The following is a 226305-nucleotide window of genomic DNA, read 5'->3' on the forward strand; positions in this document are numbered from 1 at the left end:
CTGCGCACCGTGGACACCACCATCAGCTACCGCAGGTTCGGTGAGCTCGTCGAGGACGTCGCGCACCGGATCGAGGCCGGTACCGTGCCCGGCGAGTTCGTCGGCATCCAGGCCGACCGGGGCGCCGGCGCGATCGTGGCCATGGTCGGGGCGATGCGCGCCGGCCGGCCGTTCGTCTTCGTCGACCGCCGCGACAGCGAGGCGTCGAACTCCGAGAAGCTGCGCCTGCTCGGCGTCCGGGTGCTGGCGCGTCCGGGTGCGGGCGACGACCCGGTACGGCTGACCGAGGTGCCGGACCGGTGGCGCTGTGCCGACGCGGCCCCGACGGACCTCCCGTTCGCCGCCGGTGAGCTGTGCTACGCCATCCAGACCTCGGGCTCGACCGGAAAACCGAAGTGCGTCCTGGTCCGTACCGCCCCGCTGGCGGCGGTGATCCGCGACCACGTCGACCGGCTGGGCATCAGCCCCGGCGACACGACCCTGCAGTTCGCCCGGTTGACCTTCGACGGCTGCATCACCGAGATCCTCTGGACGTTGACCGCGGGGGCGCGCCTGGTGGTGCTGGACGAGGCGTACCTCGCGCCCGGACCGGTGCTGCAGAACACCCTGGAGCGTTTCGGCGTCACCCACCTCAAGACCACCCCGTTCGCGCTCACCGTTACCGAACCCACCACGGCGATGAGCCTCAAGCACGTGATCAACGGTGGTGGCGCGTGCCGGCCGGCCGTGCTGCGCCGGTGGTCGACGGTGGCGAGCTTCCACAACGCGTACGGGCTGACCGAGACGACCGTGTGCAACCTGATTACCGACCCGCTCGACGCCGACGACTGCGCCGAGTCGGTGCCGCTGGGCGAGCTGGTGGGCGACTGCGACTACCAGATCCGCGACCTCGACGACCCGGCCGCCACGGCCACCCGGGGCGAGCTGGTGATCACCGGCAACAGCGTGGCCGCCGGCTACCTCACCGAACGGGGCGTACAGCCCTTCGGCACGCCCGGGGAGACGGCCGCCTACCACACCGGTGACGTCGTGGAGGCCCGCGCGGGCCGGCTGTACTACGTGGAACGACGCGACCGCCAGGTGAAGGTACGCGGCTACCGGCTCGACCCCGGTGAGATCGAGAGCGCCGTGTGCCGGCTGCCCGAGGTCCGCGACGCGGTGGTGGTGGCCGAGACCCACGACGGCGCGGACGCCGCCGACCTGGCCGCCCTGGTCTGCTACTACCAGGGCGACGCCGACGCCCGCGCGGTCCGCCGACACCTGGAGGGCCAGCTCGACCCGTACAAGATCCCCTCGGTCTTCACCCGGGTGGAGGTCTTCCCGCACACCCGCAACGGCAAGGTCGACCGGGACGCGCTGCAGGCGGGCCGGCTGGCCGCCGCCGAGACGGGTGGACCCACCGCCCCGGCCACCGACGCCGGCCAGGAGGTGCTGCGCCTGGTGCGGACCCTCACCGGCGTGGAGGACGTCGGCCCGAACGACAACTTCTTCGACGTCGGCGGCGACTCCGCCTCGGCCGTCGTCCTGGTCACCCGGCTCAAGGAGCTGGGCTGGGTCGACGTCGGGGTCCGTGACGTGCTGCGCGCCGAGGACCTGCGGGCCCTGACCGACCGGCTGCCGGAACGGAGCGTGTGACGATGTGCGGTCTGTGCGGGACCTTCGCTCCCGACGGGACCCTCGACCGGGGCGTCACCGCGGCGATGCAGTCGCGGCTGGTCCACCGGGGACCGGACGAGACGTACTCGTTCAACACCCCGATCCTGTCCATGAAGCTCGGCCGGCTCGGCATGACCGCGCTCGCCGACGGCTGGCAGCCCGCCGAGGACCGCAGCGGGCGGTACGTGGCGATGACCAACGGCGAGGTGTTCAACGAGCCGGAGCTGCGCACCCGGCTCGGCGGTCCCCGTCCGGCGAACCGGGTCGACGTGGCGGTCGTACCGGAGCTGTTCGCCCGCTACGGCCCGGACGGGCTCGCCCTGATCGACGGGCAGTTCGCCACGGCCATCTTCGACCGGGCGGAGAACCAGCTGTACCTCGGCCGGGACCGGTTCGGCGTCTGCCCGCTGTACTACGCCGACGTCGACGGCCTTACGCACTTCTGCTCGGAGCTGAAACCGCTGGTCAGCAGCGTTCCCGTGCAGTGGCACCTCGACGTCGGCGCGGTCGACCAGTACCTGTCGCTGGGCAACGTGGTGGCCCCCCGGACCCTGGTGCGCGGCGTGCGAGCGGTGCCACCGGGCTGCCTGGTCCGCTTCGGCGCGCACACCCCGACGACCCTGCGGTACTGGCGCTACGGCGAGTTCGCCGTCGCCGACCAGCCGGCCTCGGCCGAGGAGATCCGGGACACCGTGCAGCGGGCGGTGGCCGACCGGCTGCGCGCCGACGTGGAGATCGGCGCCTACCTCAGCGGCGGCTTCGACTCCACCACGCTGGTCATGGAGGCCGCCCGACTGCAGGAGAAACCGCCGCGTACCTTCTCGGTGCTCTTCGACGACGCCGCGTTGGACGAGGGCCGGTTCCAGCGTGAGGTGGCCGACGCGGTGGGCAGCGAACACCACCAGATCCGGTGCAGCCCCGCACACGTCGCCGCGGAGTTCGAGCAGATGGTGCGGCACTGCTGCTATCCGCAGCGGGAGACCTACAACGTGGCCGCCCTGATGCTCTCGCGGCAGGTCCGGCTCACCGGGCTCAAGGGGGTGATCTCCGGCGAGGGCGCCGACGAGCTGTTCTTCGGCTACGACTCGTACGCCTTCGACGGGGCCCGTCGCCGCACCCGCGATCCGCGCGCCGAGAACGAGCAGGCCTGGGGTCGGGCGGACTTCGCCTGGGAGGTCGACTGGCGCAAGGTCGAACGCCGACGGGAGCTCTGCCTCGCCCCGGGCACCACCGCCGCCCTGGCCGGCCAGGAGTTCTGGCGGGACCGGCTGATCCCCTTCGACGACCACGAGCTGGGCGAGCTGACCCCGATGCAGCTGCGCTCGATCGCCGACGTGTACGTCCAGCTCGGCGGGCACCTGCTCGGCGACCACGGGGACACCATGCTGATGGCCAACTCGGTCGAGGGCCGCTACCCGTTCCTCGGCAACTCCGTGGTGGACCTGGGGCTGCGTACCGCCGACACGCAGAAGGTCGTCGACTTCGAGGGCAAGGCGTGCCTCAAGCAGGCCTACGACGGGATCGTCCCGCAGCCCGTGCTGCACCGGGCGAAACAGGGCTTCACCGCGTACGGCCTGTCGGCGATCGCCGACCAACCCACCCTGGCGGCCTGGCGGGAACTGGTCGCCGACAGCGGCGTGTTCCGGCCGGACGCGCTCGACGCGTTGGTCGCGGCACAGACACCTGACAAGTGGGACGTCCGGCTGAGCGTGATCAGCATCAGCATGGTCATCGACGAACTGGGGTTGCGACTGTGACCGACGAGTGGCACGACCTGCTCCACGGCGACCGCTGGCGGTCGACCGGGACGCTCTGGGTCGAGGACGGTACCGAGTACACCTGGGAGCAGGTCGACGCGCTGGCCGCGACGATCGAGGAGCGCATCACCTCGGCCGGTCCGGTCCGGGTGGTGCGGGTCTGCTCCCCGGCGAAGCTGGGCTGCTTCGCGGGTCAGCTGGCGGCCTGGCGGACCGGCTGCGTGGCGATCGCCGACGACGGCACGCTCGGCCCGGCCGAGCTGGACCTGGTCCGGCCCGAGCTCACCCTCGCGGTGACCGTCGCGCCGCGACCGACCGTCGACGAACGGGAACGCGCGGCCGAGTCGTTGCCGCCGCAGCGGATCCCCGCCGAGGTCGTGGCGGTCAACTTCACCTCCGGCAGCACCGGCAGCCGCAAGGCCGTCGCGGTGACCCGGGGCAACCTGGTGGCGTTGTTCGGCTGCCGGGGCCTGGACGTGCCGGTGACCGACCGGCTGACCGCCGGCAGTTTCGCCCTGTCGGCGTACGACGGGTGGTGGTTCGACACCTGGAAGGCGGTCGCGGTCGGCGGACGGGTGGTCTGCCTGCCGAACGTCAACGAGGACGTCTTCGCCTGGCCGGAACTGGTCGAGAAGTACGCCGTCGACCGGGTGCTGCTGCCGGCCGCCGTCGTCGCCACGCTGGTCGAGGCGATGCCGGAGTGCCTGGCGGGCATCGGGTGGATCTTCAGCGGCGGTGAGCAGTTCCGGGCCACCACCTACCGGCAGGCCCGCCGGGCCGGCCTGACCAACCGGTTCGTCAACCTGTACGGCCCCACCGAGGCGACCTTCGCCACCCACCGCTACGACCTGCCGGAGACCCTGCCGTCGGCGACGATCCCCATCGGTCGGGCGTTGGACGGCTGCGAGCAGACCCTGCGCGATCTCGACGAGCCCGGTACCGACCGGCCCGAACTGGTCGTCGGCGGTCCGCTGGTCTGCCTGGGCTACCTGCGCGACGGTACGGTCAGCCGCCGGTTCACCGACCCCGAGGGCCGGCCGTCGTACCGCACCGGTGACCTGGTCGACGACCAGGACGGCGACCTGGTCTACGCCGGCCGCCGCGACAGCCAGATCAAGGTCAACGGGGTACGGGTCGACGCCGCCGCCCTGGAGCACCGGGTGACCGGCCTGGCCGGCGTGCTCGACTGTCGGGTCGTCCAGGACGAGCGGCTGACGGTCGCCTTCGTCCGCACCGCCGACACCCCGGGTGACCGCGACGTGCAGGTCGGCGTCGAGTCCGTGGTCCGGCAGTTCTCACCGGCGATCAGGGTGCACCTGATCGAGCGTTTCCCCACCAAGACCGGCGGCAAGGTCGACACCGCCGCCCTGATCAGCCTCCACCGGGAAGAAAGGGACGGACCGAAGTGAGCGGGATTTCGGTAGAAATGATCATCGATTGCGTGCGGAAGGTGGCCGACAAGGAGGTCGCGCCGGACACCGACATCTTCTCCGCCGGTGTCGACTCTTTGTCGGTGCTGCGCTGCCGGGCGATGCTGCGCCAGCAGACCGGCGTCCAGGTGCCCGGACACGTGTTCTTCGGCGGGCGTACCCCGGCGGGCATCGTCGAGCTGATCGGAGCGCAGCATGTTGGTCGTTGAGGACAGTCCGCTGTACTCGGCGCGGTTCTTCGCCGAGGACGACCCGTACGCCTACCTGGCCGACCTGCGCGAGAACGCCCCGGTGTCGCTGCACCGCCGTTCCGACGGATACGCGTTCTACGCGTTGACCCGCTACGCCGACGTGTACACCGCCTACGTCGACCACGTCCGGCTCAGTTCCGCCTACGGCACCATGGTCGACGGGTCGTACCGGCCGGAGAAGGACTCCGCCTCCGGTCGGATGCTCATCGTGGCCGACGAACCGGCCCACGGCATCATCAAGAAACCCATCAAGACCAGCGGTTTCAGTCGGGCGATGCTGGCCCGCATCGGCGAGACCGTCCGGCGCAACATCCGCGACGCGCTGGGTCAGCTGTCGGTGGGCGACCGCCTCGACTTCAGCACCGTCGTGGCGCCCGCGCTGCCCAAGGGCGTGTTGGAGGTGCTCTTCGGCATCGGCCCGGACGACGCCACCACCCTGCTGGACCACACCCGGGTGATGATCGGCTACCGCGACCAGGCCTACGTCGGGGACTCCCCGTTGGACTCGCTTGTCGACGCCCAGCTCGACGTCCTGGACTTCATCGACGACCTGATCGGCCAGCGGCTGCGCACCGGCGACGACCAGGACATGATCGGCTTCCTGGCGCAGTGCGTCGCCTCCGGCCAGCTGACCCGGGACGTGGCGCTGCTCAACGGCCTGAACGTGGCCGTCGGCGGCAACGAGACCACCCCGCACACGGCGAGCCTCTGCGTGAGCACCATTCACGACGAGCCCGCGCAGTGGCGCAAACTGGTCGACGGAAACGTCTCCAGCGACGTCGCCACCAACGAGTTCCTGCGCTGGACCTCGACAAACAGTTATGTCCAGCGGTTGACGGTTTCCGATGTCGAGATAGGTGGGTACACCATCCCCGCCGACAGCTTCGTCACCCTGTGGAACATGTCGGCCAACCGCGATTCGACGGTGTTCGACAACCCCGACTCGTTCATAATCGACCGACCCGACAACAAGCAGATCGCCTTCGGCGCGGGGGTGCACCGCTGCATCGGCGCACCGGCGGCGACCTTGGAGATTCAGATGTTCCTCGAGGAACTGGCCGCCTGGGACAAGGCATTCACCGTGGTGGGCACCCCGCAACGGTTGCACTCCAACTTCATGCTGGGCCTGACCGAACTGCCGGTCGAGGTGGTCAAGGCCCGGGACCTCGGCGCATGAGCCCGCATGCCGACCCCGTGGACCTGGTCGCCGCGTTCCCGGCGGCCGGCTCCGGCGGCACCACCCTGGAGCAGGTGGAGAAACTCGCCGCCCGGCGCGGCCTGGTGTACCTGGCCCTGGCCAACCCCGACTCGGTCGACGCGGTCGAGTCGGGGCGGTGGCGGGCGGCCACCGTCGAGCGGCTGCGGCAGGCCACCGCGGACCACCCGGTCGGCCGGGTGCTGCTGTTCGGCCACTGCATGGGTGGGCTCTCCGCGGTCCGGATCGCCGACGGCCTCGCCGCTGCGCTGGGGCTGCCGGTGCGGGTGCTGGCCGTCAACACCCCCTGCCCGGACCAGGCCGGCCGCATCCCGACCATGACCGACCTCTCCGACGCCGAGATCGGCACCCTGCTGGCCCACGACGGCTTCCCGCAGGACCTGCTCGACGACGAGGACATGCTCGCCGAGATCGCCGACGGGCTGCGCGACGAGGCCCGGGTCGCCGACCGGCTGGCCGAGCAGGTGGCCGCCGGCGACGCCGTCGCCACCCTGCACCTGCTGTCCATGCGCGGCGACGCGTTCATCCCACCCGAGCGGTGCGTCGACTGGTGGCGGCGGGTCGACGGCGACTTCCAGGTGATCGTCACCGACGGCGGCCACGGCATCGACGAGACATCGGTAGGGCTGCTCGAACGGGTGGTCACCGGAGCCCTGACCGACCAGGTGGAGCGGGTGTGAGCGATCTTCAGCGGAGGATGGGCGGTACGGTCGGCACCTTCGTGGCGCTGGCCACCATCCTGGGCAGCGGGATGATGATCCTGCCCGGCACCAGCTACCACGAACTGGGCCGGTCGGCGTGGATACCCTGGGCCGTCGCGGCGGTCTCGGTCGTCCCGCTGCTCTACTGCTACGCCTGGCTCGGCCGGCACCACCCGTCGGCCTCCGGGGTCGCGCACTACTCCGGGATCACCTTCGGCCCGGCGGTCGGCCGTACCGCCGGGATGCTGGCCGCCCTGGCGCTGGTGGCCGGCATCCCGGCGACCGCCATCACCGGTGGCCGCTACGTCGCCGAGTTCTCCGGCGTGGCCAGCCTCAACTGGGTGTTCCCGGTGGCCGTGCTGGTCGGTGCCACGGTGGTGGCGTGCCTGGGCGCCAACGTGTCGGGCCGGCTGCAGGTCGGCCTGATCGTCGCGCTGTTCGCCCTGGTGCTCTGCACCGCGGTCTTCGCGCTGAAGGCCAACGGGGTGACCGCACCGGCCACCACGCTGCCCCGCTTCGGCACCCTCGGCGCGGTGCTCACCGCCGTGTACGTGGCCTTCACCGGCTGGGAGACGGTGGCGTTCACCTTCGAGGAACACAAGCGCCCCGACCTCATCCCGCGGATCTTCGCCGCCTCGTACGTGATCGTGGTGGCGCTCTACGCGCTGCTGCTGTTGAGCCTCTTCGCCGTGGTGGACCCCGCCGAGAAGGCCCTGGAGTCGGCGCCGCTGCTGATCCTCGCCCAGCACGCCCTCGGTGACCTGGGCCGGCCGATCATGCTGCTGCTGGCCGTCGCGTGCATCACCGCCAACGTCTGCGCCTCGGTGTTCGCGTTGTCCCGGCTGGTCTTCGGCATGGCCCGCAGCGGCTACCTGCCCGCGCCGCTGAGCCGGGTCCGCGAGCACGACCGCAACCCGGTCACCGCGGTCCTGGCGGTCGGGGCGGCCCTGACCGCGATCGTGGTGCTCTCCACCAGCGGACTGGTCGGCTTCCAGGTGCTGTTCGTCGTCTCCGGCGGCATCTACTTCGTGCTGTACGGCGTCGGCGCCGCCGCGTTCGCCAAACTGGCCTCCGGCGAGCTGGCCCGGTGGGTGAGCGTGGCCTGCGCCGTGACGGTGCTCGCCGTGACCCTGCTGGCCGGCCCGCCGATGTGGCTGTGCTGGGCCCTGTTCGCCCTGCTCTGCCTGGTGTTCCTGCGGCTGCGCCGGCGACCGGCGGCACCGGTGACCTCCCCGGCCGGGAGGTGACCGTGGACGACATCGCGATCTTCTGCGGTGCCGGTTCCTTCGGCGGCGAGTTCCAGCCCCTGGTCGACGCGGTCGGCGCCGGGGCGTGGCTGGTGCGCTACCCGGGCCGCACCGGGCGTGGCTTCGGCGTGCCGGCGGAGTCGTTCGACGCCCTCGTCGACGGCTGCGCGAAGCAGATCGTCGACCGGGGGGCCGCCGGCACGGTGCTGCTCGGGCACAGTTTCGGCGCCTACGTCGCGTACGCCACCGCCCTGCGCCTGCCCCCGACCGTGCGGGTCAGTGCCCTGGTGCCGGTCGGCGCCACCGCACCCGCGCTGCTGGAGGTGCCGACGCGGGCCACCGGCACCCCCGCCGACGCGGCGGCGTACCTGGCCGACATCGACCCCGACGCGCTGGCCGCCGCCCCGTCGGACGACTGGCGCGAGATCGTCGCCGAGACGGTGGTGACCGACATGCGGCTGCTCACCGGCTTCGACACCACCGCCGCAGCCCGGCTGCCGGTCCCGATCCTCGCCGCCCGGGGCGACACCGACACGTTGGCCCCGGCCGACGGCGTCACCGCCTGGCGGCGGCACACCGAGCAGCCCTGCACGGTGCGCAGCTTCCCCGGCGGCCACTCCGGGGTCCTGCGCACGTCGGCGTTCGTGTCCTGGCTGGGTGAGCTGGTCGGCACCGGCGAGAGGAGACTGCCATGACCGTCGTGGACCACCCCGACGGCACCGTCGCGCCGGAGCCCCCCGCCGCGTCGGACCGGTCGCTCTGGCACAACCAGGACTTCCTCAAGTTCTGGTCCGGCGAGGCGCTGTCGCTGTTCGGCAGCCAGATCACCAACCTGGCCCTGCCGCTGACCGCGGTGATCTACTTCAACGCCACCGCCCAGCAGGTGGGTCTGCTGCGGTTCCTGCAGTGGGCGCCGTACCTGTTCCTGGCGATGCTCTTCGGCGTCTGGGTGGACCGCTACCGGCGAAAGCCGATCATGCTGCTGGCCAACAGCGTCCGGCTGGTCGCGATCGCGATGGTGCCGCTGCTGGCCTTCTACGACCTGCTGCCCATCGGCGGCCTGATGGTCATTGCCTGTGTGGTCGGGATCTTCTCGGTGCTGTTCGAGGTGAGCTGGCTGTCGTTCGTGCCCACCCTGGTCAAGCACCCGACGCGGTTCGTCGAGGCCAACCAGAAGATGGGCGTCACCCAGTCCACCGCCGACGTGGCCGGCCCCGGCGCGGCCGGGGTGCTGATCGGCTGGCTCGGCCCGCCCACCGCGCTGGTGGTCGACGCCCTGTCGTACCTGGCCTCGCTGGCCATGCTGCTCTGGATCCGCACCCCGGAGCCGGCCCCGCCCCGGGCGGCGCAACGCCACGTCGGCCGGGAACTCCTCGAGGGTGTGCGCTGGGTGTTCGGCCACCGGCTGCTGCGGCCGCTGGCCCTGCTGGCCCCGTTCACCAACTTCTCCCTCACCTGCGTGTCGACGCTGTTCCTGCTCTACGCCGTGCGGGACAAGGGCCTGAACGCAGCCACCGTCGGGTTGATCCTGTCGGTGTCGGCGGTCGGTGCGCTGGTGGGTGCCCTGGTCTCCCGGGCGATCATCCGCCGGTTCCCGGTCGGCCTGGTCTACGGGGTGGCCCTGGCCGCCATCTACACCACCCCGCTGCTGATCCCGCTTGCCGACGGCCCCCGGCCGGTGGTGGTCGGCCTGTTCATGCTCTCGCTGCTGCTGGGCTACCTCGGCTCGGGGCTGTCCAACGTGGTGCAGCTGACCATCCGCCAGACCAGCACCCCGACCGCGCTGATGGGCCGGATGAACGCGGCCTTCCGCACCCTGCTGTTCGGCGGGGCGGCGCTCGGCGGCCTGGTCGCCGGCCTGATCGGTGGCGCGATGAGCCTGCGTGCCGCGCTGACCGTGGTGGCGGTCGGCTCGGCGGCGATGGTCGTACCGCTGGCCCTGTCGTCGGTGGTGCGGCTACGCACGATGCCCGAACCGGTAGGCGACCCCGCGCCGGCCGGCACCGACTGACCCAAGGAGGACGACATGACGGTCGACATCGGATCCGACGACCGCCCCGACACCCGGGTCCGGCGGCTCTCCCTCGCCCAGGAACAACTGTGGTTCCTCGACCAACTCGCCCCCGGCGAGGCCACCTACACCGTGCTGATGGTGTGGCGGCTGCGCGGGCCGCTGCGGGTGGACCTGCTGCGCCGCGCCCTGACGCTGGTGGTGGCCCGGCACGAGGCGCTGCGGGTGACCATCGACCACGTCGAGGGCGAGCCGTACCAGCGGGTGACCCCCGCCGGCGAGGTGCCGCTGCCGGTGACCGACCTGCGTACGCTGCCGCCGGCCGAGCGGGAGCAGCGGGTCCGGGCCGAGATCGACGCCCGCCGCGACGAGCCGTTCGACCTGGCCGCCGGGCCGCTGTGCCGGTTCGCGCTGCTGCGGGTGGCCGACGACGAGTACGTGTTCTGCCAGGGCTTCCACCACATCGTCACCGACGGCTGGTCGGCCGCGGTGGTCAACACCGAGCTGGCCGGGGCGTACCGGAGCCTGTACGCCGGCGGCGAGCCCACCTTCGACGACGCCGACCTGGACTTCACCGGCTACGCCCAGGCCCAGCGGGACCGGCTCACCGGTGCGGTGCTCGCCGAGGATCTGGCGTTCTGGCGGGAGCGGCTGGCCGGCCTGCCGGTGCTGGACCTGCCGGCCGACCGGCCCCGCCCGGGCGCAGCCGAGCACCGGGGCGCGACGCTGATCCGGCAGTTCCCCGCCGACCTGCGCGGGCTCGTCCAGCGGCTGGCCGACGACCACAACGCCTCGCCCTTCATGGTGCTCGCCGCCGCGTTCGACCTGGTGCTCTCCCGCTACACCGGCGCGGTGGACGTACCGGTCGGGGTGCCCATGCTGGGCCGGCCGGAACCGGAGCTCGAGGCGCTGGTCGGTATGTTCGTCAACATGACGGTGCTGCGCACCGACCTGTCCGGGGACCCGACCTTCGGCGAGCTGATCGACCGGGTCGCCGACGGCACGCTGGAGCTCTACGAGCACCAGGAGGTCGCGTTCAACCAGGTGGTCGACGCGGTACGCCCGGTGCGTGACGCCGACCGCAACCCGTTGTTCGACGTCAGCCTCCAACTGCTCGGCGAGAGCAACTCGGGGGAGAACCTGGACCTGCCCGAGGTGACCGCCGAGTACGTGCCGCTGGAGTCGCGCACCTCCCGCTTCGACATGGCGATCAACCTCATCGACACCGGCGGCGGACTGCGGGCCAACGTCGAGTACGCCAGCGACCTGTTCGACAGGTGGCGCATCGAGGCGCTGCTCGGCCACCTGGAGACGGTCCTGCGCGGCGCCGCCGCCGACCCGGACCGGCGGTTGTCGCAGCTGGCGCTGGTGGCCGGCGCCGAGGCCGAGCAGCTCCTCGCCGCCGGCCGGGACGCCGACGCGACCGGACCGGTCTACGTCGTCGACCCGACGCTGAACCTGCTGCCCCGGGGGGTGCCCGGTGAGCTGCTGCGCGTCGTCGAGCCGACCGGCACCGACCCGCAGGCCGTCGCCGACCCGTTCCGCCCCGGCGGGTACGTCGTGCGCACCGGTGAGCGGGTGCGGTGGAGCGCCGACCTGCGCCTGGAAACCCTGGAGGGGCCCGGCGACGGTGCCGCCCCGGCCGGTCCGACGGCCGACGTCGCAGACGACGCGCCCCGGACGCCGACCGAGCAGCGGGTGGCCGACATCTTCGGCGAGGTGCTCTCCCGCGACGGCGTCGGCGCGCAGGAGTCCTTCTTCGCCGTCGGCGGCAACTCGTTGCAGGCGATGCGGGTGGTCAGCCGGATCAACAAGGGCTTCGGCATCAAGCTCAGCGTCCGGACGATGTACGGCAACCCGACCGTGCGGGCGGTCGCGGCGGCGGTCGACCAGAAGACGGGGGGCAGCGAGGCGTGACGACGTCACTCGACCTCGACCGGATCGTCCCGCTGGCCACCGGCGGCAGCGGGACACCCCTGTTCTGCGTGCACCCCGGCTCCGGGTCGGCGTACCCGTACCAGCCGCTGGCCGGGATCCTCGGCGACGACCGTCCGGTGTACGGCATCGAGGCCCCCGGCTTCGACGACGACCGCGAGCCGGTGACCTCGCTGCCCGCGCTCTGCGCCGAGTACGCCGACACCCTGCGGGCGTTCCGGCCGGCCGGGGACTTCCTGCTGCTCGGCTGGTCGCTCGGCGGGGTCATCGCCCTGGACCTGGCAAAACGGCTCACCGCGGCCGGGGCGCGGGTGCCCCGGGTGGTGCTGGTCGACGTCAGTGTGCCGCACCTCGCCGCGCTGCCGGACGAACGGGAGATCGCCGAGCGGTTCCTGCACGACCTGCTCGCCGCCGGCGGGACACCACCACCGTCGTTGGACGGCGTCCTGACCGGGCTGCCGGCCGACGCCGACGCGGCGGCGGTCTTCACCGCGGCGGTACGCGCCGGCGTCGTGCCGCCGGATCTGGACGAGGAACTGCTGACCGGGCGGTACGCGGTGTTCCACGCCCACGTCGAGGCGTCCTACGGCTACCAGGTGACCGGCGCGTACCACGGCCCGGTGGTGCACCTGGTCGCCGCGGACTCGGACGGGCCGCACCTGCGGTGGGCGCCGACCGTGACCGACCTGACCGAACACCTGGTACCCGGCACCCACCACTCGATCTGGGCCGGCGACGGGCTGCGCCGGCTGGCCGGGCTGGTCCGCTCGGCCCTGGCGGGCACCTGAGCGACCTCCACGCCTGCCGGGTTGACATCAACCGCGGTTGAGGTCGGAGGCTGGGCGGGTCAGGACACCGGACCGCAGAGGGGACGCCATGCCGCAGCTCGACGCCACGATGATCTGGTTGCGGCCCGGACAGGTGGCCGAGCGGGCCGGGGTGGCCGTCTCGGCGCTGCACTACTACGAGCGGCTCGGGTTGATCCGCAGCCGCCGGACCAGTGCGAACCGGCGCGAGTACCGGCGCGACACGCTGCGGGTCATCGCCTTCATCCGCACCGCCCAGCGGCTCGGGGTGCCGCTGCGCCGGGTCAAGGAGGCCCTCGACCAGTTCCCCGAGGGACAGGTGGCCACCGCCCGGGACTGGGCCCGGATCTCCCGGCAGTGGCGCGACGAGCTGACCGGCCGGATCGAGGAACTCACCGCGCTGCGGGACCGCTTCGCCGACTGCATCGGCTGCGGCTGTCTGTCGCTGACCTCGTGCCCGTACTCCAATCCCGACGACGTGCTCGGCCTACAGGGTGCCGGCGCCCGCCGGTTCCCCGACCACGGCCGCACCGACTGCCGGCCGACTCTCGACGTGGCCGGGACGTGCCGCTGACGACGGCCGGCGGGAGAGTTCCTGGCCGAACAGGTTTGCCCGACCGACGGGGTGGGGCAAGCAGACCGGACAGGACGCGGCAGGGTCGCGGGTCCGGTCGACGGAGGGGGAGCAGGTCCATGACCAGATCCAGATTGGTCGGAGCGTTCGTCGCACTCTCCCTTGTGGGGTTGGTCGGCTGCAGCTCCGGTGAGAGCGTCGACGTCGGGGGAGCCGACCCGACCGGCGGCACCGGAGGGATCCTCAACGCCGCCATCGGCGGCGAACCGGACCAGCTCGACCCGCACCGCACCTCGGCCTACTACAGCTTCCAGGTGCTGGAGAACGTCTACGACACCCTGGTCGAGCCGGACGCCGACCTGAAGATGGCACCGGCGTTGGCGACGAGGTGGACCACCAGCGACGACCAGTTGACCTGGACCTTCACCCTGCGTGAGGGGGTGCGGTTCTCCGACGGCTCACCGCTGACCGCCGACGACGTGGTCTACTCCTACACCCGGATCATCGACGGGAAGCTCAACGCCGCGTACAAGTTCGAGACCGTCCGGTCGGTGACCGCCACCGACCCGGCCACCGTGGTGGTCACCCTGACCGCGCCCACCCCGAACCTGCTGGCCAACCTCGGTGGCTTCAAGGGCGTGGCGATCGTCAAGAAGTCCAACGTCGAGTCCGGCGAGATCACCACCAAGCCGGTCGGCACCGGGCCGTTCGCGGTGGCGAGCTACACCTCCGGCGACAGCATCCAGCTGACCCGCAACGAGCACTACTGGGCGGGCCCGACCCGGCTCGACGGGGTGCGGTTCACCTTCGTCTCCGACCCGACGGTGGCCCTGCAGAACCTGCGCGGCGGCGAGGTCGACTGGACCGACAACCTGCCCCCGCAGCAGGTCGACTCGCTCAAACAGGACGACCGGCTCACCGTGGAGTCGGCGCCCTCGACCGACTACTGGTACCTCGCCCTCAACCAGGGCCGGGCCCCCTTCGACAACGTGGCGGTCCGCCGGGCCGTCGCCTTCGCCCTGGACCGGGAGGCGATCACCCGGGCGGCCAAGTTCGGTCAGGCCACGGCGAACCAGACCGCCATCCCGCAGGGCAGCAACTGGTACTACGAGTACGCGCCGTACCGCCACGACGTCGCCCAGGCCCGTCAGCTGCTGGACCAGGCCGGCGTGCGCGACCTGAGCCTGGACCTGATGGTGACCAGCGAGTACCCCGAGACGGTCAGCGCCGCGCAGGTCATCGCGTCCCAGCTCGGCGAGATCGGGATCGACGTCAAGATCCGCACCCTGGACTTCGCCCAGTGGCTCGACGAACAGGGCAAGGGCACCTTCGACGCGTTCCTGCTGGGCTGGCTCGGCAACATCGACCCGGACGAGTTCTACTACGCCCAGCACCGCACCGGCGGGACGTTCAACTTCCACAAGTACAGCAACCCGGCCGTGGACCGGCTGCTCGACCAGGCCCGTACCCAGACCGACGAGGCGGCCCGCAGGCAGACGTACCAGCAGGCGGCGAAGCAGATCGTCGACGACGCCAGCTACGTCTACCTGTACAACCCGAACGTGGTGCAGGGCTGGTCGACGCAGGTGAGCGGCTACCAGGTCCGCACCGACCGGGCTATCCGGTTCCGCGACGTCGGCCTGACCGGCTGAGTCGGCGGGGAGACGCGACGTGGGTCGGTTCATCCTCCGTCGACTGTTGCAGTCGGCCGTCGTGCTGCTCGGGGTGACGCTCGTCGTCTTCCTGCTGCTGCAACTGGTCCCGGGCGATCCCGTCCGGGTGGCGCTCGGGACCCGGTTCGACCAGGAGACGTACGACGCGCTGCGGGAACGCTCCGGGCTGGACCGGCCCCTGGTGGAGCAGTACCTCAGCTATGTCGCGCACGCCCTCACCGGCGACCTCGGCGTCAGCTTCCGCAGCGGGCAGCCGGTCACCACCATCGTGCTGGACCGGCTGCCCGCGACGCTCTCCCTGGCGGTGACCGCGGTGCTGCTGGCCCTGCTGGTCGCCGTCCCGCTGGGCGTGCTCTCCGCGGTGCGCAGTGGCTCGCTGCTGGACCACGCCGCCCGGGTGTTCAGCCAGTTCGGGGTCTCGGTGCCCGACTTCTGGATGGGCATCATGGCGATCCTGCTCTTCGCCGGCGTCCTCGGCTGGCTTCCCCCGTCGGGGTACGTGGCGTTGACCGACGACCCGCTGCGGTGGGCCTCCCACGTGATCCTGCCGGCGGCCTCGGTCGGGCTGGTGACCGCCTCGATCCTGACCCGCTTCATCCGGTCCTCGGTCCTGGAGGTGCTCTCCGAGGACTACGTACGCACCGCGGAGGCCAAGGGCCTGCGGCCCCGGGTGGTGGTGTCACGGCACGTGCTGCGCAACGCGTTGATCCCGGTGGTGACCGTGGTGGCGGTGCAGGTGGCCAGCCTGGTGGGCGGGGTGATCGTGATCGAGGTGCTGTTCGCCTGGCCGGGCGTCGGCCGGCTGACCTACGACGCGGTCCAGGCCCGCGACTATCCGGTGCTGCAGGGCGCCGTGCTCTTCGTCGCCAGCCTGTTCCTGCTGGTGAACCTGCTGGTGGACATCCTCTACGCCCGCCTCGACCCGCGGATCACCCTCCGATGACCGGCCACCGCGACGCCGCGTCGACCGGCCCCGACGACGGCACCTGGCGCCGGGTGTTGACGGCGCTGCGCCATGACCCGCTCGCCCTGGGCGGCGCCCTGGTGCTGCTGGTCCTGCTCGTGGTCGGGGTGGCCGGGCAGTGGCTCGCCCCGGCCGGGATCAACGAGGTCGACGTGGACCGGATGTTGCAACCGCCCAGCCTGGACCACCCGTTCGGCACCGACGAACTCGGCCGCGACGTGCTCAGTCGGGTGCTGGTCGCCGCCCGGGTGTCGTTGCAGGTCGGCCTGGTCAGCGTGGGCATCGCGCTGACCGTCGGGGTCACCGTCGGGCTGCTGGCCGGGTACTACCGGGGCTGGGCCGACAACGTGCTGATGCGCGGCATGGACGTGTTGTTCGCGTTCCCGGTGCTGCTGCTGGCCGTGGCCATCGTGGCGGTGCTCGGGCCCGGCCTGCGTACCGCGATGGTGGCGATCGGGGTGGTCTACACGCCGATCTTCGCCCGGGTCACCCGGGCCAGCGTGCTGGCGGTCCGGGAACAGGACTTCGTCCGGGCCGCCATCTCCATCGGCACCTCCGACCTGCGCATCATGCGCCGGCACGTGCTGCCGAACGTGGCGGCGCCGCTGATCGTGCAGACCTCGCTGTCGCTGGCCTTCGCGATCCTCTCCGAGGCCGCGCTCTCCTTCCTCGGCCTCGGCATCCAGCCACCCGACCCGGCCTGGGGCAGGATGCTCTTCGACGGCCGGGGGTTCGTCACCGACGCCTGGTGGCTGGGGTTCTTCCCCGGAGCCGCGATCTTCCTCACCGTGCTGGCGTTCAACCTGGTCGGTGACGCGCTGCGCGACGTGCTGGACCCGCGTCAGCTCACCGTCAACGAGGCCAGGAGGAGCAGCCGATGACGACCACCCGGGAGGTACTCGCCATCGAGGGTCTGACGGTGACCCTGGGCACCCGTCGTGGCCCGGCCCACGCGGTCGCCGGCGTCGACTGGTCGGTACGGGCCGGGCAGACCCTCGCCCTGGTCGGCGAGTCCGGCAGCGGCAAGAGCATGACGGTGCTGGCCGCGACCGGTCTGGCACCCCGCACGGCCCGGGTCACCGGGCAGGTCCGGCTGCTCGGCGAGGAGTTCACCACCCTGCCCGAGCAGCGGCGACGCCGGATGCGCGGTCGGCACGTCGGGTTCGTCTTCCAGGACCCGATGACCTCGCTCAACCCGGTGCTGACCGTCGGCCGGCAGGTCGCCGAGGCCGGCGAGGAACACCTGGGGCTGACCCGTCGGCAGGCCCGCCGACGGGCGGTGGAACTGCTCGACCTGGTCGGTATCCCCTCGGCGGACCGGCGGGTCGACGAGCACCCGCACCAGTTCTCCGGGGGGATGCGGCAGCGGGCCGTCATCGCCATGGCGTTGGCCTGCGAACCGGACCTGCTGATCGCCGACGAGCCGACCACCGCCCTGGACGTCACCACCCAGGCCCAGATCATCGAACTCGTCGCCGACCTGCAACGCCGACTCGGTACCGCGGTCGTCTGGATCACCCACGACCTGGGGGTGGTGGCCGGGGTCGCCGACACCGTGGCGGTCATGTACGGCGGACGGATCGTCGAGCAGGGCACGGTCGACGAGGTGTTCGCCAGTCCGTCGCACCCGTACACCCGGGCGTTGCTGGCCGCCCGGCCCGACCCGGCGCGCTCCGGTGGTGACCTGCCGGCCATCCAGGGCTCCCCACCGAACCCACTGGACCTCCCCGCCGGCTGCGCGTTCTGGCCCCGCTGCCCGGTACGCGGCGACGCCCGCTGCGAAAACGAGCTGCCGCCGCTGACCGAGATCAGCCCGGGCCACCGGGTCCGTACCTTCTATCCACGGTCGGAGGCGTGATGAGCACCGCGGCCGAGGCGGCGCACGTCGCCGAGCTCGACGACCTCAGGGTGTGGTTCCCGGTGCGCGGCGGCCCGCCGGTACGCGCCGTCGACGGGGTCTCACTGCGCATCCGGCGGGGGGAGACCCTCGGGCTGGTCGGGGAGTCCGGCAGCGGCAAGTCGACCACCGGGCTGGCGTTGCTGCGGCTGGTCGACCCGAGCGCCGGCCTGATCCGGGTGGCGGGCCAGGACGTCACCGGGTGGTCCCGACGTCGGCTGCGGGGGCTGCGCCGCCGGGTGGCGATGGTCTTCCAGGACCCGCAGGCGTCGCTGGACCCGCGCCGCACCATCGGCGAGAGCATCGCCGAGCCGCTGGTCGTGCACCGGCTGGCCGACTCCGCCCAGGCGCGTCGGCGTCGGGTCGGTGAGCTGCTGGACCTGGTGGGTCTACGCGCCGAGGTGGCCGGGCGGCACCCGCACGAGCTCTCGGGTGGGCAACGGCAGCGGGTCGGCATCGCCCGTGCCCTGGCCGGTGAGCCGGACCTGATCGTCCTGGACGAGCCGATCGCCTCGCTCGATCTCAGCGTCCAGGCGCAGATCATGAACCTGCTGCGCAGCCTGCAACGGGACCTGTCGTTGACGTACCTGTTCATCGCCCACGACCTGGCGGCCGTGGAGCACATGAGCGACCGGGTCGCGGTGATGTACCTGGGTCGGATCGTGGAGACCGGCACCCCGGCGCAGCTGTACCGGGCGCCCGCCCACCCGTACACCGCCGCGTTGCTCTCGGCGATCCCGGTCGCCGATCCGCAGGTCGAACGGCACCGGCGGCGGATCATCCTGCATGGTGACATCCCCAGTCCGACGAACCCGCCCAGCGGCTGCCGGTTCCGTACCCGCTGCCCGCAGGCCCGGGCGGACTGCGCCGACACCGAACCGCTGCTCGCCCCGGTGGCCGACGGACACCGGGTGGCCTGCCACTACGCCGGTACGGCGGTCGAGGCGATGCGCGCCGACGAGGGCTGAACGTGACCGACGAGTCGCTGTGACCGTGCTTACTCCGGAAAGCGGGAATCAGCGCGCGGGTCGAGGATTTGCAGCAGAGTGTGACTGTTGCGCTGATCCCCACCGGACGCCGGCTTCCCGCCGGTACCCCTGACCCATGGTCGGAGCCGAGCCGATGACCGCACCGAGCAAGACCGTCGGCCCGCCGGCGGCGGCGCTGACCCCGGGCGAGCTGATGAGCACCGGGCAGCGGCTGCGCCTGGTCCTGGTGCTCGGCTCGCTGGTGGCGCTGGGCCCGCTGACCATCGACATGTACCTGCCCGCGTTCCCGGCGATCGTCGAGGACTTCCGGACCACCTCGGCGGCGGTGCAGCTGACCCTCACCGGCACCCTGGCGGGGTTGGCGGTCGGCCAGTTGCTGATCGGCCCGCTCTCCGACGCCGTCGGGCGGCGCCGGCCGCTGATCGCCGGCATCGTGCTGCACGTCGTGGCCTCGCTGCTCTGCGTGGTCGCGCCGACCATCGCGGTGCTCGGCGCGCTGCGGGTGGTGCAGGGTCTCGGGGTGGCGGCGACCTCGGTGGTGGCGATGGCCGTGGTACGGGACCTGTTCGGTGGGGTGGCCTTCGCCCGCCTGCTGTCCCGGCTGCTGCTGGTGATGGGTGCGGCACCGGTGCTCGCCCCGACCCTCGGCGGTGGGCTGCTGCGCTGGACGAACTGGCAGGGCGTGTTCGTCGCGCTGGCCGTCTTCGGGTTGCTGCTGGTCGGGGTCGCCGTGGTCGGCCTGGCCGAGACGCTGCCGCCGGCCCGACGACGGCGTGGGGGAGTGGTGGCGACCGCCCGGGTGTACGGCTCGCTGCTGCGTGACCGTACCTTCGTGGGTCTGGTCCTGGTCGCCGGGCTGGCCATGGCGGCGCTGTTCGCCTACGTCTCCGGGTCGTCGTTCGTGCTGCAGGGACAGTACGGGCTCAACGAACAGGAGTTCGGACTGGCCTTCGGCGCGGGCGCGATCGGGTTGATCGGGGCGACCCAGTTCAACGTGCGGCTGCTGCGGTGGTGGTCGCCGCAGCGGATCCTGATGGTGGCCCTGGGCGTCGGCACCGGCGCCGGATTGGTGCTGCTCGCGGTGGCCGCGACCGGGTTCGGTGGGCTGCCGAGTCTGTTGGTGTCGTTGTGGGTGGTACTGGCGGCGGCGGGTCTGGCCATGCCGAACGCGCCGGCCCTGGCGTTGTCCCGGCACGGTGAGGCGGCCGGCACCGCCTCGGCCCTGCTCGGGGCGGTGCAGTTCGGGGTGGGCGCGCTGGCGGCCCCGCTGGTGGGGGTGCTGGGCACCGGGGCGACGGCGATGGCCGTCGTGGTGGCCGGCGGAATGCTGGCCGCCACCGCGGTCCTGCTGGTCGTGGTGCGACCCGGTCGGCTCGCCGGCCTGGAGCCGGATCCGGTGGCCGTGCCCGCGCACTGAGCGGCGCGGCACCGAGCCGGCTCCGCCGGGCCGTCCGTGCGCCGAAGGTACCTGGGCGTCGCGGCGGTGCCGGTCAGGCGCCCGCCGTGCCGCCGGCGAGGACCTGGCGCGCCGATTCCCCCATCGGGTCGTCGCGCGTGGGCAGGCCCCGCACGATCGGCAGCATCTGCTCCTGGAACACCCCGTAGAGGCGCCGCAACTCCCGGGCCGGGTCGTCGGCGTCGTCGACCCGCAGGTCCCACAGCGGGTACGGCTCCTCGGAGATGACCGTGATGGTCGCCGAGCCGGCCCCCTTGCGGTCCCCGCCGCTGTCCTCGCCCGCCTCGATGGCGCAGAGCAACCGTTCGACCAGGTCGGCCTCCGGGTCCTGCTGGTAACCGCGGACGATGGCCGCCAGGGTCTCGGGGCCGGCCAACCGGTTGCCCTGGGCGGCGAAACCGGACCCGACGTGCTGGCCCGACCAGGGCAGCGTCCTGGCACCGGTGAACGCGTGGGAGCGGCCCTGGGCGTCGACGACACCGGCCTGGCGGACGTCCCGTCCCGGGTCGTTGGCCAGCAGTTCGTCGAAGACCTCGCGGGGAGAGCGCCCCTCGGCGAGCATCGGCAGGCCGTCGTAGGCCAGGAAGGGGTTGTGGGTGGCCTGGGTGGCCACCGCCCCGGCACCGTTGCGCACGTGGGAGAGCAGCTTGCCCACCCCGGCGGTGGCGGTCAGGGCCGCCACCCCGAGCTGGCCGGTACGGGGACAGCGGGCGACGATGGAGAAGGTCATGGCCCCTCCCTACCCGCCCGGTGGGAATCCCATACGTGGCGGCGGTCCCACCCGGCTCGGTGGGCCGACCGGGATCGGGCAGGATGGTCGGCATGCCCGGTGACCGCAGAACCGTCGTCGACCCGGCCCGGAGCCTGGCGATCCTCTGGCGCACCCGGGAGCCGGTCAGCCGGGGCGGCGGCCCGGCGCTCAGCGTCGACCGGATCGTCCGCCAGGGCATCAAGATCGCCGATGCCGAAGGCCTCGGCGCCCTCACCATGCGGCGGGTGAGCGACGCCCTCGCCGTCGGCACCATGTCGGTCTACACCTACGTGCCGGGCAAGGCCGAACTGCTCGACGTCATGGTCGACACCGTGTACGCCGAGACCGCACGACCGGCCGAGCCGACCGGCTGGCGGGCCCGGCTGGAGCAGGTGGCCCGGGAGAACTGGGCGCTGTACCGACGTCACCCGTGGCTGCTGCAGGCCGAGACGTCCCGTCCGGTGCTCGGCCCCAACCTGATGGCCAAGTACGACTACGAACTACGCGCCGTCGACGGCGTCGGCCTGACCGACCTGGAGATGGACAGCGTGCTCACCCTGGTGCTCGGGCACGTCAAGAGCGCCGCCCGGGCCGCCTGGGACCAGGTGAACCTGGAACGCGACACCGGCCTGACCGAGGGACAGTGGTGGCAGTCGCACGCCCCCTACCTGAAGCGGTACGTCGGCGACGACACCTATCCCACCGCGACCCGGGTGGGCACCGCCGCCGGCCAGGCCCACGGCGCGGCCTACCACCCGGAGCACGCCTTCGAGTTCGGCCTGCAGCGGGTGCTCGACGGCATCGCCGTGGTGGTCGAGACCCGTACCACCGACACCGCGGGCCCGGCGAGCTGAGTCGACACCGCTCGACGCCTCACCGGGCGACGTGCGGGTTCCCGGCGGTCAACCGCAGCGTGAACCCACCGGGACCCCGCTGCATCGTGACGTGGTTGCAGGACTGGTAGGTGATCCACAGGCCGAGCCCACCCGGGGCGTCACCGCCGGCCGGCAGGAGCCCGACGAACGGGTCCTTCGGACCGTCGCCGGCGTCGGCGACGGTGACGACCATCCGGTCGGGGGCCCGCCAGAGCCGGAACCGGACCGGTGGCTGGCCATGGCGCAGGGCGTTGGTCACCGCCTCGCTCACCGCCACCACCAGATCCTCGACGTCGTCGACCGGCAGCCGACCGTCATCGGCGGCGTAGACCGCCGCGCGGGCCTGCACCGGGGTCGGGTCGGTCAACTCCGCGACCGGCGTCGACTGCTGCACCGGGTCGGCCAGCACCGGTCGCGGCTGGCCGAGGTACGTCACCGGGTCCTGGTAACCGGGGCTCGGCACGTGCCGGCCGTCGGCCGTGGCCACCCGGGGATGGGTGCGGGCGACGTCGTCGAGCACCGCGGGGGGAGTGGTGCGCAGGTCGTACGCGCACATGCTCCACAACGGGAACTCGTCATAGGCGTGGTTGATCGCCGACTCGTACCGCGCCCACCAGTCCCAGGTGGGGCCGAGCGCGACCGTCGGCACCTCGCCGACGACGCGGATCTGCCGGGCCCCCTCGGCCACAAACGAGCCGAACAGCCGCTGATAGGACCGGATCGCGGCGGTGGGACGGGCGTACATCCGTCCACCGGGCAGGTAGGTGACCGCACAGTCGGCCGGCAGCTCCGCCCGGACCAACGCGGCGGTGCGCTTGCCCAGGGCGACCATCGTCGGCTCACCCGCCGCCACCCCGCCGAGCAGGAACGGCACCACCACGGCGAGCAGGTCCTCGTCGCCGGCGTAGCGGACCGCCTCGTGGTAGTAGCCCTGGTGTCCGGCCGCCGCCCCGGTCCTCATCGCGCCGTCTCCACCCGGACGCGGGACAGGCTCAGCACCTCGACCAGGCGCGCGGCGGCGGTGCGCGAGGTCCGCAGCACCGCGGTCACCCCGTGCCGGCCGGCGTGCTCGTCCAGGTGGATCAGGGACCGGTGGTCGATGTAGCGCAGCTCGGCGGCGCTCACCTCCAACCGGCCGTCGACGCCGCGGGGATCGGCGTGTGTCAGCGCGGCCCGGAACAACTCGTGGTTGGTCGGATCCAACTCACCCACCAGGGCGCACTCCTCACCGGGCCCGGCGGCGAACAGCCGGAACAGCACCGACGCGTTGGTCTCGGGATGCAGGCAGGCCAGCTCGTCGACCGCCCGGTCACCGAGCACCCGCCGGTCGAAGGCACACAGCGCGGACATCGGTCGGGCCCGCATGTACCGGTCGACCAGGTGCTCGTACCGGGCGAACGCGGCACGCTCCGCCGGCCCCCGCACCAGCGAGGTCACGTCGGCCACCACCCGCAACCCGGTGAAGCCGGCGGCCAGCGCCTGCTCGGTGAGCGCCGCGTAGGCGCTCACCTGGGCCTGCGGGTCGACCCGGCGGGCACCGAGGTAGGTGGTCGACAGCGGGACGACCCGGACGGCGTCGCGTCGGATCGCCTCGGTCAGGCCGGCGAGCCGACGCAGCGCGGGTGGCGGACCGTCGTCGGCCACGTACCAGACGCGTTGCCCGGTGGTCAGCCCCTCGTCGACGAACTCCCCGGCGCGGGCCACGAAGGCGGACGGGTCGTCGTAGGCCCAGCAGAGGTGACCGTACGACCCGGTCGGTGCCTGGTCGATCACCGCGAACGCCTCACGCCCGACAGTCTATGCCCTCACCGGTCGGGACCTCGACGGCCACGTGCCCGGCACCGGTTCAGCCGACGGCCGTGGCGGACGGTTCGGCGCTGCCGCCGCGCGGCGCGGTACCGGCCATCAACGCGACGATCGCGGCCTGGTCGGCCGCCGACGGCAGCCCCCACTCCGGCTGGTAGCCGTACACCTGCCGCAGCGGGGTCGAGGAGGTACGCCCGTCGAGCATCTCCACCGAGTCGGTGCCGATCAGGCCCGGATGCTCCACCCCGCACGCCTCGGCCACCTTGATCAGGTCCCGGCGCAGGGTCCGCAGGTAGTTCGCCGCCCGGACCGCCTTCGACCTCGGGTCCAGGCCCCGGGTCAGCCACCGGTTCTGGGTGGCCACCCCGGTCGGGCAGGAGTCGGCGTGGCACTGCTGGGCCTGGATGCAGCCGATCGCCAGCATCGCCTCCCGGCCCACCGAGACCAGGTCACAGCCGAGGGCGAAGGCCACCACCGCGTTGTCCGGCAGGCCCAGTTTGCCGCTGCCGGAGAAGACCACGTCCTCGTGCAGGCCGCGTTCGGCGAAGGTCCGGTACACCCGGGCGAAGCCCTGCTGGAACGGCAGCGACACCGAGTCGGTGAAGATCAGTGGGGCGGCGCCGGTGCCGCCCTCGCCGCCGTCGACGTTCACGTAGTCCACGCCCCGGCCGGTGTCGCGCATCAGGTCGGCCAGCTCCGTCCAGAAACCCAGGTCACCGACGGCGGACTTGATCCCCACCGGCAGACCGGTCTCGGCGGCCAGCAGCTCCACCCAGTCGAGCAGGCTGTCGCAGTCGGAGAACTCGGCGTGCCGTGACGGGCTGACGCAGTCCTGCCCGGCCGGGATGCCCCGGGTGGCGGCGATCTCCGCCGACACCTTCGCCCCGGGCAGCAGCCCACCGAGGCTGGGTTTGGCACCCTGGCTCAGTTTGATCTCCAACGCGCGTACCGGGGCGCCGGCCACCACGTCCTTGAGCCGGTCGAGGCTGAACCGGCCGCGCTCGTCCCGGCAACCGAAGTACGCCGTACCGAGCTGGAAGACCAGCTCCCCGCCCCGCCGGTGGTACGGCGACAGCCCGCCCTCGCCGGTGTTGTGCAGGCAGCCGGCCAGCCCCGCGCCTTCGTTGAGCGCCGCGACCGCTGGACCGGACAGCGAGCCGAAGCTCATTCCGGCGATGTTCACCACCGAGGCCGGGCGGAAGGCCCGGGCCCGGCCCCGCGCCCCACCGAGCACCTTGGCGCACGGCAGCCGCACGTCCTGGCCGGCGGCGGGCGCGGACGGCGGCGCGGTCCGGCCGAACGTCCGGTGCATGATCACCGGGTAGCCGGAGGTGTGCTCGACGTCGTTGTCGGTGCCGAACCCGAAGTAGTTGTTCTCCTGTTTGGCCGAGGCGTAGACCCAGCGCCGCTGGTCCCGAGTGAACGGGCGTTCCTCGTCGTTGCCGGCGACGATGTACTGGCGCAGCTCCGGGCCGATCGACTCCAGCAGGTACCGGGCCCGGCCGACGAGGGGATAGTTGCGCAGCAGGGCGTGGTCGCGCTGGAGCAGGTCACGGGCGGCGAGCCCGGCCAGGGCGGCGAGGGTGACAGGGATGGCACGGTTGACCCACTTCATGCAGGCCATCCTGCCCTCCATCGCCGTGACCTGCACGGTCACCGTAGGCGGCGCATCGACGGTCGTCGGGCCGGAATGTCGTACCCCGGGCGCACCATGGGGTCATGGTTGCCCACGCCCTTCCCCATGCCGCCGGTCAGCCCCATGCCGCCGGTCAGCCCCACGCCCTGCCGTTGCGTGAGGTCCGCACCCGGCTGACCCAGCTCGTCGCGATGGCCGAGCTGACCGACACCGTCACGACGATCACCCGGGACCGGGACAGCCGGCCGGTCGCCGCGATCGTCCCGGCCGGCGCGGCCCGCACCCAGGCCCAGGCCCGCGCCGACGCCGAACGCCTCGCCACGGTGACCGCCGGCTGGGCCCGCCGCCTCGACGCCAGCCACCAGCAGAGCGTCCGCCGACACGCGGCCGAGCTGCGGGCGGTCACCGAGGCGCTCGCCGAGGCCTGGGCCGAGCTCGACCGCAGGTCCACACCGGGCGGTGACCCGACGCTGGACCGCCTCCGCGCCGCCCACGCCGACCTGCTGGGCCGGTGATCCCGACCGCCCTACGCCGCCACCGTCGGCCGGCCGGGCGCCGGGCCCCTACCGGTCGCGGTGTCCGGCGAAGAAGTCGGCGAGCACCCGGGTGTGGGTGGAGAAGGCGAGCTCGACCGGTTCGGTGACGACCAGCCACTCGGTCGCCTCCTCGGTCGGCGCCGACGGCGGCAGCTCGTCCGCGTCGCGCTCGGGCAGCGTGCCGAAGATCATGATGGTGCCGCCGGCGGGAGCGCCGTGCACCGCGAAGAGGCGGGCCTGTCCGGCCGGGGCGAGCAGACCGGTCTCTTCCCGCAGCTCCCGGACCAGCGCCTCGGACCACTCCTCGCCGTACTCGATGAAGCCTCCGGGCAGGGCCAGTTCACCCCGGGCCGGTTCGATGTCGCGGCGGACCAGCACCACGCCCAGTCCGGTGGCGGTGCGGACCGGCAGGACGGCGACCGCGACCGGCAGCGGGTTGCGCCACACGGTCTGGCCGCAGGTCGCGCAGACCCGCGGCCAGCCGGCGGCCGCCGGGTATCCGGTGCCGCAGTAGGAGCAGTGGGAGAACGGTACGGCGGTCACGCCGCAGCACGTTACCCGTCCGACCCGCCAACGGCATCCGCCCGGCCGTGCCCTTCTCAGGCGGGCTCGGCACCGGTGTAGAAGGCAGCCGTCCGGGCCGCCGCGGCGTGTGCCTTCGCCGGGTCGCTGCCGCCGGCGGCGTCCGCCTCACCCCACCCCTGGGCGGCCCGGGTGGCGAAGTCGCGGCCCTGCTCCGAGGCGGTCCAGGTGGCGACCTCGGCCGGGTCGACGGGCGCACCACCGCCGGCCAGGTGCAGGGCCAGCCCGAGCAGCCCCAGCTCCCAGCCGACCCCGACCGCGCCCGGGCCGAACTGGTCCCACCGCTCGTCGTCGACGTGGGCGATGTGCTCCAGCTCGAACCGGGTGCCCCCGTCGGGGGTGCCGGCCAGGCGCAGCTCGATCCAGCTGACGTCGCCGCCGTACTCCCAGGTGGCGGTGAAGCCCTTGGGTGGGTCGCACCGTTGCACGGTGCCGCCGGCGTTGCCCGCGAGCTGGTAGCGGCCGTGCAGGCGTAGGTCACCGGTGACCGGCAGGAACCAGCGGGGGATCCGTTCGGGGTTGGTGCAGGCGTCCCAGACGTCCTCCGGCGCGGCGTCGTAGGTCCGGCTGATGGTGCTCACCCGGGCCTGCCCGGCGGGCAGCGTACGGGTGCCGACCCGCCGCTGGACGGCGCTGACCTGGTACGTCACATCGATCATGATTCTCCTGTCGAAGGTTCGTCGCTGTTCTGCCTGTCGGCCTCGGCGCGCAGCCGGCGTTCCCGCCGGCCCCGGGCCAACTCGGTGTCGAGGGCGAGCAGTGGCGGCGTCCAGAACCGGCGGAAGCTGTCCAGCCAGCTGTCGATCTCCCGCAGCGGTTGCGGGTTCATCGCGTACAGCCGGCGGGTGCCCTCCGGTCGGACGGTGGCGAAGCCGTTGTCGCGCAGCACCCGCAGGTGCTGGGAGACCGCCGGCTGGGAGATCCGGAACTCCCGGCCGATGGCGGCGCTGACCGCACCGGCGGTCAGCTCGCCCTCGGCGAGCAACTCGAGGATCCGCCGCCGCACCGGGTCACCGAGAACGTCGAACGCGTGCACCCGAGCTTTCTATCACGCACGGCTTATATAAGCCAACCTTGACTCTCGACTCGCGGCCGGTCCGTGCGGGATCGGGCCACGTTCCGGGAGGGCCTACTTACCGACCACGGCGGGTCGCTCTCTTCACCTAGTGTCCTAGGATGCCCTAGCGGATATGAGCCTCCGCTCACCAACCCCGGCAGGTTTCCGGCAAGCCGGCACCGGGAACCCAGAACAACAACGAAACAAGCACCCTTGACCAGGGAGCGGACCGAGGGAGGCGACATGGGTTTCACCGACAAGGCGAAGAACAAGGCCGACGAGCTGACCGGCGCCGCCAAGGAGCGCATCGGCGACGCGACCGACAACGACCGGCTGCAGGCCGAGGGCGCCGCCCAGCAGGGTGAGGCGCGGGCCCGGCAGGCCGGCGAGCACGTCAAGGACGCCGGGCGCGACGTACGCGACGCGTTCACGAAGTAGTAGTCACCGCGACGCGGCGGCCCCGGAGGATCGATCCTCCGGGGCCGCCGCGTCGTGTCTGGTGCCGGGTCAGTCGTCGCGGTGTTCGTGCCACCACTGCCGGCCGGTGTCGGGCAGGGTGTCGATCGGGTCGTAGTAGGCGTAGCGCTTCTCCAGGGCCGTCAGGTCGGCGGACTCGATGGAGGTGCGGTAGTTCTTGGTCCAGTAGGAGATCCCGCGTTCGCGGTCGTACTCGGTGAGCATGTGCACCCAGCGTTTGCCGACGAACGGGACGTCGCAGACCATCCGTGGGGTGGCGTATCCGGGCAGGTAGCCCATGATGTCGTGCTGGAGCTGCTGGGCCTGCCAGACCGGGACCCGCCAGTGTTCCGCGTTGGGGATCATGTCGCACAGGTAGAAGTAGTACGGCAGTATCCCGGCCTCACCCTGCAGGGCGAAGCAGAGGTCGAGCAGGTCGGCGCTGGTGTCGTTGACGCCGCGCAGTAGGACGCCCTGGTTGCGTACGTCGCGGACGCCGACGTCGAGGGCGGTCTGGGCGGCCCTGGCGACCAGGGGGGTCAGCGACTGGGCGTGGTTGACGTGGGTGTGGATGGCGAGGTTGACGCCGCGGCGGGCGGCGGTGCGGGCGACCCGCTCCAGGCCCTCGACGACGTCGGGCTGCAGCCAGTGCTGGGGCAGTCCCATCAGCGCCTTGGTGGCGAGCCGGATGTCGCGGACGGTTTCGATGCCCAGCAGCCGCATCAGGTACGACTCCAGGTTGCGCCAGGGGACGTTGGCGACGTCACCGCCGGAGACGACGACGTCGCGTACCCCGGGGTGGGCCTTGAGGTAGGTGATGTGGGCGTCGTAGCGGTCGACGGGTTTGAGGGTGAGCTTGAGTTTGTCGACGGCGGGGGTGGAGTTGCCTACCAGGTCCATCCGGGTGCAGTGCCCGCAGTACTGGGGGCAGGTGGAGAGCAGTTCGGCGAGGACCTTGGTGGGGTAGCGGTGGGTGAGGCCTTCGGCGACCCACATGTCGTGTTCGTGTAGCGAGTCGCGGCTGGCGTAGGGGTGTGAGGGCCAGTCGGTGCGCCGGTCGGAGGCGACCGGGATCATGTAGCGGCGGATCGGGTCGGCGTGGAAGGCCTCGGTGGTCGGTGGCGCGGACGGCACCATGGTGTTGAGCATCTGGGGGGTCACCAGCATGGACATGGTGGCCAGGGCGCGTTGGTCGGCGGCGAGGTCGGTGTAGAAGCTTTCGTCGACGGTGTCGCCGAGGACGGCGCGCAGCTGGGTGGGGTTCTTGACGCAGTTGACGCGTTGCCATTGGGCGGATTCCCACTGGTCGCGGGTGACGTGACGCCAGCCGGGGAAGCGGGTCCAGTCGGGTTCGACCAGGGGGGCGCGGCGGTATTCGTAGGGTTGGCCGGCGGCGGGGGTCAGGTGGGGCCCGGGGATGGTCTCCGCCGGTTGGGTCTGGGTCACGGCCCCTCCTCTGGTGGTGTGTGGCGAGTTCGTAGGGTACTGGAAATTATTCGGTTGAGAAATTAGTCTGCCGTAAGTTTTCCCGCTGTGCGAGCCTGGGGCGGGGTTTCGGTCGGCTGGGGGAGGTTGGCGTGACGTCACCGGTTGGTCTGCACCGGGTCGTGGAGCCGGTGGGGGTGCTGCCGCAGGCGGCGTGGCGGTTGGACGCCGACCCCGCGGTCGGGGCGAACGAGGTACGGGTCCGAGTGCAGCGGTTGAACCTGGACGCGGCGAGCTTTCGCCAGCTCTGGGAATCCCATGGCGGGGATGGGGAGAAGGTCCGCGCCGAGGTGCGGGAGATCATCGCGGCCCGGGGCAAGATGCAGAACCCGGTGACCGGTTCGGGTGGGATGTTGATCGGCACGGTCGAGGAGGTCGGCCGGCGGTCACCGTTGGGGTTGCGGCCCGGGGACCGGGTGGCGACGTTGGTGTCGTTGACCTGGACACCCTTGACGATCACCGACGACCTCGTCGGGTGGGACGGCTGCAGCGAGCAGGTGCCGTGCGACGGCTACGCCATCCTGTTCGCGCGGTCTCTGGCGGCGGTGTTGCCGGCGGATCTCGACCCCGAGTTGTCGCTGTCGGTGTTGGACGTGTGTGGGGCGCCGGCGTTGACCGCGCGGGTGGTCGCCGAGCAGGTGGCCCGGCGGGAGCGCGAGGGGGATGCGCGTCCGGTGTCGGTGGCGGTGATCGGTGGTGCCGGTAAGAGCGGGTCGCTGTCGTTGGCGGCGGCGCGGCGGGCGGGTGCGGGTCGTACCGTCGGGGTGGTGCCGGTGGCGGCGCAGCGCGACGCGCTGGTGGCGGCGGGCCTGGCGTCGGTGGTGGCGGTGGCCGACGCGCGGGATCCGGTGGCGTTGTCGACGGCGGTGACCACGGCGTTGGGGACGCCGGCGGACGTGACCGTGGTCTGTGTGGACGTGCCGGGGTGTGAGCACGGCGCGGTGTTGGCCACGGCGGACGGCGGCACGGTGGTGTTCTTCTCGATGGCGACGAGTTTCGCGGCGGCCGCGCTGGGTGCCGAGGGGTTGGCGGCGGACGTGACGATGCTGGTGGGCAACGGGTACGTCCCGGGGCACGCGGAGTTGGCGTTGGAGTTGGTGCGCGCGGAGCCGGGGGTGCGTGGGCTCTTCGAGGCGCGGTTGGCGGCAGACTGACCGCCATGACGATTGCCTCGACGTTGTACCGCGGTGGAGTGCTGCACTGTCCGGCGGAGCCTGGCGCGACGGCGCTGTTGGTGCGTGATGGTCGGATCGCCTGGTTGGGGGTGGACGCCGACGCGCCGGTGGCGGACCGGGTGGTGGAGTTGGACGGGGCGTTGGTGACGCCGGCGTTCGTGGACGCGCATGTGCACGTGACGGACACGGGGTTGGTGTTGTCGGGCCTGGACCTGTCGGCGGTGCGGTCGGCGGGGCAGTTGTTGGACGCGGTGGCGGTGTTCGCGGCGGGGTTGCCGGCCGACGCGGTGGTGTTGGGTCATGGCTGGGACGAGTCGCGGTGGGCTGACGCGGTGTTGCCGGATGCCGATGCGGTGGGTCGGGCGGCGGGTGGTCGGCGGGTGTATCTGTCGCAGGCCTCGATTCACTCGGCGTTGGTGTCGCGGGCGTTGTTGGCGGCGTGTCCGCAGGTGGTGGGGGTGGCGGGGTACGACGTGTCGGGGTGGTTGCGGCGGGACGCGCATCACGTGGTGCGGGCGGCGGCGCAGGGTGCGGTGTCGCGGGCGCAGCGGGTGGCGGCGCAGCGGGTGGCGTTGCGGCAGGCGGCGTCGGTGGGGATCGCGGCGGTGCACGAGTGTGGTGGTCCGGAGATCTCCGACGAGGAGGATTTCACGGGTCTGTTGGCGTTGTCGGGGGTCGGGGTGCCGGAGGTGTACGGGTACTGGGGTGAGTGGGGTGGTGCGCGGCGGGCCCGGGAGTTGGGTGCGGTGGGTGCGGGTGGGGATCTGTTCGTGGACGGGGCGTTGGGGGCGCGCACGGCGCAGTTGTCGGTGCCGTATGTCGACGGTGGGGGTTGTGGGCACGGTTATCTGAGTGCCGAGCAGGTTCGTGATCATTTGTTGGGGTGTGCGGAGTACGGGTTGCAGGGTGGTTTCCACGCGATCGGTGACGCGGCGTTGTCGACGGTGTTGGCGGGGTTGGCGGGGGCGGCGCAGCGGTTGGGTACGGATCGGGTGCGGGCGGCGCGGCATCGGGTGGAGCACGCGGAGTTGGCGGACCGGCGGTTGATCGCGGGGTTCGTGGAGTTCGGGGTGGTGGCGTCGATGCAGCCGGCGTTCGACCGGTTGTGGGGTGGTGCGGGTCGGATGTACGAGTCGCGGTTGGGGTTGGCGCGGTCGTTGGCGTCGAATCCGGTGGGTGCGATGCATTCGGTGGGGGTGGCGTTGGCGTTCGGGTCGGATTCGCCGGTGACGCCGTTGGATCCGTGGGGTTCGGTGCGGGCGGCGGTGGCGCATCACAGTGCGGCGCAGCGGATGAGTGTGCGGGCGGCGTTCGCGGCGCATACCCGGGGTGGGTGGCGGGCGGTGCGGATGGATCGTGAGGGGGTGTTGGCGTTGGGTGCGCCGGCGACGTTCGCGGTGTGGTCGACGCCGGCGGGGGTGTCCGGTGGTCTGCCGGTGTTGGAGGCGGCGGATCCGGAGGTGCGGGGGGTGGGGGATCCGACGCCGTTGCCGGTGTGTCGGGCCACGGTGTTGCGGGGTGACGTGATCTATCAGGAGGGGGTGTCGTGACGGGCAAGCTGGGGCTGGATCCGGTGGTGGTGGGCCGGGCGCGGGAGTTGGCGCGTCGGGTGGGGCAGCCGGTGGTGGATCTGGCGCGTAGCCACACGACGGTGTCGGTGGAGCGGGCGGTGTTGCGGCTGGCGGGGGTGTCGGGGGCGGATCCGGATGGTATTCCGTGGGTGAACCGGCTGGTGGACGCGGTGGTGGCCGATGTGGGGTTGGGTAGCGGGGTGGCGGTGCCGGTGTTCGACGCGCTGGCGCGTGAGGGCGTCGGGGATGTGACGTTGTTGGCGCAGTTGGCGGCGTCCGGGTCGGTGCGGTTCGAGGTGCCGGTCGGGAAGGCCGCGACGGTGGCGCGGCGGGTGTCGCGGCGGGCGGTGGCGGCGGGGGTCCGGCGGATCGACAGGCGTCGGGTGGAGCGGGATCGCCTGGTCAAGCGGTTCGGGGATCCGCCGCGGCGGCCGTGGATCTATCTGATCGTGGCGACGGGGGACATCTACGAGGACATTCCGCAGGCGCAGGCGGCGGCGCGGGCGGGTGCGGACGTGATCGCGGTGATCCGGTCGACGGGGCAGTCGTTGTTGGACTATGTGCCGGAGGGGGCGACCCGGGAGGGGTTCGCCGGGACGTACGCGACGCAGGAGAACTTCCGGTTGATGCGGGCGGCGCTGGACGAGACGTCGAAGGAGCTGGGCCGGTACGTGCGGCTGACGAACTACGCGTCGGGGCTGTGCATGCCGGAGATGGCGACGTTGGCGGGTCTGGAGCGGCTGGACATGATGCTCAACGATTCGATGTACGGGATTCTGTTCCGCGACATCAACCCGATCCGCACGTTCGTGGACCAGCGGTTCTCGCGGCAGGTGCACGCGCGGGCGGGGATCATCATCAACACCGGTGAGGACAACTACCTCACGACCGCGGACGCGGTCGAGGAGGCGCACACGGTGACGGTGTCGCAGCTGTTGAACGAGTTCTTCGCGCACGAGGCGGGGCTGACCGACGACCTGCTGGGGTTGGGGCACGCGTTCGAGATCAACCCGGATGTGCCGGAGTCGTTGCGGTTGGAGTTGGCGCACGCGTTGTTGGCGCGGGAGTTGTTTCCGGATGCACCGTTGAAGTGGATGCCGCCGACGAAGCACATGACCGGTGACGTGTTCCGGGGGAATCTGCTGGACGGGTTCTTCAATCTGGTGGGTGCCATGACCGGTCAGGGCATCCTGCTGGTGGGGATGATGACCGAGGCGGTGGTGACGCCGTGGTTGTCGGATCGGGACATCGCGTTGCAGAACGTGCGGTACGTGTTGGGCGCGGCGGGTGGGTTGCATGAGGATTTCGTGCCGGCGCCGGGCGGGTTCGTCCAGCAGCGGGCGCACCGGGTGCTCGCCGACGCGGTGGAGTTGCTGGAGCGGATCGGGCAGCAGTCGTTGTTGACGGCGATCGCCGAGGGCACGTTCGGGATCATGAAGCGGCCGGCGGACCGGGGCAAGGGCCTCGACGGTGTCGCGCGGCACGAGGACGGCTACTACAACCCGGCCACGGAGATCCTGGAGTGCCCCTCATGAGTGAGCGCAGCGGGGGTGAGAAGCGGGTGGTGCGGCCGTACGGGGACACCACCGGTGACGGGATGGTGCAGGTGTCGTTCACGTTGCCGGTGGCGCATGACAAGCGGGCCGAGGGTGCGGCGGTGCAGTTGGCCAACCGGATGGGCCTGGACCCGGCGATGTTGGTGCACGCCAAGCCGATCGGTGACGGGTTCACGTTCTTCGTGGTGTACGGGCGGGTGAACCACCTGGTGGATCTGAACGCGGTGCAGGTGGTGGAGCGGGACTTTCCGTTGTTGGGCGCCAAGGAGGTCAACGCGGTGGTGAAGCGGCGGTTGCGGCGCAAGTTGTCGGTGGTGGGGGCGTGTATCGGTACGGATGCGCACACGGTGGGCATCGACGCGATCCTGAACGTCAAGGGCATCGCGGGGGAGAAGGGGCTGGAGTACTACCGGGAGTTGAAGGTGACGAATCTGGGCGCGCAGGTCAGTGTGCCGGAGTTGGTGGAGGCGGCCCGGGTGGAGCGGGCGGACGCGGTGTTGGTGTCGCAGGTGGTGACGCAGCGGGACGCGCATCTGCACAACACGCGGGAGATGTCGGCGGCGTTCCGGGAGGCGATGCCGGCGGGGCGGCGGCCGTTGCTGATCGTGGGTGGTCCGCGGTTCGACGAGACGATGACCGGGGAGCTGGGGGTGGATCGGATCTTCGGTCGGGGCACCACCCCGGGTGAGGTCGCCAGTTACCTCGTCCACGCGTTGATCACGAGCAGGAAGGTGGACACCCCATGAGTGAGCGCCGTGAGGGCGTGCCCGGTCAGCACCCCGTGGGTGATCCTCGGCTGGGTCTGACGGTCACCCATCGCCGGTACGTGCCGTACTCGCATGCGCACTATGCGGGGAACCTGGTCGATGGGGCGTACGTGTTGGGGTTGTTCGGGGATGTGGCCACAGAGGTGTGTATCCGTACCGATGGTGATGAGGGGTTGTTCGCCTCGTACGCGGATGTGCAGTTCCGGGCGGCGGTGCGCGCCGGTGACGTGGTGGAGGTGACGGCGACGGTGACGCGGGTGGGTTCGCGTAGTCGGGTGGTGGAGTTCGTGGCGCGGGTGGTGTGTCGGGGCAGTGGTGGGTCGGCGGCGCAGGTGTTGGTGCCGCCGTTGGTGGCGGTGACGGCGACCGGCACGGTGGTCGTGGCGGCGGCGTGAGGGTCGCGGTCTGCGCGGATGTGGGGTCGACGTTCACGAAGGTGGTGGTGGTCGACCTGGATGCCGGTGTGCTGGTGGGTGCGGCGTCGGTGCCGACGACGTCGGGTACGGATGTGCTGCACGGCCTGGACGCGGCGGTGGTGGCGGCGGGTGGGGGCCGGCCGGGTGGTGACGTGCCGTGGTACGTGTGTTCGTCGGCCGGTGGTGGGTTGCGGTTGGCGGTGGTGGGTCACGAGGAGTTGGTGACGGCGCGGGCGGGTCGGCGGGTGGGGTTGTCCGCGGGTGCGGATGTGGTGCACGTGGCGGCGGGGCGGTTGGGGGCGGCGCAGCTGTCGGCGTTGCGGGCGGCGCGTCCGGATGTGGTGTTGTTGACCGGCGGCACCGATGGCGGTGACGCGGAGGTGGTGACGCACAACGCGACGCGGTTGGCGCGGGCGCGGTGGCGGGTGCCGGTGGTGGTGGCCGGTAACGCGGCGGTGGGTGGGGCGTTGGGGCAGCTGTTGGCCGGTGCGGGGGTGCCGGTGACGGTGGCCGGGAACGTGTTGCCCCGGATCGGGGTGTTGGCGCCGGATTCGGCGCGGGCGGCGATCCGGGAGGTGTTCCTGCGGCATGTCATCGGTGGTAAGCGGCTGTCGCGGGGGTCGCGGTTCGCGCGGTTGGTGCGGGCGGCGACGCCGGATGCGGTGTTGACCGGGGTGGAGGTGCTCGCCGGGGTGGTGGGTGGGGATCTGCTGGTGGTGGATGTGGGTGGGGCGACCACGGACGTGTATTCGGTGTTGGTGCCGGATGAGCGGGCCGGTGGTCCGGGGCGGCAGGTGGCGGGGGCGTGGTGGCGGGCCCGGACGGTCGAGGGGGACCTGGGGGTGCGGTGGAGTGCGCCTCAGGTGGTGCGGGCGGCGGTGCGGGAGCGGCTGGTGGACGCCGACGAGCAGGTGGTGTTGGCCGCGGCGGCGCAGGCGCGGGCCGCGGAGGTGGGGTTCGTGCCGGTGGAGCCGGCGCAGCGGGCGGTGGACCGGCGGTTGGCGCAGTTGGCGGCGGTGGTGGCGGTGCGCCGGCATGCCCGGGGTGCCGCGGGTGGGGAGCGGTGGGGTCGGGATCTGCGGGATGTGCGGGTGGTGGTGGCCTCGGGTGGGGTGGTGCGCCATGCCGGCGGTGACGGGGTGCAGGTGGTGGCGGGGGTGCTCGCGGATCACGCCGGGGGGTGGGCGGTGCCGCGGGCGGCGCGGCCGGTGGTGGATGTGGAGTACGTGTTGGCGGCTGCGGGGTTGTTGGCGGTGGATCATCCGAAGGTGGCGCGGGAGTTGGTGGGTTGGGGGTTGCGCCGGTGAGCGGTTCGCCGCGGGCGAAGGTGGTGCGACACGCCGTGGCGCGGCACACGACAGGCCGGTGTGGGTTGACAACGGCGGGGGTCGGGGTCGTACCGTCTTTGAGTCCTACCACGGGAAGCGGCTGTTGTTCGCTTCGTCTCTTCGTCCGCTGGCCGAGCGACACGGTGCGATGTGTCGCGGCGGCCAGGTCCAGCGGGCGGGGGTCGGCGGGGCGGCGCGAACCGGTCGCGGTTACCGGTGTACGGGCAGGGTGAGGTGCACGGCCAGTAGACAACGGCCAGGCGTGGGGCAGCCAGTCCACGTCGGGTCGGTCCGAAGGTCGGCGTGCCGCATTCTCGCCCCACCGGCCGGGAAGGGCCTGGGAGCATCGGGGCGCGGCATACGCCGCGCCCCGATTTCGTGTCCGTGGGGGCGCTCGGCGGGTGAGGTGGGGGCGGGTAATCTTCGGCCGGTGACGGTCGGGGAACGCGACGCGGTGCGGGTCGGGCGGGATGTGGCGTCGGTGGCGGGTGGCCCGGCGGGTCCCGTGCCGGTGTGGTGGGCGGTGCCGGGTGCGGTGTTGTCCGGGTTGGCGTTGTTGGTGGCGTTTGCGCCGTACGGGTGGTGGCCGTTGGCGCTGGTGGGGGTTGCCCTGTTGGCGGCGGTGGCGCACCGGCGGCGGTTGCCGGCGGCGGCGGGTCTGGGGTTTCTGACCGGTGTGGTGTTCTTCGCGCCGTTGTTGGCGTGGACGAACCTGCACACCGGTTATCTGCCGTGGGTGTTGTTGTCGGTGTTCCAGGCCGGGTATGTGGCGGTGTTGGCGGTGGCCTCGGCATGGGTGTCGCCGGTGGTGGACCGGCTGCGGTGGGGTTGGCCGGTGGTGACCGGGGTGTTGTGGGTGGGTCAGGAGGCGCTGCGGGGTCGGGTGCCGTTCGGTGGGTTCCCGTGGGGGCGGTTGGCGTTCGGTCAGGACGACTCGCCGGTGTTGCGGTTGGCGGCGGTGGGTGGTGCGCCGTTGGTGACGTTCACGGTGGCGGTGCTCGGCGGGTTGCTGGTGTGGCTGGGGTGGCGGCGGTGGCCTGCGGGCCGGTCGGCGTGGCGGTCGGTGGCGGCGGTGGCCGTGGCGGTGGTGGCGGTGGCCGGGGTGGGGCTGCTGGTGCCGGTGGGGGTGCGTGGCGGTGGTGACCGGGTGACGGTGGCGATCGTGCAGGGCAACGTGCCGCGGTTGGGGTTGGATTTCAACGCCCAGCGGCAGGCGGTGTTGACCAACCATGTCGAGGCGACGTTGCGGTTGGCCGCGCGGGTCGACGGGGGTACGCAGCAGCGTCCGGACCTGGTGGTGTGGCCGGAGAACTCCAGTGACATCGACCCGTTGCGGGACGCCGGCGCGGGGGCGCGGATCTCGCAGGCCGCCGACGCGGTGGGCGCGCCGATCCTGGTGGGTGCGGTGTTGGCCGGTGACCAGCCGGGGCAGGTCCGCAACGCGGGCATCCTGTGGCGGCCGGGCAGCGGCGCCGATCTGGGGCAGGTGTACACGAAGCGGCATCCGGTGCCGTTTGCCGAGTACGTGCCGATGCGCCGGTTGGCGCGGATGGTCAGTGCGCAGGTCGACCGGGTGCGGGCGGATTTCGTGGCGGGTACGGAGCCGGGGGTGTTGGCCACGGGGCCGGCGGTGGTCGGTGACGTGATCTGTTTCGAGGTGGCCTACGACGCCCTGGTGCGGGACACGGTGGTCGGTGGGGCGCAGTTGTTGGTGGTGCAGACCAACAACGCCACGTTCGACGTGGCCGAGGCCCGTCAGCAGTTGGCGATGGTGCGGTTGCGGGCGGTGGAGCACGGCCGGGCGGCGTTGATGGCGTCCACGGTCGGTGTGTCCGGGTTCGTGACCCCCGACGGGCGGGTACTCGGTGCCACCGGGTTCAACACCGAGGCGGTGGTGGTCCGGCAGATGCAGCTCGGTGACGGGCGGACGGTGGCCACCCGGGTGGGGGTGTGGCCGGAGGTGGCGTTGACCGTGTCGGCGTGCGCGGTGCTGGTGGCCGCGGCGGTGCTGCGGCGCCGGGCGGGCCGGGTGCGGTAGCCGACGACGGTGCCGTGCCGCCAGCCCCAGGCGTGGCCGGTGATCGACCGGCGGAGGCGGAGGAGTGGTGGGCGGAACGCACGGTCAGCCGGCGGTGGGCCACCTCGGGGTGGGGCGGGTGTTGGTGGTCATCCCGACCTACGACGAGGCCGACAACCTGCCGTCGGTGGTGGCGCGGCTGCACCGGGCGGCGCCGCAGGTGGAGGTGTTGGTCGCCGACGACAACAGTCCCGACGGCACCGGGCGGATAGCCGAGGCGATGGCGGCGGCCGACCGGCGGGTGCACGTGTTGCACCGGCGGGGCAAGGAGGGTCTGGGGGCGGCGTATCTGGCCGGGTTCGCGTGGGCGCGTGAGCGCGGGTACGACGCGGTGGTGGAGATGGACGCCGACGGGTCGCACGCGCCGGAGGATCTGCCCCGGTTGCTGGCCGCGGCCCGGGACGCCGATGTGGTGATCGGGTCGCGGTGGACCGCCGGGGCGCGGGTGGTGAACTGGCCGGTGCGGCGGTTGTTGCTGTCGCGGGGTGGCAACCTGTATGCGCGGTGGGCGTTGGGGGTGCCGGTGTCGGATGCCACCGGTGGGTACCGGGTGTACCGCAGTGCGGCGTTGTCGGCGCTGAACCTGGAGTCGGTGTGTTCGCAGGGGTACTCGTTCCAGGTGGAGTTGTGCCGGTTGGCGCATCGGGCGGGGTTGCGGATCGTGGAGGTGCCGATCACGTTCGCCGAGCGGGAGCGGGGGGCCAGCAAGATGAGCCCGTTGATCGTCGCGGAGGCGTTGTGGCGGATCACCGGGTGGGCGGTGCGGGACCGGCGGCGTGCTCCGGTCCGGCAGGTGCGGTGGCCGTGAGAGGCGGCGTGTCATGCTGGAGGGGCGAGGACGTCGACGCAGATGAGGTGACATGCGCCGAGGACTGAGGTTCGTGCCGCTGGGGATGCTGCTGGTGGTGGTCGCGGAGGTGGCGGTTTTCGTCGCGGTGGGCCGGTGGATCGGGTACCCGTCGGCGTTGCTGCTGGTGTTCGCGGCGTCGTTGGTGGGTCTGGTGTTGCTGCGCCGTGAGGGGATGCGGGCGTGGCGGGGGTTCCGGGCGGCCGCGGAGTCGGGTCAGCCGCCGGGTCGGCAGGTCACCGACGGCCTGTTGGGGTTGTCGGGGGCGTTGTTGTTGGCCACGCCGGGGTTGTTCAGTGGTGTGGTGGGGTTGGTGTTGCTGGTGCCGCCGGTGCGGCGGCTGGCCGGTGTCGGGGTGCAGCGGGCCGCGGAGCGTCGGGTGTCGTCGATGGTGGCCGGTGACCTGTTCGGGCCGCGCAAGGTGCGGGTGTACCGGGGTGCCGCCGAGGAGCAGCCGGTGGCGCCGGAGCCGGTGGTCGACGCGGGTCGGGCCATCGAGGGTGAGATCGTCGAGCCCGGCCGGCACTGAGGCTGGCACCGGGCTGCCTGCCCGCAGATGCGTCTCGCCCCGGACAGCGGTGCTGTCCGGGGCGAGGGTGTGCTGGCGGTCAGGCGCGGCCGCGGCGGGTGCGGACCTCCTGCAGCCGCTCGGCGAGGATGTCTTCCAGTTCGGCGACGGATCGCCGTTCCAGGAGCATGTCCCAGTGGGTGCGTGGCGGCTTGGCCTTCTTCTGCTCCGGCTCGTTGCCGTCGACCAGCCGGGCCACGCTGCCGTCGAACTTGCATTCCCAGGTCACCGGGACCTCGGCGTCGACGGCGAACGGCACCTCGAACTGGTGGCCCTTGGCGCAGAGGTACTCCCGGGTCTGGCGCGGCGCGAGCTCCGTGTTGCGGTCGGATTCGTAGCTGACCGCACCCAGACGGCTGCCGCGCAGCATGCGCTCGCCCATGATCGACTTCCCCTCGTTCGTGGTGCTGGACTTCTCGGTGTAACGGTGCGTGGTCGTCGGGCCATTCCCGCCCACGGTGATGGTCGTCGTGTCGCGCGGGCCCACCCCAGGGTAGCCGGCCCGCGCCGTCGGCGGCGGATCAGCCGGGTCGGGGCGCACCGAGCCGCGCCAGGGCCGAGGCCAGGTCGCTGACCTGGTCGACCAGTTGCGCGGTGCGTCGGGTGGCCTGGTCCCGGTCGTCCTCGGCCGCACGCAGCCGGGCCTGCAGGTCACCCAGGCGCTGCTCGGCGGCGGCGGCGGCCTGCCGGGCCAGGCTCAGGTCGGCGGCGAGTCCGTCGGCGCGGGCCGTGGCCGTGGCGACCTCGACGCGGGCCTGCTCGGCCTCGGCGCGGGCGGTGTCGCGGGCCGTGCCGGCCTGCGCCACGGCGTCGGTGGCCTCGGCGACGTGCTGGCGCAGCCGGTCGGCCTCGGCGCGCACCGTCGCGATCTCGGCGGTCAGGTCGGCGGCGTCGGTGCGCGCGGCGGCCAGGTCGGCGTGGGCCTGGGTGAGCGCGGCGCGTACCTGCTCGGCGTGGCCGGTGGCCTCGTCGGCCACGGCGGTCACCCGGGCGACCTCGGCGCGGGCGGTGTCGCGTTCGGTGGTCAGCTCGGCGGTGCGGTGCCGCTCGGTGTCGACCTCGGCGCGCACGGTACGCAGCTCGTGGCGGGCGGCGTCACGGTCGCGTTCGGCCTGCACCCGCAGCGCCTGCGCGGCGCTGGTCTCGCGGTGGGCGGTGTCGCGGGCCTGCTCGGCCTGCTCGGCCCGGTCGACGGCCGCGGCGGCCCGGGCGGTGGCCTGGTCGGCGGCCCGGCGGGCGTCGGCGGCCTCGGCTACGGCGGCCTCGGCCTGCTGGCGGGCCTTCGTGGCGTCGGCGCGGGCGGTGTCGGCGTCGGCGCGGGCCTCGTCGCGTTCGGTGTGTGCCTGGGCGATCTGCGCGGCGGCCTCGGCGCGCAGCTGGGCGAGTTGCCGTTCCACGCCGGTGGGGGACAGCTCGGCGTGCAGGGTCTCGGTGAGGGTCGCCACGATCTGGTCGAGGCGGTCGACGGCCTCCCAGGTGCGGGCCACCTGCCCGGGCAGGCCGGGGGCGTGGCGGTGACGCATCCGGGTGTTGCGGGAGGCCCGCTGGCAGGCGCCGTCGTTGTCGCGGCAGTACCGGAACGGGCGGCCCGCGCCGACGCGCTGCGGCACGTCACGTCCACAGTGGGCGCAGGGGCGGGTGTCGGTGGTGGGGTGCGGGTCGTCCATCGGGGCCGAAGTCTAGCGCCGCTGGCCGACGCCCGGGCGGGGCGCGGGTCAGCCGGTGGCCACGGCGGCCCGGGACCGGTCGGTGGCGATGCGGACCGCCAGGGCGGCCAGGACGCTGCCCATGACGTAGCGCTGCACGCGCAGCCAGCCGGGGCGGGTGGCCAGGAAGGCGGCGATGGTGCCGGCGCCGAACACGATCAGCGTGTTGACGGTCAACGCCACGACGATCTGGGTGGCGCCGAGGATGAGGCTCTGCACCGCCACCGGGGCGCCCTGCGGGTCGATGAACTGGGGCAGCAGCGACACGTACAGGATGGCGATCTTCGGGTTGAGCAGGTTGGTGACCAGGCCCATGGTGAACAGCCGGCGGGCCGGGTCGGCCGGCAGGGGTGTCGGGGTGAACACCGAGGTGCCGCCGGGACGCAGGGTGCGCCAGGCCAACCAGAGCAGGTAGCCGGCGCCGGCCAGTTTGACCACCAGGTACAGGGTGGGGACCAGCACGAAGACGGTGGCGATGCCGGCCACGGCGGCGAGCAGGTAGACCCCGAAGCCGGCGGCGACGCCGAGCAGGGAGACCAGTCCGGCGCGGCGGCCCTGGGCCACCGAGCGGGAGACCAGGTAGACCATGTTGGGCCCGGGGGTCAGCACCATGCCGAGGGCGACCAGTGCGATGCCCACCATCGCTGCCGTGCTGACCATCGCGACGCCCCGCTTTCCCCGCCGGTGTGTGCCGGTGGTGACTCTACGCCCACATCCACCCCACCGGGACCCCCACTGTAACCCCATGAGGGGTTACAGTGGGGTTACCGAAGGAGGTGACGTCATGCCGAAGGTCAACGTCTATCTGCCCGACGACCTCGCCGACGCGGTACGGCAGGCCGGGCTGCCGGTGTCGGCGATCTGCCAACGTGCCCTGGAACAGGCGGTCCGGCGGATCACCGCGATCCGTCGCACCACCCTGACCGACCTGCCCGACGCCGACCTGGCCGCCCAACTGCCCGCCTTCACCCCCCGGGCCCGCGCGGTACTCGCCGCCGCCGACACCCCCGACCGGACGCCCGGGATCGACACCGTCAGCCTGCTCACCGCCATGATCGACGAAGGGGAGAACCTGGCGCTGCACGTGCTGCGCGCCATCGACGTCGATCCCGGGCAGCTACGCCGGGACCTCACCGGCCAGCGGGACCCCACCGCCGACGACGACCGACGCTTCAGCGTGGCCGCGGCCAGCGCCCTGGAGCTGACGGTGACCGAGGCGATCGCCCTGGGACACAACTACGTCGGCTGTGAACACCTGCTGCTCGGGTTGGTCACCGAGCCCGACGGGGCCGCCGGGCAGGTGCTGCGCACCGCCGGCGCCGAGGCGCGACTGACCCGCCGGGCGGTCACCGCGGCCCTGGCCGGCTACGCGCACCTGCGCGCCCAGGCACCGGCGCCCACCCCGGCCGGCGACCCGGCGCGGCTGCTCGCCGCCGCCCTCGACGAGCGCCTGCGTCCCCTGCTGGCACGCATCGACGGGCTGGAACGACGCCTGGACTCCCACCAGCCATGACCGACACCGGAAGGGAACTCCGGTGACCACCCGGATCCTGATGCTGGCCACCGGCGACACCATGGCCCACGCCCGCCGTGGCGACACACCGGTGGTGCTCACCGGCGCCGAACTGCTGGCCACGGCCGGCCCACCCCCGCCGGGCACCGAGGTCGACGTGCGGGACCTGACCGTCGGCCCCAGCTGGGACCTCGACAGCGGCGACCAGCTCACCCTGGCCCGGCGGGTCCGCGCCGGACTGCTCGACGACGGCCACGACGCGGTGGTGCTCACCCACGGCATCGACACCGTCGAGGAGACCGCCTTCCTGACCGACCTGCTGCTGGCCCCGGACCTGCCCGGCACGGTGGTGCTGGCCACCGCCGTACGGCGCGCCCACCAGCGTGACGCCGACGCACCGGCCGCCCTGCGTACCGCGCTCACCGCCGCCGCCGACCCGGCGCTGCGCCACCACGGGGTGCTGGTGTGCGCCGACGGTGACCTGCCCGCCGCCCGCTGGGTCACCACCGGCGGCCACACCGCCCTGACCTCCGCACCGCACCCACCGGTGGCCCGCCTCGACGACGGCCGGATCCGCATCGTCGGCACGCCGCCGCCACGCCCACCGGGCCCATCCGGGCAGCCTGCCCGCGACGTGGCGCTGATCAGGTGCTACCCCGGCATCGACGCGACCCTGGTGACCGCGGCCGTCGACGCCGGAGCCGCCGGCATCGTGCTGGAGGGCACCGGGGTCGGCAACGTGCCGGTCGGCCTGCTGGGCGCGGTCGCCGAGTGCACCGAGTGGGGCATCCCCGCCGGTGGTGGCCGCCCGCCGCCGAAGCGACGGCCACGACTGGGGCGACCTGCTGCCCCCCGACGGGCTCGCCGCCGGCATGGGTGCCATCCACGCCCGGGACCTGCCCGCCGGCAAGGCCCGCCTGGCGTTGATGGTGGCCCTCGGCGGCGGTGGGGTCGAGGCGGTGCGGCAGTGGTTCAGCCAGCTGTGACCGGCACCGCCGGTGGGCCGGGCCGCACCGGAGCGGCGGTGCTGTCGCGTACGGTCAACCGTGGTGCCAGCAGAGTGGCCGGCGGCACCACCTCGTCACGCAGCTTGCCCATCAGCAGGTGCACCGCCTGACGGGCCAGCTCCTCGGCCGGCACCGGCACCGAGGTGACCATCGGGCTGGCCTGCTCGGCGAACTGGTCCGGGCAGATGCCCACCACCGAGACGTCCTGCGGCACCCGTCGACCCAGCCCCGGCAACGCGGCCAACACCGGGCCGACCGCCGCCTCGTTCTGCACCACCAGCGCCGACAGGTCCGGATGCTGCTCCCACAGCTCCACCAACGTCTGGCGCACCGCCGCCGCGCCCTCCTCGCAGGGCCGGGCCACCGCCTGCACACCACACGCCGCGGCGGCCTCGACGACACCGGCCCGGGTACGGTGGGCAAACCCGGTGCCCCGGTCGTAGACGGCAGCCGGGGCGCCCAACAGGGCGATCCGCCGGTGTCCCAGCCCCGCCAGGTGCTGCACGCAGAGCTGACCGGCCTGGTGGAAGTCCAGGTCCACGCAGGTCAACCCGGCGGCGTCGGCGGGAAAACCGATCAGCACACTGGGCCGGGCCAGCTCCCGCAGCAGCGGCACCCGGCAGTCGTCCAGCTCCACGTCCATCAGCACGATGCCGTCGACCATGGCGCTGGCCGCGATGCGCCGCAGTCCGGCCGGGCCCTCGTCGGAGGTCACCAGCAGCACGTCGTGGTCGAAGCCCCGGGCGGTGGTCACCACCGCCATGGCGAACTGCATCACCACCGGCACCTGCATCCCGGAGCGCAGCGGCAGCACCAACGCGATCACGTTGGCCCGGCGGCTGGCCAGGGCCCGTGCCCCGGCGTTGGGGTGGTACCCCAACGCCCGGACGCTGGCCAGCACCCGGTTGCGGGTGACCTCGGAGATGGCCCGTTTGCCGCTGAGCACGTACGACACGGTGCTGCCGGCCACCCCGGCGTGCCGGGCGACGTCGGTGATGGTGACCTGGTCGGGTGACTTCACCGGCCGCACCGCCGACCGGTCGCGGGGCTCACCGCGGGCCGCCGCTGCGCATCGCCGGCACGACCTCGGGCCGGGTCGCCGGTTCGTCGGCCCGGACCGCGACCGTGCCGACCAGCCGCACGTCCCGGCAGGAGCGGCCGACCAGGACACTGTGGGTGGCGGTCTCCACCACGTGGGCCTCGCGGGACTCGTCCCAGTAGCCCAGGTCCGCCGCGCGCAGCCGCAGCCGGACCACCCGCCGCTGCCCGGGATCCAGGCTGACCCGGGCGAAGTCACGTAGCTGCCGCAACGGCTGCTTGACCGCCGAGCGGCGCTGCCGGGTGTAGAGCTGCACCACTTCCTCGCCGGGGCGGCTCCCGCTGTTGGTGACCTCGACGCTCACCACGACCTCCTCACCCACGGTCATCGTCGTCGCGCTCAGGTGAAGATCAGCGTAGTCGACGGTGGTGTAGCTCAGCCCGTGGCCGAACGGGTACAGCGGGTCGCCCCGGTGGTACAGGTAGGTGGCGTCGGCGCCGATGACGTCGTAGTCGAGCAGGTCGGGCAGGTCTGCGGCGTCGGCGTACCAGGTCTGGGTGAGCCGGCCGGCCGGCTCGGTCTCGCCGGTCAGCACCGCCGCCACCCCCGTGCCGTGTTCCTGGCCGCCGTGGGCCGACCAGAGCACCGCCGGTACGTGCCGGTCGGCCCAGCCGACGGCGTAGGGGTAGCTGCTGGTGAGCACCAGCACGGTACGCGGGTTGGCCGCGCGTACCGCCCGCAGTAGCGCCTCCTGCGCCGCGGGCAACGCCAGGTCGACGCGGTCCTCGGTCTCCCGTCCGTTGACCATCGGATGGTTGCCCAGCGCCACCACGGCCACGTCGGCCGCGGCGGCCACCGCGGCGGCCTCGGCGGCGCCGTCGACGAGCAGGTCGACGGCGAACGCGGTGGCCTCGTGCGGCCCGGTGGCGTCGGCGCGCAGCACACCGTCGGTGCCGACGGTGACGTACCGGTCGCCGGCCACGTGGTGCAGCAGGACGGTGTGGTCGGGGCGGCGGTGCCAGCGGAACGTCTCCCGCACCACCCAGCCGCCGGGGCCCGGGCGGTCGTTGACCAGCCGCGCGTCGTCGTCGACGCCGACGTGCCGGCCGTTGGCCACCGACCGCAGCGCCAGCAGCCCGGCCCCCCAGTCGAACACGTCGAAGCCGGCCGGGTCGGCGCCGAGGGTCAACGGGCCGCCGTCGGCGCCGGCCGGGCCGCCGACGTGCCGGTCGCCGAGGCGTAACGCGATCCGGTCCGCCCCGGCGTGGGTGGTCACCGCGGGCAGCCGCTGGGCCAGCCCGGCGTAGGTGGTGACCGCGTACGGCGGGGTGCCGCTGTACCAGTCCTGGTACACCGTGTCGGCGAGCGGGCCGAGCACCGCCACCTGCCCGGTGGTGGCCGGGTCCAGGGGCAGCAGCCCGTCGTTGCGCAGCAGCACGACCGACCGGGCGGCGGCGGTACGCGCCAACTGCCGGTGTGCCGGACAGTCGAGCGCCTGTGGTGCCGGGTGGGCCCACGGGTCGTCGGTGTCGGGGCCCAGGTCGCCCAGGTGGGCCCGGACGGTCAGGATCCGCCGGACGGCCCGGTCCACGTCGGCCTCGGTGACCAGGTCGCGGTGCAGCGCCTCGGTCAGCCGGTTGATGGTGGGTGCGCTGTCGGTGTCGTCCTCGGTGAAGCTGTCGATGCCGGCGCGTAGCGCGGCGGCGAACCCGGCGACATGGTCGGGCAGGTGGGCCTGCACGCCGGCGATGTTGGTCACGGCGCCGGCGTCGCCGACGACCATGATCTCCGTCGGCGCCCACCGGCGCAGCTGCTGGGCGATCAGCGGGCTCAGGTGCGCCGGGATCCCGTTGACCAGGTTGTAGGAGGCCATCACCGCCACCGCCGCGCCGGCGGCCAGGGGGGCGCGGAAGGCCGGTAGTTCGTACTCGTGCAGCACCCGGGCGGGTAGGTCGCTGCTGGTGGTGGCCCGGTCGGTCTCGTTGTTGTAGCCGCAGAAGTGCTTCAGGGTGGGTGCGGTGCGCCACCGGTGGGGGTCCTCGCCGCGCAGGCCCCGGGCGTAGGCGGTGGCGAGCAGGCCGGTCAGCCACGGGTCCTCGGCCCAGCCCTCCTCGTTGCGGCCCCAGCGGGGGTCGCGCAGCGGGTTGACCACCGGCGCCCACACGTTGAGCCCGACCCGGTCGGGGTCGTGGTGGTGTCTGACGCGTACCTCGGTGCCGACGGCGGCGCCCACGGCCCGGATCAGCTCGGCGTCCCAGGTGCTGGCCAGGCCGATCACCTGGGGGAAGACCGTGGCCGGGCCGAGCCAGGCCACCCCGTGCAGGGCCTCGGTGCCGGTGCGGAACGGCGGCAGGCCGAGCCGGTCCACCGGCGCCTGCCACTGGTGCAGCAGACCGAGTTTCTCCGGCAGGGTGAGCTGGCCCAGCAGGTCGTCGACCCGGGCGGCGGGCCACGGGTCGGTGCTGCGGTCGGTGTGGTCGGTCATGGCGGTTGCCTTCCGTGCTCGCCGCACGTCCGGCGCGGTGTCGAAGCGCTTCGACGGGCGTCGTGACGAGGTGGCATCGCGGTGTGGTGGTCGGACCGTCGACGGTGGACGCGGTGAAGCGCTTCGACGGCCCGGTGGAACCAGCCGACCCGGGTTGCCCGGACGACGGGGCGGCGCTTCGAGGTTGGCACCACCGTGCCGATGTGGTCAAGGGCCGGCGACCGGCGGATCCGGTGCCCCGGCGGTGCCTCACCGCGCCGGAAGTCGACCACTTTCGATGGCTGCGAGTGCGGCGGTCGCCCCACCCAGGGCGGTGGCCTGCGCGCCCAGCACCGAGGCGGCCAACCGGCAACCGCCCACAGCTCGGTCGGCGAGCTCCTGGCGCGCGGTGGGCAGCAGCCAGGCGCCCAGGGTCGCGAAGTGCCCGCCGACCACCACTACCTCCGGATCGACCAGGTTGGCCACCATCGACACCGCGTGGCCCAGGTGCCGACCGATCCCGGCCAGCTGCGCCAGCACCGCCGGATCACCCTGACGGGCCAGCGTCTCGACCCGGTCGAGCTCCGGCAGGAAGTCGGTCACCGGGCCGTCGGCGACGGTGTCGGGCAACACCCGGGCGATCACCGCGGGCAGCCCGACCCACGCCTCCACACACCCGAGACGCCCACAGGCGCACCGCGGCCCCTCGGCGGCCAACGGCAGGTGGCCGAGTTCGCCGGCCAACCCCCGGCCACCCCGCAGCAGCCGTCCGGCGCAGATGATCCCGGCGCCGACCCCGGTGCCGCCGGTGAGGTGCACCAGGTGGCCGGTGCCGGCGTACGCGCCGTGGCGGTGCTCGGCCAGGGCGGCCAGGTTCGCCTCGTTGTCCACGCCGACGACGTACTCCGGGTCACCCAGGGCGGCCCGCAGCTCACCGGCCAGGTCGACCCCCCGCCACCGCAGGGCGGTGGACAGCTCGACCCGACCGGCGGCGTCGACCAGTCCGGGCACCCCGACGGTGAGGCCGAGCACCGTGCGGCCCTGACCGGTGACCCGGTTCAGCGCCCGGCGGGCCAACGCGGCCAGCGCGCGCACCGTGTCACCGGGAGCCGCCGCCGGCGCGGCGAAGGCCCGCCGCCAGGTCAGCAGCCGGGTCCCGGCCAGGTCGATCGCGACGACGGTCAGCTCGTCGCCGCCGATCTCCATGCCCAACGCCGCGTACGGCTCACCGTCGAGCACCAGCATGGTGGCGGGCCGGCCGATCCGGTGCTCGGTCAGCCCGGTCTCGCGGACCAGCCGGCCCTCGATCAGCTCGGTGACCAGGCTGGAGACGGTGGCCTTGTTCAGTCCGGTGTGGGCGGCGATGTCCGCCCGCGAGCAGGGCGCGTGCACGCGCACGTGGCGCAGGACCACGGCCCGGTTGGCCATCCGGACGTCACCGAGCTCCGTCGGCTGTGGTTCGTTGTGGACGCTGATCACAGTCTGCCCGCTCCCTGCACCGGTGGGCGCGACCCCGGCGGTGCCGGTACGGCCGTCACCGCTCCCTTGTGGGTCGCATCACCGTCGATTAGTTTGTTCGGCTAGAACACCAACTAATCCTAGCCGGACGAACCTGCTCCGCAAACCCGTCCCCAACCGATGAAGGGAGTGCGCCGTGACACCGTCCCCACCGGGCGCATCCACCGACCGCCGTACCGTGCTGCGTCTGATCGGCCTCGGCGCCGCCGCCACGATCGGTGGCACCACCCTGGCCGGCTGCAGCAAGGAGGTGGGCAGCCAGGGCAGCGCCACCAAGGCCGACGCGATCAAGGCGGTGCTGCCCGCGTACCAGCCCGCCGAGCTGCTCAAGCCGGACATCCCCGGCGAGGGCTCGATCCCCAGCGGCTACCTGAAATACCCCACCGACCTGGTCGACGCGGTCACCGAACAGCCCATCCGCAGCGGACAGCCGATCCGGGCCATCAGCCCCTGGTGGGGACCGACCCCACCGGCCAACGACCGCAACGCCTACATGCAGGCCATCAACGCCAAGCTCGGCGGCGAGATGGTGGTCAGCGTCCAGGACGGCAACACCTTCGCCGACAAGCTCAGCGCCCTGCTCGGCGCCCGCGACGTGCCCGACCTGCTCAGCGTCCCCAACTGGGAGGTCGACAAGATCGCCCGGTTCTCCGACGCCACCAAGGCACTCTTCGAGGACCTCACCGACCACCTGCAGGGCGACAAGGCCGCCGCCTACCCGTACCTGGCGGCCCTGCCCACCAGCAGCTGGGAGTACTGCGTCTGGGGCGGCCGCCTCTACGCCGCCCCGTTCCCACCCGACGGTCCGTTCGCCTGGCTGCTGTTCCAGCGCAAGGACCTCGTCGACGCCGCCGGCCTGGGCACCCCCACCTCGATCGACGAACTGTACGAGTTCGGCAAGAAGGCCACCAACGCCGACCGGGGCGTCTGGGCCTTCGGCACGGTCTTCGACATGGTGCAGCAGTTCCACGGCTGCCACCAGACCTGGCGCAAGAAGCCCGACGGCGGCCTGGAACACAAGTACGAGACCGCCGAGTTCACCGCCGCCCTGGAGTTCACCGCCCGGCTGTTCGCCGAGGGGCTGGTACACCCCGACACCGTGGCCAGCAAGGGCGCCGACGAGAAACAACTCTTCAACGGCGGCAAGATCCTCATGTTCCAGGACGGCGCCGGCGCCTGGGAGGGCATGCAGGGCGAACAGTCCAAGGTCACCCCCGGCTACACCATGCAGCCCGTGCCGCTGTTCGGCGTCGGCGGCAAGGACCCGGTCGTGTGGGGCAAGGACATCCCGGTCTTCTACACCTTCGTCAAGAAGGGCCTGGGCACCGAACGGGTGCAGGAACTGCTACGGGTGATGAACTGGTGCGCGGCACCCTTCGGCAGCCGCGAGTTCGAACTGCGCGAGTACGGCGTGCAGGGCACCCACTTCACCCGGGGCGCCGACGGCACCCCCGCGTCCACCGAACAGTTCCGCAAGGAGTTCGCCGGACAGGTCAACGGCCTGGCCGGTCGCCCCCCGGTCAAGATCCGCCGCAGCGACGCCCCCACCTACGTCCAGGAGTACATCGAGTACCACAAGAAGTTCATCGGCCTGCGCGAGACCGACCTGTTCGCCGGGATCAAACTGGAACTGCCGGCCAACTGGTCCAAGCAGCTGCAGCCCACCGACGACAAGATCCGCGACATCCTGCGCGGCCGGCGTCCCCTGACCGACATGGCCCAGGTGACCAAGGAGTTCCTCTCCGGCGGCGGCGAAGAGGGGCGGGCCTTCCACGAGAAGGCCCTGTCCGACAACGGCCGATGAGTCGCACCGACACACCCGCGCCGTCCCCGGTCGACCGGCACCTGCCGGCCGGGGACGGCCCGGCCACCACCACGCCCACCCGGACCCGCCGCACCCTGGGCGCACGGCTGCGCCGGGACTGGCCGCTGCTGGCGATGACCGCCCCGGCCGCCGTACTGCTGCTGGTCTTCCACTACCTGCCCACCCTGGGCAACGTCATCGCCTTCCAGGACTACAACCCGTTCCTCGGCGAGGATCCCCTGGAGGCGTTCCTCTACAGCCAGTGGGTAGGCTTCGGCAACTTCGAGATCCTCTTCCGCGACCCGCTGTTCTGGGACGCCGTGCGCAACACCCTGACCATCACCGCGTTCCAGCTGGTCTTCTTCTTCCCCCTGCCGATCTTCCTGGCCATCCTGCTCAACAGCGTGCTCTCCGGCCGGATCCGCGGCTTCGTGCAGAGCGTGGTCTACCTGCCGCACTTCTTCAGCTGGGTGCTGGTCGTCACGTTCTTCGTGCAGATGTTCGGCGGCGCCGGCCTCCTGGCCCAGGAGATGCGCCAGGCCGGGCTGGAACCCTGGAACATCATGACCAACCCCGACACCTTCATCCTGCTGGTCACCGCCGAGTCGGTCTGGAAGGACGTCGGCTGGGGCGCCATCGTCTTCCTCGCCGCGCTGTCGGCGATCGACCCCAACCTGTACGAGGCGGCCGCCGCCGACGGCGCCGGACGGTGGCGCAGGCTCTGGCACATCACCCTGCCGGGCCTGCGACCGGTGATCGTCCTGCTGCTCATCCTGCGCCTGGGCGACGCCCTGTCGGTCGGCTTCGAACAGTTCATCCTGCAACGCGACGCGGTGGGCCGGCAGGCCGCCGAGGTCCTGGACACCTTCGTCTACCACAACGCGATCGCCACCCAGCAGTGGGGACAGGGCGCCGCCGCCGGACTGTTCAAGGCCGTGATCGGCCTGATCCTCATCGTCGCGGCCAACAAGATGGCCCACAAGCTGGGCGAACAGGGGGTCTACTCCCGCTCATGAGCACCCAGATCAGCCCCGCCGGCCCGGTGCCGGCCGGCCCCACCCCCACCGCACGCCTGCCCCGGCGGCGCACCGGCCGCCCCGCCTGGGAAGAACCTCCCACCGCCGCCGGACAGGCCGGCAAGGGTGCGATGCTCACCCTGCTCGTCCTGGCGGTGCTGTTTCCCATGTGGTCGGTGGTGGTCACCAGCCTGTCCTCCCGCCAGACCATCAACGACACCGGTGGCATGGTCGTGGTACCCCGCGAGTTCGACCCGTCGGCGTACATCTCGATCTTCTCCGGTGGCACCATCACCCAGGCGGTGTGGATCAGCACCCTGGTCACCGTCGTCGGTACCGCCGTCAGCCTGGTGCTGACCGTCCTGGCCGCGTACGGGCTGTCCCGGCCCGGCTCGGTGGCCCACCGCAGCCTGCTGTTCCTGTTCCTCGGCACCTTCCTGATCTTCCCCGGGCTGGTGCCCAGCTACCTGGTCGTCACCGGCCTGGGCCTCAAGGACAGCCTCTGGTCGCTGATCCTGCCCAGCGCGATCAGCGTGTTCAACCTGGTGGTGATCCGGGCGTTCTTCATGAACGTCCCCGGTGAGCTGCTCGACAGCGCCCGCATCGACGGGGCGGGGGAGTTCCGCGTCCTGTGGCAGATCATGCTGCCGCTGTCGCGGGCGGTGATCGCCGTCGTCGGCCTCTTCTACGCCGTCGGCTACTGGAACGCCTACTTCAACTCGGTGCTCTACATCGACGACAACAGCAAGTTCCCCATCCAGCGGGTCCTGCAGTCCTACATCCTGGCCGGCCAGTCCCCGAACGTCTCCGGGGCCTCGGTCAGCCTGCCCGGTGTCACCGCCTACCCACCCACCCTGGCGGTCAAGATGGCCGTGGTGGTGGTGACCGTGCTACCGGCGGTCATCGCGTACCCGTTCGTGCAACGCCACTTCACCAAGGGCGTCATCACCGGCGCGGTCAAGGGCTGAACCGACGCCCGGCGCGTGGGGTGCCCCGCGCGCCGGGCGCCACCACCCCTCCGACGAACAGGCAGCACATGCGCGAGGACCCCCGGCTGCGCTACGGCGGCGACTACAACCCCGAACAGTGGCCGGCACAGGTGTGGCGCGACGACGTCGACCTGATGCGCCGGGCCCGGGTCAACCTGGTCACCGTCGGCGTGTTCGCCTGGTCCCGGCTGGAACCCGAACCCGGCCGGTACACCCTCGACTGGCTCGACGAGGTCCTCGACCTGCTGCACGCCGCCGACATCCAGGTCGTGCTGGCCACCCCCACCGCCAGTCCACCACCCTGGTTCTCGCTGGCCCACCCGGACGCGCTGCCGGTCACCGCCGACGGGGTACGACTGCACCACGGCAGCCGCGACACCTACTGCGCCGCCGCACCGGCCTACCGGGCCGCCGCCGCCGGCATCACCGGCGTCCTGGCGGCCCGCTACGCCACCCACCCGGCGGTCGCGCTGTGGCACGTGCACAACGAGTACGGCACCAGCTGCCACTGCCGGCACACCGAGGTCGCCTTCCGCCGCTGGCTGGCCGAGCGCCACGGCGACCTGGACGGCCTCAACGACGCCTGGTGCACCAGCTTCTGGAGCCAGCACTACACCGACTGGGCCCAGATCGGCACCCCCCGCGCCACCCAGTACCTGCCCAACCCCGGCCAGCTGCTGGACTTCCGCCGGTTCTGGTCCGACACCCTGCTGGCCGCCTACACCGAGCAACGTGACCTGCTGCGCGCGGCCAACCCCCGGGTACCGGTCACCACCAACTACGTGCTGGGTGACTGGGTGCCGGTCGACCACGCCCGCTGGGCCCGCGAGGTCGACCTGGTCGCCGTCGACCACTACCCGTCGGCCGTCGACATCCGCGCCGAACAGCAGAGCGCCCTCGGCGCGGACCTGGCCCGCGGCTGGGCCCGCCACGGCGACCCCGACGGCACCGGGGCGTGGCTGTTGATGGAGACCGCCCCGAACCTCATCTACACGCCCGGCGGGCGGATGCACACCAAGGAACCCGGCCGGCTTCTGCGCCACGCCCTGGGCCACGTCGCCCGCGGCTCGCTCGGGGCGATGTTCTTCCAGTGGCGGGCCCCCCGGGGCGGCGCGGAACGGTTCCACTCCGCACTGGTGCCGCACGCCGGCGCGGACTCCCGGGTGTACCGGGAGACGGTGCGACTCGGCGACGCCCTGGCGAGGCTGGCCGAGGTCCGCGGCACCGTCGAGGCCCGGATCGCGGTGGCCGTCGACGCCGCCAGCAGCTGGGCGTTGCGCCATCCCGGGCTGCCCTCGCCCCACCTGGACCACCACGAGGAGGTCGCCGCCGTCCACCGGGCACTGTGGCGGGCCGGCCTGAGCTGTGACGTCACCGTCGGCGGTGACCGGCTCGACCGGTACGCCCTGCTGGTGCTGCCGGCCCACTACCTGGTCGACGAGCGCACCGCCGAGTGGGTCTACGCCCACGTCCACGGCGGCGGGCACCTGCTGGCGACGTACCTCAGCGGGGTCGCCGACGCCCACGCCCGGGTCCACCTCGACGGCTATCCCGGGGCGTTGCGGGAGGTCCTCGGCGTCCGGGTGGAGGAGTTCCATCCCCTGGCCGACGACGACGAGGCCGGGTTGTCCGACGGCGGCACCGCCCGAATCTGGACCGAGACGGTACGCCTGACCGGCGCGCGGCCCGTGGCCACCTACACCGGTGGCCCGCTGGCCGGGCAGCCGGCGGTGACCCGGCACCGCTTCGGCGCCGGCACCGCCTGGTACCTGTCCACCCGGCCCGACGACGCCACATACCAGCGGCTGGTGACGCGGGTGGCCGGCCACGCCGGGGTGGGCCCGGTCTGCCCGGGCGCACCGGCCGGGGTGGAGGCGGTGCGCCGCCGCGGCCCCGGGGCGAGCTGGTTGTTCCTGCTCAACCACACCGACCGCACCCAGCGGGTACCGGCCGACGGGGTGGACCTGCTCACCGGCGCCACCGTCGTCGGCGGTGTCGACCTGCCCGCCGGTGCGGTGGCGGTGCTGCGCGAACCGACCGGCTGACCGGCCGCCGACGACCTGCCCGCCGCCAGCGTGGGGTCAGCTGGTGTGGCCGATGATCGCGCCGGCGATCCGCTCGGTGAGTCCCGGCGCGAAGAACGGGTGGTGACCCATGCCCGGCACGATCTCCAGACGGGCGCCCGGGATCAGCGCCGCGAGGGCCGCACCGTGGGCGGTAGGCAACAGCGGGTCGTCGCTGCCGTGCAGCACCAGGGTCGCCGCGGTGATGCCGGACAGGGGAGCGCGCCGGTCGTCGCTCCAGCGTCGTCCGGCCAGATCGTGGTTCGCGGCGGCGGTGAGGTCGCGGGCCCGGTCGTGACAGTGGGCGACGAACCGTCGCGCGGCGGCCTCGTCGAACGGCAGCACATCGCCGTTGAGCACCCGCCACGTCCGGACGTCGGCGTCGACGCGCTGCTCGGGCGTGGTACGGGGTGCCGTCGCCGAGGCCCGCACGTGGTCGAGGAACCGTGCCGTCGGCGGCGGAAGCTCGTCGGCGACGGCTGGTTGCCCCGTCAGCGCCCGCGCCCACGCCGGGCCCGGATTGTTTCCCATGGGAGAGGAGGCCATGGCGGTCAGCGTGCGGACCCGGGCCGGCTGGTGCACGGCGAGCCACTGCCCGATCGCCGCGCCCAACGACGTCCCGACCAGGTGCGCGGCGGCGACGCCGTGACCGTCCAGCACGGCGACGGTGTCGGCGGCCAGGTCGGCCAGCGCGTACGGGTGTGCGGCGAAATCGACCGTGTCGGAGCGGCCGGTGTCCCGGTGATCGAAGCGGATCACCTGCCGGCCGCTGTCCACGAGGGCTTCCACCAGTTCGTCGGGCCAGCCGATGCCGGGCGTCGAGGTGCCCATGACCAGCAGCACGGTGGGGTCACCCGGGTGCCCGAACCGCTCGGTCCACAACCGGACCCGCCCGCGACGGACGACCTTCTCCTCGTCAGGAACCATGCCGTGCACCGTAGCGGTCACCGAAGAGCCCGCAATCGGCTACCTGCTGTAGTGGAAGGCGGTGCTGGTGGGATAATGGTGGGGTAGCCGGGTACGTCCTGGTCTCGGCCCGCGGCGACGACACCGCAGAACTGACGGGTGTACGGCGCGGACTGCCGTGCGTCCCGGGGTCAGCCGAGGGCCAGGCCGCGTAGTCCGAGCCGCGCCAGCGCGGCCGACTCGTCCGGGCCGAGCGGTGCGCGGCCGGTTGCCCTGCGCAGCAGGGTCACCGGGGGCCAGCCGAGGATGTCGGCGGCGGTCCGCCAGTGCGGGCCGAGGAGCAACCGTTGCAGGTGGTGGGCGGCCGGTGTGGTCAGCCACGGTGGTTGTCGCAGTGCATCGGCGACGTCGAGGCCGTGCACGGCGAGCTCGACCACGCGGGTGGTGAGGAAGTCGGTCAACAGCATGGCGTCGCCGTGCCGGGTCCGCACGGTCCGGTCGGCGGGTTCGTGGCGGCTGGCCGTGACCACGGTGGCCACCGTGGTCGACAGGTCGCGCCCCAGTTGGGTGGTGTCGGCCTCGGTGGCGCGGCTGCGGGCCGTGGCGATCCGCTCGTCGTTGGCGGCGGCACTGAACCGGTGGTCGGGGCGGTAGTAGTCGGTGGCGGTGATCTCCGGCCGGTGCGGTCGCGGGCCGCCGGTCGCGTCGGCCACGCGGGCCAGCACGGTGACGACGTGGCCGACCACGTCCCGGACCCGCCAGGGTGTGCAGCGGGTGGGCTGCTCCCAGTCCGGCGGGCTCAGTTGGTCGAGGGCCGCGACGAAGGCGGCGCTCTCGGCCCGTAGGGCGGTCAGCGCCTCGTGGATCGCGGCCATCGGGCTCCCTCCCCGGGGGACGCCCACCACTATCCATCCCTCCACCCATTCCCTCAACCCCCAATAAACGAATTACCGGTAATGACAAACCGATAAATCAAAACCCACAAAGCGGACATTTGGTCAACACATCATAATGACTGTTCTTGTGCGTAATGACTTACGCTGGTGCATCCGTAGGGTGAGCCGAAGCACCCGCAGGTGCCGAGCACCGCGGCACGCAGCCGACACCGGCCCTGGGCTCACGGTCTCCGCCGGGGCACGGTGTCGGCTGAACAGGGGAGCTAGGACAGGGCTGCCGCAAGGTCGGTGGCGGCCTCGTACGCGGCAGCGGCCCGGGTGGCGTCGTCCGCGCTCAACGCGACATGGTCCACGCGGGCCAGCATCTCGACTGCCGTGGCCGGATCGTTCAGGACCATCGCCACCTCAGCGCGGTAGACGAGCACCTCCACCAACGCGACCGGGTCGTCATCCGCCTCGGGACGAGCCAACGCGCTGTCAAGGATCCGCGCCGCCTGTCGGGCGTCCCCTCGGGAGTCTGACTGCACGACGGCGTTCGCCATCGCCCTGCCCAGCCGCCCGGTCCGCTCCGGCGCGGGGGAGGCCGGGGTTTTCTGGAAGACGCGGATCCAGTTGCCGCCCGGGTCGATGACGCTGAAGCCGCTCAGCCCGTCGGCGTTCCTGCGCGCCCGGGGCCGGGTCATCCGCGGCATCCCGGAGACCAGCACCTTGCCGTACGCGGCGCGCATTCCCGCCGCGAAGGCCCGGTACAGCTGTCCGGTGTCCGGGGTCAGCACGACACACGAACCGTAGGACTGCGCCGGATCGAAGCCCGCGATCTCGAAGAACTGCAGATGCAGGTCCTCGCGTTGCAACCCCACGGCCGGGTTGGGCTTGCGCTGCTGGTAGGTGGTGTGGAAGCCGAGCACCTGGTAGAAGGCGACGATGTCGTCGACAGACGGGCAGGGCAGCAGGGGAACGGTCATCTCGTTGGCCACCCGTACTTCGTAACCGTCGCGATCGGGCGCCCGCACATGGAAATGGCCGGTCGGCGGCCACCGACGACCGATCGGCCGATGCTGCGGGCGGGCCCCGCCTCGGTCAGGAACCCCGCCCGTACGACGCGCGCGCCTCGGCCACCTGCGCGGCCTGCCGTTCCCGCCACCGCCGCTGGGCCTCCCGGTTGCAGACCCGGCAGACCCGCCGCAGCCGGCCCGTGGCCGGATCGACCTCCCGGTCATGACCGTTGCGGCACTGCGGGCGCTGGGTGCGCTCGCGGCAGTTGTCCGCGTGGGTGACCTGACGCAGGTGGGTCGGCTCGATGCAGTCGGGCACTCCGCAGTCGTGGTGGACCTCCAGGCTCGGGTCGTAGCCGCCGACGAAGACCACGTACGCCGCGATGTGCGCCCACGCCCGGCCGGCGACCTTCTGGTACACCCCGCGCTGGTCGCCGTAGCCGCGCACGACCAGGCAGCCGTTGTCGGCCCGGGTCGCGCGGTCGAGCAGGTACGCCCGCAGGGTGTCCGCGGTGAAGTGGCGGGACAACCCGGTGATCGCAGACAGCACCGGGTCAGGGTAGGACCCGGGTGTGACGCCGGTCGACTTGACGGCGGCGGCGCGGCGCGCTACATAAAGAGGGGAGGACTTGAGTCACCTCGACTCAACTCGACACCTTCGGCACAGGAGAACCGAGGAGGCACCGCCATGCTGATGCGTACCGACCCGTTCCGGGAGATCGACCGGCTGACCGAGCAGTTCTTCGGCACCACCGCCCGTCCGGCCGTGATGCACCTGGACGCCTACCGCGACGGCGAGCACTTCTACGCCGCGTTCGACCTGCCCGGGGTGGACCCGGACAGCATCGACTGCACCGTCGAGCGCAACGTGCTGACCGTACGCGCCGAGCGCCGCCGGCCCGCCGGTGAGGCCGTCGAGATGGTCGCCGCCGAACGGCCGATGGGCACCTTCACCCGTCAACTGTTCCTCGGCGACACCCTGGACACCGACAACCTGCAGGCCAGCTACGACAACGGGGTGTTGACGTTGCGCATCCCGGTGGCCGAGCGGGCCAAGCCGCGCCGGGTCGCCATCGCCGCGGCCGGTAACGGCCGCCGGCAGATCGACGCCTGAGCCGCGACCGCCCCACCGGGCGGACCCGACCACCACCGGTCGGTGTCGCGGGCGACGCAACGGCCCGCGACACCGACCGGCGGGAGGGCACGTACCTCCGGCGGCGCGGCGGATGGCGTTGCGCCGCAAGGGCTGAGAACATTTTTCACATGTGGTCTTCGCATGTTCCGGCGCGCTCGTCGACCCGCCTCGCCGTGGGCGACGGCCCGGCCGACTTCACCGAGGCGTGGCTGCGTAACCGGCGGCTGTCCGACCACACCCGCGACGCCTACCGCCGCGACATCACCGGCTGGCTCACCTGGTGCGCCACCCGCGGCCTGGACCCACTGCGGGCCAGCTTCCTCGACGTCAACGACTACGGCCGGCACCTGGAGTCCACCCTCGGCGCGCGCAGCGGCCGACCGTTGACCCCGGCCACCGTGGCCCGCCGCCTGTCCGCCCTGTCCAGCTGGTACGACTTCCTGGTCAAACTCCGCGCGGTCGAGGCCAACCCGGTCTCCGGCGCCGACCGCCCGCGCATCGACCGCGACCACTCCAACACGGTCGGGCTCAGCCCCGACGAGGTCGACGCGCTGCTGGCCGCCGCCGACGCCGACACCGGACCGACCGCCGCCCGCAACCGGGCCGCCATCGCCCTGCTGGCCGACCTGGGCCTACGGGTGGGGGAGCTGGTGTCGCTGGACCTGGCCGACCTGGGCGCCGAACGCGGCCACCGCAGCATCCGGTTCGTCGGCAAGGGCGGCCGGGCCCGCCGCCGCGCCCTGACCCCCGGCACCGCGTACGCCGTCGACGCCTACCTCACCGCCCGCGCCACCGCCCAGCAGACGACGGTGGCCGAGCTGACCGGGCCCCTGCTGGTCACCGCCCGCGGTGGCCGCCTGGACCGGCACGCGGTGTTCCGGCTGGTGCGCCGCCTCGCCCAGACCGCCGGGCTGCCCGCCTGGGCGAAACTGTCCCCACACTCGCTGCGGCACGCCTTCGCCACCACCGCCCGCGCCGAAGGCGTACCGCTGGAGGACGTCCAGGACGCCATGGGCCACGCCGACCCGCGCACCACCCGCCGCTACGACCGCGACCGGCACAACCTCGACCGCGACCCGGCGTACGTCATCTGGGCCGCCCGCGCCCGCCGCCGCAGCTGACCGGCGCTCAACACACCGCACGTCGAGGCCATGATGGGCCTCGACGTGCGGTGTCGTCGCGGCGCAGGTCCGGGCGACCGGGCCAAGTCGCTGCGCCCGGCCCCGGGGGTTCTCTACGGTCGTAAGGCGTGGGGGAGACCGGCTGGGTCCGACCGGCCCGACGGCGACGGCCGCTGCGGGCCGGTCTGCTGCTGGCCGGCTGCGCGGTGGCGCTGTGCTGCGTCGGCGTGGCCGGACTGGGGCTGTGGAACGTGCAGGTCGTCCGGCAGGCAAGCGGCCCGGCCCGGGAGGCCGCCGACGGGTTCCTGCGGGAGTTGGCCGCCGGCGACACCGACGCCGCCTACGAACGGCTCTGCGCCGAGACCCGTACCCGGTGGAGCCGGCTCGGGTTCGACCAGTGGGTGCGGACCCCGCCGCTGCTCACCGGCCACCAGATCCGGCAGGTGTCGGTGAACACCCGCGACGGACGGCCCCGGGCCACGGTAACCGCCCGGCTGGACCGCGACAGCGGCCGCGCCGAGGACCGGGACCTGACGGTGGTCCGCGACGGCGACGGCTGGAAGGTCTGCGGCGACCCCTACTGACCACCGAGGTCACCGGTGCGGTGGTGACGTCGGCACAGCACCTGGTAGCGCACCTGCCCGGTGGGCACCGTGTCACCGATGACGACCTGCGCACCGGAGCGCACCACCTCACCGTCGACGACCCGGGCGTTGAGCAGCCCCTCCCGACCACACCAGCACAGCACCTCGACCTGGATCCGGGCCACCTTGTCGGCCAGTTCGAACAGCCGCTGCGCGGCCGGGAACAGACACGACCGGAAGTCGGTGGCCAGACCGAAGGCGTACACGTCGACGTCGTACCGGTCGACCAGCTCGGCCATCTGCTCGACGTGCGCCACCTCGTAGAAGCTGGCCTCGTCGCAGATCAGGTAGTCCACCCGTACCCCGTCGTCGCGGGCCTGACGCACCAGCGTGCGCAGGTCGAGGGTGTCGGTGACCTCGATGGCGGTGTGCGCCAGGCCGATGCGGGTGGTGACCTGCGGACCCAACGACCTGTCGATGCGGGTGGTGACCAGACCCCGGCGGCCCTGCCGGGCGTGGTTGTAGTTCATCTGCAACGCCATCGTGGACTTGCCGCAGTCCATCGGCCCCCAGAAGAACGTCAGCGCCGCGGCGTGCCGTGGACGGCCGTCGGCACCCCGCCCACCGGGGTCGCCGACCGAGCCGGACAGCCCTCGGGCCAGGCAGGTCGGTGCGGTGGCGGCGTCGTCGGTCACGGTCGGGCAGCCTAGCTCATCGACGCATGCGGATCGTTCGGGTCGTCACAGCACCCGGGGCGGGGTGTTGCCGGCGGCCAGGATCGCCCGACGCACCGGCACCGCGGCCAGCAGCGCGAACCCGACCACGAAGAAGATCAGCAGGGAGACCAGACCCACCCGGTAGGAGTTGGTGAGCTGGAACACCAGCCCGAAGGCCAACGGACCCAACCAACTGGTGCCCTTGTCGCTGATCTCGTAGAAGCCGTAGTACTCGCCCTCCTTGCCGGCCGGGATGAGCTGACTGAACAACGACCGGCTCAACGCCTGACTGCCGCCCAGGACCAGACCGATCGCCGCACCGAGGACCATGAACGGCACCGGCGCCTCGGCGGGCAACCAGAACGCGCCGAGGATCACCCCGGTCCACAGCACCAGGCTCAGCAGGATCGTCTTCCACGCCCCGATCCGCCCGGCCAATGCCCCCAGCAGCAACGCCCCACCGAAGGCCAGGAACTGCACCAGCAGGATCGTCACGATCAGGGTGCCCTGGTCCAGCCGCAGCTCCTCGGTGCCGTACTGGCTGGCCAGGGCGATCACCGTCTGGATGCCGTCGTTGTAGACCAGGAACGCCAGCAGGAAGAACAGCGTCAACGGGTACGCCCTGATCTGGCGCAGCGTACGACCCAACTGCCGGAACCCGTCGGTGACCGGGTTACCGCCGGCCAGGGCCCCCGCGCTCGGGTGCTCGCGCAGCCAGCGCAGCGGCAGCAGGGTGAACGCCGCCCACCACAGCCCGGCCGACACGATCGAGGCCCGGGCCAGGTCCAGGGTCCGCTGGTCGTCACCGTCGCGGCTGAACATCATCACCACGACCAGGTTCAACGCCAGCAGCAACCCACCACCGAGATAACCCAACGCCCAGCCCCGGCTGGAGATCGCGTCCCGCTCGTCCGGGCCACCCAACTGCGGCAGGAACGAGTTGTACACCACCACCCCGGCACCGAAGGCGATGTTGGCGACCACGAACAGGGCGCCGCCGAGCAGGTACCGGTCGCCGGTGACGAAGACCATCGCGACGGTGGCGGCCGCGCCGGTGAACGCCGCGGCACCCAGCAGCCGCTTCTTGTGCGCCGACCGGTCGGCGATCGCGCCGACGACCGGCAGCACGAACACGGTCAACAACACCGACAACGACACCAGGTACGGAAAGTACGACCCGGCGGCCACCTTGATCCCCAACGGGTACACGTACCCGGTGCAGTCCGGCGCACCCAACGCGCACCCGGCGGCCTGCTTCGCCACCGTGGTCAGGAACGGGCCGAGGAAGACCGTCAACACGGTGGTGGAGAACGCCGACATGGCCCAGTCGTAGAGGTACCAGCCGCTGCGTTCCCGGCGGGTGCTGGCCGGCTCGCACCGGCTGGGGGTGACCGTCTCGGCCATCGGTCTCCTCGGTTCTCTGTGTGGTTCAGCGGGCGCGCGGACGGTACCGGTGGGTGCGGCTGGTGTCGACCGGCCGGCTGGGATCGACGTGCCGCGGGCCCTCGGGCTCGTCGCGGCGCAACGGCACCAGCGCGTCGGTGATCGCGTCGATGATCCGGTCGGTGGCGCGCCGGGCCGCGCCGGGGGAGTCGGCGGGCAGGTCCGCCAGCGCCACCGCGGGCCCGAAGTGCACCCGGATCACCGGCCGGCGCCACAGCGCCCGGGTGATGCCCCGCAGCACCGCCCCGGCGGTGGTGCGGTAGGGCAGCACCTCGTGGGAGCCCCACTGGGCGACCGGCACCACCGGCGCACCGCTGGCCAGGGCGAGCCGGGCGGTGCCGGTCTTGCCGCGTTCGGGCCACAGGTGCGGGTCCAGGCCGATGCGCCCCTCCGGGTAGACCAGCACCGCCGAGTCGCTGGCCGCCTCGGCGGCGGCCACCAGGGCCCGGCTGACCGCGGCGGTGCCCCGGTCGACCCGGATGTGTCCGGCGTGGCGCATCGCCGCGCCCAGCAGGGGAGCGCGGAACAGCCCGCCGGTTGCCATGAACCGGGGGGCGACCCCCCGGGCGCGGCAGGCCGCGGCCAGCACGATCGGGTCGAACGGGTTGATGTGGTTGGCGGCCAGGATCAGCGGCCCCCGCCGCCACGACTCGGGTACGTCGCCGGTGACCCGCAGCCGGGCGAGCAGGGCCACGACGCAGCGGGCGAGCAGCAGCGCGGCCCGCCACAGCAGGGGCGGGCGCCAGGGGGAGTGCGGGGTGTCCATCAGCGCTCGATGCTGCCATGTCGAGGCACGCGGTGGGCTCGGCCGGTCGTCCGACGTTCACCGGCGCCGGCCGTAGGTGATCAAGGTCATTGGTCCCGGTCGGGTTCGGGACCTCCGCCCCTGCCCAGACTTCTACGACGGCAGGTAGTATTTACTACGTCCTGTAGTAAGCAGACCTGGGGGTCCTGGTGGACGCGTTGGACGTCGCCCGCTGGCAGTTCGGTGTCACCACCGTCTACCACTTTCTCTTCGTACCACTGACCATCGGACTCTCCGTCCTGGTCGCCATCCTGCAGACCCTCTGGCACCGCACCGGCAACGAAAAATACCTCAAACTCACCAAGTTCTACGGCAAACTCTTCCTCATCAACTTCGCCATGGGCGTCGTCACCGGCATCGTGCAGGAATTCCAGTTCGGCATGAACTGGAGCGACTACTCCCGCTTCGTCGGCGACATCTTCGGCGCCCCCCTGGCCATCGAAGCCCTCGTCGCCTTCTTCCTCGAATCCACCTTCATCGGCCTGTGGATCTTCGGCTGGGACCGCCTACCCCGACGCCTGCACCTGGCCAGCATCTGGGCCGCCGCCATCGGCAGCAACCTCAGCGCCTACTTCATCCTCGCCGCCAACTCCTGGATGCAGAACCCCGTCGGCTACCGCATCAACCCCGACACCGGCCGCGCCGAACTCACCGACTTCGTCGCCGTCCTGACCAACAAGGTCGCCCTCATCACCTTCCCCCACACCATCGCCGGCAGCTTCCTCGTCGCCGGCAGCCTGCTCGTCGCCGTCGCCGTCTGGCACCTGGTGCGCCGCCCGGACAACCCCGACACCCCGGCCTACCGCTTCGCCGCCAAGATGGGCGCCCTGGTCGCCCTGATCTCCACCGCCGGGCTCCTGGTCACCGGCGACATCCAGAGCAAGATCATGACCGAGGTGCAGCCCATGAAGATGGCCGCCGCCGAAGGCCTCTACACCACCGAAAGCCCCGCCGCCTTCTCCGTACTCACCGTCGGCAGCCTCGACGGCAGCCGGGAGGTCTTCGCCCTGAAGATCCCCCACCTGCTCTCCTTCCTCAGCACCGGGGACCCCGACGGCACCGTCCACGGCATCAACGACCTCCAGGCCCAGTACGCCGCCCAGTACGGCCCCGGCAACTACGCCCCGATCATCCCCGTCGCCTACTGGAGCTTCCGCTTCATGATCGGGTTCGGGCTCGCCGCCGCCGCCATCGCCCTCTGGGTGCTCTGGGCCCAGCGCCGAGGCCGCACCCCACGCAGCCGGTGGCTGCTGCGCGCCGCCGTGATCATGCCGATCCTGCCCCTGCTGGCCAACTCCTTCGGCTGGATCTTCACCGAGATGGGCCGTCAACCCTGGATCGTCTTCGGGGAGATGCTCACCCGCGACGGGGTATCCCGCAGCGTCAGCCTCGCCGAGGTCCTCACCAGCTTCGCCGCCTTCACCCTCATCTACGCCACCCTCGCCGTCATCGAGGTCAAGCTCCTGCTCCGCTACGCCAGAGCCGGCGTACCCGAGATCACCGAACCACCCGACACCCACGACACCGACGACGACACCGACCGCCCCCTCGCCTTCGCCTACTGACCCCGGAGCCCCACCGTGGACCTCACCACCGTCTGGTTTCTCCTCATCGCCGTACTCTTCACCGGCTACTTCATCCTCGAAGGCTTCGACTTCGGCGTCGGCATGCTGCTGCCCGTCCTCGGCCGCGACGACCGCGAACGCCGAGTCATGATCAACACCATCGGGCCCGTCTGGGACGGCAACGAGGTCTGGCTCATCACCGCCGCCGGCGCCATGTTCGCCGCCTTCCCCGAGTGGTACGCCACCCTCTTCTCCGGCTTCTACCTACCCCTACTGCTGATCCTGCTGGCCCTGATCGCCCGGGGGGTCGCCTTCGAATACCGCCACAAGCGCCCCGAGGCCGCCTGGAAACACCGCTGGGACACCGCCATCACCCTCGGCTCCCTCATCCCCGCGATCCTCTGGGGAATCACCTTCGCCAACATCCTGCGCGGCGTACCCCTGGACGCCGACCACGAATACATCGGCGGCCTGCTTGACCTGCTGAACCCCTACGCCCTACTCGGCGGCACCACCACCGCCGCCCTCTTCCTCACCCACGGCGCCGTCTTCATCGCCCTCAAAACCGTCGGCGACATCCGCCACCGCGCCCGCCGACTCGCCACCCGGCTCGCCATCGGCACCGCCGGACTCGCCATCACCTTCCTCACCTGGACCCTCACCATCCGCTCCAGCACCACCGCCGTCATCCTCGCCGTGGCCGCCACCCTCGCCCTACTCGCCGGACTCGCCGCCGCCCACGCCCACCGCGAAGGCCGGGCCTTCACCGGCACCGCCCTGGCCATCGGCCTCACCGTCGCCACCCTCTTCGCCGCACTCTTCCCCAACGTGCTGCCCTCCACCGCCGACCCCACCGGCACCCTCACCGCCACCAACGCCGCCTCCACCGGCTACACCCTGACGATCATGACCTGGGTCGCCGTCCTGTTCACCCCGATCGTCCTGGCCTACCAGGGCTGGACCTACTGGGTCTTCCGCAAACGCATCGGCGTCGCCCACATCCCACCCCACTGACCCCGCCAGGCGTCGACACCCACCGCTAGCCTTCGCCCATGAACCACACCTACCAGACCACCGTCACCTGGACCGGAAACCTCGGCACCGGCACCAACGGCTACCGCACCTACCGCCGCGACCACGACATCACCACCGACGGCCGCCCACCCATCCCCGGCAGCTCCGACCCCACCTTCCGCGGCGACCCCACCCGCTGGAACCCCGAACAACTCCTCCTCGCCGCCCTCTCCCAATGCCACATGCTCGCCTACCTGCACCTCTGCGCCGACAACGGCATCGTCGTCACCCACTACACCGACCACGCCACCGGCACCATGACCACCGACCGCACCGGAAACGGCCACTTCACCGAGGCCACCCTCCACCCCCACGTCACCATCACCCACACCACCGACACCACCACCGCCACCGCCCTGCACGACGAAGCCCACCGCCTCTGCTTCATCGCCAACTCCGTCAACTTCCCCGTCCACCACCACCCCACCACCCACACCACCTGACACGACGAAGCCCGGGACAACACGCCCCGGGCCCCGCCACACCCTCAACTCAACCCGCCTCGCGCAACTCCGCCAACCGGGCCTCGATCTCGGCCAACTCCGCCCGCAACTTCTCCGCCTGCTGCTCGGCCTCCGACCGCTCCGCCGACAGAATCTGCTCCACCGCCTCCTGCACCCCCGGCACATCCACCAACGCCACCATCCGCAACGCCTCCGCCGGCTTCACCACGTACGGCTTCGCCAACGACTTGCTGCCCTGCTGCGCCGCCACCGTCCACTCACCATCGGCATACGCCAACGTCACCGTCAGCCCCGTCGGCGCCTTCGCCTTCACCGCCTTCACCGGCCGACGCGCCGGCTTCGCCGCCTCCACCACCGGCGACTGCGGCTCCTCCCGCCGCTGCCGGGGCGGCTGCTGATCCAACACGAACTCCGGCTCGACCACCGCAGCCACCACCGCCTCCGCCTCCGGTTCAGCCTCGGCCTCCGCCTTCGGCTCCGCCACCCGACGCCCCGCACCCCGCGGCGCCACCGCCACGTCGGCAGGGGAGAAGGGCAACTCGTCCCGCCCGAAGCGCACCACCACGAACTCGTCCGACACCGCCGGATCGGTCAACTCCACCACCTGGCCCACCTGACCGGCGATCTGACCCGCCGACGCGGTGAACACCACCTTCGGCTTCCGCCCCGCCGCCAACGCCTCCCGGATGCCCTGCACCTCGTCAGTGGACAAACCCTGGCCCGCAGCACCCATCAGCAACCTCTTCCGTACACCTGTCTGAACCCTGCCTTGATACCAGCCCACTGCGACACCGGACCCGGCGGGACCACCACGCGCTACATTGGCCTCCCACCACACCGCAGGAGCACAACCGTGGCACCCGTCACCGTCATCACCGGCGGCAGCCGAGGCATCGGCGCCGCCACCGCCCGCCGACTCGCCCACCAGGGCCACGACATCGCCTTCTGCTACCGCCGCGACCACCACTCCGCCCGACAGGTCCTGGCCGACATCCACGCCACCGGCCGACGCGGCATCGCCCTGGCCGTCGACACCACCGACCCCGACCAGGTCACCGGCCTCTTCGACGCCGCCGCCGACCTCGGCGACCTCACCGGCCTGGTCAACAACGCCGGCGTCACCAGCCCCATCGGCCCCATCACCGACCTGCGCGTCGACGACCTGCGCACCGTCGTCGAGGTCAACCTCGTCGGCTACGTCCTCTGCGCCCAACAGGCCGCCCGCCGCATGAACACCGGCGGTGCCGTCGTCAACGTCTCCTCCGCCGCCGCCACCCTCGGCGGCCCGGGGGAGTACATCCACTACGCCGCCGTCAAAGCCGCCACCGACACCCTCACCATCGGCCTCGCCAAGGAACTCGCCCCCCGCGGCATCCGGGTCAACGCCGTCGCCCCCGGCATCATCCGCACCGACATCCACGCCGTCTCCGGCATGCCCGACCGCCCCGAGCGCGCCGCCGACCGCATCCCGCTGGGCCGCGCCGGCGACGCCACCGAGGTCGCCGGCGCCATCGCCTTCCTGCTCGGCCCGGACGCCTCGTACACCACCGGCGCCGTGCTGCGTGTCGCCGGCGGCCTGTGACCCGCGCCGGTCGCATCGGACATCTGCCCGACGGTTGCTCGGTGAGCCGACCCGGACACCATCGAGCCAGGTTCGATAATGCACATTATGTAAAGTTGAGCGGAAAAGGCATCCCCCGGGCCGGGGTTCGCCGGTCCTCACGAATCCCGACCACCGGCGGAGACGACAGACCTCCGGGTGCCGTCCGAACCCGAGGCTTCGTCGGCCGCTCGCACCACGCCAGCGGCCGACGCCGGGCGCGGCAGCCACGACGTCCGTCAGCACGCCAGCGGGACCACCGGGTGCGGCCGGGCTTCGGCGCGGACGTCTGACATGGTCGGCCGTGGGCCACCGCGCCGCAGTCGCGCCCCGCGCTGGCGGGCACCCCGCCGCGCCTCAGACCGTCACGTCCGACCGAGGAGCGCGTGCCACCAGCACCGGCCGGCCCTCCGGCAGGGTCGATCACGCTCGACGGGATCGACTCCGACCCCTGCAACGGCGGGGCCGGTCCCCTGTCGACGGTCTCCCCTTCCACATGAGAATCATGCATAATATCCCTTATGCATGAAGAACGGGATGAATCGGTGGAGCGGCTCATCGAGGAGTTCCTGACCGCCCGGGCCACCCGTAAGCCTTCCCCCCACACCCTGCAGGCCTACCGGCGGGATCTGCGTACCGTGGCCGCCCTGGCCGGCGCGCAGGCCGAGCCCGCCGTCGCTCTCGACCAGGTCGTGATCACCGACCTCTCCCCCCGCCTGCTGCGGGCGGCGTTCGCCCGGTTCGCCACTCCCCGGGCGGCGGCGTCGGTGCACCGCGCCTGGTCCAGTTGGAACGCGTTCTTCACGTTCCTGGTCGCTGAGGGCGTCGTGGCCGGTAATCCGATGCCGGCGGTGGGGCGGCCGAAGGCCCCGCTCCCCCAGCCGAAACCGTTACGCGGTGAGGACACCCCCGAGCAGTTGCTGGCGTCGGTGGCGCGCCAGGACGGTCGGCAGCGGGACCCCTGGCCGGAACGGGACGTGGCGGTGCTCGCGTTGGCGCTCTGTGCGGGGTTGCGGTTGGCGGAGTTGTTGGCGTTGCGGGTGGCCTCGGTGACCGGGCGGGACGGTGAGCGGCGGGTGCAGGTGGCCGGCAAGGGTGGTCGGCCCCGGGTGGTGCCGGTCGAGCCGGAGTTGGATCGGTTGGTGGTGGCGTACCTGCAGAGCCGGGCCCGACGCTTCGGGGCCCGTAGTGTCCGTCCGGACTCGCCGTTGCTTGTCGACCGGCGGGGTGCGGCGTTGCGTCGGGGTGGTCTGCAGTATCTGGTGGACTCCTGTTACCGGCGGGCGGGCATCGGTGACCGGGTGCCGGCGGGGGCGCGGTTGCACGCGTTGCGGCACACCTTCGCGACCCGGTTGGCCGAGGACGGGGCGAGCGCGGCGGAGATCATGCGGTTGTTGGGGCATGCGTCGTTGGCGTCGTCGCAGACGTATATCGAGGTCACCGCGGGCCAGCAGCGGGCGGCGGTGCGGTCGAATCGGACGCACCGGGTGTTGTCGGGGTTGTTGGCGGTCGGGGCGTGACGGAGTTCAGGGCTGCGTGCGGGCGCAGGGTGTCCTCGGCGGGGCTGCCGGTGGCTTCGGTGCGGACGTGGTGCCGTCGTTGCCGCTGCGGGAGGGGGCGGAGCTGGCGGGTCGGGTGGTATGTGGAGGGTTGACGGTGGTCAGCCGAGGTCGACGACGAGGGGGCGGTGGTCGGAGATGGTCGAGGGTGGGGTGGTGGTGTGGGTGACCGGTGGGAGGCGGTGGCGGCCGTGGGGGTCGGCGAGGATGTGGTCGAGTTGGACGCGGGGTAGGTGTGCGGGGTAGGTGGGGTGGCGGGCCAGGGGGTGCCAGCCGGTGACGAGGTGGGCGGGGCCGGCGGGGAGGTTGAGGTCGCCGAGCAGGATGCGGGGGGCGGGTAGGGCGCGCAGGGCGCGGACGACCTGGCGGAGTTGGTGGATGTTCCAGCCGGGGACGAAGGACAGGTGGGTGGCGGCGACGGTGATGCGGCCGTGGGGGGTGTCGAGGACGGCGGCGAGGACGACGCGGGGTTCGTCGCGCAGGAGGACGGGTCCGCCGCCGGGGCCGGGTAGGTAGACCGGGGAGCGTACGGGGGCGGGGCGTAGTCGGGTGATGTGCCAGCTGTGGACGGGGTGGCGGGTGACGAGGCCGACGCCGTAGCAGGGTTCGCCGTGTCCGTCGTCGTCGTGGCGTAGGGGGCGGAAGTGGGCGCCGGGGGTGCCGACGAGGGCGGCGGCGAAGCGGTGGTGGTCGGCGTCGAGGGCGTGGGCGGCGACGGTGGTGAGGTCGAGGTGGCCGCTGCGGTGTTGGTCGCGGTCGACTTCCTGGAGGGCGAGGATGTCGGCGTCGAGGGCGGTGACGGCGGCGGTGAGGCGGTCGGGGTCGACGAGGCCGTCGGTGGCGGATCGGCCGTGCAGGACGTTGAAGGTGGCCAGGCGCACGTGTGCACCTTACGTGGCGGTGGGAGGGTGTCGGGATGTTCAGGTTGGTGTGCTGTTCGGTGCTGGTGTTCGTGGCGGTGGCGGGGGTGGGTGTGTGGTTGCGGTCGTGGCGTGGGCGGTGAGGGGTCAGCGGGGGCGGGAGTGGTAGCGGCCGGCGCGGATTTCGCGTAGGGCGCGGCGTCGGGTGTCGCCGTGGAGGGTGTCGACGTAGAGCCGGCCGCGGAGGTGGTCGGTTTCGTGTTGGAGGGCGCGGGCGAGGAAGCCGCTGCCGGTGATGGTGACGGGTTGGCCGTGTTGGTCGAGGCCGTGGGCGGTGGCGTGGCGGGCGCGGCGGGTCGGGAAGTACAGGCCGGGGATGGACAGGCAGCCTTCGTCGTCGTCTTCGGTGTCGTCGGAGAGGTCGAGGGTGGGGTTGACGAGGTGGCCGCGGTGGCCGTCGGCGTCGTAGACGAAGACCTGGGCGCTGATGCCGATCTGGGGTGCGGCGACGCCGGCGCGGCCGGGGGCGCCGAGCAGGGTGTCCATGAGGTCGGTGACGAGGTTGCGGAGTTCGGTGTCGAAGGTGGTGATTTGTTCGGCGGGGGTGCGTAGGACGGGGTCGCCGATGGTTCGGATGGCGCGCATGGTCATGTCTGGGAGGGTATCGCCGGCGTGGTGGTGGGGTCAGGCGGTGGTGAGGGTGGCGCGTAGGGGTGCGGCTTTGGCGGCGGCTTCGGCGACTTCGGCGGTGGGGTCGCTGTGCCAGGTGATGCCGCCGCCGGCCCAGAGGTGGAGGCGGTGGGTGTCGGCGGCGGCGGTGCGGATGGTGAGGCCGAGGTCGAGGTGGCCGGGGGTGATCCAGCCGAGGGCGCCCATGCTGGCGCCGCGGCCGACGGGTTCGAGGGTGGCGATCTGGTGGAGGGCGGCGTGTTTGGGTGCGCCGGTGACGGATCCGCCGGGGCAGATGGCGCGGAGGAGGTCGGCGAGGCCGAGGCCGTCGGCGAGGGTGGCGGAGATGGTGGATTCGGCTTGCCAGAGGTTGCACCAGCGGCGGATGGCGTAGAGGTCGTCGACGGTGACGGTGCCGGTGCGGGCGACGCGGGCGAGGTCGTTGCGTTCGAGGTCGACGATCATGATGTGTTCGGCGCGTTCTTTGGTGGAGGTGAGGAGGTCGTGGCGGCCGGTGGGGGTGGCGGGTCGGGTGCCTTTGATGGGTCGGGTGGTGAGGCGGGTGCCGGTGATTTCGATGAGGGTTTCCGGGGAGGCGCAGCCGAGGGCCCAGCCGGGGCCGGTGAGGGTGCCGCCGTAGCGGGCGCCGGGTAGGGCGCCGAGGCGGGTGAGGGCGGGTAGGGGGTCGCCGGTGTAGGGGGCGCTGGCGTGGCCGACGAGGTTGGTCTGGTAGACGGTGCCGTGGCTGATGGCGGTGCGGACGGTGTCGATGGCGTGGGCGTGGGTGGTGGGGGTCCAGCTGGGTGTCCAGTCGCCGAGGGTCCAGGGGCGGCGGGTGGTGGGGTTGGTGGGTGGGGTGGGGGTGTCGGTGTGGTGGTAGACGATGGCGACGATGTCGGGTAGTGCGGGTATGGGGGTGGGTGCGCCGGTGGGTGCGTGGGCGAGGTGGGCGCCGGCGGCGGCGGAGACGTAGAGGGCGGCGCCGCAGGTGCGGCGGGTGTGGTGGTGGGTGGTGGTGGGGCGGGTGAGGTCGTGGAGGGACAGGTCGTGGGCGGCGAGGAAGGTTTCGAGGTCTCCGGCGGGGTTGCCGCCGTCGGTGAGGTGCCATTGCCAGCGGGTGTGTTCGGTGAGCCGGTGGCGGCAGTTCACCGGTGCGGCGGGGACGTCAATCAATCGCTGTGGGAGCGTTTCCACGCCAGTCGGCCCGACCTTCCTCGTCCGTTCAGTGGATTTCGGTGGCGCCACGGCGGAAGCCGGTCGATACGGCGCGCGGGGGCTTGGTACTGTGCGTCACTGGTCATGTGAACCATGACACAGTGCCCCCACAGTCCGGAGAACCCGATGTGCCAGCACCAAACCACCTGCCCCTCCGCTGACGCCACCGACCGGGAGGCCGCGCGGGTCATCGCCTGCTTTCCCGAGCAGGGCTGGAGTCTGCTCTGCAACGGCGTCATTCTCTTCGAGGACACCGGCGAGTTGTTGCCTGACGGCAGTTCCATCGCCCCGCACCGTGGCCCGGCCCGACATGCTCTGGTCGCCTGACCGGTCACGGTCGGTGATCGTGGTGTGACGTGGTCCGTTTCGGTCGTGCTCCCCGCCCGGGGCGGCCCGACGGATCGTGGTGTCCTGCGGCGCAGCGTACGTCAGTCCTCGTAGGCCTGGGGTGACGGGCAGGAGCAGACGAGGTTCCGGTCACCGTAGGCGCCGTCGATGCGGCGTACCGGTGGCCAGTACTTGTTCTTGGGGTCCACGCCGTCGGGGTAGGCGCCGACGGACCGTGGGTAGGGGTGTGGCCAGTGGTCGGCGGTGACCATGGCGGCGGTGTGGGGGGCGTTGCGTAGGGGGTTGTCCTGGGTCGGCCATCTGCCGGTGGCGACCTGGTCGATTTCGGCGCGGATGGCGATCATGGCGTCGCAGAAGCGGTCCAGTTCGCCGAGGTTTTCGCTTTCGGTGGGTTCGACCATGAGGGTGCCGGCGACCGGGAACGACATGGTGGGGGCGTGGAAGCCGTAGTCCATGAGGCGTTTGGCCACGTCGTCGACGGTGATTCCGGTGGTTTTGGTCAGCGGTCGCAGGTCCAGGACGCATTCGTGGGCGACCAGGCCCTTGTTGCCGGTGTAGAGCACCGGGTAGTGGGCGCGTAGGCGGGTGGCGACGTAGTTGGCGGCCAGGACGGCCACGGCGGTGGCGCGGGTCAGGCCGGTGGGGCCCATCATCCGCAGGTACGCCCACGGGATGGGCAGGATGCCCGCTGATCCGTGCCGGGCCGCGGAGATCGCCGGCCGGTCGGTGCCGTGGTCGCCGGTGGGGTCGCCGGGTAGGTACGGGGCGAGGTGGGCGCGTACGGCGACGGGTCCGACGCCGGGTCCGCCGCCGCCGTGTGGGATGCAGAAGGTCTTGTGCAGGTTGAGGTGGGACACGTCGGCGCCGAAGTGGCCCGGTCGGGCGTAGCCGAGTAGGGCGTTGAGGTTGGCGCCGTCGACGTAGACCTGTCCGCCGGCGTCGTGGACCTTGGCGCAGAGGGCGGCGATGCCGGGTTCGTACACGCCGTGGGTGGACGGGTAGGTGACCATGATCGCGGCGAGGGCGTCGCGGTGGGTGTCGATCTTGGTGTCGAGGTCGGTCAGGTCGACGTTGCCGTCGGTGTCGCAGCCGACCACGACCACCCGCATGCCGGCCATCACCGCCGACGCGGCGTTGGTGCCGTGGGCCGACGACGGGATGAGGCACACGTCGCGGTGGCCGTGGCCGCGTTGGACGTGGTAGGCGCGGATGGCCAGTAGGCCGGCCAACTCCCCCTGGGAGCCGGCGTTGGGTTGCACGCTTACCGCGTCGTAGCCGGTGACCTCGGCCAGCCAGCCTTCCAGTTGGGCGATGAGCCGCTGGTAGCCGGTGGTCTGGTGGGCCGGCGCGAAGGGGTGCACGTCGGCGAACGCGGGCCAGCTGATCGGTTCCATCTCGGTGGTGGCGTTGAGTTTCATGGTGCACGAGCCCAGCGGGATCATGCCGCGGTCCAGGGCGAAGTCGAGGTCGGCCAGTCGGCGCAGGTAGCGCAGCATGGCCGTCTCGCTGTGGTGGGCGCCGAAGACGGGGTGGGTGAGGAAGTCGCTGGTGCGTAGCAGCGTCGCCGGCAGGGCGGTGGGTGGGGCGTCGGGAAGGTCGGCGACACCGGTGGTGCCGGTGGTGTCGGTGGTGTCGGCGAAGGCCCGCCACACCTGACGCAGGTGCGCGTCGGTGGTGGTCTCGTCGCAGGAGATCCCGACGTGGTCGGCGTCGACCAGCCGCAGGTTGACGCCGTGGTCGGCGGCGGCGGTGACCACGGCCTCGGCCCGCCCGGGTACCCGGGTCAGTACGGTGTCGAAGAACTCGTGGTGGACGACGTGGACGCCGTCGAGGGCACGTAGGCTGGCGGCCAGGCGGGTGGCCGTGGTGTGGGTGTGCCGGGCGATGGCCCGTAGGCCGTCCGGGCCGTGGTAGACGGCGTACATGCCGGCGACCACGGCCAGCAGCACCTGTGCGGTGCAGATGTTGCTGGTGGCCTTCTCCCGTCGGATGTGCTGTTCGCGGGTCTGCAACGCCAGCCGGTAGGCGGGGTCACCGGCGGCGTCGCGGGACAGGCCGACCAGCCGGCCGGGCAGCATCCGTTCCAGGCCGGCGCGGACCGCCAGGTAGCCGGCGTGTGGTCCGCCGAATCCCATCGGCACGCCGAAGCGTTGGGTGGTGCCGGCGGCGATGTCCGCGCCGATCTCACCCGGGGGGCGCAGCAGCGTCAACGCCAGCAGGTCGGCGGCCACGCACACCAGTGCGCCGCCGGTGTGGGCGGCGTCGACCAGCTTCTGGTGGTCGCGGACCGCGCCGCTTGCTCCCGGGTACTGCAGGTGCAGGCCGAAGTAGTCCGCCGGCAGCGCCTCGGTGTCGAGGTCGAGCACGCGTACCTGGATGCCCAGGGGGGCGGCGCGGCTGGTGATGACGGCGATGGTCTGCGGCAGGGTGTCGGCGTCGACGACGTACACCGGGCTGCGGTTGGTCGAGGCCCGCCGGGCCAGGGTCATCGCCTCGGCCGCGGCGGTGCCCTCGTCGAGCATGGAGGCGTTGGCGGTGGTCAGGCCGGTCAGGTCGGCGACCATGGTCTGGAAGTTCAGCAGTGCCTCCAGCCGGCCCTGGCTGATCTCCGGCTGGTAGGGGGTGTAGGCGGTGTACCAGGCGGGGTTCTCCAGCACGTTGCGGCGGATCACCGCCGGGGTGTGGGTGCCGTGGTAGCCCAGGCCGATCATCGACACCGCGACGGTGTTGTCGGCGGCCAGGGCCCGTAGTTCGGCGGTGGCCTCGGCTTCGCTGGCCGCGGGGGGCAGGTCGAGTTGGCCGTGCCAGCGGATGGTCTCGGGGATGGCGGCGTCCATCAGGTCGTCGACGGTGGCGTAGCCGACGGCTTCCAGCATGCGGGCTTCGGCGTCGGGGTCGGGGCCGATGTGCCGGTCGGCGAACTGCTCTACGGACATGGGTTGCGCTCCCAGCGGGTGAGGTCGACACGTCGGCCTCCCCCTGAGTCACACCGCCGCGGGCTGCGCTGGTGTTCCACAGTGCCTGCCCACGAGGTCCTTTTGCCTGAGAGGTTCCGGGGAGGATATGCCCCTTCGGCGCCGCCGGTGTTTCTCGGGCGGTCTCTCCCCCGTGGGTGGTACCGGCATGGTCAACGCTACCAGCGCCGTGGTGGCCGGTGCCGGCGCTCCCCCACCGCCGGCTGTCACACGGTTGCGGGGGTGGGTGCCGGGTCGGCGGCGACGCCGGTGGTGAGCCGGTCGGTCAGGGCCGGCAGGACGGTGCCCAGCGGGGCGTTCAGGATGTGCCGGGCGTATCGGTCGCCGCGGGTCGGCCCCTGGTTGACGATCACCACCGGGATGTCCTGTTTCGCGGCCTGGATGACGAATCGGCGGCCGGAGAGCACCGTCAACGACGAGCCGAGCACCAGCACGGCGTGGGCCCGCTCGACCAGGGCCGTGCAGTGGGCCACCCGGGCCGGTGGCACGGTCTCGCCGAAGAACACCACGTCCGGTTTGAGTGGCCCGCTGCCGCAGTCCGCGCAGTCGACGGTGCGGAACGTGGCCACGTGTTCGTCGGGGAGATCCACGTCACCGTCGGGGTTGACCGCCGCGTCGGCGGCGGTGAAGCCGGGGTTGGCCGCGAGTAGCCGCCGGTGCAGTTGGGCGCGGCTGCCCCGCCGGCCGCAGGCCAGGCAGACCACCTGGTCGAGGCGGCCGTGCAGCTCCACCACCGGGTCGCTGCCGGCGGCGGTGTGCAGGCCGTCGACGTTCTGGGTGAGCACCACCGGGACCAGGCCGGCGTGTTGCAGCCGGGCCACCGCCCGGTGTCCGGCGTTCGGCCTGGCCCGGGTCATCAGGTGCCAACCCAGGTGGCTGCGCGCCCAGTAGCGTTGTCGGGCCGCGGGGTCACCGCGGAACGTCTGGTACGTCATCGGGGTGTGCCGCCGGGCCACCGCGCCGGGTCCCCGGTAGTCGGGGATGCCGGAGTCGGTGGACAGGCCCGCGCCGCTGAGCACCACCACCTCACCGGCTGCCAGCAGCCGGATCACCGCCTCGAAGGTCCGTTCCACCCGTCCATGGTGCCTCACGCACCGTCGGCGGTACCCCGGTCACCACGGGCGGTGACCGGGGTGGGTTCACCGTTGCTGGTGGCGCGGCAGGGCCGGCGGGGTCGTCGTGCCCACCGACGCCACCGGCGTCGACTGCTGGTGCAGCCGGTCCATCGTGCGGGCCAGCTGCTGGCTGCCGTCGTCGAGGTGGCGTGCCGCGGCCTGCATGTGCGACATCATCATCTCGCCGAAGATCCGCAGCGCCTCCCGGGTGGCCACCTGGTCGTCGAAGCCCGCCCCGGCCGAGCTGCGGTACTCCTGCACCGCCCGCTGCGCCTCGGCCTTGGCCTCCTCGGCGGCGGCCTGCAGGTACGCCTCGTACTGGGTGCGGGCGTACTCGGCGACCCGGCGGGCGTAGTCGTGGGCCTGGGCGATGATCTGCTCGGCCTCGCGTTGGGCCGCCGAGAGCAGGTTGACCTCCTTGGCCGCCGGTGGTTTCGCCGCGCCCGCGCTGGGGATCACCCCGTGCCGGTGCAGCTCGACGTGGTCGTTGAGGCGTTCGTTCTCGGCGCGCAGGTTCGCGATCTGCGTGGACAGCAGGTCCAGTTCGTCGGCCACCTGCATGCGGAAGCGGTCCACGTCGGTGTGGTCGTAGCCGCGTCGGGTGAACGACGCCGAGCCGAACTCCCACCGGCGTACCCGGTCGGAGGTCATCCGTACCTGTACGCCACCGGACACCTGCACCCCGTCGTAGCTGCCGATTGGGGTCGCACTCACCGCGCACCTCCGGAACTGTCGGGGACGGAGCCTGCCTGCGCGATCCGCCACGTCGGGCCGTACCACTGGGTGCCGAGGCCTTCGTGGTGGACCTGGGATTCGTGGTAGCCCGCCCGGGTCAACGTCGACACCGCGTGCGACACCATCGCGTCGGCGCCGCAGACGAACACCTGCCGGGACCGCCAGTCGGCGTCGGCCAGGGCCCGGTCCACCGCGTGGGTGAACTCACCCGGGCGGCGGGCGTCGGCGGCCACCACCTGGGTGACCGACAGCCACGGGCAGGACGCCGCCAACTTGTCGATGCCGTCGGCGTCGTAGAACTCGCTGGCCGAGCGGGCGCCCACGTACAACGCCACCTGCCGGCCGGTGTCCTCGGCCGCGACCTGTTCCACCAGGGCTTTCACCGGCGCCCATCCGGTGCCGGCGGCCAGCAGCAGCAGGTCCGACGAGCCGGCCGACCACAGGGTCAGGCGCTGTCCCACCGGTGCGGCCAGGTGCAGCTGGTCGCCCACGGCGCAGCCGTACACCAGTCGCGACGACACCGCACCGCCGGGTGCGGCCCGGACGTGGAACTCCAGGGTGCCGTCGGCGCGGGGGGCGTTGGCCGGTGAGTAGTACCGCCACGACCGCACCGCCGGATGTGACACTCCGACCGACTGGCCCGCCGCGAACGGCAGCAGGTACTGCGGGCGGACGGTCAGCACCGCCACGTCGAAGGCCCGCCGCTCGTGGGCGACGATCTCGGCCACCCACCATGGTGGGGTCTGCGCCTCGGCCGCCTGCGCCGCCTCGGTCATCACCTTGGCGATCAGGGTGTACGCCGCGGACCAGTCCCGGGCCAGGTCCTCGGTCCACCGCTCGGCCAGGAAGTGCCGCAGCGTGGCCAGCAGCGCCTCACCGACGGCCGGGTAGTGCTCGGCGCGTACCGCGAACTTGCGGTGGTCGGCGCCCAGTTCCCGCAGGAAACCGACCAGGTGGTCGACCTGGTCGACGTGGGACACGATGTGCCCCAACGCGCCGACCAGACGATCGCGTTGCCCGGCCATGTTGGTCGGGAACATCTGCCGGGTTTCGGGGTGGGCCAGGAACAACGTCGAGTAGAAGTACAACGGAACCTGGTCGCCGTGGGCGGCGACCAGGTTCCAACTCTGTTTGAGTGCCGCCGGGTCCACCGCTCAGACGCCCGGTCGGGTCCCGGTGGCCACCACCTGGTCCTGTACCTGGGCCAGCACGTCCGCCACGTACGCCAGCGTGTCCGCCGGCACGCCCAGCTGCGTCAGCGTCGCCGTCAGGTGCCCGCCGACGGTGGCGTACTGCGCCTCGGTGATGCCCAGCGGCTGGTGGGCCTGGGCCAGGTCACGGCCGGTGTACTCGTTGGGTCCGCCGAGCACCACCGTCAGCATCGCCGCCAGGTGTCGCCGCTGACCGGTCATGTTCACGTCGGTGAAGTATCCGGCCACCTCGGGGTCGGCCAGCACCCGGTCGTAGAACAGGTCCACGGCGGCCTTGACCGAGGCGGCGCCGCCGATGCGTTCGTAGTGCGACGTGGGGGTGGTCTCTTCGGTAACCGTCACGGTGGTTCCTTCCGGAGGAGGGGATCCTGCCCGGTCCACCCGTCGCCGTCGACGAACGGGCCACAGCGGACCGTCGTCGGACCATAGCGTGTCGATCCTTTCCGGCCATCGCCGCCCTATCGGGTTCCCGACAGCATCCTCACCCTCGGTGATTGTGGCTGCTCAGGGAGGCCTGCCGCGGGTGAGACATCATCCACTGCGGATGGACCAGATGGGCAGAAGTCACCGGCGGCCAGCGGCGCGAACCGCGGCGCGGGCCGGTCCCGCCGGCCGGACCCGACGTGGCCGGCGACCATGACCGACGGTCACCGCCGCCGGTGGTGTCTAGCCCGCTCGACGTCGGGCCCGGCGCGCGGCCAGCTCGTCACCGGCCGGCTGCGACACCACCGGCTCCGGATCACCGGTCGCGGCGGGCTCCGCCGGCAGGTGCGACAACGAGCCCTGGATCTCCTTGAACGCCCCGCCGATGGCGATGCCGAAGACTCCCTGGCCGCCCTGCAGCAGGTCGACGACCTCCTCGGTCGAGCGGCACTCGTACACCGTCGTGCCGTCGGAGATCAACGTGATCCCGGCCAGGTCGGCCACCCCACGCGAGCGCAGGGCCTCGATCGCCTTGCGGATGTTCTGCAGGGACACCCCCGCGTCCAGCAGCCGTTTCACGACCTTCAACACCACCAGGTCGCGGAACGAGTACAGCCGGGACGTTCCCGAGCCGGAGGCGTCGCGCACACTCGGCACCACCAACGCCGTACGCGCCCAGTAGTCCAACTGCCGGTAGCTGATGCCCACCGCGTGACACGCCGTCACACCCCGGTAGCCCACCGAACCGTCACCGTCAGCCAGCCCGTCCACCGGCACCACACCCGGGGCCCCTTGCGGACCACCCGGATCGGAATCATGCGGCTCATGCATCCGGCCACCCTCCCCGCCAGTGCGGTGACACGCCGTTTCCACGCACGCGCACCCCTCGACACGGCAACCCTATAGCGACCTTGAAGAGTTACCGTGGAGAAACCGGCGCGACACGCCGCGCAGCGACACTCCCCGGTCGCCGACAGACGACCGGACCCCCGCGCCGGGGGCCGGTCGGACCGGGAGCGGACTCAACCCGCGAAGTCCTCCGGACTCACCTGCTCCAGGAACTCGCGGAACTTCTCCACCTCGTCCTCCTGCTCGTCCGGGATGACGATCCCCGCCTCGCTGAGGACCTGCTCGGCACAACGAATCGGCGCCCCCACCCGCAACGCCAACGCGATCGAGTCACTGGGCCGCGCGGACACCCGCACCCCGTCACCCAGCAGCAGATCCGCGTAGAAGACGCTCTCCTTCAGCTCGGTGATCTCCACCGCCCGCAACGGCGCCTCCAGCGCCGCCAACACGTCCCGCAGCAGGTCGTGCGTCAACGGCCGTGCCGGCTTGACGCCCTGCTGCTCGTAGGCGATCGCGGTGGCCTCGACCGCACCGATCCAGATCGGCAGATAACGGTCGCCCTCGACCTCCCTGAGCAGGACGATCGGCTGGTTGCTGGGCAGCTCCACCCGAACTCCGACCACGCTCAGCTCGCGCACCGCCGCCTCCGTGTCGTTGTCACCTACGCCCGCCCCGCCCTTCGCCTGAACGGTACACGGGCCGCGAACCGGCCGGGCAACGCGCCGCCACCGCCGCCCGCCGCATCGGCGAAGGGTTACCCCGGCAAGCCTACGACACGCGTGCCGGGACAGATCACCGCGCACGAGCCGACGGCACTCAGCGGCCCAACGTCGACCGTAACCCCACCCGCACCAACGCCGCGTGCAACTGCTGCGACAACGTCACCAGCTCACGGGCCGTCTCCGCCGCCCGCGCCCGCGCCGCCGGATCGCTCTGGCGCGCCAACGGCGCCACCAGCTGGGCGAACAACCCGACCTCCCGGTCCGCGGCCGTACGGTACCCGCGCAGGTGACGCGGCTGGATGCCGTACTCGGCCAGCCCCGCCACCGCCCGGGCGATGATCAACGCGTCGCCGTCGTACCAGCCCGGCGGATCGGACACCAGCACCCCGAGCCGCTCCAACTCGCCCAACGTCGACTCGTCGATCCCACTACGCGCGACCAGGTCCACCCGACCCATCCGCACCTGCGACGACTCCGCCGGCGCCTCGACGGCCGGCCGACCCGGCACCGCACCGTCCGGGCCCACCGCCACCAACGTCGGGCGCGGCGGACCCGGACCGTCGGCCGAGGCGTCCCACTGCGTCAACTGCTCACGGATCACCCGCAACGGCAGGTACTGGTCGCGCTGCGCGGTCAACACGAACCGCAGCCGCGCCACATCGTCCCAGCTGTACTTGCGGTAACCCGAAGCCGTCCGTTCCGGCTCCACCAGCCCCTCGGCCTCCAGGAACCGCAACTTCGAGATGGTGATGTCCGGGAACTCCACCCGCAGCTGGGCCAGCACCTCGCCGATGCTCATCAGCGGGTGTGACCGGGCCGCTCCCGGCGCAATGGAAGCCGCAGGCTCGTTCACCCCCGGCCGGCCTCCTCCTCCGGACGCGGACCGGCGATGAACACCACCCGGAACTTGCCGATCTGCACCTCGTCACCATTGCTCAACGTCGCTGCCTCCACCCGCTCGCGATTGACGTACGTGCCGTTCAGGCTACCCACGTCCCGCACCGTGAACGTGCCACCGTCGCGGTGGAACTCCGCGTGCCGCCGCGACACCGTCACGTCGTCGAGGAAGATGTCGCTGTCGGGGTGCCGACCGCTGGTCGTCACGTCGTGGTCGAGCAGGAACCGGGCGCCGGCGTTCGGACCGCGCCGTACCACCAGCAACGCCATTCCCGGCGGCAACGAACCGGACATCCGGCTCGGCACCACATCGGTGTCCGGGCCCTCCAGCACTTCGTCGAGCGAGCCGAGATTGAGCGTCGAAGTGACGTCGAGTGGGGGGAACTCGTCGTCTGGCCGCGTCATGGGACCACCTCACGGATCTTGATCGGTCGGCGTCGGGTGGTGGCGGGTCTGGCCGCCGGGCAGTCACACACCCGGCGGCTGGCTCCCCGTGCCAGGGAAGGCAATTCCACAACGCTCAACTATTGGGTTCTCGGTCGACTGGGCGAGCCTAGCCAGCGCCGAAATGCAGGGCAACCGGACGCGCGGAGACAAGCCCCACCACGACCGGCCGGCAACTCAGTTCTCCGTAAGCTCGCGGTAGGCGTCGGCGGTCAGCAGGGTCCGCACCACCGCCGGATCGTCACACGCGATCTCCACCAGCCAACCCGCACCGTACGGATCGGTGTTGATCACCTCAGGGGTGTCGGCCAACGCGACGTTGCGCGCCGTCACCCTACCGCCCACCGGCGCGTAGATCTCCGACACGCTCTTGGTCGACTCGATCTCACCCAGCGACTCACCGGCGGCGACCACCGCGCCCTCGTCGGGCAGCTGGACGTACACGATGTCCCCAAGGGCATCCTGCGCGAAATGGGTGATACCGATCCGCACCGTCCCGGCGTCATCACCAGCCACCCACTCGTGCTCGGCGGTGTAACGCAGCTGTTCAGGAATCACCAGACGCGTCCTCATCCATCAGTGCACCGGTCACCCGGCGCCAGCCGCGCCGGTCAGGTGACCGGACGGGCGTGCTCCAGCTCGATCGGATCGTGCAGCGCCGACACCTCGACAACCTCACGCTCCTCGACGATCACGTTACCGCCGGCCCGCTCCACCGCCGAGACCACCCCGCCGGGAATCCGCAACGCCGTGCGCATCGTGTCCGGATCACCGATCACCAGGATCGTCAACGGCCCCGACAACCGCCGGCCGTCCACCACCAGACCACCACCGGAGGCATCGAGGAAGTACGTGGAGGCGATCACCCGCACCCCGGCGCCACCGGCATCGGAGATCTGCATCGCCTCGGCCCCGGCGCCCCGAAGCTCCTGCACCGCGTCCAGGATCCGAAACGCCTCCACCGGGCCGGCCACCGACTCGAACCGCACCGACAACCCCGGGCCCTTCGCCGGTAACGTACCCGCCAGGATCCCCAGCTCGTCGGCGCGCCGCCGGGCCTCCTCCAACGCCGCCTGCCTGCCCTCCACGCCCGAGGTCAACTGCCGTTGGCTGTCCTCCAACGCGGCGATGTCCTGCCGCAGCCGGCTCTCCCGCTGGTCCAGGTCCGACAGGATCCGCACCAGGTCCTCCTGCCGGGCCGCCGACAACGACGGATCCGTCGAGGTCGTCTTCAACTGCACCACCAGGGTGAAGCCCAGCAACGCCAGCAGCACCGCGATCACCACCCCGGCCGAGGACAACCGCCGCGACGGCGCCACCGGCGGCGGCAGCACCACCGTCGTGGCCGCGCTGTCGTCGGTGGCCGGCGGTGGCTCGGCCGGCCGCGGCGGATCGGCCGGCTCGGCCTCCGGCCGCGGCGCCGGCTCGCGCGGCGCCAACGGACTCAGCTCGTCCGGGTCCTCGGAGTCCGGCCGGGGATCCGCCGGCGTGGCCGGCGCCGGCGCGGCCGGCGGCACCGGCCAACCCGTGCCCGTCTCGGTGTGTTCCTCGCTCACGCCACCAACCTACGCCCGGAACAGGTGCCGGCGGATCGCCGCCACGTTGCCGAAGATCCGCACCCCCAGCACGACCACCACACCGGTGGACAACTGCCCACCCACCCCCAACTGGTCACCCAGGTACACGATCAGTCCCGCGACCAGCACGTTGGAGATGAACGAGATCACGAACTGCTTGTCGTCGAAGATCCGGTCCAGTTTCGCCCGGACCCCACCGAACACCGCGTCCAACGCCGCGACCACGGCGATCGGCAGATACGGCTGCAACGCCGACGGAACGGTGGGATCGAGATACACCCCGAGCACCACACCGGCGAGCAACGCCAACACCGCGATCACCGGCCACCTCCACTGGGGCTGGGAGACGTCCGCGCATCGGACGACTCAGGACTGGTTCGCTCATCCGCCGCCGTCGGCGACGGACCCGGACTCACCGGCGGACGGGCGTAGCGTAGCCGCGGCTCGGCGGCGGCCGGCAGGGTCAGCTCCCGCGCCGTGCGCACCCCGAACGAGATCCCCGTGGTGTCGGCCACCCGGCGCATCAACGCCGCCGTGGTGCTGTCCTCGAAACGCTGCCGCAGGTCCCGCCCGCCGATTGCCGACACCTCGTAGGGCCCCGTCACCGGCCGGAAGTCCACCAGGATCGCGTCACCGGCCGACCGGATCGTCGAGGTGGCCGTCAACCGCTGACCGTTGATCGCCACCGCCTCGGCGCCCACCCCCCACAGGCCGTTGGCGACCCGCTGCAGGTCGCTGTAGATCACCCGGTCCGGACCGTTGGCGCCGTCGCCGCCGGTGACGGCGTTCGGGTTCTCCGGCGGGTCGGCCAACCGGACCACCACCCCGTCACCGCGTACCCGGCCCACCCCGGTGCCCGCCTCCAGCTCCCGCAGCCGCGCCGCGTCGGAGCCGCTCAACGCCAACCCCCGCAGCCGGGTGACCTCGTCGCGCAACTCGTCGGCACGCGTGGTCAACTCGTCGGACTGCTGCTGCCGCTGGTTGATCTGCTCCACCAACCCGGCCCGGGCCTGGCTGCGCCCCGGCTCCTCGGCCACGGTCTGGCGGTAGGCCACCGCGAACAGGAACCCCAACGCCACCAGCACCACCACGCTGACCAGCCGCGCCGACCAGCCGACACCGCCGGTGGGCCGCGGCCGGGCCGCCGCCTCGGCGTAACCCGGATCCAGCGGGTTACGGAACAACTCGGTCAGGAAATCCGGCACGTACACGCGTTCGGTGGCGGGTTCCCGGTCCTCACCGGCCGGCCCGGTCACGACCGGCCCGCCGACCGGGCCCGCACCAGACGCCCCGCCTGCACCACGTACAACGCCCCGGCCACCCAATACAGCACCAGCCCCCACCAGGCAAGCGACCAACCGGCCGCCGCCGCCACGGTGGCCGTGCCCGGCACCGCCGCGGCCAGCAGCAACAGCGGAAACGCCGCGAGCAGCAGGAACGTGGCGGACTTACCCACGTAGTGCACCGGCGGCGGACCGTACCCGTGGCGACGCAGCACCGTCAGCGACCCCAACAGCAGCAGCTCCCGGGCCAGCAGCGCCACGGTGAACTGCCACGGCACCACCTCCCGCACGGTGAACGCCAGCAGGGTGGCCAGAATGTACAGCCGGTCGGCGAACGGGTCGAGCAACTCCCCCAGCCGGCTGACCTGACCCAGCCGCCGCGCCGCCCAGCCGTCCACCCAGTCGGTGGTGCCGCCCACGGCCAACACCACGATCGCGGCCACATCCGCCTCGACGACCAGGAAGAGGTACAGGAACAGGGGCACCCCGAGCAGCCGTACGAAACTGATCACATTGGGCACGGTCAACACCCGACCCGCCGGGCCCAGCTGCCCGGATTCGGCGGTCGGTCGATGCTCCGCCCGAGCGGGCCAACGCGACACCGTACCTCCCCCCGCGGGCGTGCGCGCCTCGCCCGCGGACAGCGGACACGCGATCGCACGTGCGTGACGCCGCGCCCACCGTGCCTGCCGGCCCCGGGCGGCACCTGCGCCTGAATGCGGCCCACGATCGGTCGATCGCGGGCCGGTGACTTGCGCTGCCACTATAACGGGCGTTGTCGCACCCCCCGGCCGGTGACGGTGACGGTCACCGCGGGTGACAGCACTCAACAGCGAAGGTCAGGCCGTGCGGGCGGTGTTCTCCGGCGCGGCCGCGGGCACCTCGACGGCCTGACCGAAGGCCAGCAACGCCAGCAGCAGCTCGTGCTGGGCCCGCCCCGGCATCCGGTCCAACACCGCCTGCACCGCCCGGTGCCGCCGCTGTTTGACCTCACCCAACAACGTCTCGGCCGCCGCGGTGGGCACCAACCGGACCTCGCGGCGGTCCCGGGGATCGGCCACCCGCCGCACCAGCCCGGTGGCCTCCAACCGGTCACAGAGCCGACTGGCCGAGGACGGCACCACGTCGAGCAGCTCCGCCAGGCGGTTGACGTTCAACTCCGGCCGGGTGCTGATCAACGCCAACACCCGCAGCTGCGTCGGTGAGACGGTCAGGTCGTGCCGGGTCACCGCCGACTCCAGCACACCGACCAACGCCTCGGCTGCCGCCTCGATCGCCACGGCAAGGTTCGGAGGTCGCTCCACCCGGTGTCCCCTGCGATCGTCCCGCTCGTTCTCGACCGACAACTCGATTACCGCCCGCATCAGCCGGCCTGGTCGTGCGTGCCGTGCCAGTCGAGGCAGACCACGACCGCGTCGTCACGCAGATCCGCATCGGCATGGTAGGCGTGCAGCTCCCGCATCACCGTACCAACCGCCTCGGTCGCCGGCTGCAGCCGCGTGGCCCGCATCGCCCGCGCCATGGCCCGCTGCCCGTACGGCTCCGCCCCGCCCGGTGACGCGGCGTAGACACCGTCGGAGACGACGAACAGCCGGTCCCCGGCGACCAGGTCGAACTCCTGCACGTCGTAGCGGGTCTCGGCGAACATGCCCAGCGGCAGCTGCTGCTCCAGGGTGATCGCCGTCACGGCACCGCCGCGTAGCCGCAGCACGTGCGGGGAACCGGCGTCGACCGCCCGCACCCGCCCGGCGCGCACGTCGACCTCCAACAGCAGCGTCGCCACGTGCCGGCCACCCCGGTGCTGGTAGAAGATCGTGTCCGAGGCCAACTCGGCCTGCTCGACCAGCGCACCCCCGGACCGTCGGGCATTGCGCATCGCGTTGACCGTCACCGCCGTCAACAACGCCGACGGCAGGCCACTGCCCGCCCCGTTGAGCACCGTGACCGTCAACCGGTCACCGTCCAGGGACCAGTCGAAGTGGTCACCGCCGACGGTGTACGCCGGCTCCAACTGGCCGGCCAACAGAAACCCCGGCTGGTCGACGCTGCGCCCCGGCAGCAGGTCCCACTGCATCTCCGCGGCCATGCTCAACCGCTCGCGGCGCCGTACCCGCCGGTACCGGTCGGTCTCCCGGTCCGCCGCGCGTAACGCCACCGCCAGCTCACCGGCGACGTCACCGAGCTGCTCGACGGTGTCGGCCCCCGGCACCCGGGGCAGCTCCACCAGCAGCGCACCGAGGCGCTCCCCCCACACCGACAACGGCACGAACACCCGGCACCGGCCGTCCTCACCGGTGTCCAACACCGGCTGTTGGCTGCTGAAACACCGCTGGGCCAGCTGCTGGCCGGCATCGGTCAACGGCCCGCCCAGCACCGGCCACAGGCCGCTGATCTGGTAGTCGGCGATGAACACGTCGGTGCGGCAGGCCGCCAACGCCAGACGGATCGCGGCGTCGGCGGCCTCGGCCAACTGGTCGGGCGGCGCCGCCCGCAGCGCACGCGACACCCCTGCGGGCGCATCCGGCATGGTCGTCCTCCGCACATGTTCTTGCCGTAGGGCAAGCATCATACGGACGGTGGCCCACCGACCGCCGCCGGCACTGGCCGTCTCCGTCCGGGCGTCGCCGGCCGGCCACCCGACACCCCAGGAGGCACCGGTGCCCCGGTATCGGCCCGGCGACACCACGGCGACGGCGATACTGACCCCCGGAACCCAGGTGGGCAGGAGGTGACCGGTGAACTCGGCACACAACGCGGCGGTGGTCGTCGGCGTGGACGGCTCACCGCAGGCACTGCGGGCCGTCGGCCTGGCCGCCACCCAGGCCCACCGCCACCAACGGCCACTGCGGGTGGTACACGCCTTCATCTGGCCGAGGCTGCACCTGCCCACCGGTGGCCCATCCGGCAGCGCACTGCGCCCCCAGGCCGAACAGCTGGTCACCGAGGCCGTCGACACCGCCCGACGCACCATACCGGACCTGCCCGTCACCGGGGAGATCATCGACGGTGAGGCCTCGGCGGTCCTGCTCGGCGAAGCCCCCACCGCGGCGATGATCGTGCTCGGCGACCGGGGTCTCGGCGGCTTCGGGGCCCTGCTCGTCGGCTCCGTCGCCGTCCAGGTCACCACCTACGCCCCCGGCCCGGTGCTCATCGCCCGGGGCGCCGACCACCCCCACGGACCCGTCGTCGTCGGCGTCGACGGCTCACCGGTCTCCGCCGCCGCCGTCGACTTCGCCGCCCAGGAGGCCACCCTGCGCGGCACCGACCTCGTCGCGCTGCACGCCTACCGGCATCCCACCGCCACCTCCCCCGGCGACATGCAACCGGTCGTCTACGACAAGCAACGACTACGCCAGATCCACGACCAGATCGTCGCCGACGCCGTCGCCGACCTCACCCACCGCCTGCCCGACCTGACCGTCCACCGCCACCCGGTGCCCGCCCGCACCCGCACCGCCCTGCTCGACGCCTCCCGGCAGGCGCAACTGCTGGTCGTCGGCGGCCACGGCCACGGCGCGCTCGGCGGGCTGCTGCTCGGCTCGGTCAGCCAGGCGGTACTACACCACAGCGCCTGCCCGGTCGCCGTGGTCCGCGCCCCGCACTGACCCGCGCCCACCACACCCGGGCATGGGTGCGCCCCCGCCGGGTAGACCCACCGCGGCACACGCACACCACCCACGGGGAGGCCCACCATGGCGGGACCACGACCAGGCAGCAACGCCTACGACAAACAACGCGCGCGGCTGCGTACCGCCGTCGAGAACTCCGGACGCGCCACCGACAGCGAGGCCAACGACGTGGCCAACCAGGTGCTGCGCGAGGACCGCGGCCAACGCGGCGTGGTCCGCGGCGACCGCACCTACGGCCCCAAGGGCGAACGGGAAGCCGGCGCCCCCAAGTGACCTGCCGTACCGGCCCACGCCGCTGAGCACCACCGACACGGGATACCCGCCGCGGACACCGGCATCGCGGCCGCCCCGGCGGGTACCCACCGGACATGACCGACCCGCACCGCACCGCCCGGGCCCTGCTGGACCGCCACGGCCGCACCTTCGCCGACGACGCCGGCATCACCCTCACCGACCGGCCCGCCCCGCTGTACCAGCTGCTGGTGCTCACCACCCTGCTCAGCACCCGCATCCGGGCATCCCTGGCGGTCAGCGCCGCCCGGCACCTGTTCGCCGCCGGCTACCGCACCCCGCACGCCATGGCCGCGGCGAGCTGGTCCGACCGCGTCGACGCCCTCGGGGCGGCCCACTACCGCCGCTACGACGAACGCACCGCCACCATGCTCGGCACCGCCGCCACACACTGCCAGCAGCGCTGGCACGGCGACCTGCGGCGGCTACACGCCGACACCGGCGCCGACCGCACGGCGCTGCGCCGCGCGCTCACCGAATTCCCCGGCATCGGACCCACCGGCGCCGACATCTTCCTCCGCGAGGCCCAGAGCGTCTGGCCGGACCTGCGGCCCTTCCTGGACCGCCGGGCCCTCGCCGGTGCCCGCCGGCTGGGCCTGCCCACCTCCGCGCCACAGCTGGCCCACCTGGTCGCACCCGCCGACCTCGGCCGCCTCGCCAGCGCCCTGGTCCGCGTCACCCTCGACGAGAAGGCCGCCACCGACATCAGCCGCCAGGCGACCGCCTAGGCGGCGTTACCCGGCCGGGTCAGATACCACACCAGCAACGCCGCGAGCAGCGCCAACACGATCAGCCCACCGGAGACCCCAGCCGGCTCGTCCGGCCCCCGCCCGGTGGTACCGAAGTAGATCACCGCGAGCCCGGCGAGCACCGCGAAGAAGGTACGCCACCCCCGGTCATTCACCCACCCGACGATACGACTTCACCTGCCACTTCTGTCCGATTCGGCAGAGGTGTCCTCCGGACGGGGGAAACCCGTCAGTCGACCTCCAGATCGTCCAACGAGATCGCATGGGTCATCAACCACCGCGCCAACGCCGGCATCCCGAACAACCACAACGGCGCCGACTCGGTCGTACCGTTGGTCGCCACCACCGCGAACCGCAGATCCGGCACCCGGTACGCCTCGATCCGCCACCGGTGGTTACGGTCCCGCCAGACCGCCGAAGGGTCCACCACCTGACCCTAACCACCACCGCAGACCCCCGCCGGCGAACCTCAACCCACCACCGACCGACTGTCGTCGGCATGCCGACGGGTCACCCCCGTGGCATCCAACAACTCCAACAACGGCACCGCCACCCGACGGGTGGTGTCCAACGCCCGCCGCGCCGCACCGACCGTGAACGGCTGCGGCAGACCCGCCAACACCCGCGCCGCCTCCTGCGGCACCCCCGGCAACAACACCACGTTGCCCGGCAACCGCAGCAACACCCCGGCCCGCACCGCCGCGGCCACCTCCCGCGGCCCCAACCCCCACCCGGCCAACCGGTCGGCCTCCGGCGCCCGGAACCGACACCCGGCGAACTCCACCCGCAACCGGTCCACCGCCCGCGCCACCGGCACCGGCAACCCACCGGCACCCTCGGCCACCACCCGACCGTCGACCACCCGCAACGGCGCCCGCACCAACGCCACCACCAACACCCGCTCCGGCAACCCCAGACGCCGCCGCAGCACCTCCACCGGCGGCCCCGGCTCCAACGGCCGCTCCCGCCCGTACCGCTCGACCTCCACCGCCAACGCCACCCGACACCGCGCCCAGTAGTCGACGTCGGCCAACCAGTCACCGGCCACCGGCACCGCACCCGCCGTCGACACCCCCATCCGGCGCAGGTCCCCCGCCCGCACCAGACGACGCCGCCGCACCTCCCCCACCAGATCCGCAACCCCGTCCACATCGGCCAACACCACCGCCCGGGCCGCCGCCGCACCCCGACGACGCAACACCGGCGGATCGGTGTCCAACACCCGCACCCCGGCGACCACACACCGCCGACCCGGATCCCGCAACAACGCCCGGTCCCCCACCAGCACCGGCAACGGCCGATCCAACCGCAGCCGCACCGTGTCCACCCCCAACGGCCGCAACCGCACCGCCACCTGCGCCGACCCGACGTGCACCATCGCCGTCGCCGGCAACTGCGCCACCGGCACACCGCTGAGACGCACATCCCACACCGCGCTCAAGGCGAACCGGCCCGGACTCAACAACGCATCCCCCCGACCCACCCGCTCCCGGGGAACCCCACGCAGGTTCACCGCCACCCGCGCCACCGCCGACACCTCCGACCGCGCCACCCCCAACGACTGCAACCCCCGCACCCGCACCGGCGCGCCCAGCCCCGTCACCTCCAGGACGTCGTCCACCCGCAGCCGACCCGCGGCAAGGGTGCCGGTGACCACCGTGCCCGCCCCCCGCACCGTGAACGACCGATCCACCCACAGGCGCACCGGCGCATCGACCACCGGCGGCGCCATACCGGCCACCAACCGCCCCAACGCCTCCCGCAACCGTGGCAGCCCCGCGCCGGTCACCGCGCTGACCGCCACCGCCTCCACACCCGCCAACGACGTACCGGCAAGCTCCTCCCGGGCCCGCGTCAACGCCATCCGAGGATCGGCCAGATCGGCACGCGTCACCACCAGCAGCCCCGCCGACACCCCCAGCGCGTCCAACGCCGCCAGATGCTCCGCCGACTGCGGCATCCACCCCTCGTCAGCGGCCACCACCACCAGCACCGCCGGCACCGGCCCCACCCCGGCCAGCATGTTCGGCACGAACCGCTCATGCCCCGGCACATCCACGAACGCCACCGTCGCCCCACCAGGCAGCGTCGTCCACGCGAACCCCAGGTCGATGGTCATCCCCCGGCGACGCTCCTCAGCCCACCGGTCCGGCTCCATCCCCGTCAACGCCCGCACCAACGTCGACTTCCCGTGATCGACATGACCGGCGGTGGCCACCACCCACATGTCAACCCACCGGCCAGGCCCGCAACACCGCGTCGAGGACCACCCGGTCGGCCTCCACCGGCACACACCGCAGATCCACCAACAACCGCCCCCGCGACACCCGACCCACCACCGGCGGCGACCCGGTCCGCAACGGCCCCGCCACCTGCTCCGGCACACTCACCGCCCACGACTCCAGCCGTACCCCCGGCGCCCCACCACCACCGACCACCGCCACACTCGCCACCACCTCAGCCGGCCGACCCGCCGCCACCAAACCGGCACACAACCCCTGCGACCGCCGCCGCAACACACCCACATCGGCGTGCAACGCCGCCGACACCGGCGTCACCGGCGCACCCACCGTCGCCGCCAACGCCGCCAACGTCAACTTGTCCACCCGCAACGCCCGCGCCAACGGATGCCGCCGCAACCGCTGGACCACCTCCACCGCACCCAACAACAACCCGGCCTGCGGCCCACCCAACAACTTGTCCCCACTGGCGGTCACCAACGTCGCCCCCGCAGCCAGGACACTGGCCGCATCCGGCTCGTCAGGCAACAACGCGTCAGGGGCCAACAACCCCGAACCGATGTCCACCACCACCGGCACACCCAACGAGGCCAACTCCCGCACCGACACCTGCCCGGTGAACCCCGACACCACGAAATTCGACGGATGCACCTTCAACACGAAACCCGTCCCCGCACCCACCGCAGCCGCATAATCGGCCAACGTGGTCCGGTTGGTGGTGCCCACCTCACGCAACCGGGCACCCGTGCTGACCAGCAGATCCGGCAACCGGAACCCGTCACCGATCTCCACCAGCTCACCCCGGCTCACCACGATCTCACCACCCGAGGCCAACACCGTCGCCGCCAACACCAACGCCGCCGCCCCGTTGTTCACCACATGCACCGCACCCGCCGCCGGCACCGCCGCCGCCAACGCCTCCACCGCATCCCGACCCCGCCGGGCCCGCCCACCCGTGACCAGATCGAACTCCACATCGGTGTACCCGGCCGCGGCCACCACCGCCTCCACCGCCGCAGCCGACAACGGCGCCCGACCCAGATTCGTGTGCACCACCACACCCGTGGCGTTCAACACCACCCGCGGCCCCGCCGGCAGCTCCGCCACCGCCGCCTCCACCACCGCACCCGGGTCGATCTCACCCCGCCGGGCCCGCTGCTGCGCCCGCCCGATCGCCTGCTTGACCCGCTCCCGACCCACCACCGCCACCGCCGCGGCCAACCGCGGCTCCACCAACAACACGTCGGTACGCGGCACCCGACGGCGCACATCACCCACCGCGACAGCACCCCCGAATCACCAGCTGACGGAGACGGACGGGAATCGAACCCGCCTGGCCCGGATCCCGGACCACACCGGTGTTGAAGACCGGGAGGGGCACCAGCCGCCTGAACGCCTCCACGCAGCAGTGAACCACAACCCGACCCGGCCCGCCGCTCAGGAACCCGAACCGGCCCCCGCCACCCGCCGCGCCAACCGCTGCCGCTGCGGCACCACCGTGTACCGCGGATCCCGCGCCGACACCACCCCCGCGTGGAACACCCCGAACCGGGTCGCCACCGACGCCGCCAACAACGCCACCCCCGACACCACCGACACCACCCGGCTACGCCGACCAGCCACCGCACCCACCGCACCCAGCACCGTCAACACCCTGGCGGCCCGCAACAACCGGCCCGCCACCCCCGACCGGTACGGCTCACTGAGCAAACCCAACCGGGTCTCCACCCGATGCGCACCCACCAACTCCAACGCCGCCCCGGCCACCGCCATCCGCCGCGCCGGACCACTCTCACCCGACGGCGCCGCCACCAACCCCACCCCCGCGCCACTGGCCAATGCGCTACCAGCGAAAATCACCGGCAACTCCGGATACGCCTCATGCCACGACGGCACCGCCGTGTCCGCCAACAACACCCCCGTGTACGTCGCCAACGCCGGCGCCGTCACCGCCGCCACCCACCCCGCGGCATGCCCCACCGGCGGCACCACCCGACGCCCCACCCCGGACACCCCCCGATCCGGCAACCAGGGCACCACCTCGGCCACCGCCGCCACCCCCGCCGCCGGACCGAACACACTCAGGATCCACGTCCCCACCGACATCGGCGACGTCGGCTTCACCACCCGCAACATGTGATGGAACCGCGCCGGCCGCCCCAGATCCGCCACCAGCAACACCCCACTGGCCACCACCCCCGCCAACGCCGCCACCCGCCCCACCCGCCGCAACGCCGGCCGACCCGTCACCTGCGCACCCGCCGCCAACACCGACGACCCGGCCGCCAACCCACCCGTGAACAGATACGCCGCGATCTCCCACGTCCACACCGGCGGCTTCAACACCGGCCGCCCGTAGTACGAGGTGAACTCCGCCGCCGGCACCGCCAACGCCTCCCCACCCCCACCGGAACGCCGCCGCCGCCGACCCGCCCCACCCGACACCGTCACGACGACCCCCCGACAAACGCGGCCACCGCCGCCGCCACCATCGCCAACCCCGCCCACCCCGCCCGCCGCCACATCGCCGGCAGATCCCGCGTCGTCACCCGCGGATCAGGCGGCAACCCGTACACCTCCGGCTCATCCAACAACAGGAAGAACGCACCGTCACCACCCACACCATCCGCCGGATCATGACCGTACAACCGGGCCTGCGGCACCCCCCGCCCGCGCAACACCGACACCCGCTCCGCCGCCCGCTGACGCAACTCCTCCAACGGCCCGTACTGGATCGACTCCGTCGGACACGCCTGCGCACACGCCGGCGTCAACCCCGCACCCAACCGGTCATAACACAACGTGCACTTCCACGCCCGCCCATCACCCGCCCGCCGATCGATCACCCCGTACGGACACGCCGACACGCAGTACCCACACCCGTTGCAGATGTCCTCCTGCACCACCACCGACCCGAACTCCGTCCGGAACAACGCCCCCGTCGGACACACATCCAGACATGCCGCATCCGTGCAGTGCTTACAGACATCCGACATCATCAACCAGCGGAAATCCGTCCGCCCCGCCACCCCGGACTCCCGCCCCGGCGGCCCCGAACCCGGCATCCCCACAAACTGCGCCCCACCCGAGGCCACCGACGCCGACCCCGCAACCGCCGGCTGCTCCACGAACGCCACATGCCGCCACGAATCCGCCGTCAACGCCCCCGTGTTGTCATACGACATGCCCAGCAGGTCGAACCCCGACCCCGGCACGTCATTCCACTCCTTGCACGCCACCTCACACGCCTTACACCCGATACAGACACTCGTATCGGTGAAGAACCCCATCCGGGGCGCGGCACCGGACCAACCCGCCTCCCCCGCCGGATCCCGCCCACCGGCAACCTCAACCATCCCGCCCACCCTCCCCCGCCACCGACCCACGACCACCCCGGTCACTCTCATCCGCCGACCGGGACGTCTCGACCCACCCCGGCCCGGTCGTCAGAACCGGCGGCACCCCCGGCGGCACCAACCCCGCCCGACGCTGGTAGTCCACCACCAGATCCCGCAACCCAGGCCCCCTCGGCCGCCGCCCCGGCCGCACATCACACGTACCGACCTTGCTCTCCTGGATCAACACGTTCGGATCCAACGTGATCCCGAACAGATCATTCGCCGAATCACCCGTCACCAACCCCGCCGACCCGAAGTGATACGGCAACCACACCTGATGGATCACCCGACCATCCACCCGCAACGGCCGCAACCGCTCCGTCACCAACACCCGCGCCTCGATCACCGACCGCGCACTGACCAGATGCGCCCACCCCAGATGCGCCAACCCCACCAACCCCGCCAACTCCGGCGACACCTCCACGAACATCTCCGGCTGCAACTCCGCCAACGGCGCCACCGTCCGACTCATCCCACCCGCCGTGTGATGCTCCGTCAGCCGACTCACCGTGAACACGAACGGAAACACCCCGGCATGCGGCTGCGGCGGACTCGGATTCATCGGATTCACCGGATGGTCGTACACCTTCCGCGTCGGATTCGCCTGCTGGCCGTACAACGGATTACGCAACGGCGACTCCGCCGGCTCGTAGTGCGTCGGCAACGGCCCGTCCAACACCCCACTCGGCGCGAACAACCACGCCTTCCCGTCACCCTGCATCACGAACGGATCGTCACCAGCGATACCCGCCACCCCCGACGCCCCCACCGGCGGCCGGTACGACGGCGGCTTCGTCCGCTCGAAATCCGGCACGTCGTACCCCGTCCACTCCCCACGCCCGGCGTCCCACCACACATACCGCTTACGCTCACTCCACGGCCGCCCCTGCGGATCAGCCGACGCCCGGTTGTACAACATCCGCCGATTCGCCGGCCACGCCCAACCCCACTCCGCAGCCACCCAGTCCTGCTCCCGGCCCGGCCGACGACGCGCCGCCTGATTCACCCCGTCGGCGAAAACCCCGCAGTAGATCCAACACCCCACCGCCGTCGACCCGTCGTCCCGCGCCTCCGCGAACGACGACAACGGCCGACCCGACACCACATCGAAACCGTTGATCTCCCGCAACACCGCCTCCGCGCTCGGCTCCGCGTACGGCCCATCCGTCGGATAGTCCCACGCCAGATCCAACAACGCCCGATCCCTCGGCAACGTCGAGGCCGCCAACTTCTCCCGCAGCACCCGCCCCAGATGGAAGAAGAACCACAACTCCGACCGACAGTCACCCGGCGGATCCACCGCCTTCTCCCGCCACTGCACCAACCGCTGCGTCTGGGTGAACGTGCCCTCCTTCTCCACATGCGAGGCCGCCGGCAACAGAAACACCTCGGTACGACACTCCGCCGGCACGATCTCCCCGGTGGCCACCTCCGGCGAATCCCGCCAGAAACTGGCACTCTCGATCTCGAACAGATCCCGCACCACCAGCCAGTCCAGATTCGCCATCCCCAGCCGCTGCGCCCGCCCGTGCGCCGAACCCACCGCCGGATTCTGCCCCAACAGGAAGTACCCCTTCACCTTCCCGTCGATCATGTTCAACACCTGCTGGTACGTGCCGTGATCACCGGTCATCCGCGGCAACCAGCCATACCCGAAATCGTTCTCCGGCGTCGCCGCGTCCCCCCAGTACGCCTTCAACAAACTCGCCGCGTACGCCCGCGCGTTACCCCAGAAACCCCTCTGCCCCGGACGGACGATGCTGCCCACCCAGTCGTCGAAAGTCCGATGATCCGCCGCATGCGGCATCGGAAGATACCCCGGCAACAGATTGAACAACGTCGGAATGTCCGTCGACCCCTGAATACTGGCGTGCCCCCGCAACGCCAGAATCCCACCACCCGGCCGACCCATGTTGCCCAACAACGTCTGAATGATCGCCCCGGTCCGGATGTACTGCACCCCGACACTGTGCTGCGTCCACCCCACCGAATACACCAACGCCCCGGTCCGCTCCCGACCCGAGTTCTCCGCCCACGCCCGCGCCAACCGCAGGAACATCTCCTGCGGAACACCACAGACCCGCTCCACCATCTCCGGCGTGTACCGCGCGAAATGCCGCTTCAGGATCTGGTACACACACCGCGGATGCTGCAACGTGTCATCCCGCAACCGCTCCCCCGACACCTCCGCACCATGCGACTCGTGCTCCAACCCCGCCGCCGAATCCCGCTCCTTGGCCGTGTGCCCACTACCCGAGGCCGACTCCTGCCCCGCGTACTGCCAACTGTCCTGCACATAACTCAACGTCTCCGGATCGAACCCCGAGAAGATGCCGTCGTTGTCCTCCGCGTCCACGAACGACTCACTCACGATCGCCGACGCGTTGGTGTAGGCCAACACGTACTCCCGGAAATCCAACTCGTTGTCCAGGATGTACCGCACCACCCCACCCAACAACGCGATATCCGTACCCGCCCGGATCGGCACGAACTCATCAGCCAACGCACTCGTCCGGGTGAACCGCGGATCCACGTGAAAAACCGTCGCACCGCGCTTCTTGGCCTCCATCACCCACTGGAAACCCACCGGATGGGCCTCAGCCATGTTGGAACCCTGAATGACGATGACGTCAGCGTTGACCAGATCCTGCTGAAAATCCGTCGCACCGCCGCGACCGAAGGAAGCCCCCAGACCGGGGACGGTGGCGGAGTGTCAAATACGCGCCTGATTCTCGATCTGCAACGCCCCCAACGCGGTGAACAACTTCTTGATGAGGTAGTTCTCCTCGTTGTCCAGCGTCGCCCCACCCAGGCTGGCCACACCCAACGTACGGTTCAACGGCCGCCCCTGCGCGTCAGCGTCCTCCCAGGTCTGCGCCCGGGCCGCCAACACCCGATCAGCGATCATGTCCAGGGCGACGTCGAGCTCCAGATCCTCCCACTCGGTGCCGTACGGCCGCCGGTAACGAACCTTCGTCACCCGCAACGGACTCGTCACCAGACTCCGACTCGCCGCGCCCTTCGGACAGAGCCGCCCCCGCGAGATCGGACTGTCCGGATCACCCTCGATCTGGGTGACCCGCCCCTCGGAGTGGAACACCCGCTGCCCACACCCCACCGCACAGTACGGACAGACCGACCGCGCCACCCCCTCGGCGGCCTCGGTACGGGCAGTCAACGCCGCCGACCGCGGCGACTGCGCCGCCGCACCCCGCCCCAGCGGATCCGTACCGGTCAGCTGCCGGTAGACCGGCCAGCCCGAGATGAACGTCCGAAACCCCACGACGTCACCCCCTCTGCCACCGGCCGACCCCTCCGACCATAGGTCACCGGACACCAGTACGCGAGCACACCGACCCAACCTGGTTTGCCACCTGCCAGGACGGCAACCCCGCCACCATGTCGGCACTGACCCCGGCCCTGCTCCTGAGCGCCACCGCCCTGGCCACCACCGCCCTGGGCCTGCCCACCGCCCGCCGGCTGCCCCGCCCCTGGCGCACCACCGTCACCGCCGGCACGCTGGGCAGCGCCCTGCTACTGCTCACCACACCCCTGACCGGCACACCCGGGCGCACTACGACGACCCTGCTGCCGATCGGACTGCTCTGGTGGTTCCTGCTCGCCTCGGCCGTCTGCCACACCGCCCGGGACCGACGACGGGGCCGCCCCGGACCACCCCCGCCACCGCGCTGACCGACAGGCCACCCGCGCATCCCACCTGCGGCGCTACCCTGACAGCATGCAGGGCGTCGTACCCGTCGCGGCCGGCGTGGCCCACCTGGCCCGCCCCGGCCGCCCCGCCGTCGTGACCCGGACCCTCGCCGAGCTCACCGGCCCCACCCACGGCCTGGTCGAGCTGCCGGTCCGCCTGATGTGGCACGCCGACCGCACCTTCGACCTTACCGACCCCGACCAGCTGCTCTGGATGTACGAGAACGTCCTGCGGGAGAGCACCCGCGCCGACGACCTCCGCGAGTTGATCAACGGCGGGGTGCTGCGGCGCCGGTGGCGCGCCCTCAACCTCCCCCGCGGCGTACGCCAGGCGTGGGAGAGCCGGCACCGGACCCTGCGCACCACGTGACCGCCAGTCACCCGCACGATTTCTACCGCGAGGTGGCCCGGGTGGCCCTGACCGCCGCCGGCCCGCACCGCTTCGTCCTCGGCGGTGGCGTGGCCTGGGCGGCACACGGCCTGGTCACCCGCCCCACCGAGGACGTCGACCTGTTCGCCGACGTACCGGGAGCGGCGCTGGCCGCCGCCACCGAGGTCCGCACCGCCCTGCACCGGGCCGGCTTCCAGGTCGTCGACGCCGACCCGGACAGCGACCTGGCCGACCTGTTCGACGGCTTCGCACAGGACATGAAGGACTTCCTGGTCAGCCGGGACGGGCGACGGATCCGGTTGAGCCTGGCCCGGCTCGACCGGCACCGCAGCCCGGTGGTGATGGATCTCGGGCCGGTGATGGACGTCCACGACCTGGTCGCGAACAAGACCGCCGCCCTGGTCAACCGCCGGGAGGTACGCGACTTCATCGACGTCGCCGCCGCCCTGGACCACTACCCCGTGGGTGAGCTGCTCCGGCTGGCCCGACAGCTCGACCCGGGCCTGGACGACGAGGACGTCCGGGCCGCCGGGCGGTACCTCGACCGGCTCCCCGATCGCCGGTTCGCCCGGTACGGACTGGACGAGGCCCAGGTGCGGCGGCTACGCCGCCGGCTGGCCGACTGGCCTCGATAGGTTCTTCCGGTTTCTGCTGTTGCGGTTCTGGGCGTGACTGGTGGGTGGGGTCACCACCTGCACGGCGTCCTAGGATGCTAGGTGTCTACCGGGCGGCTGGCCGCCGGCGGGCATCTTCGGCACGACACCGGGTACCCGCGCGGCGCGTGCCGCCGGTGCTGCCCGGGCGGCTCGGAGTCGAAGGAGGCGGGGCCATGCCGCAGGTGCAGTTGTCAGACCTCGAACTGCTCGTCTACGAGGCGGTGGCCACGCTGGAGACGCGCGGCCAGGTGCCCTACCCCGAGCTGATCGCCGAGGAGGCGGGGCTGACCGAGGAGCAGGTCCACGCGCCCCTGCGCCAGCTCACCGAGCGCAACCTGCTGCACCGGGAGGACTCCCCGCTGGCCGGCCTGGACTTCGGCCCCCGGTGGTGTGCCCGTCAGCTGGCGTGACCGGCACCGGTACCCGGCCCGACGGGGCCGACCGGCGACGGTGGCAGGCGCTCGGCGTCGGCCTGGTCGCGGCGTTCATGACCCTGCTCGACGTCAGCATCGTCAACGTCGCCGTGCCGTCGATCGACCGCGCGCTCGGTGCCACCACGAGCGACCTGCAGTGGGTGCTGTCGGGGTACGCGCTGACCTTCGGTCTGGTCCTGGTCCCCGCCGGACGCTTCGGCGACCTGCGGGGCCGCCGCGGTGCCTTCGTCTGCGGGGTGGCACTGTTCACCGTGACCAGCGCGCTGGCCGGCCTGGCCCGCTCCCCCGAGTGGCTGGTGGCCGCCCGGCTGCTGCAGGGCGCCGCCGCCGGGGTGGTGAACCCCCAGGTCACGGGAATGATCCAGGAGCTGTTCCGGGGGCCGGAACGGGCCCGCCCGTTCGGTCTGCTCGGGGCCACCATCGGGGTGTCCACCGCGGTGGGTCCGCTGCTGGGAGGCATGCTCATCGCTCTCGGCGGGGAGCAGCAGGGCTGGCGTTGGGTCTTCTTCGTCAACGTGCCGGTGGGGGTGGTCGCGGTCCTGCTCGGTTGGCGGCTCGTCCCGGGCCGGCCAGCCGGCCGGCCCGAGGGGCGGGGACTGGATCCGGTCGGGGTCGGGCTGCTCGGACTCGGTGTCGTCGCGCTGCTGCTGCCCCTGGTGCAGCGCGAGCAGTGGCAGAGTCCGGCGAAGTGGCTACTGGTGCCGCTCGGGCTGGCGACCCTGGTCGCCTTCGGGTTCTGGGAACGTCACTATGCCCGGACCCGCAGCCCCCTGTTCGACCTGCGTCTGCTGCGGATCCGGTCGTACCTGCTGGGCGCGTTGATCGCCCTGGCCTACTTCGGCGGCTTCACCGCGGTCTTCTTCATCTTCACCCTCTACCTGCAGAACGGGCTGGGCTACAGCGCCCTGGTCGCCGGCCTGGCGATCACCCCGTTCGCGCTGGGTTCGGCGGTCACCTCCGCCCTCGGTGGCCGGATCGTCAACCGGCGCGGCCGGCCACTTGTCGCCGTCGGTCTGGTCGTGGTGGTGCTCGGGCTGGGCGCCGTGCTCGGGTTGTCCCGGCTCGCACCCGACGCGCCCGTGCCGCTGGTACTCGCCGCGCCGCTGCTGGTCGCCGGGCTCGGCAGCGGGCTGGTGATCTCGCCGAACCAGACGCTCACCCTGGCCCGGGTGCCGGTGCCCCAGGCCGGCAGCGGCGCGGGCATGCTCCAGACCGGACAACGGATCGGCTCGGCCACCGGCATCGCCGCGGTCGGTACGGTCCTGTTCGGCAACCTCGCCGCCACCGGTGACTGGACCACCGCCTTCCGCCACGCGCTGCTGTTGGCCACCGGCATCATCGCGGTGGCCCTGGTCGCCGCCCTGCTGGACATCCGGGTCGCACGCGCACACCCGTCGGCGTCGGGTGACAGCGGGCGGTAGCCGGCGGAGAGCGGCACGCCGACGGCGTCCACCACATGCCGTGGTGGACGCCGTCGGCGGTGTTCCGGGCCCTGCCCGGCCTCACCGGGGGAGGTCAGTCACCCGCCGAGCCGAAGCGGCTGCGCCGGCGCCAGGCCAGGGTCAGCAGCATCAGGACGGCTCCCGCGCCGACCAGGCCACCACCGACCTTCACCGGGGTGCCGACGTTGTCGCCGGTCACCGGCAGCCAGCCACCCTTGTGCGGCGGCTTGCCACCGTGGTGCGGCGGCCAGGTGTGGCTGGGCGAGGGCTGCGGTCGGGGCAGCACCCGCAGGGTGGTCGACGCGGTCCGACCGGAGGTCTGACCCACCGCGGTGAAGGTGTACGTGCCCTCGATGGTGGGGGTGTAGGGCACCGAGAACCGGCCGTTGGCGTCGGCCACCACGGTGATCGACGGCAGCACCGGGTTGACCGTGACGCTGATGACCACGGTCTCGCCGGGCAGGAACCCGGCACCGGTGAGGGTGACGGTGTTACCGACGGTGGTGGTGGTCGGGGTCACCGTCAGGGCCGGCGGCTGGGGCGGGTAGTCCGTGGGCGAGACGCTCTGTGACGGTGTCGGCTGCGGCGCTGCCGCGGCCGCCACGGCCGGTGCGGCCACCACGGCCAGACCGACCGTGAGCGCCATGATGATGCGGGTTAGCCGCATGATGGTTCCCTCCTACTAGTGACAGGCTGGTGCGGTATCTATCTGGGTGGTCCACGGGGTGGCGGTGGGTGTGTGCCAGAGGTGCGCCGTGCCGACGGTGGTGTCCACCGCGGTCAGCAGGTCGACCTCGAGGGTCCGGGACTTTCCCGGGCCCAGCTCTACGTTGGCGACGACGACGTGCCGTCCCCGTTCGGTGCCGCTGCCGAGCGCCACCTCGGTCCCGTCGAGCCGTCCGCCCAGCACCGTGCCGCCTGCTGGACTGAAGACGTTGACCAGCGTGCGGACGGTGTACGGCGGGACGTGTTTCGCCGGCCCGAGCACCGAGGAGGTGAGTCCGTCGCGCGGTACCGACGAGTGCAGGGTGAGCCGCAGCCGAAGCGAACGCCTACCGTCGGGACGGCACGCGCCGACCGTCAGGTTCGCCGTCTGCGTGAGGTAGTAGCTGAGCTTCGCGCCCGTGCCGTCGTTGAGGAAGACACCGACGGTCGGCTCCTTCTCCTGCTCCGGCAACGTCCCGGCCACCCGGCTGGTGGTCAGGATCTGCTGCTCCGCTGCCCTGGCACTCCAAAACAATATCCGGCGTTCATGTACGGAACGGCTCAATGCCGACAAAACACCCGGAAGGCTTACCTGGCGCGCCAGCAGGCTGTTGAACACCGCCGACGCCGCGGCCGAGAAGAACTCGTCCTGCTCGACGGTGTCGAGGCGCAGGTAGGCGTCGGAGAGCAGGGTGCGGACCGCGGTCTGCGCGGTCAGTTTCGGGCCGTCCGGCACGGTGACCGGTCCGGTGGCCGCCAGCAGGTACGACAGCGCGACCGGATCCACCGCCAGCACCCCGTCGACAGTGGTACCGGTCCGCCGCCGGACCATCTCCCGGTAGAGCTTCGCCGCCGTCGGGAAGTGCGGGGTGAGGTTCACGTCACCCGGGAAGACCCCGGGCAGGTCGGTGTACAGGTGCCGCATCTCGGTGCTGAGCAGGTCGACAGGTGGGTCGAACCGCAGCAGGGTCGCCGAGGAACTGCCCTGGGAGACGATGCGTACCCGGCCGTCGTCGGCCCGGATCAACGCGTACGCCCCCAGCATGCCGCCGGTGGCCCGGACCTCGGCCAGGTTCTGGGAGACCAGCAGATAGGACCGCGGCCCGTCGGCGCCCAGCAGGGCGGGCAGCACCCGGGCGCCCTGGCTGGCCGTCGCGGTCAGCTGCGACAACCGGTCCGTCTCCTGCCGTAGCGCGGTCAGCGCGGCACCGACCTGGGGCAGCAGACCGTCGGTGGACAGACCCGCCAACCTGGCCCGGTTCCGCTGTACCGCCTCGTCCCCGGCGGTCAGCGGACCGGCGACCGCTTTGAGCGCGGAGAGGTCGAGTTTCCCGCCCCGGGGCAGAAGCGCGGTGAGGTCCACCCGCAGCAGCGACGGGAACGCGTGCCGGGACAGGTCGTCGATCACCGCCGCGATCTGCCCGACCGTGTCCAGGTCGTCGCCGACGTACGGCAGCCACCCGGCGATCGACCAGGTCGGACCCGCGGTCGCGGCGCGGGCCTGGCGGGCCTGTTCCTGCAGGGCCGAGAGGGTCCGTTGGGCCCGGTCGGTGTCGCCCTGGGTCAGCTGGGCGCTGAGTTCCTGGGCGAGTTCGGCGGCGTTGAGCAGGTGGGCGCGGGCTTGCCAACCACGCAGGCCCACCCAGCCGACGGACACCACCAGCAGGCAGCACGCGACCAGAGTGGCGAGCAGCGCCCGGCGACGCCGGATCCGCCGGCGACGCCGGGACAGGCGTGGCCTCGGGGTCGTCCACCGCACCACCGTCACCCTCCGATCCGAAAAGCATGCAAAAAGTAGTCAGTCAGTCCGCTACTTCATAACATGTCCGGTACGTGATTATCAGTTACATCGGTGACTAATGTTGCAGTTGAGAGCTTTTCTCCATTGACTCGGTGGCGACCTCGTGCAGCAGGCGCTCGACGCGGTCCACCCCGGCCCGCAGCGACATCTGCCGCAGATAGGCGTCCCGACCCCGCCGCCCCATCTCCAGACGGGCGCTGGCCGGGATCGCGGCGGCCAGCCAGAACCGGTCGGCCAACGCCGCCCAGTCCTCCGGCGGGCAGGACAGCCCGGCCCGGGCGGACTCGACGAACTCGGCCGTGTCGCCACCGGCGGAGACCACGACCGGCGCGGCACAGGCCAACGCTGCCGGCAGCTTCGTCGGTACGGTGCCGGACAGCTCGGGCAGATCACGGGTCGCCACGAGCTGGTAGTCGGCGGCGGCGTACCACTCGGGCATCTCCAGCGCCGGCCGGCGGGGCACGAACCGGACGTTGCGCGCCCCCACCTCGGCGGCGAACTCCCGGACCCGTTGTTCCCGCTCCCCCGAGCCGACCAGGACCAGCTCCATGGTCCGCTCCAGCGGCACCGCCGCCCGTATCGCGGTCTCCAGACGCTGCCCGGCGCCGATGGTGCCGGCATGCAGCACCACACAGCGACCATCCCCACCGACCAGCCGGCGGACCTCCGGGCTCGCGCTGACCGGCCGGAACAGACGCTCGTCGGTCCAGCTGAGCACCACCCGGACCCGGTCCTCGCGAGCACCGTCGGCGACCACCAGGTCCCGCATGGCCGACGTGCCCACCACGACCCGGTCCGCCGACCGGTACGCCCCCCGGGTGGCCGTGGCGAGCCGGTCCGCCCAACGCCCCGGGGTGTCGGCGGCCCACGCCCCCGGCCAGAGCCCCTGTACGTGCAGCACGGTCGGCACCGCGCCCAGTACCCGGCGGACCGCGGCGGTGGCGAACACGCCCGCCGGATGCTGGCAGACGTACAACGCGTCGACGCCCCGCAGGAACCGTCGGGCGACCCCCGCCGCGCTGGCGGCGAAGGAGAGGTGGCTCACCAGCGGGCCCCGGGTCGTGCCGTCACCGGTGAGCCGGGGCACCCGACGGACGGTCAGCCCCTGACTGTGCGTCTCGTGGTGCCACCGCTGCCGCCAGCCCGGGTAGACGTGCCCGCCGGGGTAGTCGGGGAAGCCGGTCAACACCCGTACCTGGTGTCCGCGCGCGGCCAGCTCCTCGGCCAGGCTGCCCGCCAGGAAGGCCGGCTCCGGCGGAAAGTGGTACGACAGCATCCCGATTCTCACCGGTCCGCTCTCCTTCCCGGCGCGGCGGGGCCCGGCTCCCGGCGCGCCGGCGCATACGATGCCGGCATCCCCTCACCGACCGACCGGAGGCCGCCGAGCCACGCCGACCGGTCGACGACGCCTCGTTCGACCGCACCGTGGAGAGGGGCCCCGATGGTCGACCGGATCCTGTTCGTGTGCCACGCCAACCTGTGCCGCTCGCCGATGGCCGAGTACCTCGCCGCCGACCTGCTTGCCAAGCTGCCGGTCGCGGTGGCCAGCGCCGGCACCCACGCCGTCGAGGGCCGGCCGATGCATCCGTACGCCGCCGAGGTCGCCGCCGGCACCGGTGCGGTGCCGGCGGACTTCCGCAGCCGCCGGGTCGCCCCCGGGCAGCTCCTGGACGCGGCGCTGGTGCTGACCGCCACCCGCAACCAACGCTCGGCCTGCGTCGCGCTGGCGCCCGCGGCGCTGCACCGGGTGTTCACGCTGCGCCAGTTCGCCCGGCTGGCCGAGCTGGCGCCGCGACCGGAGGCCGCCACCGGCCAGCCGCTACGGGCGGCGGTACGCGCCGCCGCCCAGGCGCGGGGGCGGCTGCAGCCGGCCGCTCCCGCCGACGACGACCTGGCCGACCCGCTCGGCGGCCCGCTCGCGGATTTCCGCCAGTGTGCGCGCGTGATAGAGCGGTGCGTGCTGCCGGTCGCGGCGCTCATCGAGGCAGCCGGGTGAGCTCCTGGGTCGGATCGGCGACCCGGTCCGGCCCGAGGAACGCGCCGTGCTGGCCGGACGGGGCCGACCGGGCGGCGGGCACCTCGATCCGGTAGCTCTCGTACCGGTACGCGTCGGCCTTGCCCAGCTTCGCCTGGTTGAGCACGCAGCCGAGCAGCCGCACGGAGACCGACTGCAGGGCGTGCGCCGCCGCACTGACCTGGCCCCGGTCGGTGCGACCGTGCTGGCTGACCAGCAGGGCGCCGTCGGCCTGGACGGCGACCACCACTCCGTCGGTGACGCTGCTCAGCGGCGCGGTGTCGATGATCACGATGTCGGCGGACTCCCTCAGCACCACCAACAGGTCCGCCATCGCCTTGGACCCGAGCAGCTCACTGGGGTTCGGCGGGGTCGACCCGCTGGGCAGCACCAGCAGCGACTTGTCACCCCAGCGCTGCACCACGTCGCCGACCTGCACGTCACCGACGAGCACGTCGGTGAGCCCGACGCTGGACTCCAGGTTCAGGTACTCGGCGACCTTGGGGCGACGCAGGTCGGCGTCGACCAGCGCGACCCGCCAGCCGGCCTCGGCCAGGGCGATCGCCAGGTTGCAGCTGATGGTGGTCTTGCCCTCGCCCTGCAGGGCGCTGGTCACCGCGATCACCCGGGCGGGTTCGTGCACGTCGACGAAGCGCAGGTTGGTACGCAGCTTCCGGATCGCCTCGGCGCGGGGGGAGTTGGCGGCCTCGCCGACGATCAACGGATCGGTCCGGGCGGTGCCGTCGAAGGGGATCTCGCCCAACAGCGGGCTACCGGTGGCGCGTTGCAGGCTGATGGCGTCGCGCAGCCGGGTGTCGAGTTTGGTCCGCAACACCGCCAGCGCGACCCCGGCGAGCAGCCCGCCCAGCGTGCCGAGTCCGTAGTTGCGCAGCGGTTGCGGGGAGACCGGGGTGGAGCCGACCCGGGGGCCGCCGATCACCTCGACCTTGATCGGGGCGGTGCGCCCCTCCGGTGGGGTCTCCACCTGCTTGATCAGTTCGACGAAGCCCGCCGCCACCGCCTCGGTCAGCCGCAGCGCCCGGGTCGCGTCGGTGTCGGTCACCGTGGCCCGCAGCAGCACCGTGTCGGGGACGGTCTGCGCCGCGATCCGGCTGCGCACCCCCTCGGCCGTCAGGCCCAGCGGCTGGCGCTCCACCACGCTGGCCGCCAACCGGTCGCTCTGCAACAGGTCGACGTAGGACTTGACCCGCTGCTGCATGAAGATGCTGCCCTGGTACGCCTCGCTGACGCCCTGGTTGGGGGTGGTGACGAAGAAGGTCACCGAGGCGGCGTACCGGGGTTGTGCGCGCAGCGTGACCAGGGTGGTGAGGCCCAGCGCCACCATGACCGTGACCAGCACGATCCACCAGTGGCGGCGAACCGCGTGCAAGTAGTCACGAACATCCATCAGCTGTACCTCCTCGAGCCGACACCGGCGGCCGGGAAATCCCCCGGAACACCCCATGTCTATGACAAAGTTTATGACGGGCTTTGATTGATGACTAATGCCCCGTTACCGGACGAAACGAATGTAGACGATGCGGCACCTCACCCGGCCGTAAACCACTCATCCGGGCCTAGAAGCCGAGGGCAGAGCATGGACACCGCAGCACCGACCACACCCGCAGCAACCGGTGACCGGCGCCGTCGCCCGGTCCCGCGCCGCCGCGGTGCCCTGTCCTGGTTAACGCTGGACACCCTCGCCTGGTGCGGGGGACTGTCGACCGCCGCATGGACCCGCTTCGAGTTCACGCTCACCGCCGGCCAGTGCGGGTGGGTGCTGGTCACCGCACTGGCCTGCGCGGCGGTGCACGCCAGCATCGGTCAGGTCCGCCGCAGCCTGCGCGGGCACGACCCGGTGGGCAGCCTCGACGAGGCCCGCGAGCTGGCCGGCACCGCCGCGCTGGCGGCCGCCAGCGCGCTGCTGGTGATCCTGCCGATGCCGGAGCGGCCGGTGCCCGCCACCACCCCCGTGGTCGGTGCGGTCATCGCACTGTTGATCATGGCGGTCGGTCGGTCGGCCTACCGGTACCACCGGGACCGGCACCCGGGGACGAGTCAGCCGGCAACCCGCGCGCTGATCTACGGCGTGGACGCCACCACCGCCCGGCTGGTGCGGGCGCTGCGCGCCGACCCGCTCGGCCGGTACCTGCCGGTCGGGCTGCTCGACGACGAACTCGGCAAGCGGGACCTGCGACTCGACGGCGTACGGGTACTCGGCGGCCGGCACCAGATCGGCGCGGCCCTGCAGCGCACCGGAGCCGACACGGTGATCTTCTGCATGGTCGGCTCCGACACCGGCCTGCTCCGCGACGTACGCGACCGGACCGTGCGCGCCGGCGCCACCTTCAAGGTGCTGCCGCCGCTGCACGACCTGCTGGACCGCCCGCCGGCGGTCACCGACGTACGCGACATCCAGCTCACCGACCTGCTCGGCCGGGCCCCACGGGCGGTCGCGCCGACCCGCGAACGCAACGGTCTGCGCGGTCGCCGGGTGCTGGTCACCGGAGCCGGTGGCTCCATCGGCAGCGAACTGTGCCAGCAGATCGCCCGCTGCGAACCGGGTGAGCTGATGATGCTCGACCGTGACGAGTCGGCGCTGCACGCCCTGCAGATGTCACTGTACGGGCGGGCGTTGCTCGACGGTCCGGAGCTGATCCTGGCCGACATCCGCGACGCCGAGCAGGTCAGTCGGATCATCGCCGAACGCCGGCCGGAGATCGTCTTCCACGCCGCGGCGCTGAAGCACCTGCCCCTGCTGCAACGGCACCCGGGAGAGGCGGTCAAGACCAACATCCTGGGCACCCTGAACGTGCTGGAGGCCTGCCGCGACGTCGCCGAGTTCGTCAACATCTCCACCGACAAGGCGGCCGACCCGATCAGTGTGCTCGGCTACTCCAAGCGGCTGACCGAACAGCTGACCGCCCACTACGCCGCCCGCTCCGGCGCCCGGTACCTCAGCGTCCGGTTCGGCAACGTGCTCAGCAGCCGGGGCTCGGTGCTGACCGCCTTCCGGTCCCAGCTGGCGGCCGGACTGCCGATCACGGTGACCCACCCCGACGTCACCCGCTACTTCATGACCAAGCAGGAGGCGGTGCACCTGGTGTTGCAGGCCGCCACGATCGGCCGGGGCGGCGAGGCCCTCGTGCTCGACATGGGCGAACCGGTCCGCATCGCCGACGTCGCCCGCCGGCTGGCCGACGAGTCCGCCACCAACGCCGGGATCGTCTTCACCGGGCTGCGGCCCGGTGAGAAGCTGCACGAGGACCTCTTCGGCGCCGACGAGATCGACACCCGGCCCATCCACCCGCTCATCTCGCACGTCGGCGTGCCCCCGCTCAGCCCGCAGGACGCCCGGCGACTCGACCCGTACGCGGCGGTCGACGACCTGATCGCCCAGTTGGCCGCGCTCTGCGCCCAGCGGCCCGCGCTGAGTACCCTGGCCACCCCCCGGTGAGGCCGGGTGAGACGAGCCTCCCACGCCGCCCCGCTCGCCCACCCGGCCCCGGGTGGCTAGAGTCTGACCTGGTGTGCCGGGAAGTCTGGTCGGCGATGGCTACGACCGTTCCCGACAGCAAGGCGGCCCACCACCATGACCGAACCCCGTCCGAGTCCCGACCGCCCCCGGGGCATCGGCCGACTGTTCCGACGTACCTCCTGGCCGGAGGCCCGCTTCCTGGCCGACATCCTGCGCACCGAGACCGTCGGCGGCGGGCTGCTGCTGGCCGGCGCGGTGATCGCCCTGGTCTGGGCGAACTCCCCCTGGGGGGACCGGTACGCCGACCTCGGCGCCTGGGTGCCGCTACCCGGCGCGGACGGCCTGCACCTGGACCTGTCGCTGTCCGCGTGGGCCGCCGACGGTCTGCTGGCGATCTTCTTCTTCGTGGTGGGCCTGGAGCTCAAACGCGAGTTCGTCGCCGGTGAGCTGCGCGACCCCCGCCGCGCGGCGCTGCCCGTGGTGGCCGCGGTCGGCGGCATGGTGGCCCCCGCGCTGATCTACGTCGCGGTCAACCTCGCCGCCGGCGGCGACGCGCTGGAGGGCTGGGCGATCCCCACCGCTACCGACATCGCCTTCGCGCTGGCGGTGCTGGCCGTGGTCGGGGCGTACCTGCCGCAGGGACTGCGGGCCTTCCTGCTCACCCTGGCCGTGGTCGACGACCTGCTGGCGATCAGCATCATCGCGATCTTCTACACCGCCGACTTCAGCCCGCTGCCGCTGCTGGCCGCACTGCTGCCGATCGCCGCCTTCGGCCTCCTGGTGCAGCGGCGACGCACCTGGTGGTGGGCGTTGCTGCCGCTGGCGTTCACCGCCTGGACGCTGGTGCACGCCTCCGGGGTGCACGCCACCGTCGCCGGTGTCCTGCTCGGCTTCACCGTCCCGGTGCTCGGCGACCGTCGCGGCAAGGTCGGGCCGCCCGGCGGGGAGCACCGACCCGGGCTCGCCGAGCACCTGGAGCACCGGTGGCGGCCGATCTCGGCCGGCTTCGCGGTGCCGGTCTTCGCCTTCTTCGCCGCCGGGGTGTCGCTGCGCGACGCCGACCTGGCCGCGGTGCTCACCGACCCGATCGTGCTCGGCGTCGTCGCCGGCCTGGTGCTGGGCAAGCCGCTGGGCATCCTCGGCTCGACCTACCTGCTGGCCAGGTTCACCCGCGCCAAGCTCGACGAGGACATCGGCTGGTGGGACCTGCTCGGGGTGGCGCTGCTGGCCGGGATCGGCTTCACCGTGTCGCTGCTCATCGGCGAACTGGCCTTCGGCAGCGGCAGCCTGGCCGACGACCACGTCAAGACCGCGGTGCTGGCCGGCTCGGTGCTCTCGGCGACGCTGGCCGCGGTGGTGCTCAGCCGGCGCAACCGCGCCTACCGGCGCATCGCCCTGCGCGAGCGGGTCGACGCCGACGGCGACGGGGTGCCCGACGTCTACCAGGACCGCCCGAACGGTCACTGACCCGTCGGTGGGGTGCGCCGCCGGCGCACCCCACCGACGGAACTCAGGTCAGCTCCCGGACGGCCTCCAGGATCAGCCAGAGACCGCAGATGGTGAAGAGCGCCGCCGCACCGTACTTGATGGTGCGCTCCGGCAGCTTCCTGCCGAGCAACCGGCCGACCAGGATGGCCAACGCGTCCGCGACGACCATGCCGACGGTCGAGCCGATCCAGGTGCCGAACCAGCCGTACTGGGTGGCCAGGGTGATGGTGGCCAGCATCGTCTTGTCACCCAGCTCGGCCAGGAAGAAGGCGATACCGACGGTGACGATGGCGGACTTGGTCGACCGCTCGGCCTTGCGCTTCTCCTCCTCGGTGAGGCTGTCTCCGCGCAGGGTCCACGCGCCGAAGCCGAGGAACGCCAGGCCGGCGACCAGCGAGATCCACCCGGTGGGCAGGGTCGCGCCCAGGCCGTAGCCGATGGCCACCGAGACCAGGTGCACCACCGCGGTGGCGATGGTGATGCCGATCAACACCGGCACCGTCTTGAACCGGGTCGCGAACGTCAGTGCCATGAGCTGGGACTTGTCCCCCAGCTCCGCGACGAAGATCACGCCGAAGCTGACCACCAGCGCGACGAAGAAGCCTTCCACAGGAACACCTTCCCGATCCAGGCCGGGAAGAGGATCACAGGCGCCCTCGACCCGGCTGCGACAGCCTGAGTCGAAGGTCTCGCCCGCCCTGGGAACAGGGCCGCGTGGCCGGACGCGGAACGCGCCAGTATGTCGACCACGACATTGGGGGCTACTCCCCTTCGCGCCGTCAGCCTAGCCCACCCCGGCCCGCCAGAAGGCCCCTGGGTGAAGGGCGTCACCCCGGGGGCCTGGCGCGAGTCAGTCCGCCCGGGCGAGAGTCACCCCGAACAGCCCTTCGGGATCGGTCCAGTGCTGCTCGGCGGCGAACCCCGCGCCGGTCAGCTCCGCGGCGATGCCCGCCGGACGGAACTTCGCCGACACCTCGGTACGCAGTTCCTCCCCGGCGGCGAAGTCGACGCTCAGGTCGAGCACCCGGACCCGCATCGCCCGCCGGGCCCGCAACCGCATCTCGATCCACTCCCGCTCGGCGTCCCAGAGCGCGACGTGGTCGAAGGCCTCCGGCTCGAAGTCCGCCCCGAGTTCCCGGTTGAGCACCCGCAACACGTTGCGGTTGAACTCGGCCGTCACCCCCGCCGCGTCGTCGTAGGCCGGGACCACCACCTGCGGGTCCTTGACCAGGTCGGTACCGATCAGCAGCCAGTCCCCGGCCTCCAGGCCGGCCCGGGTGGCGGCCAGGAAGGCGGCCCGCTCGGCCGGCAGCAGGTTGCCGATGGTGCCGCCGAGGAAGACCACCAGCCGTCGGCCACCGGTGGGCATCCGGTCGAGATGCCGGGTGAAGTCGCCGACGATGCCGCGTACTCGCAGGCCCGGATAGTCGGTGGCGATCTGCTCGGTGGACTGCCGCAGCGCGCTTACCGAGACGTCCAGCGGCACGAAGGTGCCCAACCCGCCGCGCCGGGTGAACGCGTCCAGCAGCAGCCGGGTCTTCTCCGACGATCCCGAACCCAACTCGATCAGGGTCTTCGCCCCGGTCAGCCCGGCGATCTCGGCGGCCCGCCGCTGCAGGACCGTGCGTTCGGCCCGGGTCGGGTAGTACTCGGGCAGCCGGGTGATCTCCTCGAACAGCTCACTGCCCCGGGCGTCGTAGAACCACTTCGGCGGCAGCCACTTCGGGCTGGCGGTCAGGCCGGTCCGCACGTCGTGGCGCAGACCGCGGTCGAGGTCCCGCTCCTCCAGGTAGATCTCCAGTGGCTCCGCGTTCATCTCCGGCCCCTTCCGTGTGGTCTGTGTCGGTTGGTCGGCCCGCCGGTGCCGGCAGGGCCCGGAAACGCACCCCGCCCGCGGTGGCCAGCACCAGTTGCCCGTCCGGCACACCGCGCCAGCCGGGCTCGTCATCGGTGGGTTCCGAGGCCAGCAGCACCGCGCCGTCGCCGGCCCGTACCGACAGCGCGTGGCCGGCCACACTGGCCACCACCTGCCGCCCGTCGGTCAACAACAGGTTCAGCCGGGACCCCGGCGCCGCCGCCGCGACGGCGGCCACCGTGTCGGCCACCGCCCGCGCCGGCTCCTCGCCGGCACGCAGTCGGTGCCGGACCAGCGCCCAGAGCAGGGCGGCGTCGGTCGGGGCGTCCAGCGTCAGCAGGTCGGTCACCGGCAGGTCACCGGCCAACCCGGCCACCGAGTCCGGCCACCCCCGGACCACCCCGTTGTGGCTGAACAACCAGGGTCCGTCGGCGAACGGGGCGGCGGCGGTCTCCAGCACCGGCATGCCGACGGTCGCCGACCGGACCGCGGCCAGCACCCCACCGGCCGTGGTCACCGCGGCCAACTCCGCCAACGTGGTGTCGGTCCAGAACGGCTGCGCCCGCCGGTAGCGCAGCGCCGCGGTGCCGGCCGACGCCGTCGGGTACCAGCCGACGCCGAACCCGTCGGCGTTGACCGTCCCGCCGCCGCGCATGTCCCGGGGTGCCCAGGACTGGCGCAGCAGGGAGTGCGGCGGGTCGTACAGCAACGCCCGCAGGGTCACCGGCGGACCCAGGTACGCCAGGTGCCGGCACATCAGCGCGGACCGCCGCTCACCCGCGCACCTCGGCGTCCGTGGCGTCCCGGGCACACCGGAAACCGCTGAAGATCTGCCGTCGGATCGGGTAGTCCCAGTTGCGGAAGGTGCCCCGGCAGGCCGCCCGGTCGGTGCCGAACGAACCACCCCGCAGCACCCGGTGGTCCGGTCCGAAGAACACCTGCGAGTATTCCTGGTACGGGAAGGCGGCGAAGCCCGGATACCCCCGGAAGGTCGAGGCGGTCCACTCCCAGACGTCGCCGATCAGCTGGTGCACGCCCAGCGGCGAGGCGCCGGCCGGGTAGGCACCCACCGGCGCCGGCCACAGGTGCCGCTGCCCCAGGTTGGCGTGCTCGGTGGTCGGGTCGGCGTCGCCCCAGGGCCAACGGCGGGAACGCCCGGTCGCCGGGTCCCACCGGGCCGCCTTCTCCCATTCGGCCTCGGTGGGCAGCCGCTTGCCGGCCCAGGTGGCGTAGGCCTGCGCCTCGTGGAAGCTGACGTGCACCACCGGCTCGTCGTCGCGCACCGGCGACCACCGGCCGAAGCGTCGGTACGCCCACCCGCTGCCGTCGGGCCGCCAGTGCAACGGGGCGGTCAAGCCCGCCTCGTGACGGTGCTGCCAGCCGGCCTCGCTCCACCAACGGGGGTCGTCGTACCCGCCGTCGGCGATGAACGCCCGGTACGCCCCGTTGGTCACCGGCGCGGCGTCGATGACGTACGCGGGCAGGTCGACGCGGTGCGCGGGGCGTTCGTTGTCCAACGCCCAGGCGTCGGTGCTGGTACCCATGGTGAACGGCCCGGCGGGCACCAGCACCTCGTCGGCGACCCGGACCCGCGGCTGCGGTGGCGGCGGCGCGGTCAACGCCGGTGCTCCGGCGCGCAGCTGGTGGGTGGCGAGCATGGTCTCGTCGTGCTGCTGCTCGTGCTGCACGATCATGCCGAAGGCGAACCCGTCGGTGACCAACGGACGGTCGGTGAACCGGATCCCGTCCAGCAGGTCGAGGACCTTGTCCCGGACGGTACCCAGGTAGGCGCGGGCCTCGGTGGGGGCCAGCAGCGGCAGGCGGGGCCGGTCCCGGCGGGGCTGTTTGAACGCGTCGTACAACTCGTCGATGTCACACCGGACCGGCTCCCGGCCGCCCACGTCCCGGACCAGCCAGAGCTCCTCCTGGTTGCCCACGTGGGCGAGGTCCCAGACCAGTGGGGACATCAGCGGCGAGTGCTGCCGGGTCAGCTCGTCGTCGTCGACGGCGCTGGTCAGCAGCACGGTCCGGGCCCGGGTGCGGTCCAGTTCCGCGGCGATGCGGTCACGCAGCCGCGCGACGTCCAGGTCGGCGGTGGTCGTCGTCTCGGTCACCGGGGTCCCCTCTCCGCGACGGTGTGCCGCCGCTGGATCGCTCGTTGCATCCGCTGGTGCAGCGCCGCCGGCAGGTCCAGCCGGGGCAGGGCCGTCAGGGCCAGGTCGAACAGGGCGGTCGCCGCCCGGGCCAGTGGCCGGTCACGCAGGCCGTACCGGGCGGCGGCGTGCCAACGGTCGGCCACCGCGGCGCCGGCGACCCGGGCGGCGCGGACCGTGGCCGGATCGGCGAAGAGCGCGGCCAGCACCGTCGCCGGCACCTGCCAGTCCGGGCCCGGCTGGGTGTCCAGGTACCGCAGCTCCAGGTAGCCACGGGGGCGCACCGGTGGGAACAGGGTGCTCAGGTGGTACTCCAGGTCGTCGGTGGTGGGTGGCTGCGGCAACGCGCCGTCGATCCAGTCGGCGAAGGTGACCCCCGCGGGGGGTGTCCAGTCGGGGCCGTCGTGCCGGAGGCAGAGCAGGGGTGCGCCGAGGGCGTACCCGGTCCAGTCCGCCACCGGGTCCGGTCGCGGGTCGTCAGGTGTCCAGGCCGGCCGGGTCCGGGCCGGGTCGATGCCCAGCCAGGCGGCCATCCGGGCCGACGCCCACCCGGTGCGCCGGCCGGCGTGGTCACCGGCGGTGGCGAAGGCGGCCAGCAGCGGCGGCCCCACGGCGTGCGCCGCGGCCCACCGGTCGCCCAGCTCCGCCGGCTCGCCCGCGTCCAGGCAGACCTGCAGGCCGGCGGTGCTGTACATCATGGTGGCCCCGTGCGGGCCGTGGCGGTCGAAGACGCAGCGCATGGCCCGGTAGCGGGGTGTCTCGACGACCGGGCGGGGTGGTCGGTACGGGTCGATGCCGGTGTCACCGAGCATCAACCCGGCGGCGGCGAGCAGGCCACGCACCTGGTCGATGTCGGCGTCCGTGGCGGTGATCAGCGCGCCGACCGAGTCCTGTGGCGCGGTGGATATCTCAAGCTGCCCGCCCGGCTCGACGGTCACGGTGCTGCCGTGCCGGAGCTGTTGGGCGGGGCTGGTCGGATGGATGGTGACGGGGCTGTGGCCCCCCAGTGCCGCCCGTAGCCGCTCCCGGTCGACCGGGCGGGTGGGGTCGGCGGCGTCGTGCACGGTCCATTCCAGTTCGACACCGGTGAATCTCGGTGGCCCGGTCTTGAAACAGATCCGGCCGATGTGCCCGGCGGCGGCCTCCACCTGCCGGATCACCGTCGTGCGGTCCAACCCGGGTGACATCACCACGAGCGGGCCCTCCTCCCCAGCGCTGGTCCGACCTCACCGACCGTTGCCGACCGGAGTGGTCATGGCCCCACCATCTTCTGTCTAGCAGAAGAATTCCGCTGACCCGAGCCGAACCTTTTTCTCCGCCGCGGTCCGCCCGGTCGGTGCGCCGCAGGCCCGCGCGCCGCCGATCCGGGCGCCGCCGATCCGGGCGCCGCCGATCCGGGCGCCGTGGGGTCCGCGGCCGCAGCTCAGTCGTCGGCCGACGCCGAGCGGGTGGGAGAGGGGCTCGCCGACGCGGACCGGGTCGCGGACGGGCTATCCGCCGAGGGGGCCGCGGGGCTGGTCGAGGTCAGCGCCCGGCAGTACTCCTCGACCCGGTCGGCGCCGCCGGCGGCCGTCACCAGGCCGGCGAAGCCGGGGCTCTGCAGCGCCCGTTGCCGTTGCGCGGGTTTCTTGGACAGGTAGGCGTTGCAGTGACCGCGCAGCTGGCCGACGTTACCGGGGGTCACCGACCCGGTCGGGGTGGGCGAGTCGGTCCGGCTGGGCGCGGGGGTCGGCGACGGCGAGGGGGTCGGGGACGCCGGAGGGCGGCTCGGGGTGGGTTCACCCTCCTGGCCCGCCGTCGACGGTGCGGAGGCGGGCTCCGAGACCGGGGCGCTCGGACGGGGCGGCGGTACCGGTGGGTCGTCGCGGCGGTCGATGGTGGCCGCCGCGACAGCCACCCCCGCCGTCGCGGTCGCGGCGAGCGCGGCGAGCCAGGCCACGATCCCGACCCGGCGGGTCCGGCGGCGAGGACCCGTGGCGACCGGGGCGGCATCGCGGGCGGCACGGAAGGCCGCGAGCGCGGCATCCTCCCCGGTCAGCTCGTCGGGACGGGCCGGGGCCGCTGCCGCGGACAGCAACCCGGCCAGTGGGTCACCGGGGCGCGGTGGGTCCCCGGCCCGGGCGGCGTCGAGCAGCCGGTCGGTCTCGGACCGGCTCGCGGGCCGGCCGGACCGGTCAGACCGGCCACCGTTCATCCAGTCTCCCCTCACGTCAACCGTCCGCCGACTCGGCCCGGGAGGCCTCCGGTCGCGGCCGGGAAGCGGTACGTGGGCCCGGCAGCGCCCGCGGGCTGGGAGCTGGTGGGGAGGCCGGCTCGGATCGTTGCAGCAGGGCGGCGAGGCGACGCAGCCCGCGGTGGGCGGCGGTGCGCACCGCCCCCGGACGCCGGCCGAGGACCCGGCCGGCGGTCTCGGCGTCCAGGCCGACCACCGCCCGTAGCAGCACCGCCTCGGCCTCGCGGGGCGGCAGGGTGGCGATCAGCGCCAGCGCGTTCTCGGTGCCGAGGGTCTCACCGACGCGTTGCTCGGTGTCGGCGTCGTCGGCCAGGTCGGTCAGCGCGTGCACCGGCACCGGCAGGGAGGGGCGGCGGCGTTGCCGGCGAAGATGGTCCAGGGCGCGGTTGCGGGCGATGGTGACGGTCCAGGCGCGGAACTCGCCGCCGGCGAAACCGGGCAGGTCGCGGGAGACCTGCAGCCAGGTCTCCGAGGCGACGTCCTCGGCGTCGGCGCCGACCAGCGCGGTGAGGTACCTCAACAGTCCGGGTTGCAGGCTGCGGTACAGGAAACGGAACGCCTCCTCGTCGCCGGCCTGGGCGGCGAGGACCGCCTCGGTGAGCTCGGCGCTCATGACCGGTCCGGTCCCGCCGCCCGGCGGTCCGGGCCGGATCCGGCGACTCGGCGGTCCGGGCCGGATCCGGCCGCCCGTCCCGCGTCGAATCGACCCGGTGTCCGGGCCCACTTCCCCACCATCAGCCCCCCGCTGCCCTGGTCGTGCCCGGCACCGTGCGGACCGGGCGGCGGTGTGCCGGGCGTCTGCCGGGGCGGGTGCCCGTCGGATCCGGTCGTGCCACCGCGTCCTCGGTGGGCCCGGGTCGGGCCAACGGTAGGAGCGGATCGCTGAACGGACAAGGTGGCATGGCTCCGGATGAGAGTGACAAATATCCAGCCGGCTGCGCGGCGAGTCAACGTAACACCAGGTCCGCCGGGGACGCCATCGGCGGTTGCCGTGGGCCGGCGGCTCGGCGCACGGCCGCCCGATGGACAGGTCGGATCACCCTGTGCCGTCGGTTCGTCACCCGCCGGGCGGTATCGTTCGGTAAGGTCGGCACCGCAGGCGCACCGACAGACGTCGGCGGCCACCCTTGCGGGTGCGCCGCCGTCAGCCGCTGTGGGTACCGTAGGGCCGTGTTGTCTTCGGAGGTCGTACTCAGCGGTCGCTACCGGCTGGACGAACGCGTCGCCACCGGCGGTATGGGTGATGTCTGGCTCGCGACGGACGTGGTGCTCGGCCGGCAGGTCGCGGTCAAGGTCCTGCTGCCCGCGCTGGTGTCCGACCCGGACTTCATCGCCCGGTTCCGGGCCGAGGCCCGGATCATGGCCGCGTTGCGCCACCCCGGCATCGTGCAGGTCTACGACGTCGGCGAGGACCGGCTCGACGACGGTGGCCGGGCCGACTACCTGGTGATGGAGTTCGTCGAGGGCCAGCCGTTGTCCAAGCGGATCGAGGCCGCCGGTCGACTCGACGTCGCCGAGACGATGTCGGTGGTCAGCCAGGCCGGCCAGGCCCTGCACGCCGCGCACAACGGCGGGATCGTGCACCGCGACGTCAAGCCGAGCAACCTGCTGGTCCAGGCCGACGGCACGGTCGTGCTCGTCGACTTCGGAGTGGCCCGCTCGACCAACGTGACCAGCATCACCAGCACCAACGCGGTGCCCGGCACCGCCCTGTACATGGCCCCCGAGCAGGCGGCGGGCCGGCCGGTCACCGGCGCGACCGACATCTACGCCCTCGGCGCCGTCGCCTACTGCTGCCTCACCGGCGGCCCGCCGTTCACCGGCGACAACCCGCTCCAGGTGGCCGTGCGGCACCTCGACGACGAGCCACCTCCGCTGCCCGAGGAGATCCCGGCGGCGGTCCGCGCGCTGGTGACCCGGGCCCTGGCCAAGGACCCGGCGGACCGGTTCGACACCGGCGCCCAGATGGCCGAGGCGGCCCGGGCCGCGTTGGCCGGCGACGCGGCGGCCACGGCGGTGGTCGCGGCACCGGTGCGGCTGCGGGGTTCCACCGGGCCGGGCACCCGGGCCGAACGCCCGGTCGGCGCGGCGGTGGCCACCGGTGGCGCCCACAGCCGCCGGGGCACCCTGATCGGCGCGGCCGTGGCCGTCCTGGTCGCGCTGGGTGCGCTCGGCGCGGCACTGGGCGCGACCGGCGGCAACCGCGACGAGTCGCCCCGCGGGGTGGAGATCCAGGACACCGCACCCGCCGTGGTGCCCAGCAGCGCGCCGGAGCAGAGCACCGCCACCCAGGCGCCCACCACCGGCGGGGACCGGCCGGTCCGGCCCGCCGAGCCGACCGGCCGGGAATCAGCCGAGCCCAGCCCGTCGGCCGAGCCCAGCCCGTCGGCGGAGCCGGAGCCGGAGCCGAGCCAGCTCCCCACCCGCCCGCCGACCAGCTCGTCGGCGCCGTCGTCGCCTCCGCCGGCCCCGACCGAGGAGCCGCCGGCACCGTCCACGACACCGCCGACCAACGATCCGCCGCCGACCAACGACTCCGGTGCGGGCTCCGGCGGGGGCGAGTGACCACCCCACCAGCCTCAATAACCCCAAAACCGACATAGGATCATCGACGCCGCTCTAGTGTGAAAAGCAGGATGCTTCACTCCTGCTGCCGGAGGGCTCGGATGAACGCGGACAAGCTGGTCGTCATCGGCCAGGGCTACGTGGGCCTGCCCCTGGCCATGCGGGCCGTCGAGGCGGGGTTGGACGTGGTGGGCCTCGACGTCGACGCCGGTCGGATCAAGCGGCTCACCGTCGGCGAGTCGTTCGTCGAGGACGTCGGTGCCGACCGGCTGGGCCGGGCGCTGTCCAGCGGCCGGTACCACCCGAGCACCGAGTACGCCGACGCCGAGGGCTTCGACATCTGCGTGATCACCGTGCCGACGCCGCTGCGCGACGGCACCCCGGACCTGAGCTTCGTGGAACAGGCAGGCCTCGGCATCGGCCCGTACGTCCGACGCGGCTGCACCGTGGTGCTGGAGTCGACGACGTACCCCGGCACCACCGACGAACTGCTGCGTCCACTGCTGGAGACAGCCAGCGGGCTGCACAGCCCCGGCGACTTCCACCTCGGCTACAGCCCGGAGCGCATCGACCCGGGCAACCCGGTGTGGCGGCTGGAGAACACCCCGAAGGTGGTCTCCGGCCTCGACGACGCGGCGCTGCACCGGGTGGACGAGTTCTACCGGCGGCTGGTGGAGCGCACCGTGCCGGTGGGCTCCACCCGGGTGGCCGAGCTGACCAAGCTGATCGAGAACACCTTCCGGCAGGTGAACATCGCGCTGATCAACGAGCTGACGATGCTGTCGCACCCGCTGGACGTCGACGTCTGGCAGGCCATCGAGGCCGCCGGCACCAAGCCGTTCGGGTTCATGTCGTTCCAGCCCGGCCCGGGGGTGGGCGGGCACTGCCTGCCCATCGACCCCTGCTACCTGTCCTGGCAGGTACGCCGGAAACTGGGTAGGCAGTTCCGCTTCATCGAGCTGGCCAACGACATCAACCACGAGATGCCCGAGCACGTCGCCCAACGGGTGATGACCGGACTGAACCGGACCGGCCGGGCGGTCAGCGGAGCCCGGCTGCTGCTGCTCGGGTTGGCGTACAAGAAGAACACGGGTGACCTGCGCGACTCCCCCGCCGTCGAGGTGGCCCGCCGGCTGCGGGCGCTCGGCGCGCAGGTGCACGCGGTGGAGCCGTACGCCGAGGCGCACCTGCTGCCCGACGGGGTGGTCGTGGTGGAGCTGACCGAGCAGGAGCTGCGCCAGGCCGACGCGGTGGTGGTGGTCACCGACCACGACAGCATCGACTACGACCTGGTCACCCGGCACGCCCGGTACGTCTTCGACACCCGCAACCGCTGCCACGGCCCGACGGTCGAGCGGCTCTGAACCCCCGCACCGGCACCGGAGGCGTCAGCTCATGCTCGATCTGCGGCAGGCCGCCCGACGTTTCGGCCGCCGGTGGGTGTTCGACGGGCTCGACCTGTCGGTGCCGGCCGGCACCCAACTGTTCCTGAGCGGGCCGAACGGGGCCGGCAAGACCACCCTGCTGCGGTGTCTGTCCGGGACGCTCGCGCTGAGCGCCGGGCGGGCCACCGTCGCCGGTCACCCGGTCGGATCGTTGGCCGCCCGGCGGCTCACCGGTGTCTGCCTCGCCCCGGAACAGGGTCTCTACGGCACGCTCACCGCCCGGGACAACCTCGCCCTGGTGGCTCGGCTCCGGTTGCCCTGGCGGGCGGCCCGCACCGCGGTGGCCCGGGTGGAGGAGGAGCTGGACATCACCGGTTACGCCACCGTCCCGGCGGGGCGCTGTTCGGCCGGCATGCGGGCCCGGGTGAGCATCGCCCGGGCCCTGTTGGGCGAACCCGCCCTGCTGATCCTCGACGAGCCCGACCGGTCGCTGGACGAGGGGTCCCGCGAACGGCTCTGGCAGGCCCTGGCCCATCGCACCGGGACGACCTGCGTGATCGCCTCCCACCACCGGGCCCACCGGGGCCCACGCCAGCAGGATCTCGTCCTGACCGGCCACCGATGACCGAACCCGGACCGGGGCTGATCGGGCGCCTACCGCCCGGTCAGGGTTCCCCGGCGGCGGCGAGCCAGGCCGGCGGGGCGGGGCGGCGCAGGATCTCGGTCATCGCCGCCGCCTCGCCGTCGGGTTCCCCGTCCAGCCAGGCGTGGGCGTGGAAGCCCGTGCTCGGCGCGGTCACCCCGATCACCACCGTACGGGCGATGCGCTGACCGCCGTACCAGCGTTGCAGGACCAGCGACCGCTCCAGGCAGTTGGCCTCGCTGCGACGCAGCGCGCCGAGCAGCACCGTCCGCTGCCCGGCGGCTCCGGGCGGCGGCGCCGGCAGGTGGACCTCGGCCATCGTCCGGCGGACGAGCTGCCGCCGGACCAGCCGCACCGACCGGACGGCCCAGAGCGCGGTACGCACCGCCGGCATCCCGCCCCGACGATGCATCCGCAGCACCGCCCCGGGTGTCCGCACCATGCGGCGGACCAGGTCAGTCACGACCGGACCATCGGATCAGCTGTCGTACCGGGCACAGCGCGCAGAGCGTCCTAGGCAGCTGGGTCAGTCCGCACCCGGACCGCCCGCTGCCTGGCGCCACCTGTTCCACGCTGGTTCAACGAGTGGAGGACCGTTTCGGCTCGGTCACCGCCGGGCCGACCGGATGCCGGCGGAGCAGGGCGGCTGCCGTCCGGTGGGTGATCTGGTGGTGTTGCGCCGTGGTGAGGCCGGCGCGGGTGAGGGCGTCGACGACCCGGGTACGGTCGGCCGGGCGGTCGGGCACCGGCCAGTCACTGCCGGCCACCACGTGATCCGCGCCGAGCAGCTCCACGGCGAACCGGATCGCCGCCGGGGCGAAGCCCATCGTGTCGACGTACACGTGCCAGCGCTCCGTCGGCGCGACCCCGGCGGCGATCCGTTCCACGGCGTCGGAGCCGGCCGCCAGGTGCAGGCCGGCGGCGCCGAGCATCGGGAAGACCACCCGTAGACCGGGTACCGCGTCGAGGGTGCCGGCCCCCAGCAGCGCCAGCAGGCTCGCCGAGACGGCCGTACCCCGGGCCAGGGAGGTGCCGGGGCGGCCGAGCGGGCGCAGGTCGGCGGCGAGCGCGGCGGGGCTGACCGGGTGGACGAAGACCACCAGCCCGGCCTCGGCGGCGGCCTCCAGGGTGGGCCGGCACCGCGGATCGTCCAGGTAGCGGCCCTGGTGGGCGCAGTCGACCACGATCCCGCCGAGCCCGGCGGCGACGGCGTCGGCCACGGTACGGGCCCCGGCCCGTCCGGCGTAGGCGTCGACGGTGGCCAACCCGGCGAACCGGTCGGGGTTCGCGGCGACCACCTCGGCCAGGTGGTCGTTGAGCACGCCGACGGTCCGCGGGGTGATCGTCGTACCGTCGGGGGTGACCATCGCCGGTGGGGCGCTGAGCACCCGGCGGGTGATGCCGAGGCGGTCCATCCCGGTAAGCGTCGCCCCGACGTCGCCGACGGCCCGGGCCACCCGCCGCCAGGAACGGCGCAACTCGTCGCCGGCGCCGACCGGCACCACGGCCGGTACGCCCGGGGCCACGTGGTGGCTGTGGAAGTCGACAACCGGCACCGGTCCGGTCCCGGTCTCAGCCATCGGTGTGGAACACGTACCGGAAGGCGTCGCCGTCGCGGACGACCCGGCCGGCGGTGGGGACCGGGAAGTGGGCGGGGATGAGGATCGTCGCGGTGTCGGCGATCGAGTCGAGCAGCGCCCGACGCTGCGCGGCGGACCCGTGGCCGTCCACACAGTACCGGGTGCTCCACTCCGGGTGGGCCAGCTGCACGGCGTGGTGGATGCCGTCGCCGGCGTAGACGGCCCGTTCGCCCCGCGAGGCGATCTCGACGAAGAGGTTGCCCGGGGTGTGCCCGAAGGCCGGCACGAGGCGTACCTCGGGGGTGAGGGTGAGGTCGGGGGCGACGAAGTCGAGGACTCCGGCGGTGTGCAGCGGCAGGACGCTGTCGGCGACGTAGTCGCCGGTGCGCTCCAGGCCCGCCCGCCCGCCGGGGCCGGTCCAGAAGTCGAACTCCTGTCGGGTCAGCAGGTAGCGGGCGTTGCGGAAGGACGGCACCCAGCCGTCGCCGTCGGCGGTGGTGGCGAAGCCGACGTGGTCGACGTGCAGGTGGGTCAGGACGACGGTGTCGACGTCGTCGGGGGTCAGGCCGAGCCGGGAGAAGTTGTCCCAGAAGGGCCGTTGTCGCAGGTGGAAGCCGGGCGAGGTGCGGACCTTGCCGTTGCCGCCACCGGTGTCCAGCAGGATCACCCGGTCGCCGGTCAGCACCAGCAGGGGCTGGATGTTGAGCACGATCTGCCCGGTGGCGGCGTCCACGTGCGGTGGCTGCAGGTACCACGCGTCGGCCGGTTGGGGGTCCTCGTCGAGCTGCGGGAAGAACACGTGGGGCGCGGCGAGGTAGCGGGGCTCCTCGACCAGCGGGTGGATGGTGACGTCGCCGATCCGGATCGGGGCGGGCACGTCGAGGCTCATCGGGGTTCTCCTGGTTCGGGTACGCTCTCCGCGGCGACGAGCCGGAACACCTCGCTGCGCAGCGCGGCGAAGCGGGCGTCGGCGCGGGTGGTGGGCTGGTCGCGCTCGGTGGGCAGGTCGACGGTGAGGTCGGCGCGGATGGTGGCCGGCGCCCGGCTGAGCACGAGCACCCGCTCACCGAGGTAGACCGACTCGTCGATGTCGTGGGTGACGAACAGCACGGTGATGCCCAGCCGCTGCCAGAGGGCCCGGACCAGGTCCTCCAGGTCGGCGCGGGTCTGGGCGTCGACCGCGGCGAACGGCTCGTCCATCAGCAGGACCCGGGGTTCGCCGACGAGCGCCCGGGCGATCGCCACCCGCTGCTGCATCCCGCCGGAGAGCTGCCAGGGATAGGCGCGGGCGGCGTCGGCCAGCCCGACGGAGGTCAGCGCCGCCTCGGCCCGCCGGTGCCGCTGCGCGCGGGACAGCCGGCGGGGCAGCAACGGCAGGGCCACGTTGTCCCGGACGGTCTTCCACGGGTAGAGGCTGCGACCGTACTCCTGGAAGACCACGGCGAGCCCGGGCACCGGTCCGGTGACGGCGACCCCGTCGAGCAGGACCTGGCCGGCGGTCGGTGGGAGCAGTCCGGAGACCATCTTGAGCAGGGTGGACTTGCCGCCGCCGGAGGGGCCCACCACGCAGACGAACTCGCCGGCGGCCACGTCGAGGGTGAGCCCGTCGACGGCGACCACCGGCCGGGTGGACGAGGGGTAGACCTTGCGCAGCCGGTCGACGCGCAGCAGCGGCCCGGCGGCGGTCACGACGGGCTCCCGGTGGCCCGGCGCACCCCGTGGTGCCAGGCCAGCACCCGGCGTTCGACGACCTCGAGGGCCTTGGCGAGCAGGAAACCGAGCAGACCCAGGAAGATCATTCCACTCCACATCTCGGGCAGGGCGAAGCTGCGTTGGAAGCGCACCACCGCGTGGCCGAGGCCGTCGGTGCTGACCACCATCTCGCTGACCACCATGAGGATGATCCCGATGCCGAGGGCCTGCCGGATGCCGGCGGCGATCTGCGGGGACGCCGAGGGCAGCACCAGGTGACCGAAGGTGGCCGTGCGGGACAGCCCGCAGACCCGGGCGGCGTCGAGCTGGAGCTGGTCGGTGCCGCGTACCCCGTCGACGGTGTTGAGCAGCACCGGCCAGAGGCAGCCGAACGCGATCACGGCGATCTTCATGGCGTCGCCGACGCCGACGAGCACCAGCAGCACCGGCACCAGGACCGGGGAGGGCAGCGCGCGGAAGAACGCCAGTGCGGGCTCCAGCAGCGTGCGCAACACCCGCGAGGAGCCGACGAGCAGTCCGGCGCCGACCCCGACCAGCACCGCGAGCAGCAGCCCGAGGGCGAAGCGACGCAGGCTGGGCAGGACGTCGAGCAGGAACCGGTCGGAGAACCAGACCCGCCCGAAGGCATCCAGGACGGTCGACAGCGGCGGGTAGAACGGGTTGGTGCTGCCGGCGCTGGCCACCCACCACAGGGCCACCAGGAACACCGGCAGGCCGAGGGCGGTCAGCAGCCGACCGGCCCGGTGCCGCAGCGGGTGCCCCGAGGGTGTCGCGGTCATCCGGTGGCCACCTCCCGACGTACCGAGACGTGCCAGTGCAGCAGCCGACGCTCGGCCAGCCGGACCAGCGCGTTCACGCCGACGCCGAGGACCCCGGTGACCAGGATCAGGCCGTACATGCCGGGGATGTCGGCACCGGCCTGGGCGAGCCAGATCTCCCGACCCAGTCCCGGGGAGCCGATCACCAGACCGGCGGTGACGGTGAGCACCAACGCCACCGACGCGGCCAGCCGCAACCCGGTGACCAGGTACGGCAGCACGGTGGGCCAGACCAGGTGGCGCAGTTGGGCGAGGCGTCCCAGGCCGGCCGAGCGCGCCGCGTCGCGGGCGACCGGATCGACGTCGCGGACCCCGTAGAGCACCTGGATCAGCACCAGCCAGAAGCAGGCGTAGCCGACCAGGAAGAGGGTGGCGCCGAGGCCGGCACCGGCGAGCAGCACCACCAGCGGGATGAAGACCACCGACGGGATCGGGCGGAGGAAGTCGATGGTGGAGGCGGTGGCGGCCCGCAGCACGTCGATCGACCCGACGACCAGGCCCACGGCTACCGCCGCGACGACGGCGAGCAGCAGTCCGAGCGACCACCCTGCGACGGTGGCGCCGACGGTGCGCCACAGCTGCGGCCCGCCGGCCCGCTCGGCGAGTGCGGCGACGACGGTGCTCAGCGGCGGCAGGTGCTCGCCGGAGACCAGGCCGGCGCGGGGCACGACCTCGAAGGCGACCGCGAGACCGGCCGCGCCGAGCAGACCGCGCAGCCGGTCGGCACGCGCGGCACTCACGGCAGTACGAGCGCGGAGAGGTCGGGCTTGGTGGTGATCACCTTGTCCCGCAGGGCGTAGTCGGCGAGCTTGTCGAGCGCGTCCACGCTCACCTCGTCCTGCCAACCGGTGATGGTGATCTTCGCGGCGAGTTCGGGCTTGATGGTGGTGAAGGTGGGGATGATCTCCCGGACCGCGGCCTCGTTGTCCCGGGCGTGGGCGAAGGACTCCCGTACCGCGCTGCGGAAGTCCCGCACCAGCTCCGGGTTCTTCTCGGCGAACGCGCCGGAGGTGAAGTACGCCGAGACGGTCAGGTCGTCGGCGAGGTCGCTGAAGCCCCAGCCGATCTCCTTCGCCCCCTGGCTCTTGGCCAGGGTGAGGAACGGCTCGACCAGCCAGGCGGCGTCGACCTTCCCGGCGGCGAGCGCGGCCGGCGCGTCGGGGAAGGGCAGTTCGAGCAGCTTGACGCTGGACTCGTCGCCGCCGTCGGCGCGTACCGCCTCGCGGGCGGCCGCGGCGGCGATGTTGGTCAGGCTGTTCGCCGAGACGGTCCGCCCGGCGAGCTGCCGGGGCCGGTCGATGCCGCTGTCGGCGGCGACCACCAGGGCGCCGTAGTCCTTGCCCGCGCCGCGCTGGCCGGTGGAGGCCGAGGCGGGCACGATCGCCTTGACGTCCAGGCCCTGCGAGGTGGCGGCGACCAGCGTGGTGAGGTCACCGGTGGCGATGTCGACCTTGCCGGCCAGCACCGACGGGACCGAGAGCAGGTCGGCGTTGGTGGTGTCCCACTCCAGCGCGATCCGGTGTTTGGCGAAGATGCCCTGCTTCTCCCCCACGTAGAGCGCGGAGAGGTGGGACAGCGGCGAGGAGGCGATCCGCAGGGTCCGTACCCCGTCGGCGTCGGCGGCGGCGGTCGCGCCGGCCCCGTCGGCCGACCCGCAGCCGGCGGCCGCCAGGGCGAGCAGGCCGGCGAGCAGTCCGGCGGTACGGCGGCGGGCGGTGGTGCTGTTCATGGTGGGTGTCTCCAGTACGGGTGAGGGGTAGGGGTCTGGTCGGGGATCAGAAGGCGAGCGGCTTCTCGTGCCGTGCGGCGGCCGGCAGGTCGGCCGGGCCACCGAGGGCGGTCGAGGCCAGGGTGGAGACCGCCGCCTCCTCGATGGCGACCACCAGCCGCGCGGCATGTCCGGCGTCGGTGCCGGCCACCAGCAGGCCGTGGTTGGCCAGCAGGACCGCCTGGGTACGCGGGTGCCGGGCGAAGGTGTCGACGATGCCCTGGACCGCCTCGGCACTGCCGCGGGGTCCCCAGGGCGCCACCGGCACGTCCACCGGCTGCCCGTGGACGATCAGTGCCTCGTAGCGGGCCGGTAACGGGGTGGCCGCGATGGCGTACCCGGTGGCCTGCGGCGAGTGGGTGTGGATGATCGCGCCGACGTCCGGACGCAGCCGGTAGACCTCGGTGTGCATCCGGGTGATGCCGGCGGTGAACCGACCCGGTTCACCGAGGACCACCCGGCCGTCGAGGTCGACCACCACCACGTCGGAGCTGATCACCCGCTGCCCGGCGGTCGGGTCACCGGCGGCCGGGGTGACCAGCAGGTCACCCCGGTTGAGCACGACGTGCTCCGGGGAGGCGGCGAGCCGGACGCTGATGTTGCCGTGCCCGCTGTGGGACATCACCCCGGCGGCGAAGAGGGTACGGACGGCGCGGACCAGGTCCGCTCGGGCCCGGTCGACGTCGGTGAGGTCGAAGGTGGTGTCGCCGGGCGACGGCTGCTCCACGGACATGCTTGGCCTTCCCTGCCGGTTCCCCGTACGCGCGTCGGCGCACCGGTCACTGTCGGTGATCGGCGCAGGTCGGCGGCCGATCTCACCGAGGAGGCTAACCCATAAAACCTATCTACTAAATAGGGATTGAAAGTGAGGTGGATCATCTACCAACCGCGCTGACCTGGGCTGGAAGGAGGATTGACGGCGCAGCCGACGGCCGACCGCCGTGCGGATCAGTCGTCGAGCAGCTCGCCCATCCGGACGATCTCGACGCGCTGCTCGGCGACGACCGCGTCGGCGAACTCGCGCAGGGTCCGGTCCACACCGACCCTGAGCAGGTCGCGGGCCATCTCGACGGCCCCCCGGTGGTGCGCACCCATCATCTGCACGAACAACCGGTCGAAGTCCGCGCCCCGGGCGTCGGCGAGCCGCCGCAGCGCCGCCGCCGACTGCATGCCCCGCATCGTGGCGTGGTCGTGCCCGGCCACCTCCCGAGGTAGACCCCGGGCGTCCAGCCAGCTCTCCAGCACCCCGATCTCCGGCCCCTGGGCGCTGCGGACCCGCTCGGCCAGGGCCCGCACCCGCGGGTCGGCCGCCCGCTGCGGGGCCAGCGCGGCCATCTCCAGGGCCTGGCCGTGGTGCGGGATCATCATCCGGACGAACCAGACGTCCAGCGCGGTGTAGCGGGGAGTCGCCGCGTCCCGCAGGGCCGAGCCGTCCATCGTGGCGGCCGGCCCACCGGGCAGACCGGGCACGATCACGGGCCGGTCCCCGCCGGCCGGTGGCGGTGGGCTGACCGACGGCGGGGTGCCGGCCGCCGTGCCGGACGCCGCGCCGGACGGGGCGGTGCCGACGGGTGCCGGTGGCCGGCGCAGGGCCACGAACGCGACCAGCAGCAGGACCGCGAGGACGGCCACCAGCGCCCCGGTACGTCGAGCGGTCACCCGCACCCCTCCCGTCGGGGCCACCACGGACGGAGCCGGTGTCGCACAGTCCGTAACGCGGAGGACACCACATCGATGGCTATGATAGATATGGTGACGATACCGCCACACTCCGCATCGAAGGGTGTCGTCGATGAGCAGATCCTCCCCGCCTCGCCTCCGCCAGCTCCGCGTGACCGGCGCGGCCGCCGCCGGGCTCCTGCTGGCCGCCCTGCTCGCCGTCGCACCGGGCGGCGCCACCCCGGGCAGTGCCGCACCGGGCGGTGCCGCGCTCAGCGGCGCCACCCCGGGCCGGGTCACCGGCGCGTCGACGGCGGTACCGGCGGCCGTCCCCGGCGTCGACGAGATCTCCAGCAGCCCCAACCTGCGCCAGGTGGCAAACCTGCCCAAGCAGGCGCCGTTCGACACCACCTCCGCCCTCGGCACCGACATCGCCTTCCAGGGTCGGTACGCGTTCGTCGGCAACTACCAGGGCTTCGTCATCTACGACATCGCCCGGCCCAGCGCGCCGACGATCGTCTCCCAGGTGCACTGCCCCGGCTCGCAGAACGACATCTCCATCTACGGTGACCTGCTCTTCCTCTCCACCGACGAGGGACGCAGCGACGCCAGCTGCGCCAGCGCGCCGTTGCCCGCGACCGAGCCGCAGTCCTGGGAGGGCATCAAGATCTTCGACATCAGCGACAAGGCCACCCCGCGCTACCTCAAGGCCGTCGAGACCGCCTGCGGCTCGCACACCCACACCCTGGTCCCGGCGCGCGACCGGAGGTCGGTCTACCTCTACGTCTCGTCGTACCGGCCCCGGGAGGACTACCCGGACTGCCGGCCGCCGCACGACTCGATCTCCATCGTGCGGGTGCCGCTGCGCACGCCCACCGACGCCGCCGTGGTGGCCACGCCGAACCTCTTCCCCGACGGTGGCAACCCCGCCGGCGGATACTCCGCCGAGACCAGCGGCTGCCACGACATCACGGCGTACCCGGCGAAGAACCTGGCCGCCGGCGCCTGCATGGGTGACGGGGTGCTGCTGGACATCACCCGGCCGGAGGCCCCCCGGGTGATCAACCGGGTCCGGGACACCGAGAACTTCGCCTTCTGGCACTCGGCCACGTTCAACAACGCCGGCACCAAGGTCGTCTTCACCGACGAGCTGGGTGGCGGCGGGGGTGCCACCTGCAACGAGGCCATCGGGCCACAGCGGGGTGCCAACGCCATCTACGACCTCACCGGCCGGGGCGACGCCCGCAAACTCGTCTTCCGCAGCTACTACAAGATCCCCCGGGTCAACACCGACACCGAGAACTGCGTGGCCCACAACGGCTCGCTGGTGCCGGTCCTCGGACGCGACGTCATGGTCCAGGCGTGGTACCAGGGTGGCGTCTCGGTCTGGGACTTCACCGACTCGACCCGGCCGACGGAGATCGCCTTCTGGGAGCGCGGCCCGCTGTCGGAGACCCAGCGGATCACCGGCGGGGCCTGGTCGACGTACTACTACAACGGGTACATCTACTCCAGCGACATCCAGAAGGGACTTGACGTGCTGGAGCTGCGCGACTGGCGTACCTGGTCGGCCCACCTGACCCGGTACGACGAGTTCAACGCGCAGACCCAGCCGACGTACCTGAGCTGGTAGTCGGCGCGGCGGGTGACCCGGGGCCGGGCACCCGCCGCGACCGCGCCGGCCGGCGGTCCGCCGCGGTCAACGCCGTCACCGGTGGGTCGCCGACGGGCCGTCCGACGGCACCTGCAAGGATCGTCGGACGTGAAGGTCACCGGCGGTACCCCATCCGCCACCGCTGGTCGTGTCCGCCCGCACCCGCTGGACCTGGTGGCGATCGTGCTCGCCGTCGCCGGCGCCGGGTGTGTGCTGTCCGGGTTGCTGCCCCACGCCGAGGCCACCGCGACCGTGCGGCGGATCCTGCCGCTGCTGCTGTTCCTGGCCACCGTGGTGGTGCTGGCCGAGCTGACCGCGGCGGCCGGGGTCTTCGACGTGCTGGCCACCCGACTGGCCATCGCCGCCCGGGGTGACCGTCGGACGCTCTTCCTGCTCTGTGTCGGCTTCGCTGCGGTCACCACCGTCCTGCTCAACCTGGACACCACGGCGGTGCTGCTCACCCCGGTGTTGCTGGCCCTGGCCCGCCGGATCGGGGCGGCGCCCCTGCCGCTGGCGGTGACCACCGTCTGGCTGGCCAACACCGCCAGCCTGCTGTTGCCGGTGTCCAACCTGACGAACCTGCTCGCCGCCGACCGACTCGACCTGACCCCGCTGGCGTACGCGTCCCGGATGTGGGCCCCGCAGCTCGCCGCGATCGCGGTCACCGCGGTCCTGCTCTGGTGCTGGTACTGGCGCACCGCTCCCCGCCGGTTCGACGTCCCGGCTTCGCCGGTGATTCCCGACCGCCCGCTGTACCGGATGACGGTGCTGGGCTGTCTGCTCTTCGTGGCCGGCATCGTCACCGGGGTGGAGATCGGGATCGCCTCGGCGGTGGCCGCCGCCGTGGTGCTGGCCGCCTTCGGCGTCCGGTCCCGGGCCACCCTGCGTCCGGCGCTGCTGCCGTGGCGGCTGCTGCTGCTGGTGACCGGGCTGTTCCTGGTCGTGCAGACCCTCGGCCGGGCCGGTCTGGACGACGTGGTGGGCGCCCTGGTCGGCGCCGGCGGCTCGGCGGCGGCGACGGTACGCGCCGGTGGTACCGGGGCGCTGCTGGCCAACCTGGTGAACAACCTGCCGGCGTACCTGGCCGGGGAGGCGGCGATCGCCGCCGACGACCACACCCGTCTGCTGGCGTTGCTGATCGGCACGAACGTGGGCGCGTTGGCGGCACCGTGGGCGTCGCTGGCCACCCTGCTCTGGTATGAGCGGTGCCGGGCCGCCGGGGTACGGGTGCCGCTGCTGCGGTTCGTGGCGGCCAGTGCGACCGTGGCGGTCACCGGCACCCTGGCCGCCCTCGGCGCGCTGGTGCTGACCGGCTGACGCCCGGGGCCCTACACCCCCATCTCGGCCTCGTAGGCGCGGCGCAGGCGGCGGCGGGCGGTCGGGGCGAGACAGACGTGCCAGGCCGACCCCTGGTCGATCAGGTTGATCTCGCCGGCGGCCTGCCGTGCCCGCAGGATGCCGGCGAGGGTGTCCCGGGCGCCGAAGCGGGCGAACCAGTCGAGTTCCAGGTCGACGGCGTACCCCTGGCTGTGCGCGCCGGAGCGCCAGGTGGGCGCGCCGAGGCGGCGCAGCCGGTGCTGGTGCTCGACGCTGTGCGCCAGGTCGGTTACCCAGAGCGGCGGGGTGCCCGGCGGGGCGCCCGCGGCGAACTCGCGGGCGAGGTCGTTGAGCAGCGCGATGATCTCCCGGCGGCCCCGCCGGAACGGCAGGCCGGCGGTCCGGGGCGCGGCGTGCGGTCGGAGCCCGCGGTGTGCCGCGCGCAGTCCCCGGCCGAGCGGGGAGACCGGCTGTTGCCGGTAGCCGAAACCGATCAGGCCCCGACGGCGCAGCCACTCCAGGTCGACCAGCTCCGGACTGGTGTGCACGGCGGTGTCGGTGGCGAAGGCCGCCACGTCGGCCCACCACACGGCGTCGATCCGGGAGAGCAGGTGGCCACGGACCAGTCCGGCCAGCCCGCTCAGGTCGGCCTCCGGACGTTGTCGGGCCAGCTCCAGCAACAGGGTCTCCCGGGTGCCGACCAGGCCCTGCGGGGTGGCGTCGAGCACCGTGGCCAGGTCGGGTCGGCGGAGCCGTTCGTCGAGCAGCCGCTGCCGGGCCGCACCTGACATGGCGTCGGCCAGGGCGCCCAGTTCGGTGCTCAGCTCCGCCACGGCGTCCCGGTAGCCGGCGAGGTCGGTCGGGGCGCAGGGGCCCGGAGTGGGCCGGGGGCCGTGGCTTCGGCTCGGCACTCGCATGGTCGACCCCCCTGTCCCGGTACGCCACGGTGCGGACTCGATGCTGGCCACGATATGCCCACAAAAAGCAGCAAAGTGCGAGAAAGCTTCCCGGTACCTCCAAAGGTCTCCGTAACGACGAACGGCACCGGCCGACCGGGTCCGGCAGGCCCCCGGACGGTGTTTGGCCGGTCGCCGCAACCGGCCGCGAGGGGTGATGAAAAGCTTTACCCATGAGTTCCGCACCCGTGCCGACCGAATCCACCATCTCCGGCGACTCCGAGGAGGCGAACGCCTTCGCGGATCTCGGGCTACGCGCCGAGCTGCTCGGCGCGCTCGCCGCGCTCGGCTACGAGGAGCCGACACCGATCCAGCGGGAGGCCATCCCGCCTCTGCTCGCCGGCCGTGACCTGCTGGGCCAGGCGGCCACCGGCACGGGCAAGACCGCCGCGTTCGCGCTGCCGCTGCTGCAGCGGATGGCCACGGGCGGCTCGAACGCCGGGCCGGTGGCGCTGGTGCTGGTGCCCACCCGGGAGCTGGCCGTGCAGGTCTCCGAGGCCTTCCACCGGTACGGCAAGGACCTCGGCACCCGGGTGCTGCCGATCTACGGCGGCCAGCCGATCGGCCGGCAGCTGCGCGCCCTGGACCTGGGCGTCGACGTGGTGGTGGCCACCCCGGGTCGGGCGCTGGACCACATCGCCCGGGGCACCCTGCGCCTGGGTGGCCTGGCCACGGTGGTGCTGGACGAGGCCGACGAGATGCTCGACATGGGCTTCGCCGAGGACATCGAGGCGATCCTGGAGCACGCCCCGGCGCAGAGGCAGACCGTGCTCTTCTCGGCCACCATGCCGTCGAGGATCGACGGGATGGCCCGCCAGCACCTGACCGACCCGGTACGCATCCAGATCGGCCGGCAACAGCCGATGGCCGGCGAGGCGCCCCTGGTACGCCAGAGCGCGTACCTGGTCGCCCGGGCACACAAGCCGGCGGCCCTGGGCCGGGTGCTGGACGTGGAGTCACCGACCGCGGCGATCGTGTTCTGCCGCAGCCGTGAGGAGGTGGACCGGCTCACCGAGACGATGAACGGGCGCGGCTACCGGGCCGAGGCGCTGCACGGCGGGATGAGCCAGGAGCAGCGGGACCGGGTGATGGGTCGACTGCGCGCCGGCACGGCCGACCTGCTGGTGGCCACCGACGTGGCGGCCCGGGGGCTGGACGTCGAGCAACTCACCCACGTGGTCAACTACGACGTGCCGTCAGCCCCGGAGTCGTACGTGCACCGCATCGGTCGGGTGGGACGGGCCGGCCGGGAGGGGGTGGCGATCACCCTGGCTGAGCCGCGCGAGCACCGCATGCTCAAGACCATCGAGCGGGTCACCGGGCAGCGCATCGTCATCGACAAGATCCCCACGGCGGCGGACCTGCGTACCCGGCGGTTGGAGCTGACCCAGGCGGCGCTGCGGGAGTCGCTGCTGGAGGACGACCTGGACCCGTTCCGGGTGATCGTGGAGTCGTTGTCCGACGAGTTCGACCTGATGGAGGTGGCCCTCGCCGCGGTGAAGCTGGCCCACGAGGCCGCCTCGCCGGGCTCCGACGAGGACCAGGAGGAGATCCCGCAGGTAGCGGTCCGCCCGCAACGGGAGAGCCGCTCCGGCGGTGACCCGCGCGGCGGTGACCGCCGTGGCTCCCGGGCCCGCTCGGGGGGTGCCACCACGCAGGTGTTCATCGGGTTGGGCCGGCGGGCCGGGGTACGCCCGCAGGACCTCGTCGGGGCGATCACCGGCGAGACCGGGATCAACGGACGTGACATCGGCTCGATCGAGATCGCCGACCGGTTCTCGCTGGTGGAGGTGCCGAACGCGGTGGCCGACGAGGTGATCGCCGGACTACGCGGCAGCACCATCAAGGGCCGCAAGACGACCGTCCGCCGCGACCGCGGCGCCGAAACCCGCTGATGGTGTAAGGAAGGGCCCCCTCTTATCGCTTCCGGTAGAGAGGGGCACCCCGCTCACACCCCCCGAACCGACGGGCAGCCAGTTCGGGGGGCGGTGCGGCCGGTGGCTGGGCGGTCGCCCCGTCAGAGCGGGTACGGCCCGAAGCGGCCCCAGGCGACGACCGCCGACAGGATCAGCAGCACGACGGTCATCGCGGTGACCGGGTGCTCCTTGGCTCGCAGGTGCACCACGATCGCGCCGACCATCACGATCGCCAGCCCGACGGCGGCCAGCGGGGTGAGCACCGTGGCGATGCCGGTGAGGCCGGGTAGGACCAGCCCGACCGCGGCCAGCACCTCGGCCGCGCCGAGGGCCTTGACCTGGCTGGGGGGCACGTTCCTGACCCAGCTCATCCGGTCGAGCAGCTTCTCCTTGGGTTGGGTCAGCTTGGTCAGCCCCGCGCCGGCGAAGAGCCCGGCGAGCAGGACCTGCAGGATCCACAGAAACACGTTCACGGGTGAGTCGCCTCCGAGCGGTCAGGCTGGTCTTCGGGAATTCACGCCCAAGGCTACGGGCGCCGACGCCGCGCTCCGCACCGCCCAGCACCGCCGAGCACCGCCCGGCAGCCGCCGCGCACCGCCCAGCAGCCGCCGAGCACCGCCCAGCATCGCCTAGCACCGCCCGGCAGCCGCCGCGCATCGCCGAGCACCCGCCGTACACCGACGGGCCGGCAGCCCCGGGCCCCCGCCGCCGGGACGACAGGGGCCGGGGAATCCGGTCAGGCGGCGCTGAGTGGCTGACCGCCGAGGGTCCCGGCGTCGACCCCGCCGAGGGTCCCGGCGTCGACCTCAGCCGGGCGTAGCGCCAGCGCGAGCACGTCGGCGACGTCGGCCAGGACGTGCACGGTGAGCGCCTCGCGGACCTCGGCGGGCAGGTCGTCGAGGTCCGGCTCGTTGCGGGCCGGGATGATCACCTCGGTCAGGCCGGCCCGGTGGGCGGCGAGCAGCTTCTGCTTCACCCCGCCGATGGGCAGCACCCGGCCGGAGAGAGTCACCTCGCCGGTCATCCCGAACTCGGGGCGGACCGGCCGGCCGCTGGCCAGCGAGGCCAGGGCGGTGACCATGGTGATCCCGGCGCTGGGGCCGTCCTTGGGCACCGCCCCGGCCGGCACGTGCAGGTGGATCCGCCGCCCGGCGAGGGCGTTGGGGTCCAGTCCCAGTCGGCGACCGTTGGAGCGCAGGTAGGAGAGGGCGATCTGCGCCGACTCCTTCATCACCTCGCCGAGTTGCCCGGTGAGGGTCAGCCCCGGCTCCCCCGGCATGCTGGTGGCCTCGATGAAGAGCACGTCGCCACCGGCACCGGTGACCGCCAGGCCGGTGGCCACCCCGGCGACCGCGGTACGTTCGGCCGACTCCGGGGTGAACCGGGGGCGGCCCAGATAACGGGCGAGGTCGTCGGCGTCCACCCGGACCGGGGTCGGGTCGGTGGCCAGGGCCACGGCCACCTTGCGCAGGATCTTCGCCAGGGCACGCTCCAACTGCCGGACACCGGCCTCCCGGGTGTGTTCCCCGGCGATGCGGGCCAGCGCCCCGTCGGCGACGGTGACCTCGTCGGCGGTCAGCCCGGCCCGCTGCAGCTGCCGGGGCAGCAGGTGGTCCCGGGCGATGGCGACCTTCTCGTCCTCGGTGTACCCGTCCAGGGTGACCAGTTCCATCCGGTCCAGCAACGGGCCGGGGATCGACTCCACCACGTTGGCGGTGGCCAGGAAGAGCACGTCGGACAGGTCGAGGTCGACCTCCAGGTAGTGGTCCCGGAAGGTGTGGTTCTGCGCCGGGTCGAGCACCTCCAGGAGGGCGGCGGCGGGATCACCGGCGTAGCCGGTGGCCAGCTTGTCGACCTCGTCGAGCAGGATCACCGGGTTCATCGACCCGGCCTCGCGCAGGGCCCGGACGATCCGCCCGGGCAACGCGCCCACGTAGGTGCGTCGGTGACCGCGGATCTCCGCCTCGTCCCGGACACCGCCGAGCGAGACCCGGACGAAGGTGCGGCCGAGCGCCCGGGCGACGGACTCACCGAGGCTGGTCTTGCCGACTCCGGGCGGGCCGGCGAGGGCGAGCACCGCTCCGGAACCGCGCCCGCCGACCACGCCGAGGTTGCGCTCGGCCCGGCGGTTGCGCACCGCGAGGTACTCCAGGATCCGGTCCTTGACGTCGGCCAGGCCGGCGTGGTCGGCGTCGAGCACCGCGCGGGCCGCGCCGAGGTCGGTGTGGTCGGCGGTACGCACGCCCCACGGCATCTCCAGGACGGTGTCCAACCAGGTACGGATCCAGCCCGACTCCGGGGACGCGTCGCTGGCCCGCTCCAGCTTGCCCACCTCACGAAGCGCCGCCTCGCGGATCTTCTCCGGCAGGTCGGCGGACTCCACCCGGGACCGGTAGTCGGCGGAGCCGTCCGGCTCGTCCTCGCCCAGCTCCTTGCGGATCGCGGCGAGCTGCTGGCGGAGCAGGAACTCCCGCTGGGACTTCTCCAACCCCTCCCGGACGTCGGTGTTGATCTGCTCGGTGACCTCCTGCTCGGCCAGGTGTTCCCGGACCCAGCCGACCAGCAGCTCCAGCCGGGCGGTGACGTCGGCGGCGGCGAGCAGCTCGGTCTTCTGCGCCAGGCTGAGCCAGGGCGCGTAGCCGGCCGCGTCGGCCAGCTCGGAGAGGTCGGTCATCCGCTCCATGGCGTCGATGACCTGCCACGCGCCCCGCTGCTGCAGGACCGAGGTCATCAGGGCGCGATACTCACGGGCAAGGTCCCGGGCCCGGCCGGCCGGGGCGGGCTCGGACAGTTCGGTCGCCTCGACCCAGAGGGCGGCACCGGGGCCGGGGACACCGGAACCGATGCGGGCCCGGGACAGCCCTCGAATCACCGCGGCGGGCTCGCCACTGGGCAGCCGGCCGGTCTTCTCGATGGTGGCGACCACGCCGACCGGGCCGTACTCGCCGTCGATGCGGGGTACGGCCAGGAGCTGACGGTCACCACTGGCGCGGGCCGCGTCCACGGCGGCCTGGGTGCTCGGGTCGAGGGTCACCGGGATGACCATGCCGGGCAACAGGACGGCGTCGGTAAGCGGAAGTACCGGAAGAGTAGCCATCGGACACCTGCCATCAGATTGACTTGAGCGTGTCTGACTCAAGTAACCGATCGTTCCTGTTGTTCCGGGGTGTGACCCACGACACCAGCAGGCCCCGGCAGGGGTCCACCGCCCCGCCTGCCTGCGTGGCTATTGCGTCAGCGGCGATGAACTTTCCACGCCCACGTCGACCCGAGGACCCGGCAAACCGCGACCCGCCGATTCGAATACGCCGCATATTGTTGCGGATTTGCCCGGTGGTGGGTCAGACTTTTACCCACACCAGCCACACACAAGGAGTAATCGGCGATGGCCAGGAAAGTAATCACTGTTCTGACCGACGATCTCGACGGCGGAAAGGCCGATCGCACCGTCGAGTTCAGTCTGGACGGCGTCGCGTACACCATCGACGTGTCCGACGAGAACGCCGGGGTGCTGCGGAAGGCGCTCGACCCCTACATCAATGCCGGTCGGCGGGTCGGTCGCGCGCCGGCCGAGGCTGCCCGGACCAGCCGGCGAGCTGGCCGTCCCATCTCCGGAATGGACCGCGAGCAGAACCGGGCCATCCGGGAATGGGCGGCCAAGAACGGCTACGAAATCTCCGAGCGGGGGCGGATCCCGGTCTCGGTGGTCGAGGCGTACAAGAGCCGCTGAGCCGGGGGTTCGACGGCACCGGGGCCGGGGCCAGGGCTGAGAAATCAGCGCTGCCCCGGCGGGATTCGGCGCGCAATTTCCACCGCTGGCGCACTGCGGCCGGCAGAATATCCACCAACCCACTCGCGTACGGTGCGGGCATACGGCGCCGGTCGGACCAGCCAAGGGCGTGAGCCAATCCCGGCCCGGGACGGTTCCGATCCCACTCGCGACGACCAACGGGGCCGTCCGGGGATTCCCCGGACGGCCCCGCCGTCACTACTCCCGGCCGCGCCGGCTCAGTTGACTTCGATCCGGACCACGTCGAAGGCCGGGGTCTGGTTGGCCCGCTCCATCATCGGCAGCCGGTGGGAACCGTCGCCGGCCCAGACCGCACACTGCGCGGTGCCCTGCTGCGGCAGTCCGGCCACCTGGATCGCCACCTCGTCGGGGTTGCGACCGCCGCCGCCGTCCTCGGTCGCCACGAAGAACGCCGGGGCGGGTGCCGGGTCGGGTGCCTGGTCGGTGTTGCCGAGCATCCGGCAGGCGGTGTGGAAGTGACCTCGGGTCAGCCCCTCACCGTTGAGCACCGAGCTCTCCAGGTAGTACCCGCCCTGGCCGGCCGCGAGGAAGCGGTCCCGCACCAGGTTGCGGGTCGAGATCCGCAGGGTGAAGGCCTGGTTGGCCTGCACCTGCTGGGGGAACTCGGTGATCAACAACGAGGGGTTGTTGCCGGCGGCGCCGACCTCACCGAACGCGGTGCTGATGCACCGGTTGCCGTTCTGGAAGCCGTCGTGCGGCTGCAACCGGCTGTTCTCACAGTTCTGGGCCAGCACGTCGAGGCCGTTGTTGGGGTTGTTGTTGCCACCCCCGTTGTTACCGCCCCCGTTGTTGCCACCGTTGTTGTTGCCGTTGCCGCCGTTGTTGCCGTTGCCGCCGCCGTTGTTGCCGTTGTTCGGGTTGGCGTTGACCACGGTGCAGGTGGCCAGCTCGTCGAGGCCCTGCGGGCGGTCGGCGACCCGGCCGATGGCGGTGGCGATCCGGTTCAGCGTCGCCCGCCGCTTGTCCGCCAGCGGACCGAGGATCGCATTGTTGATGAAGGCCTGCCCGTTGCGCCCCTCCGCCGCCAGCCGCCGGTTGGCGTCGTTGATCTGGCTGCCGAGCAGGGTCAGGTTGCGCGAGACCTCGTTCTGGGCACGGGCCGGGATCTCCCGGGGCAGCTTCGCGGTCACGTCCGGGCAGCTGATCGTGGACACCGCGTTACCGGCCCGCAGCGAACGGCATTCCGCGACGGACATCTGACCGTCACCCCAGTAGTTGCGGACGTCCCGCCCGTTCTGCTGGTTGACCGTGACCCCCGCGGCACTGCTGGCGGTGGCCCCGGGGCTCGGCGCGACGCACTCGGCAGCGACCGTCCGGGTACGCGACGGCTTGTCTCCGGCGGACGAGATCTGGGTAACGGCGACGATGCCGCCGAAGACCGCAAGCGTACCGACCGCGGCGATCACCCGCTTGCTCCGCGCGTTACCGGATGACCGTCGCGCCCGTGTGGACCTGCGCATCGAATTGTTCTCCTTCTCGATCCGGTAGTTGACTCGTGTCCTCGGCGGACCGACGGGAATTCAGGTGAACGCCGCGTCGAGGAGCACTGCGACACCTCCGGCCGCACGTCGATGACCGACGATGCCCTTTCCGCACCGTCGCCCACGCCTGGGGCGCGGGTGGAAGATCCTGTCCATTCGCGCATGAGTACGGAGCCACGGCGGCCAGGGTTCAACCCGTACCCGCGATCCTCGGAGGAATTTTCGGCGCGCCCGCCGCCGGCCGCGAACGGGCCGGTTCTCACCCCCGGTGACCTGGGACGCTCACCCGGAGGTGGTGATCAGTCCACGCAGAGATGTTCGAAGGCGAAGCCGTCGGCGAACTCGTCCCGCCGCGACCGCAACGCCAGGATGTCGGCCCGCAACTGCGACCGGGAGACCACATCCGTCGGCACGGTGTCGAACCCACGCAGCCGTTCGCCGATCGCCACGGCCGCCAGGTCCTCGGCCAACCGGGCGGTCGGCACCCCCCGGACGACCCGGTGGTCACGCACCGACACCCGTTCCACCAGACAGGAGTCCGGCCCCACCGTGACCCAGCTCCACCCCTCGGCCGGTCCGTCGGTCCACCGCACGTGCAGACCACGCACGATCGGGTCGACCAGGTGACCGCTGACGTACGCCTCGACGGCCGCGGCCCGGGCCAGCGCGCCCAGGTCGTTGACGGGGCCGCGGCGCCCGTCCGGCAGCCGGCCGAGGATGTCGCGGAACCCCACCGGCGGCGGGCTGTGCGGGGTCGGTGTCACCGGCTCCGCGGACGTGAGCGCCGCGTAGTGCCGGGCATCGAGCAGGTACCCGACGATCTGCCGACCGTGCGACCCGGCACGCAGCGTCGGCGAGCTGATCCGCAGCAGCGGCAGGCCGACGGCCGCACAGACCACGTCGGTCATCCGCCGCTCCCGCTGCTGCGCACCACCGGGCACCGCCGGCGGGCCGACCTCGACGGCGAACCTCGGGTGCCCGGTGTCGGCGGCGCAGACGACCAGGTCGAGCCCCGCCCGCACGGCCGCGCTCCACTGGTTACCGGTCACCCCGGGTGGACGGCGGTGCACCAGCTCACCGAGTCGCCGGTCGGTGTGCACCAGGTGCCCGTGGCGGCGCAGCACCGGGCCACGTCCGGTGTCGTCGGGCAGCGCGCGCAACCACGCGCCGTCGTCACTGTCGGTGCGCGCCATCCGCCTGGTCCATTCGTGTGCCGTCGACCGGCCCGAGTCTAGGCCCCGGATCATGGCCGAGGCGGCACGGGCGCGGCGGCCCGTTAGGCTCGCGGGGTGCTGCCCCATGGACCGGTCCCCGATCGACTGACCAAGCGCAGCCTGGTCACCGTTTCGCATGCCATCGAACAGGCCGCGCTGGCCACTGCCGAGGACGGTCCGCTGGTCGTCTTCGCGCTGTTCCAGCGCCTGCCGTACTTCGACCGGGAGCGACGCCGCTACGCGCGGATCGCCGCCCGGTCGGCGGTCACCGTCGTCGGCATGGTCGGTGGCGCCCCACCGCAGTTGCCCGCCGGGGTGTCCGGCGTGACTGTCGACGAGCAGCACGAGCTGGCCCGGGAGTGGACAGTGCTGGCGCTGACCCCGCGCTTCGGGGCGGTGCTGGTGGCCCACGACCTCGGTGAGGTGGCCCCGGACGCGGTCACCCTGGAGGCGGGGCGGCTGTTCGCCGGCGGCTGGAGCTTTCGCCGGGACGAGGCACTGCACGAGGTGCTGCGGCTACGCGAACTCTTCGACGACCAACTGCCCGCTCCGGTCCGGTCCGTGGTGGACGAGACGGTCAGCCGGGTCCGGGACCTGCCCGCCACCCCGGGTGAGGCCCGGGCCGAGGCGGCGGTACGGCTGCTGGCCGGACGGGTAGGCGGAGCCCGCCCCGCCGCGACGGCGTCAGCGGAGACTACCGACGAGCCGACCCGGCTGCTCGACGAGCCGGCGATGGCCCGCTGGACCTCCGCCGACGGGGTGACCGCCTCCGGCGTCCTGCCGGTGGCGCTGATCGGCGTCCGGGTCGACGATCCGGCCGGCTCACCGGACCGGGTGATCCGACGCAGCGTCGCCCGGGAGACCCAGGCGGTGCTCGGCGCGCTGACCGCCACGCTCGGCCCGGCCGACCGGGCAGTACGCCTCGACGAACGGGAGTACCTGCTGGTCCTGCCGGCGCTGACCGAGGAGCAGGCGGTCGGAGCCGCGCACCGGGTACACGAGTCACTGGCCGGACTGGCCCGGTCGTACCCGTTCGTCACCTTCGCCGTGCACACCGTGGTCGCCGTGACGGCCCGGCGGCCGCTGCCGGTGGCCGACGTGCGGCACGCGCTGCGGTGGGCGGTACGCGAGGGCGTACCGGTGGCCACCGTCGCCGCCGCCCCCACCGGCGTCACCGTCGACGGGCGCTGACGCCGGGCGAGGTCGAGGCGATCCGGACCCCGACGGGGTCGAGGCGATCCGGACCCCGACGGGGTCGAGGCGATGCGGACCCCGACGGGGTCGACTGCCCCGGGAACCACGGGTCGAAGGTCCCGGCGGACACCGGCCCGGTCGGCCCTGCCCGAGGACCCCGCGGCGGCGTGTGATGGGGGTGTGCCACCCGACGTGCGGGGCGCGGCACAGGAAGGGACGTGGAAACCATGACCGCCACCATCGAGCGGACCACCACCGCCAGCGGAGCCACGACGGTCGAGCACCCCCGGCAGCGGGCCGCCCGGTACGTCTTCGCGGGCATCCGGATCGCCCTGGGCTGGACGTTCCTGTGGGCCTTCGTCGACAAGCTGTTCGGCCTGGGCTTCGCCACCGGGTCGGAGAACGCCTGGCTCAACGGCGGCAGCCCCACCAAGGGTTTCCTCGGCTTCGCCGCCAGCGGCCCCTTCCAGGGGCTCTACCAGGGCATCGCCGGTGCGGCCTGGGCCGACTGGCTGTTCATGGCGGGGCTCGCCGGCATCGGCACGGCCCTGCTGCTCGGCATCGGCATGCGGGTCGCGGCGGTCGCCGGTGGGCTGCTCTACGTGCTGATGTGGACCGCCGTACTACCTCCGGAGAACAACCCCTTCATGGACGAGCACCTGGTGAACGCGGCGTTGCTGGCCGGCCTGGCGCTGGTCGACGCCGGTGACACGCTCGGCCTGGGCCGGGTCTGGGCAAATCTGCCCCTGGTACGGCGCCTGCCCTGGCTGCGCTGAACCGGCCGGTGCCCTGCCCGGCGGGGCGGGTTCCGTTCGGTGGTGGGCGTCACCTGCGGGTGGCGCCCACCATCGACGGTTGCCGGGATGCCGCCGGGGATCGGTGGTTCACGATCGGGCAGGATCAACCGTGACGGATCAGACGGATCGAGGTAGGAGGCCCACGCATGGACAAGCCCGAGGTAGGCCCGATCGAGGGCGCGCCACCGGCCGACCTCGTGATCGAGGACATCACTGTCGGCGAGGGGCCGGAGGCCCGCGCCGGACAGACCGCCCGGGTGCACTACGTCGGGGTGGCCCACTCCACCGGCGGCGAGTTCGACGCCTCGTGGAACCGGGGCCAGCCCTTCGAGTTCCCGCTGGGTGGCGGACGGGTCATCGCCGGCTGGGACCAGGGTGTCGTCGGGATGCGGGTCGGCGGTCGCCGCCGGCTGACCATCCCGCCGCATCTGGGCTACGGCAACCAGGGCGCCGGCGGCCTGATCAAGCCGGGCGAGACCCTGGTCTTCGTGGTCGACCTACTCGACGTGCGCTGAGCGCAGCGAACACCACAAGACGCTGAGCGCAACGCACACCACAGACGCTGAGCGCAGCGAACACCGCAGGTACCGAGCGCACGGACCGGACGGGTCCGATCACCCGCGGCGGTCGGTGGGTCAGGCGGCGGCCAGGGCGCAGTCCCTGGCCGCCGTCGTGCTCGTCTCGATCGGGATGACCCGGTGCAGGCCGGTGGCGCGCAGCACCCGGCTGACCACCGGATCCGGGTCGACCAGCACCAACTCGCCGCCGCGGGCCCGGATCCGCAGGTGCGCAGCGACCAGAGCCCGGACCCCGGTGGCCGAGAGCAGGCGCACGCCGGACAGGTGCAGCCGCAGCACCGGCCGGGCCGGTGCGGCCCACAGCGCGCCGCGCAGCTGGCCGACCGTGGCCAGGTCGACCTCGCCGACCGCCCACACGTCCACCACGTGGTCGCCGATCCTCGTCCGCACGTCGAACCGGTCCTCGGTGCGCTCTGCCATGGCAGAAACCTATCCTCGACCACCGACAGTTCCACCCGTCCACGGGCCGAATTCAGGGTCCACCCCGGGTAGACCCTGAACACCCCCGGTCTCCTCCGCAGGGATGACCCTGGTCAGCAGGCTGTCGGGGTCAACCCCCGCCCCGCCGCCGCAGTCAACGGGACACCGTCGTCCGGGTAGGACCCGCCCGGGTCAGCCGCCGGACGCGGAGGGACAGGACCCGCCCGGGTCAGCCGCCGGACGCGGAGGGGACCGGTGCCGGCGAGCCGCCGGCCATCTTGCCCGGGTCGCCCTGGCTGGGCGCGGACGGTTGCAGCCCGGCCGGCACCGGCAGGGCGCTGCCCTTGACGTACTCGTCCCAGCTGACGTTCCAGGCGGTCCAGCCGTTGCCGGGTTGCAGCGGCACCTCGGTGCCCTTGACGGTGATCAGGTCACCGACCTGGGTCACCCCCATCAGCCAGTCGGCGGCGCTGGAGGAGACGTTGGCGCAGCCGTGCGAGACGTTGGTGTTGCCCTGGTCGCCCTCGGACCAGGGTGCGGCGTGGATGAACTCCCCACCCCAGGTGTACCGCTGGGCGTCCTCGACGTCGACGACGTAGCCGCCGTCCGGTTCACCCCGGGTGTCGAAGGTGGTGAACTCGTGCTTCTCCATGATCACCATCTTGCCGCTGGAGCTGGGGGTGCTCGGCTTGCCGAGGCTGACCGGGATCCTGCGGGCGAGCTTGCCGTCCTGGAAGACCGACATCTGCTTGGTGGCGTTGTCGACCTCCAGGGAGACCTGCCTGCCGATCTTCGAGGTGGCGGTGCGGTCGGCGTCGCCGACGAGGTTCTTGCCGATCGGCAGGCCCTGCAACGCCGACCGGACGCTGATCCGGGTGCCGGTCCGCCAGAAGTCCGGCGCGCGGTAGTAGACCTGGGTGCCGTCGCCGATCCAGGACCAGACACCGGGTTGCGGGGGGTCGGTCTTGACGAACAACCGTCGTTGTACGTCCGCCCGGGCTTCCTTGGGAATGGGCGGGTCGAATGCCACCGTCACCGGCATCGCGGTGCCGTACGTCCGGTTACCGACGAAATAGAGCGTACTGGTGACCGCCGGTTTCGACGATTCCGCCATGGTGGTGAAAGTGGTCTTCCGGGTGGTGGTCCGCCCGGAGTCGCCTGTCGCGGTGACCTCGGCGGTATAGGTGCGTTTGGGTTTCAGGGGCTGGTTCGGCACCCAGGTCGAGCCGTCCTCGCGGGGCTCGGCAGGCACCTGCCCGCCCTTGTCGTCGGTGATCCGCACGCCGGTGATCCGACCTCCGGTCACGGTGGCGCCCACCTCGGCGCTGACCGGAGTGTCCCGGGACCGGTCGGCCGGTGTCACCTCGCTGACCTCAGGCGGTTTCGCCTCGGCCTCGGCCCGCTCGGCGCCGCCGCGCTGCACGGTGCACCCGGCGACCGCCGACGGTGCGACCACGATCGCCACCGTCAGTAGACCCAACCGCCGCCTCAATCGCATGACATCCCCCCGTCTCACTGCCGTCCCGCTCATTGTCGCGACCATCGGGGGCCACCGTTGCAGGTTTTACACATTTACCGCAGTGATTAGATCCGACAATTGCCCGATTGTCCGGGAAAGCGAGGCGACGACGGTCTGGCGTCACAGGTCCGGTTCGGTGTGGTTGCGGTCCCACCGGCCGCCCACCGGTGGGGTGTCCAGTCGGACGGCCTGCTCGGCGTTGCCGGCCAGGTCGTTGTCCTCCACCCGGCAGCCCACGAAGCTGCCCCGCTCGGTGACCCACAGGCCGTGCGTCTGGGTGCGCTGCGCGTGGTTGTCCCACATCCGGTTGCCCCGCACCGTCGCCGAGTCCACCGGCGCGTTGACGGTGACACCGGCGCGTACCGACGGCGACGCCGGCAGCTCGTACCCGGTGCCGGGCAGCGGGGTGTCACCGCTCCACGCGGTCAGCCCGTCGGGGCGTACCGGGGCGAGGGTCAACTCGGTGCCGGTGTTGGCGGCCACCACCGCGGTACGCCCGCCGACCCGTAGCACCTTGCCCCGGTGGGCGTCGTGCGGCCAGTCCGCCATCCGGTCCACCAGGGAGCGCTCGCTGTAGCGGACCGAGTCTCCCCCACCTGCGTACGCCTGCGCGCACTGCCGGCCGTTGTTGCGGATCCGGTTGTTGAGCAGCACGGTGTCGGTCATCGGGCGGTCGATGCGGATCCCGTCCAGGCCGTTGCCCCAGAGGTCGTTGCTCTCGATCACCACGTCCATCGCCGGGTCCTGGTAGCCGTGGCCGAGGTTGTGCTGGTGGAAGCCGTAGGCTCCGTTGCCGGTGATCCGGTTGCCCCGCACCGTGTACGGCCCCGGGGTGTTGCCCATGCTCACCCCGTCGCGGATGTTGCCGTCGATCACGCAGTCGGTCAGCAGCCCACCACGACCGGCGACCCCGGCGGTGCCCTCGGCGGAGACGTCGAAACCGGCCTCCAGGTTGCCGGTCATCGTGCAGGCCGAGACGATCAGGCCGTCGGCGCCCCAGTCGGAGATGCCGAACCGGTTGCCCTGGCTGTGGCAGCCGATGATCCGGTAACCGCGCGGTGGGGTCCAGTAGTCCTTCTGCAGCTCCAGGAAGATGCCGTTGGTGCCGTTGCCCACGGTGGTGCAGTTGGCGATGGTGAGCCGCTCGACCGAACCCCAGCCACCGATGCCCACCCCGATGCCCGCGCCACCCATCTCCTCACCGTTGTCCAGCCGGCCGCAGCCGACCACCACCACCGACTCGATCACGCTGTCCTGCAGGAAGTCGCAGCCCAGGCCGGTGGCGGCGGTGTGGTGGATGTAGAGGTTGCGGAACACCCCACGCGCCACGTACTGCAGCCCCAGCCCCTTGGCCAGGTAGTTGTACTCGGCCATGGCCACGCCGGAGCCGTCGATCTCGAAGTCGGCGAAGGTGCAGTCGGCGATGTGCCGGTCCCGGTCGGCGCCGTGCTGCACGGTGGTCCAGAAGGCCAGCGGGGTCGGCTCGGCGCGGTTGCCCTCGTTGCTGAGCAGGAACCGGGTCGCCCCCGGGCCGGCACCGACCAGGGACACCCCGCTGCGCCAGATGGTGCCGGCGTCCCGGATGGAGTAGATCCCCGGCGGGCAGTGGATGACCCGGGCCCGCCCGTCGGCGGCGTAACCGTCGCCGAGCCGGTCCACCAGCGCGGCCAGCGCCGGCTGGTCGTTCGTGACCCCGTCTCCGACGAGGCCGTACGCGGTCGCGTCGCAGTACAGCGGTGCCCCGGCAACGGCCGCCCGAAGCTCCCGTACCGACGGGCGCAGTCCCTCAAACGGCATCGACGTGCCCCCTCCCGACGACGCGCGGCCCGGCACGGGCCGCCACGACCGGGTCGGCCGCGCCAGGGGTTTCCCCGCCCTCGTCGCGGGAAACCGACCGCCGACGCCCGGACGACGGCTGCGGTCGCGCCCGGCGGGGCCGACGGCCCGAACGGGCCGTGCGCTCACCGGCCTCGCAGAGTAACGACCATCACCCTTCGCCGTTCTGTCGAACCATTGCCTCGACGGCACCGTTGAGAGGCACGCACACGTCGCGACAACCTGTCCGGCCGGGCAGCCTGGCTGCCCGCCCCGAGGCCCCACCGAAGGAACGAAGGAACACCGCACCGATGACTGACCGTGACATGGACGACTGGACCCCTGTCTCCTCCCGTTCCGCGTACCACCGACCACGGCAGGCCGCGTCGCCCGACGATCGCCAATGGCAGACCTCCCTGGTTGCCACCATGCGGTCGGACCGCCCCGCGCACCCGCGAGCCACCGAGGACAGCCGCCCACGGCGGTCACCGGCGCAGCACCACCAGGAGCAGGGGCGAGGCCGGGGACAGCGGCAAGGCCGGACACTGCGGCCCACGCACTGACGGGTCCGAGCGCTGCCGAGGTGCTCCGGTCCCCCGCTCCGACCCCTGGGGCGGGAGGACGGAACGGGGAACCGGGGGCGCAGGTGGGTCAGACGGCGGCGATCAGCAACGCCGGTCGCTCGACGCAGTCGGCGACGTGCCGCAGGAAGCCGCCGGCCACCCCGCCGTCGCAGACCCGGTGGTCGAAGGTGAGGCTGAGCTGGGTGACCTTGCGGACCGCGAGCTGCCCGTCGACCACCCAGGGCTTGTCCACGATGCGCCCCACCCCGAGCAGCGCCGCCTCCGGGTGGTTGATGATCGGGGTGGAGCCGTCGACCCCGAACACGCCGTAGTTGTTGAGGGTGAAGGTGCCACCGGTGAGCCGGGCCGGCGGCAGCGTGCCGGCCCGCGCCGCGGCGGTGGTGTCGGCCAACTCGGCGGCGAGCTCACCGGTGGTGAGCTGGTGCGCGTCGCGCAGCACCGGCACCAGCAGCCCCCGGTCGGTCTGGCAGGCGATGCCCAGGTGCACCGCACGGGACTGCACGATCCGCCCTCCGGCGGTGTCGACGTGCGCGTTGAGTTGCGGGAACCTCCGTAGGCCGGCGAGGCAGACCCGGGCCAGCAGGGCCAGGATGCTGACCGGCTGCCCGGGCCGGGCCGCGTTGATCGCCGTCCGGGTGGCCAGCAGCTCGGTGGCGTCCACGTCGACCCAGATGGTCACCTCGGGGATCTCCCGCCGGCTGCGGGATAGCTTGTCGGCGATCACCCGGCGGATCCCGGTCAGCTCGATGACCAGGTCACCGGGGTCACCCGGGTCGGCCGGCTCGGGCGCGGCCGGGAGGTCCGGGACGGCCGCCAGCCGGGCACCGGCCGGGTCGGCGGCCTCCACGTCGGCACGGCGTACGACACCACCGGGGCCGGTACCGGTGAGCGTGCCCAGGTCGACGCCGCGTTCCCGCGCCAGCCGGCGCACGATCGGAGAGATGACCAGGGCCGGCGTCGGTGCCGCCGACGCTACGACTGCCGGGGTCGGTGGCAGCGGTCCGGACGACGTGGCCGGGACGGTCGACGCCCCGGCGGCCGGAGCCGGAACAGCGGGGGTTTCCGCCGAGGCGACGGCGAGCGTCCGCCGGCGACGCCGGGCGGGACCACCGTGACCGGTGCCGTACCCGATCAGCACGTTGCCGGAGCCGGCCCGTTCCTCCTCGCGGTAGGTGGCGTGCCCGGCGGGCTCGTCGGTGTCGGCGGCGATGGTGATCAGCGGCTGGCCGACCGGGCGGACCTCACCCTCCGCGCCGTGCAGGGCGACCACCCGGCCGGCGTACGGGCAGGGCACGTCGACCACGGCCTTGGCGGTCTCCACCTCGACCACGCTCTGGTCCACGCCGACCGCATCGCCGACGGCCACCCGCCACCGCACGATCTCCGCCTCGCTCAACCCCTCCCCCAGGTCCGGCAGGAGGAAAACCTGCTCGCTCATGCCGCCACCTCGCTACGCTCGCCGACGGCACGAGGACCTGCGTCGATGATTCGCTCGCGATGCTCGTTCATGCCGCCACCCAGCGGGAATCGGGCTGGTCGTCCCACTGCAGCCGGGCCACCGCGTCGAGGACCCGGTCGACGCTTGGCAGGTGGGTGTGCTCCAGCATCGGTGCCGGGTACGGGATGTCCAGGCCGCTGACCCGCAGCACCGGGGCGTGCAGCGCGTGGAAGCAACGCTCCTGCACCCGGGCGGCGATCTCCGCGCCCACCCCGGCGAAGCCCTGCGCCTCGGTGACCACCACGGCGCGGCCGGTCCGGCGGACCGACCCGGTGACCGTGGCGTCGTCGAACGGCACGATGCTGCGCACGTCGACCACCTCCAGGTCCCAGCCCTCGGCGCGGGCCGCCTCGGCGGACTCCAGCGCGACCGGCACCGACGGGCCGTACGCGATCAGCGTGGCGTCACGGCCCGGACGGCGTACCACCGCCCGGCCGATGGGCTCGCAGCTGGCGGGCAGCTGGGCCTCGGCGCTGGAGAAGTAGAGCTTCTTCGGCTCCAGGAACACCACCGGGTCCGGGTCGTCGATCGCCGCCCGCAGCAGCGAGTACGCGTCGGCGACCGTGGCCGGGGTGACCACCTTCAACCCGGGGGTGTGCGCGTAGTACGCCTCGGAGGAGTCGCAGTGGTGCTCCACCCCGCCGATGCCGCCGGCGTACGGCACCCGGATCACCATCGGCACGCTGAGCGCGCCCCGGGTCCGGTTGCGCAGCTTCGCCACGTGCGAGGCGATCTGCTCGAAGGCCGGGTACGCGAACGCGTCGAACTGCATCTCCACCACCGGACGCAGTCCGGACATGGCCAGTCCGACGGCGAAGCCGACGATGCCGGCCTCGGCCAGCGGGGTGTCGAAGCAGCGCCGGTCGCCGAAGCGGGCCTGCAGGCCGTCGGTGATCCGGAAGACCCCGCCGAGCTGCCCGACGTCCTCGCCGAAGACCAGCACCCGGTCGTCGGCAGCCAGCGCGTCGGCGAGCGCGGCGTTGAGCGCCTTGGCCATCGTGGTCGGTGCCATCAGTGTCCGGCCTCCTCGGCCGCCGCGGCCAGCTCCGCGCGCACCTGGTCGCGCTGCTCGACCAGCTGCGGGGTGGGCTCGGCGTAGACGTGGTCGAACAGGCTCATCGGGTCGACCGTGGGGGTGGCGTTCATCCGCTCCCGCAGCGTGGCCGCGTACGCCTCGGCCTCGTCGGCCACCGCGGCCACCGCGGCGTCGTCGAGGGCGTCGGTGGCCCGCAGGTACGCCTCCAGCCGGGCGATCGGGTCCCGGTCGCGCCAGGCGTCGACCTCGGCGGCGTCGCGGTAACGGGTGGCGTCGTCGGCGTTGGTGTGCGGCTCCATCCGGTAGGTGTGCGCCTCGATCAGGAACGGGCCCCGACCGGAGCGGGCGTGCTCGACGGCCCGGGTGAGCACGGCGAGCACGGCCGCCGGGTCGTTGCCGTCGACCTGCTCGGCGGGCACCCCGTAGCCGACGCCCTTGTCCGCCAGGCTGGCGGCGGCGGTCTGCCGGGACAACGGCACGCTGATCGCGTACTTGTTGTTCTGCACCAGGTAGACCACGGGGGCCTTGAACACGGCGGCGAAGTTCAACCCCTCGTGGAAGTCACCCTCGCTGGTCGCGCCGTCGCCGATGAAGGCCAGCGCCACGGTGTCCCGTCCCTGGTACGCCTCGCCGTGGGCGAGCCCGGCGGCGTGTACGCACTGGGTCGCCAGCGGGGTGCACTGGGGTGCGGTACGCACCGCCGCCGCGTCGTACCCGCAGTGCCAGTCGCCGCGCAGCAGGGTGAGCACCTCGACCGGGTCGAGGCCCCGGCTGACCAGCGCCATCGACTCCCGGTAGGTGGGGAAGACCCAGTCGGTGTCGCGCAGGGCCAGCATCGGCGCGACCTGGCAGGCCTCCTGCCCCCGGGCCGACGGGTAGACGGCCAGCCGGCCCTGCTTGGTGAGCGCGGTGGCCTGGGTGTCGAAGCGGCGTCCGACGACCATGCGGCGGTACAGCTCGCGCAGCGCGTCGGCGGCGGGCACCGGATAGTCGGCGCGGGCCGGCAGCACGGTGCCGTCGGGATCGAGCAGCCGGACCGGCTCGGCGGCGGACAGCCCGCCGGTCTGCTCGGCCTCGACAGCGGTGGCCGTCTTCTTCGCCGGGCGGCGGGTGCGCGGGGATGCCCTGCGGACCGCCTGGGGTGTGGTCGTCACGGCGGGGACCTCCTGGACGTGTGGTGGGCCTATGGTCCAGCTGTTGGATGATTGACTCAACATCCGCCGGGAAGGCGGGACGAATGGCACCGGAAGGAGGCTCTGATGGGCCAGGAGACCACCGATATGGCTGCCGTGCCCGGCGAGGCGGGACGTTCGGCCGGGCCGCTGGACGAGGTGGACCGGCGGATCGTCGCCGAGCTGGCCCGCGACGGCCGGCTGTCGGTGCGGACCCTGGCCGAGCGGGTACACGTCTCGCGCACCAACGCGTACGCCCGGCTGGAGCGACTGCTGCGCGACCAGGTGATCACCGGCTTCCGGGCGCAGGTCGCCCCGGAGCAGGCCGGGCTGGGCACCTCGGCGTACGTGGCGCTGACCATCGAGCAGAACACCTGGCGGGAGGTGTCGGCGGAGTTGGCGCAGGTGCGCTACATCGAACACGCCGCGCTGCTCGGCGGCGACCACGACGTGCTGGCGCTGGTCCGGGCCCCGGACAACGCCGCCCTGCGCGACGTGGTGCTGGGCCGGATCCAGGGCATCGCCGGGGTGCTGTCCACGCGTACCTGGCTGGTCTTCGAGGAGTTCGACGGCACGCTGAGCCCCTGGACGTGAGCCGGGGTCAGGGCTTGCGGGCCACCCCGCCGTACTGCGGGACGCTGGTGTCGTCGCCCTCGACCGGTCGCCACCGGGCGCAGGAGACCAGACCCGGCTCGACCCAGTCCAGTCCGGCGAAGAAGCCGGCGATCTCGGCGCCGGTACGGGCCCGGATCGGCGGGGCGGCGTGCTCGTTCCAGAACGCCATCGCCGCCACGTTCGCCTCGCCGCCCAACTCGACGGTGGGATGGGTCAAAGCCAGGAAACTACCGGCCGGCAGCGCGTCCATCAGCCGGCGCACGATCTCCGTGGCCTGGTCGGTGTCGGCGACGAAGTTGAGGATGCCCAGCAGCATCACCGCCACCGGCCGGTCGAGGTCCAGGGTCCGGGCGGCGGCGGCGAGGATCTGCTCGGGGCGGTGCACGTCGGCGTCGAGGTAGTCGGTGGCGCCCTCGGCGGAGCTGGTCAGCAGGGCCCGGGCGTGCACCAGCACCATCGGGTCGTTGTCCACGTAGACGACCCGGGACTCCGGCGCGATCCGCTGGGCGAGTTGGTGGGTGTTGTCGGCGGTGGGCAGGCCGGTGCCGATGTCGAGGAACTGCCGGACGCCCCGCTCGGCGGCGAGGAACCGGACCACCCGGGCGAGGAACCGCCGGTCGGCCCGGGCGACGTCGCCGATGACCGGGAACACCGTGCGGATGTGGTCACCGACGGCCCGGTCGGACGCGAAGTTGTCCTTGCCGCCCAGCCAGTAGTTCCACACCCGGGCGTTGTGCGCCACCTCGGGGTCCAGGCGCTGCGCCCCGCCTGCGGTGCGGCTGTCGACGCCGTCGGGCTGGGACACGAGCGCTCCTCGGTTGTCTGCGGGGCCCGGTCAGAGTAGCGGAACACCGGTGTCCACACCGGAGCGTCGCCGGTCACCCTCGGTCGACGGCCCCGGTCCGGCGACCCGGCCCGGCGGGATGGCCCGGACGGCGGCGGGCGGGATGACCTGGGCGGGGCCGGCGGGATGGCCCGGACGGCGGGTTACCGGCCCGGCCCGGCGGGTACCGGGGACGGCATGGCGGAACTGTCGACGCTCTGGATCGTCCGGCACGGCGAGAGCACAGCGAACGTCGCGGCCACCACGGCCGAGACGGCCGGCGCCGAGGAGATCGAGCTGACCCACTCCGACGCCGAGGTGCCGCTGTCGGCCACCGGCGAGGAGCAGGCCCGGGCCACCGGGCGGTGGTTGGCCGGGCTTCCCCAGCGGCAGCGCCCGGACCTGGCCGTGGTCTCGCCGTACCTGCGGGCGGTGCGCACCGCCGAGCTGGCGCTGACCGGCACCGACATCCCGCTCCGCCGCGACGAGCGGCTGCGCGATCGGGACCTGGGCGTGCTGGACGGGCTGACCGCGCACGGGGTACGGCAGCGCTTCGGCACCGAGGCGGCCCGGCGGGACCGGCTGGGCAAGTTCTACTACCGGCCGCCGGGCGGCGAGTCCTGGACGGACGTGGCGCTGCGGCTGCGGGCCCTCCTCGGTGACCTGCGCCGCGACCACGCCGGGCAGCGGGTGCTGCTCTTCGGCCACGACGCGTTGGTCTTCCTGCTCCGTTATCTGGTGGAGGAGTTGACCGAGGCGGAGCTGATGGCGTTGACCCGACGACACGTGATCGCCAACTGCTCGGTCACCGGCTGGTCCGCCGACGCCGCGGGGCGGTTGACCCCGGACAGCTTCAACGACATCGGGCACCTGCGCCAGCAGGGTGCGGAACCGACCAGGGAGGACGAGGTCCATGCCGAGCCGGTCTGAGACCAGGGTGATCACCGCCGGGCTGCTGCGGGAGTGGGCGCTGCCGGTGCCCTCCGGCGGCAAGCAGGCCCGGGGCACCGTCCTGGTGGTGGGTGGGGCCCGCTTCACCCCGGGCGCGGTGCTGTTGGCCGGGGTGGCCGCGCTGCGGGCCGGGGCCGGGGTGCTGCAACTGGCCGCGGCCGAGTCCACCGCGGCGGCGCTGAGCATCCAGGTGCCCGAGGCGATGGTGGTGGGGCTGCCGGAGACCGCCGACGGTGCGGTCGCCGGGCGGGCCAGCCAGCAGCTCGGCGAGCTGGTGGCCGCCGCCGACGTGGTGGCCGTCGGGCCGGGACTCACCGACATCGACCAGACCCGTGAGCTGCTGCGCCTGGTGCTCGACGCGGCCGACCGGCAGACCGCCCTGGTGCTCGACGCGTACGCGCTGGGGGCCCTGAGCCACAGTCCGGACCTGCTGGTCGGCTCGGGCCGTCCGGCGGTGCTCACCCCCAACCTGACCGAGGCCCGGCACCTGCTCGACCGGGAGCCCGGCGACGATCTGGACGCCGACGCGGCCGAGCTGGCCCGGCGCTACGACGCGGTGGTCTCGCTGTACGGCCACATCGCCACCCCGGACGGACGCGGCTGGCGGGAGGAGAGCGGCGATGCCGGACTGGGCACCTCCGGCAGCGGTGACGTCCGGGCCGGGCTGCTGGCCGGGCTGCTCTCCCGGGGCGCGCAGCCGGACCAGGCCGCCTGCTGGGCCGCGTACGCGCACGCCGTCAGTGGCCAACGCCTGGTCCCCCGGTACGGGCGGATCGGGTTCCTGGCCCGCGAGCTGCTCGACGAGATCCCACCCACCCTGGCTGCGGTCTGAGCCAGGGGCGGGTCAGGGTGGTGGGGCGGGCAGGATGCGGCGCAGCTGCCCCGGCGGGGTGGCCCGCTTGCGCCACTCCCGGGGGTAGCCGACCGAGACCTCCTCGAAGCGCACCCCGTCGTGCCAGGTGGTCCGCGGGATGTGCAGGTGACCGTAGACGACCACGGTGGCGTCGAAGCGCAGGTGCCAGTCGGCGGTGGCCTCGGTGCCGCACCACTGGGCGAAGACCGGGTAGTACAGCACCCGGGTCGGCTCCCGGACCAGCGGATAGTGGTTGACCAGGACGGTGGGCAGCGCCGGGTCGCGCTCGGCCAGTCGCCGCGCGGTCTGGGCCACCCGGGCCGCGCTCCAGGCCGACCGGCTCGGGTACGGGTCCGGGTGGAGCAGGAACTCGTCGGTGCAGACCACCCCCGTCCGGTACGCCTCGGCCAGCGCCGTCTCGGGGGTGTCGAACCCCTCCGGCAACCAGGTGTAGTCGTAGAGCAGGAAGAGCGGGGCCACCAGCGCCGGGCCGCCGGCACCGGTCCAGACCGGATACTCGTCCTCCGGGCTGACCACGCCCAACCCCCGACACAGCTCGACCAGCCGCTGGTAGCGTGCCACGCCGCGCAGGGTGACCGGGTCGGTAGGCGGCGTCCAGAGCTCGTGGTTGCCCGGCGCCCAGACCACCTTCGCGAACCGCTCGACGAGCAGCCCGAGCACCCACTCCACGTCGGCCAGGGTGTCGGCGACGTCCCCGGCGACCAGCAGCCAGTCATCAGGTGTCTCGGGGCGCAGCCCCTCGACCACCGCCCGGTTCTCCGGGTGCCCGACGTGCAGGTCGCTGATGGCGAGCAACCGCCCGCCCTCCTCCCCGGCCATGGCGACGATCCTAGGCAACGACCCGACCTGCCGCGAGCCCGCGCCCGGACGTCGGGGTCGGGAACCGGTAGGATGACCGGTGGACCGTGACTGGCGCGTGAAGATGGAGAACCATCGGGGAGCGGTCCCGTCACACGGACGTACGCCGAGCGCCTGGGCCTTCTTCACCATCACCAGGAGGTCGCATGTCGTCGTCGAGCGCCGAGTCCACCGCCTTCCGCAGTGCCCTTGAGGTGGTCCGCTCCGTCGAGCCCCGGGTCGCCGCGGCGATCGGGGCGGAGCTCACCGACCAGCGGGAGTCGCTCAAGCTGATCGCCAGCGAGAACTACGCCTCCCCGGCCACCCTGCTGGCCATGGGCAACTGGTTCAGCGACAAGTACGCCGAGGGCACCGTCGGCCGCCGGTTCTACGCCGGGTGCCAGAACGTCGACACCGTCGAGGCGCTCGCCGCCGAGCACGCCCGCGAACTGTTCGGGGCGGCGCACGCCTACGTGCAGCCGCACTCGGGCATCGACGCCAACCTGGTGGCGTTCTGGGCGGTGCTGGCCGACCGGGTGGAGGCCCCGGCGCTGCGCCGGGCGCAGGCCAGGCACGTCAACGACCTGACCGAGCAGGACTGGTACGCGCTGCGTCGGGAGCTGGGCAACCAGCGGATGCTGGGCATGTCGCTGGACGCCGGCGGGCACCTGACCCACGGGTTCCGGCCCAACATCTCCGGCAAGATGTTCGACCAGCGCAGCTACGGCACCGACCCGGCCACCGGGCTGATCGACTACGACAAGGTCGCCGAGACCGCCCGGGAGTTCAAGCCGTTGATCCTGGTCGGCGGCTACTCCGCGTACCCGCGGAAGGTCAACTTCCGGATCCTGCGGGAGATCGCCGACTCGGTGGGCGCGACCTTCATGGTGGACATGGCCCACTTCGCCGGCCTGGTCGCCGGGAAGGTCTTCACCGGCGACTTCGACCCGGTGCCGCACGCGCACATCGTCACCACCACCACCCACAAGTCGCTGCGTGGCCCGCGCGGCGGCATGGTGCTCTGCGGCCCGGAGCTGGCCGACCAGGTCGACCGGGGCTGCCCGATGGTGCTCGGCGGTCCGCTGCCGCACGTGATGGCCGCCAAGGCGGTCGCGCTGGCCGAGGCCCGCCGCCCCGACTTCGCCGACTACGCCCAGCGGATCGTGAACAACGCCCAGGCGCTGGCCGACGGGCTGCTGCGCCGGGGCGCGAAGCTGGTCACCGGTGGCACCGACAACCACCTGGTGCTCATCGACGTCACCTCGTACGGGCTGACCGGCCGGCAGGCCGAGCAGGCGCTGCTGGACTCGGGGATCGTCACCAACCGCAACGCGGTGCCGCAGGACCCCAACGGCGCGTGGTACACCTCCGGCATCCGGATCGGCACCCCGGCGCTGACCACCCGGGGGCTGGGCACGGCGCAGATGGACGAGACCGCCGAGCTGATCCACACCGTGCTCGGCCAGACCACCCCGGGCGCGGGCGCCGACGGCACCGCCTCCAAGGCCAAGTACGTCCTTGACGACGCCGTGGCCGAGAAGGTCAGTCAGCGGGCCGGCGAGCTGCTCGCCGCCTTCCCGCTCTACCCCTCGGTCGAGCTGTCCTGAGGCGACGCCGCCCCGGGGCCGGCAGGCACGAGCGCTGCCGGCCCCGGGGCACGCCACCGCTCAGTCGAGCGGGCGTTGGAGAGTGGTATGGGGCCGCTCAGTCGAGCGGGCGTTTGAGGTGGTAACGGTGCACCTCGGTGCTGCCCTGCACGTTGTTGACGTCCTCGGCGGCCGAGACCAGCTCCCAGCCCTCCCGGCCGGCCCGGTTGAGGTGCGCGATGGCGGTGTCGCCGTACGCGGTGATGTCCAGTCGGGACCCGTCCGGGCCGTACCAGATGAACGAGACACTGAAGCTGCGGCCCTGCCCCTGGTAGCGGCGGACCAGTAGGGCGTATTCCCAGGTAACCATGGCGCACATTATGGCCGTCCAAGCTGGATCTTGACAGACCCCCGGTCATGCTCCGTCGTGTGACGCACACCCTCGGTCAACGGCAGCGGGTCGTGCCCACCGCGTCACCGTTGAAGGCCACCGCCGGGTGGGCCCGCGGGAGTGTGCCCGGATCCGGGGATCGACCAGTGGGTCGGGGCCACGGGCGGCAGCCCCGGCGGGGCGGCGCCGACCGGCCCGCCGGGCGCGTGGGTGAGCTGGGCGGCCTCGGCGCGGAGGTGGTCTGTCCGCCGGATGTCCGACACCGTGCCGTCGGGGCCGTGGATCAGTGAGTACGTTCCGGCGGGCAGGCGGCGACGCCGCTCGTACCATCTCAGCTCCTCCTCGGTGACGTACTGCCCAAGGGCGGCGGTGGACCCGCCGTGCGAGTTGACGTAGGCGGCGAGACCCATCGGGGTGAGTTCCGTACTGGCCGGGAGATTCATCCGCACCCCGACGATGGCGGCGTTGGGGCCCTCCCGTCGGAAGGCGAGGCCCTCGGGGAGAAGGCGGTGCTCGCGCTCGAACTCCCGTAGGTGCGCGTTGGTGAACCGCCCCTGCTTGACCTTCAGGTCGGGACGGTACAGGCTCCAGTCGATCTTTCGCCGGCTGGCCCACTGCCGCAGCGTATCCCGCGAGGGGGTGATCGTGGGAATGAGGCTGCTACCGTCGCCACCGGCGGCAAGGTCGGCCTGCCGGTCCCCGTGCAGGCCGGTCAGGAACTCGTCGTAGCTGGTCACGCTCCTACTACGGGACCGGAGGCGGCTGGTTCAATCCGTCGTACCGAAGGACACCGGCGTGCGCGGGACCGGGACCGGGGTCTGGGCGTGGATGTGGAAGCGCAGGGAGCGGGCGTCGGTGAAACAGTCCCGCATCGGCCGGACCAGGTCCCGGTGCTCCGGGCTGCGTTCCCACGCCTCGAAGTCGCTCAGGGCGGCCCACTCGCTGGTGATCAGCCACTGCTCCGGGTCGGTGGCCGAACGGCAGACCTGGTCGACCAGGTGGCCGGGGACGCCCGCGGCGACCAGGTGCCGCACCTGCTCGTAGGCCCGCAGGAAGTCCGCGGTGCGGGCCTCGGGCACCCGGACCAGGAAGACCACTCGGGCTCGGTGTTCGGTCATGCTTCCTCCTGTCGTGGTGCTGGTGCGCCACGCAACACCAACGCGCTGTTGAATCCGTCGAATCCCCGCGCGCCGAGCAGCGCCACCCGGGTACGCGGCCGACGCGGCTCGCGCAGGAAGTCCAGCTCGCAGCCGGCGGCGGGCTGCCGCGGCCCGGCCGAGGCGGGCAGGGTGTCGTGCCGGAAGGCGAGCAGTGCGGTCGCCACGTCCAGCGCCGAACCACCCTGGTGGGCCCGGCCGGTCAACGGCTTCGCGGTGCTCACCGGCACGGGCCGGTCGCCGAAGACGGCCCGCAGCGCGTCGGCCTCGGCCCGGTCGTACCGGGGCACCCCCACCGCGTCGGGCAGCACCACGTCCACCTCGTCCGGGGTGGACCCGGCCCGCTGCAGCGCCTGCCGAAGGGCGTGCGCGTACCAGGTCGGGTCGACCGCCCCGGGGTCACCGGCGTCGGTGTGGCGGGCGTCGTGGGTGGCCGCCCAGCCGGTGATCTCGCCGTACACCCGGGCGCCCCGGGCCAGGGCGTGCCCGAGGTCCTCCACCACGAAGACCGCTCCCCCCTCGGCCGGGACGTAGCCGCTGGCGGCGGCGTCGAACGGCAGGTACGCGTCGTTCGGCTCGGTCACCTCGCTGAGCAGCCCGGAGGCCAGCTGACAGGCGAGCGCGTACGGGCTCAGTGGACACTCGGTGGCTCCGGCGATCACCACCGGGGTGCCCCGGCGCACGGTACGCGCGGCGTGGGCCAGGCTGTCCAGCCCACCGGCGGACTCGGCGACCAGCACCCCGCACGGGCCCTTGAACTGGTGGTGGATGGAGAGCTGCCCGACACTCGCCGCGTAGAACCAGGCGATCGACTGGTACGCCCCGACGGTGCGCGCGGCACCACCCCAGAGGCGTTGCAGCTCCCGTTGGCCGAACAGGTTGCCGCCGGAGGAACTGGCCAGGGTGATCCCGTAGCCGTACGGGTCGGGGGCGCGCTCGGGCAGACCGGCGTCGGCCAGGGCCAGCCGGGTGGCCGCGAAGCCCAGGTGGGTCCAGCGGTCGGTCTGCACCAGTTGCCGGGTGTCGGCGTACCCGCCGGCGTCGAAACCGGCGACCTCACCGGCGACCCGGGTGGGGTAGCCGGCGGCGTCGAAGAGGGTGACCGGGCCGGTGCGCCGGGTGCCGTCACACACCGTACGCCAGTGCGCGGCCGCCCCGATGCCGCTCGGGGCGACCACCCCGATGCCGGTGACCACGGCCCGGGCGGTCACGCCGCGCCCACCCGCTGGAACACCATCGCGGACTGGAAGCCACCGAAGCCGCTGCCGACCGAGAGTGCCACGTCCACCGGCACCTCCCGGCCCTCGTTCGGCACGTAGTCCAGGTCGCACTCCGGGTCCCGGGTGGTCCAGTTGGCCGTCGGGGGCACCACCCCGTACTCGATGGCCAGCGCGCAGGCGGCCATCTCGATCGAGCCGATCGCGCCGAGCGAGTGCCCGACCATCGACTTGATCGAGCTGACCGGGATCCGGTACACCGCCTCGCCCAGGGCCCGTTTGAACGCGGCCGTCTCGTGCCTGTCGTTCTGCCGGGTGCCGGAGCCGTGGGCGCTGATGTAGGAGACCTGCTCCGGGGCGAGCCGGGCCTGACGCATGGCGTCGGCGATGGCCAGGCCCATCTCCAGACCGTCCGGGCGCAGACCGGTCATGTGGTAGCCGTTGCTGCGGTTGGCGTAGCCGGCGACCTCGCAGTAGACGTGCGCGCCGCGCCGCCGGGCGTGCCCGGCCTCCTCCAGCACCAGCACCGCCGCCCCCTCGGCCAGGACGAACCCGTGCCGGTCGGCGTCGAACGGCCGGGAGGCGTGGGCCGGGTCGTCGTTGTCCGGGCTGGTCGCCCTGATCGCGTCGAAGGAGGCGACGGTGACCGGGGAGATCGGCGAGTCGGCCGCCCCGGCCAGGGCGATCTCCGCCTCGCCGTCGACGATCAGCTGGTGGGCGTAGCCGATGGCGTCGATGCCGGAGGTGCAGCCGGTGGAGACCACCTGGGCGGGGCCGTGCAGGTCGTGCCGGCAGGCCACGTCGGCGGCCAGGCTGCTGGGCACCAGCGCCTGGTAGAGGTACGGCCCGCCGAGACGGTGGTCGACCAGCCAGCGCCGGCCGGAGTCGCTTACCGTGACGTACTCCTGTTCCAGGGCCATGGTGCCGCCGACCGCGCTGCCCAGCACCACCGCGGTGGCGGCCCGCTCGGCGTCGGTGAGGTCCAGCCCGCTGTCGGCCAGCGCCTCGGCGGAGCAGGCCAGGGCGAACTGGACGTACCGGTCGGCGCGTTGGCGTTCGGCGAGGGTGATCCCGGCGGCGTCCGGGTCGAAGTCGCACTCGGCGGCGATCTGGGACCGGAACGGTGACGGGTCGAAGAAGCTGATCCGCCGGGTGGCGGTGCGCCCCTCGGTGATCGTCTTCCAGAACCGGTCCCGGGTGACGCCGCCCGGTGCGACCACGCCGATCCCGGTCACCACCGCCCGGCGCCCGGTCACGACGGGCTCCGCTGGGTGGCGACCTCGGTGTCGACGTGCCCCAGTTCGGGGCGGGGTGCCAACGGTCCGAGGTGGAACACCACCTCGGCCGGGATGTCGCCGGTGTTGCGCAGCCGGTGCCGGACGTTCACCGGCACGTACAGCCCCTCGCCGGCGTGCAGCGGCGTCGGCCGGTCGTCGAGGTCCACGGTGATCCGCCCCGCGGCGACGTAGAGGAACTCCTCGCTGTAGGGGTGGTAGTGCTCGGCGATCCGCTCCCCCGGTTCGAGGCTGGCCACGCCGAGGAAACCCGAGGTGCTGCCGACGGTACGGGGACCGAGCAGCACCCGGATCGCGCCGCCGCGGCGGCGGTCGGCCGGTACGTCGGCCAGGGCGACCGTACGGGCGGTGGGCTCACTCATCGTCGACTCCCGTCGCGGCGGCCCGCTGCCGGGCCACCTGTTCGATCCGGTCCTTGATGACCGCCAACTGGACGCGGCTGTTGGTGTTGATCCGCTCGGTCATGCCGGCGTTGGACAGTGGCGCCTGCGGGCGCATCGCGAAGTCCTGCACCCAGGTCATCCGGGTGCCGTCGGGTTCGCTGTCGTAGCACCAGTGGATGCGCATGTACTCGAACGGACCGGTCTCCACCCGGTGCGCGCGTACCTCGCGCTTCTCCCAGTCGACGGTGCGTTCGCTCACCCAGCTCCACACCGTGCCGTCGGCGTCCGGGTGCATGGTCAACCGGAACCGCACGGTACGGCCGTCGCGTTCGAGGATCTGCACCGAGGCGTACTCGGTGAACAGGTCCGGCCAGTTCGCCACGTCGTTGGTCAGCTCCCAGACCAGGCTCAGCGGGGCGGCGATGACGATGCTGTTCTCGGTGTGCCCGGGCGGGTCGGCCGGCGGCGCACCGGCCTCGGCGACCAGGTCGGCGATGGCGGGAATGCTCAGCTGGGCGGCCTGCTCGGGGATCCGGGCCTGGTACCGGTCGGCGACCACGGCGGTGAGTTCCAGCAGGGCCAGCGAGTCCATGCCCAGCTCCTCCAGCGAGGCCGCCGGCGCCCGGGCGGCGGCGTCGGGGTCCAGGCCGCAGTGGGTCACCAGGATGTCGGTGATCTCGGCGGTCAGCGGGTGGCCACGGGTGACGGTCATCGGGCTCTCCTCTCAGTCGGTGGGTGCTGCCGGGACGGCAGCGGCGGGGGTGGGCACGGTTGGGCCGGGGTCGACCGGGCGGGCCGGCGACGGCGGCGCGACAGCACCGGTGGCGTCGGCGGCCAGCAGCCGGTCGACCAGGCCGGTGGTGTGCCGGCCGGCCCGGAACGCCTGATCGGTCAGGACCCGGCGGACGAACGGGATGGTGGTCCGCACCCCCGGTCCGGCGATGTCGAACTCGGCAAGCGCCCGGTCCAGCCGGTCGAGCGCCAACTGGCGGTCCGGGGCCCAGACCACCACCTTGGCCAGGAGGGAGTCGTAGTCCGGGCCGACCCGGTAGCCGACCCGACCGTGGGTGTCGACCCGGGTGAACGGCCCCCCGGGTGGCTGGAACCGGTCCAGCCGCCCGGGGGTGGGCGCGAAGTCACGCTCCGGGTCCTCCACGTTGACCCGGCACTCCACCGCCACCCCGGTCAGGCGGACGTCGGACTGACGGCACCGCAACGGTGCCCCGGTGGCGATGGACAACTGTTCGTGTACGACGTCGATGCCGGTGACCATCTCGGTGACCGGATGCTCGACCTGGATCCGGGAGTTGATCTCCAGGAAGTGGATGCCGTCGGCCGCGTCGACCAGGAACTCCACCGTGCCGGCACCGGTGAAACCGACGTCCAGCACCCCGCGCAACGCCAGCTCGGCGAGGGTCTGCAGGGTCGACTCGGCCAGGCCGGGCGCGGGAGCCTCCTCGACCAGCTTCTGGTGCCGGCGCTGCACCGAGCAGTCCCGGGTGCCCAGGTGCACGCCGTTGCCGTGGCCGTCGCAGAGCACCTGCACCTCGACGTGCCGGGCGTCGGTCAGGTACCGCTCCAGGTAGACCCGGTCGTCGCCGAAGGCGACCTGCGCCGCGGCCCGGGTGCGGGCGTACGCCCGGGGCAGTTCGGCGGCCGAGCCGACCACGGTCATGCCCCGGCCACCGCCACCGGCCGCCGCCTTGACGATCACCGGGTACCCGATGGCGTCGGCCACCTCCAGCGCGTGGGCCAGCGTCGAGATGGTCTGCACGCTGCCCTGCGGCAGGGGCAGGCCGGCCCGCTGCATCAGCGCCCGCGCGGTGGACTTGTCGGCCAACGCGGCCATCACGTGCGGCGGCGGACCGACGAAGACCAGCCCGTTGTCCGCGCAGATCTCGGCGAAGTCGGCGTCCTCGGAGAGGAAACCGTAGCCGGGGTGCACCGCCTGGGCACCGGTCTGCCGGGCCGCCTCGACGATCGCCGCCGCGTTGAGGTAGCTGCGTCGGCTCGCGGCCGGCCCGATCTGGACCGTCTCGTCGGCCAGTCGTACCGCCGCCGAGTCGGCGTCCACCGTGGAGTGCACCACCACCGTCCGGATGCCCAGTTCCCGGCAGGCCCGCAGCACCCGCAGCGCGATCTCGCCCCGGTTGGCGATCAACACCTTGTCGAACATCGCCGCACCCGGGGCCCTCACGCCGGCGCCACGGCGACCAGCGGCTGGTCGTACTCGACGGGTTGGCCGTCGGCGGCGACCAGCTCGACCACCCGGCCGGCGGTGTCGGTGACCACCTCGTTCATCAGCTTCATCGCCTCGACGATGCCGACCACCTGGCCGGCGCGGACCAGGTCACCGACGGCGACGAAGGGGGCGGCACCCGGCTCCGGGCAGCGGTAGAAGGTCCCCACCACCGGCGCCCGGACCACCACCGCAGCCACCGCCTGCCCCGCCGCGGGTGTCACGGCGGTCGAGGAGCCGTCGGGTGGCTCCTCGGTCGGGGCCACGGCCGGCTCGGTACGGGGTGCCGGCACCGGCTGGCCCGTACCGTGCCACTCCACCTCCAGGGTGGTCTGTCCGCTGCGTACCCGCACCCGGCGGACCGGGCCGGCCAGTTCGGCGACCAGGTATCGGACCTGCCGACGCAGCTCGGCCAGGACGGCGTCGTCGGCCGGGGCGCTCACCGCGAGGTCCCCGAGGACGTGCTGCGGGCCGCACCGAACCGGCGGAACCGGGCCCGGCGACTGCGTACCAACGTCGTGGGTGCCACCTCCAGCAGCGGCAGCAGGTTCGCCAGCAGCATCCCGCGCAGCGCCTGCGCGGCGGCGGCCGGATCCTGGTGGGCCGCCGGCGTCGGTTCGGGCACCACGTCGTCGACGATGCCCAGCCGGCACAGGTCCCCGGCGGTGAGCCGCAACGCGCGGGCCGCCTGCGGGGCCGCCGACCGGTCCGGCCAGAGGATCGCCGCGCAGCCCTCCGGGCTGATCACCGAGTAGACCGCGTGCTGCAGCATCAGCACCCGGTCGGCCACCGCGAACGCCAGCGCGCCACCGCTGCCGCCCTCCCCCGTGATCACCGCGACCACCGGGACGGGCAGGCAGCTCATGGTCAGGATGTTCTCGGCGATCGCGGCTGCCTGACCGTGCTCCTCGGCGGCGACCCCGGGATCGGCGCCGGGGGTGTCGACGAGGGTGACCACCGGCAGACCCAGCCGGGCGGCGAGCCGCATCAGCCGCAACGCCTTGCGGTGCCCGGCCGGACTGGCCATGCCGAAGTTGCGGGCCACCAACTCGGCGGTGGTGTGCCCCTTCTGGTGACCGATCACCATCAGGTGCCGGTCGTCCAGCCGGGCCAGGCCGCCGACCACCGCCGGGCAGTCCCCGCCCAGCCGGTCGCCGTGCAGCTCGACGAAGCCGTCGAAGACACTGTCCAGGTAGTCCAGGGTGGTCGGCCGGCCCGGATGCCGGGCGGTGCGTACCGTCTCCCAGGCGTCACCGGACGGGGCCGACCGCGCGCCGCCGGCGGGGGCCGGCACCGGCGCGGACCCGGTCGGTGGTGCGGCGGAGACCGTCGGGGCCCCGGGTCCGCCGGTCCGGGGGCCGGTGGGTCGGACGGTCGCGGCGAGCAGCGCCGTCAGCCGGCCCCGCAGGGCCCGCCGGGGCACCACCATGTCGACCTGACCGTGGCGCAGCAGGAAGTCGGCGGTCTGGAACCCCTCGGGCAACCCCCGGCCGGTGACCTGCCGGATGACCCGGGGACCGGCGAAGCCCATCCGCGCCCCGGACTCGGCAAGCACCAGGTCGGTGTTGGTGGCGAACGACGCCGCCACCCCGCCGTACGTCGGATCGGTGAGCACGCTGACGGTCAGCACGCCGGCCTCCCGCAGCGCGGCCACCGCCTGGCTGACCGTGGCCATCTGCATCAGCGACAGCGCGCCCTCCTGCATCCGCGCCCCACCGCTGGCGGTGACCAGCACCAGCGGGATCCGCTCGGCCAGCGCCCGCTCGGCGGTCCGGGTGATCAGCTCACCCACCGCGCAGCCGAGACTGCCGCCGAGGAACCGGAAGTCCATCACCGCCAGCGCGACCCGGTGCCCGCCGACCGCGGCGGTGCCGACCAGCACCGCCTCGGCCAACCCGGTGGCGGCGCGGGCCGCGCTTACCCGGTGCGGGTACGGCAGCACGTCGACGAAGTCGATCGGGTCCACGTCGGGGGTACGCTCCGGCAACGCCACGAAGGTGGCCGGGTCGACCAGCTGCCGCAGCCGTTCCGGGGCACCGAGCCGGGCCGGCACCCCGCACTCGGGACAGACGTCGAGATTGCGCAGCAGCCGTTTGCGGTACAGCAGGCTGGCGCAGCCGGCGCAGCGGGACCAGAGCTGCCCGTCGTGGGGCGCGGTGGCGGTCACGGTTGCCGCCCGGCGTCCGGGGCGTCCCACTGGTAGAACCGGTGGGCCATCGCGTCGCGGGGCGCCCGCCAGGTCGACAGGTACGGCGAGACGTAGGGCCGCAGCCGGGCGCTGACCCGGGCGAACTCGGGGTGTTCCCGGACCGCCTCCACCGCCCCGTGGCCCGGCATCTCGGTCTCCAGCAGGTGGACGTAGAGGTCGTGCAGGCGGTAGAGCGACCGGCGGCGGACCCCGGCCAGCTGCGGCAGTTCGGTCGCGTCGGACTCGGCGAAGATCTCGGCCACCTGCTCCTCCGCGGTCGGGACCACCTTCGCGATGATCAGCGAACGCTCCATGAACGGCACCCCCACGGCACGTCGGTGGGCGTGACCCGGGCGGGTCACGTCGGACGGATCGCGTGACCCGGCGGGCCACCTCGGACGGTCAGGCCACGATGCGCGGACCGCCGTCACCGCGGCGTCACCACCGGCCGCCGTGGAGCCACCCGATCTGGTGACGTTGCGTTGACGCAAGCTATGAACAATCCCTGCCCCAGCTGTGCACCGCTTCGACGCGGGGAGACTTCTTCGCTGTTCAGAGCGGGTACGCCGGTCGACGGCACCGGTCACAAGTCCGACCAGTACGTTGACTCAGCGTAACTGCGGTTGTTAGGGTTCGTCACGGCCAGCCCGGCGGCCACTCACCCGTCGGTGCGGTGTCGCCCCGACAGTGGGGTCGGCGACACCGCGACGGGGACACAGGAGAGTCGGGACTCCGGTTCCGCTGCAGGGGGTGCCGCGTCCGTGAGCCGTGATCCGCGCCCGTCCGTCCGCGACCAGCCGGTGTCGCTGCACCTGCTCGGCGGGTTCCGCCTGCTGCGTGCCGGCGCGCCGGTGGTGGTGCCGCGTGGCCTGCAACGGGTCATCGCCCTGATCGGGCTACGCCCGGACGCCACCCGCAGCAACCTGGCCGGCCTGCTCTGGCCGGAGGCACCCGAGGAGCGGGCCCTCTCCTCACTGCGTACCGCCCTGTGGCGGTTACGGCAGGACCCGTGCTGCCCGCTGGTGGCCACCGGTGACACCGTCCGCCTCGACCCGGTGGTCCAGCTCGACGTCGACGACCTGGTGCACACCGCCGCCCGGGTCCGCGACGGCGCCGACGCGCAGATCGCCGCCGGGGCGCTGGCCGCCGGCCGGCACGACCTGCTGCCCGGCTGGTACGACGACTGGGTGCTGCTGGAGCGGGAACGGCTGCGGCAGCTCCGGCTGCACATGCTGGAGCAGGTCGCCGGGCACCACCTGGCCGCCGGTCGGCACGGTGACGCCCTGGAGGCGGCCCTGGAGGCGATGGCCGCCGAACCGCTGCGGGAGACCCCGCACCGGCTGGTGGTCCGGATCCACCTGGCCGAGGGCAACGCCTTCGAGGCGGTGCACGCCTTCTACGTCTACCGTGACCTGCTCCTGCGGGAACTGCACCTGGAGCCCTCCGCGGCGATGGCCGCGCTGCTCGACGAGACCCTCGCGCCGATCCGGCAGGCCACCCGCGCGGGCACCGGCCGGCCGCCCGGCAACCCGGCGGACCGCCGCGCACCCCGCCCCCGCTGAACACCCGCAACCACCGGTGCGGTGCGGATCGGCCGGCGGCGTCACCGTTGCGGTGGTATCCGTGACGACCGGGTGACTGGCCGCTGGGCAGAGTGACGGCACAGGTGTCCGTGGCACCGGCGATCCGGTCGGCGGCGCCAACGACAGGAAGGACTGTCATGAGTCGTCTACTGATCGTCAGCCGGATCATCCCGGGTTCGGAGGGGCGGGTGGCCCAGATCTTCAACGAGTCCGACGCGACCGACCTACCCGGCCTGACCGGGGTACGGCACCGTTCCCTGTACTGCCTGCATGACCTGTGCGTACACCTGATGGAGACCGCCGACGTGGCCCCCGACGCGCTGGCCGAGGCCCGCAACCACCCGCTGTTCCGCGAGGTCAACGAGCGGCTGTCCGCGCACACCTCGCCGTACCTGCCGACCTGGCGCTCACCGCGCGACGCGATCGCCGGGTGTTTCTACACCTGGAACGCAAGCGACGCGGTGACCACGACCGGCGCTGCCGGCTGAGCGGGGTGGACGCGGTGAGGCCGGCCAGGCCACCCCGGGTCCTGGTGATCGGCGCCGGCACCGGGGGGCTGTGCCTGGCCCACGGGCTGCGCCGGGCCGGCATCGACGTAGCGGTGTACGAGCGGTACCGCACCCGCACCGACGGCCTGCTCAGTTACCGGATCGGCATCGGCCCCACCGGCAGCTCGGCGCTGCGGGAGTGCCTGCCGCCGGAGCTGTTCGACGTCTTCCTCGCCACCTGCGCGCGGTCCCCCCGGTACTTCAACGTGATCACCGAGCGGCTCCGCGAGACCGCCTCGTTCACGCTGCGCCCGGACACCGACCCGGTGAAGACCGAACGCTCGGTGGCCCGGATGACCCTGCGGCAGGTCCTGCTCACCGGCATGGAGGACGTGGTCCACTTCGACAAGACCTGCACCCACTACGTCCAGCACGACAACGGGACCGTCACGGCGTACTTCGACGACGGCGACACCGCGGTCGGCGACCTGCTGGTAGGCGCGGACGGCACCCACTCGGTGATCCGCCGCCAGTACCTGCCTGAGGCGGTCGTCTCCGACGCCGGCACGGTCAACATCGCGGTACGGATCCCGCTCACCGACCACACCCGGAGCCTGGTGCCCGAGCGGATCCGGCAGGGCATCTCACTGATCTTCGCCACCGGCGGGATCATGGGCGTGCTGCACGTGATGGAGTTCAAGTGGGACGGTGCCGGCCGGCTCAAGCCGGACGTCGATCCGGCCGACGCCGAACTGCTCGCCCGCTGGCCGGGGCTGCGTCACGACACCACCCGCGACTACATCAACATCGTCATCTGGAGCACCGCGCGGCGGTTCCCCGCCGACGTCATGCGGATGCGGGGCGGGGAGCTGATCGCGCTGGCCCTCGACCTCACCCAGGGCTGGCATCCGCATCTGCGTGAGCTGCTGGCCCGCGCCGACCCGGCCAGCGCCATGCCGATCAGGGTGTCCACCTCGGAGCCGGTGGCACCGTGGCCGGCCAGCTCGGTCACCCTGCTCGGCGACGCCATCCACACCATGACCCCGGGACGCGGGGTCGGCGCGAACACCGCCCTGCGCGACGCCGCGCTGCTCTGCCGGCAGCTCGCCCAGGCAGCGGCCGGCGGCAAGACGCTGCTCGACGCGGTGGCCGACTACGAGCGCCTGATGCTGCCGTACGGCTTCGCGCGGGTCGCCGACTCACTGGCCCGCAACGGCACCAACGGTGACGACCGGTTGTACCGTCCGGTGTTCGGCCGGCTGGCGCTGCTCGGCGCGCGCGGCTACTTCCGGGTCACCAGCCGGGTGCCGCCGCTGCGGCGCAAGTTCGTCGACGACTTCTACACCTACCGCGGCGAGGACGACTGAGCCTTCCCGCCCGTCCGGTCACCGTACGTCGCCGGTCGGAGACCCTGGCCGAAACAGACCCCCGCACCGGTACGTGTCGCGGTGAGCCGCGCTGTCACCCGGGTCGTCGGTATGCGAAGCTGCCCCGAGTTTTCTTCGCGACTTTCGACCAAGGTGAGGGCGGTTCTCCCGTGGCGTTGACTTTCGGGCACATACTGACGGCGATCCTGGCACTGGCTGTCGGGCTGGTCGGTGGCTGGTACCTGCGTGGACGGCAGGACACCCGTCCCGCCGAGCACTCCATCGTGGACGGTGACCCGGTCGCCGGCATCACCTCGTTCGGTGGGGTGCCGGCCACCACCCCGGCCGACACCGAACCGCCGGTCGCCGCCGTCGCCACCGAGCCCCGGGCCGCCACGGTCGACCCGGTGCCCGTGCCGGCCACCGTCGACACCGAGCAGCCGAAGGCCGTGGTCGACCGGGAGCCGACCGAGGACGAGAGCACGCCGGACACCGCGACCACCGATGCGGTCACCCCGGACACCGCCCCCGACCGGACCACCACCACCGCACCCGAACCCACCTCGACCGCGACCACCGACAAGCCGGTCGCCACCGAACCCGTCGCCGGCGAGCCCGTCACCACGGAGCCGGTCGCCGCCGAACCCGTCGCCACCGAACCCGTCGCCACCGAGCCGGTCGTCGGCGAGCCGGTCGCCACCGAGCCCGTCGCCACCGAGCCCGTCGCCACCGAGCCGGTCGCCACCGAGCCGGTCGTCGGCGAGCCGGGAACGACCGGGGGCGACAGCAGCGCTGCCGCGACCACCGAGGTGCCCCGGCCGCGCCGGTCGTCCGACCTGCGCACCGACGAGGCACCGGCCCCGGACGGCACCGCCGACGACGCGCCGGCACCGGAGACGTCCGTCGACGCGCCGGCACCCGCCGCGACGTCCGGCGGCGTACCGGAGACCGACCCCGCGGGCACCGACGGCCCGGCGGCCCCCGGATCGGACATCGCCGCGCAGGCGACCGGGACCTCGGATGCAGCCCCGACCCCGGTGACCGGGGCACGCGTGCCGGAGACGCCGGTCGCCGAGGCCGAGCCGGTCGAGCCCCGGCCGGCACCGCCCACCACCGGCGAGACCGGAGTCGACGCCACCCCGGTGGTGCCCACGACCGCCGAGCAGGAGGCGGAGCCGGTCGACGACTTCCGCCGGATCCAGGGCATCGGGCCGAAACTGGCCACCGCCCTGCAGGCTGCCGGCATCCGCACCTACCGGCAGCTTGCCTCGTTGGACGAGGCGGCGCTGCGGGAGACCGTCCGGGCCGCCGGGCTACGCGGTGCTCCGGGCCTGGCCACCTGGCCGCAACAGGCCAAGGTCCTGGCCGGCGCCCGAACCGAGGCGGAGCAGATCCTTCCCTGAGCCGAGGCGCTGTCGGCAATTGTCCCCGGCGGGGCGCGGCACCGTTAGCCGCCCGCCACGACTGGGTACAACCCGGCTCATCTCAATCAGCGCAAGCAAATCGGGAGGCAGCCATGCGTCGTGGCCCGTCGTTCTTGGGGATCATCCTCGTCATCTGGCTCATCATCGGAGCCATCGCCGCCGGCCAGCGGGGCTACTACAGCGGCAACGACGAGACCAACTGTGCCGAGTTGGGCACCATCCTGGTGACCATCGTGGCGGGGCCACTGAACTACGTCGGTGCCAACCCCAAGGTCGACTGTGAGCTGCCGCAGCCGTCGCAGTAGGCGGCGGCCCGGCACGCGCGGCCAGCAACTGACCCACGGTAGCCGGCTGCGCGGGGCCGGAGGTTCGTGAGCACGAAGCCGGTGCGGGCCGGCCGACTCCCCCCGGGTCGACCGGCCCCACCAGCCCCCTGGACCGACCACCTGTCCCCCGGTGGTCGGTCCTTTCCCCCTGCCCCCGACCTTCCCCCCCGTCGGGGACGTCGTCGATGTCCCCGCGCCCCGTGGTGCCAGGGCGCGGGGACCCCCCGTCCCGACTACTGCAACAGCGCCCCGAGGGGCGAGAGCAGCAGCCGACCGAACGACGCGGCGGTCTGGTCCAGCCGGGCCCGCTCACCGTCACGGGCGTGCGGATCGTGCCGGCACCGCCAGATCTTCTGCGCGTTGCGCCAGGCGACGTCGCGGGTGTACTCCACCAACTCGCCCTGGTACCAGTCGTCGAAGTCACCGTTGAGCATGTCGATGATCAGCTGCCAGCGGTCCAGGTAGCCCCGGCGCAACATCGGGATCCGGTCGGCGAAGATCGCGTTGATCTCCAGATAGTCCCGGTGCTGGTCACTGCCGTCGACCGGCTCGGACTCCAGGTGGTCGAAGGTGGTGACCAGGGCGAAGGGCAGGTCGAAGTTGATGTGCGCGTTGACCCCGGCGGCAGCCGAGGGCAACGGTCGGGCGTCCGGGCCCCGCATCCGCTCGAACAGGCACGCCCAGGCCTGGGGCGTGGTCGAGCTGGACTCGGTCCAGAGCCGCAACGCGTCGAAGTAGCGGGCCGCGAACTCGACGTCCAGGCGGGACAGGAACACCGGGTCGGCGAAGCGCCCGTCGTACAGGCCGTCCAGCACGCTTTCGGTGATCACCAGATACAGCCGGTTGAAGTCGGCCAACGGACAGCTCGCCTCCAGCGGAGGCAGCCGGACGAGGAGGTCCTGCAACTTCGTGAGGTGATCGACCACCGCCGGCACGTCCGCCGGATGATCGGCAAGCAGGTCGACGATGTCCCGGTGAACGGGTCCCCACACCGGTTCGGCCATTTTTTCCTCCACTGTGTCCGGGGCACCCCCGTGCCGGCGGCGACGCTGGACAGCCTCGCAGGCGGCACCCACCGACGGGATCAGTAGAATGACGTATTGCGAACACCGGATGACGATTACCGCCGGTTGTGGCGCGACTACTCCGGACGATTGCGCAGGAAGATGGCGCTGGCCTGGACCCGGGTGCGTACCTGGAGCTTGTCGAAGATGTGTGACACGTGCACCCCGATGGTGCGTTCGCTGATGAACAACCGCTGACCGATCTCCTTGTTGGTCAGCCCCTCCGCGACCGCGGCGAGCACCTCGCGTTCCCGGCTGGTCAGCCCGGCCAGGTCGTCACCGCCGGAGTCGGCCGGCGACGCGGCCGCGCCGGACCGCCGGTCCGTGCCCGGGTCGCGCTCGGCCAGGGTCACCCGGCCCCGGGCGGCCAGGTCCCTGATCTCCGAGGTCAGTGGCACGGCTCCCAGGTTCTGTGCGATCTGGTGTGCCTCGCGCAGCAGCCTGCTGGCGGTGGCCGGGCGGGCCCGCCGGGCCAGCAGGGCCTCGGCCTGCCGCAGCCGCGAGTACGCCGCCGGATACGGGTGGTTGTCCCGGTCCCAGGCCAGCGCCGACCGGGCCCACAGCTCCGGGTCGCTGCCGCCGTCGAAACGGCTGATCTCCGCGGCGCAGAGCGCCAGGAAGTTGTCCACCACGCTACGCACCTGCCGGGACGCGCCGGCGCTGCGCGCGGCGATCCGGTCCATCGCCTCCCGCAGCCGCCGCACCGCCGTACGGTCGACCGCCACGGTACGGCTGGCGTGGGCCTCCGCCTCGGCCCGCAATCCGTGCCACACCAGCGCGGCGAGGATCACCACGTCGTCGGAGCGGCTCTCGGTAAGGCCCCGCTGCACCGCCTGCCGGGCCACGTCGTGTCGGCCCTGCCACATCGCCAGGCCGGCCCGCAGCGTCAACATCGGCAACACGTGCCGTGCCCCGCCACCGGCCAGGACGGTGGCCACCGCGTCCAGGTCCCGGTCGGCGGCCTCGACGTCGCCGTAGCCCACCGACAACCGGCACCGGGCCAGCAGCAACTCCACCGCGTCGGCCCCGGACGGACGGTGGCGCAACGCCGCCGCGACGACCTTCTCCGCCTCGGCCCACTGCCCCACCCGGAACAACCCGTTGGTGGCGATGGCCAGCAGCCGGGTCTCGTACGTGCGCCCCAACCCCAGCTCGGCGACCCGCTCGGCACCCCGGCGGGCCACCACCACACCCTCCTCGATCACGTTCAGCGGACCGGTCAGGAACTCCGCCAGATGCAGGTACGCGCAGGCCACGTCATCCGGCCGGCCGGAACGCTCGGCGACGGTCAACGCCTCACGCATCACCGTCAGACCGGCATCCGGGTCCTCCAGGTACGCCTCGCTGAACCCCAGCGCCGCACTGGCCCGGACCACCTCCGAGGTCGACCCCGCCACGTCCGCACACAGCTGCAACGCCACCCGGGCCCGCTGCCCGGCGTCGGCGTACCGGCCCATCTGCACCAGCAGCTCCGCCAGGTACGCCGCGGCGGTGGCCCGTTCCCCCGGCGTGCAGTCCGGGTCCTCCAGGACCAGCCGGTACTCGGTCTCCGCCGGCGCCGAGCGGCCCGCCGCCGCCAGGTACCGCGCCCGCCGGATCCGCAACGAGCACGACGGCGGACCGGCGCCGACCGCCCCCAACTCCTCCAGCAGGGCCAGCGCCCGCGCGTGCTCACCGCACTGGTGCGCCGACTCGGCCGCGTGCTCCAGCAGGACGGCCCGGTCCACGTCCCGGGGCCCGTCCGCGCCGTCGGCCAGCTGCAACGCCACCGACCAGTGCCGATGCGCCTCGGCGTACCCGTGCAGGCGCTGCGCCTCACCGGCGGCGGCCATCGCGGCCGGCAACGCCCGGGCCGGCTCCCCGGCCAACCGCCAGTGGTGGGCCAACCGCGCCTGGTGCAGCTCCGCCTCGGCCGAGGTCAGCGCCTCGGCGTAGCGCCGGTGCAACACCCGACGCTCGGCCGGCAGCAGCTCGTGCGCCAGCACCTCGGCCACCAGCCGGTGCCGTAGCCGGTACCCCTCGTCGGCCCCGACCAGCAGCCGGTGCGCCACCGCCGCCCGGACCGCCTCGATCAGCTCCTCCTCCGGCAGCCGGACCACCCGGGCCAACAGCCAGTGCTCCACCGGCTCCACCCCGGCCGCGACCGCGTGCACCACCTGGTGCGCGTGCTCGGGCAGCGCATCCACCCGGGCCAGGAAGATCTCCCGCAATGTGTCGGAAAGCCCGTCCCGCCCATCCCGCACATCTCGGGCCAACTCCTCGGCCACGAACGGGTTGCCGCCACTGCGCTGCCAGACCAACTCGGCCGCCTCGGCGGTCAACGCCGGCCCCACCACCGCGGCGGCGAGCTGCTCGGTCCCGGCCCGGTCCAACGGCGCCAGGTCCACCACCCGCACCGAACGCAACCGCCGCAGCTCGGTCAGGACCCGCCGCAACGGGTGCGCACCCTGCAACGACTCCGCCCGCACCGCCGCCAACACCGACAGCTGCAGATCCCCCAACCCGGCGAGCAGGTACAGCAGCAACTGCCGGGTGGTCCGGTCGACCCACTGCAGATCGTCCAGCACCAGCACCAGGGGGCGACCCTCGGCGATCAGGTGCAGCCCCCGGGAGACCCGCTCCAGCAACGCGCCGGCACCGTCGGTGGGCGTCTCAGCAGCAAACATCTGCAGCATGCCGCGCACCGAGGAGGACGTCCGCGCGCCCGCGGCGGCGGTGTCGAGGCGACGCAGGGCCTGCAGCAACGGGTGCAGCGGTGAGGCGTCACCGATGTCGAGGCAGGAACCGGTCAGCACGAGCGCCCCCCGCTCACGCAGCAGGGCACCCACCTCGCGTAGTAGTCGGGTCTTGCCGACCCCGCTCTCCCCGGTGACGAAGACCGCCGCGGTGTGCCCCTGACGGACGTCGTCGAGGAGTGCGGATCGCAGCAGGGCCACCTGGTGGGCGCGGCCGACGAGCGGTGCGCTGTCCACATCGCTGGCCATGGAACGCAGCCTAGTCAACGGGCGCCGTAGCCCTCTACGGGCTTATCGCCCTTGTGGTACTCCCCGCGTCGACATTACGACCAAAGGTTACACCTGGCCGACATACGTCGTTCTGCCGATCCCCTGTCGGTCCAGGAATGGGAATCTCCTAGGGCCGTCAGGGACCACGCGGGGGAAAGGTGGTTGCGATGCCCACATCGATGATCGTCACCGGAACCGGGTTGGTGACGCCGAGCTGGCCGATACCGGAGGAGCGACGGACGGTCACCGTCCTCTTCGCCGACATCGTCGGATCGACCGCCCTGGTCGACCGGCTCGACCCGGAGGACGTCCGGTCGTTGCAGCAGGCCTACTTCGAGGCCGTCGCCCGGGTGCTGCACCGCTGGGACGGCGTGGTCGAGAAGTACGTCGGGGACGCGGTGATGGCCCTGTTCGGCGCCCGCCACTCCGACGGCTTCGACGCGTACCGGGCGGTGCGGGCCGGTCTGGAGATCCAGCGGGCCGTCGACCGGAAGCCACTGGCCACGGGCACCGCGGTACGCATCCGGGTCGGCGTCGCCACCGGGGAGGCGGTCGTCGACCTGCCGGGCAGCCGCGACGGTGGGCACGGCACGGCCAGCGGCGCGGTGATCACCCTGGCCGCCCGGCTGCAGGCGTACGCGCCCCCCGGCGCGGTCGTGTTCTGTGCGGCGACCCGCCGGGCCACCGCCGGGCTGACCATGGCACGGCGACTGCCACCGGTCACGGTGCCCGGCAAGGCCGCACCCCTCGAGCTCTGGCGGGCCGAGGATCCCGGCCGGACCGGGCCGGCCAAACACCGGGGACCGCTGGTGGGGCGGCGCCGGGAGTTGGCCGACGCCCGCGACCAGATCGTCCGCGCGGCACGCGAGCGCAGCCCGCGCTGGGTGTCCCTGATCGGCCCGATCGGCAGTGGCCGCAGCCGGCTGCTGCACGAGTTGGTGCGGGCCGTACCGGGCCCGGACGGCGGGTCGCCGCGCTGGTGCGTCGCGTACTGCCCGCCGTACGCCGAGCAGGTGTTGGCCCCGGTTGCGGACCTGGTGCGCGAGTTCGCCGCGATCCACCCGACCGACGGACCGGTCGCGGTGACCGCCCGGTTGACCGCCACCCTGGCCGACCTGGTGCCGGCGCACCGGCTTCCGTGCGCGGTACGGGCGTTGACCGCCCTGCTGACCGCACCCGACGGATCCGCCGCGGCGAGCGAGGGCGCCACGACGTTCCGGCAGGTGCTGCTCGCCCAGGCGGCTCGGCAACCGGTGGTGGTGGCCGTCGACGACCTGGACCGGGCCGACCCGAGGGTCGACGACTTCCTGCGGGACCTGTTCCTCTCGGCCACCTGGCGGAGCCTGCCCCTGGCGGTGGTGGTGACCAACCGCCCCCGCTGGGCCGACGTGCTGCCCGGCCCGGCCGGTCAGCGGCACCGGCACCGGATCGTGCTGGCTCCGCTGCCGACGGTGCAGACCGGACGGTTGCTGCGCCACCTGCTGGTCCGGGCCGGTCGGCCAGCGGTCCCGGTGGACCGGCTGCTGCCGCTGGTCGCCGGCAACCCGGGGCACGCCACCGCGTACGCCCGACTGGTCGCCGAGGACGGGCTCGACCCGGCGGCGGACCTGCCGATGCCCGAGTCGGTACGCCGCACCGCCGAGGCCCGCCTCGACCTCCTGGACGGCGGACAACGGGCCGTGTTCATGGCCGGTGCGAGCCTCGACGGTGACTTCCGGGCGGCCACGGTGGACCGGCTGCTGGACTGGCCGGCGGGCCGCAGCGCGCCGGTGCTGCGGGAGCTGGTTCTGCACGGGCTGCTGGTCCGCCGGCCGGGAGCCGGCGGGTACGCGATCGCCGAACCGGCGCTACGGCGGGTCGCCGTCGAACGGCTGCCCCGGTCGGTACGCGCGGAGTTCGCCCGCCGGGCGCTGACCGGGCCGGCCGGCACCGACGACGCGGACCAGGCCGGAGCGGACCTCGCCACGCCGGTGCCGGGAACCCGGGACGCCGCACCGCGCAAGACCCGCGACGCCGTGCTGACCGGCGCGCGCGGCACCGTACTACGCGAGACCCGCGGCACCGTACTACGCGAGACCCGCGACACCGTGCTGACCGAGACCCGCGACGCTCTGTCGACCGAGGCGCGCGGCGCTCTACTGACCAGAGCGCGCGGCGCCGGGGCGGACGCCACGCCACCGGCGGCCCGGACACCCGCCGGTTCCGACGCGGAACGGCCGGCCGGTGGCGACCGGCGGGGCGACGGCTACCCACTCGCCGACGGCCGGGACGACCGGGCGCCCGGCCGATCGGGTCTCGCACCGGGAGTCACCCGCACCGGTGCCCCGGTCGAGGAACATCCGGATCCGGTCCGCCCACTTGCCCCGGTGGTGCCACTCGGTCGGGCCGAGTCCCTGACGACGGCGACGAACGCGACGAAGGGCAGGCGCACGGCGGGACCCGTCGGCGGCCCCCGGCAGGCCGACCGGCCCCCACCGCCCTCGACTCGGCCGGCAGCCGCCTGACCGGCCGGGTCAGTCGGCCGGAGGCAGGCTCCGGCTGGATCAGTCGGCCGGAGGCAGGCTCCGGCTGCGACCCCGGAACTCCGCGACCACCTCGTCGTCGCGGGTGACCGTGACGTCGTAGATGCCGCTGCGCCCGTACCGGGTGCGCTCGGTGGCCCGGGCGACGAGCAGGTCACCGGCGTGTGCCGGCCGGACGAAGGTGATCTCCCCACCGGCGGCGACGGTGACCGGTCCCCGGCTGTTGCAGGCAAGCGCGAAGGCCGTGTCGGCCAGCAGGAAGACGAAGCCACCGTGGGCGATGGCGTGACCGTTGAGCATCGCCGGGGTCACCCGCATCCGGGCCTGCGCCGTGCCGTCGGCGACGCCGACCAACTCGATGCCGAGCCCCCGCGAGGCCACGTCGGCGTCGAACATGTCGTGCGCGGCGGTCCGGAGCGTCGCCGACGGGTCACCACCGGCCGACTCCGGTGCGGGCTGCTCATCGTGCGACACCGAACCGACTCCTCTCCCCGGCACAGCCGGCACCGCCGGAACCTCCCGGCGCCGCCGGGCCACGCGGCACCACCCGGCGCCGCCCGGACACGGTACGCCGACCGTCGCCGTCGCCGGTTCACCCCCTGCCGCGCGGCTCCCCCATCGTCACGCAGAGGAACGGCACAATGACCCAGTGCCCCCGGTCGGGGCAGGCACTGTCCGGTCAGGTCGGAGGGAGACGCGAGTGGTACACGGTGGAGTCGCGGCGGCGACCGCGCAACTGTCCGGCCGGGAGATCCGGCGGCCGACCGCGCCCCCGGCCACCCGGGGCGAGGACCTGGTCACCGTCCTGCTCGCCGCCTGCCTGGTGGGCGGCGCGCAGGCCGACGGCTGGGCGCACACCAACGTGATCGAGACCATCGAGGGCTTCTTCACGCCCTGGCACGGCCTGCTGTACGCCGGTTTCGCCGCGACCGCGGCGTGGACGTTCTGGCTGGCGTACCGGCGTCGGATGGTCGCCCCCCGCTGGTGGCGCGACGGCTGGCCGGCGGGCTACCGGACCGGCGCGCTCGGCGTGGTCGCCTTCGGGCTGGCCGCCCTGGCCGACCTGACCTGGCACGAGACCCTGGGCGTGGAGGTGGGCCTGGACGCCTCCTTCAGCCCCAGTCACCTGCTGCTCGACGGCGCGGCCCTGCTGGTGGTCAGCAGCCCGCTGCGGTCCTGGTGGGCCCGGGGCGAGGGTGGTCTGCGCACGGTGACCGGGGTCGCCGCGCTGACCTTGGCGGCGATGACCCCCACCATCCTGCTCAGCCACTCGTCGGCGCTGCTCACCCTGGCCCCGACCCGACCGTTGGGTCCGACCACCGGACAGCTGGTGGCGGTGCTCGGGGTGGACGCGTACCTGGTCACCACGGTGCTGCTGGTGGTGCCGTACCTGCTGGTGCACCGCCGGCGGGCGGTGCCCGGCGCCGGGGTGGCGGTGGTCGCCGGAGTGGCCGTGTTCGCGTTGGGGATGTACGAGTTCCCGACCGTCCAGACCGTCGCGGCCCTCGGCGCGATCTGCGGAGCCGGCCTGGCCGACCTGCTGCTGCACCGGCTCGACGCGGTACGGGGCCGGTCCGCCGCGCTGCGGCTGCCGGTGGCCGGGGCGGTCTTCGCCGGCCTGGTCTGGTCCGGTCACCTGCTCGGGCTGGCCCTGGCCGACCAGCTGCGCTGGACCCCGGAGGTGGTCAGCGGGGTGGTCACCCTCAGCGCGATCCTCGGTGCCGTTCTCGGCGGGCTGGCGGCCCGCCCGCTGCCGGGCGGGCCGTCGACCGACGGGGCGCGGCCGCACCGGGTCTAGGCTGACCGGGACCGGTGCCCAGAGATCCGACGGAGTGGCGCGTGACCGGAGCACCCGAGCCCCGCATCGACCCGGACGTCGATCTCGGCCAGCCCGACGACCGGTCGGTGCCGCCCGGCCCGACGGCGGTGCTGCTGGCGGTGATCGCGGCCGGCGGCGTGCTGGGCGCGTTGACCCGGGCCGGCGCGCAGGCGGCGGCACCGAACGCGGCCACCGGATTCGCCTGGGCGACCTTCGGCGTCAACGTGCTCGGCTGCCTGCTGATCGGGGTGCTGATGGTGCTGGTCGAGCGGTGTCGGGCCAACCCGCTGCTGCGGCCGTTCCTGGGTGTCGGGGTGTTGGGTGGCTTCACCAGCTTCTCCGCGTACGTCCTCGACGTGCACCGGGCGGCGCAGGCCGGGGCGTTCGGGGTCGCCGGCGGGTACCTGGTGGCCACCGTGCTCGGCGCGCTGGCGGCGGTCTGGCTCGGCGACGTCACGACGAACGCGCTGCTGGACCGCCGGGCGGCCCGGTGACCGGGCTGCTGCAGCGCCGGGCGGGCTGGTGGTGACCGCGCTGCTCGTGGCGCTGGGCGCGGCGGTCGGTGCACCGCTGCGGTACCTGGTCGACCGGGCGGTGCAGTCGGCGCACCGGACCCGGTTACCGCTGGGCACCCTGACCGTCAACGTGGCCGGTTCGTTCCTGCTCGGCGCGCTGGTCGGGGTGCCCGTCGCCCCGGCCCTCGGCGCGCTGCTCGGCACCGGCTTCTGCGGCGCGTTGACCACCTGGTCCACCTGCGGTTACGAGACGCTGCGGCTGGCCCGTACCGGGGCCCGGTCGGTGGCGTTGGCCAACATCGTCCTCAGCGTGACCGTCGGGCTCGGCGCGGCCTGGCTCGGCTTCGCCCTCGCCCGGGCGCTCGCCGGGTAGGCCTCAGCGGCGGCGCTCGGGGTGGGCGCGGTTCCAGACCCGCATCCGCTCCGGGTAGCCGGTGCGCGCGGCCTCGTACAGCGGTACGGCATGCCGGTGCGCGAGCTTCGCCGCCACCTGCGGAGATCCGGTACGCCGCCGGATCCACTCCCCGTCGAAGGCGATCGCCATCACCGTGGTGTCGGTGGCGGTGGTCTCCGGCTCCAGGTAGAACTCCACCCCCTGCCGGCTGGTCACGAACTCCGCCAGGGCGGCCAGGTCCTCCGGGGTCGCCTCCCGGTCGAGTTTCGTCGGGATCGTCCCGTCGGACCGGGACCGTCGGTTCCACCAGGCCATCTCCGACTCCTCTGTTCGGCACCCCAGTGCAGCACGCCCACCTGCCAGCCGCCTGCGAGCCGGGTGGGAGGAACCTGGACGCCGGTCAACGGGCCGGTGGACGGACGGCGGGGACCAACGCCAGGGTGGGCAGCAGCAGCACCGGCACCACCAGCAACGCGTACCGGGTGCCCACCTGGTCACCGAGCAGACCGAGCAGCGGCGGGCCGGCCAGGAACGCGGTGTACCCGATCGCGGCGACCACGCTTACCCGGGCCGGGGCCCGGTCCTCGTCGTCGGCGGCGGCGCTCATCCCGACCGGGAAGCCCAACGACGCGCCGAGCCCCCAGACGGCGACCCCGGCGACGGCCACCGGGCCGTTGCCGCCCAACACCGCGACCGCGGCCCCCACGACGGCGAGCAGCGTGCAGGTCAGCAGCACCGGCACCCGCCCCCAGCGGTCGATGGCCACGGTCCCGGCGGTCCGCCCGACGGTCATCCCGACGACGAAGACCGCGAAGACCGCCGCGCCGGCCGCCTCGCTGAACCCGTACCCGTCGACGAAGGCGACCGCCAGCCAGTCGCTGGCGCTGCCCTCGGCGAACGCCGCCGCCAGCACCAGCAGACCGATGAGCAGGGTCCGGGGCTCCCGCCAGGCGGCCAGCAGGCCACCGGAGCGCCCGTGCGCCGCGGCGGTGTCCGGCTCCGCGGTGTCGGGCGTGGGCAGGAACGAACCGAGCGCCACCAGGATGCCGACCGCCACCACCACCGCCATGCCCACCAGGTGCGCGGCCACCGGCACGCCGGCCCCGGCGGCGAGGGCGCCGAGACCCGCGCCGACGACCGTACCGAGGCTGAAGGCGGCATGGAACCGGGGCATCACGGTCCGCCCGAGCCGACGCTCGACCGCCGCACCCTCGACGTTGATCGCCACCTCACAGGTGCCGAAGCCGTACCCGAAGGCGAACAGGGCGACGGCGACCGCAGGCAGCCATCCGGTCAGTCCGGCGGCTGCCCCGGTGCCGGCCAGCCCACCGGCGATCAGCAGACCCGCGACGCCCACGGTACGGGCCGTGCCGAGCCGTTGGGTGGCCAGGCCGGCAGTGGCCAGCGCCACGATCGACCCGATCGACATGGCCAGCAACAGCAGGCCGAGCCGTCCGGCGCTGAGCGACAACGCGTCGCGTACCGCCGGCACCCGGGCGAACCAGGTGGCGATGGCCAGGCCGTTGAAAGCGAACACGGCCGCCACGGCGTTGCGGGCGTTGCGCACCTGGCGGGGCACGGCCGCAGGCCCGGGGATCTTGGCGGTGGGCCGGGCGTCGGCGTTGCGCACGTCACGCTCCCTCACGGTCACTCGGATCGAACGGTCGACACCGACGGGACAGTACCCGCCACCGACTCCGCCCCTTACCCGGAGCTGCCCGGCCCCGCCCCCTTACCGGGAGCTGCCCGGCCGGGCAGCGGAACCGGGCTCCGGCGGACCCGGGTCAGACCGCGGGCAGGCCGAGCGCCGCGTCGACCCGGGCGAGGATGACGGCGTCGTCGTCCGCGCCCACGCTGCGCAGCAGGTCGACCGCGGTGGACCGGACCTGCCCGACGATCATCGCCAGTTGCAGGGTCTGCCCGGGGGCGAAGAGCCGCCCGGCGACCTCGACGGCCTCCAGCGCGGCCCGCTCGGCCTGGCCGCAGCGTTGGTCGGCGACGTCCTGCCGGCCGTCGAGGTCGGCCGCGATGGTCTCCCCGGCGGCGTCCACCGCGTCGGCCAGCAGCCGCACCGCGCTTACCAGTTCGGCGGGGACCGGGTCGGTCAGGCGGATCAGGGTCACCCCGGCCCGCGCCAGCACCCGCACGTTGCGTACCGCGTAGTCGCACTGACCGATCGCGGCGTCCACCGCCCGCAGCCGGCCCAGGTGCCGCCCGCGACGCAGGTGCAGGGTCAACGCCTCGCCCGCCGCGAGCACCCCGGTACGCAGCCGCTCCACCGCCGCGTCCATCCCGCGGGCCCGCTCCAGCGCGGCCCGGGCGGCATTCTGGTCGCTCGTGTCGAGCGCGTCGGCCACCTCCCGCAGCGCCGTCGCCAGGTCGGCGAAGGTGGTACGGAACTCGGCCACCAGTGGGGCGAGGGGGTGCCGGACTGCGGCGAGCTGACTCACCACCAGCGCCACCGCCCCACCGATCAGCGCGTCGACGAACCGGAACGGGATCAGCGACTCCCCCGGTGGGGAGATCACCACCAGGTACAGGGCGGAGACGGCGGCCTGCACCACGGCGACCCCGCTCGCGCCGATCGCCACCGCCCCGACGATGGTCAGCAGGATGACCGTGAAGACGGTCACCGTGCTGCGCGCACCGAGGGCCTGCACCACCACGTCGGCCACCAGCACCCCGGCGGCCACGCCGAGCACCACCTCGACCGCCCGCCGGGTGCGCTGCCCCCGGGCCTGCCCGAGGACGATCAACGCCGCGGCGGGGGCGAAGAACGGCTGCGGATGGCTGACCAGCACGCTCGCCGCCACCCAGGCTCCGGTGGCGGCGAGCGTGCCCTCCACGATCTGTGGCCAGCCCCGCCACACCCGTACGGCGGCCTGACGCAACCACCCCCACCGCACCATCGCCGTCGCCTCCCTGTGCCCTGCGCACATCGTGCACCCGCTGCGGGGGACGAATCGGCCAGGGCCCCGGGAAGTGGGTCAAGCCACTCAGGACGACGGCCCGACCCCGACCAGGTGGCTGGGCGGGGCGGTCCGCTGTTCGGCGCGGCGGGCGGGGCGTCCGCTGGTCAGAGCACGTGGTCGCGGTGGGCCGCGATCGCCGCGGCGAGGATCTCCGGGCCGGGACGGGCCCACACCTCGGCGTTGAAGACCTCCACCTCGATCGGCCCGTGGTAGCCGGCCGCGTCGACCGCCTGCCGGAACCGACGCAGGTCGACGCAGCCGTCGCCGGGCAGTCCCCGGCCGAGCAGCACCCCCTCGGGCAGCGGGGTGATCCAGTCGGCCACCTGGAAGGCGGCGATCCGGCTGCCGGCGCGATCGATCTGGTGGTAGACGGCGTCGTCCCACCACAGGTGGTACGTGTCGACCACCACCCCGACCGTGCCCGGGTCGAACCGTTCGGCGATGTCCAGGGCCTGTCCGAGGGTGGCCACGACACACCGGTCGGAGCAGAACATCGGGTGCAACGGCTCGATGGCGAGGGTCACCCCGGCGGCGGCGGCCTCCGGGGCCAGGTCGGCGACGGCATCGGCGACCATCCGCCGGGCACCGTCGAGGTCCCGGCTGCCGGCGGGCAGTCCGCCGGAGACCAGCACCAGCACGGAGGTGCCCAGGGTGGCGGCCTCCTCGATGGCGCGGCGGTTCTCGTCCCGCCAGCCGTCGGTGGTGAAGAAGCCGCCCCGGCACAGCGAGGTGACGCTCAGCCCGGCGTCCCGGACCAGTTTGGCCGCCCGCGCCAGGCCGTACTCCTGGACCGGTTCGCGCCACAGCCCGACGCCGGGCACCCCGGCGTCGACACAACCGGCCACCACCTCGGCCAGCGGCCAGTGCTTCGCGGTGGCCTGGTTGAACGAGAACCGCGCCAACCCACTCACTGGTTTGCCCTTTCGATCGGGACTGCGGGGCTCCGCTGCGCTGCACTCCTCACCCTCACTGGACCACCCCGGCGAGGGTGAGGTAGGCGCGGGCGCGGGCGGCGGCGCGGTCGGCGTCGGGGAGCAGGCCGGCCTGGTCGGCCAGGACGAGCAGCCGGGCCAGGTGCGCCGGGGAACGACCGGCCTGCTGGCCACCGACCATGACGAAGTGGTCCTGGTGGCCGGCGAGCCAGGCCAGGAAGACGATCCCGGTCTTGTAGTGCCAGGTCGGTGCGGCGAACAGGTGCCGGGCCAGCGGCAGGGTGGGGCCGAAGGCCTCGTCGTAGCCGGTCAGGTCGCCGCGGTCCAGGGCGGCCAGGGCCGCCGCGGCGGCCGGGGCGATGGCGGCGAAGACCCCGAGCAGCGCGTCGGAGTGGCCCACCTCGTCGCCCCGGATCAGCTCCGGGTAGTTGAAGTCGTCGCCGGTGTAGAGCCGCACCCCGGCGGGCAGCCGACGGCGCAGCGCCACCTCCCGGTCGGCGTCGAGCAGGGAGACCTTGATCCCGTCGACCCGGTCGGCGTGGTCTTTGATCAACTGGAGCACCGTCTCGGTGGCCAGGTCCAGGTCGGTCGAGCCCCAGTAGCCGGCCAGCGCCGGGTCGAACATGTCGCCGAGCCAGTGCAGCACCACCGGCTGGTCGGTGGTGGTGAGCAGGTCGGCGTAGACCCGCAGGTAGTCCTCTGGGCCGTCGGCGGCGGCGGCCAGGTGCCGGCTGCACATCAGCACGGGCCGGGCACCGTCGGCGAGGGTGTCGGCGAGCTGCTCCCGGTACGCGCCGGTGATGGCGTCCAGGCTGGCCGGGCCGGGAGGCAGCTGGTCGGTGGCCACCCCGGCGACGATCCGGCCGCCGACTCCCCGCGCCTCGGCGGCGCTGCGCCGGATCAGCTCCCGGGTGGCCGGGTAGTCAAGTCCCATGCCCCGCTGGGCGGTGTCCATCGCCTCGGCCACGCCCAACCCGTACGACCACAGGTGGTGCCGGATGGCCAGGGTCCGGTCCCAGTCGACCACGGCCGGGGCACCGGGGGTGTTCTCCGCGGTGGGATCGGCGACCACGTGCGCGGCGGCGTACGCCACCCGGCTGGTGGCGGGGCCGGCGGGGCGAGCGAAGGCCGTGCCGCCGCGCAGCCGGTGCCGACTGCCGTCGGGGAGCCGGACCTCGGCGGTCACCGGCGCAGCTCCGGCACCTCGACGCGGCGGCCCTCGCGGGCCGAGCGCAGGCCCAGCTCGGCCAGTTGCACACCCCGGGCCCCGGCCAGGAAGTCCCACCGGAAGGGCTCACCGGCCACCACGTGGCGCAGGAACGCCTCCCACTGGACCTTGAACCCGTTGTCGAACTCCTCGTTGTCCGGCACGGCGGTCCACTGGTCCCGGAAGTTCTCGGTGGCCGGCAGGTCCGGGTTCCAGACCGGCTTCGGGGTGACCGCCCGGTGCTGGACCTTGCAGTTGCGCAGTCCGGCCACGGCGCTGCCCTCGGTGCCGTCGACCTGGAACTCGACGAGTTCGTCCCGGTTGACCCGCACGCACCAGGAGGAGTTGAGCTGGGCGACGATCCCGCCGGCCAGCTCGAAGGTGCCGTACGCGGCGTCGTCGGCGGTGGCCGGGTAGCCGCGGCCGGCCTCGTCGACGCGCTCGGGGATGTGGGTGGCGATCACGGCGCTGACCGCCCGGACCGGGCCGAACAGCTCCTCCAGCACGTAGTGCCAGTGCGGGAACATGTCGACCACGATGCCGCCGCCGTCCTCGGCCCGGTAGTTCCACGAGGGACGTTGGGCCGGCTGCCAGTCGCCCTCGAAGACCCAGTAGCCGAACTCGCCGCGCACCGACAGGATCCGGCCGAAGAAGCCACCGTCGACGAGCCGCTTGAGTTTGCGCAGGCCGGGCAGGAAGAGCTTGTCCTGCACCACGCCGGTGCGGATGCCGGCGGCGTCGGCGACCCGGGCCAGGTCCAGGGCGGCGTCGGTCTCCTCGGCCAGCGGCTTCTCGGTGTAGACGTGCTTGCCGGCCTCGATGGCCTGCCGGATCGCCTTCTCCCGCTGCTGGGTGACCTGGGAGTCGAAGTAGATCTCGACGTCGTCGCGGGCCAGCGCGGCGCTCAGGTCGGTGGTCCACTCGGTCAGGCCGTGCCGGGTCGCGACCTCACGCAGCTTGGCCTCGTTACGTCCGACCAGGACCGGCTCCGGCCAGATCCGGGTGCCGTCGGGCAGGGCGACGCCGCCCTGCTCGCGAATGGCCAACAGCGACCGGACCAGATGCTGGCGGTAGCCCATCCGGCCGGTGACGCCGTTGACGATGATGCCGATCGGCCTTCGGGTCATGGGGTTCCTTCCGTCGGCGCCGGCGACGCCGCACGCCGCCACAGGTAAGCGCTTTCCTGGAGCTTAGATGCCGGCCCGTACCCCCGGCAAGGCCCCGCCCGCCGCAGGACGGTTCGCAGGGCGTGATCACACCCGGGACGCTGCGGTAGCCTGTCGTCGCGACTGCGGGCGGCGCGGTCCGACAACGGTTCCGGGGGTGACCATGGCGACGCTCGCCGACGTCGCCCGTCGGGCGGGGGTCTCCCCCGCCACGGCGTCGCGGGTGATCAACGGCAGCAGCAAACCGGTCGCCGAGGAGCTGCGCGAACGGGTCCTGCGCGCCGTCGCCGACCTTCGGTACGTACCCAACGCGCACGCCCAGTTGTTGGCCCGGCCGCAGCGCACCGCGGTCGGCGTCATCGTGCACGACGTCTCCGACCCCTACTTCGCCGAGGTCACCAGGGGGCTGCAACGGGTGGCCATCGACCGCGGCCGGCTGGTCATCATCTGCAACAGCTACCGCGACCCGGAGCGCGAGCTGGAGTACGTCGAGTTGCTGCGCGGCCAGCAGGTGGCCGCGGTCGTCCTGGCCGGATCCGGCTACCACGACAGCGCCTTCACCGAACGGCTCAACGAGAAGCTGGCCGCCTACGAGGCGACCGGCGGCCGGGTGGCGGTGATCGGCCGGCACGACCACGCCGGCGACGCGGTGATGCCGGCCAACTCGGCCGGGGCGCGACTACTCGGGCGGGAGCTGCTCCGGCTCGGCCACCGGCGGATCGGGGTGATCGCCGGCCCCCGGGTGCTCACCACCACCACCGACCGGCTCGGCGGGCTGCGTCAGGCGCTGGCCGAAGAGGGTGCCGACCTGCGCGAGGAGTGGATCCGCTACGCCGGGTTCGACCGCGACGGCGGCGCCCTGGCGATGGCGGAACTGCTCGACGCGGCACCGCGGCTGACCGCGGTCGTCGCCCTGAACGACTCGATGGCCGTCGGCGCCCTCTCCGTGCTGCGCGCCCGGGGCATCGCGGTGCCCGAGCGGCTCTCCCTCGCCGGCTTCGACGACATGCCGATCGCCGCGGACGTCACCCCGGCGCTGACCACCGTCCGGTTGTCCATGGTCGAGCTGGGCGCACGGGCGATGACGATGGCCCTGGACCCGGCCGCCGACCGGCACCGGGTCGAGGTGCTGCCCGCCGAGTTGATCCGCCGCGACAGTGTCGGCGTCGCGCCGCCGGACTGACCCGGGCGACCCGCACCCGGCGGTGTTCACCGGGCCGCGTCGGGGGTGGACCAGTCCGGCGGTTCGAGGGCGGACCAGTCCTGGTCGGAGCGGTCGATGAGGTCGGCGCAGAGTGTGCGGTCCGGCGGCGGTGCGGTGTCCCCGGCCACCGCGAGGGTACGGGCCGCGCAGAGATGCCCCAGCCGCAGCGCGGCACGGGGGTCCAGGCCGCGCAGGACCGCCGACAGGTAGCCGGCGGCGAAGGCGTCCCCGGCGCCTACCGGCTCCACCACCGGCACCCGTAGCGCCGGCACGAACGTCTCCGGTCCGGTCCGGGGCAGTGCGGTGGCACCGACCGCGCCGTCCTTGACCACCACCGTCGCCGGGCCGGGCAGCAGCCGGCGGACCGCCTGCGGGTCGTCGGTGTGCCAGAGCCGCTGGGCCTCGTCCAGCCCGACCAGCACCAGGTCGGCGGCGTCGGCGAGCTGCCGCAGCACCGGGGCCGCGGTGGCCGCCGGCCAGAGCCGTACCCGGTGGTTGACGTCGAAGCTGACCAGCGCGCCGGGCAGCGGACGCCGGCCGAGGGTCTGCTCGACCAGCTCCCGGCAGGTGGTCGAGAGCGCGGCGGTGATCCCGGACAGGTGCACCAGCCGGGCACCGGCCAGCCGCGGGGTGTCCAGCGCCCCCGGGGCCAGCCGGGACGCCGCCGAGCCGGCCCGGTAGTAGTGGACCTCGGTGCCGGCCGGCCGGGGGTCCTTGAGGTAGAGCCCGGTCGGCGCGTCCGGGTCGACGTCGACCGACCCGACGTCGACCCCGGCGGCGGCGATCCGGCGGACCACCAGCTGGCCGAACGGGTCGGCGCCGACCCGACTCACCCAGGCCGTCGGGTGACCGAGGGCGGCCAGGCCCATGGCCACGTTGGATTCCGCGCCACCGACACCGACGGCGACCCGGTCGGCGTCGGCCAGGTTCCCCACCGGGTCCGGGCTCATCACCACCATGGTCTCCCCGACGGTCACCACCTCCGGGTTCACCGCCGGCCCTCCTCGTCCTGGCCGGCGGCGGCCAGCATCGCCGCGGTGTCCCGGTCGACAAGCGTGTCGACAAGCGTTATCCGGTGGTGTCCCACTCGGCTGCCGCCGGCGGGGACCACCGCCGGCCGGTCGAACGCGAAAGCCACGCACACCCCCGGGTACATCGCGGTCCGCACGAACCACCGGTCGCCCGGCCCCAGGCCCGAGAAGACCAGGGTGTACGCCCCGCCGCCCGGCCCGGTGCCACCGAAGGCCAACCACGGCGCGGCACTGCCGTTCACCCGTTCCTCGCCCTCGGCCTCGGCGGTGAAGGTGACCGGGTCGACCGTCGGCGCGCAGCGCCAGAAGAACCCGCCGTACCCCGCCCCGCCGGGTCGGCCGTTGGTGGCCGGACTGCCCAGGTGCACGTCGGAGCCGGCCGGAGCGGTGAGAGTGTAGTCCACGGTCAACCGCCAGGCCCCCGGCACGCCGGCGAGACGGGTGGCGGTGAGCTGCCGCTGCTCGGTCAGCAGCACCCCACCGCTGCGGTCCCGCCACTGCAGCCGGTGGGCCAACCGGTCGGCGTCGCGGTGCAGCCAGTCGGTGTGGGCGATCCGGCCGTGGTCGTCGCGCCAGGTGTAGCCGGCGTCGCGGACGTAGGTCCGGCCGCCCCACAGGTTGGTGCCGTCGACGTCCTGCACGGCCAGCGAGGCCCCGAGGTGCCAGACGTGGTCGGCCGGCAGGGTGTCGGTGACCGGCGTCCCGCCGAGGGTACGCACCGGGTGCAGGTAGGGCCGGGGGCCGTGGCGCGGGTCCAGGTCGGGCTCGATCACGTAGCTGGCCACCGGCGTCGCGTCGACGCTCAGCACCACCTCGTCGGCGGTCACGCCGCCACCCGCCGGTGCCGGGCCACCGCGTGCAGGGCGGCGACGGCGTACCCGAGCAGGATCGGCACCGCCACCGGATGGACCAGGGCGGCGAGGAAGGCCACCAGCAGGGTGAGCCCGGACATCGCCGCCCAGGTGCCGGGGCGGGCCGGACAGGTCCGGGCGGCGGTGCGGGCCGCCGCCCACCAGCCGAGCCCGCCGGTGCGGCCCACCTCGACCACCACCAGGGCGGCGTACCCGGTCAGGGCCACCGTCACCGCGGCGGTGACCAGCAGGGCCGGGGTACCGCCGGGGACCCGGCCGCCGGCCAGCGCCAGCAGGTCGGCGGCGAGCAGCGCGACGATCACGCCGGTCACGGCGGTGACCGCCGCGCCGGGCAGCAGGGACCGGCCGAACCGCGACAGCGTACGCCGGGCCGACGGCCAACTGCCGGTGGTCGTCCAGTCGTGCACGGCGGCGCTGGCCGTGCCCACCGCGCCGGCGGCGGTCAGCACCGGCACCGAGGCCAGTACCACCACGATCCCGAGCAGGGCCAGGTCGGCGGCGTCGCGTACCAGGTCCCGCCAGTCCCGGGCCGCCGGGACAACCTCCACGGTCATGCGCTCAGCCCTTCAGCCCGCTGGTGTTGATGCCCTCGACGAGCATCCGTTGGAAGGCCAGGAAGAACAGGAACACCGGCAGCAGCGACAGCACCGACATGGCGAACATCGGCCCGACCGCGCTGGCGCTGGTGGAGTCGATGAACAGGGTCAACGCCACCGGGACGGTGTAGTCCTTGAGGTCGGAGAGGAAGACCAGCTGCCGGAAGAAGTCGTTCCAGGTCCAGATGAACGAGAAGATCGCGGTGGTGACCAACGCCGGTCGGCTCAACGGCAGGATGACGTGCCGGAAGATGCCGAACGCGCTGGCGCCGTCGATCTTGGCAGCCTCGTCGAGTTCACGGGGGATGCCCCGCATGAACTGCACCATCAGGAAGACGAAGAACGCCTCGGTGGCCAGGAACTGCGGGATCAGCAGCGGCAGGTACGGCCACTCGCCGCCGACCAGGCCCAGGCTGCGGAAGAGGATGTACTGCGGGATGATCAGCACGTGCCCGGGTAGCAGCAGGGTGCCGATCATCACGGCGAACCACACCCCGCGCAGCCGGAACCGCAGCCGGGCGAAGGCGTACGCGGCCAGCAGGCAGGAGATCGCGTTGCCGACCACGGTCAGCAGGCTGACCATCGCGCTGTTGAGGAAGAACCGCCCGAAGCTGAAGTCGAAGTTGGTCCACCCGGCGGTGTAGTTGCCGGGGGTGAACTCCTCCGGCAGCAGCCCGATGTTGTTGACGATCTCCGCCTGCGACTTGAACGAGGTGCCGATCATCCAGATCAGCGGGTAGAGCACCACCCCGACGATCGCGATCAGGACGAGCAGGCGTACCGCCTGGCGGCCGCCGGGTTTCCGGTCGGCCCGCCGGGGCACCGTCGAGGTCACCGCCACCATCACCGCTCTCCGTCCGAGTAGTGCACCCAGAACCGCCCGGTGCTGAAGAAGATCGCCGTGATCGCCGCGATGGCGATCAGGAACACCCACGCCATGGCGGAGGCGTAGCCCATCTCCAGGTCGGTGAAGCCTGCGATGTAGAGGTTCAACGTGTACATCAGGGTGGAGTCGACAGGTCCACCGGTGCCGTTGCTGAGCACGAAGGCCGCGGTGAAGCCCTGGAAGCCGTTGATGGTCTCCAGCACCAGGTTGAAGAAGATCACCGGGGAGAGCATCGGCAGGGTGACGTGCCAGAACTGGCTGAGCTTGCTGGCCCCGTCGACCGAGGCGGCCTCGTAGAGCTCGGTCGGCACCTGCTTGAGCCCGGCCAGGAAGATCACCATCGGTGCGCCGAACTGCCAGATGGCCAGCACCATCAGGGTCTGCAGGGCCCAGTCCGGGTCGTTCACCCAGGGCTTGCCCTGGATGCCGAAAAGGCTCAGGAAGGAGTTGAACGCGCCGTCGCGGTTGAACATGTTGACCCAGACGATGGCCAGCGCGACGCTGCCACCGAGCAACGACGGCAGGTAGAACAGGCTGCGGAACAGCCCGACGCCGCGCCAGGCCCGGTTGAGCAGCAGCGCCACCCCGAGCGCGGCGGCCAGCTTCAGCGGTACGGCGACCAGCGCGAACGTCAGCGTCACCCGGACCGCGTGCCAGTACGACGGGTCGCCGGTGAACATCCGCTCGTAGTTGGCCAGCCCCACCCACTCGACCTCACCCAGCGGGGTCAGGATGTCGTAGTTGGTGAAGCTGAGGTACAGCGACAACAGCATGGGGATCGCCGTCACGCCCATCAGACCGATGAGCCAGGGCGACAGAAAGACGTATCCGGCCAGACCTTCGCCGTGCCGGTCCCGTCCGGCCCCGCGCCGCTTGGCGGGGGGCCGGACGGAACCGTCACCACGTCGGGTCGGTCCGGGCACCGTGGTCAGGGCCACGAGCCGGCTCCTCTCCGAACCTCGGTGGTCAGGCGACCGCAGCCGTGGCGGCGGTGACGAACTGTTCGGCGGCCTTGGCGGGGGTGAGGCGACCGTACTGGGCCTCCTCGGCGGCCTTGATCAGCTCGGCGCGTACCTTGCTGTGGCCCTTGATCGGCACCTGGGGGGAGGCGCCGAAGCTCTCCGCGAGCGCGGTCTCCACCTCGATGGACTGCTTCATCGCCGGGTCGGTGATCTGGTCACCGACCGCCTTGCGCAGGTCCAGGTTGGACGGCAGTCCCCGGTCGGTGCCCAGGATCTTGACCGCCTCCGGATCGTTGACTAGGAAGTTGAGCACGTCGACCGCGGTGTCGGAGTGCTTGCTGCCCCGGAACACCGACCAGTACATGGAGGCCCGGGCCCACTGTGCGCTCGGGTCACCCGGGTAGGCGACCACGCCCAACTCGTCGTTGGTGTTCTTCTTCAGCTCCGGCATCTGGTTGACCCACACCCAGCTGGTGCCGGCCTTGCCGGTGACGACGAGCTGCTTGGTGATGTCGGTGGCGTTGCCCTCGTGGATCACGTCGGCGGTCGGGGTGGCCCCCCGGTCGCGGGCGCCCTTCCACAGCTCGAACCACTTGGTCACGTCCTCGGCGGTGAAGCCGAGCTGGTTGCCCTTGTAGAGATCCTTGCCCTGCTGGCGCAGCCACACCCAGAAGGCCTTGTAGTCGGCGCTCGGGTCCATGGTGCCGGGGACCTTGGTCTTCTCCGCGACCTGCTGGGCCCAGGCGATGTGTTCCTCCCAGCTCTGGCCGGTGGTCGGCTCGGGCAGGCTGTTCTTGGTGAGCAGGGTCTTGTTGTAGACCAGGCCCTGGGTGTTCTCCCCGGCGGCCAGCCCGGCGAGCTTGCCGTCGACCACGCCGTACTGCCAGAGGCTCTCCGGGAACTTCGAGACGTCGAGCTTGCCGTTGTCCTTGGCCTCGGTCAGGTCGAGGGTGGTGTTGCGGGCGGCGTACTCGGCCAGGTAGTTGTCGTCGATCTGGAAGATGTCCGGCGGGCTGCCGCCGGCGGTGAGCGTGGCCAGCTTGTCGAAGTAACCCTGGTTGGCCTGCCAGGTCTTCTTGAAGGTGACGTTCGGGTTCTTCTGGGTGTAGAGCGCCAGCGCCTGCTCGGTGAGCTGGTTGCGGGCGTCACCGCCCCACCAGAAGATGGAGAGTTCGACCTTGCCGTCGGAGCCGGCCTCGTCGTCGCTGCCGCAGGCCACGGCCCCACCGAGCAGCAGTGGTACGGCCACGGCGGCGGCGACCAGCCGGCGCAGGAGTCGACGTCGGGGTACGGGGGTACCGTGTGGGGGCTCGGCGGACGCGCCGGTGGTGGGGGACGTTGCGGGGTGCATGTGCGCTCACTCCTTGGCGTTAGGAGGCGACTACCTCGCCGGTGGCCGCGCTTGGGCAGCCCGGGTCCGCAAGGCGATGCGGGCCCGGGCCGGCACCGGCGGCCTCGGCTCGGGGGCGACCGGCGGCTGGTGCCGGCCCGGTCGAGTCGCGGATGACCAACTCGGTCTGGAGCATTAACTGTGCGGTGGTACGTCGGTCGCCGGATGCCGTGCTCCGAGCGACACCCCGGCGTGGGGTGTCGGTGTCCTGTTGCAGCAGCATGTCGACGGCCGACCGGCCGGCGGCCCCGGTCGGGGTGGCCACCGTCGTCAACTTGGGCCGGGTGAGCCGGCTCAGGGCGATGTCGTCGATCCCGACGACGCTGATCTCCTGCGGCACCCGGACCCCGAGGGTGTCGAGCCCCTCGATGAGTCCGATCGCCAGCAGGTCGTTGTAGGCAAGCACCGCGGTCACCCCGCTGCGGCGGACCTGGTCGGCCTGTGCTCCGCCACCGGCCACGGTGGGCGGGTTGGGGCCGAGCAGGGTCAACTCCGCCCCACCGGAGCGGGCCGCCGCACCGGCGGCCCGGCGGATCTCGCGGTTGGTCCACGACCCCCGGGGGCCACCGAGCAGCCCGATCGCGCGGTGGCCGAGGCCGGTCAGGTGCTCGACGGCCGCCCGCGCGCCCTGACCGACGTCCATCATCACGCAGGGCAGCCCGGCCACCTGGCGGTTTATCACCACCAGCGGAACCTCCCGGCTGAGCTGCTCGATGAGGCTGTTGCTCATCCGCGGGCTGCACAGCAGCACCCCGTCGACCTGCTTGGCCAGGGCGTGGACCAGCTCCTCCTCGGTGGTCGGGTCCTCGTTGGTGTCGGCCACGAAGACGTGGTAGTCGCGGTGCCGCGCCTGGCTCTCCGCCGCCTTGATCAGCGGCGGGAAGAAGGGGTTGGCGATGTCGGCGATGATCAGCCCGATGTTGTGGGTACGCCCGGTGATCAGGGCCCGGGCTGCCCGGTTGGGCCGGTAGCCCAGGTCCTCCGCGCAGGCCAGCACCCGGACCCGGGTCTCCGGGTTGACCAGGTGTGGTGCGGAGAAGGTACGGGACACGGTGGAGATGTGGACACCGGAGGCCCGCGCGACGTCGCGGATGGTGACTGGCACGACGGCCCCCTCGTCCCGGTGTGGCTGCGGTCACTCAAGTGGGCCAATTAATGCAAACGGTTGCTCCAGTGTCAACGGCCGTTGATTACAGCTGTGTTTCGGCAGCGCGCTCACCATGCCCACCTATCCCCACTTTCTGGGGTAAAAGGGGCAGGATTCGTCCGCATCGTTGACGGCGGCCGATCGAACATGGTTACTTCACTGCAAACCTTTGCAGCGCTTGGAGGTCGTCGGAATGTCATCGAACAACCAGGCGCGGGTCCGGCACGCCGTCGTCGGCACCGGTGCGCGGGCCGAGATGTTCGTCCGCGCCCTGGTCCGCGAGCACGCCGCCACGGCGCAGCTGGTCGCCTTCGCCGACGTCAACCAGGCCCGGATGGACGCGCACAACCGGTGGCTCGGCGAGCTGGGCCACCCGCCGGTGCCGACGTACTCCGCCACCGACTTCGCCCACATGCTCGACAAGGAACGGGTCGACGTGGTGCTGGTGACCACCACCGACGTCACCCACGACGAGTACGTGGTGGCCGCCCTGCACGCCGGGTGCGACGTGGTCACCGAGAAGCCGATGACCGTCGACGCGCCACGCTGCCAGCGGATCCTGAACGCGGTAGAGCGGACCGGCCGGAAGGTGTCGGTGGCCTTCAACTACCGGTACAACCCGCTGCACGAGCAGCTGCGCCGGCTGCTCGCCGAGGGAGCGGTCGGCGAGATCGGCTCGGTGCACTTCGAGTGGCTGCTCGACGTGCGTCACGGCGCGGACTACTTCCGTCGCTGGCACCGGGAGAAGGCCAACTCCGGTGGGCTGATGGTGCACAAGGCCAGTCACCACTTCGACCTGGTCAACTGGTGGCTCGACGCCACCCCGGTGCAGGTGTACGCCGCCGGCCGACTGTTCTTCTACGGCGAGCCCGGCCGGCGTCACGGCTACGCCCGGGACTACGACCGGGTGCACGGCTCCCCCACCGCCGCCGACGACCCGTTCGCGCTGCGGCTGGCCGAGCACCCCCGGCTGCGCGAGTTGTACCTCGACGCCGAGGGCGAGGACGGCTACCAGCGTGACCGCAACGTCTTCGCCCCCGGGGTGACCATCGAGGACGACATGGCGGTGCTGGCGACGTACTCCTCCGGCGCGACGATGACCTACCACCTGACCGCGTACGCGCCCTGGGAGGGCTACCGGGTGATGGTCAACGGCAGCCGGGGCCGGTTGGAGCTGGAGGTCGTCGAGAGCGAGTTCGTCAGCCCGGCCGCCGCCGGAGCGCTCAAGGGCGCCGCGCTGCACGGCACCGAGGCCGCCGCCGAGGGCGGGTCGGCGACGTTGACGCTGCGGCCGTACTGGGAACCGCCGCGGCGCATCGAGGTCGACGGCTACTCCCGGGAGGGCCACGGCGGCGCGGACGCCCGGATGACCGCGGTGCTCTTCGGCGGTCAGGCCGACCCGCTGGGCCGGGCCGCCACCGCCCGCGACGGCGCGCTCGCCCTGCTCACCGGCCTGGCCGCCAACCGGTCCTTCGAGACCGGGCAGGCCGTCCGGGTCGCCGACCTGATCACCCTCCGTTGAGTCCGCAAGGAGCCGTACCCGTGCCCGATCCCCGACAGGATCTGCTGTTCCCCGCCGACCCGGGCGTGCGTACGCTGGCCCGGCGCCTGCACGCGCTCGCCGCCGAGCAGCCGATCATCTCCCCGCACGGCCACGTCGACCCGGCCATCCTGGCCGAGGACCGGCCGTTCCCGGACCCGGCGCAGCTGCTCATCGTGCCCGACCACTACCTCACCCGGATGCTGCTCAGCCAGGGTGTGCCGCCGGGGCGTCTCGGCGTGCCGACGGTCGACGGCAGCCCGACCGAGACCGACGGCCGGGCCATCTGGCGGCTCTTCGCCGCGCACTGGCACCTGTTCCGGGGCACCCCGTCCCGGTTGTGGCTGGAGCAGACCTTCCGGGAGGTGTTCGGGCTGAGCACCGCGCTGGGCCCGGCGACCGCCGACGAGGTCTACGACGCCATCGCCGCCCGGCTGGCCGAGCCGGAGTTCCGCCCCCGGGCCCTGTTCGAGCGCTTCGGCATCGAGGTGCTGGCCACCACCGAGTCGCCCCTGGACGACCTGGCCTGGCACGCCAAACTGGCCGCCGACGGCTGGGGCGGCCCGGGTGGGCGGGTGATCACCACGTTCCGGCCGGACAACGTGGTGGACATGGAGTTCGAGGACTGGGCGGGCAACGTCGAACGGCTCGGCGCGATCGCCGGGGAGGACACCGGCACGTACGCCGGCTACCTGGCGGCGCTGCGCCGACGCCGGGAGGCCTTCGTCGCCGCCGGGGCGACCTGCTCCGACCACGGTCACCCCACCGCCCGTACCCTCGCGCTCGACCGGGCCGAGGCGGCGGCGCTGTACGACCGGGGCCGGCGGGGCACGGCCGACGCCGCCGACGCCGAGGCGTTCCGGGCCCACATGCTCGTGGAGTTCGCCCGGATGTCGATCGACGACGGGCTGGTGATGCAGCTGCACCCCGGCTCGGTGCGCAACCACAACCGCTGGCTGTACGCCCGGCACGGCCGCGACGTCGGCGGCGACATCCCGCAGGCCACCGAGTACCTGCACGCGCTCACCCCGCTGCTGGACGCGCACGGCAACGACCCCCGGCTGCGGGTGGTGGTCTACACCCTCGACGAGTACACCTTCACCCGGGAGCTGGCCCCCCTGGCCGGCGGCTACGCCGCGCTGTACCTCGGGGCGCCCTGGTGGTTCCTGGACTCCCCCGAGGTGCTGCGCCGCTTCCGCGAGTCGGTCACCGAGACCGCCGGTTTCTACAACACCGCCGGGTTCGTCGACGACACCCGCGCGTTCTGTTCCATCCCGGTACGCCACGACGTGGCCCGTCGGGTCGACGCGGGTTTCCTGGCCCGGCTGGTCGCCGAGCACCGCCTCGACGAGGACGAGGCCGCCGAGACCATCGTCGACCTGGCGTACCGGCTGCCCCGCAGGGTCTACAAGATCGGAGAACGTTCCCAGTGACCGTCACCATCACCTCCGTCGACGTGCACGACGTCCGGTTCCCCACCGCGGCGGCCGGCGACGGTTCCGACGCCATCAACAAGGGTGACTACTCGGCGACGTACGTCGAGTTGACCACCGACGCCGGAGTGACCGGGGCCGGGTTCACCTTCACCAACGGCCGGGGCAACGAGATCACCTGCGCGGCGGTACGGGCCCTGGCCCACCACGTGCGCGGCCGGACCGTCGAGGAGATCACCGCCGAGCCGGTGGCGTTCTGGCGCTCGCTCAGCGCCGACGTGCAGCTGCGCTGGCTGGGCCCGGAGAAGGGCGTCATCCACATGGCCACCGGCGCGCTTGTCAACGCCGTGTGGGACCTGCGGGCCAAACTCGCCGGCAAGCCGATGTGGCGGTTCCTCGCCGAGGCCCCCACCGAGGAGCTGGTGGCCAGCATCGACTTCCACCACATCACCGACGCGCTCACCCCGGACGAGGCCGCCGCGATCCTGGACAAGGGCCTCGACGGGGCGGCCGACCGGCTGGCCGTGCTGGAACGCGACGGTTTCCCCTCGTACACCACCTCGGTCGGGTGGCTCGGCTACCCCGACGACAAGGTCCGGGCGTTGACCCGCGAGGCGTACGCGCAGGGTTGGCGGGCGATGAAGATGAAGGTCGGCGGGCCGCTCGACGACGACGTGCGCCGGGCGACGATCATCCGGGAGGAGATCGGCCCGGACGCGCTGCTGATGATGGACGCCAACCAGGTGTGGGACGTCGACGAGGCGATCGGCAACATGGCGGCGTTGGCCGGAGCCGACCCGTACTGGATCGAGGAGCCGACGCACGCCGACGACATCCTCGGCCACGCCCGGATCGCCAAGGCGGTGACCGAGCTGACCGGCGGGCGGTGCCGGGTGGCCACCGGCGAGGTGGCGGCCAACCGGGTGATCTTCAAGCAGTTGCTGCAGGCCGAGGCGATCGGCGTGATGCAGATCGACGCCTGCCGGGTCGGCGGGGTCAACGAGGTGCTGGCCGAGATCGTGATGGCGGCCAAGTTCGGCGTACCGATCTGTCCGCACGCCGGCGGTGTCGGCCTGTGCGAGTACGTCCAGCACCTGGCGATCTTCGACTACCTGCGGGTCGGCACCAGCCTGGACGGTCGGATGGTCGAGTACGTCGACCACCTGCACGAGCACTTCGTCGACCCGGTACGCACCCGGGAAGGCCGCTACCTGCTGCCGACCAGCCCCGGCTACAGCGCCACCATGAAACCGGCGTCGATCGCCGAGTTCCGCTTCCCGGACGGCCCGGCATGGCGGTGACCGTCGGCGTGGACCGGCTCGGGCTCGGCACCCTGCACCGGTTGCCCGTGGAGAGCCGACCCCTGGTGCGTCCCGGTGAGGTGCCGGTCGGCATCGTCCACCTGGGCCTCGGCGCATTCCACCGGGCCCACCAGGCGGTCTACACCGAGGAGGCGCTCGGTGTCGCCGGCGGCGACTGGGGCATCGTCGGGGTCGCGCCGCGCAGCACCGACGTGGTCGAGACCCTGGCCGCCCAGGACTCGCTGTTCAGCGTGACCACCCTCGCCGCCACCGGCAGCAGCACCCGGGTGGTGGGGGCGCTGGCCGGGGTGCGGCACGCCGCCGGTGACCCGCAGGCCGTGGTGGACCTGCTGGCCGACCCGGCGGTACGGGTGGTCACCCTGACGGTGACCGAGAAGGCGTACCAGCTCGACCCGGCCACCGGGCGGCTGCGCCCCGACCCGGCGCTCGTCGCCGACCTGCGCGGTGACCGTCCGCCGACGACCGTGCCGGGGCTGCTGCTGCGCGGCCTGCAGGCCCGGGCGGCGGCGCAGGCCGGGCCGGTCGCGCTGGTCAGCTGCGACAACCTGCCGGCCAACGGCAGCCGGCTGCGTTCCCTGGTGTACCAGGGGCTGGAGCGGGCGCGGGTGCCCGACGGGCTGCTCGACTGGGTGTCCGGCCAGGTCACCTTCCCGGCGACCATGGTGGACCGGATCGTGCCGGCCAGCACGGCCGAGACGCTGACCGCCGCCCGGCAGGCCCTCGGGGTCAGCGACCTGGCCGCGGTGGCGGCGGAGCCGTACCGGCAGTGGGTGGTCGAGGACGACTTCCCCGGCGGCCGGCCGGCCTGGGAGCGGGCCGGCGCGGTGCTCACCGACGACGCCGGGGCGTGGGAGCGGTTGAAGCTGCGCACCCTCAACGGGGTGCACTCGGCCATCGCCTACCTGGGCGCGCTGGCCGGGTACGAGACGATCGCCGACGCGCTGGCCATGCCGCACCTGGGCACCGTGCTGCGGCGGCTGATCGACGAGGAGATCGCGGCGAGTTTCACCGGGCCGGAGGGGGTCTCGGTGACCGGGTACGGCGACGAGGTGCTGGCCCGCTTCGCCAACCCGGCGATCCGGCACCGCACCCTCCAGGTGGCCATGGACGGCTCGCAGAAGCTGCCCCAGCGGATCCTGCACACCGTGGCCGACCTGCGCGCCGCCGGCCGGTCGGCGCGGTGGGCGGCGTTGGTGGTGGCGGCCTGGATCCGGTTCGTCGGCGGGCGGGCCGACGACGGCACCGCACTGCCCCTGCAGGATCCGCTGGCCGAGCAGATCCGGGCGGCCCTGGCCGGGGCCGGCGACAGTCCGGCGCGGACGGTGCAGGCGCTGTTCGCCCTGGCCGAGGTCTTCCCCGTCGAGGTCGCCGCCGACGACCAGGTGCGTACCGACGTCACCGAGTGGCTGACCGCGCTGTCCCGGCACGGCGTCGAGGCGACCCTGGCCGGTGCGGCGTGACCCGCGACGCACCCGCCGGCACGCCCGGCCCGGTCACCCGGGTGGCGTTGATCGGCGCGAACGGGCACGGGCGGTCGCACCGTCGGGTGATCGCCGGATTGCAGGCCGCCGGCCGGGTACGGCTGGTCGGGCTGGTCGACGTGCGACCGGTCGAGGACGAGCCGGAGGCGCCGGTGCCCGCCGACACGCTGGTGGGCACCGACCACCGGGCGATGCTGGCCGCCGCCGAGCCGGACGTGGTGGTGCTCTGCACCCCACCGCACACCCATCTGCCGATCGCCTCGGACGTGCTGGCCGCCGGGGCCGACCTGCTGATGGAGAAGCCTCCGGTGCTGTCCATGGCGGAACACCGGCGGCTGGTCGACCTGCTGGCCCGCACCGGTCGGGTCTGCCAGGTCGGGTTCCAGGCGCTCGGCTCGGCCGCCCTGGCCGAGTTGGCCGCCGCGATCGACGCCGGCCGGCTGGGCACGGTCACCGACATCAGCACCGTCGCCTCCTGGCAGCGCTCCGACGGCTACTACGCCCGCGCTCCGTGGGCGGGCCGGCGTACCCTCGACGGTCGGCCGGTGCTCGACGGCGCGTTGGCGAACCCGCTGGCGCACGCGGTCATGCAGTCCCTGGCCGTCGCCGAGCTGGCCACCGGCGCGCCGGTGGTCCCGGCCGAGATCGAGCTGGAACGCTACCGGGTCCGGCCGATCGAGGTCGACGACACCGCCACCCTGCGCGTGGTGCCGGTCGACGGGCCGCCCATCGTGGTCGCGGTGACCCTGGCCGGGGAGGACTTCGTCCCCGGTGAGGTGATCGTGACCGGCACCGCCGGCCGGGCCGTGCTGGAGTACCCGACCGACCGACTGCGGCTGCCCGGTGAGGCCGGACTGCGGACCGTGCCGGGACGTCGCGGCCTGCTGGCGAACCTGCTCGACCACCGGGCCGACCCGGTCGGGGTGCCGCTGATCGCGCCGCTGGCACGCACCGCGCCGTTCACCGCCGTGCTGGAGGCGGTCACCGGTGCCCCCGAGCCGACCCTGCTCGACGACGACCGGCTGGTGACCACCGGCACCGGGGCGGACCGGGTACGCAGCATCCGGGGCGTCAACGCCGCCCTGCGTCAGGCGGCTGAGGGCGGCCTGCTGCTGTCGGAGCTGCCGGTGCCGTGGGCGGTCGGGCCGCACCGGGTTGACCTGACCGGATTTACTGCAACATAGCTGCACATAAAAGTCATTGACTCTTTTGCGCGTTTCTCCCTACCGTTAGACATCGAGGCACATCACTTCGAAACTCATCCCCGAGAAGCTCGGAGAACGCCCATGCGCCGTACCACCACCAGCGCGGCGATGGCCGCGGCCCTGCTCCTGACCAGCGCCGCGCCCGCCGCGGCGGCCGGGACCACCACCGCTGCCCGCACCGCGACGACCGGGACACACACCGCCGCGTCGGTCGCGGCACACACGGCCGCCGCAGGCGCGCAACCGAAGGTCCCCCTCGCCGCGCGGCTGCTCGGTCGCCAGGCACTGCCGGCCGGTGACGGCTGGGCCGCGGCCGGACCGGGCACCACCGGCGGTTCCACGGCCACCGCCGACCAGGTCCACCTGGTACGCGACCGGGCCGGACTGGTCCGGGCGCTCGGCGGTGACAACGCCACCAACCGGTTCAACGCCACCCCGAAGATCATCTACGTCGAGGGGGCCGTCGACGGCTTCGAGGGCCCCGACGGCGCACCGCTGGGCTGCGACGACCTCGCCGACCCGGAGTACTCCCTGCCCGCCTACCTGGCCGCGTACGACCCGGCGGGCTGGGGACGGGTGGCGCCCAGCGGGCCGTTGGAGGCCGCCCGGGTGCGTTCGGTGGCCAACCAGACCCGGCAGACGCAGATCAACGTCGGGCCGAACACCACAATCGTGGGGCTGCGCGGGGCCACGTTGACCGGGCTGACCCTGATGATCGACACCGCGAACAACGTCATCGTGCGCAACCTCACCTTCGACGACGCCCGGGACTGCTTCCCGGCCTGGTCACCCACCGACGGTGAGACCGGCAACTGGAACTCCCAGTACGACCAGATCTCGGTGCGGCGCAGCGCGAACGTCTGGGTCGACCACAACACCTTCACCGACGGCGACAACCCGGACAGCGCCCAGCCGAGCTACTTCGGCCGGCCGTACCAGGTGCACGACGGGTCGCTGGACATCACCCACACCGCCAACCTGGTCACCGCCTCGTTCAACCGGTTCGTCGGGCGGGACAAGCTGATGCTGATCGGCTCCTCCAACACCGTCGGACCGGACGTCGGCCGGCTCAACGTCACCCTGCACCACAACGTCTTCGACGGCGTGCTGCAACGGCTGCCCCGGGTGCGCTTCGGCCAGGTGGACCTCTACAACAACTTCTACCGGCTGGCCGGCCCCGGCTTCGAGTACGCCGTCGGCGTCGGCGTGCAGTCGGCGGTGTACGCGGAGAACAACTACTTCGCCCTCGGCGCCGACATCGCCGCCGCGGACCTGCTGTACGACTGGGGCGGCACCGCGATCACCACCCGGGGCAACTGGGTACGCGCCACCGGTGACCGGGCCCGCCCGGTGGACCTGGTCGCGGCCTACAACGCCGCCCACGAGCCGGACCTGGGCTCCGACGCCGGCTGGACCCCGACCCTGCGGGCCGGGCCGGTGCTGCCCGCGGCGCTGGTGCCGCTGACCGTACCGCTGCTGGCCGGCGCCGACCGACTGCCGGTCTGACTCCCGACGCCACGTCGCCGGGCCAGGGTCGGGCCGGCGATCCCCGCCGCGTCCCGCCGCTCGGTCCGCGTGGTCGCACCGGGCCGACACCGTCACGGTGTCGGCCCGGTGCGACCGTGGTGGCGACCGGAGACGGAACGTCGCCGACGTTCCCACCGGACCGGTGCGAGTCCGACGGGAGGAGGGGCGGGTTCCGGGCCGGGCGGCCACCGGACCGGCGCGGGACGGTGCGGGCCCGCGCCGAGGGTCAGTCCGAACGGGCGGCGGCCAGTCCGGCCAGGGCCTGGTCGCGTTCGTCGAAGGTGAGGAAGACGGTGTCCAGCCGCATGGTGTGCAGCACGGTGAGCACGAACCGCGACGGCGCCACCAGGCACAGCGGGAGACCCCGTTGCCGGGCGTCGTTGTGGGCCCGGACCAGGATGCCGAGCCCGGTGGAGTCGATCAGGTCCACCCGGGAGAGGTCGAGCAGCACCGGACGGTCGGCCGTGATCGCCTCGGCCAGCGCCTCGCGCAGCGGCTCGGCCACCGCCAGGTCGATGTCGCCGTTGGGCCGGACCACCACCGCCCCGGGCAGCCGGTCGACCGCCACCTGCCAGGTCCGCGCCTCGACCGGACCGGCCGACTGGCCCCCGGTCGGGGTGTCCAGCGGGCCGGTCGGGCAGCGCGGACAGCGGTGCGGCCCGGTGGCGAACGCGGACCCGCTCCAGGCGCTCTCGGCGATCACCGGCCAGACCAGGTCCGGCTCCCGCAGGTGCGTGGTGCGTTCGGTCTGGGTGTTGCCGCAACAGTCACAGATGAGCTGCACGGTGTCGGGGCGCAGGCCGGGTACGACAGTCATGTGGCACCTCCGGTGACGCGTCCGCCCACCCGGACCGGGTGGACGGTTGGTGCGTGGCGGGGCCGGCCCGAACCGGTGCCGTCCCCGCCCGGCACCCCTCGCGGGCCGCCGCCGGACGCGGTCAACCCCGGGTCTCCGCCCTCGAACCGACAGCCGTACCGTCGTGGCCGGTCGATGCGACCGCCCGTGCCGGTACGACGTACAGGACCTGGTCGACCTGGGCGACCTGGAGCAGCCGGCTCAGCCGGGACGACGGTGAGCGCAGGACGAGCCGGCCACCGAGGGAGAACATCCGGCGGTGCGCGTCGAGCAGCAGCGCGATACCGGCGGCGTCGATGTTGGCGCAGGAGGTCAGGTCGATCACCAACCGCGTCGGGCGTAGCGCGAGCACCCGGTCCAGGACCGCACCGAGTTCTGCCACGGCGGCCAGGTCGAGCGGCTCGGTCAACGCCACCTCGACCAGTTCGGTCGCGGGCGGCCGGGCCGGATCGATCCGTCCGGTGTTCCGGGCCCTGCTCATCCGCACCTCCCACGTCCGGCACGTCGTGACCACCGGCCGCCCGACCGTTGCTCGGCGGCTGCGCCGAGCTTGCGGCAGACATGTGGCAACGACCACGCAGAGATGTGACGGTTTCATGACAACCGGACGGCGGCGGACGAATCGGGGGCGATTTGGCCACACCACCGACGGCCCGGATGATGGCCAGATGACCGGAGTGCTGGTGATCGAGGACGATGACCGGATCCGCCTGTCGCTGCTGCTCGCCCTGGAGGACGAGGGCTACCAGGCACGGGGGGTCGCCACCGCCGAGGAGGGGCTGCTCGAGCAGCGCAGCCGGCCGGCGGAGACCGTTCTGGTGGACCTGATGCTGCCCGGAGTGGACGGTTTCGAGTGCATCCGGCAGCTACGCCGCAACGACGGCGTAGCCATCGTGGTGGTCAGCGCCCGCGACGACACCCACGACATCGTCGCGGCGCTGGAGGCCGGCGCCGACGACTACCTGGTCAAACCGGTGGCGATCAAGGAGTTGTCGGCCCGGCTGCGGGCCCTGCGCCGGCGCGGCCGGGTGGTCGGGGCACAGCCGACGGTGCCGAGCCTGGTCTTCGGCGAGTTGGAGATAGTCCCCGACGGCGGTGAGGTACGCCTACGCGGCGAGCCGGTGTCGGTCACCCGCACCGAGTTCCGGTTGCTCTGCGAGCTGGCCCAGCACCCGGGCCGGATCCTGTCCCGCCAGCAGCTGCTGCAACGGGTGTGGGACCACACCGTCGGCGACGAACGCCTGGTCGACGTGCACGTGGGCCGACTGCGGCAGAAGATCGAGCAGGACACCACCCGCCCCCGGTACCTGCTCACCGTCCGGGGCCTCGGCTACAAGTTGCAGCGGTGAGAAGCACCGGCCTGCGGACCCGGGTGACGGCCGGTTTCACCGCCGGCGCGTTGGCCCTGTCCACCGCGATCGCGCTGGTGAGCTACCAGGTGACCCGGGGCTCGCTGCTGGCCGAGCGGGAACGCACCGCCGTACAGGCGGCGTACCTGGACTCGACCGTGGTGCAGTCGGGCCTGGCCGCCGAGCAACCGGACATCCTGGAGATCCTGCGTTCGCTGGACACCGGCGGGGACCGGCGCGCGGTGCTGCACCGCGACGGCACCTGGTACGCGCGCAACCTGGACGCCGGCATCACCTCGGCCATCCCCGCCGCCCTGCAACAGCTCACCCAGCAGGGCGAGCCCGCCGTGCAACGGGTCCAGGCCGGCGGCGCGCCGGCCCTGGTGGTCGGGGTGCCGCTGGCCGACGGCACGACCTTCTACGAGGTGGACTCGCTGGCCGAGCTGCAGCACACCCTGCGGGTGCTGGCCATCGTGCTGACCCTGGTCGCGCTGAGCACCGCGGTCGCCGCCGCCGCCCTGGGCCGGCACGCCACCGGGTACGTGCTCCGGCCGTTGCGCTCGGTCACCGACGCGGCCGAGGAGATCACCTCCGGTAACCTGACCGCCCGGCTCGACCCCGCCACCGAGCCGGACCTGGCCCGGCTCACGGCCTCCTTCAACGGCATGGTCGACCAGCTCTCCGCCCGGATGCAACGGGACCGCCGGTTCGCCGCCGACGTCAGCCACGAGCTGCGTTCCCCGCTGCAGACCCTGGAGGCCGCGGCCAGTGTGCTCAGTCGTCGCCGGGACCGGCTCGACGAGCGCAGCGGCACCGCGGTGGACCTGGTGAACGCCGAGATCTCCCGGTTCCAGGCCCTGGTCAACGACCTGATCGAGCTGGCCCGCAGCGACCAGCCCCCCGACCGCCGACCGGTCGACATGGTGGACCTGGCCCGTCAGGTGTGCCAGTCGCAGGGCGTGCCGGGCGACGTGGTGACCCTCGACGGGGGCGCCGACCCGGTCTGGCGGGTCGACCGGCGACGGATCACCCAGCTGCTGTCCAACCTGGTCGACAACGCGCAGCGGTACGGCGGCGGGGTGTGCGCGGTCCGCCTCGGCACCGGACCTGACGACCACCTGCTGACCGTCGAGGACGAGGGGCCCGGCATCCGCCCGGAGGACCGTGAGGTGATCTTCGACCGGTTCGTCCGGGGGCGCGCCGCCCACGTGCGGGGCGCCGGCGACGGGACCGGCCTGGGGCTCGCCCTGGTGGCCCAGCACGCCGCCGCGCACGACGGCACCGCCCAGGTGACCGACCGGCCCGGCGGCGGCGCCCGCTTCCAGGTGCGCCTGGCCCGGGAGGGCGGATGAGGACGCGGGCGCGGGTGCAACCACGGCTGACCCGGGACCTGGGGCTGCTGGCGGTCACCGCGATGCTGCTGGCCGGCTGCGGGGTTTCGGCGGAGGACCGGCCCCGGGTCATCGACCGGCCCGGCGGCCCGCATCCGGTGGGCACCAGCCCGGCCGCCCAACCGACCGGGCAGTTGACCGAGACGATCTGTTTCGTCCGCGACGAGCAGCTCGTGCGGGTCGACCGACAGGTGTCGGACGCGGCGACGCCCGTCGACCAGATCCGGTTCCTCGCCGACGGGCCGACCAGCGCCGAACGCGAGGCGGGGTTGAGCACCGCGCTCACCGGGGCCAGCCGGATCACCGGGGTACGTCTGGTCGGCCGGGAGGCGTTGGTCGACGTCGCCGACGGGCTGGTCGACACCGGCCGCACCGACGAGATGCTCGCCTTCGGTCAGGTGGTCTGCACACTGACCGCCCGGCCGGACGTCGACGGGGTGTCCTTCCTGCACGACAGCCGCCGGCTGGGGGTGCCCCGGGCGGACGGGTCGCTCTCCACCGGCCCGCTCACCGTCTCCGACTATCCCGTGCACCGCTGACGGTACGTACTAAGTTATAAGTTACGGATGGAATTCCCGGCGTACCTGGCCTCCATGCCGATGCACGCGATCACCGAGATCCACGGTGAGGCCGGCCTGCGGGCCCGGTTCGCCCTGGAGATCGCGGCGTTCGACCCGGCCGACCGGCAACGGCTGACCGAGGCGCTCGATCTCGCCGCCGAGCTGCACCGCGACGACCGGCGGGTCCGCGAGCCGTACCTCAACCACCTGCTGCGGGTGGCGATCCGGATGACGCACCACTACCAGGTGCGCGACGTGGACGTGATCGTGGCCGGGCTGCTGCACGACGCGGTCGAGGACCATCCGGCGGAGCTGGCCGCCCTCGACCCGGCCGGCGTCGCGGTGACGTCGGGGGCGCAGCCGGTCACCGCCCACGGCCCGGTCGACGCGGACACCGCCGGGGTCCGGGCCCGCACGGCGGCGCTGGCGGTGCTGGCCCGACGCTTCGGCCCCCGGGTCGCCCGGCTGGTCGCCGCGGTCACCAACCCGGTGTACGACCCGACCCGCGACCGCAACACCCAGTACCGCGAGCACGTGGCGGCCAGCCTGGACACCGAGCCGTGGGCCCGGGTCATCAAGCTCTCGGACTTCACCGACAACGGGGTCGGGGTGATCCACGCCGTCGGTCCCCGGGTGGCCCACTGGGCGGCCAAGTACCGCCCGCTGGTGCCGCTGCTGCGGGAGCTGGCCGGCCGGCCGGACACCCCCCTGTCCGCGCCGGTCAAGCAGCACATCTTCGACCAGCTCGACCTGGCCGAACAACGCTTCACCGCCATTTTGGAGTAAGGAAGGGCCCCCTCTTAACGCATCCGGTCGAGAGGGGTACCCCGCTCACCGCCCGACGCGTGCGGGCACGCGACTCGGCCCGGCCGCCACGTGAGCGGTCAGGTGGATCGGCCCAGCTGCCACGCGGGCATGGGCACGCGGGTCAGCCCCGCCGCGCGCGGGCATGGGCACGCGGGTCAGCCCGGCCGCGACGCGGGCAGGCACGCTGGTCAGGGGGTCAGGTCGCGGCGACGGAAGGCGACCAGTCCGGCCCCGGCCAGTGCCGCCGCGACCGCGGTCAGCACCACCAGCGGCAGCGCCGTCGCGTCGACCGCGGGTGCCGCCGGCACGTGGGTGAACGGGGAGACGTCGAGCACCGGCTGGGGCAGCTCCAACACCGCGCCGAGCTGCCCCACCAGCAGAAACAGCAGCAGCGTCGCCCAGGACAGCGGCACCGACCAGCGGGGCAGCACCCCGATCAGCACCACCACGATCCCGGCCAGCACCAGCAGCGCGGGCAGCCGGACCAGGGCCGCCGCGCTCAGGTCGACCGTCCGGCCCACCGGGTCCCCGGTGACCAGCCCCTGTCCGAGCCCGGTGCTGGCCCCACCGACCACCGTCAGCAGGGTGGCGCCGAGGACGGTGTTGAGCAGGTGCGCGCCGAGCCAGGCGTAGCGGTCGACCGAGGTGGCCAGCACCGCCTCCAACACCCCGTCGGTCTCCTCGGTACGCGCCCGCAGCAGCGCCTGCACCACGTACCCGCCGATGGTCAGGGCGAACAGCGCCAGCATCGCCGACAGGTACGCCTCGACGAGCACCGCGCCACCGCCGAGCTGGTTGACCATCTCGGCCGCCGTGGGGTTCTCCGCGACCATGTCGTCGATCTCGTCGGAGACCGCGCCCATCGCGAGGCCGAGCACCCCGATGCCGACCGCCCAGCCGAGCAGCACCCCGCGTTGCAGGTGCCACGCCAGCCCGATCGGGCTGCGCATGGCCGCCGTGGCGGTGGCCGGGCCGGGCCGGTCGGCGAGCAGTCCCGCGCCGAGATCCCGCCGGTCGGTCAACCGGTACGCCGCCACCACCGCGACCACCAGCAACCCGACCGGCAGCAGCAGCACCCACCACCGTTCCCCGTCGAACGGGCGGAGCTGGTTGCCCCAACCGAGCGGGGAGAGCCAGGACGGCCAGCCGCTGGTGTAGCTCAACCCGTCCGGGCTGACCTGCCCGAAGACGTCACCGGCGGCGCGCAGCGCGAAGGCGACCCCGACGGCCAGCGCGGCGAGGGCGTTGGCGCCCCGGGACGTACCGGAGAACTGCGCGGTGAGGCCGGCGACCGCGGCGAACGAGATACCGATCGAGCCGACGGCCGCCGCGGCGGCGACCGATCCGGCCACCGGCAGTCCCGCGGCGACCAGCGCCACCGCGACCCCGACGGTGGTCAGCAGGTTCGCTCCGATCACCACCAGCAGGGCGGCGGTGAGCAACGCGTACCGGCCGACCACGGCGGAGCCGAGCAGTTCGGCCCGGCCGGTCTCCTCGTTCTGCCGGGTGTGCCGCACGACGGCGAAGGTGCTCAGCAGGGCGGCCAGCACCGACAGGGTGAGGAAGGACTCGGTGGTCACCACCGAGCCGAGGCTGGTGCCGTGTACCGGCCCGTTGAAGGCGCGGGCGACCAGGCTGCTGGTCGCGGTGCGGGCGTAGGCGACGCGTTCGGACTCACCGGGGTAGATCCCGGCGATGCTCGCGGCCAGCGCGTTGGCCAGCAGCGGCGTGCCGAACACCCAGAGGCCGAGCTTGACCCGGTCCCGGCGCAGCGCCAGCCGGACCAGCCGGCCGGTGCCGGTCACGGCGCTCACCGCTCACCCCGCACGTCCGCCGGTACGGCGGGCGGAGCTGGCGGCACCGGTGGGGGCGGCGTGGCCAGGTCGGGCCCCGGCCCGCCGTAGTGGCGCAGGAACAGCTCCTCCAGGGTCGGCGGGGTGCTGGTGAGCGTCCGGACGCCCAGCGGCAGCAGGTGGGCGAGAAGTCCGGCGAGGTGCTCCTGTTCCACCTCCAAATGGGCGCGGTGGGCACCGGCGGTGGCCACGTTCACCCCGGTGAGCCGGTCCAGCCCGGTCAGTGGCCGGTCGGTCTCGACGGTGACCGAGGTACGGGTGAGGTGCCGCAGCTCGGCCAGGGTGCCGTGCTCGACGGTCCGGCCGTCGCGGATGATGCTCACCCGGTCGCAGAGCGCCTCCACCTCGGCCAGCACGTGGCTGGAGAGCAGGACCGTGCCGCCGGCCTGGCTGAACCGGCGTACCTCGGCCTGGAAGACCGACTCCATCAGCGGATCGAGTCCGGAGGTCGGCTCGTCCAGCACCAGCAGCTCCACATCGGAGGCGAGGGCCGCGACGATCGCCACCTTCTGCCGGTTGCCCTTGGAGTACGCCCGGCACCTCTTCGTCGGGTCCAGCTCGAAGCGGCTCAGCAGCTCGTCCCGACGACGCCGGTCCAGGCCGCCGCGCAACGCGCCGAACAGGTCGATCGCCTGGCCTCCGGTGAGGTTCGGCCACAGGTTGACGTCGCCGGGCACGTACGCCAACCGCCGGTGCAGGGCGACCGCGTCCCGCCACGGGTCGCCGCCGAGCAGGCGGACCGTGCCGGAGTCGTGGCGCAGCAGGCCGAGCAGGATCCGGATGGTGGTCGACTTGCCGCTGCCGTTGGGGCCGAGGAAGCCGTGCACCTCCCCCGCCTCGACGTGCAGGTCGAGGCCGTCCAGGGCGCGGGTACGGCCGAAGCTCTTCACCAGGTCGTCGACTGAGATCACGGTCATGTGGCACTCCCCGTCGTGGTGGACCGGACACAGCCACGGTACTGACCGACGGTCAGGCATTTCAAGCACCGGTCAGCAAGCGGACTACGCTGGACCGGTGGACACCGCCCCACCCGACGACACCCGCAGCCGGATCCTGCGGGCCGCGTTGGAGCGCTTCGCCGAACAGGGCTACCAACGCACCTCGCTGCGCGAGATCGCCGACCGGCTCCGGCTGACCAAGGCCGCCATCCTCTACCACTTCCCCACCAAGGAACACCTGGTGCTCGACCTGGTCGAGCCGATGCTCACCGATCTGGAGGGGCTGCTGGTCGAGGCCGGGAGGCACGCGCCGGAGCGGGCCCGGTGGGTGCTCGTCGAGGGCTGGATCGACACCATGCTGCGGCACCGCCGGTCGCTGGGCATGCTCTTCCACGACATCAACATGCTCAGTCACGGCCCCACCTTCCAGCGGCTGATGCGCATCGCGATGCGCGCCAACGAGTTGGTCGCGGGCCCGAACGCCAGCCGTCGGGACCAGGTCCGGGCGGTGCAGGCGATCGCCATGTGCAGCGACCCGGTGGTCTTCTTCGACGACGTACCGGACGAGGTGTTGCGGGCCGACATGCTGGACGGCCCCCGCCGGCTCTTCGCCGACGACCCGCCGGCGAGGACCGGCGGTGCGCCGGCGGCAACCGACGGCCCGCCGGCCCCGGCCGACGGTGCGCCCAGGTCACGGGCGGGGGCCGCGGTCGAGGTCAGGGTCGAGGCGACCGGGGCGGGCGACGGGGGCCGGAGCGCGACGCGCCCCGGCCCGGGGCCGGGCGGCGGCCGGCGGCGGTCCGGACGCCCCCCGGCGATGAGCCCCGCCCAGGTCGCCACGGCCCGCCGGATGTACGCCGACGGCGCGCACTCGGCCGACGAGATCGCGGCCCACCTGGGGGTCTCCCGGGCCACCGTCTACCGCCACCTCGCCGCCGGGTGAGACAGATTATGCGACGGTTGTGAGACTATTCTGCGACAGCGGGTGGCGTCCCGGGCTGGCCGCCGGCCTGCAGCCGGGGGTCCGGCTCGCCGCCGGCCATCGCCAGCATCCCACGAACGACCTTGAGCAGGGTGAGCAGGTCACGGGGCCGACGCCGGTCCAGGCCGGCGACAACCTGCTTGAGGATGCTCAGCTGGTCGAAGTAGACCCGCTCGGTGACCAGGTTCTCGTCGGCGTCGAAGATGAAGTAGGCGGTCATCCGGGTCCGGTGCCGGCCTCCGGTGGCCGGGATCTTGCCCAGTGGGCCGAGATGGGTGCCGGTCAGCCAGAACTCGACGATCACCGCGTCGTGGCTGTGCCGGATCGCGATGATCTCGTGATCCTGGTCGGGAAAGGCGACCCTGGTCTCGTGGTAGTAGTCCCGCACCGCCCGGTCGCCGTCGTGCACCCGCATCGAGGCGATCAACTCGTAGTGCGGGTGCGGGAACGTCGACAGCACCTGGTCCCAGTCCTGGCGGACCTCGTCGTGGAAGTGGTCGAGGACCAGCTTCTCCCGGGCCAGCAGTACGTGCTCGGGGGGAAGGGGTGGAACGGCCACGGAACTCCTCAGTGGATCAAGAGACGACGGTGGCCCTCATTCATACCCCATCCGACCGGTCGGGCGGGCTCCACGGTGTAGTGGATCGTCTGGGCCACGATCCACCCGTCCTCGATGACGAACGAGTCCGCGCCGTCGCGCACCCGGGCCCCGTCGGCCTGCGCCGTCCACTCCAGGAACGCGAACCGCCCGTCGACCAGCACATTCTGGTACGTGTACCGGCCGCCCGGCAGCTCCTCGGCGAGCCACCGGGCCAGTTGCCGCGCCCCGCCGGGCCCCCGGAACACCCCCCGACGTTCCAGGATCACGCAGTCCGGGGCGAGGTTACGCTCTATATCCTCGACGAACCGGTGCTCCGCGGCCAACCGCAGATGCTCCCGGAACACCTCCTCCGCCGAGCGTCGCCGCAGCTCGTCGCCCATCCCGCACCTCCTCGACCCGGCCCGCACCCCGAGGGCCATCATGACGCCGCGGGGTGCGCCGCCGTCCTCGGTTCACGCCGATGACCGGCCCCACCCCGAGCTTCTGCCGCTGGGCCCGCCGCGATCAGGAGTGCCAGGACGACGCCAGGCCCGCGCCCACCCGGTGTTCGTGGCGGGCCGCCAGCCAGTCGGACTGCGCCACCGAACCACCCGGGACACCCAGGCCGGTCCGGGCAGCCTGGTAGAAGGCGTCCCTGGCCCGATCGGCCCGGCCCTTCAGGTCGACGAGCCTCGTCCCGTGATCGTCCTGCCCGTTCGGGTCATGGGCCATCCGCTCGATCCGCCAGACCGCCTCCCGCCAGCCCCGGCCGGCCTCGACAGTGGCGGCGTCCCCGAGCAGCAGCACGTTCTCCCAGGCCAGGGTGTTCCGCACGTCCGCCTCGGCGAGCCGCGCCAACCCTTCCTCGCGTTCGATGGCGTGGCCCGACCGGTCCGGTCGCGCCGCGACGAGCATCCGCATCGACACGGCGTGGATCTCCTTGACGGCCCGGGACAACTCGACGTACGCCTCCAGCCGGCGCTCGTCCCAGCGGACCCGCTGGCCACGCCGCCACCGGCCGCGGTCGGCCAGCGAGGTGGCGAGGATGGTCCCCAGCGTGCCGACCAGCACACCGAGTAGCGCGGGAAGCTGGGCAAGAAAAGCATTCACGACGACGAGCCTGCCACCACCGGGCAACCGCCGGTGAAGCCGCTTTCGCCGTTCGTCGACCAACCACCCGACGCACTCGACACGCGGCTCGTACCCGCTCGGTTCGCCGGTGGGGTCAGCGGCGGGTGTCCGATGGGACGTCAGAGGTCCGGCGGGCGACGAGGGCGGCTGCGGCGTCGAGGCAGTCCCGTTCCACTCCGGTCAGTGCCGGATCGTGACGGCGCACCGCCACGGCCGGGGTGCAAGACCCGGCAACCGATGCTCCCAGTTTCCGAACCACCCTCCCCCGTCCCCCGTAGAGCGGGCAGAAGACCGTCCTGCACCTGGGAGAGCAGATGTCACCGAGTGCCGCCGAACAACCGGACCCACCGTCGCTTGTCGACCGGACCCGCAGGTTCCTCGACGAGGCGGTGCGGCAGGACCTCGATCGGCTTCCCTCCTGGGTGCAGCGGGAGGTGGCCCGCGACTCGGACGTACGTGCCAGGGTCAAGCAGCTCGAGCAGGACTGGGCGAGCCGGGAGTTGTGGACGACCGGGATCGTCCAGGACCTGGTCGACCTGCGGCGGGCGCAGCTCAACCGGGCCACGCTGGACAGCGCGATCCAGGAGTCCATCAGCACACTCAACGATCAGGTGGCAGAGCTGATCGTCATCAAAAAGCTCACGTACGGGCCTCCCGTGCCGACGCCCGCTCAGCAGTCAGCCACCGCAGCAGCAGCTGCCGCCGCCATGGACTGGTTCGCGCGGAGACACCCTGACACATCGCCGCCGGCCGCCGGGAACTCCTCCGCACCGGCGACGCCCCCGCCCCTCCCACCCGATCGCTCCGGTCGCCGCTGCGCCGACGGAAACGGCCCACGACGCTGACCAGCGGCCCGCCCCCAAGCCCGTACCAGTGCGCCCTCTCAACCAGCGACGAGAAGCCCCGTTGGGGGGACCCGCGTCCACGCCCACGCCTCCAACGCCCGCCGATCGATCAGCAGGATGTCGAGCTGCTGGGCGAGTCGCACCCCGTCGCCAGCGGTGAAGAACCCATTCGTCACGATCATGCACAACTGGCCGCCGTGGATGTCCCGACACGTTCCGGCGAAACGCTGGATCGCCGCGCTGCCCACCCGGTTGTGCAGGCTCTGTCGCTTGCACTGGACCACCACCCGACGCCCGTCGGGCGTCTTCGCCACGACGTCGGCACCCCGGTCCCCCGCGCCCCCGCGGACCTGGACGTCGCGGAACCCGGACGCCTCCATCAACCGGGCGAACCAGTGCTCGAACTCGGACCCGGTCATCCCGTCGGTGACGCCGATAGCCCGGTCCCGCTCAAGCTGCTCGGCCCGACGCTGCGCCCGCCGCCCCGCGCGAGCCCGCAGAACCGCGACAGCACCAGCGACGATCAGCAACAGCAGGAAGATCGACCAGTACGGGTGCCGCTGCACGAAGTTCAGCACCGCGAGCAGGAGCAGCACGACCAGCCCGGCCGCGCCCAGCCAGGGCACCATGCTGCCGGTGGTGGCCGCACCGGCCCGGCCACGACGCCGGGTCGCCCCCGTGGCACGCCGCCGCTTGCGGTGGTGGGCACGGACCCGGGCACCATCTCGACGGGTATGTGCTCTGACGTACGGCACGAGGCACCTCCAAGGGGAAACCTCATCCTGCCGTCCCCATCGGACAGAACGACCCCACTCGCACCGCCGCTGTCAGCTATCCGTCACCCGTCGGGGCCCTTGAGGACAGGGCCGCCCGCACTACGCGAGCGCAGTACGGAACAGACGCCGGATCTCGGCGAAACGGAACCGCACTTTGGCTGGGTCACCCGTGCCCTGGGAGCGCGAGGTCCAGGCAGTTCATCGAACCCCCAGCGGTACGTTACAGTCACTCGTTGTCACGAGTGTCCACAGAGGGGGCCCGCGTGCGGGAGCGGACGATTCTGCCCGATGTGGTCCGGCAGCGGCGGTGACCAACCCGCTGGTCGCCGCGGCGGCAGAGACCGGACCCACCCCCTGGGCCGGCGTCTGGATCCTGGAGGACATCGAGCTCATCCACACCGGCATCCGCGACGGCAACTGGATCGACGGCACCCTCGGCGTCATCAGCGCCAGCCTCGACAGCCTCGCCCTGGTCTCCGACCCCGCCGGCGCCCTCCTGCAGTACGGCATCGCCTGGCTCATCGAACACGTCAAACCCCTCACCGAAGCCCTCGACTGGCTCGCCGGCGACCCCGCCCAGATCACCGCCCACGCCCACACCTGGCGCAACACCGCCGCCAGCCTCCACGACGACGCCGCCGACCTCACCCGCGACACCCGCACCGACCTCACCGACTGGCACGGCCCCGCCGCCACCGCCTACCGCACCTGGGCCCACCAACAACACCAGGCCATCACCGGCCTCGCCCACGCCGCCGACACCCTCGCCACCATCACCGAAACCAGCGCTGGCCTCGTCGCCGCCGTCCGACTCCTCGTCCGCGACGCCATCGCCACCTGCGTCTCCCGCCTCACCGTGTACGCCATCGAACTCGTCGCCACCGCCGGCCTCGCCACCCCCCTCGTCATCGAACAGGTCACCACCCTCGTCGCCGCCTGGGCCGCCCGCATCACCAAACTCCTCCGCGCCCTCATCACCAGCCTCCGCCACCTCATCCCCACCACCCGCCGCCTCGCCGACCTCATCAACAACCTCAAACAAGCACTCCAACGGCTGGGGTCAGCGCCAGCCGACGTCGACACTCTGAGCAGGGTACGTAGAAGAGGCGCCGGGCCACGAATGCCGATGAACCTTCAGTCGGTGCAGACGATCGCAAGCAAGTACCACATCGATATCTCGGACATCCAGGTCAGTATCAACAACAGAATGTCGGGCGTATGCGGGGTAACCAAACCGGACCAATCCGTCACGCTTTGCCGCGATGCTTTCCGCAGCGAAGAGGACTTGGCCCGTACCCTTGAACACGAACGCTTCCACGTCTCGGAGCTTCGGAGCGGCCTCCCCTACCCGACAGCCAAGCAGGCCGAGGCCTTCGAGGACCGTGCCTACATCCATGAGCAACAGTGGTGGGAGAATCAGCCCCAGCGACCTGACGGGAGCCGTTGATGGCGAGTTTCGACGACTGGCTTGAAGCCTACGATCACGTCTACCGTACTTCGCCAGGTTCATCCGATCTGCCCTGCCCGAACTGCGGCCGCTCCACGCTACGGCTCGTTTTCACGGGACCGCCCGACATGGACGTCGGATACGCCTCTTTCTGGTGTGACACCTGTCTGGAGGGCATCCACATCTCACGGGCCGTCATACCTGCCGGTGCCATCGTCCGCTCCCTGGCTACCGCAGCTGCCGAACGCGTACCTGCGGTTCCGGACTATCACCTCGCGGTTTGATCACCGCGCCAGGTTGTCGTCAGCGCTGAGGCGCTTTCGGGGAGCAGTGCGAGCACGTTCCCATTGCCGGGAAGAGGCCGATCGGTCACAGCCCCGCGACCAGCAGTCGCATCGACCGGATGGCCGACCGTACCTCCTGGAGGTAGTGGGCGGCGGTGAGGGCCGGACCGGGTCGGCCGTTCATCATGCCCGCCGGGTCGACACCGATCGTCTCCACCGCACAGCCGTACGGGATGCCGAGCACCCGGATCGCGTCGGCATGCTGGAACGGCACGAAATGCTCCGTGGTGACCAGCAGGACCCGCTGTCCCGGTCCCAGCCGCCCCACCGACTCCGCCCAGAAGGTGCAGGTGTCGGCGGTGTTGGCCCGACGCCCCGGGTCGGAGGAGGGCGCGGCGAGGACCCGGATCCGCGTACCCCCCGGCGTCCGGTACTCCCGGGTCCGGCAGGAGTCCTGCGGCCGGTCGGCCACCATCGCCCCGGAGTCGCCACCGCGCACCGCGTCGGGAAAGCTCGCGCGCACGGCGATGTCCATGGCGTCGAACTCGTCGCCGCACTCCCCCAGCGCCCACTCCACCGCCATCGCCCGCTCCGGCGCGGTCAGCGGCCGGAAGCTGCCCAGCCCGCAGACCTCCGGACTGTCGATACTCCCGTCCAGCAGCCCGGCCGCGTGACCGGCCCGCGCCAGGCAACCCCGCAGCAGCCCGCCGTGGATCAGCACGTGATCGTAGGCCCGCCCGTCGGGCAGGTCACGGTGGCGCAACCCGAGCGCGGCAGCCGCCGCCACCACCCGCGCGGTCACCTCCACCGAAAATTCCGTGGGTACGGCCGCAGCCCGCTCCCGGCCACGCCGGAAGTCCCAGTGCCGGGCCGAGATCTCCTCCAGCCCGGTCAACACCGCGCCGATGTCACCGGTGGGCCACCGCTGCCCGAAGCACTCCACCAGATCCCGCAGCGCGGTGGAGGTCACCCAGTCGGTGATCTCCGCACGCAGGGTGTCGACGTCCGACTCGGCCCGTCCCCGCCACTGCGGCAGCCCCACCCGCACCCCGTTGACCATCAGCGCTACCTCTCGGATCGTCCCGTCCTCGGACACGAAGATCCAAAATACCCAAGCAGCTCACTCAGACCGACCTACCACGTCGCGCCCCGCTGGACCACCCGAAGCACTCGCCGGTCCACCCTCCCCACGCCCCCGCGAGGTGCCCGCCACCGGCTGACGGCCCCGACCCCGGCCCGATCGCCGCCCGTTGTGACACTCACCGAGCGCCGTGGGGCACCACCGTCACAGATGTCCCACAACAACCAGGATGTTGTCCCCACCTGTCCGCCCGAGACCACTACAACCAGGAAGCTGTCGCCTGCCGGCGCTGCCGGAGCGTCAGGGCTCGCGCGTCCACAGTCGAGGGTCGTTCACGAAGACGCCCTTGCCCTGGTGCCGCCGAATCACCCGCAACGCCTCCAGCCGGACGTAGACCATCTGGATCGTGGTGGTCCCGACGGCGTTGTCCGCCGCCAGTTGGGCGATCGAGGGCAGCTTCTCCCCGGGATTGAGCCGTTTGCTCTTGACGGCGGCGACGATGTCCTCGGCGATACGTATGTAGTCAGGGGTCGAAGGCATGGCGCTCCTCGGGAGTCGGCGCAGGCTGTCGTCCGCCCAGCCGAGGTATGCAGGTTTGGCCGAGCGAGGTTCAAGGTTCGCGCATCCACAGCCGGGGATCGTTCACGAACACGCCCTTGCCCTGGTGCCGCCGAATCACCCGTAGACCTTCCAGGCGGACGTAGGCCATCTTGATCGTGGATGGGCTGACCTCGTGAATCTCCTCCAACTCGGCGATCGAGGGCAGCTTGTCGCCCGACTTCAAGCGGCCGGTGTGCACTGCGGCGACGATGTCATCGGCGATGCGGACGTAGTCGGCGGTAGTCGGCATAGCCCTTCCCTGTTGGGCACGAAGATCCGATCAGGCAAGGTGCACTCTCAAGAGTTGCGGCCCCATCGATACGGCGTCAGGGCTCGCGCATCCACAGCCGAGGGTCGTTCACGAAGACGCCCTTGCCCTGGTGCCGCCGAATCACCCGCAACGCCTCCAGCCGCACGTAGGCCAACTGGACGGTCCCGTAGCTGACCCCGTAGCGCTTGCGGGTCTCGTCGACCGAGGGCAGGCGGTCACCTGGCTTGAGCCTGCCGGCCTGCACGTCGGTGATGACGTCGTCGGCGATGCGTAGATATCCGGCTGACTCGGGCATGTCACTCCTCGCGTGGCAACCCGATTCGACCACAACCAAAACATCTCCACAAAGTTCTTTGACTTCACCATGTTCCCTAGTTATGTTTACCGAGAGTCGTCCTCGCGTGGCAACGGGTACGGCTCACCCCCTCCGTCGGGGCGGGTGCGTGCGTCGTGCCCGTACCTGTTCCGGCCGTTCAGGGCTGGCCGTGTGGTCGTACCGCCGATTGGGGCTGCGACGGCGTGGCCGGCGGGGCCGTCCGCAGCCGGCGGTGGACGGCCCCGCCTCCACCCCACCGCGGCACGTCCCGCGCTCCCCCATGCTCCGGAAAGGATCGTCGTGGCTCAGGTGTACCGCTCCGGCCAGCCCCTCGGGACCGGCCGGCCGGCCCGGCTGACGCCCCGCGAGGTGCGCTACCGGCGGTTCGAGCCGCGGTGGCGCGGCCTCGACCCCGCCGAGGTACGCGACTTCCAGGCCAGGCTGGCCGACGAGCTGGCCACCCTGCACGAGGAGGTACGGCTGCTCGGTCAGGAGAACGACCGGCTCAAGCGGGCGCTGCGGGACTGGCAGACCATGCACGCCCGGGAGTGTCGCCCGCCGGAGGAGTTCACCCCGCCCCACCAGGGCCGCTGGTGAGCGGTGCGCCGACCCTGGGCCGCCCGCGCCCCGGTGACCTGCTGATCGTGGACCGCCGGGCCTCGGTGCAGTTCGCCGGGGCCCGCGCCCTCATCTTCCGCGTGGTCTCCGTCAGCGACCAGCCGACGTACCACGGCTGGGTCTGGCTGACCGGCTACGTCGTCGACCAGGCGGGCCTGGCCACCGCCAAACGCGAGATCTACGTCCAGTTCGCCGGCCTCCGCCCCGCCGCACCGCCACCCCTACCGACGCAGAGCAGGCGACGAGCCACCGACACGCTCGGCCCAACGCCCCACAAGACCCGTGCCGTCGATTAGCATCAATCGATAAAGCAGGGCACCCCCGTCTACCTAACGGACGGAAGATGCGACTACTGCGGGCCGACGGCGACACCGAGATCGAACGCACACTGGCACCGGCCGTCCTGGCCAGAGATGGCCTGGTGTTGGTCAAACAGTGCGCCGTGGCGGAGTTGACCGAGTTTCTCCAATCCTGGACTCGCCCCTTCAAGCATCCACACGAAACCAGAGCGGGGCTGACCGTCATCAGGGCCAGCCGTGGGGCCAGCGGATCGGCCAATCTGGCCGCGTTCTCCTGCGCCGCGCTGCGTCCACACACCGATCGCAGCCTTCATCCACGACCACCGGCAATCGTGGCCAGCGTGATGGTGCAACCCGCCTCGGTGGGCGGCCACGCCCTACTGGTAGACGGGGCGACTCTCTCTGCGTCTCTTGTGGACCGTTGTGGTTCTGCAACCGTCGCACGGTTGCGTCTGACGGATGCCAACGGCAGAGTCGGCCCGGTGATTGCGACGCTCGACTCCGACGGGCTCGCCCAGTTTCGGTACCGTGACGATGAGATCGCCCGTCCGGACGGGCCGACCGACGCGGTGATGGCGCTACGGCAGCTCATCGCGCAGACCACGCGGCAGCTGACACTGCAGGTGGGCGAGGGCTACATTCTGCACAACCACCGGATCCTGCACGGTCGCACCGCCTTCACCGGTAGCCGCCAACTCATCCGGTTGCTCGGCACTGTCGACGACGATCACCCACACGCGTGGTTGAACCAAGGATTCCCGAGTGCGTACGCCTAGACCTCGGCAGTCTTCGCGCCGCCAGCCTGAGCACGTTGCCCTCACCACCGCCCTGGCCGGCGTGCCCGCCCCGGCGGACCGAGACTTTCCCCTGGCGATTCGGGCGGCCATCGAGCCCTTTCCGGACCCGGAGGCCGGCCTGCAGCGCATCGTCGACGACACCTCCGTCCGCCGACGGCTGCGCTTCGCCGCTCTGTACGCGCTCCTGCTCCGCCTTCGACGGGAGGAACGGGCCGGCGAGTACGCAAGCACGGTCCGCCGGTACGAGGACGAATTCGCCGACGAGCCGTACTTCCACACCTTCCGGGCCATCGTGGCTCGGACGCGCGGCGATCTCGCGTCCCTGCGCAGCGCGGTCGAATACTCCCGACAGGCGGTCGCCGCGATGCCGAAGGTGGCAGCGGTCGTGCACCAGCTCGCAGCCTTCTGGGTCGAGTATCTGGAGCGCCTGGAGAGTCCCGACGGCGGCGTCCGGGACCTTGACGAGGTGGAACGTAACGTCGACCGTGCGATCACCCTGTCCCAAGGCCGAGTAGCACACTACTTCGAGACGAAAGGCCGGGTGCTGGCGTTGCGTGGTGAGTTCGAGGCCGCGCGCTCGGCGGTCTCCCAGGCGATCGAGCTGGAGCCGCGCTCCTCCCGCGACCATCTACGCCGGATAACTCAGTACCAAACCACCCGGGTACGCATCGATCTTCTCGAGGAACGGGCCCGCTGGGCGCAGGCGCACTCCCGGTTCCGCACCGAACTCACCGAGTTCAAGGTGCAGCAGTTGCAGCTTCTCGGTCTGCTGGCCGCAGTCGTGGCCTTTCTCGCCACCGCCAGCAACCTGGCCGGGCAGGTGCGAGGCGTGGACGGCATCCGTCTGCTCCTCGTGGCGTCCGGTGCGATCGGCATCGTGTTCGGTACCTTTTCTCTGGTCAACAACAGCAGAGTCGGCCGGGTGGCCACTGCTGTCCTGTTCAGTTGTGGGCTGATCGGGATGGGTGTTTTCCTGCCGGTGACCTGGATGTCGTGAGAGACGGACCAGTGATGAGAGTGCGGGACTCGATCACCACCCCTGGTGGCACACGCCCGAACGAGGATCGGGTCGGTTACCGAGGCACCCTGGCCTGGGTGACCGACGGAGCCACCGATCTTTACCACGACGCCGTCCTGCCCGCCGAGAGCGACGTCCAATGGCTCGTCGACACCGTCGACGAGCTACTTGCCCAGGCAGGAGCCGGCCACTACCGGGGTCCGGCGGCAGCATTACTGAGCACGATCGCCGACGAGGTGGCCCGGCGACAGATCACGCTCGGCTTTCCCGACGAACGCGTGCCACCTGCCTGTTCCATCGTCCTCTGCGTCGACCAGGGCACGCATTACAACATCGGTCGCATCGGCGACGCCACCGCTGTCGTCACCGGTGCGGAATCCGCCGTACTCGCCACGGGGTACTTCGACCGGCGGGAGGCCACGGCCGTCGCCGCCGGTGGCGTGGACCGGGCGGAGGTGACCCGCGCCATGCACCAGCGGCGACTGCACACCATGGCTGCCGGGGACGTCGAATCTGTCTTCTCCGGGCATCCCCGCCGGGCCCTGCGCCCGTACAGCGTCGTCGGTCGGTGGGGCGTGGACACCGCCATCCTGCTCTGCACCGACGGATTCGCGCGGCTTGTCACCGACTACCACATCTGTGCCGACTGGCCGAAGGTTGTCGAGGTGAGCCTCCGGCAGGGCCTGGCATACCTGGAAAAACTCATCCGGGACGCCGAGGCCGCCCCCGGTGGCAGGGCTGGTCGGTTCAAACGCGCCGACGATGTCGCCGCCGTGTTGCTCCGACACGGCTGAATCTGGAAGGAATCCGATGACCGAACGTCCGCCATATCTGGTGCAGCGCGGCCCCGGGTACGTCGAGTACCAGCTTCCGATCTCGGTGAAGCTGGTCGTGGACCACCACGGTCGGGTGCCGCTGCTCCGCAACGAACGCGACGAGTGGGAGCTGCCCGGCGGCAAGCTGGAGGTCGGCGAGACGCCCGAGGACGGGGTCTGCCGGGAGGTCGCGGAAGAGCTCGGGCTGACCGTCACCACCGTCGACATCGTCGACACCTGGGTCTACGAGATCACGCCGACCCGACACGTCTTCATCGTCAGTTACGGGACCCGGTACCTCGGCGAGGAACCGCTCGTCTACTCCGCCGAGCACAAGGAGTTGGGCGTCTTCTCCTACGACGAGGTGCCGGCCCTGCGCATGCCCGAGCCGTACAAGCGGACCATCGCCCGCTGGCGGGACCGCCTCCAGGTGGGTTGACCGGTTGCCTCAGCCGGCGGTAGCGGGCGAGTGGGGCGGTGACGGCACGGTGTGATCGTCATCCACCGGCCCTCTCGCATTCCGCCGATCCTGGCCGCCGCCCGCCCGGCGACGTCGTGGCGACGCCAGGCAGGCGGCCCCGAGCTACACCCGGCCCGGCCCGCTCCGACCACCCTGGCCGGAGGCCGGCCCGCCGAACTGACCACCCGCCGGGCGGTACGGCACGTGCCCGCCGGGCTGCCGTCGGGTCGACGCCCTGCTGAGCAGTTTTTCCGCCGTGGCGTGCCTGGGTAGGCTTCGGTCGCCGCGGGGACGGTTGAAGGTGTCGATCGCGGCCTGGACCGTCTGACCGAGCGTCGTCTGCGCGCTACCGGCCTTCTCCAGGTGCTTCCGCATCTCCTGGAGGTAGTAGACGTTCCGGCGGTCCCGCTCCCTGGGCTCCAGCGGCAGGTCCCCCGTGACCGCCTCGTCTTCGGCCTCGTAGCCCTCCGTCGGTTTGTCACCGAGGTTGAGCTGGCCGACCAGCTCGTCGACCTTCGCCCGCGTCTCGGGATCCAGCGGGTTCAGTCCCCGCCGGAAGCCGATGACGACCTCCTTGACCCCCTCGTGGAAGCTGCGGCCCGACGGTTGGGGCTGCGGCTGCGGTGACTGCATGGTGGCGGCCTGGCTGACCTGTGGGGCGTCCCAGTCGGTGACGTCGAACGTGGGCAGGTCAGGTGGGGTGGGCGGCATCTCGGGACTCCCTCGTGACGGATGCTGGCGCCGTCACTACGCGCGCCCACCGGTGACGGTTCAGTCACCGGTGGGCGCGGTAGCTCACACCCCGACGGCCGCCAGGATCGCATCCCGGGAGGCGGTGACCTCGGCGCGCAACTGGGCAAGGTCCACCCCCACCAGCTCACCCGCGGCCTTGCGGACCCGGCCCGCCACCAGCACCGTCTCGATGTTGCGGGCGTCCGCGCCGAGGACCAGGGTGCCGACGGCGTCGTTGAGCGGCATGGTGTTGACGGCCGCGGCGTCGACCACGATCAGGTCCGCCTGCCGGCCCGGGGTGAGCGAGCCGGTCACCTCGCCCAGACCGTTGGTACGGGCACCCTGCCGGGTGGCGAAGTCCAGCACGTCCCGAGTGGTGATCCGCTCCGGCACCGCGTCGGTGCCGTAGGCGGCGTTGACGGCGCGCATCCGCTGGATCGTGTGC

The 226305-nt window shown here is 72.6% G+C and carries 219 protein-coding genes, 1 tRNA gene, 3 pseudogenes and 2 riboswitches (2 of these 225 only partly in view); of the genes and pseudogenes, 100 read left to right on the forward strand and 123 right to left on the reverse strand.

The features are described 5' to 3' along the window. The 18 genes from GA0070617_RS15430 to GA0070617_RS15515 all read left to right on the forward strand — a co-directional run. Window positions 1-1635: the 3' portion of a non-ribosomal peptide synthetase gene (locus GA0070617_RS15430; RefSeq protein ID WP_217628822.1), read on the forward strand. Its footprint begins 72 nt before the window's first position; the window shows 1635 of its 1707 coding nt (coding positions 73-1707); its start codon lies beyond the left edge, outside the window; its stop codon occupies window positions 1633-1635. Between the two features lie 2 nt (window positions 1636-1637). After that, window positions 1638-3413, forward strand: a complete 1776-nt coding sequence (gene asnB / locus GA0070617_RS15435) for an asparagine synthase (glutamine-hydrolyzing) (RefSeq protein ID WP_091438243.1) — start codon at window positions 1638-1640, stop codon at window positions 3411-3413. Next, the gene (locus tag GA0070617_RS15440) at window positions 3410-4822 is read left to right on the forward strand and encodes an AMP-binding protein (protein WP_175440547.1); all 1413 of its coding nucleotides are present in this window, start codon (window positions 3410-3412) and stop codon (window positions 4820-4822) included. The genes asnB and GA0070617_RS15440 overlap by 4 nt, the downstream gene beginning before the upstream one ends. Before the next feature lie 32 nt (window positions 4823-4854). Then, window positions 4855-5052: an acyl carrier protein gene (locus GA0070617_RS15445; protein ID WP_175440548.1), complete on the forward strand. Its 198-nt coding sequence runs from the start codon at window positions 4855-4857 to the stop codon at window positions 5050-5052. Next, window positions 5039-6271 (forward strand): cytochrome P450, encoded by a 1233-nt coding sequence (locus GA0070617_RS15450; protein WP_091438254.1) that lies wholly within the window; start codon window positions 5039-5041, stop codon window positions 6269-6271. Before GA0070617_RS15445 ends, GA0070617_RS15450 begins: the two co-directional genes overlap by 14 nt. Next, window positions 6268-6990, forward strand: a complete 723-nt coding sequence (locus tag GA0070617_RS15455; protein ID WP_091438257.1) for a thioesterase II family protein — start codon at window positions 6268-6270, stop codon at window positions 6988-6990. Before GA0070617_RS15450 ends, GA0070617_RS15455 begins: the two co-directional genes overlap by 4 nt. Further along, on the forward strand, window positions 6987-8258 hold the full coding sequence (locus GA0070617_RS15460) for an APC family permease (protein ID WP_217628823.1): 1272 nt from the start codon (window positions 6987-6989) through the stop codon (window positions 8256-8258). Before GA0070617_RS15455 ends, GA0070617_RS15460 begins: the two co-directional genes overlap by 4 nt. Before the next feature lie 2 nt (window positions 8259-8260). Then, window positions 8261-8953 (forward strand): thioesterase II family protein, encoded by a 693-nt coding sequence (locus GA0070617_RS15465; RefSeq protein ID WP_175440549.1) that lies wholly within the window; start codon window positions 8261-8263, stop codon window positions 8951-8953. Next, window positions 8950-10269 (forward strand): MFS transporter, encoded by a 1320-nt coding sequence (locus GA0070617_RS15470; RefSeq protein WP_091438267.1) that lies wholly within the window; start codon window positions 8950-8952, stop codon window positions 10267-10269. Before GA0070617_RS15465 ends, GA0070617_RS15470 begins: the two co-directional genes overlap by 4 nt. Before the next feature lie 15 nt (window positions 10270-10284). Beyond that, a complete protein-coding gene (locus GA0070617_RS15475; protein WP_091438271.1) occupies window positions 10285-12186 on the forward strand; it encodes a condensation domain-containing protein in 1902 nt (633 codons plus the stop codon). Then, complete coding sequence (locus GA0070617_RS15480) at window positions 12183-12992, forward strand: thioesterase domain-containing protein (RefSeq protein ID WP_091438276.1); 810 nt, start codon at window positions 12183-12185, stop codon at window positions 12990-12992. Before GA0070617_RS15475 ends, GA0070617_RS15480 begins: the two co-directional genes overlap by 4 nt. Before the next feature lie 88 nt (window positions 12993-13080). Next, window positions 13081-13584 carry a redox-sensitive transcriptional activator SoxR gene (soxR, locus tag GA0070617_RS15485; protein WP_091438280.1) on the forward strand — a complete coding sequence of 168 codons (504 nt, stop codon included), beginning with the start codon at window positions 13081-13083 and terminating at the stop codon, window positions 13582-13584. 119 nt (window positions 13585-13703) lie between these two features. After that, entirely contained in the window at window positions 13704-15236 is a 1533-nt protein-coding gene (locus GA0070617_RS15490) for an ABC transporter substrate-binding protein (RefSeq protein ID WP_091438285.1), read from the forward strand. 19 nt (window positions 15237-15255) lie between these two features. Beyond that, the gene (locus GA0070617_RS15495; protein ID WP_091438289.1) at window positions 15256-16200 is read left to right on the forward strand and encodes an ABC transporter permease; all 945 of its coding nucleotides are present in this window, start codon (window positions 15256-15258) and stop codon (window positions 16198-16200) included. After that, the gene (locus tag GA0070617_RS15500; RefSeq protein WP_091438292.1) at window positions 16197-17102 is read left to right on the forward strand and encodes an ABC transporter permease; all 906 of its coding nucleotides are present in this window, start codon (window positions 16197-16199) and stop codon (window positions 17100-17102) included. Before GA0070617_RS15495 ends, GA0070617_RS15500 begins: the two co-directional genes overlap by 4 nt. Continuing rightward, entirely contained in the window at window positions 17099-18079 is a 981-nt protein-coding gene (locus tag GA0070617_RS15505) for an ABC transporter ATP-binding protein (RefSeq protein WP_091438296.1), read from the forward strand. Before GA0070617_RS15500 ends, GA0070617_RS15505 begins: the two co-directional genes overlap by 4 nt. After that, window positions 18079-19086: an ABC transporter ATP-binding protein gene (locus GA0070617_RS15510; protein WP_091438299.1), complete on the forward strand. Its 1008-nt coding sequence runs from the start codon at window positions 18079-18081 to the stop codon at window positions 19084-19086. Before GA0070617_RS15505 ends, GA0070617_RS15510 begins: the two co-directional genes overlap by 1 nt. Window positions 19087-19222: 136 nt before the next feature. Then, entirely contained in the window at window positions 19223-20524 is a 1302-nt protein-coding gene (locus GA0070617_RS15515; protein ID WP_483308269.1) for a multidrug effflux MFS transporter, read from the forward strand. Between the two features lie 73 nt (window positions 20525-20597). Here the strand turns inward: GA0070617_RS15515 and GA0070617_RS15520 are convergent, their stop codons facing one another. After that, window positions 20598-21293 carry a DUF1028 domain-containing protein gene (locus GA0070617_RS15520; RefSeq protein WP_091438302.1) on the reverse strand — a complete coding sequence of 232 codons (696 nt, stop codon included), beginning with the start codon at window positions 21291-21293 and terminating at the stop codon, window positions 20598-20600. Window positions 21294-21385: 92 nt separating this feature from the next. Between GA0070617_RS15520 and GA0070617_RS15525 the strand changes: the two genes are divergently transcribed. Continuing rightward, window positions 21386-22168 (forward strand): TetR/AcrR family transcriptional regulator, encoded by a 783-nt coding sequence (locus tag GA0070617_RS15525; RefSeq protein ID WP_091446466.1) that lies wholly within the window; start codon window positions 21386-21388, stop codon window positions 22166-22168. Window positions 22169-22187: 19 nt separating this feature from the next. Here GA0070617_RS15525 and GA0070617_RS15530 read toward each other — a convergent pair whose 3' ends face one another. From GA0070617_RS15530 to GA0070617_RS15540, 3 genes are all read right to left on the reverse strand, one after another. Further along, on the reverse strand, window positions 22188-23150 hold the full coding sequence (locus tag GA0070617_RS15530; protein WP_091438306.1) for an anti-sigma factor RsbA family regulatory protein: 963 nt from the start codon (window positions 23148-23150) through the stop codon (window positions 22188-22190). Beyond that, the gene (locus tag GA0070617_RS15535; RefSeq protein WP_217628824.1) at window positions 23147-23962 is read right to left on the reverse strand and encodes an MEDS domain-containing protein; all 816 of its coding nucleotides are present in this window, start codon (window positions 23960-23962) and stop codon (window positions 23147-23149) included. Before GA0070617_RS15535 ends, GA0070617_RS15530 begins: the two co-directional genes overlap by 4 nt. Before the next feature lie 73 nt (window positions 23963-24035). After that, window positions 24036-25610 (reverse strand): FMN-binding glutamate synthase family protein, encoded by a 1575-nt coding sequence (locus GA0070617_RS15540; protein ID WP_091446470.1) that lies wholly within the window; start codon window positions 25608-25610, stop codon window positions 24036-24038. 104 nt (window positions 25611-25714) lie between these two features. Between GA0070617_RS15540 and GA0070617_RS15545 the strand changes: the two genes are divergently transcribed. Continuing rightward, window positions 25715-26146, forward strand: a complete 432-nt coding sequence (locus tag GA0070617_RS15545) for a hypothetical protein (RefSeq protein ID WP_091438310.1) — start codon at window positions 25715-25717, stop codon at window positions 26144-26146. A gap of 48 nt (window positions 26147-26194) precedes the next feature. Here the strand turns inward: GA0070617_RS15545 and GA0070617_RS15550 are convergent, their stop codons facing one another. The 3 genes from GA0070617_RS15550 to GA0070617_RS15560 are packed head-to-tail and all read right to left on the reverse strand — an operon-like array spanning window position 26195 to window position 27785. Beyond that, on the reverse strand, window positions 26195-26710 hold the full coding sequence (locus GA0070617_RS15550; protein ID WP_091438313.1) for an NUDIX domain-containing protein: 516 nt from the start codon (window positions 26708-26710) through the stop codon (window positions 26195-26197). 56 nt (window positions 26711-26766) lie between these two features. Then, entirely contained in the window at window positions 26767-27408 is a 642-nt protein-coding gene (locus GA0070617_RS15555; protein ID WP_091438316.1) for an SRPBCC family protein, read from the reverse strand. Continuing rightward, a complete protein-coding gene (locus tag GA0070617_RS15560) occupies window positions 27405-27785 on the reverse strand; it encodes an ArsR/SmtB family transcription factor (RefSeq protein WP_091438319.1) in 381 nt (126 codons plus the stop codon). Before GA0070617_RS15560 ends, GA0070617_RS15555 begins: the two co-directional genes overlap by 4 nt. A 264-nt stretch (window positions 27786-28049) precedes the next feature. Here GA0070617_RS15560 and GA0070617_RS15565 point away from each other — a divergent pair, with 264 nt between their 5' ends. Continuing rightward, window positions 28050-28244, forward strand: coding sequence for a CsbD family protein (locus tag GA0070617_RS15565; protein ID WP_091438322.1), 195 nt, complete (start codon window positions 28050-28052; stop codon window positions 28242-28244). A gap of 69 nt (window positions 28245-28313) precedes the next feature. Here the strand turns inward: GA0070617_RS15565 and GA0070617_RS15570 are convergent, their stop codons facing one another. Further along, a complete protein-coding gene (locus tag GA0070617_RS15570; protein WP_091438324.1) occupies window positions 28314-29708 on the reverse strand; it encodes a KamA family radical SAM protein in 1395 nt (464 codons plus the stop codon). A gap of 131 nt (window positions 29709-29839) precedes the next feature. Between GA0070617_RS15570 and kdd the strand changes: the two genes are divergently transcribed. The 9 genes from kdd to GA0070617_RS15615 all read left to right on the forward strand — a co-directional run bounded on the left by kdd (window position 29840) and on the right by GA0070617_RS15615 (window position 40013). Continuing rightward, entirely contained in the window at window positions 29840-30901 is a 1062-nt protein-coding gene (gene kdd / locus GA0070617_RS15575) for an L-erythro-3,5-diaminohexanoate dehydrogenase (RefSeq protein ID WP_091438327.1), read from the forward strand. Window positions 30902-30906: 5 nt separating this feature from the next. Further along, entirely contained in the window at window positions 30907-32472 is a 1566-nt protein-coding gene (locus GA0070617_RS15580) for an amidohydrolase (protein WP_091438331.1), read from the forward strand. Beyond that, window positions 32469-34028, forward strand: coding sequence for a lysine 5,6-aminomutase subunit alpha (gene kamD, locus GA0070617_RS15585; RefSeq protein ID WP_091438335.1), 1560 nt, complete (start codon window positions 32469-32471; stop codon window positions 34026-34028). Before GA0070617_RS15580 ends, kamD begins: the two co-directional genes overlap by 4 nt. Beyond that, complete coding sequence (kamE, locus tag GA0070617_RS15590; protein ID WP_091446474.1) at window positions 34025-34795, forward strand: lysine 5,6-aminomutase subunit beta; 771 nt, start codon at window positions 34025-34027, stop codon at window positions 34793-34795. The genes kamD and kamE overlap by 4 nt, the downstream gene beginning before the upstream one ends. Before the next feature lie 35 nt (window positions 34796-34830). Beyond that, window positions 34831-35211, forward strand: coding sequence for a 3-aminobutyryl-CoA ammonia lyase (kal, locus tag GA0070617_RS15595; protein WP_091446477.1), 381 nt, complete (start codon window positions 34831-34833; stop codon window positions 35209-35211). Further along, entirely contained in the window at window positions 35208-36539 is a 1332-nt protein-coding gene (locus GA0070617_RS15600) for a glutamate mutase L (protein WP_091438339.1), read from the forward strand. The genes kal and GA0070617_RS15600 overlap by 4 nt, the downstream gene beginning before the upstream one ends. 451 nt (window positions 36540-36990) lie before the next feature. Further along, window positions 36991-38598 carry an apolipoprotein N-acyltransferase gene (gene lnt / locus GA0070617_RS15605; protein ID WP_373868348.1) on the forward strand — a complete coding sequence of 536 codons (1608 nt, stop codon included), beginning with the start codon at window positions 36991-36993 and terminating at the stop codon, window positions 38596-38598. 67 nt (window positions 38599-38665) lie between these two features. Beyond that, window positions 38666-39445, forward strand: coding sequence for a polyprenol monophosphomannose synthase (locus tag GA0070617_RS15610; RefSeq protein ID WP_139135681.1), 780 nt, complete (start codon window positions 38666-38668; stop codon window positions 39443-39445). Window positions 39446-39497: 52 nt separating this feature from the next. Next, a complete protein-coding gene (locus GA0070617_RS15615) occupies window positions 39498-40013 on the forward strand; it encodes an FxsA family protein (protein ID WP_091438347.1) in 516 nt (171 codons plus the stop codon). A 79-nt stretch (window positions 40014-40092) separates the two neighbouring features. Here the strand turns inward: GA0070617_RS15615 and GA0070617_RS15620 are convergent, their stop codons facing one another. From GA0070617_RS15620 to GA0070617_RS15630, 3 genes are all read right to left on the reverse strand, one after another. Continuing rightward, entirely contained in the window at window positions 40093-40434 is a 342-nt protein-coding gene (locus GA0070617_RS15620) for an RNA polymerase-binding protein RbpA (protein WP_091446481.1), read from the reverse strand. 139 nt (window positions 40435-40573) lie between these two features. Beyond that, entirely contained in the window at window positions 40574-41719 is a 1146-nt protein-coding gene (locus tag GA0070617_RS15625) for a hypothetical protein (protein WP_091438351.1), read from the reverse strand. 48 nt (window positions 41720-41767) lie between these two features. Beyond that, entirely contained in the window at window positions 41768-42418 is a 651-nt protein-coding gene (locus GA0070617_RS15630) for a LysE family translocator (protein ID WP_091438354.1), read from the reverse strand. Between the two features lie 124 nt (window positions 42419-42542). On the opposite strand from GA0070617_RS15630, the gene GA0070617_RS15635 reads away from it, so the two are divergent. Both GA0070617_RS15635 and GA0070617_RS15640 read left to right on the forward strand, forming a co-directional pair. Further along, window positions 42543-43271, forward strand: coding sequence for a Clp protease N-terminal domain-containing protein (locus GA0070617_RS15635; protein WP_091438359.1), 729 nt, complete (start codon window positions 42543-42545; stop codon window positions 43269-43271). A gap of 61 nt (window positions 43272-43332) precedes the next feature. Next, window positions 43333-44004, forward strand: a pseudogene (locus tag GA0070617_RS15640) (asparaginase domain-containing protein); the annotation flags it as partial. Between the two features lie 239 nt (window positions 44005-44243). Here GA0070617_RS15640 and GA0070617_RS15645 read toward each other — a convergent pair. From GA0070617_RS15645 to GA0070617_RS15655, 3 genes are all read right to left on the reverse strand, one after another. After that, on the reverse strand, window positions 44244-45299 hold the full coding sequence (locus tag GA0070617_RS15645; RefSeq protein WP_091446483.1) for a LacI family DNA-binding transcriptional regulator: 1056 nt from the start codon (window positions 45297-45299) through the stop codon (window positions 44244-44246). A 28-nt stretch (window positions 45300-45327) separates the two neighbouring features. Continuing rightward, window positions 45328-47802 carry a beta-glucosidase family protein gene (locus tag GA0070617_RS15650; RefSeq protein WP_091438362.1) on the reverse strand — a complete coding sequence of 825 codons (2475 nt, stop codon included), beginning with the start codon at window positions 47800-47802 and terminating at the stop codon, window positions 45328-45330. 249 nt (window positions 47803-48051) lie between these two features. Continuing rightward, a complete protein-coding gene (locus tag GA0070617_RS15655) occupies window positions 48052-49260 on the reverse strand; it encodes an ROK family transcriptional regulator (protein ID WP_091438365.1) in 1209 nt (402 codons plus the stop codon). Between the two features lie 175 nt (window positions 49261-49435). Here GA0070617_RS15655 and GA0070617_RS15660 point away from each other — a divergent pair, with 175 nt between their 5' ends. The 4 genes from GA0070617_RS15660 to GA0070617_RS15675 all read left to right on the forward strand — a co-directional run bounded on the left by GA0070617_RS15660 (window position 49436) and on the right by GA0070617_RS15675 (window position 55153). Beyond that, window positions 49436-51103, forward strand: a complete 1668-nt coding sequence (locus GA0070617_RS15660; protein ID WP_091438368.1) for an extracellular solute-binding protein — start codon at window positions 49436-49438, stop codon at window positions 51101-51103. Further along, window positions 51100-52119 (forward strand): ABC transporter permease, encoded by a 1020-nt coding sequence (locus tag GA0070617_RS15665; protein ID WP_091438371.1) that lies wholly within the window; start codon window positions 51100-51102, stop codon window positions 52117-52119. Before GA0070617_RS15660 ends, GA0070617_RS15665 begins: the two co-directional genes overlap by 4 nt. Then, on the forward strand, window positions 52116-53087 hold the full coding sequence (locus GA0070617_RS15670; protein ID WP_091438375.1) for a carbohydrate ABC transporter permease: 972 nt from the start codon (window positions 52116-52118) through the stop codon (window positions 53085-53087). The genes GA0070617_RS15665 and GA0070617_RS15670 overlap by 4 nt, the downstream gene beginning before the upstream one ends. Before the next feature lie 68 nt (window positions 53088-53155). Continuing rightward, window positions 53156-55153, forward strand: a complete 1998-nt coding sequence (locus GA0070617_RS15675) for a beta-galactosidase (RefSeq protein WP_091438378.1) — start codon at window positions 53156-53158, stop codon at window positions 55151-55153. A 36-nt stretch (window positions 55154-55189) separates the two neighbouring features. On the opposite strand, the gene GA0070617_RS15680 is transcribed toward GA0070617_RS15675, so the two are convergent. The 4 genes from GA0070617_RS15680 to GA0070617_RS15695 all read right to left on the reverse strand — a co-directional run bounded on the left by GA0070617_RS15680 (window position 55190) and on the right by GA0070617_RS15695 (window position 58518). Further along, a complete protein-coding gene (locus GA0070617_RS15680) occupies window positions 55190-56098 on the reverse strand; it encodes an alpha/beta fold hydrolase (RefSeq protein ID WP_091446485.1) in 909 nt (302 codons plus the stop codon). A 170-nt stretch (window positions 56099-56268) separates the two neighbouring features. Next, a complete protein-coding gene (locus tag GA0070617_RS15685) occupies window positions 56269-56952 on the reverse strand; it encodes a maleylpyruvate isomerase N-terminal domain-containing protein (RefSeq protein WP_091438381.1) in 684 nt (227 codons plus the stop codon). 284 nt (window positions 56953-57236) lie between these two features. After that, complete coding sequence (locus GA0070617_RS15690) at window positions 57237-57950, reverse strand: VOC family protein (protein WP_091446487.1); 714 nt, start codon at window positions 57948-57950, stop codon at window positions 57237-57239. Window positions 57951-58053: 103 nt separating this feature from the next. Beyond that, entirely contained in the window at window positions 58054-58518 is a 465-nt protein-coding gene (locus GA0070617_RS15695; protein ID WP_091438384.1) for an HNH endonuclease, read from the reverse strand. 138 nt (window positions 58519-58656) lie between these two features. Between GA0070617_RS15695 and GA0070617_RS15700 the strand changes: the two genes are divergently transcribed. The 3 genes from GA0070617_RS15700 (at window position 58657) to GA0070617_RS15710 (ending at window position 60808) form a co-directional block, all read left to right on the forward strand. Next, complete coding sequence (locus GA0070617_RS15700) at window positions 58657-59082, forward strand: Hsp20/alpha crystallin family protein (RefSeq protein ID WP_091438386.1); 426 nt, start codon at window positions 58657-58659, stop codon at window positions 59080-59082. 149 nt (window positions 59083-59231) lie between these two features. Beyond that, a complete protein-coding gene (locus GA0070617_RS15705) occupies window positions 59232-60224 on the forward strand; it encodes a tyrosine-type recombinase/integrase (RefSeq protein ID WP_091438390.1) in 993 nt (330 codons plus the stop codon). A gap of 128 nt (window positions 60225-60352) precedes the next feature. After that, window positions 60353-60808 (forward strand): Rv0361 family membrane protein, encoded by a 456-nt coding sequence (locus GA0070617_RS15710; protein WP_091438394.1) that lies wholly within the window; start codon window positions 60353-60355, stop codon window positions 60806-60808. Here the strand turns inward: GA0070617_RS15710 and GA0070617_RS15715 are convergent. From GA0070617_RS15715 to GA0070617_RS15725, 3 genes are read right to left on the reverse strand one after another with little or no spacing between them, the layout of a single operon-like run. Next, on the reverse strand, window positions 60802-61503 hold the full coding sequence (locus tag GA0070617_RS15715) for a thymidine kinase (RefSeq protein WP_091438395.1): 702 nt from the start codon (window positions 61501-61503) through the stop codon (window positions 60802-60804). The genes GA0070617_RS15710 and GA0070617_RS15715 overlap by 7 nt on opposite strands. A gap of 45 nt (window positions 61504-61548) precedes the next feature. Continuing rightward, on the reverse strand, window positions 61549-62928 hold the full coding sequence (locus tag GA0070617_RS15720) for an MFS transporter (protein ID WP_091438398.1): 1380 nt from the start codon (window positions 62926-62928) through the stop codon (window positions 61549-61551). 25 nt (window positions 62929-62953) lie between these two features. Then, entirely contained in the window at window positions 62954-63733 is a 780-nt protein-coding gene (locus tag GA0070617_RS15725) for a lysophospholipid acyltransferase family protein (RefSeq protein WP_091438399.1), read from the reverse strand. Window positions 63734-63921: 188 nt separating this feature from the next. On the opposite strand from GA0070617_RS15725, the gene GA0070617_RS15730 reads away from it, so the two are divergent. The 3 genes from GA0070617_RS15730 to GA0070617_RS15740 are packed head-to-tail and all read left to right on the forward strand — an operon-like array spanning window position 63922 to window position 66854. After that, window positions 63922-65337 (forward strand): cytochrome ubiquinol oxidase subunit I, encoded by a 1416-nt coding sequence (locus GA0070617_RS15730; protein ID WP_091438403.1) that lies wholly within the window; start codon window positions 63922-63924, stop codon window positions 65335-65337. A 15-nt stretch (window positions 65338-65352) separates the two neighbouring features. Next, window positions 65353-66351: a cytochrome d ubiquinol oxidase subunit II gene (gene cydB / locus GA0070617_RS15735; RefSeq protein ID WP_091438406.1), complete on the forward strand. Its 999-nt coding sequence runs from the start codon at window positions 65353-65355 to the stop codon at window positions 66349-66351. A 38-nt stretch (window positions 66352-66389) separates the two neighbouring features. Beyond that, entirely contained in the window at window positions 66390-66854 is a 465-nt protein-coding gene (locus GA0070617_RS15740; RefSeq protein ID WP_091438409.1) for an OsmC family protein, read from the forward strand. Window positions 66855-66903: 49 nt separating this feature from the next. Here GA0070617_RS15740 and GA0070617_RS15745 read toward each other — a convergent pair whose 3' ends face one another. Continuing rightward, window positions 66904-67608, reverse strand: coding sequence for a prefoldin domain-containing protein (locus GA0070617_RS15745; protein ID WP_091438412.1), 705 nt, complete (start codon window positions 67606-67608; stop codon window positions 66904-66906). A gap of 120 nt (window positions 67609-67728) precedes the next feature. Between GA0070617_RS15745 and GA0070617_RS15750 the strand changes: the two genes are divergently transcribed. Together GA0070617_RS15750 and GA0070617_RS15755 are read left to right on the forward strand one after the other, a co-directional pair. After that, a complete protein-coding gene (locus GA0070617_RS15750) occupies window positions 67729-68457 on the forward strand; it encodes an SDR family oxidoreductase (RefSeq protein WP_091438415.1) in 729 nt (242 codons plus the stop codon). Between the two features lie 539 nt (window positions 68458-68996). After that, complete coding sequence (locus GA0070617_RS15755) at window positions 68997-69995, forward strand: tyrosine-type recombinase/integrase (protein ID WP_091438417.1); 999 nt, start codon at window positions 68997-68999, stop codon at window positions 69993-69995. Window positions 69996-70135: 140 nt separating this feature from the next. Here GA0070617_RS15755 and GA0070617_RS15760 read toward each other — a convergent pair whose 3' ends face one another. The 3 genes from GA0070617_RS15760 to GA0070617_RS15770 all read right to left on the reverse strand — a co-directional run bounded on the left by GA0070617_RS15760 (window position 70136) and on the right by GA0070617_RS15770 (window position 72736). After that, window positions 70136-70915, reverse strand: coding sequence for an endonuclease/exonuclease/phosphatase family protein (locus GA0070617_RS15760; protein ID WP_091438419.1), 780 nt, complete (start codon window positions 70913-70915; stop codon window positions 70136-70138). Between the two features lie 126 nt (window positions 70916-71041). Then, window positions 71042-71545: a peptide deformylase gene (gene def / locus GA0070617_RS15765; RefSeq protein ID WP_091438423.1), complete on the reverse strand. Its 504-nt coding sequence runs from the start codon at window positions 71543-71545 to the stop codon at window positions 71042-71044. A gap of 33 nt (window positions 71546-71578) precedes the next feature. Beyond that, window positions 71579-72736 carry a chorismate-binding protein gene (locus GA0070617_RS15770; protein ID WP_373868347.1) on the reverse strand — a complete coding sequence of 386 codons (1158 nt, stop codon included), beginning with the start codon at window positions 72734-72736 and terminating at the stop codon, window positions 71579-71581. 168 nt (window positions 72737-72904) lie between these two features. Between GA0070617_RS15770 and GA0070617_RS15775 the strand changes: the two genes are divergently transcribed. After that, entirely contained in the window at window positions 72905-73105 is a 201-nt protein-coding gene (locus tag GA0070617_RS15775) for a DUF5999 family protein (protein ID WP_091438428.1), read from the forward strand. A gap of 101 nt (window positions 73106-73206) precedes the next feature. Here GA0070617_RS15775 and gcvP read toward each other — a convergent pair whose 3' ends face one another. From gcvP to GA0070617_RS15855, 16 genes are all read right to left on the reverse strand, one after another. Next, a complete protein-coding gene (gene gcvP / locus GA0070617_RS15780) occupies window positions 73207-76062 on the reverse strand; it encodes an aminomethyl-transferring glycine dehydrogenase (RefSeq protein ID WP_091438429.1) in 2856 nt (951 codons plus the stop codon). An 84-nt stretch (window positions 76063-76146) separates the two neighbouring features. Then, a riboswitch (glycine riboswitch) is annotated at window positions 76147-76243 on the reverse strand. A 64-nt stretch (window positions 76244-76307) separates the two neighbouring features. Further along, window positions 76308-77174, reverse strand: a complete 867-nt coding sequence (locus tag GA0070617_RS15785) for an NAD-dependent protein deacetylase (RefSeq protein WP_091438432.1) — start codon at window positions 77172-77174, stop codon at window positions 76308-76310. A gap of 66 nt (window positions 77175-77240) precedes the next feature. Next, window positions 77241-77930, reverse strand: coding sequence for a DivIVA domain-containing protein (locus GA0070617_RS15790; RefSeq protein ID WP_091438435.1), 690 nt, complete (start codon window positions 77928-77930; stop codon window positions 77241-77243). Then, window positions 77927-79102: a globin domain-containing protein gene (locus GA0070617_RS15795; RefSeq protein ID WP_091438438.1), complete on the reverse strand. Its 1176-nt coding sequence runs from the start codon at window positions 79100-79102 to the stop codon at window positions 77927-77929. The genes GA0070617_RS15790 and GA0070617_RS15795 overlap by 4 nt, the downstream gene beginning before the upstream one ends. Before the next feature lie 3 nt (window positions 79103-79105). Next, window positions 79106-79504: a group I truncated hemoglobin gene (locus tag GA0070617_RS15800; protein ID WP_091438441.1), complete on the reverse strand. Its 399-nt coding sequence runs from the start codon at window positions 79502-79504 to the stop codon at window positions 79106-79108. A 324-nt stretch (window positions 79505-79828) separates the two neighbouring features. Then, window positions 79829-80416 (reverse strand): MerR family transcriptional regulator, encoded by a 588-nt coding sequence (locus GA0070617_RS15805; RefSeq protein WP_175440550.1) that lies wholly within the window; start codon window positions 80414-80416, stop codon window positions 79829-79831. A gap of 191 nt (window positions 80417-80607) precedes the next feature. Then, window positions 80608-81072: a bifunctional nuclease family protein gene (locus GA0070617_RS15810; RefSeq protein WP_091438447.1), complete on the reverse strand. Its 465-nt coding sequence runs from the start codon at window positions 81070-81072 to the stop codon at window positions 80608-80610. Window positions 81073-81250: 178 nt separating this feature from the next. Next, window positions 81251-81955 (reverse strand): transcriptional regulator FtsR, encoded by a 705-nt coding sequence (gene ftsR / locus GA0070617_RS15815; protein WP_175440551.1) that lies wholly within the window; start codon window positions 81953-81955, stop codon window positions 81251-81253. A gap of 50 nt (window positions 81956-82005) precedes the next feature. Beyond that, the gene (gene odhI / locus GA0070617_RS15820) at window positions 82006-82458 is read right to left on the reverse strand and encodes an oxoglutarate dehydrogenase inhibitor Odhl (protein ID WP_007071101.1); all 453 of its coding nucleotides are present in this window, start codon (window positions 82456-82458) and stop codon (window positions 82006-82008) included. Between the two features lie 216 nt (window positions 82459-82674). After that, window positions 82675-83055, reverse strand: coding sequence for a glycine cleavage system protein GcvH (gene gcvH, locus GA0070617_RS15825; protein WP_091438452.1), 381 nt, complete (start codon window positions 83053-83055; stop codon window positions 82675-82677). 53 nt (window positions 83056-83108) lie between these two features. Further along, window positions 83109-84053, reverse strand: coding sequence for a DUF881 domain-containing protein (locus GA0070617_RS15830; protein WP_091438455.1), 945 nt, complete (start codon window positions 84051-84053; stop codon window positions 83109-83111). Between the two features lie 9 nt (window positions 84054-84062). Then, complete coding sequence (locus tag GA0070617_RS15835) at window positions 84063-84395, reverse strand: small basic family protein (RefSeq protein WP_091438458.1); 333 nt, start codon at window positions 84393-84395, stop codon at window positions 84063-84065. Continuing rightward, a complete protein-coding gene (locus tag GA0070617_RS15840; protein ID WP_091438461.1) occupies window positions 84392-85330 on the reverse strand; it encodes a DUF881 domain-containing protein in 939 nt (312 codons plus the stop codon). The genes GA0070617_RS15835 and GA0070617_RS15840 overlap by 4 nt, the downstream gene beginning before the upstream one ends. Continuing rightward, complete coding sequence (gene clsA, locus GA0070617_RS15845; protein WP_229688376.1) at window positions 85327-85905, reverse strand: cardiolipin synthase ClsA; 579 nt, start codon at window positions 85903-85905, stop codon at window positions 85327-85329. Before clsA ends, GA0070617_RS15840 begins: the two co-directional genes overlap by 4 nt. Before the next feature lie 291 nt (window positions 85906-86196). Continuing rightward, complete coding sequence (locus tag GA0070617_RS15850) at window positions 86197-86661, reverse strand: MarR family transcriptional regulator (protein WP_091446489.1); 465 nt, start codon at window positions 86659-86661, stop codon at window positions 86197-86199. Window positions 86662-86720: 59 nt separating this feature from the next. Further along, window positions 86721-87884 (reverse strand): PP2C family protein-serine/threonine phosphatase, encoded by a 1164-nt coding sequence (locus GA0070617_RS15855; RefSeq protein WP_091438466.1) that lies wholly within the window; start codon window positions 87882-87884, stop codon window positions 86721-86723. Between the two features lie 208 nt (window positions 87885-88092). On the opposite strand from GA0070617_RS15855, the gene GA0070617_RS15860 reads away from it, so the two are divergent. The 3 genes from GA0070617_RS15860 (at window position 88093) to GA0070617_RS15870 (ending at window position 90005) form a co-directional block, all read left to right on the forward strand. Beyond that, window positions 88093-88962 (forward strand): universal stress protein, encoded by an 870-nt coding sequence (locus GA0070617_RS15860; protein ID WP_091438470.1) that lies wholly within the window; start codon window positions 88093-88095, stop codon window positions 88960-88962. 87 nt (window positions 88963-89049) lie between these two features. Beyond that, on the forward strand, window positions 89050-89259 hold the full coding sequence (locus GA0070617_RS15865; RefSeq protein ID WP_091438473.1) for a phosphatidylethanolamine-binding protein: 210 nt from the start codon (window positions 89050-89052) through the stop codon (window positions 89257-89259). Window positions 89260-89354: 95 nt separating this feature from the next. Beyond that, on the forward strand, window positions 89355-90005 hold the full coding sequence (locus GA0070617_RS15870) for a hypothetical protein (RefSeq protein WP_091438478.1): 651 nt from the start codon (window positions 89355-89357) through the stop codon (window positions 90003-90005). Here the strand turns inward: GA0070617_RS15870 and GA0070617_RS15875 are convergent. From GA0070617_RS15875 to fdh, 8 genes are all read right to left on the reverse strand, one after another. Further along, entirely contained in the window at window positions 90002-90181 is a 180-nt protein-coding gene (locus GA0070617_RS15875) for a hypothetical protein (protein WP_091438481.1), read from the reverse strand. The genes GA0070617_RS15870 and GA0070617_RS15875 overlap by 4 nt on opposite strands. A 74-nt stretch (window positions 90182-90255) precedes the next feature. Continuing rightward, window positions 90256-90453, reverse strand: coding sequence for a hypothetical protein (locus tag GA0070617_RS15880; RefSeq protein WP_091446491.1), 198 nt, complete (start codon window positions 90451-90453; stop codon window positions 90256-90258). A gap of 42 nt (window positions 90454-90495) precedes the next feature. Continuing rightward, entirely contained in the window at window positions 90496-92253 is a 1758-nt protein-coding gene (gene selB, locus GA0070617_RS15885) for a selenocysteine-specific translation elongation factor (RefSeq protein WP_091438513.1), read from the reverse strand. A gap of 1 nt (window position 92254) precedes the next feature. Beyond that, entirely contained in the window at window positions 92255-93544 is a 1290-nt protein-coding gene (gene selA, locus GA0070617_RS15890) for an L-seryl-tRNA(Sec) selenium transferase (RefSeq protein ID WP_091438516.1), read from the reverse strand. 29 nt (window positions 93545-93573) lie between these two features. Next, window positions 93574-93666: transfer RNA gene (locus tag GA0070617_RS30595), tRNA-Sec, on the reverse strand. A gap of 37 nt (window positions 93667-93703) precedes the next feature. Next, window positions 93704-94711 carry an NrfD/PsrC family molybdoenzyme membrane anchor subunit gene (gene nrfD / locus GA0070617_RS15895; RefSeq protein WP_229688375.1) on the reverse strand — a complete coding sequence of 336 codons (1008 nt, stop codon included), beginning with the start codon at window positions 94709-94711 and terminating at the stop codon, window positions 93704-93706. Between the two features lie 2 nt (window positions 94712-94713). After that, a complete protein-coding gene (locus tag GA0070617_RS15900) occupies window positions 94714-95622 on the reverse strand; it encodes a 4Fe-4S dicluster domain-containing protein (protein WP_091446492.1) in 909 nt (302 codons plus the stop codon). Continuing rightward, the gene (fdh, locus tag GA0070617_RS15905) at window positions 95615-98947 is read right to left on the reverse strand and encodes a formate dehydrogenase (protein WP_175440552.1); all 3333 of its coding nucleotides are present in this window, start codon (window positions 98945-98947) and stop codon (window positions 95615-95617) included. The genes GA0070617_RS15900 and fdh overlap by 8 nt, the downstream gene beginning before the upstream one ends. Window positions 98948-99063: 116 nt before the next feature. Between fdh and GA0070617_RS15915 the strand changes: the two genes are divergently transcribed. From GA0070617_RS15915 to GA0070617_RS15935, 5 genes are all read left to right on the forward strand, one after another. Continuing rightward, window positions 99064-99357 (forward strand): hypothetical protein, encoded by a 294-nt coding sequence (locus tag GA0070617_RS15915; RefSeq protein WP_091438526.1) that lies wholly within the window; start codon window positions 99064-99066, stop codon window positions 99355-99357. Between the two features lie 46 nt (window positions 99358-99403). Next, window positions 99404-99745: a hypothetical protein gene (locus GA0070617_RS15920; protein WP_091438529.1), complete on the forward strand. Its 342-nt coding sequence runs from the start codon at window positions 99404-99406 to the stop codon at window positions 99743-99745. Next, complete coding sequence (locus tag GA0070617_RS15925) at window positions 99742-100401, forward strand: nucleotidyl transferase AbiEii/AbiGii toxin family protein (RefSeq protein ID WP_229688352.1); 660 nt, start codon at window positions 99742-99744, stop codon at window positions 100399-100401. Before GA0070617_RS15920 ends, GA0070617_RS15925 begins: the two co-directional genes overlap by 4 nt. Before the next feature lie 194 nt (window positions 100402-100595). Continuing rightward, window positions 100596-100832, forward strand: coding sequence for a hypothetical protein (locus GA0070617_RS15930; protein WP_091438535.1), 237 nt, complete (start codon window positions 100596-100598; stop codon window positions 100830-100832). Then, window positions 100829-102277, forward strand: coding sequence for an MFS transporter (locus GA0070617_RS15935; RefSeq protein WP_229688351.1), 1449 nt, complete (start codon window positions 100829-100831; stop codon window positions 102275-102277). Before GA0070617_RS15930 ends, GA0070617_RS15935 begins: the two co-directional genes overlap by 4 nt. A gap of 94 nt (window positions 102278-102371) precedes the next feature. Here the strand turns inward: GA0070617_RS15935 and GA0070617_RS15940 are convergent, their stop codons facing one another. The 3 genes from GA0070617_RS15940 to GA0070617_RS15950 all read right to left on the reverse strand — a co-directional run bounded on the left by GA0070617_RS15940 (window position 102372) and on the right by GA0070617_RS15950 (window position 106092). Further along, window positions 102372-102965 carry an Ig-like domain-containing protein gene (locus tag GA0070617_RS15940; RefSeq protein WP_091438538.1) on the reverse strand — a complete coding sequence of 198 codons (594 nt, stop codon included), beginning with the start codon at window positions 102963-102965 and terminating at the stop codon, window positions 102372-102374. A 15-nt stretch (window positions 102966-102980) separates the two neighbouring features. Further along, on the reverse strand, window positions 102981-104762 hold the full coding sequence (locus GA0070617_RS15945) for a DUF4012 domain-containing protein (protein ID WP_229688350.1): 1782 nt from the start codon (window positions 104760-104762) through the stop codon (window positions 102981-102983). 97 nt (window positions 104763-104859) lie between these two features. Then, window positions 104860-106092 (reverse strand): glycosyltransferase family 4 protein, encoded by a 1233-nt coding sequence (locus GA0070617_RS15950; RefSeq protein ID WP_091438544.1) that lies wholly within the window; start codon window positions 106090-106092, stop codon window positions 104860-104862. A gap of 153 nt (window positions 106093-106245) precedes the next feature. Here GA0070617_RS15950 and GA0070617_RS15955 point away from each other — a divergent pair, with 153 nt between their 5' ends. Beyond that, entirely contained in the window at window positions 106246-106800 is a 555-nt protein-coding gene (locus GA0070617_RS15955) for an arsenate reductase/protein-tyrosine-phosphatase family protein (protein WP_091438548.1), read from the forward strand. Here the strand turns inward: GA0070617_RS15955 and GA0070617_RS15960 are convergent. Beyond that, the gene (locus tag GA0070617_RS15960; protein ID WP_091438551.1) at window positions 106781-108226 is read right to left on the reverse strand and encodes a tyrosine-protein kinase domain-containing protein; all 1446 of its coding nucleotides are present in this window, start codon (window positions 108224-108226) and stop codon (window positions 106781-106783) included. The genes GA0070617_RS15955 and GA0070617_RS15960 overlap by 20 nt on opposite strands. Before the next feature lie 189 nt (window positions 108227-108415). Between GA0070617_RS15960 and GA0070617_RS15965 the strand changes: the two genes are divergently transcribed. Then, window positions 108416-110275, forward strand: coding sequence for a nucleoside-diphosphate sugar epimerase/dehydratase (locus tag GA0070617_RS15965; protein WP_091438554.1), 1860 nt, complete (start codon window positions 108416-108418; stop codon window positions 110273-110275). A 135-nt stretch (window positions 110276-110410) separates the two neighbouring features. Beyond that, window positions 110411-111763 (forward strand): Na+/H+ antiporter NhaA, encoded by a 1353-nt coding sequence (nhaA, locus tag GA0070617_RS15970; protein WP_091438557.1) that lies wholly within the window; start codon window positions 110411-110413, stop codon window positions 111761-111763. Window positions 111764-111806: 43 nt separating this feature from the next. Here the strand turns inward: nhaA and GA0070617_RS15975 are convergent, their stop codons facing one another. The 7 genes and pseudogenes from GA0070617_RS15975 to GA0070617_RS16005 all read right to left on the reverse strand — a co-directional run bounded on the left by GA0070617_RS15975 (window position 111807) and on the right by GA0070617_RS16005 (window position 118638). Further along, a complete protein-coding gene (locus GA0070617_RS15975; protein ID WP_091438561.1) occupies window positions 111807-112394 on the reverse strand; it encodes a TMEM165/GDT1 family protein in 588 nt (195 codons plus the stop codon). Window positions 112395-112634: 240 nt separating this feature from the next. After that, window positions 112635-113600: an L-histidine N(alpha)-methyltransferase gene (gene egtD / locus GA0070617_RS15980; protein ID WP_091438565.1), complete on the reverse strand. Its 966-nt coding sequence runs from the start codon at window positions 113598-113600 to the stop codon at window positions 112635-112637. A 46-nt stretch (window positions 113601-113646) separates the two neighbouring features. Beyond that, window positions 113647-114396 (reverse strand): annotated as a pseudogene (gene egtC / locus GA0070617_RS15985) (ergothioneine biosynthesis protein EgtC); the annotation flags it as partial. Window positions 114397-114412: 16 nt separating this feature from the next. Continuing rightward, entirely contained in the window at window positions 114413-115753 is a 1341-nt protein-coding gene (gene egtB / locus GA0070617_RS15990) for an ergothioneine biosynthesis protein EgtB (protein ID WP_175440554.1), read from the reverse strand. Continuing rightward, window positions 115750-116985, reverse strand: a complete 1236-nt coding sequence (egtA, locus tag GA0070617_RS15995; RefSeq protein WP_091438567.1) for an ergothioneine biosynthesis glutamate--cysteine ligase EgtA — start codon at window positions 116983-116985, stop codon at window positions 115750-115752. Before egtA ends, egtB begins: the two co-directional genes overlap by 4 nt. A 230-nt stretch (window positions 116986-117215) precedes the next feature. Continuing rightward, complete coding sequence (locus tag GA0070617_RS30600; RefSeq protein WP_175440555.1) at window positions 117216-117986, reverse strand: hypothetical protein; 771 nt, start codon at window positions 117984-117986, stop codon at window positions 117216-117218. Window positions 117987-118002: 16 nt separating this feature from the next. Further along, a complete protein-coding gene (locus tag GA0070617_RS16005; RefSeq protein ID WP_091446502.1) occupies window positions 118003-118638 on the reverse strand; it encodes an RNA polymerase sigma factor in 636 nt (211 codons plus the stop codon). Window positions 118639-119195: 557 nt separating this feature from the next. On the opposite strand from GA0070617_RS16005, the gene GA0070617_RS16010 reads away from it, so the two are divergent. The 3 genes from GA0070617_RS16010 to GA0070617_RS16020 all read left to right on the forward strand — a co-directional run bounded on the left by GA0070617_RS16010 (window position 119196) and on the right by GA0070617_RS16020 (window position 122600). Beyond that, window positions 119196-120590 (forward strand): serine/threonine-protein kinase, encoded by a 1395-nt coding sequence (locus GA0070617_RS16010; protein ID WP_091438576.1) that lies wholly within the window; start codon window positions 119196-119198, stop codon window positions 120588-120590. Window positions 120591-120691: 101 nt separating this feature from the next. Then, window positions 120692-121954 (forward strand): nucleotide sugar dehydrogenase, encoded by a 1263-nt coding sequence (locus GA0070617_RS16015; protein ID WP_091438580.1) that lies wholly within the window; start codon window positions 120692-120694, stop codon window positions 121952-121954. A gap of 31 nt (window positions 121955-121985) precedes the next feature. Beyond that, the gene (locus tag GA0070617_RS16020) at window positions 121986-122600 is read left to right on the forward strand and encodes an ABC transporter ATP-binding protein (RefSeq protein WP_091438583.1); all 615 of its coding nucleotides are present in this window, start codon (window positions 121986-121988) and stop codon (window positions 122598-122600) included. 40 nt (window positions 122601-122640) lie between these two features. Here the strand turns inward: GA0070617_RS16020 and GA0070617_RS16025 are convergent, their stop codons facing one another. The 9 genes from GA0070617_RS16025 to GA0070617_RS16065 all read right to left on the reverse strand — a co-directional run bounded on the left by GA0070617_RS16025 (window position 122641) and on the right by GA0070617_RS16065 (window position 130156). Continuing rightward, window positions 122641-123081, reverse strand: coding sequence for a lasso peptide biosynthesis B2 protein (locus GA0070617_RS16025; protein ID WP_091438587.1), 441 nt, complete (start codon window positions 123079-123081; stop codon window positions 122641-122643). Window positions 123082-123196: 115 nt separating this feature from the next. After that, window positions 123197-124198 (reverse strand): amidohydrolase family protein, encoded by a 1002-nt coding sequence (locus GA0070617_RS16030; protein ID WP_091438590.1) that lies wholly within the window; start codon window positions 124196-124198, stop codon window positions 123197-123199. Continuing rightward, window positions 124191-125087, reverse strand: coding sequence for an MBL fold metallo-hydrolase (locus GA0070617_RS16035; RefSeq protein ID WP_091438593.1), 897 nt, complete (start codon window positions 125085-125087; stop codon window positions 124191-124193). The genes GA0070617_RS16030 and GA0070617_RS16035 overlap by 8 nt, the downstream gene beginning before the upstream one ends. Then, window positions 125084-125887, reverse strand: coding sequence for an ABC transporter ATP-binding protein (locus GA0070617_RS16040; protein WP_229688349.1), 804 nt, complete (start codon window positions 125885-125887; stop codon window positions 125084-125086). The genes GA0070617_RS16035 and GA0070617_RS16040 overlap by 4 nt, the downstream gene beginning before the upstream one ends. Continuing rightward, window positions 125884-126690: an ABC transporter permease gene (locus tag GA0070617_RS16045; protein WP_091438597.1), complete on the reverse strand. Its 807-nt coding sequence runs from the start codon at window positions 126688-126690 to the stop codon at window positions 125884-125886. Before GA0070617_RS16045 ends, GA0070617_RS16040 begins: the two co-directional genes overlap by 4 nt. Further along, window positions 126687-127469, reverse strand: coding sequence for an ABC transporter permease (locus tag GA0070617_RS16050; RefSeq protein ID WP_091438602.1), 783 nt, complete (start codon window positions 127467-127469; stop codon window positions 126687-126689). The genes GA0070617_RS16045 and GA0070617_RS16050 overlap by 4 nt, the downstream gene beginning before the upstream one ends. Beyond that, window positions 127466-128458, reverse strand: a complete 993-nt coding sequence (locus GA0070617_RS16055) for an ABC transporter substrate-binding protein (protein WP_175440556.1) — start codon at window positions 128456-128458, stop codon at window positions 127466-127468. Before GA0070617_RS16055 ends, GA0070617_RS16050 begins: the two co-directional genes overlap by 4 nt. Before the next feature lie 46 nt (window positions 128459-128504). Continuing rightward, a complete protein-coding gene (locus GA0070617_RS16060; RefSeq protein ID WP_091438611.1) occupies window positions 128505-129230 on the reverse strand; it encodes a class II aldolase/adducin family protein in 726 nt (241 codons plus the stop codon). 215 nt (window positions 129231-129445) lie between these two features. Then, complete coding sequence (locus GA0070617_RS16065) at window positions 129446-130156, reverse strand: DUF305 domain-containing protein (RefSeq protein WP_229688348.1); 711 nt, start codon at window positions 130154-130156, stop codon at window positions 129446-129448. A gap of 133 nt (window positions 130157-130289) precedes the next feature. Here GA0070617_RS16065 and GA0070617_RS16070 point away from each other — a divergent pair, with 133 nt between their 5' ends. Further along, window positions 130290-131789, forward strand: a complete 1500-nt coding sequence (locus tag GA0070617_RS16070) for an LVIVD repeat-containing protein (RefSeq protein WP_091438613.1) — start codon at window positions 130290-130292, stop codon at window positions 131787-131789. Between the two features lie 129 nt (window positions 131790-131918). Next, window positions 131919-133127 (forward strand): SLC13 family permease, encoded by a 1209-nt coding sequence (locus tag GA0070617_RS16075; RefSeq protein ID WP_091438616.1) that lies wholly within the window; start codon window positions 131919-131921, stop codon window positions 133125-133127. An 11-nt stretch (window positions 133128-133138) separates the two neighbouring features. Here GA0070617_RS16075 and GA0070617_RS16080 read toward each other — a convergent pair whose 3' ends face one another. Further along, window positions 133139-134044 carry a hypothetical protein gene (locus tag GA0070617_RS16080; protein WP_091438619.1) on the reverse strand — a complete coding sequence of 302 codons (906 nt, stop codon included), beginning with the start codon at window positions 134042-134044 and terminating at the stop codon, window positions 133139-133141. A gap of 212 nt (window positions 134045-134256) precedes the next feature. Here GA0070617_RS16080 and GA0070617_RS16085 point away from each other — a divergent pair, with 212 nt between their 5' ends. Then, entirely contained in the window at window positions 134257-135978 is a 1722-nt protein-coding gene (locus tag GA0070617_RS16085; protein ID WP_091438622.1) for a DEAD/DEAH box helicase, read from the forward strand. A gap of 122 nt (window positions 135979-136100) precedes the next feature. Here the strand turns inward: GA0070617_RS16085 and GA0070617_RS16090 are convergent, their stop codons facing one another. Next, complete coding sequence (locus tag GA0070617_RS16090; protein ID WP_091438625.1) at window positions 136101-136472, reverse strand: DoxX family protein; 372 nt, start codon at window positions 136470-136472, stop codon at window positions 136101-136103. A gap of 263 nt (window positions 136473-136735) precedes the next feature. Beyond that, window positions 136736-139096 (reverse strand): endopeptidase La, encoded by a 2361-nt coding sequence (gene lon / locus GA0070617_RS16095; protein ID WP_091438627.1) that lies wholly within the window; start codon window positions 139094-139096, stop codon window positions 136736-136738. 288 nt (window positions 139097-139384) lie between these two features. On the opposite strand from lon, the gene GA0070617_RS16100 reads away from it, so the two are divergent. Further along, window positions 139385-139729 (forward strand): histone-like nucleoid-structuring protein Lsr2, encoded by a 345-nt coding sequence (locus GA0070617_RS16100; RefSeq protein ID WP_091438630.1) that lies wholly within the window; start codon window positions 139385-139387, stop codon window positions 139727-139729. A 278-nt stretch (window positions 139730-140007) separates the two neighbouring features. On the opposite strand, the gene GA0070617_RS16105 is transcribed toward GA0070617_RS16100, so the two are convergent. Both GA0070617_RS16105 and GA0070617_RS16110 read right to left on the reverse strand, forming a co-directional pair. Then, entirely contained in the window at window positions 140008-141216 is a 1209-nt protein-coding gene (locus GA0070617_RS16105) for a hypothetical protein (RefSeq protein WP_229688347.1), read from the reverse strand. Window positions 141217-141590: 374 nt separating this feature from the next. Then, window positions 141591-142484, reverse strand: coding sequence for a PDDEXK family nuclease (locus tag GA0070617_RS16110; RefSeq protein WP_091438637.1), 894 nt, complete (start codon window positions 142482-142484; stop codon window positions 141591-141593). Between the two features lie 96 nt (window positions 142485-142580). On the opposite strand from GA0070617_RS16110, the gene GA0070617_RS16115 reads away from it, so the two are divergent. From GA0070617_RS16115 to GA0070617_RS16125, 3 genes are all read left to right on the forward strand, one after another. Then, entirely contained in the window at window positions 142581-143696 is a 1116-nt protein-coding gene (locus GA0070617_RS16115) for a DICT sensory domain-containing protein (RefSeq protein ID WP_229688346.1), read from the forward strand. A gap of 221 nt (window positions 143697-143917) precedes the next feature. After that, the gene (locus GA0070617_RS16120) at window positions 143918-144475 is read left to right on the forward strand and encodes a hypothetical protein (RefSeq protein WP_091438640.1); all 558 of its coding nucleotides are present in this window, start codon (window positions 143918-143920) and stop codon (window positions 144473-144475) included. Between the two features lie 167 nt (window positions 144476-144642). Next, window positions 144643-145011, forward strand: coding sequence for an FKBP-type peptidyl-prolyl cis-trans isomerase (locus GA0070617_RS16125; RefSeq protein ID WP_091438643.1), 369 nt, complete (start codon window positions 144643-144645; stop codon window positions 145009-145011). A gap of 120 nt (window positions 145012-145131) precedes the next feature. Here the strand turns inward: GA0070617_RS16125 and GA0070617_RS16130 are convergent, their stop codons facing one another. The 6 genes from GA0070617_RS16130 to pdhA all read right to left on the reverse strand — a co-directional run bounded on the left by GA0070617_RS16130 (window position 145132) and on the right by pdhA (window position 153133). After that, window positions 145132-145494 (reverse strand): STAS domain-containing protein, encoded by a 363-nt coding sequence (locus GA0070617_RS16130; protein ID WP_091438646.1) that lies wholly within the window; start codon window positions 145492-145494, stop codon window positions 145132-145134. A 229-nt stretch (window positions 145495-145723) separates the two neighbouring features. Next, window positions 145724-146992 carry a L,D-transpeptidase gene (locus GA0070617_RS16135; protein WP_091438649.1) on the reverse strand — a complete coding sequence of 423 codons (1269 nt, stop codon included), beginning with the start codon at window positions 146990-146992 and terminating at the stop codon, window positions 145724-145726. Between the two features lie 141 nt (window positions 146993-147133). Further along, window positions 147134-148810 carry a right-handed parallel beta-helix repeat-containing protein gene (locus GA0070617_RS16140; protein WP_091438653.1) on the reverse strand — a complete coding sequence of 559 codons (1677 nt, stop codon included), beginning with the start codon at window positions 148808-148810 and terminating at the stop codon, window positions 147134-147136. 669 nt (window positions 148811-149479) lie between these two features. Further along, complete coding sequence (locus tag GA0070617_RS16145) at window positions 149480-150850, reverse strand: dihydrolipoamide acetyltransferase family protein (protein WP_091438657.1); 1371 nt, start codon at window positions 150848-150850, stop codon at window positions 149480-149482. Window positions 150851-150917: 67 nt separating this feature from the next. Further along, a complete protein-coding gene (locus GA0070617_RS16150; protein WP_091438661.1) occupies window positions 150918-151922 on the reverse strand; it encodes an alpha-ketoacid dehydrogenase subunit beta in 1005 nt (334 codons plus the stop codon). After that, a complete protein-coding gene (gene pdhA / locus GA0070617_RS16155) occupies window positions 151922-153133 on the reverse strand; it encodes a pyruvate dehydrogenase (acetyl-transferring) E1 component subunit alpha (protein ID WP_175440774.1) in 1212 nt (403 codons plus the stop codon). Before pdhA ends, GA0070617_RS16150 begins: the two co-directional genes overlap by 1 nt. A 93-nt stretch (window positions 153134-153226) precedes the next feature. Here pdhA and GA0070617_RS16160 point away from each other — a divergent pair, with 93 nt between their 5' ends. Next, complete coding sequence (locus GA0070617_RS16160; RefSeq protein ID WP_229688374.1) at window positions 153227-153712, forward strand: Lrp/AsnC family transcriptional regulator; 486 nt, start codon at window positions 153227-153229, stop codon at window positions 153710-153712. Between the two features lie 7 nt (window positions 153713-153719). Here the strand turns inward: GA0070617_RS16160 and GA0070617_RS16165 are convergent, their stop codons facing one another. Beyond that, the gene (locus tag GA0070617_RS16165) at window positions 153720-154538 is read right to left on the reverse strand and encodes an SAM-dependent methyltransferase (protein ID WP_091438670.1); all 819 of its coding nucleotides are present in this window, start codon (window positions 154536-154538) and stop codon (window positions 153720-153722) included. A 216-nt stretch (window positions 154539-154754) separates the two neighbouring features. Here GA0070617_RS16165 and GA0070617_RS16170 point away from each other — a divergent pair, with 216 nt between their 5' ends. Together GA0070617_RS16170 and GA0070617_RS16175 are read left to right on the forward strand one after the other, a co-directional pair. Further along, window positions 154755-155486 carry a histidine phosphatase family protein gene (locus GA0070617_RS16170; RefSeq protein WP_091446511.1) on the forward strand — a complete coding sequence of 244 codons (732 nt, stop codon included), beginning with the start codon at window positions 154755-154757 and terminating at the stop codon, window positions 155484-155486. Continuing rightward, window positions 155470-156339 (forward strand): NAD(P)H-hydrate dehydratase, encoded by an 870-nt coding sequence (locus GA0070617_RS16175; protein ID WP_091438674.1) that lies wholly within the window; start codon window positions 155470-155472, stop codon window positions 156337-156339. The genes GA0070617_RS16170 and GA0070617_RS16175 overlap by 17 nt, the downstream gene beginning before the upstream one ends. A 12-nt stretch (window positions 156340-156351) precedes the next feature. On the opposite strand, the gene GA0070617_RS16180 is transcribed toward GA0070617_RS16175, so the two are convergent. Then, window positions 156352-157200 (reverse strand): metallophosphoesterase family protein, encoded by an 849-nt coding sequence (locus GA0070617_RS16180; protein WP_091438678.1) that lies wholly within the window; start codon window positions 157198-157200, stop codon window positions 156352-156354. 76 nt (window positions 157201-157276) lie between these two features. Continuing rightward, a riboswitch (ZMP/ZTP riboswitch) is annotated at window positions 157277-157366 on the forward strand. Window positions 157367-157385: 19 nt separating this feature from the next. Here GA0070617_RS16180 and GA0070617_RS16185 point away from each other — a divergent pair. Next, window positions 157386-158825 (forward strand): glycine hydroxymethyltransferase, encoded by a 1440-nt coding sequence (locus GA0070617_RS16185; protein ID WP_091438680.1) that lies wholly within the window; start codon window positions 157386-157388, stop codon window positions 158823-158825. Between the two features lie 97 nt (window positions 158826-158922). On the opposite strand, the gene GA0070617_RS16190 is transcribed toward GA0070617_RS16185, so the two are convergent. The 11 genes and pseudogenes from GA0070617_RS16190 to GA0070617_RS16240 all read right to left on the reverse strand — a co-directional run bounded on the left by GA0070617_RS16190 (window position 158923) and on the right by GA0070617_RS16240 (window position 167988). Continuing rightward, window positions 158923-159183, reverse strand: coding sequence for a hypothetical protein (locus tag GA0070617_RS16190; protein ID WP_091438684.1), 261 nt, complete (start codon window positions 159181-159183; stop codon window positions 158923-158925). 95 nt (window positions 159184-159278) lie between these two features. Beyond that, window positions 159279-159932 (reverse strand): hypothetical protein, encoded by a 654-nt coding sequence (locus tag GA0070617_RS16195; protein ID WP_091438687.1) that lies wholly within the window; start codon window positions 159930-159932, stop codon window positions 159279-159281. A 30-nt stretch (window positions 159933-159962) separates the two neighbouring features. Continuing rightward, on the reverse strand, window positions 159963-160313 hold the full coding sequence (locus GA0070617_RS16200) for an antibiotic biosynthesis monooxygenase family protein (RefSeq protein WP_091438691.1): 351 nt from the start codon (window positions 160311-160313) through the stop codon (window positions 159963-159965). Further along, the gene (locus tag GA0070617_RS16205; RefSeq protein ID WP_091438695.1) at window positions 160310-161563 is read right to left on the reverse strand and encodes a beta-ketoacyl synthase N-terminal-like domain-containing protein; all 1254 of its coding nucleotides are present in this window, start codon (window positions 161561-161563) and stop codon (window positions 160310-160312) included. The genes GA0070617_RS16200 and GA0070617_RS16205 overlap by 4 nt, the downstream gene beginning before the upstream one ends. Beyond that, the gene (locus GA0070617_RS16210; RefSeq protein ID WP_091438698.1) at window positions 161560-162825 is read right to left on the reverse strand and encodes a beta-ketoacyl-[acyl-carrier-protein] synthase family protein; all 1266 of its coding nucleotides are present in this window, start codon (window positions 162823-162825) and stop codon (window positions 161560-161562) included. The genes GA0070617_RS16205 and GA0070617_RS16210 overlap by 4 nt, the downstream gene beginning before the upstream one ends. Next, window positions 162822-163226: a cupin domain-containing protein gene (locus GA0070617_RS16215; protein ID WP_091438701.1), complete on the reverse strand. Its 405-nt coding sequence runs from the start codon at window positions 163224-163226 to the stop codon at window positions 162822-162824. Before GA0070617_RS16215 ends, GA0070617_RS16210 begins: the two co-directional genes overlap by 4 nt. Then, entirely contained in the window at window positions 163219-163959 is a 741-nt protein-coding gene (locus tag GA0070617_RS16220; RefSeq protein ID WP_091438704.1) for an SRPBCC family protein, read from the reverse strand. The genes GA0070617_RS16215 and GA0070617_RS16220 overlap by 8 nt, the downstream gene beginning before the upstream one ends. Window positions 163960-163971: 12 nt before the next feature. Continuing rightward, window positions 163972-165423, reverse strand: coding sequence for an acetyl-CoA carboxylase biotin carboxylase subunit (locus tag GA0070617_RS16225; protein ID WP_091438708.1), 1452 nt, complete (start codon window positions 165421-165423; stop codon window positions 163972-163974). A gap of 17 nt (window positions 165424-165440) precedes the next feature. Next, window positions 165441-166031: pseudogene (locus tag GA0070617_RS16230) on the reverse strand (acetyl-CoA carboxylase biotin carboxyl carrier protein); the annotation flags it as partial. Continuing rightward, complete coding sequence (locus GA0070617_RS16235) at window positions 165926-167653, reverse strand: acetyl-CoA carboxylase carboxyltransferase subunit alpha (protein WP_091438716.1); 1728 nt, start codon at window positions 167651-167653, stop codon at window positions 165926-165928. The pseudogene GA0070617_RS16230 and the gene GA0070617_RS16235, both read right to left, overlap by 106 nt. After that, window positions 167650-167988, reverse strand: a complete 339-nt coding sequence (locus GA0070617_RS16240) for a TcmI family type II polyketide cyclase (protein ID WP_091446512.1) — start codon at window positions 167986-167988, stop codon at window positions 167650-167652. Before GA0070617_RS16240 ends, GA0070617_RS16235 begins: the two co-directional genes overlap by 4 nt. 447 nt (window positions 167989-168435) lie before the next feature. Between GA0070617_RS16240 and GA0070617_RS16245 the strand changes: the two genes are divergently transcribed. From GA0070617_RS16245 to GA0070617_RS16265, 5 genes are all read left to right on the forward strand, one after another. Then, a complete protein-coding gene (locus tag GA0070617_RS16245) occupies window positions 168436-169236 on the forward strand; it encodes an AfsR/SARP family transcriptional regulator (RefSeq protein WP_091438718.1) in 801 nt (266 codons plus the stop codon). Between the two features lie 158 nt (window positions 169237-169394). Next, window positions 169395-169745, forward strand: a complete 351-nt coding sequence (locus GA0070617_RS16250) for a TcmI family type II polyketide cyclase (RefSeq protein ID WP_091438722.1) — start codon at window positions 169395-169397, stop codon at window positions 169743-169745. Window positions 169746-169759: 14 nt separating this feature from the next. Further along, on the forward strand, window positions 169760-171112 hold the full coding sequence (locus GA0070617_RS16255) for an FAD-dependent oxidoreductase (protein WP_091446515.1): 1353 nt from the start codon (window positions 169760-169762) through the stop codon (window positions 171110-171112). Between the two features lie 170 nt (window positions 171113-171282). Further along, entirely contained in the window at window positions 171283-172515 is a 1233-nt protein-coding gene (locus GA0070617_RS31560; RefSeq protein WP_229688345.1) for a helix-hairpin-helix domain-containing protein, read from the forward strand. A gap of 113 nt (window positions 172516-172628) precedes the next feature. Further along, window positions 172629-172841 (forward strand): hypothetical protein, encoded by a 213-nt coding sequence (locus GA0070617_RS16265; protein WP_091438725.1) that lies wholly within the window; start codon window positions 172629-172631, stop codon window positions 172839-172841. Between the two features lie 254 nt (window positions 172842-173095). Here the strand turns inward: GA0070617_RS16265 and GA0070617_RS16270 are convergent, their stop codons facing one another. Both GA0070617_RS16270 and GA0070617_RS16275 read right to left on the reverse strand, forming a co-directional pair. Further along, window positions 173096-173866 carry a DUF5995 family protein gene (locus GA0070617_RS16270; RefSeq protein WP_091438728.1) on the reverse strand — a complete coding sequence of 257 codons (771 nt, stop codon included), beginning with the start codon at window positions 173864-173866 and terminating at the stop codon, window positions 173096-173098. Window positions 173867-174003: 137 nt separating this feature from the next. Beyond that, window positions 174004-176910 (reverse strand): helix-turn-helix transcriptional regulator, encoded by a 2907-nt coding sequence (locus GA0070617_RS16275; RefSeq protein ID WP_091438731.1) that lies wholly within the window; start codon window positions 176908-176910, stop codon window positions 174004-174006. 188 nt (window positions 176911-177098) lie between these two features. Here GA0070617_RS16275 and GA0070617_RS16280 point away from each other — a divergent pair, with 188 nt between their 5' ends. Continuing rightward, window positions 177099-179435, forward strand: coding sequence for an adenylate/guanylate cyclase domain-containing protein (locus GA0070617_RS16280; RefSeq protein WP_229688344.1), 2337 nt, complete (start codon window positions 177099-177101; stop codon window positions 179433-179435). Window positions 179436-179474: 39 nt separating this feature from the next. Here the strand turns inward: GA0070617_RS16280 and paaI are convergent, their stop codons facing one another. After that, window positions 179475-179849: a hydroxyphenylacetyl-CoA thioesterase PaaI gene (gene paaI, locus GA0070617_RS16285; RefSeq protein ID WP_091446516.1), complete on the reverse strand. Its 375-nt coding sequence runs from the start codon at window positions 179847-179849 to the stop codon at window positions 179475-179477. Between the two features lie 304 nt (window positions 179850-180153). On the opposite strand from paaI, the gene GA0070617_RS16290 reads away from it, so the two are divergent. The 3 genes from GA0070617_RS16290 to crcB are packed head-to-tail and all read left to right on the forward strand — an operon-like array spanning window position 180154 to window position 182160. After that, entirely contained in the window at window positions 180154-181251 is a 1098-nt protein-coding gene (locus GA0070617_RS16290) for a hypothetical protein (protein ID WP_091438734.1), read from the forward strand. Between the two features lie 41 nt (window positions 181252-181292). Continuing rightward, a complete protein-coding gene (locus GA0070617_RS16295; RefSeq protein ID WP_091438738.1) occupies window positions 181293-181766 on the forward strand; it encodes a FluC/FEX family fluoride channel in 474 nt (157 codons plus the stop codon). A gap of 31 nt (window positions 181767-181797) precedes the next feature. After that, complete coding sequence (gene crcB / locus GA0070617_RS16300; RefSeq protein ID WP_091446518.1) at window positions 181798-182160, forward strand: fluoride efflux transporter CrcB; 363 nt, start codon at window positions 181798-181800, stop codon at window positions 182158-182160. A gap of 3 nt (window positions 182161-182163) precedes the next feature. On the opposite strand, the gene GA0070617_RS16305 is transcribed toward crcB, so the two are convergent. The 6 genes from GA0070617_RS16305 to GA0070617_RS16330 all read right to left on the reverse strand — a co-directional run bounded on the left by GA0070617_RS16305 (window position 182164) and on the right by GA0070617_RS16330 (window position 188419). Next, entirely contained in the window at window positions 182164-182496 is a 333-nt protein-coding gene (locus tag GA0070617_RS16305; RefSeq protein ID WP_091438741.1) for a hypothetical protein, read from the reverse strand. 85 nt (window positions 182497-182581) lie between these two features. Next, on the reverse strand, window positions 182582-183778 hold the full coding sequence (locus GA0070617_RS16310) for an MFS transporter (protein WP_373868354.1): 1197 nt from the start codon (window positions 183776-183778) through the stop codon (window positions 182582-182584). Between the two features lie 187 nt (window positions 183779-183965). Then, complete coding sequence (locus tag GA0070617_RS16315; protein ID WP_091438744.1) at window positions 183966-185090, reverse strand: FUSC family protein; 1125 nt, start codon at window positions 185088-185090, stop codon at window positions 183966-183968. Between the two features lie 167 nt (window positions 185091-185257). After that, a complete protein-coding gene (locus GA0070617_RS16320; RefSeq protein ID WP_091446521.1) occupies window positions 185258-186055 on the reverse strand; it encodes a sugar phosphate isomerase/epimerase family protein in 798 nt (265 codons plus the stop codon). Window positions 186056-186119: 64 nt separating this feature from the next. Continuing rightward, on the reverse strand, window positions 186120-187271 hold the full coding sequence (locus tag GA0070617_RS16325; RefSeq protein ID WP_091438747.1) for a dihydrodipicolinate synthase family protein: 1152 nt from the start codon (window positions 187269-187271) through the stop codon (window positions 186120-186122). Beyond that, entirely contained in the window at window positions 187268-188419 is a 1152-nt protein-coding gene (locus GA0070617_RS16330; RefSeq protein WP_091438750.1) for a Gfo/Idh/MocA family protein, read from the reverse strand. The genes GA0070617_RS16325 and GA0070617_RS16330 overlap by 4 nt, the downstream gene beginning before the upstream one ends. 202 nt (window positions 188420-188621) lie before the next feature. On the opposite strand from GA0070617_RS16330, the gene GA0070617_RS16335 reads away from it, so the two are divergent. Continuing rightward, window positions 188622-189641, forward strand: a complete 1020-nt coding sequence (locus GA0070617_RS16335) for a LacI family DNA-binding transcriptional regulator (RefSeq protein ID WP_091446523.1) — start codon at window positions 188622-188624, stop codon at window positions 189639-189641. Between the two features lie 26 nt (window positions 189642-189667). Here GA0070617_RS16335 and GA0070617_RS16340 read toward each other — a convergent pair whose 3' ends face one another. From GA0070617_RS16340 to GA0070617_RS16370, 7 genes are read right to left on the reverse strand one after another with little or no spacing between them, the layout of a single operon-like run. Further along, entirely contained in the window at window positions 189668-190654 is a 987-nt protein-coding gene (locus tag GA0070617_RS16340) for a sugar kinase (RefSeq protein ID WP_175440557.1), read from the reverse strand. Beyond that, entirely contained in the window at window positions 190651-191520 is an 870-nt protein-coding gene (locus tag GA0070617_RS16345; protein ID WP_091438753.1) for a DUF6807 domain-containing protein, read from the reverse strand. The genes GA0070617_RS16340 and GA0070617_RS16345 overlap by 4 nt, the downstream gene beginning before the upstream one ends. Then, a complete protein-coding gene (locus GA0070617_RS16350; protein WP_091438756.1) occupies window positions 191517-192119 on the reverse strand; it encodes a hypothetical protein in 603 nt (200 codons plus the stop codon). Before GA0070617_RS16350 ends, GA0070617_RS16345 begins: the two co-directional genes overlap by 4 nt. Window positions 192120-192123: 4 nt before the next feature. Then, on the reverse strand, window positions 192124-193005 hold the full coding sequence (locus GA0070617_RS16355) for a carbohydrate ABC transporter permease (RefSeq protein WP_091446527.1): 882 nt from the start codon (window positions 193003-193005) through the stop codon (window positions 192124-192126). Then, window positions 193005-193985, reverse strand: coding sequence for a carbohydrate ABC transporter permease (locus GA0070617_RS16360; RefSeq protein WP_091438758.1), 981 nt, complete (start codon window positions 193983-193985; stop codon window positions 193005-193007). Before GA0070617_RS16360 ends, GA0070617_RS16355 begins: the two co-directional genes overlap by 1 nt. A gap of 28 nt (window positions 193986-194013) precedes the next feature. Then, window positions 194014-195360 (reverse strand): ABC transporter substrate-binding protein, encoded by a 1347-nt coding sequence (locus GA0070617_RS16365; RefSeq protein ID WP_091438763.1) that lies wholly within the window; start codon window positions 195358-195360, stop codon window positions 194014-194016. 19 nt (window positions 195361-195379) lie between these two features. Continuing rightward, the gene (locus GA0070617_RS16370; protein ID WP_091438767.1) at window positions 195380-196504 is read right to left on the reverse strand and encodes a LacI family DNA-binding transcriptional regulator; all 1125 of its coding nucleotides are present in this window, start codon (window positions 196502-196504) and stop codon (window positions 195380-195382) included. Between the two features lie 235 nt (window positions 196505-196739). Between GA0070617_RS16370 and GA0070617_RS16375 the strand changes: the two genes are divergently transcribed. The 6 genes from GA0070617_RS16375 to GA0070617_RS16400 all read left to right on the forward strand — a co-directional run bounded on the left by GA0070617_RS16375 (window position 196740) and on the right by GA0070617_RS16400 (window position 205033). Further along, window positions 196740-198068: a Gfo/Idh/MocA family protein gene (locus GA0070617_RS16375; protein WP_091438771.1), complete on the forward strand. Its 1329-nt coding sequence runs from the start codon at window positions 196740-196742 to the stop codon at window positions 198066-198068. 20 nt (window positions 198069-198088) lie between these two features. After that, on the forward strand, window positions 198089-199519 hold the full coding sequence (gene uxaC, locus GA0070617_RS16380) for a glucuronate isomerase (protein WP_175440558.1): 1431 nt from the start codon (window positions 198089-198091) through the stop codon (window positions 199517-199519). After that, window positions 199516-200820: an enolase C-terminal domain-like protein gene (locus GA0070617_RS16385; RefSeq protein ID WP_091438779.1), complete on the forward strand. Its 1305-nt coding sequence runs from the start codon at window positions 199516-199518 to the stop codon at window positions 200818-200820. Before uxaC ends, GA0070617_RS16385 begins: the two co-directional genes overlap by 4 nt. Continuing rightward, window positions 200811-202301, forward strand: coding sequence for a mannitol dehydrogenase family protein (locus GA0070617_RS16390; RefSeq protein ID WP_091438782.1), 1491 nt, complete (start codon window positions 200811-200813; stop codon window positions 202299-202301). The genes GA0070617_RS16385 and GA0070617_RS16390 overlap by 10 nt, the downstream gene beginning before the upstream one ends. After that, on the forward strand, window positions 202298-203506 hold the full coding sequence (locus tag GA0070617_RS16395) for a Gfo/Idh/MocA family protein (protein ID WP_091438787.1): 1209 nt from the start codon (window positions 202298-202300) through the stop codon (window positions 203504-203506). Before GA0070617_RS16390 ends, GA0070617_RS16395 begins: the two co-directional genes overlap by 4 nt. A 102-nt stretch (window positions 203507-203608) precedes the next feature. Next, window positions 203609-205033: a pectate lyase family protein gene (locus tag GA0070617_RS16400; protein WP_091438790.1), complete on the forward strand. Its 1425-nt coding sequence runs from the start codon at window positions 203609-203611 to the stop codon at window positions 205031-205033. A gap of 247 nt (window positions 205034-205280) precedes the next feature. Here the strand turns inward: GA0070617_RS16400 and GA0070617_RS16405 are convergent, their stop codons facing one another. Together GA0070617_RS16405 and GA0070617_RS16410 are read right to left on the reverse strand one after the other, a co-directional pair. Then, window positions 205281-205871, reverse strand: coding sequence for an STAS domain-containing protein (locus GA0070617_RS16405; protein WP_091438795.1), 591 nt, complete (start codon window positions 205869-205871; stop codon window positions 205281-205283). 121 nt (window positions 205872-205992) lie between these two features. Beyond that, window positions 205993-206391 carry an STAS domain-containing protein gene (locus GA0070617_RS16410; RefSeq protein ID WP_175440559.1) on the reverse strand — a complete coding sequence of 133 codons (399 nt, stop codon included), beginning with the start codon at window positions 206389-206391 and terminating at the stop codon, window positions 205993-205995. Window positions 206392-206578: 187 nt separating this feature from the next. Between GA0070617_RS16410 and GA0070617_RS16415 the strand changes: the two genes are divergently transcribed. Genes GA0070617_RS16415 through GA0070617_RS16430 form a run of 4 tightly spaced genes read left to right on the forward strand, consistent with a single transcriptional unit; the run spans window position 206579 to window position 209996 of the window. Next, entirely contained in the window at window positions 206579-207259 is a 681-nt protein-coding gene (locus GA0070617_RS16415; RefSeq protein WP_091438802.1) for a response regulator transcription factor, read from the forward strand. Beyond that, entirely contained in the window at window positions 207256-208611 is a 1356-nt protein-coding gene (locus tag GA0070617_RS16420; protein WP_091438806.1) for a sensor histidine kinase, read from the forward strand. The genes GA0070617_RS16415 and GA0070617_RS16420 overlap by 4 nt, the downstream gene beginning before the upstream one ends. Then, window positions 208608-209189: a GerMN domain-containing protein gene (locus GA0070617_RS16425; protein ID WP_091438809.1), complete on the forward strand. Its 582-nt coding sequence runs from the start codon at window positions 208608-208610 to the stop codon at window positions 209187-209189. Before GA0070617_RS16420 ends, GA0070617_RS16425 begins: the two co-directional genes overlap by 4 nt. Before the next feature lie 27 nt (window positions 209190-209216). Then, window positions 209217-209996, forward strand: coding sequence for an HD domain-containing protein (locus GA0070617_RS16430; RefSeq protein WP_091438814.1), 780 nt, complete (start codon window positions 209217-209219; stop codon window positions 209994-209996). A gap of 209 nt (window positions 209997-210205) precedes the next feature. On the opposite strand, the gene GA0070617_RS16435 is transcribed toward GA0070617_RS16430, so the two are convergent. Next, window positions 210206-211831 carry an ABC transporter permease gene (locus tag GA0070617_RS16435; RefSeq protein WP_091438817.1) on the reverse strand — a complete coding sequence of 542 codons (1626 nt, stop codon included), beginning with the start codon at window positions 211829-211831 and terminating at the stop codon, window positions 210206-210208. Continuing rightward, window positions 211828-212787, reverse strand: coding sequence for an ABC transporter ATP-binding protein (locus GA0070617_RS16440; RefSeq protein ID WP_091438820.1), 960 nt, complete (start codon window positions 212785-212787; stop codon window positions 211828-211830). Before GA0070617_RS16440 ends, GA0070617_RS16435 begins: the two co-directional genes overlap by 4 nt. Before the next feature lie 97 nt (window positions 212788-212884). Between GA0070617_RS16440 and GA0070617_RS31080 the strand changes: the two genes are divergently transcribed. After that, window positions 212885-213751 carry a TetR family transcriptional regulator gene (locus tag GA0070617_RS31080; protein ID WP_189021539.1) on the forward strand — a complete coding sequence of 289 codons (867 nt, stop codon included), beginning with the start codon at window positions 212885-212887 and terminating at the stop codon, window positions 213749-213751. Window positions 213752-213776: 25 nt separating this feature from the next. On the opposite strand, the gene GA0070617_RS16450 is transcribed toward GA0070617_RS31080, so the two are convergent. From GA0070617_RS16450 to GA0070617_RS16460, 3 genes are all read right to left on the reverse strand, one after another. Further along, window positions 213777-214349, reverse strand: coding sequence for an ester cyclase (locus tag GA0070617_RS16450; protein ID WP_091438827.1), 573 nt, complete (start codon window positions 214347-214349; stop codon window positions 213777-213779). 8 nt (window positions 214350-214357) lie between these two features. Next, complete coding sequence (locus tag GA0070617_RS16455) at window positions 214358-214771, reverse strand: nuclear transport factor 2 family protein (protein WP_091446529.1); 414 nt, start codon at window positions 214769-214771, stop codon at window positions 214358-214360. A gap of 124 nt (window positions 214772-214895) precedes the next feature. Continuing rightward, window positions 214896-215480, reverse strand: a complete 585-nt coding sequence (locus GA0070617_RS16460) for a hypothetical protein (RefSeq protein ID WP_091438831.1) — start codon at window positions 215478-215480, stop codon at window positions 214896-214898. Between the two features lie 335 nt (window positions 215481-215815). Here GA0070617_RS16460 and GA0070617_RS16465 point away from each other — a divergent pair, with 335 nt between their 5' ends. Then, entirely contained in the window at window positions 215816-216346 is a 531-nt protein-coding gene (locus GA0070617_RS16465; protein WP_091438834.1) for a hypothetical protein, read from the forward strand. A gap of 38 nt (window positions 216347-216384) precedes the next feature. Here the strand turns inward: GA0070617_RS16465 and GA0070617_RS16470 are convergent, their stop codons facing one another. Continuing rightward, the gene (locus GA0070617_RS16470; RefSeq protein WP_091438836.1) at window positions 216385-216975 is read right to left on the reverse strand and encodes a restriction endonuclease; all 591 of its coding nucleotides are present in this window, start codon (window positions 216973-216975) and stop codon (window positions 216385-216387) included. 454 nt (window positions 216976-217429) lie between these two features. On the opposite strand from GA0070617_RS16470, the gene GA0070617_RS16475 reads away from it, so the two are divergent. Then, window positions 217430-218569 (forward strand): WXG100 family type VII secretion target, encoded by a 1140-nt coding sequence (locus GA0070617_RS16475; RefSeq protein WP_229688342.1) that lies wholly within the window; start codon window positions 217430-217432, stop codon window positions 218567-218569. Next, complete coding sequence (locus GA0070617_RS16480) at window positions 218569-218853, forward strand: hypothetical protein (protein WP_091438838.1); 285 nt, start codon at window positions 218569-218571, stop codon at window positions 218851-218853. Before GA0070617_RS16475 ends, GA0070617_RS16480 begins: the two co-directional genes overlap by 1 nt. Before the next feature lie 85 nt (window positions 218854-218938). Here GA0070617_RS16480 and GA0070617_RS16485 read toward each other — a convergent pair whose 3' ends face one another. The 4 genes from GA0070617_RS16485 to GA0070617_RS16500 all read right to left on the reverse strand — a co-directional run bounded on the left by GA0070617_RS16485 (window position 218939) and on the right by GA0070617_RS16500 (window position 221100). After that, a complete protein-coding gene (locus tag GA0070617_RS16485; protein ID WP_139135682.1) occupies window positions 218939-219949 on the reverse strand; it encodes a hypothetical protein in 1011 nt (336 codons plus the stop codon). Between the two features lie 285 nt (window positions 219950-220234). Then, window positions 220235-220474 carry a winged helix-turn-helix domain-containing protein gene (locus GA0070617_RS16490; RefSeq protein WP_091438843.1) on the reverse strand — a complete coding sequence of 80 codons (240 nt, stop codon included), beginning with the start codon at window positions 220472-220474 and terminating at the stop codon, window positions 220235-220237. Between the two features lie 70 nt (window positions 220475-220544). Further along, on the reverse strand, window positions 220545-220784 hold the full coding sequence (locus tag GA0070617_RS16495; RefSeq protein ID WP_091438846.1) for a winged helix-turn-helix domain-containing protein: 240 nt from the start codon (window positions 220782-220784) through the stop codon (window positions 220545-220547). A 76-nt stretch (window positions 220785-220860) separates the two neighbouring features. Then, on the reverse strand, window positions 220861-221100 hold the full coding sequence (locus tag GA0070617_RS16500; RefSeq protein WP_091438848.1) for a winged helix-turn-helix domain-containing protein: 240 nt from the start codon (window positions 221098-221100) through the stop codon (window positions 220861-220863). A 321-nt stretch (window positions 221101-221421) separates the two neighbouring features. Between GA0070617_RS16500 and GA0070617_RS31565 the strand changes: the two genes are divergently transcribed. The 6 genes from GA0070617_RS31565 (at window position 221422) to GA0070617_RS16530 (ending at window position 225107) form a co-directional block, all read left to right on the forward strand. Next, the gene (locus GA0070617_RS31565) at window positions 221422-221718 is read left to right on the forward strand and encodes a DivIVA domain-containing protein (protein WP_229688341.1); all 297 of its coding nucleotides are present in this window, start codon (window positions 221422-221424) and stop codon (window positions 221716-221718) included. Next, entirely contained in the window at window positions 221715-222035 is a 321-nt protein-coding gene (locus GA0070617_RS16510) for a hypothetical protein (protein WP_373868346.1), read from the forward strand. The genes GA0070617_RS31565 and GA0070617_RS16510 overlap by 4 nt, the downstream gene beginning before the upstream one ends. A 47-nt stretch (window positions 222036-222082) precedes the next feature. Next, window positions 222083-222814 carry a TauD/TfdA family dioxygenase gene (locus tag GA0070617_RS16515; protein ID WP_091438850.1) on the forward strand — a complete coding sequence of 244 codons (732 nt, stop codon included), beginning with the start codon at window positions 222083-222085 and terminating at the stop codon, window positions 222812-222814. After that, entirely contained in the window at window positions 222801-223832 is a 1032-nt protein-coding gene (locus GA0070617_RS16520; RefSeq protein WP_139135683.1) for a hypothetical protein, read from the forward strand. Before GA0070617_RS16515 ends, GA0070617_RS16520 begins: the two co-directional genes overlap by 14 nt. A 98-nt stretch (window positions 223833-223930) precedes the next feature. Beyond that, window positions 223931-224647, forward strand: coding sequence for a hypothetical protein (locus tag GA0070617_RS16525; protein ID WP_229688340.1), 717 nt, complete (start codon window positions 223931-223933; stop codon window positions 224645-224647). A gap of 16 nt (window positions 224648-224663) precedes the next feature. Continuing rightward, entirely contained in the window at window positions 224664-225107 is a 444-nt protein-coding gene (locus tag GA0070617_RS16530) for an NUDIX hydrolase (RefSeq protein ID WP_091438856.1), read from the forward strand. Between the two features lie 144 nt (window positions 225108-225251). Here the strand turns inward: GA0070617_RS16530 and GA0070617_RS16535 are convergent, their stop codons facing one another. Both GA0070617_RS16535 and GA0070617_RS16540 read right to left on the reverse strand, forming a co-directional pair. Continuing rightward, complete coding sequence (locus tag GA0070617_RS16535; RefSeq protein ID WP_091438858.1) at window positions 225252-225839, reverse strand: hypothetical protein; 588 nt, start codon at window positions 225837-225839, stop codon at window positions 225252-225254. 84 nt (window positions 225840-225923) lie between these two features. Continuing rightward, window positions 225924-226305, reverse strand: partial view of an amidohydrolase family protein gene (locus GA0070617_RS16540; protein ID WP_091438860.1) — the end only. 953 nt of this gene lie beyond the right edge of the window; the window shows 382 of its 1335 coding nt (coding positions 954-1335); the start codon falls outside the window, past its right edge; the stop codon is at window positions 225924-225926.

The organism is Micromonospora yangpuensis (genome assembly GCF_900091615.1).
Classification (GTDB): Bacteria; Actinomycetota; Actinomycetes; order Mycobacteriales; family Micromonosporaceae; genus Micromonospora; species Micromonospora yangpuensis.

Bases quoted from the DNA above. Each gene is read 5' to 3' on its own strand.
- asnB (WP_091438243.1), top strand. From the start codon at position 1,638: ATGTGCGGTCTGTGCGGGACCTTCGCTCCCGACGGGACCCTCGACCGG.
- GA0070617_RS15450 (WP_091438254.1), top strand. From the start codon at position 5,039: ATGTTGGTCGTTGAGGACAGTCCGCTGTACTCGGCGCGGTTCTTCGCC.
- GA0070617_RS15455 (WP_091438257.1), top strand. From the start codon at position 6,268: ATGAGCCCGCATGCCGACCCCGTGGACCTGGTCGCCGCGTTCCCGGCG.
- GA0070617_RS15470 (WP_091438267.1), top strand. From the start codon at position 8,950: ATGACCGTCGTGGACCACCCCGACGGCACCGTCGCGCCGGAGCCCCCC.
- GA0070617_RS15475 (WP_091438271.1), top strand. From the start codon at position 10,285: ATGACGGTCGACATCGGATCCGACGACCGCCCCGACACCCGGGTCCGG.
- soxR (WP_091438280.1), top strand. From the start codon at position 13,081: ATGCCGCAGCTCGACGCCACGATGATCTGGTTGCGGCCCGGACAGGTG.
- GA0070617_RS15490 (WP_091438285.1), top strand. From the start codon at position 13,704: ATGACCAGATCCAGATTGGTCGGAGCGTTCGTCGCACTCTCCCTTGTG.
- GA0070617_RS15500 (WP_091438292.1), top strand. From the start codon at position 16,197: ATGACCGGCCACCGCGACGCCGCGTCGACCGGCCCCGACGACGGCACC.
- GA0070617_RS15505 (WP_091438296.1), top strand. From the start codon at position 17,099: ATGACGACCACCCGGGAGGTACTCGCCATCGAGGGTCTGACGGTGACC.
- GA0070617_RS15510 (WP_091438299.1), top strand. From the start codon at position 18,079: ATGAGCACCGCGGCCGAGGCGGCGCACGTCGCCGAGCTCGACGACCTC.
- GA0070617_RS15515 (WP_483308269.1), top strand. From the start codon at position 19,223: ATGGTCGGAGCCGAGCCGATGACCGCACCGAGCAAGACCGTCGGCCCG.
- GA0070617_RS15520 (WP_091438302.1), bottom strand. From the start codon at position 21,293: ATGACCTTCTCCATCGTCGCCCGCTGTCCCCGTACCGGCCAGCTCGGG.
- GA0070617_RS15525 (WP_091446466.1), top strand. From the start codon at position 21,386: ATGCCCGGTGACCGCAGAACCGTCGTCGACCCGGCCCGGAGCCTGGCG.
- GA0070617_RS15530 (WP_091438306.1), bottom strand. From the start codon at position 23,150: ATGAGGACCGGGGCGGCGGCCGGACACCAGGGCTACTACCACGAGGCG.
- GA0070617_RS15540 (WP_091446470.1), bottom strand. From the start codon at position 25,610: ATGAAGTGGGTCAACCGTGCCATCCCTGTCACCCTCGCCGCCCTGGCC.
- GA0070617_RS15545 (WP_091438310.1), top strand. From the start codon at position 25,715: ATGGTTGCCCACGCCCTTCCCCATGCCGCCGGTCAGCCCCATGCCGCC.
- GA0070617_RS15555 (WP_091438316.1), bottom strand. From the start codon at position 27,408: ATGATCGATGTGACGTACCAGGTCAGCGCCGTCCAGCGGCGGGTCGGC.
- GA0070617_RS15565 (WP_091438322.1), top strand. From the start codon at position 28,050: ATGGGTTTCACCGACAAGGCGAAGAACAAGGCCGACGAGCTGACCGGC.
- GA0070617_RS15580 (WP_091438331.1), top strand. From the start codon at position 30,907: ATGACGATTGCCTCGACGTTGTACCGCGGTGGAGTGCTGCACTGTCCG.
- kamE (WP_091446474.1), top strand. From the start codon at position 34,025: ATGAGTGAGCGCAGCGGGGGTGAGAAGCGGGTGGTGCGGCCGTACGGG.
- GA0070617_RS15615 (WP_091438347.1), top strand. From the start codon at position 39,498: ATGCGCCGAGGACTGAGGTTCGTGCCGCTGGGGATGCTGCTGGTGGTG.
- GA0070617_RS15620 (WP_091446481.1), bottom strand. From the start codon at position 40,434: ATGGGCGAGCGCATGCTGCGCGGCAGCCGTCTGGGTGCGGTCAGCTAC.
- GA0070617_RS15625 (WP_091438351.1), bottom strand. From the start codon at position 41,719: ATGGACGACCCGCACCCCACCACCGACACCCGCCCCTGCGCCCACTGT.
- GA0070617_RS15630 (WP_091438354.1), bottom strand. From the start codon at position 42,418: ATGGTCAGCACGGCAGCGATGGTGGGCATCGCACTGGTCGCCCTCGGC.
- GA0070617_RS15635 (WP_091438359.1), top strand. From the start codon at position 42,543: ATGCCGAAGGTCAACGTCTATCTGCCCGACGACCTCGCCGACGCGGTA.
- GA0070617_RS15650 (WP_091438362.1), bottom strand. From the start codon at position 47,802: ATGACCGACCACACCGACCGCAGCACCGACCCGTGGCCCGCCGCCCGG.
- GA0070617_RS15665 (WP_091438371.1), top strand. From the start codon at position 51,100: ATGAGTCGCACCGACACACCCGCGCCGTCCCCGGTCGACCGGCACCTG.
- GA0070617_RS15670 (WP_091438375.1), top strand. From the start codon at position 52,116: ATGAGCACCCAGATCAGCCCCGCCGGCCCGGTGCCGGCCGGCCCCACC.
- GA0070617_RS15675 (WP_091438378.1), top strand. From the start codon at position 53,156: ATGCGCGAGGACCCCCGGCTGCGCTACGGCGGCGACTACAACCCCGAA.
- GA0070617_RS15680 (WP_091446485.1), bottom strand. From the start codon at position 56,098: ATGGTTCCTGACGAGGAGAAGGTCGTCCGTCGCGGGCGGGTCCGGTTG.
- GA0070617_RS15685 (WP_091438381.1), bottom strand. From the start codon at position 56,952: ATGGCCGCGATCCACGAGGCGCTGACCGCCCTACGGGCCGAGAGCGCC.
- GA0070617_RS15700 (WP_091438386.1), top strand. From the start codon at position 58,657: ATGCTGATGCGTACCGACCCGTTCCGGGAGATCGACCGGCTGACCGAG.
- GA0070617_RS15705 (WP_091438390.1), top strand. From the start codon at position 59,232: ATGTGGTCTTCGCATGTTCCGGCGCGCTCGTCGACCCGCCTCGCCGTG.
- GA0070617_RS15720 (WP_091438398.1), bottom strand. From the start codon at position 62,928: ATGGCCGAGACGGTCACCCCCAGCCGGTGCGAGCCGGCCAGCACCCGC.
- GA0070617_RS15725 (WP_091438399.1), bottom strand. From the start codon at position 63,733: ATGGACACCCCGCACTCCCCCTGGCGCCCGCCCCTGCTGTGGCGGGCC.
- GA0070617_RS15740 (WP_091438409.1), top strand. From the start codon at position 66,390: ATGAACCACACCTACCAGACCACCGTCACCTGGACCGGAAACCTCGGC.
- GA0070617_RS15745 (WP_091438412.1), bottom strand. From the start codon at position 67,608: ATGGGTGCTGCGGGCCAGGGTTTGTCCACTGACGAGGTGCAGGGCATC.
- GA0070617_RS15755 (WP_091438417.1), top strand. From the start codon at position 68,997: ATGCATGAAGAACGGGATGAATCGGTGGAGCGGCTCATCGAGGAGTTC.
- def (WP_091438423.1), bottom strand. From the start codon at position 71,545: ATGACCATGCGCGCCATCCGAACCATCGGCGACCCCGTCCTACGCACC.
- GA0070617_RS15775 (WP_091438428.1), top strand. From the start codon at position 72,905: ATGTGCCAGCACCAAACCACCTGCCCCTCCGCTGACGCCACCGACCGG.
- gcvP (WP_091438429.1), bottom strand. From the start codon at position 76,062: ATGTCCGTAGAGCAGTTCGCCGACCGGCACATCGGCCCCGACCCCGAC.
- GA0070617_RS15805 (WP_175440550.1), bottom strand. From the start codon at position 80,416: ATGCATGAGCCGCATGATTCCGATCCGGGTGGTCCGCAAGGGGCCCCG.
- ftsR (WP_175440551.1), bottom strand. From the start codon at position 81,955: ATGAGCATCGGCGAGGTGCTGGCCCAGCTGCGGGTGGAGTTCCCGGAC.
- odhI (WP_007071101.1), bottom strand. From the start codon at position 82,458: ATGACGCGGCCAGACGACGAGTTCCCCCCACTCGACGTCACTTCGACG.
- GA0070617_RS15855 (WP_091438466.1), bottom strand. From the start codon at position 87,884: ATGCCGGATGCGCCCGCAGGGGTGTCGCGTGCGCTGCGGGCGGCGCCG.
- GA0070617_RS15865 (WP_091438473.1), top strand. From the start codon at position 89,050: ATGGCGGGACCACGACCAGGCAGCAACGCCTACGACAAACAACGCGCG.
- GA0070617_RS15870 (WP_091438478.1), top strand. From the start codon at position 89,355: ATGACCGACCCGCACCGCACCGCCCGGGCCCTGCTGGACCGCCACGGC.
- selB (WP_091438513.1), bottom strand. From the start codon at position 92,253: ATGTGGGTGGTGGCCACCGCCGGTCATGTCGATCACGGGAAGTCGACG.
- GA0070617_RS15900 (WP_091446492.1), bottom strand. From the start codon at position 95,622: ATGGTTGAGGTTGCCGGTGGGCGGGATCCGGCGGGGGAGGCGGGTTGG.
- GA0070617_RS15915 (WP_091438526.1), top strand. From the start codon at position 99,064: ATGTCGGCACTGACCCCGGCCCTGCTCCTGAGCGCCACCGCCCTGGCC.
- GA0070617_RS15920 (WP_091438529.1), top strand. From the start codon at position 99,404: ATGCAGGGCGTCGTACCCGTCGCGGCCGGCGTGGCCCACCTGGCCCGC.
- GA0070617_RS15930 (WP_091438535.1), top strand. From the start codon at position 100,596: ATGCCGCAGGTGCAGTTGTCAGACCTCGAACTGCTCGTCTACGAGGCG.
- GA0070617_RS15940 (WP_091438538.1), bottom strand. From the start codon at position 102,965: ATGCGGCTAACCCGCATCATCATGGCGCTCACGGTCGGTCTGGCCGTG.
- GA0070617_RS15955 (WP_091438548.1), top strand. From the start codon at position 106,246: ATGGTCGACCGGATCCTGTTCGTGTGCCACGCCAACCTGTGCCGCTCG.
- GA0070617_RS15960 (WP_091438551.1), bottom strand. From the start codon at position 108,226: ATGGATGTTCGTGACTACTTGCACGCGGTTCGCCGCCACTGGTGGATC.
- GA0070617_RS15965 (WP_091438554.1), top strand. From the start codon at position 108,416: ATGGACACCGCAGCACCGACCACACCCGCAGCAACCGGTGACCGGCGC.
- nhaA (WP_091438557.1), top strand. From the start codon at position 110,411: ATGACCGAACCCCGTCCGAGTCCCGACCGCCCCCGGGGCATCGGCCGA.
- egtD (WP_091438565.1), bottom strand. From the start codon at position 113,600: ATGAACGCGGAGCCACTGGAGATCTACCTGGAGGAGCGGGACCTCGAC.
- GA0070617_RS30600 (WP_175440555.1), bottom strand. From the start codon at position 117,986: ATGAACGGTGGCCGGTCTGACCGGTCCGGCCGGCCCGCGAGCCGGTCC.
- GA0070617_RS16005 (WP_091446502.1), bottom strand. From the start codon at position 118,638: ATGAGCGCCGAGCTCACCGAGGCGGTCCTCGCCGCCCAGGCCGGCGAC.
- GA0070617_RS16015 (WP_091438580.1), top strand. From the start codon at position 120,692: ATGAACGCGGACAAGCTGGTCGTCATCGGCCAGGGCTACGTGGGCCTG.
- GA0070617_RS16020 (WP_091438583.1), top strand. From the start codon at position 121,986: ATGCTCGATCTGCGGCAGGCCGCCCGACGTTTCGGCCGCCGGTGGGTG.
- GA0070617_RS16030 (WP_091438590.1), bottom strand. From the start codon at position 124,198: ATGGCTGAGACCGGGACCGGACCGGTGCCGGTTGTCGACTTCCACAGC.
- GA0070617_RS16035 (WP_091438593.1), bottom strand. From the start codon at position 125,087: ATGAGCCTCGACGTGCCCGCCCCGATCCGGATCGGCGACGTCACCATC.
- GA0070617_RS16045 (WP_091438597.1), bottom strand. From the start codon at position 126,690: ATGACCGCGACACCCTCGGGGCACCCGCTGCGGCACCGGGCCGGTCGG.
- GA0070617_RS16055 (WP_175440556.1), bottom strand. From the start codon at position 128,458: ATGAACAGCACCACCGCCCGCCGCCGTACCGCCGGACTGCTCGCCGGC.
- GA0070617_RS16060 (WP_091438611.1), bottom strand. From the start codon at position 129,230: ATGTCCGTGGAGCAGCCGTCGCCCGGCGACACCACCTTCGACCTCACC.
- GA0070617_RS16070 (WP_091438613.1), top strand. From the start codon at position 130,290: ATGAGCAGATCCTCCCCGCCTCGCCTCCGCCAGCTCCGCGTGACCGGC.
- GA0070617_RS16080 (WP_091438619.1), bottom strand. From the start codon at position 134,044: ATGCGAGTGCCGAGCCGAAGCCACGGCCCCCGGCCCACTCCGGGCCCC.
- GA0070617_RS16085 (WP_091438622.1), top strand. From the start codon at position 134,257: ATGAGTTCCGCACCCGTGCCGACCGAATCCACCATCTCCGGCGACTCC.
- lon (WP_091438627.1), bottom strand. From the start codon at position 139,096: ATGGCTACTCTTCCGGTACTTCCGCTTACCGACGCCGTCCTGTTGCCC.
- GA0070617_RS16100 (WP_091438630.1), top strand. From the start codon at position 139,385: ATGGCCAGGAAAGTAATCACTGTTCTGACCGACGATCTCGACGGCGGA.
- GA0070617_RS16110 (WP_091438637.1), bottom strand. From the start codon at position 142,484: ATGGCGCGCACCGACAGTGACGACGGCGCGTGGTTGCGCGCGCTGCCC.
- GA0070617_RS16125 (WP_091438643.1), top strand. From the start codon at position 144,643: ATGGACAAGCCCGAGGTAGGCCCGATCGAGGGCGCGCCACCGGCCGAC.
- GA0070617_RS16130 (WP_091438646.1), bottom strand. From the start codon at position 145,494: ATGGCAGAGCGCACCGAGGACCGGTTCGACGTGCGGACGAGGATCGGC.
- GA0070617_RS16135 (WP_091438649.1), bottom strand. From the start codon at position 146,992: ATGCGATTGAGGCGGCGGTTGGGTCTACTGACGGTGGCGATCGTGGTC.
- GA0070617_RS16140 (WP_091438653.1), bottom strand. From the start codon at position 148,810: ATGCCGTTTGAGGGACTGCGCCCGTCGGTACGGGAGCTTCGGGCGGCC.
- GA0070617_RS16145 (WP_091438657.1), bottom strand. From the start codon at position 150,850: ATGAGCGAGCAGGTTTTCCTCCTGCCGGACCTGGGGGAGGGGTTGAGC.
- GA0070617_RS16150 (WP_091438661.1), bottom strand. From the start codon at position 151,922: ATGGCACCGACCACGATGGCCAAGGCGCTCAACGCCGCGCTCGCCGAC.
- GA0070617_RS16160 (WP_229688374.1), top strand. From the start codon at position 153,227: ATGGCTGCCGTGCCCGGCGAGGCGGGACGTTCGGCCGGGCCGCTGGAC.
- GA0070617_RS16170 (WP_091446511.1), top strand. From the start codon at position 154,755: ATGGCGGAACTGTCGACGCTCTGGATCGTCCGGCACGGCGAGAGCACA.
- GA0070617_RS16175 (WP_091438674.1), top strand. From the start codon at position 155,470: ATGCCGAGCCGGTCTGAGACCAGGGTGATCACCGCCGGGCTGCTGCGG.
- GA0070617_RS16180 (WP_091438678.1), bottom strand. From the start codon at position 157,200: ATGGCCGGGGAGGAGGGCGGGCGGTTGCTCGCCATCAGCGACCTGCAC.
- GA0070617_RS16185 (WP_091438680.1), top strand. From the start codon at position 157,386: ATGTCGTCGTCGAGCGCCGAGTCCACCGCCTTCCGCAGTGCCCTTGAG.
- GA0070617_RS16190 (WP_091438684.1), bottom strand. From the start codon at position 159,183: ATGTGCGCCATGGTTACCTGGGAATACGCCCTACTGGTCCGCCGCTAC.
- GA0070617_RS16200 (WP_091438691.1), bottom strand. From the start codon at position 160,313: ATGACCGAACACCGAGCCCGAGTGGTCTTCCTGGTCCGGGTGCCCGAG.
- GA0070617_RS16215 (WP_091438701.1), bottom strand. From the start codon at position 163,226: ATGAGTGAGCCCACCGCCCGTACGGTCGCCCTGGCCGACGTACCGGCC.
- GA0070617_RS16220 (WP_091438704.1), bottom strand. From the start codon at position 163,959: ATGACCGTCACCCGTGGCCACCCGCTGACCGCCGAGATCACCGACATC.
- GA0070617_RS16225 (WP_091438708.1), bottom strand. From the start codon at position 165,423: ATGTTCGACAAGGTGTTGATCGCCAACCGGGGCGAGATCGCGCTGCGG.
- GA0070617_RS16240 (WP_091446512.1), bottom strand. From the start codon at position 167,988: ATGGAGCGTTCGCTGATCATCGCGAAGGTGGTCCCGACCGCGGAGGAG.
- GA0070617_RS16250 (WP_091438722.1), top strand. From the start codon at position 169,395: ATGAGTCGTCTACTGATCGTCAGCCGGATCATCCCGGGTTCGGAGGGG.
- GA0070617_RS16265 (WP_091438725.1), top strand. From the start codon at position 172,629: ATGCGTCGTGGCCCGTCGTTCTTGGGGATCATCCTCGTCATCTGGCTC.
- GA0070617_RS16270 (WP_091438728.1), bottom strand. From the start codon at position 173,866: ATGGCCGAACCGGTGTGGGGACCCGTTCACCGGGACATCGTCGACCTG.
- GA0070617_RS16275 (WP_091438731.1), bottom strand. From the start codon at position 176,910: ATGGCCAGCGATGTGGACAGCGCACCGCTCGTCGGCCGCGCCCACCAG.
- GA0070617_RS16280 (WP_229688344.1), top strand. From the start codon at position 177,099: ATGCCCACATCGATGATCGTCACCGGAACCGGGTTGGTGACGCCGAGC.
- paaI (WP_091446516.1), bottom strand. From the start codon at position 179,849: ATGTTCGACGCCGACGTGGCCTCGCGGGGGCTCGGCATCGAGTTGGTC.
- GA0070617_RS16305 (WP_091438741.1), bottom strand. From the start codon at position 182,496: ATGGCCTGGTGGAACCGACGGTCCCGGTCCGACGGGACGATCCCGACG.
- GA0070617_RS16315 (WP_091438744.1), bottom strand. From the start codon at position 185,090: ATGGTGCGGTGGGGGTGGTTGCGTCAGGCCGCCGTACGGGTGTGGCGG.
- GA0070617_RS16330 (WP_091438750.1), bottom strand. From the start codon at position 188,419: ATGACCCGAAGGCCGATCGGCATCATCGTCAACGGCGTCACCGGCCGG.
- GA0070617_RS16335 (WP_091446523.1), top strand. From the start codon at position 188,622: ATGGCGACGCTCGCCGACGTCGCCCGTCGGGCGGGGGTCTCCCCCGCC.
- GA0070617_RS16350 (WP_091438756.1), bottom strand. From the start codon at position 192,119: ATGACCGTGGAGGTTGTCCCGGCGGCCCGGGACTGGCGGGACCTGGTA.
- GA0070617_RS16355 (WP_091446527.1), bottom strand. From the start codon at position 193,005: ATGGTGGCGGTGACCTCGACGGTGCCCCGGCGGGCCGACCGGAAACCC.
- GA0070617_RS16365 (WP_091438763.1), bottom strand. From the start codon at position 195,360: ATGCACCCCGCAACGTCCCCCACCACCGGCGCGTCCGCCGAGCCCCCA.
- GA0070617_RS16375 (WP_091438771.1), top strand. From the start codon at position 196,740: ATGTCATCGAACAACCAGGCGCGGGTCCGGCACGCCGTCGTCGGCACC.
- GA0070617_RS16390 (WP_091438782.1), top strand. From the start codon at position 200,811: ATGGCGGTGACCGTCGGCGTGGACCGGCTCGGGCTCGGCACCCTGCAC.
- GA0070617_RS16400 (WP_091438790.1), top strand. From the start codon at position 203,609: ATGCGCCGTACCACCACCAGCGCGGCGATGGCCGCGGCCCTGCTCCTG.
- GA0070617_RS16405 (WP_091438795.1), bottom strand. From the start codon at position 205,871: ATGACTGTCGTACCCGGCCTGCGCCCCGACACCGTGCAGCTCATCTGT.
- GA0070617_RS16410 (WP_175440559.1), bottom strand. From the start codon at position 206,391: ATGAGCAGGGCCCGGAACACCGGACGGATCGATCCGGCCCGGCCGCCC.
- GA0070617_RS16415 (WP_091438802.1), top strand. From the start codon at position 206,579: ATGACCGGAGTGCTGGTGATCGAGGACGATGACCGGATCCGCCTGTCG.
- GA0070617_RS16425 (WP_091438809.1), top strand. From the start codon at position 208,608: ATGAGGACGCGGGCGCGGGTGCAACCACGGCTGACCCGGGACCTGGGG.
- GA0070617_RS16430 (WP_091438814.1), top strand. From the start codon at position 209,217: ATGGAATTCCCGGCGTACCTGGCCTCCATGCCGATGCACGCGATCACC.
- GA0070617_RS16440 (WP_091438820.1), bottom strand. From the start codon at position 212,787: ATGACCGTGATCTCAGTCGACGACCTGGTGAAGAGCTTCGGCCGTACC.
- GA0070617_RS16455 (WP_091446529.1), bottom strand. From the start codon at position 214,771: ATGGGCGACGAGCTGCGGCGACGCTCGGCGGAGGAGGTGTTCCGGGAG.
- GA0070617_RS16465 (WP_091438834.1), top strand. From the start codon at position 215,816: ATGTCACCGAGTGCCGCCGAACAACCGGACCCACCGTCGCTTGTCGAC.
- GA0070617_RS16470 (WP_091438836.1), bottom strand. From the start codon at position 216,975: ATGGTGCCCTGGCTGGGCGCGGCCGGGCTGGTCGTGCTGCTCCTGCTC.
- GA0070617_RS16480 (WP_091438838.1), top strand. From the start codon at position 218,569: ATGGCGAGTTTCGACGACTGGCTTGAAGCCTACGATCACGTCTACCGT.
- GA0070617_RS16490 (WP_091438843.1), bottom strand. From the start codon at position 220,474: ATGCCTTCGACCCCTGACTACATACGTATCGCCGAGGACATCGTCGCC.
- GA0070617_RS16495 (WP_091438846.1), bottom strand. From the start codon at position 220,784: ATGCCGACTACCGCCGACTACGTCCGCATCGCCGATGACATCGTCGCC.
- GA0070617_RS16500 (WP_091438848.1), bottom strand. From the start codon at position 221,100: ATGCCCGAGTCAGCCGGATATCTACGCATCGCCGACGACGTCATCACC.
- GA0070617_RS16515 (WP_091438850.1), top strand. From the start codon at position 222,083: ATGCGACTACTGCGGGCCGACGGCGACACCGAGATCGAACGCACACTG.
- GA0070617_RS16530 (WP_091438856.1), top strand. From the start codon at position 224,664: ATGACCGAACGTCCGCCATATCTGGTGCAGCGCGGCCCCGGGTACGTC.
- GA0070617_RS16535 (WP_091438858.1), bottom strand. From the start codon at position 225,839: ATGCCGCCCACCCCACCTGACCTGCCCACGTTCGACGTCACCGACTGG.